The sequence below is a fragment of the Alteromonas sp. AWM4_230 genome (assembly GCF_056158305.1).
Map to the genome: position 1 here is coordinate 3,392,032 of NZ_JBSWTB010000001.1, position 230,686 is coordinate 3,622,717.

Here is a 230,686-nt window from a genome sequence, read left to right on the forward strand (position 1 = left end):
AGGTTCGAGTCCTGTTACCCCAGCCAAATTCTTGAGAAGCCGCTCATCGAGCGGCTTTTTATTGAAGATAAAAGTTAAGGCTACGTAGCTCAGTTGGTTAGAGCACATCACTCATAATGATGGGGTCGCAAGTTCGAATCTCGCCGTAGCCACCAACTTTTTACATTCCTTAATTGGAAGTCTACATTGCGGAAGTGGTGGAATTGGTAGACACGCTGGATTTAGGTTCCAGTGCTTCACGGCGTGAGAGTTCAAGTCTCTCCTTCCGCACCAAATTTGGGGTATAGCCAAGTTGGTAAGGCAGCGGGTTTTGATCCCGCCATTCATAGGTTCGAGTCCTGTTACCCCAGCCATATTCTTGAAGAAGCCGCTCTATTGAGCGGCTTTTTTTTTGTGCTTACCCCTTCTAAAAAGTGCTGATAGATTTTAGTTAAAAACTCTACGCCCTTTCCCTTCTAAATGAATAAATTTGCTATATGCGAGCATAAAACGTCATAGTTTCAGTACGTTTTCATTGTCCAATCATTTAACTGTCGTGCTAGTATTAGCTCTTTATCGATATAGCTCGGCTTATCCTAAGGTTTAGCAAATATATGTTTGCTTAAACTGAAGCGTTTGTTCTGACAACGCACCTGTCATGTTCAGTTCATCTTTACACGCCGAGCAGCTATTAAAACAATAACGAAGGAAAGTGCGTGATAAACGAATTCGTTTCATTAGTTAACAATATTCTTTGGGGTGACGGCCAAGTACTCATTATCATGCTTCTGGCATGTGGTATTTGGTTTACCGTAAAACTAGGCGGTGTACAGCTTAGACATTTCGGTCATATGTTCAGCCTGCTTAAAGGCAGTAACACCTCTTCTAAAGATGGGATCAGTTCATTTCAAGCTTTATGTACCAGTTTATCTGCCCGTGTGGGTACGGGTAACTTAGCTGGCGTTGCGGTTGCTATATCACTAGGTGGCGCTGGCGCTATCTTTTGGATGTGGATGATTGCCCTTCTTGGTATGGCCACTGGCTTTGCTGAAAGTGTATTAGGTCAGCTTTATAAAGTACGTGACGAAAACGGCGAGTTCCGTGGCGGCCCTGCGTACTATATAAAGCAAGGTTTGAACAAAACCTGGCTAGCCGTTGCTTTCTCGCTATGTTTGTTCTTTGGCTACGGTTTTGTTTTCAGTGCCGTTCAAGCTAACACCATTACCGATGCATTAAACAATGCGTACTCTTTCCCTACTGAATATGTTGGCCTGGCCATTATTGCACTGGCAGCGTTAATTGTTGTGGGAGGGCTTAAAAGCATCGCCCGCTTTGCCGAGTTTGTGGTTCCCTTCATGGGGATTGGCTACGTGCTAGTGGCGCTTGCCATTACCTTCATTAATATTTCCGAACTGCCGGCTATGCTGCTTGATATCGTAAAGTCTGCGTTTGGTTTACAAGAAGCTGGCGCTGGCGCACTAGGTGCTGCCATTAAAAATGGAATTCAGCGTGGACTCTATTCAAATGAAGCGGGTAGCGGCTCGGTACCACACGCAGCAGCAAGTGCTGTTCCAAACCCTAATCACCCGGTTTCTCAAGGCTATATTCAGATGCTGGGTGTTTTCTTAGATACACTAATACTGTGTACGTCTACTGCCTTTATCATTCTACTTGCTGGCGGTTCAAGCTCTGATCAAATGGAAGGCATACGCCTAACCCAAGACGCCATGAGCAGTCATCTAGGCGAAGGCGGTACCGACTTCGTGGCAGCCGCCATCAGCTTATTTGCATTTACATCTGTAGTAGCAAACTACGCCTATGGCGAAAGTAACCTGCACATGTTCAAGCTAGATAACAAAATAGGCCGTGCAGTCTACACCATCGGCTACTTGGGCATGATCTACTGGGGCGCACAGGCAGCGCTACCTCAGGTATGGGCAATGGCCGATATGGCGTTAGGTTTAATGACGGTAATCAACATCATCGCTATTGTATGGATGACCCCTACCATTGTTTCTATCAGCAAAGACTACTTTAAGAAAAAAGACACTGGCGCAAACATGGAATACAAAGCGGGTGACTGTGAAATACAGGGTAAGTCAGAAGATGGTATTTGGGATTAAGCCTTTCGTTTATTGAGAGGCGGCAATCACTAAATAACGATTAAAAAGTCGGTTTTGGCACGAAAGGCTAACCTCGCGTTAGCCTTTCTCGTATCTAGCGTTTAATTACCTCAAACAGGTTACCTGTACCGTATCCACTTAAAAAACCAGACACTAAAGTTTAGAAAGGAAGCGATAACAACTTACAAGGCTATCGGCAAATGCCCTGTCTTAACCCAAATTATTGTTTCTTCATCAACGTACGGATGATGCTGGCTCATATGCGGGCTTCTAATCCACGTACCTTTGGGGTATTCACCATGCTCGTCTTTAAACGTCCCAGACAGTACAAATATTTCTTCACCACCGAAATGCTTGTGGGGCTTAAACACCTCGCCAACTGGCCACTTAACCAGCGCTACGTGTTCATGCTCAAAGTTGTGAAGCGGCATCACTTCTAAACCGCCCTGCCCTTGCAGCCATTGAGCAGTATTAGTGTTCACTCTAACTTCAGCCAAATCGCGCTTATCGAATTGATTCAGTTTAACCAATATCACACAGCCTTCTTTACTAAACGGGCTGTGTTTGCTGTCTGGTGGATTGCGCAGATAAGTGCCTGCAGGGTAGTCTCCATGCTCATCGGAAAATACGCCTTCAAGCACTAGAATTTCTTCTCCGTACGGATGGCTATGCTGTTTGAAGCTAGCGCCAGGCTCGTATTTCACCACGCTGGTTGTATGGCCAGACTCTTTTGCTTCACGCTCTAACGGCTTACGCCAAACCGTGGAAGATGGCGACGGCTGCCACTCTTGCTTTTGTGTATTGATAGCTAAGCGTTCATCAAAGTTCATATTTAACATTTAGGTCACCGATTGGTATTGGCGCGTTGCCGCTATTTTCTTAAAGACCGTTACTCAGGTCTTAGCATTTCGAAAAAATTATCTTGGGATATAGTGTAGTAATCACCTCGTCCGCCGCCACGACTCACTGGCGCGCTTTTTAGCGTACTGTAAACACCGCTTTCAATTAGCGACTTATCAATGTGTACGCCCACTACTTCGCCCATGATAAACCAACTATTTACTTCATCGCCCGTGGCTGACTTAAGCTGTACCACATCGGTAAGCTTACACTCCATGCTCACCTTACTGGCTTTCACGCGAGGAACCTGCACTATTTCGCTTTCTACGGTTTGAAGTCCAGCGTGGTCGAACTCGCTTTCCTCAGGTGCTAAAGGCTTGCTTGTTTTATTCATCGCATCAACCAAATCTTGCGATACGAGATTCCAGCAAAACTCGCCTGTTTCCTGCACGTTTATCAATGAGTCCTTCTTACTGCCTACTACAGAAAAGCCGATAATTGGCGGCGTATAATTAAGGGCATTGAAAAAACTGTAAGGGGCAAGGTTTAGCACACCCGCTTTTGATTTTGTAGAAATCCACCCTATGGGGCGCGGGGCAATAATCGCGTTAAAGGGGTCGTGAGCTAATCCATGACCTTCTTTTGGTTGATAAAAATGCGTTTGTGACAAAACCATTCCTTAAAATGTGTGGTAGGGTAAAACTACTACTGATATGAACGCTTACACGGCGTTTTTCAAGGGCTTTAGATTAAAGGTTGTTTATGACTGCACGAAGTGTCGCATTTTCGAGAACAAGACTTACTGAATTAATGGTACCGTCATTCGCTAACTTTGGCGGTAAGGTGCATGGTGGCGTTATCTTATCTTTAATGGATAAAGTTGCGTACGCGTGTGCAAGTAAGCATGCAGGCGCCTACTGCGTTACAGTAACTGTCGACGGCGTTGAGTTTTTACAGCCCGTTGAGGTTGGTGACCTTCTTCACCTAGATGCTACTGTGCATTATGTAGGGAACACATCGTTAGTTGTGGGGATAAAGGTAACCACGGAGAACATAAAAACGAACGAGGTTAAGCATACTAATAATAGTTTCTTTACCATGGTAGCCAAAGATGACAGCGGTAAACCTGTATCCGTTCCTGAACTTGAACTATCTACTCACTATGAAATGCGAAACTTTGTCACCGCTATTCGCCGCAGTAAAATTCGTAAAGAAGCGCAAGTTAAGCTTCAACGTGATTACGATGCATTTATTCCTAAAGAAGACTTTGCGCTTCTCGATGCGCATAGATGCAGCGTTACTTTTGATCGGGATGATGTGCCTGCAAAACAAAACGATGAAGATTAAAGGTTAAACCTGAAAGCAAAGGACTTATAGTAGTACCGCAATATACATTTAATTTTGACTATATTACGCTGTCCGCCAATAGCATCTTGCCCAACAAATAAAAAGCCCCCAAAGGTTGTATAACTAACCTTAGGGGGCTTTCACATTAACTACTCTAGTATTTCTACGTTTATCCTAAGCGCTCAATTAAAAGCACTTAATTAAAAACGATACGCAACTTTTCCGTAAACAAAGCGGCCGGTGAAACCGTACGGCGAGAAGCCTGAGTAAGAAAACAGACGAGAGAAAGTCGTGACTTCATCAACCAGGTCTCGCGTTGGCTCTGGGTATACATCAAAGATGTTATTAGCACCTACAGAAACCGTTAGCCCATCGGTTAATGCAACGCGAACATCCAAGTCTGTGATCCATTCCGAAGGTAGAATTTCATTGCGCGCTTCAATTGAAGAAGGGTCTTCAACTTCACCATAACGGGTAGTGCGTAACGTGGTTGTGTAACGGTCGTAATTCCATGTAACACCTAAGTTCAGCTTGCTGTCTGGTGACGCTGTTTCAAAACGACGAAGCTCCACATCACTGAACAGGTTGTCTTGGTCGAACCCAGCGTTTTGCAGTACGTCAGGAGCATCTAAAATGTCGGTCACTTCGTTGTCGTTAAAGTTCATTCCGGCATTAAAGTTAAACGCTCCATAGTCAGATGTATTCAAGGTGTAAGTAGATACAATGTCGACACCTTCTGTACGCGAATTGATAGCGTTTAAGAAGAAGCGTGCACGATTTGCCCCAGTGCCTTCTAGCAAGGCTTCAATTGCTTCACCCGAAAGGTTGTTAGACAGCACAATACGATCATCAATATCAATGCGGTAGAAGTCTACGGTTAAGTTGAAGTCCGCTGTGGGCGAGTAGGTAAAACCTGCACTGTAGTTATTCGACTCTTCTGCATCTAAGCCCGGGCTACCAAGCGCTTGTGCAACCTCACTTGATGGTGCAAAGGTGCCAGTTTCAGTTGGCTCGCCATCAACAAATACGGTGGCAATAGAGGTAAAATACTGCTGCTGAAGAGACGGCGCTCTGAAGCCTGTTGATACCGACGCACGAAGGGCAAATGCATCGCTAAGCGTTACACGGTGTGACATTTTCCAGTTAAACGTGCTGCCAAAATCAGAATAATCTTCATAGCGCCCTGCCACTGCTACGTTCCAGTTTTCTACAACATCAGCTTCTACATCAACGTAAAAGCTGTAGTTGTGGCGACTGTTATCACCTGCTGATTCTGGAGTGAAGCCAGGGAATACTTGTGCGCCAGCTGCGCCAAATGGCCCCTCTATTGGGTCGGTTACCGCTCCACCAGGACCAAAGGTACCTTGAATGTAAGAGTTTTCTTCACCCGCTGTGATATCGTAACCTTCGTGACGGTATTCTGCTCCCATTGCGAAGTTCATCTCGCTATAAAACAGCCCTGTATCGACCAAACGAGACGCGTCTGCGTTAATGATAGTGGTATCGTACTCAAGCGTACCGGCATCAAACTCAGTTTGGCTTGTGGGGCCAAGTGACGTATTTAGTGTGTTTACTACACCGTATTCTAGCTCGTTCCCACCGTGCGTTAACGATAGGTCGTAATTCCAGACATCCCCATAACCTTTAATTCCAGCTATAAATGACATATCCGTAATGTCGGTTTGGATGGCTGGTAAAAATCCGTCAGGATAAATATCAACAATGTTACGCGAGTCTTGAGCTCGGCGATAAAAGCCACTGCCAAGAGAGTCACGAGTGCTATAACCTGCTGTAGTGTAAAACTCAATGCTATCGGTGAGTGCTTTACCCGCATTGATAAACAGTGCGTAGTCTTCTACCTCGCCGTTTCCATAAACGTGGTTGTAGCGATTAACCGTAAGCTCACGAGGATCTAAATTACCCACTGCATCGCGGGCATAGTTTTCTCGCTGATCGTAGTCTGCGCGATTTGCTTGGCCGCGGTCGCGATATTCAGCAGAAACGTTTACAAAGCCATCGTCACCCCACTCAAAGCCCACGTTGCCGCGAAGGGTAAAGGTTTGACCGTCGGTTACCTCTCGGTCACTGCCTTCTTCAAAAGCTAAATTACCGTCAGCGCCAATATTTACACCTTCAAGGTTAGGTACGCCGTCCATAGTCGTCACATTAGCACCGTAAGTCGCCGATACTTCGCCTCCTTCAGCGGCGTCTTTCAATACAATATTGATTACGCCAGCAATAGCGTCTGAACCATATTGCGCTGCCGCTCCGTCGCGCAACACTTCAATTCGTTTGATAGCGTTAGCAGGAATAGCGTTTAAATCTACTGCCGACGAGCCTCGCCCTACCGATCCATTAAGATTAAGAAGCGCTGAAGTATGACGGCGTTTCCCATTTACCAATACCAGGGTATGGTCAGGTGCTAAGCCTCGCAGCTGGGCTGGTCGCACGTGATCTGTACCATCGGTAACAGAGGGTTGAGGAAAGTTAAAGCTTGGCAGCAACTGATTCAAAATCATATTGGTTTCAGTTAAGCCCGTCGCTTCTATCGAAGAAGCGTCGATGATATCGATAGGAACGGGAGAGTCATTGATAGTACGGCCTACACGGCGAGAACCTACGATTTGAATTTGTTCAACATCCTGCTCATCAACTGTAGTTTGCTCTTGTGCCAGTGTTGAAGTGGAAAAGTGCATTCCTGCTATTGCAGAAGCAATTAAGGAAAGCTTAAAAACAGAAGCGTTAAATTTAGCCTGTTGCATTGTGATGTTCCTGAATTTTATATGTGTTTACTGCTTTGAAAACTATGCTTTTTACTCTATCGAGTAGAAAAAAGACCTACAGATACATTTTCTTTTTCTGTTGTTGGGGTACTGCTAAACGTCGAGTTGTCTGAAAAGACTTATAATTATTAGAAGTGATAAGCAAAAATGCTTAGCAGTGAGTAAATCACAAAAATATTCTCCCACACAATACTAAAGTTGTAATAATTTAGAAATATCGATAACAGGCAGGGTTTACGGGACTAAAACGTGAAGCTACTGATTTATCTAATGTAAATACGAAAAAAGGTGGCCTTGGCCACCTTTTCAAAGCAGTACGCTACACGTTACGCTTTTTTTAGCTTTTTCTTTAGCTTTTTTAGTTTGCTTTCTTGCTTAGCAATTTTTGCTTTAGCTACTTTCATCTCTTTTTTGATTTCTTTTTTCTTAGCCATTTTTATATCCTTAGTTTCTTCTGTAGTGTATTGCTGATTATCAGCATTTATTCTTCATTGTGTTCTTCAATGAATTCACGAATAAAGCGTCTTACTTCACGAGCCGCAGACGTATCCAAAGAATCGCAAAGCGCAATAAATTGCGCTCTTTCTTCGTCATTAATTCGAATAATCATCTGACTATTCTTTTTCTTCTTTTTATTGTTTTTTTCAGACATCTCGACCGCTTTCATAGGTAAGAAGCACCAATTCGAATTATAAATGTATATTCAATGTATATACATTTCAAGGTTAATAATGAACTTTTCTTGATTTTTTTCATAAAAAAGTCACATAAACGTCACATGAGTGACTTGAGTATTAGACAAAGTTGTCCCGTCAACGCAACAAATTGAGAAGTATATGACACAGGCACAATCAACAACTTACCTATCTTGTTTCATTGAAGCTATTGCACTTGCCAAGCACACAAAATGTGCATCACGAGATGACTTAAAAGCCCTGCTTCAACAAAAAGGTTATGAAGAAATAGTTGCTCTTAATACTGCTGAAGAGCTTGAGCCGCAGCTACCAATCGCTTCATAAATCAGCTGGTTAAAATGGCCCGTTTCATGCCCCATGGTGAAGTGTATGTTCACCGGGAAGATCGCATACTCATTCTCGAAGGACATGGCCCTTGGAATATTGAAGCGCTTCAATATTCAACCGACAAAGCGGAGTCGGTATTACAAGAACTGAGCGGCGCCCCATGGGGAGTCATGGCAAGCATTTATGGTGAACCCATACATGTGCCTGATGCAGAGGCACACCTTATTGAGCTTGTAAAAAAAGATATAGAAAACGGTAGAGTAGGCACGGCGCTTATTGTTGAAAAGTCAAACTCGCCCAGTTTCGCCACGCAACATTTCAGCAGTATTTACGAGCGAGCTGGAGATAACGTTGAAGTGTTTAACGACACAGATGCAGCTAAACGTTGGCTAATTAAGACCATTCAGCTAGCGCAGTCAAACTTGGAAAAATCCAGTGAAGGAAAATGTCATGCTTTCTGCGATTCTAATTTATGTATTTTTTAGTGCGGGATTGCTGGCCGTTTTAAGATGCTTGCGCTTGTACAAGTAACGACCAGCACAATAATCAGTGGAGAAACAAAAGCGGAGCCTTTGTTTCTCTGAAATGGACTTCTTATTTAGGTGACCATTCGAATTGCTTGAACGGCTCATCAACCGGTGTTTCGGCTAAGTGGTTTGTATAGTTACTCATCACTTTTTGCGCCAAAATAAGAATAATTTCAAGTAGTTGCTGGTGCTTGTAGCCAGCACTGTAAAACGCATCTAGCTGCGCACTATCAACATTGCCTCGTCCGCGAGTTACGGCAAGTACGGTCTCTTTTAGCGTATTCAATTTGCTATCAGACAGTGTTTCATCGTTGCGTAGCTCTTCAATTAAGTCATCACTTACTTTCATGCTTTTAGCAATGCCGGTATGCGCTGGTACACAGTAATGACATGCGTGTTCTACGTTTACTGCCTGCCAAACTACTGTTAGTTCTTCTGCGTTAAACGACGTTTCTTGCGCTAGCTTGTGTAGTACTTGATAACCTTCAAGCAACGTTGGCGCTTCTGCCATTACAGCGTGCAAGTTAGGCAGCATGCCGAATGCGCTAACCGAGTTATCAATTAGTGGCTTTGCCGCTTCTGGCGCTGTCTCTTTTGTATGTAATTCAAAATCGCTCATATCACTCTCCTATTGATGTGACTAGAAATTAAAGTAACCCTTTTGGTTACCCTTACCTCTTTGAAGTGGGATCAATAATAGGTTTACTTGAACGATCGTTCAAGCGATAATTGAACACATGTTCAAAATATTCACGTATAAGGTATGCAGCTATGAAATATGATCACGATGACATTATTGAAAAAGCCACTACGCTTTTTTGGCAACGAGGCTTTCATGCTGCGGGTATGCGCGATATTCAGCAAGCGTTAGATATGCGCCCCGGCAGTATCTACGCTCGCTTTCAAAGTAAAGAAGGTTTGTTCAAGCTTGTTATTGAACAGTATGCACAAAATAGCGCAGACCGTTTAGAGCAAGTAGCACAGGCCGAATCGCCTTTAAATGCGCTTTATAGCTTTTTTGAAACGGCATTAACTGGCCCTGATGAACAGCGCTATATGCGCCAGTGCTTGCTAGTTAAGTCTATTGCAGAACTAGATATCATTGGTGACGTTGCCAAAAAAGCAGTGCTAAAAAGCATGCAAACTCTTAAGGCTGGTTTCAGAGATATTATAGAAGCCTGTATCGAGAAAGGTGAGCTGCCCGAACATACACCAACGAAACTGGCCGCAGAGTGGCTTCAAAATCAATTCGTAGGTTTACGAGCTTTTGCGCTTATGCAAGATGAAAACGCAGCTACTATTGAGATGATCGACAAAGTAATAATCGATTTAAAAGGGCAATGGCCTCAACAAACACATTGAAGTGAATGCCGGCTGAAAGGGGCTCAAAGGGGCTCAAAGGGGCTGAAACAGGCTGAAACAGCGCATTTTCATAATAAATGCCTTAAAAGCAGTTGCATAGAATATGGCTTAATTAAACAAACGACCCGGAATGACTCTCTTTATCCAAGCGAAAAAGTTATTTTCGCTTGCTTTTGAGTCAAATTGGGCCCGCTTTATTTCAACCCACTGTTCTTGGTCATCAATTACTTTACCATCGACAAAGGGGACGTATAACTGGTCACCTTCAAAGTGGGTTCTAAACTCTAAGTAAAAGTCGCCTTGCAGCTCCTCAAGTAAGGCATCAGACTCCCCTAAACCGTCGGGAAGATAATAATAAAAATGAGTAAGAACAAGCCTTCCTTCAACACTCAGCTGGTAACTGCCTGTATAGCCATCCCAACAAGCTGACATCACCTCAACCTCTTCGGGGTCAGGTTTACTCTTCAACTGATAAAAATGTTTTTCGCCTTCTTCTGATGGGTGCCCTTGCCAAATATAGTAGAGGCTATAGCCTTTTAAACTTACTAAGGGACATTGATTAGAGAACCCTTGCGAGAATTGTACGGTCATTCCTTTGAACCTTTTTAATTATGAATAGAGTTAGCTTAAGCAAATGGCAAGATTTTGTGACTTTACAAACCTAAGCAAAAGTTTTTAGGAGAAGAGCAAACGCAATAATTGCGCAACAAGCAAAATCCCCATTAAAGGCCAAATCCACTTTGCCCATTTGGCCGCGTCTTCATTACTGATACGCATCTTAGAGCGCTCAATTAGCGGTATAATTAATGCCAATGCACCGAACAATACAGCCAGTAAAATTAATACTTCCATTATCGTAACCCTATCGCATATTTAAGCACTTGTTGTTTAGCAGGCTCGATGCGCTGCGCCACAGAAAGCAGCTGGTTTCTTACCCATTTAATGGGGGCAATATCGTTACTAAACAAGGTATAGAACCCATCCATTGCGCTCATCATTACCAAGTTATCTCGCTTTCGTGGCCTTTCATAGTCGTTGGTGAGCATTTGCAAAAATCGTTTATCCGTAAGCGAAAGTTCACCAGTGCTGTGGTTGGAATTAACCTTAGCGGTAACAGATAAAAGCGCCTCTATATCTTTAAAACCTAAGTTCACGCCTTGCCCAGCCAATGGGTTAATGGTGTGCGCTGCATCGCCAATTAGCACACAGCAGCCTTTAACATAGTGATTAGCATGAGAACGGGTAAGCGGAAAAACTGCTTTGTCTACAACAGAAAAACTGTTGTCATTCTTAGTGAGTTCATCAGGAAACGTTTCAAGGATTTCACTTTCAAGTTGGCTCGCTTTTAAACTTTTTATACGTTTTAGTTCGTCGGGCGTGTCGTACCACACAAGAGAGGCATAATTGTCGAACATAGGCAGAAACGCTTTTGGGCCGCTAGATGTAAACTGCTGCCAAGTAACGGGCTCAACGGGTTTGTCCATTTTTATAGTGATGCCCATTGCCTGTTGGGCATACTGCCAACCTGTGGTGCCAATACCGGCCGCCTTTCTTACCTGAGAGTTTGCACCATCGGCACCAATAAGCCACTTAGCTTCTATCGTTTTGCCATTAGATAGTTTAACGGTAGCAGAATTGGCTAACTGAATATCTTGCACTGTGTGGCCACTAATAAGCTCAACATTTTCATACTGTTTTAGTGCTTCGTGGCAACCTAGTTGCAACAAACGGTTTTCTACAAAGAACCCCAGCTGAGGCATGTCGATACTTTGTGCGGTGAAGTCTGTTCGATGAGACGGGTGGTCCCATACACTTAAACCTGTGTAGGGTTTCACGCGCATAGCAGCAATATGATCCCACGCACCCAATGCTTTTAATAGGGTAACCGACGCCTCGCTTATGGCTGAGACCCGCAAGTCTGGGCCATTTTCTGCATTATATGTTGCAGGTAAATAAGGCTCGATTACCGCTACTTTAAACTGCTGTTGGGCCAGACCTAGGGCGAGTGCTGCACCCACCATACCACCGCCATTTATACAAAAATCGACCATTTACTCTCCTTAAAACACGCACTTGCATTATGTCTTAAAACACAAAGCGCTGTGAAGTAAAACGTACAACAGGCTTGGCTTAGATCAATTCTTCACGAATCGTCGTAAGACACTGGGAATATGCCTGCATAACAGGTAAAATATGCGGCTATTTTGAACATCTTCCTGTAACTGACATTTCCGATGCTTTTTGCATGGGCGCTTTAAACGCCCTATGCAGAATAACATTCTGGCAGACACCTTAACTGAACAAAGGTGATACTGCATTCACTTACAGGAACACTAACAGGTTATCGAATAGTTGTTATGACTAAAAAGCTGTATATCAAAACCTGGGGCTGCCAAATGAACGAGTACGACTCGGAAAAAATGGCAGACTTACTAGACTCAACGCATGGCTTTAGTGCAGCACAAAGTGCTGAAGAAGCCGACGTTATTTTGCTTAACACCTGCTCTATTCGCGAAAAAGCGCAAGAGAAGGTTTTCCATCAACTTGGTCGCTGGAAGACGTTAAAGCAAGACAAGCCTGAACTTATTATTGGTGTAGGCGGCTGTGTGGCCTCTCAAGAAGGTGACACCATACGACAGCGTGCGCCGTTCGTAGACTTGGTTTTTGGCCCTCAAACGCTGCACCGTTTGCCTGAAATGATCAACGAACTTCAAGGCGGCGCAAAGTCAGTGATTGACGTCAGCTTCCCAGAAATTGAAAAGTTTGATCGCCTGCCTGAACCACGTGCTGAAGGCCCCACGGCGTTCGTTTCAATCATGGAAGGCTGTTCAAAATACTGTACGTTTTGCGTAGTACCTTACACCCGTGGTGAAGAAGTAAGCCGTCCTGTTGACGACGTATTGCTTGAAATTGCACAGCTTGCAGGTCAAGGCGTACGTGAAGTAAATCTTCTAGGTCAAAACGTTAACGCGTATCGCGGTGACAATTACGACGGCACAATTTGTCGTTTCTCTGAGTTACTAGAGCTAGTAGCTGCTATCGATGGCATCGACCGTATTCGTTACACCACATCTCACCCGGTTGAGTTTACTGACGATATCATTGAAGCATACGCGTCTATCCCTGAATTAGTAGACCACCTGCACTTGCCTGTTCAAAGCGGTTCTGACCGTATTTTGAACCTGATGAAGCGTGGCCATACGGCAATTGAATATAAGTCGAAAATGCGTAAGCTGAAAAAAATTCGCCCGAACATTAGCTTGTCGAGCGACTTCATCATTGGCTTCCCTGGTGAGACCGATGCCGACTTTGAAGCTACTATGGATTTAATTCAGGCCGTGGATTATGACCTTAGCTTCAGCTTTATTTACAGTGCTCGCCCAGGTACACCTGCTGCCGATGCAGTGGATGATGTAAGTGAAGAAACTAAGAAGCAACGTCTTCACTTACTACAGCAGCGTATTACGCAGCAAGCACTTCGTATTGCGCGTCACATGGTTGGCACTGAGCAGCGAATTTTGGTTGAAGGCCCGTCTAAGAAAAACCCAATGGAGCTTTCTGGACGTACTGAAAACAACCGCGTAGTAAACTTTGAAGGCACACCAGATATGATTGGTGAATTCGTTGATGTAAACATCACTGACGTATTTACCAACTCACTACGTGGTGAAGTTGTGCGCAGAGAAAGTGAAATGGGCTTGCGTGTTGCAGTTTCGCCCCAATCTATCATGGCAAAGCATCAGGCAGATTTGCCTAATGAACTTGGCGTGGGTCAATTTAACCCAGCCTAAAAACAATTTTATAGCGAGGAAAAGAGTAGCTTGAGTACATTGGTTAGTAACGAATTTGATTTAGAACCGGCAGATAGCAAACGTTTGTCGAGTTTATGTGGCCCCTTTGATGACAACATTAAACAAATTGAGCGCAGGCTGGGTGTAGAAATTACCTACCGAAATAATGCGTTCAAGGTGTTGGGTGAACCGCAGCAAATAAAAAGTGCTAGCGAATTACTTAAGCTTCTTTATATAGAAACACAACCTGTTAAAGGTCGTATTCCAGAACTAGAAGCAGAACAAGTTCATCTTGCCATTCAAGAAGCCCGCGTTATTGAAAAAGACGCAACGGGTGGTTATGGCAAAGAGATCAATATTAAAACTAAGCGCGGTGTTATAAAGCCGCGTAACCCTAATCAAGCGCAGTATGTGGCAAACATTGTTAACCACGATATTGCCTTTGGTATTGGACCTGCCGGAACAGGTAAAACTTACCTTGCTGTAGCCGCTGCTGTCGATGCGCTTGAGCGCCAAGAGATTCGCCGAATTTTGCTTACCCGCCCTGCTGTTGAAGCAGGTGAAAAGCTTGGTTTCTTGCCTGGCGATCTTTCGCAAAAAGTAGACCCTTACTTGCGACCGCTTTACGACGCCCTATTTGAAATGCTTGGCTTCGAGAAAGTTGAAAAGCTTATGGAGCGTAATGTTATTGAAGTTGCGCCGTTAGCCTATATGCGTGGTCGTACGCTAAACGACGCCTTTATCATTTTGGATGAAAGCCAGAACACTACGGTAGAGCAAATGAAAATGTTCTTAACCCGTATTGGCTTTAATTCGAAAGCGGTGATTACTGGTGATATCACACAGGTAGACTTACCTCGCGGTGCCAAATCAGGCCTTCGCCACGCCATCGAGGTATTAAGCGAAGTAAATGACATTTCTTTCAACTTCTTCCATGCTGAAGATGTGGTTCGCCACCCTGTGGTTGCGCGCATTGTAAGAGCTTACGAAGTGCATGACGCTGAGCAAGAGCGTATTCGAAAAGCGAAAAAAGAAGAAGCGTTGCGTGTTCAGCGTGAACAATCAGCGCGCAGCCTTGAGCCTAGTACTGACAATAGCCTTGAGCCAACTAGTAATAATAGCCCTGAGCTAACTGACGGTAACAGCCCTGAGCTAACTGATGGTAACAGCCCTGAGCATTCAAACGATGCTCGAACGAAAGACGACAGTGCATCGTGACAGCCATTATTGATGTACAACAAGCGTTTGAAGGTGACGAGACTATTTTATCAGCCATTCCGTCACCTTCAGAACTTGAGCTTTGGGCTAATGCTGTTCTCAAGTATGAAGGTTTGAACGGGCAAGAAGTCACCATTCGCTTTACCGACGAAGCAGAAAGCCAAAGCCTTAACCACGAATACCGAGGCAAAGATAAACCGACAAACGTGCTATCGTTTCCCTTCGAAGCGCCCCCCGGCATTGAGATCAACTTATTAGGCGACCTCGTTATCTGTGCCCCGGTCATTAGCCGTGAAGCTGAAGAGCAGCAAAAGAAAGTGAGCGATCACTACACGCACATGACGGTTCACGGGCTATTGCATTTAATGGGTTATGACCATATCGACGATGTAGATGCCGAAGAAATGGAAAGCAAAGAAATTGATATTCTAGCTAGCCTTGGCATAGATAACCCTTATGAAGTCAACGATTAACAAATAACCATAACCATTTGTTATATAAGTAAATTAACACTTAATAGCAATAAAACATTGACGACCAGCACGAACCATTTTAACGTTGGCGTTGACCTAACAATTAAACGGACATTATGAGCGACGATAATCCTCACTCTACCAACGGCTCATCAGGCAAGAGTTGGTTAGATAAACTAAAAAATTCGATTTCTGGCGAGCCGAAAAGTAAAGAAGAGTTAGTATCGGTTATTACTGATGCTGAACAAAACGACATAATAGACCCACAAACCCGCGAAATGATTGAAGGGGTAATTGGGGTAAATGAAATGCGAGTGAGGGATATCATGATCCCTCGCGCTCAAATGACCACCATAGATGTAGAGCAAAAGGTAGAAGAATTTTTACCGGTGATGCTCGAATCTGCCCACTCACGCTTTCCTGTTATAAGTGAAGATAAAGACCATATCGAAGGTATTTTGCTTGCAAAAGACCTACTTTCCTTTGCCTTCAATGCAGAAAAAGAATTTAACCTTCGCGATATTCTTCGCCCAGCGGTTATCGTTCCAGAGAGTAAACGAGTAGACGTTCTTCTTAAAGAGTTCCGTCAGCAGCGCTATCACATGGCCATTGTTGTAGACGAATACGGCGGTGTATCTGGCTTGGTGACTATCGAAGATATTCTAGAGATTATCGTGGGTGAAATTGAAGATGAGTACGATACCGAAGAAGACGGTACCGATGATATTCGCCCATTAAATAAATCGACATACTCGGTTAAAGCGTTAACCCCAGTGGATGACTTTAACGAGTTTTTTGAAACCAAATTTAGCGAAGAAGAAGCCGATACCATTGGTGGTATTGTGCTTAAAGCGTTTGGTCATATGCCTGAAACCAATGATGAAATCACCATTGGAGATGTGCAGTTTAAAGTGACTAACTCTGATAAGCGCCGACTTATTCAACTTAAGGTTTCAGTGCCTTCATTGGAATAGAGACGTCGTCACAATAACGTTTATTTCAGCACAGGGTAGCGCGAATTTTTAAGCGCTTACCCCAGTGTAAAACAAAACCTATCAACCACCATCAGATGACTTCTATGCTGAAACGGTTTATTCCCCATTTTCTTCTTCTGTTAAGCGGCGCAAGTTTAACGCTGGCTTTTGCCCCATTTAATATGTGGCTTTTAACTATACCTGCCCTCGCACTTGCTATACGTCAAGTTATCAAGCTGAAACATAGGCCGTTTATAGCTGGGTGGTTATTTGGTGCAGGCTGGTTTGGCGCTGGCATAAGCTGGGTTCATGTGAGCATTGCCGATTTTGGTGGGCTACCTCTTATCGGCTCCATTGCCTTAATGGCATTACTTTGTGGATATTTGGCGCTATACCCAGCGCTTGCCACCAAATTCACCGCCAAGTATTTCTCTCCCCAATTGTGGCCCATGGCACTGCCTTTTTTCTGGGTTGTGGCCGAGTGGTTGCGAAGCTGGATGCTAAGTGGCTTTCCGTGGTTATCTTTAGGCTATAGCCAGCTAGAAAGTCCACTGTCTGGTTTTGCGCCTATTATTGGGGAAACGGGTATAAGCGCGCTTATCGTTATTAGCGCTACCCTATTTGCACTGATTCACAATAAGCGAACTTTCGCCAACGCAGTGATGGTTGCACTATGCTTGTTTACCAGTGGCTATCTGCTTAAACAGCATACTTGGGTTACCCCCAAAAAAACCTATTCTGTTGGCATGGCGCAGGGCAATATTGCGCAAAGCTTGCGATGGGTGCCAGAGCAAGATGGCCCTACTATGGACACCTACTGGAAGCTAACCGAAAGCCTATGGAGTAACGACTTAATTATTTGGCCAGAAGCGGCCGTACCCAAGCTTGAGCCTTTAGCCCAACCTTATCTTGCCAAAGTTAATGAAAGAGCTTTTAAAGAAAACACCGCGCTTATTACTGGCATTGTTAACTATAACTGGGAAACCGACGAGGCGTGGAATAATCTCATTGTGCTAGGTAAACGTGCGCCAGATGCTACGTACCCTGATTACCAATATTTCCACAATAACCGCTTTTCCAAACACCATCTATTACCTGTTGGTGAGTTTGTGCCTTTTGAAGACTGGCTTCGCCCCCTGGCCCCTCTTTTCGACTTGCCTATGTCGTCATTCTCTCGTGGTGATTATCAGCAGGCTAATCTTGAAGCCAATGGCATTCACCTAGCACCTGCTATCTGTTTTGAAATTGCGTTTCCTCATCAAGTTATGGCAAACGTATATGAAGATACAGACATGATCATTACAGTAAGTAACGATGCGTGGTTTGGACATTCTCACGGTCCTGCGCAGCATTTGCAGATTGCGCAAATGCGTGCCCTTGAGTTGGGGCGCCCTGTAGTTAGGGCAACAAATAACGGTATTACTGCTTTTATAGACCACAAAGGCGAAGTGACAACACGCTTGCCGCAATTTATAGCCGGTAATATTTCGGCGCCAGTTGTGGCGACTCGCGGGTTTACACCGTATTACCACCTGCAAGAGTTAGGTGTTTCGTTTATAGTTATTCTACTGTTTGTTTGCGCGGTCATAATTAAACGAAGGCAGCGCTGATTGCTCAATATAAACAAGTTGAAACAAAGTTTATGCTATGCCAATGTATGCCCCGTCTAACTTTTATAGGTTAAAATACAAATAGGGCTGAGTTTGCGGTATTAATTTTACTAATGAGTCGTTTTAACCTAAAAGAATTCGTCTATCCAAGGAATTGAAGGAGAAGCTATGAATCTTAGGGCTATATTATTTTCAGTAATTGTAGTTCTAGCGACAACATTCGTCAGCTATGAAGCCAGCGCTACTATTAAACTTACCCCATGTAATGGATGTACCTATGACGAAATGAAGCGGACAGCAGCACAGAGCCAGAAAAGAGCCGCTCGAGCAATATAGCCGTCATAAACTTCAGGAATGCGACCGCACATAAATTTCACACGAGTTTAGAAATTGATGGCGATGGAGAACCTGTTACAAACACCACCTCTGTCAATTTTTCAATTAATGAACAACGTGACATAGACCTCTATTTTCGCTTCAGAGATGCACTCGGGGCCTATATCGCTAACTTTTCTAACCAGCTATACGACTCATCTTTAGATAGTAAAACACACAAAATATCTTCGACTCACCCCCACTATTCTCATAATACTGACGACAGCGAATCTGGCTATGTCTCTAAGGGCCTCATTTTAGTTAAAGGTTCTCCCTACGAATTCTTGTCAGCTAGCTACCAACGAAACGATGTATATGACTGGTTTGTTGGTGGAGCGAAAAAAGATGTTTTAGCGATTTTGGACTTATCTCTACAAGCCGTTGAATTACCAAAAGGTAAAGATTTAGACCTGGACTTGAATTCAATTTTTTACACATCTTTAGAAGCACTAAAAAGTGGAGAGCAAAACGGAAGGGTCAAGATTGCTTTAGATTTTATCAACGATGTTTTTGTAATCATAAGTGCCAAAGATACAAATAATAACAGTATCCCCTTGGGTAATGACTAACTGGTAGGTGAGTAAAAACTAAAACCTGACGAAGTGGATAAACTAAGCCTGAAGTACACCTATCTTTTTTTCATTTCAGCTTTGGTTGTAACTATTATTGGCATCACAAATGGAGACTTTATCTACATGTATTACTGTGGATAAACTAAGCCGAAAATAGCGTTTTGTAAGTTCAGTTAAGTATGGGCTAGCGTAGTCTCGTTTTCCCCAATAAAAAATGACGCGTATTTAATCAAAAACATAAAAAAACGGCGCTAGCTTTGATTGAAGCTGCGCCGTTTTTGCTAAACCTTGACTAGTATTTAAGTCACAGGTAGTTCACTGTATTTGATTAAGCGTTACCCGCAGCCTGAATAGCAGTAAGTGCAATGGTAAATACAATATCGTCCACCAACGCACCGCGGCTTAAATCGTTGACTGGCTTTCTCATGCCTTGCAGCATAGGGCCAATACACACTAAGTCGAAGCTACGCTGTACCGCTTTATAAGTGGTATTACCCGTATTTAGGTCTGGGAAAACAAATACGTTTGCTTTACCCGCAACTGGGCTATTTGGAGCCTTGCTCTTACCTACACTTTCAATAGCCGCAGCATCGTACTGAAGCGGACCGTCGATAAGTAAATCAGGGCGTAGCTCTTGTGCAATCTTAGTTGCCTCACGCACTTTCTCTACATCGCTACCTGCACCTGACGAGCCAGTACTGTAACTTATCATAGCTACCCGTGGTTCAATGCCAAACATTTGCGCCGATTCCGCAGACTGAATAGCTATGTCGGCTAGCTGCTGAGCGTTGGGGTCAGGGTTAATGGCACAGTCGCCGTAAACCAAAACTTGGTCAGGCAGAAGCATGAAAAACACTGACGATACAAGTGATGCATTTTCCGCAGTTTTAATTAACTGAAGCGCTGGGCGAATAGTGTTCGCAGTGGTGTTTACTGCACCAGATACTAATCCGTCTACGTCATCCTGCTGAAGCATCATTGTGCCTAAGGTCACGTTATCTTCTAATAATTCTCTAGCAACCACTTCAGTAACGCCTTTATGACCACGCAGTGCCACTAAACCTTCAACATAGTGATCTTTTATCTCAGTAGGAGAAACAATTTCTACGCCATCACTCAGCACCACACCTTGCTGCTCTGCTACTCGGCGAATTTCTGTTTCATCACCAATAAGCACAGGTCGTGCTAAACCACGTTTTGCACAGATTGATGCAGCCACCACGGTTCTAGGCTCATTACCTTCTGGCAGTACAACACGCTTGTTAACCTGTCTTGCACGGTTAGTAAGGTAGAAACGGAACGCCGATGGAGATAGCTTCTTCTGGCGAGAAACTTTTTGCGTTAGTGAGTTAACCCAGCTGGCATCTAAGCTTTCCGCTGTATGCACCATCACTTTCTCAATACGCTGGCTATCATCAACCGGTACTTCTTGATTGAATGCGTGAAGCGCTTGGGCTGTTTGCCATGTATTCGAATTTACAAGCATGACAGGCAGGCCTGTTTCCATGGCTTGGCTGCACAACGCCATGATATTTTCATCGGGCTGATAGCCACCTGTAAGTAATAGCGCGCCCAGCTTAGTGCCGTTTAGCGCAGCCAAACAGCAAGACACAAATACATCACCGCGATCGCCTGACATCACAAGTAACGCGCCCGGCTTTAAGGTATGCGTCATATTGTGAATCTCGCGCGCGCAGAAAGTAACGCTGCTTAATCTGCGTTCTGCCAACTCGCCTTCGTTGAGCAAGGTTGCATTTAGGTGCTTTGCCACATCGGTAGCGCGAGGAGACACTAAGTCTGCGCTCCAATCAACCGTACCAAGAAGGCTTAAACCCTTTTTGAAAATAGGCAAGTCACGTAATGCCTGCGTACGCTCTTCGTCGTGCTCTGGCGCTTCTATTGCACCAATATCAGCGCGAAGGCGACCATGTTCATCAAAAGGCGCATTAACCTTGTTAAAGATACAGCCAACCACTTTTTGACTTTTATGACCGCCATAGGTGTCTACAACGATTTCAAGGCGATGATTAATGTCTGTTGTCGACTCGTTGCCAGGCACGGCCACAAAAACAATATCGGCATCAAGAGCACGGCTGATTTCAAGGTTTAAACGCTCCGCGTAGGGGTGATGACGCGTGGTCACTAGCCCTTCTATCACGGTTACCGCTTCTTGAACGCTCTTTTCTTCAAACCGCTCTATAATTTCTTCTAACAGCTCATCAGTATTGTCGGTACTGATCATGCGCTCAACGTACTCAAGTTCGAACGGTTCGATTGGTGATACGCTAGCATGATGTGCAATAATTGCCGTAGAGCGCTCTTCTCCATTGTCGCCCTTTCTTGGCTGCGCCACCGGCTTGAAAAAATTAAGCTTTATTCCTTGTTCTTCTATTGCGCGAACAAGACCCATGCTGACCGTAGTTAGGCCCACACTCGTGCCCACGGGGATCAACATAATTCTGCGAGACATAGTTACTCCTGCTATTGCCAACGTCCGAGCGCTGGCTTTGCTAGTTTGAATTTACGCGAAGGTCGCAGCTTCAGCTGCAATTACCCATTCTTCATTAGTAGGTACGACATAAACAGAGGTTGATGCTGTATCAGTAGATATTTTTCCACCTTGCCCAAATCGCGCATCAGTATTTCTCTGCTCATCAAGGCTAATACCAAAGTGATTGAAATATCCCATTGTGGTCTCTCGAATTAGCGATGAGTTTTCTCCAATACCGCCCGTAAAGACTATGGCATCTAACGTTGGCACAGCTACCATGTAGCCCGCTATGTATTTAGCCAAGCGATAGCAGAAAATTTCAATTGCCAACAGTGCACCTTCATGACCTTCTAGCGCTGCATCCTCAAGGGTTCTGCAGTCGTTGCTCAGCTCTGAAATACCTAGCAGTCCTGACTGTTTGTTTAACAGATCGCTAATTTCGTCTGCGGTTTTACCAAGCTTTTTCTGTAGCGTACCCGGCAAGCTAGGATCTAAATCACCACAGCGCGTGCCCATAACTAAGCCTTCTAAAGGAATGAAACCAAGGCTGGTGTCTACCGCCTGCCCTTTTTCGATAGCTGACACGCTACAGCCATTACCTAAATGCGCACTGATTATGCTTGTGTCTGAAACTGGTTTTTCAAGAATTTTCGCCATGCTATCAAGAATGAATTTATGGCTGGTTCCGTGGAAGCCATAACGTCTAATGCCATGCTCACGATAAAGCGACATCGGCAAAGCATAGATAAAGGCTTTTTTAGGAAGTGTTTGAAAAAATGAAGTATCGAATACAACGACATGAGGCAAATCTGGATACGCAGCTTGAGCAGTCACAATGCCTTTTAGATTAGCCATATTGTGAAGCGGTGCCATGCTCGCATAATCTTCGATTGCTTCGAGCACGCTATCATCTACAAGGGCTGCACCTTTAAACTTTTCGCCGCCGTGTACGACACGGTGACCAATGGCAATAGGCTGCACGCCTGTGCTTGCAATAATTTCAGAGATAGCGTTAAGCGCCTCGGTATGCCCTGCTTTTGCTGGCAATGCCTGCTTCTCTTTTTTACCGTTTAGCTTAAAAGATAAACTTGCATCACTATTGCCTAACGCTTCAGCAATACCAGAGAGACCCGCTTCACCAGTATCAGCGTCGATAATGGCAAACTTTACTGAAGAGCTGCCACAGTTTAAAACAATAACTTCTTTTTTCATTTTCGTAATTTCAATTAAAGTGGTAAGACATTCTGTTTAACCAATTGTAGCATTTCTAAACAATTAGAGGGGTTAAACAAATGCTAAATGTTTTATAAAAATTGTCGCATACACCTATTTTATATAGGGTTTTATGGCAAACTTTTTCTAACTTACGGCGTCCCACTCTTATTCAGAATAATTTCACCCTTATAAAAGTCACCAAATTTCAGCGACTTATAAATTAATTTCGATTATTTTCTAAAAAAATCAACTTTTTTTCTTGAAAAGTGTTTGGGCGATTCCTATATATGATTTGTCGGCGCTGAAGAGTCAGGTCGACGAAACCGCCGCCGCAGAGTCGGGGCATTTAAATTCTAAACATATTGCTTAATTTTGAGGATATGACTATGCGTACTATCGATCTATCTCCACTTTACCGTTCATTCATTGGTTCTGATCACCTAGCATCTCTTATTGATGCGGCATCTCGTGCAGAGAAGCAAAGCACCTATCCGCCGTACAACATCGAACTGCTTGGTGATGACAAGTATAGAGTAACCATGGCGATTGCTGGTTTTAGCAAAGACGATGTATCAATTCAGGTTGAAGAGAATACATTGACCATTACTGGAACCAAGAAAGCGGAAACGGAAAATAAAGAAAGTAACGAACGTAAGTTCTTACATAAAGGCATCTCAGAGCGTAACTTTGAGCGTAAATTCCAGCTCGGCGATCATGTGAAAGTGTTGGCTGCAGATATGGAAAATGGTCTATTACACATCGATATGGAGCGAGTCATACCTGAAGCCAAGAAGCCTCGCCAAATAGAAATTGGTTCTCGTTTACTTGAAAGTTAATAAATAGTTTCTTGGTTTGTTTCCCAACTTTTAGCGGCGCCTCTCGGCGCCGTTTTTTTTGCTTTTATAAGCTGCAGATAAGCCTATTGCTAGCTTATTTTGTTTTAGCTGCAACCATTAACAGTTTCGACATCGTTTACTTCAAGTGTGTAATCAGCTTTACCTGACTCGCCAGACTTAAAGCTGCCTTGTAAGGCCTTGCCCGTGAGTTCTCCGGTTGCAGAATCTTTGATAGATTCGAAATCGCTACTAGCAACACCGTTTTCAAACTTGCCTTTATGCTGAAAAGTGACCGTACCACGCAACCCGTTTATCACACCGACAAAAGTTTCAAAACCCGTAAATTGAGCTGACATTTGCGATTGATAAGACATCAAAAACTCAACGTTAGACTCGCCACTCATATCACCTGAATAGACCTGTTTGATGCTGGCCTGAGATACCTTAATTCCCTCTGCTCTTTCACTCAGCGTGTCTTCATCCCATTGCGTAATGGAGAAGCTTCCTTCAATTGTCATGAATATCTCTTTTATATTAGCGTTATCGTAGATTTACCTACCCTAACCTCTTATGCAGAAAAAAGACAACCTAAGAATTGTAACAGCGCGTTTAAATAAACCCTTTGAGCATGGCTAAGCCCACAGCGTTACAGGTACTTGCGTCCTTTATCTCTCCATTGACGATTTTTTCCTTTAAGGCAGTTAAGGACAGCGGAACAACCTGCAAATCTTCTTCTTCAGCATCTAGTTTTTGTTCGCCTTGGGTCAACCCTTTAGCCACGTAAATATGGTACCCCTGATTACAAAAGCCGTATGCCAGATATTGGAAGCCAACATACTCCATTGACTCAGCACTTAAGCCTGTCTCTTCTTTAAGCTCACCTTTTGCCAGTTCTACAGGGTCGGCGTCAGGGTTGCTCTCCCAAGCGCCTTGGGGTAGCTCAAGCTGTCGCTCTTTGATGGTATAGCGATATTGCTCAACCATGTAAACCGTATCGCCTTCAATCGGTAAAATGATGGCAAAGTCCGGCTTTTCCACCACACCATATATACCTTCATTTCCGCTACTTCGACGTATTTTATCCTCTCTTACGCGAAGCCATTTGTTTTCGTAGACAACTTTTGTATCTAGCGTTTTAATCTCTGACATACTCCTCCCCTTATTCACTGTCTTTCTCGTTCCTAAGGAAACCAGCGCTTTCTTCAGTTTCTTTAAGCGTTAAACGTTCATCTGAGTTCTGATTGAATGCGCGAGTCTGCTGATTAACTTGATGAATGGTACCTGCATTGGCTAAGTCCGATTCGTTCGTAATAGAAGCAATGGTCTCTCTGCCACGCAAGAACGCTTTTATTTCGTCAACGATTTCGGTTAATTCGCCATCATTTTTATTCATTCCCATGACAAAACGCGGAGCTTCCAGATTGTTCATACCACTAGTAGCAAATATCGATGTATTAATCCGACTAGTAATAATCCAAGGCGTAATACTACTTCTTACTACAACGTTTTCAGAACGCGTAGAATCGTGAATGGCCATCCCTGTTGATACTCTCGACTCGGTATAAGTCCCTTCAGTTTTCATGTACATGAGTAAAGAATTAAAATTTAACTCACCCCAAAACATGTGAGAAGCGTTATTTAAAATACTGCCCGCTGCTCTGAAAGTAAGCCATGCAAATACAAGCATGAGTAAATTGTTTACCATCGAAAATGCATTATTAAGTAAAGCGCTGTTGTCTACGCCAATATTGATAATTAGATGAAGTAGCTCAGCAAGTTGCACACCCGATGAATAAAACAATACTGCCGCAACAACAACTGCGACTTGCGCCATAGCACTTAACGCGACTTTCGCACTTTTCGGCAACGCCAAACCTTCACTTAAAGTTGGCTGAGTTTCAATCAGTAACTCGCCTTCAAAACTGCCTTTTCCCTCCGCTTGCTCTTTAAGCTTAGGTACAAAGTCAGCATATATTCTGTTTGGCACTTCTTTGTAGCGACGGTTGGCCAGAACAATATTTTCAATATTGATAAAGATCTCGTTAGGGTGAACAGACTCCTGCATATTTGCTCTAAATTCACTGACTTCGGTTTGAGGAGTCACTAAATCCATGCGCTTTTTAAGTAATGGAAAGACCAGACCTATCACTACCCCAATACTGATAAATAGATAGACGAAATTTAGCCATGCGCTAAAAAAGGCATGTTCTTCTGACCAGCGTTGAAGCTCGTTAATATTGTTGCCAACAATACCGTCAAGAAACACACCTGCTCCAAGGGGAACGACGAGAGCTAGACCAATGATTACGCCAATAGATAACCCACCAGCTCTAGCGAGTTGAGAATTTCCTTCGTTATGGATCCCTTTTGCAGTGGATGTCCAATTGGCAACAAAATAGATAAGCAGTATCAAAGAAAGAATGGGCATAACGACAATTTTTGCTACTTCGCCAGCAAATCCATTACTTACAAGAAAATAAACGATAGCGTAGGTGACCAAGCCCACGATAAGCGTTGCTCCCATAGCGAGAATTTCTTGGGCAAGATGGCGTAATGGGTAAGGTAAGAAAACTAGCTTAGGGAAAATACTGTGAACTAACCGAGCGAGCCAGCCTTTTGGCTCTTCAAATGTCGTATTCCTTCTACCCATAAGCATAGAGTGCAGTGACTCTTTTGAGTAAAGCAGAGACTTTTTCTCTGCTTGGGCAGCATCTTGTTCAGATTTTGAAAAGTTATAGGCCAAAGATGTGGGAACCGTTCTTCCCACGAAAAAACGCATCAGTTGAAGGATACCAACTGCCGTGTGTCGTATTCCCGATACCACTAAAATGAAGCCTACCGCTAACAGGGTATATCCTTTTACCTTGTTAGCTTCAAATATTGCAGGCACTGAGAACACAACGTAAACCGCTAGCAATAGCGTCAACACACCACCAAGTGTTCTAAGCGTTCCTTCTGTCTTAAACGGGTTCTTTATCCCTAGCGTTTGAGAACCAAAATCATAAGCCATGATGCATCCTTTCGAAAAAGGAAAAATAATACTTGAGAGAAAGTAAGTAGAGCAATGATTCTGTTAAAAATTTACAAACAAAAAGAGAAAGGAAAGGATATTGAATGTTTAAAACGAAATTGTAACGGGAGGTCAGTGGCATTGCGCCACTGACCGATAGCAATTAAATATACTCAACTTCGATGATTTCAACTTCAACAGCACCAGCTGGCGTTTGAATAGTTACCGTATCATCAAGCTCTTTACCTATAAGACCGCGCGCGATAGGCGAATTAACTGAAATTAAGTTGTTCTTAATATCAGCTTCATCATCGCCAACAATGCGGTACGTTGTTTCTTCATCGGTATCAACGTTTAAAATGGTTACCGTAGTGCCGAAAATAACCTTACCGGTATTTTCCATTTTGGTGACATCGATAATCTGTGCATTTGAAAGCTTACCTTCGATATCTTGAATACGACCTTCACAGAAGCTTTGCTGTTCACGGGCAGCGTGATATTCAGCGTTTTCTTTCAAATCACCGTGCTCACGTGCTTCGGCAATAGACTCGATAATACGTGGGCGTGTTTTTGTTTTAAGCTCATTTAATTCGTCACGCAGCATTTGAGCGCCGCGCGCTGTCATTGGATACTGACTCATGAATACCGTCTCACTTAGCTAGTAATTTAAACAGAAAAGTGCGCCGCGAAGGCGCACTTTTGATTGGTTCACACAAATGTAATATTGCTAGGATACCTCGTATCCTAGCGTATGTCATTAGTGTTTGAGTCTAGCGTGTAGTTCTTGAACTGATGCCACTTTATTGCGGTCATCTGCAGACTTAGCACGGATAGTTGCAAACGCAGCGTTCATTGTCGTGGTGTAAGTCACCTTATTCACCAAGGCTTCACGACGAATGTATACTGAATCTGTGATGGCTTGACGACCTTCTGTTGTGTTGATCAAGTAAGCGTATTCGCCGTTCTTGATAGCATCAACAATGTTAGGACGACCTTCCGACATCTTGTTCACTACAGTGCTCATGATGCCTGCATCGTAAAGCTCAGTAGCGGTACCGCGGGTAGCTTCAATGCTAAAGCCGGCTTCTACCAACGCTTTTGCCAGTGCAATCATACGAGGCTTGTCGGTATCACGTACTGAAATAAGCGCTTTACCTTGCTTAGGCAATGGCGCACCTGCACCCAAGTTAGCTTTTGCATATGCCTCTTCGAAGGTATCGCCAACACCCATTACCTCACCTGTAGAACGCATTTCTGGGCCTAGTAGTGGGTCAACGCCTTGGAACTTAGCGAAAGGAAGTACCACTTCTTTCACTGAGTAGAAAGGTGGGATAACTTCTTCTGTTACGCCCTGATCAGCCAAGCTTACGCCAGCCATCGCACGTGCTGCCACTTTAGCAAGAGGTACACCCGTTGCTTTAGATACAAATGGCACAGTACGCGCCGCACGAGGGTTAACCTCGATGAGGTACACTTCACCATCTTTAATCGCAAACTGGGTATTCATCAGACCGACTACGCCAAGTTCAAGCGCCATCGCTTTTACTTGCTCGCGCATAACGTCCTGAATGTCTTTTGGTAGCGAGTGCGGAGGCAGTGAACACGCTGAGTCACCTGAGTGAACCCCGGCCTGCTCGATGTGCTCCATGATGCCGCCAATGACAACCTCTTTGCCATCGCAGATAGCGTCGATATCAACTTCAATAGCGTCGTCTAGGAAACGGTCTAGCAACACTGGTGCGTCATTAGACACTTTAACCGCTTCGTTTAGATAACGCTTAAGGTCTTTGATGTCATACACGATTTCCATCGCACGTCCACCTAGCACGTAGCTTGGGCGAACCACTAGCGGGAAGCCAATTTCTTCGGCCATAGTTAGCGCTTGCTCAACGTTAGTTACCGTGGCATTTGCCGGTTGCTTAAGGTTAAGCTTGTTCACCATTTGCTGGAAACGCTCACGGTCTTCAGCACGGTCAATGGCTTCTGGTGAGGTGCCGATTACCGGTACGCCAGCCGCCTCTAAAGCACGAGCAAGTTTAAGTGGCGTTTGACCGCCATACTGCACGATAACGCCTTTTGGCTGCTCTTTAGCAACGATTTCAAGTACATCTTCCAAAGTTACTGGCTCGAAATACAAGCGATCAGACGTGTCGTAGTCGGTTGAAACCGTTTCAGGGTTACAGTTAACCATAATGGTCTCGTAACCGTCTTCGCGCATTGAAAGCGCCGCGTGAACACAGCAGTAATCGAACTCGATACCTTGACCAATACGGTTTGGACCGCCGCCCAATACCATGATCTTTTCTTTGTCCGTTGGCGCTGCTTCACACTCTTCGTCATACGTTGAGTACATGTAAGCCGTGCTGGTAGAGAATTCTGCTGCACAAGTATCTACACGCTTGTAGACAGGAGAAATACCAAAACCGCGACGGGTTTCACGAATGTCGCTTTCGGCCACCTTGGTTAGTTCAGCAAGACGTGCGTCAGAGAAGCCTTTACGCTTAAGTGCACGCATGAAGTCAGCGTCAATACCTGGCAAACCAAGCTCGGCTACTTTTGCTTCAAGAAGAATCAGATCTTCAAGCTGCACAAGGTACCAGCGGTCGATATTAGTAAGGTTAAATACCTCTTCAACCGTCATGCCCATGCGGAATGCATCACCGATGTACCAAATACGCTCTGCGCCAGGTTGACGAAGTTCGTAAACCACTTTATTACGTGATTCAGGGTCTTCAAGGTCAACCATAGGGTTCAAACCTGAAGCGCCTACCTCAAGACCACGAAGGGCTTTTTGAAGCGATTCCTGCTGGTTACGACCAATAGCCATTACCTCACCTACCGACTTCATCTGGGTAGTTAGACGGTCGTTAGCACCGGCAAACTTTTCAAAATTGAAGCGTGGGATCTTAGTTACTACGTAGTCAATAGATGGCTCGAACGACGCTGGCGTTAGGCCGCCGGTGATGTCGTTAGCCAGTTCGTCTAACGTATAACCTACCGCAAGTTTTGCCGCTACTTTCGCAATCGGGAAGCCCGTTGCTTTAGAAGCAAGCGCAGATGAACGCGATACGCGAGGATTCATTTCGATGATAACTACACGACCTGTTTTCGGGTCTACACCGAACTGTACGTTTGAACCACCAGTTTCAACGCCAATCTCACGCAGTACAGCCATAGCGGCATTACGCATTAGCTGGAATTCTTTATCGGTTAGGGTTTGCGCTGGAGCAACTGTGATTGAGTCGCCGGTGTGCACGCCCATAGGGTCGAAGTTTTCGATAGTACATACGATGATGCAGTTGTCCGCTTTGTCGCGTACTACTTCCATTTCGTACTCTTTCCAGCCTAACAAGGATTCATCGATAAGAAGCTCGTTAGTAGGAGAAAGGTCTAAGCCGCGATGACAAATTTCATTGAACTCGTCAATGTTGTACGCGATACCACCACCTGTTCCGCCCATGGTGAAAGACGGACGAATAATACAAGGAAAGCCGATACGGCTTAGTACATCGTGCGCTTCATCCATGCTGTGCGCGATTTCCGCACGTGGACATTCAAGGCCGATGTTTTTCATTGCTTTGTCAAAGCGCTCGCGGTTTTCTGCTTTATCAATAGCGTCTGCCGTGGCACCAATAAGCTCGCAGCCGAACTCTTCAAGCACGCCGTGCTTATCAAGCTCTAGCGCACAGTTAAGTGCGGTTTGACCACCCATAGTTGGCAGTACAGCATCTGGACGCTCTTTTTCGATGATCTTGCGAACCACTTCCCAGTGGATAGGCTCGATGTAAGTTGCATCTGCCATTTCTGGGTCGGTCATGATGGTTGCTGGGTTAGAGTTAACCAAAATAACACGGTAGCCTTCTTCGCGAAGGGCTTTACACGCTTGCGCGCCTGAATAGTCGAATTCACAAGCCTGGCCAATAACAATAGGGCCAGCACCAATGATAAGAATACTTTTTATGTCGGTACGTTTTGGCATAGTTGGCTAATTCCTACTGCTTGTGTTGTTCAATAAGTTCGATGAAGTGGTCGAATAACGGCGCCGCTTCATGAGGACCTGGACTGGCTTCAGGGTGCCCCTGGAAGCTAAACGCAGGCTTGTCGGTGCGATGAATGCCCTGCAACGACTTGTCGAACAACGAAATGTGAGTTACTTCTAGGTTATCTGGCAAGCTAGACTCATCAACAGCAAAACCGTGGTTTTGGCTAGTGATCATAACTACATTGCTCTTAAGGTCTTTAACCGGGTGGTTTGCCCCGTGGTGACCGAATTTCATCTTCACTGTCTTTGCACCACTTGCGATAGCAAGCAGCTGATGACCAAGACAAATACCAAATACTGGCGTACCGGTATCGACGATAGTTTTAATTGCGGTTACTGCATAATCGCATGGCTCTGGGTCGCCCGGGCCATTTGACAAAAATACACCGTCAGGATTCATGGCGAGCACATCTTCTGCGGGTGTCTGCGCCGGTACCAGGGTTACTTTACAACCACGGTCAGCTAGCATGCGAAGAATGTTGTTTTTAACACCGTAGTCGTAAGCTACAACATGATATTTGAACTCATTTGGTGTTACGTAGCCTTTGCCAAGTACCCAACTGCCTTCCGTCCATGTTTTTGGCTCGGTGATGCTCACTACTTTTGCCAAATCCATGCCTTTAAGGCCAGGGAAATCTTTTGCTTGCGCTAGTGCGCTAGACTCGTCTAATTCATCAGAGCAAATAATGCAGCCATTTTGTGCACCTTTGTCTCGCAAGATACGCGTTAAGCGACGTGTATCAATGTCGGCAATACCCACAACGCCTTTCGCTTTAAGGTATTCAGACAAAGTTTGCTGTTGACGAAAGTTACTAGCAACAAGAGGTAGGTCACGGATGATTAGACCTTTCGACCAGATTGTATCTGCTTCGACGTCTTCTTCGTTAGTGCCGGTGTTGCCAATGTGTGGATAAGTAAGGGTGATGAGTTGTTCAGCGTAGGATGGGTCGGTGAGAATTTCTTGATAGCCGGTCATGGAAGTATTAAAAACAACTTCCCCAACGGCGGAGCCTGTAGCGCCTATCGCCGTACCTTTAAAAACAGAACCATCCTCTAACACCAAAAGGGCAGAATTAGCCAAGTCAACCTCCAGATTAAGGATAACTATGTGTTTGTGCAGTTTTTTGCACAAACCCCACAAAAAACGGGAGTTATTGATAACAATACATCCCGTTTTACGATCTTTGCAGCTAATAAAACCGCACTCTTCAGCCGTTTTGGCGGCTTCAGAATACGAAATTCTGGCAAATTCCGGCGAGTATACATCACTGACCGAAAATGGCAAATTTATTTGTAATAATTTACTAAAATAACGCTTTTACCACCTTTTTTGCGCAGAACCACCGAAAGTGCGGCTTATTGCTCATTAAAAGTGCAACCTTAGTTTAACACTTTAATCACGTCTTAAAGTTTGCGTAAACCCAAAGGGTTTTACACCAGCCTTAATTAACGCTTATAGCTTTAAATCCAGAACGTCAACCATGGAGTATAGACCAGGTTGTTTTCCATACAACCACTTTGCAGCATGCACGGCACCTTTTGCAAAAGTAAGTCGGCTTGATGCTTTATGCGTAATTTCTAAACGTTCACCAATATCCGCGAATAATGCGGTATGCTCGCCAACGATATCTCCGGCCCGCACTGTTGCAAAGCCTATTGTACCTTGATCGCGTTCAGGCTCTTTTCCTTCTCTGCCGTATACAGCACACGTTTTGAGGTCGCGACCTAGTTCATCGGCAATAGCTTCACCAATAGCCATAGCTGTGCCTGAAGGCGCATCTTGTTTAAATCTGTGGTGAGCTTCGGTAATTTCGATATCTGCCGTTTCACCTAATACGCTGGCCGCTTGACGAACTAACGAAAGCATTAAGTTTACGCCCACACTATAATTAGCAGCGAAAACAATAGGAATGTGCTTTGCCGCTTCATCTAAAGCTGCTAATTGTGCATCGTTCAAACCGGTAGTACCGATTACAACAGGCATTTTGTTTTTTACGCACCACGCCAAATTACTTTCAATCACTGATGGCAAAGTAAAGTCAATCATCACATCGGCGTCGTTGCCGCTCAAATTCGAAAGCGCAGTGCAATCGACGTCTTTTTTACCAATACCAGCCAGCTCACCTACGTTTAGGCCAACCCAAGGCGAATCATCGCGTACTGTAGCAACGCTAAGCTCAGCATTTTCACTTAAATCCAACGCTTCGACTAATACGCGCCCCATACGCCCGTTGGCGCCAAATAATCCTACTTTCATTTTATAGCTTTACACTTTTATTAACCTTCAACTATCAGGCATTTTGCCAAATGCAGGTACTATTGCAATGTGAGATTCATATTAAATACGCATAATTAGAAACCAATCGCGCCCACTCCCCTTTCGCTTAATTAATTTACTCGAAATACAATGTACGAAAATATTGGTTCAAACTTCATCTGGTCAGCAATAGGCTAATTATCTGCAAGACATTGCTCGATAGCTTTTAAGATAAAACCTAATATTATGTAGTTGGGCTTTCTTGTGTTAACCGGCAAATTGGGCGACGCTATGGCTTAGATTTAATGACCTAGGTCTATTCAACTTTCTAAACACTTTTTGATGTGTACTTAAGCTAAACAGACCTCCACAAAGCGTGAAATAAAATGACGATGCAGAAAACCCTTGTTTGGGACCTACCCACCCGCCTTTTTCATTGGCTGATTGTCGCGAGCCTATTGGCCCAATATGCCACGGTTGAATGGCTAGAAAACAAAGTTCAGTGGCACTTTTATATAGGGTACTTCACCTTATTTCTTATCGTTTTCCGCCTAGTATGGGGAGTAGTTGGTACCAGACACGCTAGGTTCAGTAACTTCGTTACTGGCCCTAAAAAGGTTTTTAGCTATGTAAAAACGCTTTTTAACAGACAGTCAGAGCCTGCTATTGGGCACAACCCGCTAGGCGGCTGGTTTGTTATTGTTATGCTGGTGCTGTTGGCTATACAAGCCGTATCTGGGCTATTTATGACAGATGATATTTTTTTAGATGGCCCCTATCGGCAGCTCGCCAGTGAAGAAACATTGAGTTTGATGAACACTCTGCACCACCTTGCGTTTGATGCATTACTTTATGTCATTGCATTGCATATAGGCGCAGTTATTTTTTACAGCGTATATAAAAAGCAAAAATTGGTTCCCGCCATGGTACACGGTAGTAAAGACTCGATAAATGAATCAAAAACTGCAGGTATCGCGGACTCTCGTCTGTTACGCGCACTTGTTGTGGCGGTTATTGCTGCGGCCTTCGTTTATGTGGCAATTGAAGTCTATCCACCAGAGCCACAAGTAAACGAATATTACTATTGAGCTGCACGACAACCTTTTGTCACGCATTAATAGCTTAACGAATGGTAGTCTAAAACGAGCGCGCCATTTAAAACCATAAAGGGGCAAAAGCCCCTTTATTTATGAAAGAAAATATCATTGGAAACTGCGTTTAACGTTCTCCGCTTTGTCTTCTTTAGCATTCTCGCTTATAGCCCTCACGCCTTTTTGACGCTTGCTGTGACATCATATGGCAGCCGGTTCACGGACTAACCCTTTATCTCGCATTATCGATTCTATTTCTTCTACGCTTGACGGATCATCGATAGTTGAAGGGACAGCCACAGTTTCGTTGGCGGCGATCTGACGCAGTAGCTTTCGAAGTATTTTACCTGACCGGGTTTTCGGTAAACGATTCACGACTATCGCTCGCTTAAAACAAGCTACTGGGCCAATTTTATCGCGAACTCGCTGAATCAAGTCCTGCTCTAGCGTTTTTTCATCCACATTCACACCATCTTTTAGAAGAACAAGGCCTACCGGTAGCTGTCCTTTCAGTGCATCATTAATCCCTATCACACTGCACTCAGCAATATCTGGGTGTGCCGCAAGCACTTCTTCCATTTCACCGGTAGACAAGCGGTGACCGGCGACATTAATAACATCATCGGTACGCCCCATAATAAATACGTACCCTTCTTCATCCACATATCCGTTGTCTCCAGTACTATAGTACCCCTCAAATTCGCGTAAGTAGCCATCTACAAACCGTTGGTGGTCTTGCCATATCGTAGTTAAGCAGCCTGGGGGAAGAGGTAATTGAATGGCAATAGCGCCCTTATCGCCTGTTGCTTGAGGTGCATCAGGCCCTTTTAACACCTTAACGTTGAAGCCTGGTGTTGGCACACTGGACGAACCCGGTTTTGTTTTCATTGGTTCAAGCCCCATAGGATTCGAGCAAATAGGCCAGCCAGTCTCGGTTTGCCACCAATGATCGATAACGGGTACACCCACCTTTTCACTTGTCCAATAGTACGTGGGCGGGTCGAGCCGTTCACCCGCCATAAATAAGGTACGTAAACTCGATGTGTCGTATTTGGATAAAAACGTGCCTTCTGGGTCGGCTTTTCTAATTGCTCGAAACGCAGTGGGTGCAGCAAAAAGTACATTCACCTTATGAGTTTCTATCATGCGCCAAAACGCACCGGCATCTGGCGTACCAACGGGCTTACCTTCGTACAATACAGTGGTTGCACCCTTTATAAGCGGTGCATAGACGATATAAGAGTGGCCGACGACCCAACCGACATCCGATGCAGCCCAGAATACGTCGTCTTCACTGGTATCGTATACGGCGCCCATTGAGTAGTGTAATGCGACCGCATGACCACCGTTATCTCTAACCACACCTTTAGGCTTACCAGTTGTACCTGAAGTATAAAGAATATATAGAGGGTCAGTTGCATCAACGGCGACGGGAGAGGCAGGCTCGCTATTTTTAGCTAAAGTATGCCAATCGTAATCAATATTTTTATTTAACTCAGCAGTTAATTGCTCTCGTTGAAACAATATGCATGCCGTAGGCTTATGCTCTGATATATCTATCGCTTCATCTACAAGAGGCTTATAGGGTAGAACTTTACTGCCCTCCACGCCGCAGGACGCTGTAACAATAGCCACTGGCTTCGCATCATCTATTCGTACAGCAAGCTCATTCGCTGCAAAACCGCCAAATACCACTGAATGCACCGCCCCTAAACGAGCACATGCAAGCATTGCGATTGCCGCCTGAGGGATCATTGGCATATAGATAATAACGCGATCGCCTTTCTTAACACCTAGGCGAGACAAGCCCCCGGCAAACTGTGCAACGTCAGCAAGTAGTTCGTTGTAGGTAAAGTGCTGGGTAGTTTGAGTAACAGGTGAGTCGTAGATAAGTGCGGTTTTATCACCACGGCCATTGTTAACGTGATGGTCCAGTGCTAGGTAACTGGTGTTGAGCTGCCCTCCTCTAAACCAGTCATAGTAACCACTATCTGTTTTTTGGCATCCCTTCTCTGGCGGTTGAAACCACGCTATTTTGCGAGCTTGTTTCAACCAAAAATTATCTGGATGTTGGGTAGAGGCAATGTATTCATTTTTATAAGTCATATCCATGTCCTGATTAGGGTTTATATCTACCCTACTTCAGTTCAATCAGACCTGCTTATAAGACTTATGGCGTAGGCCAACTAACAATTTGATTTACATTAATTTAAACTTAGAGAAACATTTTCAAATAGCGTAAAATTTTTAGTGAGTAGCCAAACGAGTGCTGATTTAAACGTATTTAATGCTTTTTCCCACTAACAACTAGTTCTGAGCGTCGACGAATTTATCGCGCCAATCACCTATGCTCATCGGCTTATCTAAGTAATAACCCTGAAAAGCGCTACATCCACAAGCCTTTGCTTCGTTTAATTGCCCTGTGGTTTCTATACCTTCTGCCACGGTATCAAGCTTCAACGCCCTTGCCATGTTGCAAATATTTGTAACAAACACGTTTTTTTCTTTCGAATCTTCTATTGCTTCAATAAAAACTTTGTCAACTTTGAGCTCATTAATTGGAAGCGCTTGCAGTGAGTTAAGGTTTGAATCACCAATACCAAAATCATCAATAGATAAACTAAACCCTTGTTGGGCTAAATCTCTTACTCGGCGCTGTATTATGTTAACGCCTTTTATCAGAGCGCCTTCTGTCAATTCAAGTTTTAGACACTTGTGTGGCACCCTCCACCTATTTACTATTGCTACAAATTTGCTGACAAAGTCAGCCCGCGCTAAATGCTTCGCACTTATATTGATTGATAGCTTAGTGTTTACACTCTTCTCGTGGCATTCGCTTAATAATTTACAAGCTTCATTACAAACCCATAATCCAATGTCGGCAATAAAATCGTTCTGCTCAGCAATAGGGATAAACTCCGCCGGCGTAACAAAGCCAAGGTGAGGATGGTTCCATCTAAGCAACACTTCAGAGCTTACTAAGTTTCCACTACTACAATATTGAGGCTGAAGCTCAACGAATAACTCATTGTTGGCAATAGCTCTATTTAAGGAATGCTTTATATAGTTATAGCGGTCTATGTCGCTACCATCGATATGTAAATAAGTGTGCTCTCTCTCATCGTCTAAATAAACAATATCTTCATTGCAGGCCTTTCTAGACAATAGCTCTTTTACTTTTTTGAAGGAAAAGTACTTTGGGGGGATAGCACAACTCACTGTTTTGGTCTCGATAGCCAGTGAACTGTTGTGTAGAGTGATAGGGGCCAACACGTTATCTCTGAGATAATGAGCGCACTGCTGAGCCGCATTTTTCGCCGTATGGTCGTCCTTAAAATAATTTTCTAAGTGAAGAACAAAGTTGCCGCGATCGTATTTAAATACTCTCACTTCAAGCTGCCTATTGACGTCAAAAGCACGCACAAAGCGGCTAGCTAATATACGCAAGATGTAGTCAACTGTGGGTTCTCCAAATGCGTCTTCATACTCTTTAACATTGACAATGCTAACCCGAATAAACACAGATAGCGCCTTCTCAGACGATGCTAATGCAGCTTTATCTAAAAGGTATTGCTCTAAATGATAAAGGTTAGCCAGTCCAGTCAAAGGGTCTGTTAACGCTAACTGTTTAAAGCGGTCTACTTCAAAATGCAAGTTTGAAACGCTTCGTATGCTTATTATGACTAAGTCTTGGTTATGTACCGTGCATGCTTTTAAGCTTACATCGCACGCTATTCTCTTACCGTTTTTGTGACGTATGCACTCGTTTATGGTCTCAACCTTACAGCAACGTGCAACGCCTTCGTCTAAATTTAACAAGGAGGAAGGCCCGTCACTATTTTGAACCTTCGTCGCTAGAAGCTTGATATCTTGCCCTATTAACTCTTCCGGCTGAAACCCCAATACATAGATAACCTGTTCGTTTGCCGACAGTATGGTGCCATTCTTATCAATGCTGAGAACCACGCTATCAACACCATTTAAGATACTTGTTAGATAGTCTGTATAATTATGTTGTGAATCAGAAAGTCTCTGAGTTTCTGTTTCATCCTGCACGACACCATATAAGCGAGTAAGTTTTAAGCCAAAATTAGTCTGACGCTCAATCTGTAAAAATACGGTTAGCTTTATATTTCTAGTTCGCCCTTGTTTATCGGAAATAGTGAGATGCTTTGCAAAGTGCCTTTGTTTCTTAATCGCTTTGAGAATTCGTTGTTTAAGGTTATCTCTGTCTTCAAATGAAATAACTTCGAGCACATCTTGTAGGTTAACGCTTTTTGAATGCAGCAGTCCCAGCAGGCTTTTCATTATTTGAGTTGAAGAAAACGCGCCAGTGAACCTGTCTATTTGCCACGCCCCTACTTTTGAAATAGCGCTTACCTCTTCAAGGAGTGACAACTGCTCTGACAACTTATCTGAATAAGGATGCCTAGCAAGTTCATAGAGGTAGTTTAATTCGACCTTCTGGCGCAGAATATCTATGTAGGTATGTTGATGTCCAATTAGGTTGCTGTTTCTCACAAATGTAAGCACAACCCCCAACACGTCATTTTGCATATCTCTTACCGACGCCACAACGACATATTGTTCACGAAAATGCTCAAGTGATTGGGGCAAGGTGAATTCTCTTGCCGGTAATGGTGCGCTCATCGGTGTTAAAGGCAGCATGAGTAATGTATGGGGCGGGAAAACGATGTGATGTGACTCAATTTCTGAGTGCTCACTATCGCTTGCAATAACGGTGGCGCGGCCACTGTTTGGGTTTATCGAAACCAATAATATACACGGTGACTCTATTTTATCCCTATTTTCAGTTAATAACGCAGAAATACTATTCTGCGTTGTGCGCATTGTGGAAAGCATGCGCTCACTGCGTAAATCCATCTAATTAGGTCCTCGAAAACAATATTACTCGCATACAAAAGCACCTCCCCCATTTATTTAACCAGATGGGTAGAGTGTTGTTTGCGCTTTTGCGCTTCGTTATTTTCCAACAGTGACACGTTACCTTATTAGTAAATGCTGTTTTAATACATTTGTAGGTAAGACATTTATCGTGAATATGAGTTATTAATATGTTGGTTTTTCATTCACCAACATAGACAAAAATTGTACAAATTTCCAGCATTTTGTGGCTATGGGGAGGTAAAAAAGATTAAGCCGAAGAGGCGAAATAAAGAGTGATAAAGTTAACGTCTGCTATTTTTCGAAGATTTATAAAACAATTTTTAGAATATTATCAAGCCTCAGCACGCTTATCGAAAGGTGAGAGGTTCAAAAAGTAGGTGTTAACAGAATAGATGCTGAGAGAACAAGTGCTGTTGAGCAGTGATAGAACACTGACGTCAACAGCACCTAAAATTTAGTCTTTTTTGTAGTCATCGTGGCAAGACTTACAGCTTGCACCAATTTTACCTATAGCACCGCGATACGCGCTCTCGTCGCCTGCATCCACTGCAGCCTGTAGACCTTGTGCGGCCGTTTTAAGTGCCATCACTTTCTTTTCTACATCTGAGAAGTTTTCCCAAATCTCATCTTTCGCACCCGTCTCTACGTCAAATTTACGTGTATCGACAGCTAAATAGTCGCCCATCATGTCAGCAAGTTGTTCAAGGCGTACAGCGTTGGTTTGCATTACGCTTTCATCGAATGGAAGCGCGCCTTTTGCCATACCGCCCAACGGGCCCATGTTACTACGAACTAATTGAAAAACCGCCTGGCGGTACTGAGTTGCTGCTTTAGCGTGTTTTTCAGAAGAAGCTTCAGTTACTTCAGCTAACGCTGAACCTGACATCACTGCGCCAACGGTAGCTGCTACGATTATCGTTTTATTGAAAAGTCTCATGCCTGTTCCCTTTTTTTAATTACCGGTCATCTACTTTTACGTAAGCAGATATTTTACCTTTTACTTATAAGCCTATCGTGACGAATAGTTCGTTTTAGCGCAAGAAATATAACGTTGAATAAGCGCTTTCAAGAGATTAGCCGCGGGTAGTCATGTTTTAACAAACATTCGGATGGCAAAGGGACACCCACTTACTTCGTCTTCACAAAGTACAGGTTTGGACAGACACTCACCCTACCCTCATAAAGTACAGTTTCGGACAGACACTCGCCCTACTCTCACAAAGTATAGTTTCGGACAGACACTCGAAATTATTTCGTTTATGAGGCGAAATCGTCCTAACAAGTTGCAGAGGTAGAAAACATATACTCGGATACAAAAAAGCCCTCTAAACGAGGGCTTTTGAAACTTAATAGGTACAAAAAACTAGTTAGTTAAGTCGTCAAAGAATTTCTTCACGCCATCGAAGAAGCCTTGCGCTTTGGGGCTGTGCTTGCTCGAAGCTTTACCCATAGACTCTTCTAGCTCTTGAAGTAGCTCTTTTTGACGCGATGATAAGTTAACTGGTGTTTCAACCACAACCTTACACATCAAGTCGCCCATAGCACCGCTTCGAACAGACTTAACGCCTTTGCCGCGTAATCGGAACATACGACCAGTCTGCGTTTCAGCGCTAATTTTCAGCTTAACTTTACCGTCCAAAGTAGGAACTTCTAACTCGCCACCAAGGGCTGCTGTAGTAAAGCTTAACGGTACTTCGCAATACAGGTTGTTGCCGTCGCGTTGGAAGATGTCGTGTTCACGAACATGCACTTGAACGTACAGGTCACCTGCTGGTGCACCGTTTTCACCCGCTTCGCCTTCACCAGAAAGACGGATACGATCCCCTGTGTCTACGCCTGCTGGAATTTTAACGTTAAGGGTCTTGGTCTTTTCTTTACGACCATGGCCATGGCAGCTGTTACAAGGGTCTTCAATAATCTTACCCTTGCCTGAACATGTCGGACAAGTTTGCTGTACAGCAAAGAAACCCTGGCGCATTTGAACCTGACCGTTGCCGTGGCAAGTAGGACAGGTTTTAGGTGAAGAACCTTTTTTCGCGCCTGAACCGTCGCACACGTCACATTCGACCAGCGTAGGTACGCGAATATCAACGCTCTTACCGCGAACTGCTTCTTCTAAACTTAGCTCTAGGTTGTAACGTAAGTCTGAACCTTGACGAGCACGCGACTGACGTCCACCGCGACCACCGCCGCCAAAGATATCACCAAAAACATCGCCAAAGATATCGCCGAAGTCGGCACCACCACCGAAGCCGCCGCCACCGCGGTTTGGATCAACACCTGCGTGGCCGTATTGGTCGTATGCTGCACGCTTCTGCGAATCTGACAGAATTTCGTAGGCTTCCTGGATTTCTTTAAACTTATCTTCCAGGCCTTTATCGCCTTGCGTACGGTCAGGGTGATATTTCATCGCAAGCTTTTTATACGCTTTTTTAATTTCACGTTCGCCCGCGCTTTTATCTACCCCGAGTACTTCGTAGTAGTCTCGTTTCGACATATCGTTTACATATCCTACTTTTTTTGTCGACAAGCATGTAATGCTTGTCGAATCTACATCTGACTGTTGTGAAAATAACCTGATTAGGTTTTTAATAACGCTAGGCTATTTACACCAAGTTATTTACACAACAAAGGCGCAACAAGAATATCCTGTTGCGCCTGAACTGCTTACACAGCCCGGCGCGCCGGGCTAATCACAACAGTTTACTTTTTGTCGTCGTCTTTCACTTCTTCAAATTCTGCGTCAACAACGTCATCGTTTGCTTGACCAGAAGAAGCTTGCTGCTCAGCGCCTTCCGCGCCACCAGCTGCTGCTTGTTGAGCTTGCGCCGCTTCCATCAGCTTGCTAGACGCCTTAATAAGTTCTTGCGTTTTCGCTTCGATTTCCGCTTTGTCTTCGCCTTTAGACGCTGTTTCTAGCGCAGTAAGGGCTTCTTCAATTGGCGCTTTGTCTTCTGCACTTAGTGCATCGCCAACTTCTTCAAGCTGCTTACGTGTAGCGTGGACCATGCCATCAGCTTGGTTGCGCGCTTGAATTAGCTCTTCAAACTTCGCATCCGCTTCTTTGTTCGCTTCTGCGTCTGCTACCATTTTTTCCACTTCTTCATCGCTTAGGCCTGAAGAAGCTTTTATAGTGATCTTCTGCTCTTTACCTGTATCTTTATCTTTCGCAGACACGTGTAGGATACCGTCAGCATCTAGGTCGAAAGTAACTTCGATTTGCGGCACACCGCGCGCTGCTGGACGAATGCCTTCAAGGTTGAACTGACCAAGAGACTTGTTGCCGCTTGATTGCTTACGCTCACCTTGTAGTACGTGTACTGTTACCGCAGACTGGTTGTCTTCCGCTGTAGAGAACGTTTGCGACTTCTTAGTAGGGATAGTCGTGTTTTTCTCGATAAGCGCCGTCATTACACCACCCATTGTCTCGATACCTAGAGACAAAGGTGTTACGTCTAGAAGTAGTACGTCTTTAACGTCACCAGAAAGTACACCACCTTGAATTGCCGCGCCTACCGCTACTGCTTCATCAGGGTTAACGTCTTTACGTGGCTCTTTGCCGAAGAACTCAGTTACATACTTCTGTACTAGCGGCATACGCGTTTGACCACCAACAAGGATGATGTCGTTGATGTCGCCTACAGATAGGTCTGAATCAGCTAGTGCTTGCTTAAGCGGGTTAAGCGAGTTTTTCACTAGGTCTTCAACCAAAGACTCAAGTTTTGCACGGGTAAGCTTAATCGCTAAGTGCTTAGGACCTGTTGCATCAGCCGTGATGTAAGGCAGGTTAACTTCAGTCTGTTGTGAAGAAGAAAGTTCGATTTTCGCTTTTTCACCGGCTTCTTTAAGACGCTGCATTGCAAGCGGGTCTTTACGTAGGTCGATGCCTTGATCTTTCTTAAACTCTTCAACTAGGTAGTTAATAACACGGTTATCGAAGTCTTCACCACCAAGGTGTGTGTCACCGTTAGTCGCTAGTACTTCAAACGTGTGCTCGCCGTCTACTTCATCGATTTCGATGATAGAGATATCGAAGGTACCACCACCTAAGTCGTAAACTGCAACAACGTTGTCGCCTTGCTTCTTATCCATGCCGTAGGCAAGAGCAGCAGCTGTCGGCTCGTTAATGATACGCTTAACTTCAAGACCTGCGATGCGGCCCGCATCTTTAGTTGCTTGACGCTGAGAATCGTTAAAGTAAGCAGGAACAGTAATTACTGCACCAGTTACTTCTTCGCCAAGGTAGTCTTCAGCGGTCTTCTTCATTTTCTTAAGTACTTCAGCAGAAACCTGAGGAGGCGCCATTTTTTCGCCTTTAGCTTCTACCCACGCATCACCGTTATCAGCACCTACAATTTTGAAAGGCATAATGTCGATGTCGCGCTGTACTTCTTTATCTTGAAAACGGCGACCAATTAGACGCTTGATAGCGAATAGCGTGTTTTCAGGGTTAGTTACCGCCTGACGCTTCGCAGATTGACCTACAAGTGTTTCACCATCGTTTGTGTATGCGATGATTGAAGGTGTTGTACGATCGCCTTCCGCGTTTTCAATTACGCGAGGTTTGTCGCCGTCTAGAACTGCGACACATGAATTCGTTGTACCTAAGTCGATACCAATGATTCTACCCATTTCGTGTCTCCGAATGATTTTCTTAATACTGTACTTTTAGTGGGGTTATTCCCCGTCTTTTCAATAGATGCCAGTAAAAAAACTGACATTTTTGTGTGTTCGTCGCAAAAAGCGTCTTAGGCCTGCGTATCCACACCGTCGCTTGGTGCACGCGATACCATAACCATGGCAGGGCGTAGCAAACGACCATTAATTTGATAACCTTTCTGCATCACAGCCATTACTGTATTTGGCTCGTGGTCTGCACTTTCTTGCATCGACATAGCTTGATGCAAATCAGGGTTAAAGGTTTCACCCTGCGGATCAATAAGGCTTAATCCAAATTTCTCAATAGTGCTTAAGAAAGTTTTGTGGGTCATTTCCACACCTTCTAAAAGCGGCTTCACAGCTTCATTGTCACCATCGGTCATTTCGATAGCGCGCTCTAAGTTGTCGATAACCGGAAGCAATTCGCCAGCAAAACGTTCAAGCGCAAATTTACGCGCTTTTTCTACTTCGCCTTCAGCGCGACGACGTGCGTTATCAGCATCTGCGCGCGCGCGAAGCACACCATCCTGCTGTTCTTTAATGGTTGCTTGCGCCTCAGAAAGTGCGGTTTCTAGTTCGTAAATGCGCTGCGCATTTTCGTCTAGCTCTACACCTTCTGCTTCTGATGCTTCTACCTGCGCTTCATCAGCATTAATTACAGTCTCATCTACTGTATTTTCTTGTTCTGCCTGCACGTCGCGATTATCGCTCATGCCTACCTCCAAACGTTTTTCTTAATTAGGCGATGCCCAATAACATTAAAATTACTGGGAATAACTTCGTTGCGCTTAGTTATGGGGCTAGTTTTAAGGTGATCAAGGGTATCCACAATAATTTTGTGGACGATTTTAAAAAATGCTGAGAAATTTTAGTTTTAATATAAAAACTACTTAGGACTCTAAGTGATGTGTTCGAAACGAAGCGTCTGAATTCTCGCTTCCCACTTTCATTATCAAATAGTTTTTGATAATGATTCAAAAACAAGCCTATTACTGTTTGCAAATTATATCTCTACACTTCTCCTGCCAGTCGCAATTGAGCTGTACCGACTTTTTTACCCCGTACCAGAAATTGGAGAAGAGAGATGATCAAATTAAAGCAACTTGTTATCGCTACCACTGTTGGGCTAAGCATGTTAAACGGCGTGGCCTCTGCTGCTACTGAAGTAGGCCCATTAGAGCCTGTCACCACATTTGAAGACGCAAGAGGCGCAGGTATTACCATCACTCCGTCTGGCCGATTACTCATTAGTATGCACCCGCTTGATAATCCAAAGCTAAAGATTGTTGAGGTAATGGCTAATGGATCTAAACAACCCTTCCCTAATTTAGATTGGGCAGATGGCCCAGAAACTGGTGATGTGGGCTTTAGTGCCGTTATTGGTATACACAGCGATAGTCAAGGCATTGTCTGGATGCTAGACATGGGAAGTGAAACCTCACCAGCCAAACTCGTTGCGTGGGATAGCAATGAAAATGCTCTGCTTAAAACCATTGAACTTGATAGCAAAGCACTTAAAGCAAATTCGTTTGTTCAAGACTTTGTTATTGATGAAAAGCATAACAAAATTTATATAGCAGACATGACATTTGGTAACTTTGCTGGTGCAACAAAGCCGGCAATTATTGTCGTAGACACAGAGACGGGCGAATCTAAGCGCGTATTAGAAAGCGCTTCTTATCTTATGCCTGAAGATAGAGAACTTGTTATTGAAGCATCGCTACTTGCCTCTAAAACCGATGATGGTAAGCCAAACCCGCTTAAATTTGGTTTAAATCCAATAGCGTTAGACCCAGCCTCTGACACGCTTTACTTTGGCGCGTTCACTGGCACCAAAATTTATCAAATATCAACATCCGCTATCGGCGACACGTCGCTATCAGACAATGAATTAGAGAAATCTATTCAGGTATTTGGCCCCAAAAACCCGAGCGACGGTATTACACTAGCGCCAGGAGGCGGCGTGTTAGCCACCGATTTAGAAAATAACGCGGTTGGGTTAACGACTGAAGGAAAGTATCAAACCCTTATTCAAGATAAGCGCCTGTCTTGGCCCGATAGCCTTGCAACAAGTAACGGTTATGTTTACGTCACTCAAGACCAGCTGCATCAGCACCCAGCTTTCAGCCAAGGGCTAGGTAACGCTAAGCCACCCTATGTGCTTTATCGCTTCCGCTTTGAGCAATAAATACAGCGAGAGAATAAAGCCTATTTTCCCTATTTATCCCTAATCACACCTAATTACACCTAATTACACCTAATCATTTCGGGGGGGGGGGGCAATCAGCCCCTCACTTTTACTAATAACTGAATTTATGTGAGGAAACTCGGAGATGTGCCAAATGTGAAAACCGTGTTAATGTAAACGTAGGAAGAAAATAAGTTTTTGAGAGCACTAATTTGTGCGTCCAACAGCACAAACTATCTACTACACGGACTACCTATGCTAAGTATATGGACGGTTGGCGCTATCGTCGGTTTCTACCTTCTCGCGCTTTTTGCTTTAGCATTTTGGGGTGACAGATATTTACGCGATAATCGACAGCACCCCGTACTTTATAGCCTTGGTTTAGGTGTGCACTGCACATCTTGGGCTTTTTTCGGCACCACATCGCAAGCCACCCAATATGGCTGGGCGGTTATCCCCACTTATTTAGGCATTATGCTCACCATGGCATTTGCCTTTCCTGTGGTGCTTCGTATAAGCAGGCTATGCCAGCAGCATAATATCAGCTCTTTAGCCGACCTCATCTCGCTCAAATACCAGCACTCTCATTTAATTGCTGCACTTATTACTTTACTGTGTTTTTTTGGTGTTGTGCCCTATATAGCCCTTCAATTAGACGCTATAACAAAGTCTATTAACCTACTTACAGGCGAACCCCAAACCACCACGCCTTGGTTAAGCATTTACGTGGCCGGTTTGCTCGCCATATTTGCCATAACTTTTGGTACGCGTACGCTAAACTTGACGGAAAAGCATCCTGGATTACTTCTAACCATTGCTTTCGAGTCGGTGGTAAAGCTTGTGGCGCTTTTGGCAGTAGGCGTTTTTGTTTGCTTCTTTTTATTCGATGGCGTCTTAGATTTAGTTTCTAACGCCTCGTCAAATGACAGTGCCAGGGACGTCATTTACGCTGATAGCGCACCCTGGGTTTATGCATCGCACGTAGTTCTTGGTGTCTGCTCTATGTTTGTACTACCACGACAATTTCACATGAACTTTGTTGAACAAAACGGTGAGAGCGAGCTTCGTACTGCAAGGTGGCTGTTTCCACTTTACTTGTTCGGTATGACGTTGTTCATTATCCCCATCGCCCTTGCAGGCAAAATGCTGCTTCCGGCAACAACAAGTTCAGATGCCTACGTACTCGCCCTGCCCTTATTTACCGAAAACATCGCCCTATCAGGTTTTGCTTTTATTGGGGGGTTATCGGCTACCACTAGTATGGTAATTGTAGCTACCCTAGCCCTAGGAATAATGATTTCAAACAATGTGGTCACACCTCTCTGGCTGAAGGCGCGACTGAAAACCTCTCCAAGTCGCTCAATGGAGCCAAGCAAAATTCTTTCTATCCGGCGGCTTACCGTTTTAATCGTACTTAGCATAGCACTGTGGTATCACTTAAATATTAGCCAAGCTGCGCCTTTGGTGAAAAGTGGTGTTATCGCTATTGCTTTGTTGGGGCAATGCATGCCTGCACTTATGTTTGGTATTTACTGGCAAAAGAGTACTAAAACTGCAGCTATTTGTGCATTACTGGTAGGCTTTATGTGTTGGGCTGTGTTTCTGCTCTACCCCAGTTTAATGTCTAGCTACTATTTTGACCCAGTACCTACTGACCAAGCTTTAGGTCTGGGTTTTGCTTATGCATTAATGGCAAACTGCATAACCTTTATTGCAGTAGCGCTGATCACATCAAACCGGGGCGCTAAACAGAATAATGTTGAGACAACGCATGACGGTGCTCCTCATCTACTCGTAAAAGTTCGTGATTTAATAGCGCTTACCGAACGTGTCCTTGATACCAGTACTCACAGTCAACTTGTGCAGCAGCTTTCTGTGGATGTTAACCGCGCCTCGAGCAACGGATACGCCAGTCAGGCTCTTATTGACAGAGTGAACAAGCTGCTTGCCGCCCAAGTGGGTGCGCCCAGCGCGCGAATATTACTCGGCGCCATTGCAGATACTGGCAGTGATAGCTTGCCCGAATTGGTTGATTGGGTAGAAGAAGCGTCCCAATCATTTCAGTTCAACCACGAAGTACTTCAGTCATCGGTACAAAATATCGAACAGGGTATTAGTGTACTTGATGACAAACTTCAGCTATTGGCGTGGAACGAGCGCTATGTGGAACTTTTCGCCTACCCCAAAGGCTTTTTAAAAGCAGGCATGCCAATTACCGACATACTGAGTTACAACGCCAAACGAGGCTTATTTAGCCCCTCATCAATTGATAAGCGAGTGAGCTACATGCTAGAGGGCACCCGCCATAAACATATTCGAAGACAGCCTGATGGAAAAGTCATAGAGCTAAATGGTGCCCCCCTTCCTGGCGGGGGTTACGTAACCACTTACAGCGATATTACCGAATACATGGCAATACAAAGGGAACTAGAAAGCGCAAAAGAGGATTTGGAGGCAAGAGTTGCCCTTCGCACCGCTGAATTAGAAGAAGCAAAGCTTCAAGCTGATAAGGCCAATGAGAGTAAAACTAAATTTTTGGCAGCCGCCGGACACGACCTCATGCAGCCCTTTAACGCCGCTACATTATTTGCCAGCATGCTCAGTAAAAAGACCCAAGGCAGTGAATTGGCCACCTTATCTGAAGGCGTCGTGAATTCACTAGATAACGCACAAAGCTTACTTTCTATGCTGCTTGATATGACAAAATTAGACGCTGGCGTGCTTACACCTCAAAAGACCGCGTTTCCCATCGATGAAATGCTGTCATCGCTGGTACAAGAGTTCGGTGTCATTGCGAAGCAGAAAGGTATTGAGCTGAGATATATACCGAGCGCAGTCATCATCTATTCAGACAAAGTTCTATTGCGCCGGGTGATTCAAAACTTGCTGTCCAACGCAGTGCGCTACACATCAAAGGGCAGTGTACTAGTTGGCGTTAGACGCGCTCACTGTTCAGACGCAGAACCAACCATAAAGCTTTGCGTATATGATACAGGTTCTGGTATTGCACCTAATCAACAACATGAGATTTTTAGCGAATTTCACCAGCTTGAAAGCAATAGTAAAGGCGAAGGGATTGGTTTAGGCCTAACTATTGTGGATAAGATATGCCGACTACTAGGTCATAAAGTCGGACTGGCTTCATCGCCGAATCAAGGAAGCTGTTTTAGTGTGGCTATTTCCAGAGTAAATCAAAGCGAATGCTTGTTATCCACTGTGCGTCCAAGCAGCACTATTTATGCTGATACCCTATCAAAAAACTCGGTGTTACCAGTTAACTCAGCAAATGGACCAAATAATCCGGCAAACGTTGTAGAACGTGCCTTAGGTAGCAAATCGCCTCCTATCAACTCGCGCTCCCACCAAACATCACCGCTAAATTCAACGAGTAAAAATAATAACGCATTTTTGAAGAACACGCGTTTTCTGCTTGTAGAAAATGACGAGCAAGTAGCAAATGCAATGTGTACTCTGCTGCAAGACTGGGGAGGAAGTACGACATTGATAGCGAGCGGAACAGAGGCATCAAGTATTTCGCACCAACATTTTGATGTGCTCATTGCCGATTATCACCTAAATTATGGCGAAACCGGTTTTGACGTTTCAGCAATACTTTCTGAAAACAAAGTGAGTTTTACCTTGAAGATTTTGGTCACAGCCAACAGAAGTAATGACATAAGAGAAGAGGCGGCAGAGCAGCAATTTAGCTATCTGCCAAAACCTTTAAAGCCAGCAGCATTTAAGCGGCTGCTTAAACAATCCCTCGTTTAACCGAGGACGATTCTATCTGTTCATTTCAAATCACAGATAAATAAAATTTCTTACTAGTTAGTAGAACAAGGTACGTCAATGCTACTGCGGCAACGCGATATGAAGTCTACCGTAACGATAATCTAGCGTTACAACAAAATCCTTCAACAAATCATAGCCAATTAAGCCTACTACCCGCTTTCCACCTATCCGGCTACCCGTTCTTTCGTATTGACTTTCTAAGTTTGTTTTTTGCCCTTCAGCAGGAAAACTGATCTTGACGTCACCAATCTCATAGGGACCAAACTTCACCACATCAGACGTAGCAAACTCATTTACGCCAGAGCTGTTTGCTCCAAACGAAGTGCTTGCGCCTTCCACTTTGTCTAGCAACCCAGCCTTTGATGCTGCGCGTCGGTCAATTAGAATTGTGCCTGAGTTTCCAGTATCGACAAGCAACCACAAAGCTACACCGTTTATCTCTACTTGTGCGATAGGCATACCGCTTCCCTGTTGGGAGTCGGCATTAACGTTTGCAACCTCTCTCATATCCAGTGAATCACGGGTGACCAAACGAATTTTTCTGTGCGGATAATCTAGCTGGACGATAAAATTGTTAAAGAAGCCTGCACCCAGCAACATGCCATTGGAATGGTGACCGAGGCTGGTCTCGACGAGTGAATCTAACTCGAAACCAGTGCCAAACATCTCAACGCTTACATTGTTATAAGCGTTACGCCTCTCTACATCATAGACACCTTTAACATTCACTGGGCGCCCTTTATCAAGGTCTAATTCGTGCTTGCCGATAAACGCGCGATTAATACTGTTTATTTGTGCCCCTGAGTCCAGCATAACCCGAGATTCAATACCTTCAATGGTGACAGGTAGAAATACGTGACCATTATCTAGCGTGAAGTCTGTCCATGCCGTTACTGCACTTAATGCGCTGTAAGAACTAAAAAGAAGGGAAAGTAAAATTAAGCGAATCATAAATATCCTTTTATGTTAGTAATTTAATCCTTTGTTTTCACGCTACCACAAGAATGAACTGGGGTCGATTTAACACGATGAATTGCATTATAAAGTAGCTATTTAAAGAGGGAGAATTTACAATTGCAGAAGAATAACGACGGACTTTTAATTGCAAACGAGGCGCTTTATATTGAAAAAGTTCTCAGGCGTCTTAGTTAACTTCTTGCGATCTAGTGTGCTTAATTTAAGTGCATAGCATTTTTGAATGCGATCCCAGCCTTAGTCCTATTGATAACGCCAAGCTTTCTCAATACTGCAGATACATGCTGTTTAACGGTAGACTCAGAAATGGCCAGTTCGTAAGCAATCTGCTTGTTGAGCAAGCCGTCTGATACCATTCGCAAAACTTTAAGTTGGTGAGGGGTAAGTTGCTTTAGTCGGTTTGTGAAATCCTCTGGATTAGAGCGGCCATTCACATTCGATGCAGAGGCATTTGGCATCGTAGCTGATGCTATGGGAACAGTAGGCGGTATCCAAGTTTCACCCTCTAACACCGTATTTACCGCGTCGATAATGCAATCGACCGAAGCTGATTTGGGTATGAAACCACTTGCGCCTAACGCAAACGATTTTGCCATAACATCAGGCTCTTCTTGTGCGGTAATAACAACCACAAGTACATCAGGATAGAGCGCATGTACCTCAGCAAGGCCATTTAACCCTTCATTGCCTGGCATAGTGAGATCTAAGAAAAGCAGGTCGATGTCGTCATTTTCTTCAAGACTAGTGAGCGTATCGGGGAACGTGGAGGTTTCTACAAGTTCGATATGCTCCACACTAGCTAACGCATGGCACATCGCAGCTCTGAACAGAGGATGATCGTCAGCAATCAAGATTTTCACAGACATAATGCTATCAACTTGTAACTACCTTGTTAATCAACATACTACCACGCCGGTAAAAAAAGGTTAATCTTATTGGCGTATCTGTTATTGAGTAAGACTCCGCACCACGCCCTTCACTGCTCGACATATTTGCCGGCCAACACAACCGACAGAGGTCGAGCAAAAGTGAGCACGCCTAAGCGTAATCGCCTAGGCGTGAAACTTGTTGCCGGTCTTCTTCACAACATACCGTTTAGAATCGATAACCTACCGTAAGGTGAACTGTACGTGGGTCACCGTAATAACCGATAAGTGTCGTATCGCCACCAAGGCCCGGACCAAAGTTACCCTCACCGTCTTGTGTGACAAAGTCATAACCGCCAACCAGATATTCTTCATCGGTCAGGTTTTTCACGTGTAGTCCAGCATACCAGTCGCCTTCCACACTTTCCCAACGCGCGCTTAAGTTCACCATACCATAGGCATCTTGTTGGATAAGATCGCTGGTTTCAAAGATAAGGTAATCATCACGATAATAGTAGTTGGCGTTGAAGGTAATATCCCCAAAACTCGTCTCTAGCAAATAGTTGGCATTAAGATTAAAGGTGTTCTCAGGTGTACTCGCTAGGCCAATCAACGGAGGAATAGCATTGTTTTTCTTAATTTCAAAATAAATATAGCCGTAAGCAGCGTCAAACTGAAGGTTATCGGTGGCCACCCACGTCATCTCCAACTCGGCACCTTTTGCGGCCGTTTCTGCAGCATTGCGCAGTCGCTGATCTAGGGCTGTTGGATCAGATAAATCCCCTTCGACACCAATATACTGACGATCTTTGTGGTCGTATGAGAACAATGTGATATTCATACGAAGTGCGTCGGTTAAGTCGCTCTTCACACCCACCTCGAAGCTGTCAACGACTTCTGGTTCAACACCAGGCTCGTTAGTCTGAGCACGAGGGTTAAACGTGCCCGATTTAAAGCCTTGTGAATAGCTTGCGAAGAACATGGTGTTGCGGTCCATTTGATACTCAACGCCCACTCGCGGGGTAAAGCGCGACCAACTCTCTACCGCAGGCGCATCAAACACATCATCGCCATCAGTGTCTGTCCCAAGTACTTGAGGCACTAATTGCCCGTCGGGACGCACGTACCCATCAATCCAGTCGGTATAAGGATAGACGTTGGCGAATACCAAACCGTTATTTACAAAAGCCGTCTTCTCTTCATCGGTGTATCGGGCACCAAGTGAAAGCGATAGCTTGTCGGTAACGTCGTAATTCATTTGTGCGTAAGCAGCCCAGCTTTCTGAGTTATTGCAGCCTGTCACTTCTCGCGTCAAACCCGGTGCACCGAGCGCCTGCCCTAACACACCTAAAATTGCATCAAAATTACCGCAGCTCTCACCATCGTAAAAATAAAGCCCTGACACTAAGCTGAACGCGTTCCCGGTGTAGTTCGCTTGAATTTCGTGAGTATCGTTACTGTCATCATATTCTGCCGGCACATCGAAAATAGGCAGAGGCGTGTTGTCGAAATCAATGTTGGTAGGTGAATAACTTTCTCTATGTGAACCAATATATTTAAGCTCTAAATCATCATTCACTCTGTATCGTGCCAGCCAGTTATAGCCTTCTAACTCGACTTTGTTCCATGTAGGTAAGCTGGTATAAGAATCGAAAACCGAATCAGGCACGGGTGCATCTGTTAAAATACTTGGAATTAGACGGTAGCCACCTTTCGCATTTGACGTGTCTTCGGTTTTATCCCAGCCAATGCGGAAAAACAAATCTTCACTCGGATGAACTTCTAACGTTACACGGGCTGCCCAAAGATCTTTGTTATAGTTCTCTTTATCTTGATTGGGCAACGCGCTTACTAGGTACTCGCCGAAGCCGTCGCGGTTTAAATTGGCATAACCCACGCCTAGATACACCGTGTCTTCAATCAATGGAATTTGACCGGTCACTTTAATATCCCGCTGGCTGTAGCTACCTACCGTAGCCTCAACGTTCATCTGAGTATCCCCGGTCATTTCCTTAGTAACGTATTTAACCGCGCCACCAATCGTATTCTTTCCGTAAAGCGTCCCCTGCGGGCCGCGTAACACCTCAATACGCTGCACGTCTAGTAAATCAAGCACGGCTCCTTGTGGGCGAGCAATATAAACATCATCAACATAAATACCTACGCCTGGTTCATAGCCCCAAAGCGGATCTTGCTGACCCAATCCGCGAATAAATGCTGTTAGGGTTGAGTTAGTACCACGACTGGTTTGTAGCGTAGTGTTAGGCGAAAACTGCTGCACTTCAGTCAGCACGCTAATCCCTTTTTCGCCAAGTTCAACCGCACCAATAGATGTGATTGCAACCGGCGTTTCCTGTAGCGATTCTACGGTTTTTCGCGCTGTCACCTCAATGCGTTCTAATTTTCCTTTTTGCTCTTCGGCATCGGCATTAGCTTGACTATCCTGAGCAAATACGGGCGCTGTACTTAAAACGCTAGCTACCGCTAGGGCACATAGGCTACGCATAGGGTGTTTAACTGAAGTTCTTTTGCGTTCTGCTGTGCTAACAGCAGATGGATGTAATTGATAAGGTGAAACCAAGCCATTTGTGTGTGTTGATTTAGACATAGTGAGTCCTTGTTTTTCTAAGTTCTAGGGCCTGTTGGTCTTTGATGTACTTCAAAACTTCAAAGATCAATAGGCTCACGTCACTGTCGGATGTATTGCCTACGGTCAAAACCACTTTAGTTAATTAAATGTTAATAGTATGTAGTACCATCGTACTATGGGATTTTGATTAAAGTAACGTCAAACTTTATGTCTGTTATGAATGCTTTTTACTTGATTCGCATACACTTTGTGGTTTTGGGTGTAGGCAAATCTTTAATCGACTTAACTGTTTCGGATCATCTGCGGTCACAGATTTTTTAAGGAATGATAACTATGTTAAGTATGATTGGCTTAGTAGGCGGTCTGTTGTTGCTTATTGTTTTGACAATACGCGGAATGAACCTCTTTATTGCTGCACCTTTGTGTGCGCTTGTGGTTGCCATCACCAACAATATTGGCGTGTTCACTGGCGACGTGAATTTCGTTCAAACCTATATGAGTGGCTTCTCTGGCTTTATCGCCTCTTGGTTTTTTATGTTTTTACTTGGTGCGTTATTCGGTAAATTCATGGAAGACACAGGGGCGGCAGATGCTGTTTCTCGCTGGATCATCACCAAAATTGGTTACAAGCGTGCCGTATTAGCGGTTGTGCTAGCTTGCGCTATTTTGACCTACGGTGGTGTAAGCGTGTTTGTGGTAGCGTTTTCTGTTTACCCTATGGCGGTGAGTTTGTTTAAAGATGCCAACCTACCCCGTCGCTTCATACCTGCTGCCATGGCATTCGGGTCGGTAACATTTACGATGACCTCCGCGGGCTCGCCAGAAATCCAAAACTGGATCCCTATAAAGTATTTGGGCACCTCGCCTTTTGCCGCGTGGGAAGTTAGCCTTGTCGTCGCCATATTCATGGCATGCTTCGGTTACTGGTGGCTTGCTAAGATGATCAGAAAAGCCGTTAATAACGGCGAGGTGTTTGAAGCCAGAGCAAGCGACCCTGAAGTGCGAGACAGAGCGCTCCCCCACCCGCTTACCGGAATTGTGCCGTTAGTCGTGGTGTTAGTCATTTCGTTTCTATTCCATGAAGAACTCGCTCAGCTTGCGCTTATTCTGGCGTTAGGCGGCGGCGTATTGTGTTTGCTGGCTATTAACTACAAACATTTTCACAGTTTACCGGTTGCCATAAATGCGGGTACGACCGGGGCATTGATTGCCATAGGTAACACCGCCGCTGTTGTAGGTTTTGGTTCAATAGCAAAAAACACCGAAGCGTTTCAAACAACGGTAGCGCTTATGACCCAAATTCCTGGTAACGAGCTTATTGGTGCCGCCATTGCAGTAAGCGTTATTGCAGGGTTAACCGGCAGCGCATCCGGCGGACAAGCCATTGCCTTACCCTTGGTAGCTCCGCATTATCTTGACCAAGGCGTAGAACCAGAGCAGCTGCATAGAATTGTATCTATATCTTCAGGCGCACTAGATTCATTACCTCACAATGGTTACGTGGTCACTACCATACGCGCTATTTGTAACGAAACCCATCAGGCTGCCTACTGGGCGGTGGGTGCGCTCACTGTAGTGGTGCCTGTTATTGGTTTGGCAATGGCAATTGGCTTGTTTAGCTTTATGTAGCATGAGCTCGGCAGGTAAAAACGAAATTGAGCGAAGTGTTAGCGCTGATGTATTTGTAGCCAGGGTCACTTTACATACAGATTCTGTTGAAGGAAGTCAGCGCTGTGAAAAAGGATTGAGGGTTAAAGAAAATGAACTGGAAAACTAGGCGTGCTCCAAAACAAATGTGGAAAGGAAACAAGTACAACAGTCAGCGATCAGTAGTGCCATGCGTATGGGCGGTACAAAAATATATGACTTCACTTAAACTGGTAGCCTTACACTCGGCTAGGAAGTCACGTGCCCTGCTTGGGTTGCTTGCGACGCTTCTAGTAACGTTTCACTTTCAGGTAGTGGCGAGCGAAATTGAGCAAAAAGGTTCGCTGATAGTAGAAAAGCAGACGTTCGAAATGCCTCACTATACAACCTTTGGTGGCAAACAGATCAAGAATATAAAAGTAGGTTGGGAGGCGTACGGAACACTAAATGATGCTAAGAGTAACGTTATACTGATTACCCACTATTTTTCAGGCTCTTCTCATGCAGCGGGAAAGTATGACGAAAACGATTCAGCACCAGGTTACTGGGATAGCATTATTGGTCCCGGAAAAGCCATTAATACAGACCGCTTTTATGTAATAAGCGTAGACACACTAGTCAACTTAAATGCGTACGACCCGAACGTAATCACCACAGGCCCGGCATCAATTAATCCAGATACAGGAAAACCTTATGGCCTGGACTTTCCCGTTGTCACCATACGTGACTTTGTAAACGTTCAAAAAGCACTGCTTGAAAGCTTAGGTATTGGCAAATTGTACGCGGTTATTGGGCCTTCTATGGGCTCTATGCAGGCTATCGATTGGGCGAGCGCTTACCCAGACTGGGTTGAACGTATGATTTCAGTTATCGGCGCAGGTCAAAGCGATGCATGGACTACCGCGGCATTGGAACACTGGGCAACGCCAATCACTCTAGATAAAAACTGGAACAACGGCGCTTATTCCAAAGAGCAAGCGCCCCTTAATGGCTTAGCTGCCTCGCTCATGTTAATTACGCAAAATGCCCTTACCCCTTCTTTTTTCAACCAAACCGGCAAAACGTTGGATTTTAAAAATGTTGAGTCAGCGCCGCTTAGTGACATACGTCAGTCACACAGTATTGTAAGCTGGCTTCGTGAACGAGCGAAGGCCCGGGCAAAAACTATGGATGCCAACCACCTTTTATACTTGGTTCGAGCTTGCCAGCTCTTCGTTGCTGGGCACCAAGATAATCTTGAGCAAGGGCTGGCGTCGATAAAGGCCAAAACGCTGTTTATTCCAGCCCAAACTGATTTGCTTCTTATGCCCTACTTATCTCAAAGTGCACACCAAGAGCTTATTTCAACTGATATCGACAGCACATTAGTTACGCTAGATGGCAAATTAGGGCATTTAGAAGGAGTGACTAACATATCCGCTCAAGCACAGGCCATTCGCCAATTTTTAGAAAATGATAAGGCAGCAATGTAATGATGAAACCTACACCCTTTTTACGCCGCGCAATGTGGCTTTCTTTATTAAGCGTTAGCGCGCTTAGCTTTAGTTCGCCAAGTTTCAGCGCAGAGTCATCAGCACAAGGTGATGTTCCTTTGCTTACCCTCGATTTAAAGAATGTCACCGTGTCTGGCTTGTCCTCAGGCGGTTACATGGCAACACAATTTCAACTAGCACATAGCGACTGGGTGAAAGGCGTTGGTGTCATTGCTGGCGGCCCCTACTTTTGTGCAAAAGGTGATATAACCACCGCCCTCGCACAATGCGTGAATAAGGTAGAGGGAGAAATTAACCTTGATACGCTAAACGAAAAAGCCAAACAGTATGAAACTGAGGGAAAAATCGCCTCGCTTTCAAATATGAAAGACGCAAAAGTCTGGCTTTTTCACGGCACGCAAGACACCAGAGTGATTGCACAAGTCAGCGATTTATTATTTGAGCAATACAAATTGTGGACAGACACCCAAAATATTGCCTATATCAAAGATAAACCCATGGCACATTTGTTTCCTACCAAAAACAATGGCGTCAACTGCATGAAATCAGAGAGCCCCTTCATTGGGAACTGCGACTATGATGCCGCAGGCGTTTTGCTTTCCCATCTTATTGATGATATTTCAGCTCCTGATGATAATTTGTCGGGAAAAGTGCATTCGATAGACCAACAAAATGTAGCCGGTAGCGATGCTAAAACATTAGCAAGTGAAGGTTTTGTGTATGTACCTGAAAGCTGTGCACAAGGCGAGCCCTGCAGAGCCCATATTAGTTTCCACGGCTGTAACCAGTATGCCGATGCCGTTGGCGATGCCTACACCACCCAGACCGGTCTGAATGAATGGGCTGACGACAACAATATTGTTGTGCTTTATCCGCAAACTAAGAAGTCGTTATTTATGCCGTTAAATCCACAAGGCTGTTGGGATTGGTGGGGCTATGCATCTAGCGATTACGCCAACAGAAACGGTGCGCAAATAAGGGCAGTAAAGAAGCTGTTGTTTTCATTAGATAGTGCACCTTCATCAATCAACGCCTCAGGGAGTACCAATGAGTAAGCGCACCATATTTATCACAGGCGGCGCAAGCGGCATTGGCTTTGGCATTGCCGAGTCAATGATGAAACAAGGCCATCATGTGATCATCGCTGATATAAATGAACAGGCGGCGAAAGAGGCCGTAACTAAACTGGCGCACTTGGATGGTTCGGCCAGCGCAGTGGCGGTAGACGTGTGCAATGCAGAGCAAGTTGCAGCGCTACCTGAGGTACTGGGAAAACATACCGTAGATGTGCTTATAAACAATGCAGGTATACAACACGTTTCTCGTATAGAAGACTTCCCTGCAGATAAGTGGCAGCAGCTTATAAACATAATGCTGGTTGGCCCTGCTCTGTTAACCCAAGCTTTTTTGCCCACAATGCGACAGCAAAACTACGGGCGCATCATTAATGTAGGCTCTATTCACTCGTTGGTAGCCTCGCCCTATAAGTCTGCTTATGTAGCGGCGAAGCATGGGCTGTTAGGTTTTGCAAAAACCATCGCGCTTGAAACAGGTGACTGTAATGTAACCATTAACACTCTCTGCCCTGCGTATGTTAAAACCCCCTTGGTAGAACAACAAATTACAGCACAGGCAAAAGAAAATAACCTTACCGAGGAAGAGGTAATAACAAAAATCATGTTAGAACCCATGCCTAAAAAGCAATTTGTTAGCGTTGAAGAACTTGCAGATACCGCGAGCTTCTTAATGTCGGCTAGTGCCCGCAATATTACCGGGCAAACCATGGTACTCGACGGGGGGTGGACGGCGCGATAGCTGTTAGTGAATTTTACGCTTTATGATTGGTGGTTGTAGCGTGTTTTTCTTCATACTAAAAAGACTGCAAGGCGCAGTCTTTTTCGTTTTATCATCTTGCCAAAAGATTATTCCCAAAGTGAGACATAAATGGCGACCATCTCTTCAATGGTCGGTACGCGAGGGTTATTGCCCGGTGAACCCGATGCCAAAGCTTGCTCAGCCATTGTTGAGGTCGAAGCAAAAAACGTCTCTTTATCAATTCCAAACTCTGCTGGCGTGGGCACTTGTAAATCGGCATTAAGTGCTTTTAGCTCATTGATAAGCTTTTCGTTCGCCATTTCGTCTGAATCTCCCTGTGTAGCGACCCCCATAGCGCGGGCACATTGTGCATAACGCACTGACGCACTTGGAATAGAAAAGGCGGTAACCGCGGGCAACAACATGGCGTTAGACAAGCCGTGAGGCACATGAAAGGCTGCACCGATGGGCCGGCTCATTCCGTGAACAAGGGCCACTGACGCATTTGAAAAAGCAATACCCGCAAGCGTCGAGCCCAGCATCATTGATTCTCTAGCCGTTTCATTTGTTGGATCTGCAAATACAGTACGTAGATTAGGCGCAATTAATGCCATAGCTGATAGCGCCTGTGCATCGCTATAAAGATTAGCTTTGCGGCTTACGAACGCCTCAATAGCGTGAGTGAGCGCATCAATGCCAGTATCGGCGGTAACGCGTGCTGGCAAGCTTTGGGTTAACGAATAATCGACCAGAGCTGCCGTTGGCATAAACCCTAGACCAACACACAACATTTTCTCTGTAGTGTTTTCGTCAGTAATAATAGTGAATCGCGTTGCTTCAGAGCCTGTGCCCGCCGTTGTGGGAATAGCGATAATCGGTAAACCCGCGTCATCGACAACCCGTGGAAATTTGTAGTCTCGCATTTCACCGCCATATTTGCCCAATATGGCAATGGCTTTTGCACTATCGATAGGGCTTCCGCCACCTAAGGCGATAATGCTGTCATAATCGTTGGCTTTAAATGCATCCACACCTCGGGTAATCGATTTTACCGTTGGCTCAGGCACCGTATCTGAAAACACATCTGCGCTAATTCCAGCCTCTTTTAACACTTGCACTATGGCAGCGCTGTATCCCAATTCGACCATCACCTTATCGGTAACCAATAATGGTTTGCGACAGTTAAGGCCTTTGAGGGTTTCAGCCACCCGCTGACTCGCGCCCTTCCCTATATGCATCACTCTTGGCAAAATAATTTGATGAGACATGCTTCCCTCCTGTGGTTGCTTTTCTCCAGCATACCTGCCGAAATGCCTAAAGCAATGACAATGTAAAAATAATGTTATCACCACTTTAATCCGACTGCCTGCTCGACTAGGTTAGCATGCGCCGTACAATCCCAAATTATTGGACTTTAAGCGACAAACAGACTCAGTGGTCTAGCAAACACTCCTCTATTGAAGGCGGCCTGCTCGACTATAATCGATTAGAAGATCGCTAAACCTTGCACTCTGTAACGTTTTACGCTTTTATTTTGCAAAATACCTGTGCTAATGTCCGACCATTGGAAATGAAAGGACATTAGCATTCCATGCCCTATCAAACCGTTGCTTTAATTGGAAAACCTCAGCACGCTGCAACCCATGACAGCTTAAATATTCTTGCCGAATATTTATTAGCCAAAGGCTGCAAACTACTCGTTGAGGAAAGTATTGCTGAAGAGCTTGAAACTGAAAACTTCAAAAGCTGTAACCTTGTTACTATTGGTAAAGAGGCTGACCTTGCCGTTGTAGTAGGTGGTGACGGCAGCATGCTTGGTGCCGCCCGTGTACTGGCGCGTTTTGACATCCATGTTGTAGGCGTCAACCGCGGCAATCTTGGCTTTTTAACAGATATTCACCCTGATGATATCGTTCAACAGCTTGACCTTATCTTCAATGGTGAGTGCGTGGTTGAAGAGCGCTTCTTACTTGAAGTCGAAGTTTATCGGCACGAAAAGCTTAAAAGTAACAATTCTGCCGTAAATGAAGTGGTACTGCACCACGGCAAAGTTGCTCATATGATGGAATTTGAAATTTATATCGATGAGCAATTCGTATTCAGTCAGCGAAGCGATGGATTGATAGTAGCCACACCTACAGGCTCGACTGCATACTCTCTTTCAGCCGGCGGCCCTATCATTATGCCAAAGCTTGATGCACTAACGCTGGTGCCTATGTTTCCTCACACACTGAGCAGTCGCCCCATAGTTGTTGATGCAGACAGTCAGGTATCAATGAAAGTATCAAAGGTAAACAGTGACTCGCTGCAGGTAAGTTGTGATAGCCACATTGTTCTACCCGTATTGCCTGGTGATGAAATCCGCATTAATAAGAGCGTAGACAAGCTTCATCTTGTTCACCCCAAGGGCTACAGCTATTTCAACGTACTTCGCAAAAAGCTAGGTTGGGGCAGTAAGCTTTACTAGTCACATACCCCATTCATTTTTCCCAATGTGCATTTATTACATAAGCCTGTAGCATTTTCGTAATTGCTACAGGATTGAAAAATAAAGATTTTTTAATCTTTCCCTATTTCTCTATTAAAAACGTGTACTTATAAAACTCTCAGATTTCGGCATACCCGTTGCAACTGTCTAGGTAAGTTGTTGGCACAGGGCAAGTGAGATTTTGCCCCTTATGATGTTTTACATCGTGCTGATTTATTTACATTCAATAGGAGATATCATGAGTAACACCAATATCAAATTTACAGCCCCTGGAATGGATAACGATGCTGCTGCCAAAACAATTAAGGTATTGGATCAGCGATTGGTTGCACTATTAGATCTACAGTTAACCTTAAAGCACATTCACTGGAATGTGGTAGGACCAAATTTTATTGGCGTACATGAAATGCTAGACCCTCAGGTAGATGCAGTACGCGAAATGACAGACACCATTGCCGAACGTATTGCAACGTTAGGCGGCGTACCAAAAGGCACACCAAAAGCCATTGTTGAAGGTCGCAGCTGGAACGATTACGAACTAGGAAAAGGTTTAGTACTCGACCACCTTAAAGCACTAGATGCTGTATATGATGGTGTAAATGGCGACCATAGAAAGGCGCTAGAGCTTCTTGGTGAAATTGACCCAGTATCAGAAGATATGATCACTGGTCAGCTGGCAGACCTAGAACAGTTTCAGTGGTTCGTACGCGCGCACATTGAATCTGGAAGCGGTGAGTTGCAGCAGTAAGCTTTTTTATTGAATATTATATAGTTATCTGGCTATTTATAGTTCAATTAAAGTTGGAATTCAAAAGGAGAGCTTAAGCTCTCCTTTTTGATGTTTAGTTTTAAAAAACCGTTACAGCAGTCAACGTATTGGCTTGCAAGCTTTCTTCATAGATAGGCTTTTTGCTGTCGCATTTCACTTAGATTAGTACTGTATAAATTTCTGTAAAACACGCATTCTCATTAATTTCGTTTCTGCAGGTTACTCATAACCCCATATAACCCTGCGGACATATAACATTGATTTCTCGCCCTTTATTAGCTTCCTTCTTATTTTTAGCGTAATTTTTTTACGACTTAACTTTACACAGCCAAAATACTGTATATATTATCAGTTACTGTATATATCATCATGTTCAACTTATTCGAGTGTGGTTATGTTAGCGCATCTTTCTATTTCTAATTTTGCTGTTGTAAAACAACTATCGGTTCAACTGGAAAACGGACTTACTGCAATAACCGGTGAAGCCGGCGCAGGTAAATCAATTGCTATTGATGCGTTAAGCTTGTGCTTAGGCGAACGTGCCGACGCAAATGCTGTGCGTAAAGGAAGTACGAAAGCTGAAATCATCGCACACTTTTCCTTGAGCAATAACGCGTTAGCTAAAGCTTTTCTCGATGAACATGAACTTACCTCAGACGAGGATGAAAACAGCTGCTTTATTCGCAGAGTTATTTCTAAAGAAGGTCGCTCAAAAGCGTTTATCAATGGTATTCCCGCTTCACTTCAGCAGTTAAAAGGCTTAGGCCAATATTTGTTAGCCATTCACGGTCAAAACACACACCTGCAACTGTTGAAAGAAGATCATCAAAGAGATCTAGTTGACGGTTACGCTAAGCATGATGAATTGTTAGCGCAAGTTGCAGAAACTCATTCAATCTGGCGTGATAAGCAACGCTCACTAAAGACACTTCAAGAGCAAGCACAGCAGCGAGAAGATAGAATTCAGCTGTTAACCTATCAGGTGCAAGAGCTCGATGAATTTGCTATTGAAGAGGGCGAGTTCGAAGAGTTGGAAATAGAGCACAAGCGCTTGAGCAATGGTCAAAGCCTTTTAGAACAAGCGCAAACTAGCGTGTACAACTTATATGAGAATGATGAAGGCAACGCTTTATCAGTAATTCAAAGCAGCATTGAGCGCTTAGGCGAATTAGAAGCCCATGATGCAAGTCTAACGCCTATGATAGCATTACTAAACGACGCGGCAATTCAAGTAGAAGAAGCTGCGGGAGAGCTGCGTAGCTACTGCGATCAATTAGAAATTGACCCACTTCGTCTACAGCAAGTTGAAGCGCGCTATGCTAAGGCAATGGAGCTGGCACGTAAACATAGCGTTATGCCAGAAGGGCTATATCAACACCATCAAGAGCTAGCCGCTGAATTCAATTCACTATCTGAACAAGAAACACTATTGGGTACACTTGAAGGCGAAGTAGAAGAAGCGCGAGCAACATACCTAACTGCAACCAAAGGGTTGTCTGAAAGCAGGAACCGTGCTGCTGGTAAGTTAAGTAAAGATATCGAAGCTCAGATTCGTCAAATGAATATGCCTCATGCAAAAGTCGATATTCAAATTCAGTACGATGAACTTAAGAAACCTGTTAGCACAGGTCTTGATACTGTCGAGTTCAAAGTGTCTACCAACCCGGGGCAGGATGCAGACAAGTTAGAAAAAGTGGTGTCAGGTGGTGAGTTATCACGTATAGGGTTGGCTATTCAGGTAATTGCAAGTGACAATCACGCAACGCCTACCATGATTTTCGATGAGGTCGATACAGGTATTAGCGGGCCAACTGCATCTATCGTTGGCGGTCTGTTGCGCAAACTGGGCAAGCAGTCTCAAGTAATGTGTGTAACGCATTTACCACAAGTAGCTGCGCAGGCGCATAACCAGCTGTTCGTTACTAAACTCACTGATGGGCAAAGCACTGAAACTCAAATGCTACCGCTTACCAAGCAAGACCGTATTGATGAGTTGGCGAGATTGCTAGCCGGTGACAAAGTAACCAAATCGGCCTTAGCAAACGCAAAAGAACTGCTAAAAAGCGCAGCATCGAACTAAAATGCAGTTGATTGGTCATAGTTGTCAATGTAGCATGCCTTCGCGCTTGCAATAAAACAGTCTCGAAATTCGCTTTAGCGAAGTTCATTGACACTAACAAAGGCAATACTGGACAAATTAACGCATGAAGTTGCAACACCTATTAGTAATTCTTGGTATCACACTTACATCAACCGCTTGCTCGAACTGGATATATCGTATCGACGTTCCCCAGGGAAACTTCCTTGATCAAAGAGACGTTGAAAAGCTGCGCGTTGGAATGACAAAAGAACAAGTTATTTATGTATTAGGCAACCCTGTTGTTCAAGACTCGTTCGATGATGACACTTGGTACTACGTTTACGATATGAAACGCGGTATGGAAAAGCGCGGAAAAGATTTTCAGAAGCAAATGGTGATAAACTTTGTAGATGACAAAGTGACGACTGTTGAAGGCGACTTCGAGTTATCTGAAGACTTCAACACACCGCTTGATAACTAATCATGTTTAAAAAGGTAGCGTTTTCACGCTACCTTTTTAGTTTCTAATACCCTTGGTAAAAATGCCTGTTTTTCGAGTTACATAGCTCACCTGATTGAGGTCTATATGGAACACAGTTTTTGGCACAGCAAATGGCAAAAAAACGAAATTGGATTTCACGAACCTGAAGGGAATGCACTTCTTGTCAAATATGCCCATTTTCTGCTTGGTAACGAAAACTCGAGCACTACTTTCAAACGCATATTTGTTCCACTATGCGGAAAGACCCGTGACATCGGCTGGCTACTTTCCCAAGGTTGTGAGGTGGTAGGTGCTGAGCTGAGCGAAATGGCTATCATACAGCTATTTGAAGAGCTTGGTGCCGAGCCTAACGTTACTACCACTGCGAAGGGCAAGGTTTACACCAAAGACGGCTTAACCATATACGTGGGCGATATTTTTAAACTCACATCAAGCGATATAGGCGATGTTACGGGCGTTTACGATAGAGCAGCCTTGGTTGCACTGCCTAACCCTCTTCGCGAGCAATACGCTGCCCACCTAATTGCTATTACTCAATGTGCCCCTCAGCTAATCATCTCATTCGAGTATGACCAGAATGAAATGGCCGGCCCTCCATTTAGCGTAAACGAAAAAACCGTTGATACACTTTATGCTGGCGACTACAACATCCAAAGGTTAGAGCGTTCTGTGCTTGAAGGCGGTTTGAAAGGCAAAGTAGACGCTGATAATTTGGTATTTGCGCTAACGGCTAAGTAGGCTTGTTTAAGGTCCGTTGCCAATACCAAGCGCTGAAATAGTTGTTTTTTAGTTTGCTTTCAGCGCTGATTAACACTGCAATATTTACGCAATACATCCCCATGCCTGCTAATCCGACTTGCTTTTATAAATGGCTAGAGGCCTAGTAGCGCCTCGACCCCAAACAATATTGCACCTATTAGACCTCCGACGATGGTACCGTTTATGCGCACTTTTTGTAGGTCACGACCAATATTTAGTTCTACCTGCTCAGCCATTTCACGTTCATCCCAACTATTGATGGTGTCGCGAATGTGGCGCGTTAGAAACTCAGCTAATTCTGGCGCCATATATTTTGCTGCTTCACCAATATGTTTATTAAACGCTTTTGCCAACTCACTGTCTTGCGTTAACGTTGTGCCCAAATCTTTTAGAAGACCCGACACTTTAGTTTCTGCTTTGCCATTTTGCTCTTCAAGTGACGTTAAAAGCCATTGATGGAATTTGGCCCATGATTGCTGAACATAGGTATTTAATGCTGGGTCATTGATGATTTTTTCACGATAGCTATTTACCTTTTTCTCCATTAACGGGCTGTGCTGTAGCTCGTATAAAAACTCATGCACCTGTTCGTCGAAAGCATGGCGAATAGGATGGTGCTCATCCTCGTATATATCTTCTAAAATACTTGAAACGGCTTTAACAGCTATGAGCGCACCCTGTTCGCTTAGCCAGCTAGACGGCAAGAGCTTTTCGATGCGGCTGTACTCAGTTTTTAACCAAACCACTAAAGTATCTGCTATATAAATTTGAGTTTCGGGCTCTGCGAGCAGTTTAGCTAGTTTCCCTAACACCCTATCGAGTACGACTTGGTGCTGGCGTTCTTTCGTCACCGCGCTTAGCGAAGTAGCCATTAGCTGCCTAAGATCAAGTTGGTTAATACCCTTCTGCGCAGTTTTAGCAATAAATGCTTTAACAGGTTTGTCATCAAGCACACGTAACACACCGGCAAAAGCGTCACATAGAAAGCGACTTAAGCGAGTAGCGTTTTTCTCGTATGACAACCATCTTCCAGCGCCCTTCGCAGGGTCACTGTCTCGAATCAGTTTTTCTATCGCTTCGGGGTGAAAGAATTTCTCTTTAACGAATACCGACAAATTATTAGCAATAACTGACTTATTACTTGCCACGATATTGGTATGGGGAATGGGATACTGGGCTGGTATTGGTTTAAACAACGCGGTTACAGCAAACCAGTCAGCAAGACCACCGATAAGCGCCGCCTCACTCGCCATTTTTATAAGCCCTAACCACCATGCACCCTGTAAATTTGGGTAGAACTTGGGTAGTAATACTGTAAAGACAAATACGCCTGCGGCAAAAACCAAACAGGCCAATGCGAGCCTTTTGGCTTTGTTCAGCTGTGCATATTTGTCCGTCATAAACTACTCCGTTTAAATTACTTGTTTACCGTCTTGGTCAATTAGTGGTGTACCGTCTTCTTTAGCAAAAGGGCCTTGTGGCCATACATGTAAAATATCCAATACAGCTTCACTTGGGCGGCATAATTTCACTGTTTCTTTTAGGTCACTAGAAACAGCTCTTCCCTCGTCTACTTGGTTAGAAAAAGAAGCAGACTTTTTACACTCACCTTTGGGAATGCAAACAATAGGCCTATTCACTAATATGGGGTGCTTCAACATCAATTCGAAGATAGCCTCGTTACTCACTGACTCATCAAGCAGCCCTAACTCAGCTGCAGGCGACTTTGTTGTCCGAAGCGCTTGTCGAGGGGTCAAGCCTGCTGCGTGTAATAAATAACTTAGCTGCTCGCGCTCCCACCCTACACTTAAATACTCAATAACCTCTACGTCATATCCCGCAGCTCTAATCACTGCAAGTACATTTCTAGACGTTCCACATTCTGGATTATGATAAATCCTCACCATCGTTTCTCACCTCAACAAAAAATAAAAACTATAAATACCAACATACTATTTAAGTTCGAAGACAGCACCTGTACTTCGTGGACACACACTCGCTTTCCTGCAAACTATTCACGTCGCACCTGTACTCCGTGGACACACACTCGCTTTCCTGCAAACTATTCACGTCGCACCTGTACTTGGTGGACACACACTCGCTCTTCTGCAACCTAATCACTTCACGCCTGTACTGCGTGGACACACACTCACAATGTTTTTAACTCGATACTTTGTTGAAGAATATTTAGATAAACAGCCTTGTCGGAGCTTTACCACTAAATTAGAGCGTCCAGTTCGTTTATTAAAGCTAAGTAAGTGTCTGTCCACTTCTATGCTTAAGTGCATGTTAATTCGGATGGTCAAATTCGCTATCTATTGGCGGTAAAAGTTATAAAACTTGGCATCACGCCACTACGCTCGCTCTCCCTTTTCACAAAAACGCATTAACCTTATGATTTAATTAACTTTTAAAGAATGGCACGATACGTGATAAAGCTGATTTAGAAAATAAAGGTGATAAACACATAACACGTCATATCAAAATTTGTGTTTAGTACCAACATCATTAAAGCGTGCTATCTAAAGTATATAAAAACCATTAAGGATATAAGAATATGAAAAAGTCGATAATTGCCAGTGCTGCTATGTTGCTCTCCGCCACTCTACTAAGTGGCTGCGTTATCCATGTCGGCAACGCAAACGCTTTGGAAGGCAGTGATTTCAGTTCAATTCTGGGTAATATCGACATTGCCGAAGGAAAGCATGCTGGGGATATATCTTCTGTAAACGGCAATGTGGAAATTAGCGATAACGCTGGCGCAGATGAAGTCAGCATTGTTAACGGTAATCTTGAAATGGGTAGCCATGTGACTGTCCGAAATATTGATATTGTAAATGGTGATGTAAGCGCAGATACGAATCTGAGTGTGGTTAAGGGGATAGAAACGGTAAATGGAAATGTTACGCTTCCTACACAAAGCATGATTGGCGCTAGCGTTGAAACTGTAAACGGTGATATCACCGTTGTTGATACAACCATTGAGAAACACATCAAAACATTAAATGGTGATATCACATTGACGGGTTCATCCCATGTTGCGGGTGACATTGTGTATAAAGAAAGTGAAAGCTCTTGGGGTAAAAAGTCGAATAACATACCCACGCTATCAATTAGTGGCTCTGTTACTGTAGATGGCAACATCATTTTACATCGCCCTGTAAATTTAGATATTGAGAGCGATGAACTAAAGCAAAAAGTCATTGTAAGCTACGGCGGTCCAAAGTAACGTAGCCGCTTTAACAACAAGGCTTGATGTTTCGGAAATACATGACTGAACATGAAAAAATGCTTGCTGGCGATTTATATTACCCGTCAGACAAAACCTTAACGGCGTTGCGTAAGCAATGCCGTATTCAATTAGACGAGCTTAATGCAACTTGTCAAAGTGACCACAAAAAGCGTACTAGATTGCTAAAACAATTGTTTGGCAGCACAGGAAAAAGACTATACATCGAGTCTTCGTTTAAATGCGATTACGGCGAAAATATCCACGTTGGCGAAAACTTTTATGCCAATTTTAATTGTGTCATTTTGGATGCGGCAAAGGTGAGCATTGGTGACAACTGTATGATTGCGCCTCAAGTAGGGCTTTATACAGCCACCCACCCTATAGACCCCGCGCAAAGAGCAACAGGTATAGAGTTCGCTAAGCCTATTACACTTGGCAATAACTGCTGGATTGGTGGAATGGCGGTGATAAACCCTGGTGTGACATTGGGTGATAATGTGGTTGTGGCTTCTGGCGCGGTGGTAACCAAATCTTTTGGAGATAACCTAGTCATAGGCGGTAACCCAGCCAAAGTAATCAAAGAGATTGAACCCGTCGCTCAAAGTGTTTAACGATTTAGTCGATGGCTTTATGAATGGAAGCTTTTATGAATGCAAGCTTTATATATTAAGCTTATGTAGACGGCATTTTTTTGAGAAAAGCTTTTCTGAAAAAGGCCTTTTTCAACGAACTCACCATTCGCTCTAAGCACTGAATCGATTGTATTTGCTGAAATAAGAAGTATTAAAAGGCCGCGGATGTAACCAATAAAGCGGCCTTAAATTGATGTCGAATACAACGAAAAAAAACAAGGCTAGTAAACTTACGCTAGCCTTATTCACCGTATTATATACACCCTAACAAAATGCTAGCTTTGTTAAGCCTTAATCCCAGCTGGGCGCAAAATCGGGGTTAACAATACGTTCGCCATTATCCAGGTCGTCAATAAGAACAAGCTCTTCTTCACTAAGTTTAACACCACCATAAGCTAAATTTTCCGCTAGGTGTAATTCACTGGTTGATGAAGGAATCGCGTAAATGTGACGTTTTTCCATCCACGCCAATACCACTTGCGCCGGCGTAGCATTATGGTCTTGAGCAATGTTTAAAAGCGTTTCGTCTTTCATTACTTTTCCCACAGCAAACGGCATGTACGCGGTAGCTCTAATGCCTTTTTCCTTGCCAGCTTCCACTACTTTTTTGTTTTGCATGAAAGGATGTATTTCAATTTGATTGGTGTACATTTCGCCTTCACCTAAAATTTCTTCAGCCTTGTTTAGCAAATCGATAGTGAAATTAGATACCCCTATATGACGCGTAAGTCCTAGCTCTTTCGCCTTGGCAAGATTGCCTAAGTAACTCTCTAGTGAAATATCATTTCCTGGATACGGCCAATGAATGAGAAGTAAATCTACATACTCTAGCTTCAGCTTTTCTAAGCTTTCGTGAACACTTGGGATAAAGTGATCGTCGCCCAAGGATTCATGCCACACTTTGGTGGTAACAAATAGCTCGCTCCTATCTAGCCCGCTGGTTTTTATAGCATCGCCAACTTCAGCTTCGTTATCATAGATCTGTGCGGTATCAATATGCCTAAACCCTACTTTTAGGGCTTTACTTACTGATTCACGGGCCTCGTCACCTTTTAAACGAAACGTTCCCATTCCTAGTTGAGGCATGTCTTTCATAACAATCTCCTATTCCGTGTGCCTTTAACTACTTTGACGTAGCTGATTCGTAATTTCCTACGCCACGGTTTGAAAAGAAGATCGAAACGCGCTTAATGATTAATAGGGTTAATTAAACAACTCTGGTTGTTATTGGACTTGTGTTTAACACTGGTATAAAAAAGGCCGCTAGCGTCTGCTAGCGGCCTTGAGTACTCACTTAGATATAGTTAGATATAGTTAGATACTATTTACGTTTGCCAGGACGTCCAGCACGTTTATTCAAGCCTTGCTGCTTGCGCACCTTATGCTTTTTAACCGAGCGACGCATACGGCTTAAACGCGCGTGGTCAAGCTTACCCTGGCGTACATTAACCATAGTTTGCGTTTCATCCGGCAGTTGAACATGGCTACGAAGCGCGTTCACGTCTTCTAATCCTAGTTCTACCCACGCCCCTTGCGGTAGACGCTTTTGCAGTTCAATTGGGCCATATTTAACACGGATCAGGCGGCTAACCTGCACGCCTTGCGACTCCCAAAGACGACGCACTTCGCGGTTACGCCCTTCTTTCAACGTCACGTTATACCAACGGTTCATGCTTTCATCTTCAGCATGCTGCGGCGTAGGCGCACCTGAAATTGTCAAAAACTTTGCTTCGCCGTCTTCCAGCTCTACACCTTTTTGAAGGGTATGTAGCGTTTTTCCTGTTACCTCACCGAATACACGTACTGCGTATTCGCGCTCTACTTCACATTTTGGGTGCATTAGGCGGTTTGCCAATTCACCATCGTTGGTGAATAACAGCAGGCCACTGGTGTTCATGTCTAGACGACCCACTGTGATCCAGCGCCCTAGTCGAATAGCGGGTAGGCGGTCAAATACCGTATCGCGCCCTTCAGGGTCGTGACGGCTACACAATTCACCTTCGGGTTTGTTGTACATCAACACACGGCAAATTGGCTGTTCTGTCTGGCGAGATAACAAATGACCATCCACACGAATTTGCGCAGTATGATCGACTCTATCTCCTAATGTTGCTTTGGTGCCATCGACCGATACTCGGCCTTCTTCAATCCAACGTTCCATTTCTCGTCGCGAGCCTAGCCCTTGGTTAGCCAGTACTTTTTGCAACTTTTCAGTCATGGGTTTTCACTCTTTAATTGCTTGTTTACGGTCGCACGGTCTATTCTGACGGTGCCTCATTTAACACCTTAAGCGGCGAGTCTGACGCAACGCTTTCTGCCATGTTTTCGAAAACGTCAGCATTGGGCAAATCGCTCAACGACGTCATCGAAAAATAGTCTAAGAAACCTTTGGTAGTTGCATAAAGCGCTGGTCGCCCAGGCACTTCTTTGTGGCCTACTACCTTTACCCAGTCTCGTTCTGTGAGTGTCTTTATAATATTACTACTTACCGCCACGCCCCTTACCTGCTCTATTTCTCCGCGGGTTATAGGTTGACGATAGGCAATGAGTGCCAAGGTTTCGAGCATTGCTCTAGAATACTTTGGCGCATTTTCCTGCCACAATTTACTTAACCACGGGCTTAACGCATCTAACGACTGAAAGCGATAGCCACTTGCTACTTCCACCAGTTGAATGCCTCTTGGCTGATAGTCTAACTTTAGCTCGTTAATCACCTTACTCAAGGTTCTATCAGCGACGGTAAACTCATTGAGTACCGTTTCTTTTAAATGCTGCTTTGAAATAGGTTTATCAGCAACAAATATTGCTGCCTCTACCAATTGTTTAAGCTGCGCCGTGTTAATTTTCTTCATGGGCACCTAATTTTACATGAATTTTTGCATAAGGACCTGCCTGAATGCATAAAATTAGCTGTTCTTTTACTAATTCTAAAATTGCTAAGAAGCAAACCACTACACCAGCTTTACCTTCTTCAACCGTAAATAGGTGTTCAAGCGGCGTATATTCTGTTGTTGTGAGTAACGATAAGATGAGCGACATACGCTCTCGCGTACTCAGTGCTTCCCGCGCAATGGTATGGTGTTCAAACGCTTCAGCGCGCTTCATGGCCGCACTGAACGCTAATACAATTTCGGCTAAAGACACGTCGGGCTCAATGCGAATTGGCGCCACACTCTCACTTAGTTCAACGTGAGTGGTGAAAATATCCCGTTCAAGTCTAGGCTGAATATCTAAATCTTCTGCCGCTTGCTTTACTAGCTCGTATTCTTTTAATCGGCGAATGAGCTCTGCGCGAGGGTCTTCTTCTTCGTCGGAATCATCACTGCGTTTAGGTAGTAGAAGCCTGGACTTAATTTCTGCCAATATGGCTGCCATCAACAAGTACTCTGCCGCTAGTTCTAATTTTAGCGACATCATGGCATCCACATATTCCATATACTGCTTGGTAACATCAGCGATGGGCAGTGTGGTGATATCAAACTTTTGTTTTCTAATTAGATAAAGCAGTAAGTCGAGTGGCCCTTCGAAGGTTTCTAGTATGACTTCTAGCGCATCTGGGGGAATGAAAAGATCTTCAGGTTTTTTAATTAGCGCTTCGCCATTAATAAACGCAAGTGGCAACGGTTGCTGAACAGGTGTCGCAAGCCCCTTTTTACCGGAGGCCTCGTTATCGTTATTATTTTCTTCAACAAGCTCTGACACAGTTCCACAACCGTTTTTACGCGCTAACAAAGCGGCGATTATTGATATTATTATTTACGCGTTCATGCTAGGACCCATCGAACATTGTTATACATCAACGCACGACAGGCCTTAGAAATTTAGCTTACGGTCCCTACTATAACTTTCACCTGCAACAAGCAAAAGAAGCTATTTAAAATAAGCTATTTACAGCAATCTGTTCGAAAAAACAGTAAAACGAAAGTTACTCAAAGGGAGACGGTTCGCCCGTGCCATGTCGCACAATTACCGGCGTGTCTTCCGACAAATCAACCACGGTAGTGGGCTGCTCTCCAATGTAACCACCGTGAATAATAAGCCCTACTTGCTTTTCTAAGTTGTCGCGAATGACATCCGGGTCTGATTCGGCCATGGTGTTACCTGGCAAAATCAAAGACGTAGACATCAACGGTTCGCCCAGCTCCTCCAATAATGCAAGTGCAATAGCGTTGTCGGGTACGCGAATACCTATGGTTTTACGTTTAGGGTTTTGCAAACGCTTTGGTACTTCGCGGGTCGCTTTCAACACAAAGGTGTAACGCCCAGGTGTGTTGTTCTTAATTTGTCTGAACGCCGTGTTGTCAACTTTTGCGTAAATTGATAGCTCAGACATGTCTCGACACATTAAGGTAAAGTTGTGGTCTTTATCGATTTGACGAATACGACACAATTGCTCAAGCGCCTTTTTGTCTTCCATTTGGCAACCTATGGCGTAGCCTGAGTCTGTCGGATACACCACCACTGCCCCCTCTCGAATTAACTCACAAGCCTGACTGATTAGGCGTTTTTGCGGGTTGTCGGGGTGCACATAGAAAAATTGACTCATAATTACTTCCTTTTCTTAAACGCGCAGATTGATACTACCACTTTGCCAACGGGGTAAGTGACTGTCCACTTATTAAGCTTGTTGGTTAAATTCGCTTTTGGGCTTTTTACTAACCGACTCTCAGCATTTTAATTAGCAATAGCTCGCATCAACTGCACGTGAACCATTTGCCTTACGTCATCCATTTATACCGTGAGCGTAGCAAATTAGATTTTCCTAGCTTTCAGCCATCTGCCCTTCAAACTGCTGCCAATTATGCCACACCGGCGTGAGCTTACTACTAATGCCCAAGTTTTTACCTAATTCAGTCCAGCGAGAAGGGAAATGAAAATCAGAGCCCGCTGATGCTAACAATTGATGGGTTTGTGCAAGCTCATTAATAAGCTCTTGCTTTGTTTTATTGATGCCAGGAAACGCGGTTTCAATAGCATCACCACCCGCTTGTTCAAAAAGGGCAACTAAGCGCCTAAGCCATTTGGCTGTCATGTCATAATGGGCTGGGTGAGCCAATACAGCTTGGCCGCCTGCATCGTGGATCCACTCAATAGCCGTTTCAATGCTTGGCCACTCAGCTTTTACTGCCGCGCGTTTACCCTTGCCCAGATACTTTTTAAACGCGGCGTCCATACTGGGCACACCGTAATTGTTTACCAATACCCGTGCAAAGTGAGCTCGTGTTACCTGGCCAACGCCCGCTAGCGCTTTTGCACGCGCTAAAACACCTTCAAACCCGCACTTTTCAAGCTTACTGGCAATTTTTTCAGCCCGAGCTTCACGAGTTTCCGATTGACCTTGTAGCCTTTCAAGAAATGTTGCGCAGTGTCTGTCCACATTCAATCCAACAATATGGATATCGAAACTATGCCAAGTGGTGGAAATTTCAACACCATCAATGATGGTTAATGCACGTTTTTGCTTGGCTTGAGTAGCGTGTGCTTCTTCCAAACCGGCTACGGTATCGTGGTCGGTAACGGCAAGCGCATCCACCTGCATGGTGTGCGCGCGAAGGATTAATTCTTCTGGCGTTAAGTGGCCATCAGAGAATTTTGTGTGGCTATGTAGATCTATTTTCAATGTCTTATGCAAATTTTAGGTTGACACAAAGGGCAATTTGTTTTCTTCTATACACACAAAGTATACGTACTAACAGCTTCAAATCCTATTGAAGTTTGAAAAAACAACGAGTAATTCATGCATTCATACGACATTTCGACAGCAACGACAGTTGCAGCTTGGTGGTGGCACTCCCTAACTTAACGGGCGGTGTGCACAGTAGTGCGTGAATGAAAACACATAAAGGCCCGTTTATACGGGCCTTTTTTTTATCTTTTTGCAGTTGGAGAGTAGCAAAAATGAGTTTAGCGGAACTGGGGACGTCCCCAGGTAAGGTAGAGACAATTGAGCAAGTGGGGCACTACGTAGACGACCCACTTGCCGCGTTTGCCCACCTATGTGGAAGTAAAAGCAACGCGCTGCTTTTAGAGTCAGCAGAAATTGATTCAAAAGACGATTTACAAAGCTTATTAATGGTCGATGCAGCCCTGCGCATGGAATGCCGAGGCAATCGTGTTGAAGTAAAAGCTCTAACAGGCAACGGCGCTTCAGTACTGCCTTTGTTTGCCTCTCATGCCCCCGACGGCTTGCGAGTTAAAGAAAGGACAGACACTTCAATTACGCTAGTGTGTGATGAAGCCGACGGCGAGCTTGACGAAGACAGCCGCTTAAAGGCCGCAAGCGTAATGGACGCGCTTCGCATTGTTATCAATAAAATAACGCCTATCCGCCAACATCCCCACGCGGTTTTCTTAGGCGGTGTATTTGCCTACGACATGCTTGCAGGCTTTGAAAAGTTACCTCATGTTGCAGAAGGTGAAAATGACTGTCCAGACTTTGTGTTTTACTTGGCAGAAACTTTAATTACCGTTGACCACCAAACCCGCGAGACACATTTAATTGGCAGTGTTTTTAGCGGACAAGACGTTGCCCAGCATTACTTTGCCATTGCTCAGCGCTTAGAAGCAATTCATCAGCAGCTACACGACATGCCCGCTGAGCCTGTGCTAGTAGGTGCAAATACAGCAAAGATTGCTGATGTAGGAAGTGAAGCACAAAGCGGACAGTCACTCGTTTCCGACTCAGAAAACTCAAACGAAACTCAAAACGGACAGTCACTTTCTTCTTTTGCCCCAAGCGTCGAAGTGAGTGTTGATTTAAGTGATGAACAGTTTTGCAACCATGTGCTGGACTTAAAACAGCACATTTTAGCCGGCGACATTTTTCAGGTTGTGCCCTCGCGCACATTCTCTCTCCCCTGCCCGTCGCCGCTACTTGCTTACGCTAAACTTAAAGAATCAAACCCAAGCCCTTACATGTTTTACATGCAAGATGCCGCTTTCAGCATATTTGGTGCCTCTCCTGAATCAGCGCTTAAATACGAAAGAGAAAGTAATCAGGTAGAGATTTACCCGATTGCGGGTACCCGTCCGCGCGGCAAGCGCCCTGATGGCAGTATCGACAGAGATTTAGACAGCCGTATTGAACTTAATCTTCGCGAAGACACCAAAGAAAAGTCTGAGCACATTATGCTGGTTGACCTTGCTCGTAATGATGTTGCAAAGGTGAGTCGTCCAGGCACGCGCTATGTGAAAGACTTGCTAAAAGTTGACCGTTACTCTCACGTGATGCACTTGGTGTCGCGCGTGGTTGGCCAGCTACGTGACGACTTAGACCCACTGCACGCTTATCAAGCCTGCATGAACATGGGCACTCTAGTTGGCGCACCAAAAGTAAGCGCAGCGACGTTAATTCGCGAAGTTGAGAAAAAACGCCGCGGCAGTTATGGCGGCGCGGTTGGCTACTTAAATGGTCAAGGCGATATGGACACCTGTATAGTCATTCGCTCAGCGTTTGTGAAAAATGGCACGGCTTATATTCAAGCGGGTGCAGGCGTAGTATATGACTCGGTTCCACAAGCTGAAGCTGATGAAACCCGCGCTAAGGCACAAGCGGTAATTGGTGCAGTAAAAGCAGCGCTACAAGAAGAAGCTGAAAGTATCAACGTTGCATTAAATGAAGGAGGCAACGCATGAATCAGCAAGTGACCACCCTATTTTTGCTCGACAATGTAGACTCGTTTACCTACAACCTTGTGGACGAACTGCGCACCTTAAATCTAGACATTAAGGTGTATCGCAACACGGTTTCAGCAAATGCTCTGTTTGAAAGAATGCAGGAACAAGCAACGAAAGGCCCTGTGCTTCTTATGCTGTCGCCAGGTCCAGGGGCACCCAGTGAAGCGGGCTGTATGCCTGAGCTACTTAAAAAGGTACACGGCGTGTTCCCCGTTATTGGAATTTGCTTAGGACACCAAGCCATTGTTGAGCATTACGGCGGCACCGTAGGTCGCGCCAGCCAAGTTATGCACGGTAAGTCATCAGCAATCACCCATTCTGAAGACGCTATGTTTAAAGACTTACAGCAGCCTTTACACGTAGCACGATACCACTCGTTAGTGGCACATACATTGCCTGAAAACCTTACTGTGTGCGCATCTACCGTGAACGACGACGGAAGCGAAGCCGTAATGGCAGTTTACAATAGCGAAAATCGCATGTTGGGTTTTCAGTTTCACCCAGAATCTATTTTAACAGCCCACGGCAGTTTGCTGTTAAAGCAAAGTATTGACTATTTAACGTTACAGGGAGCGAACCATGCTTAACGCAGGCCCTCTACTAGAACAAATTATGCTGCGCGAATCACTGTCGCAAACCGAAGCATACAGCTTGTTTAACAGCATCATGCACGGTGAGCAAAGCGAGGTGATGATTGCTTCAGTGCTGACTGCGCTGAAAATGAAAAAAGAATCACCCAGCGAAATTGCGGGTGCAGCGAGTGCCATGGTTGCAAATGCACTGCCCTTTCCCTCACCCTCTTATGAGTTTGCCGACATTGTGGGTACAGGAGGAGACGGCCACAACACCATTAATATTTCCAGCGCTGCCGGCGTCGTTGCCGCATCTTGTGGCGTGAAGGTGGCCAAACACGGTAACCGAAGCGTATCGAGCAAATCTGGATCAGCCGATTTGTTTCGCCAATTTGGGCTTAACTTAGAGATAAGCCCAGAAACTTCCCGCAAGTGCTTAGATGAAGCAAATTTCACATTTCTTTTTGCGCCGGTTTATCACGCGGGCATGCGCCACGCAGCCCCCGTCCGCGCTGCGATGAAGACCAGAACCCTGTTCAATATACTTGGGCCACTGGCAAACCCGGCGGGTCCAACTCATGGCGTTTTCGGCGTATACTCTCCCGAACTGCTTGAACCTTATGCAAAAACCCTTATGCTGCTTGGCCAACATCGCGCAATGATAGTGCACGGCGACGGCTTAGATGAACTAGCACTTCACGGCGAATCAATAATTTACGACCTTGAGCATGGCGATATTCGCAAGCTTACCGTTACCGCTGAAGACTTCGGTTTGCCTCATTACCCACTTTCTGCGATTGAAGGTGGCGAGCCTGAAGAAAACAGACAGTTTGTTGAGGCAGCGCTAAACGGCGAAGGTAAAGAGGCACATCGCGCTGCTATCGCTATGAACTGCGGAGCATTGTTGAAAGTAACCGGTAAAGCCTCAACCTTTAAAGAAGGGGCCGAAATGGCGATGAATGCGATGGCCGAAGGGTTGCCGATGCAGTTGTTAACGAAAGTTGCCAAAATTACTCAGGAGGTAAGCACGAATGGCTAATGTGCTTGAGAAAATTGTTGCAGACAAACGCGAAGAGGTGGCTGCACGCAAAGAGGCGCTGCCGCTAGAAAGCTTTAAAGCGAATCTAGTTCCGTCCCAAAAGAGTTTATTTGCAGCGCTAAGTGAGCCAAACGCAGGCTTTATTTTCGAATGCAAAAAAGCATCACCGTCAAAAGGCCTTATTCGAGAGCATTTTGATTTAGACGAGATCTTAGCGGCATACACACCCTATGCGGCGGGTATTTCTGTATTAACAGACGAGAAGTACTTCCAAGGTAAATTTGAGTACTTAGCTTATGTTACTGAGCGTGTTGCTCAGCCTGTGCTTAACAAAGACTTTTTTGTTGATACTTACCAAGTGTATTTAGCCCGTCACTACAATGCTGATGCCGTGCTATTAATGCTTAGTGTGCTAGATGATGATGAATATCGCGAATTGGAAAGCGTTGCTAATGCTCTGTCATTAGACATTCTTACCGAAGTAAGTAATGAAGAAGAAATGGAGCGCGCTATTGCCCTTGAAGCCAACATCATTGGTATCAATAATCGCAACTTACGCGACCTTTCTACCGATTTAGCCACAACCGAACGCCTTGTGCCCATGCTTGAAAGAGCCACCCACGACTACGTGGTTATTTCAGAGTCGGGCATATACACACACCAAGATGTACTTCGTTTAGCACCTATATCTCAAGGCTTTTTAGTGGGCAGTGCGCTAATGGCCGAAGCTGACCTACCGCGCGCAGTAAAAACGTTGGTAAATGGTGCAGTTAAAGTGTGTGGACTTACCAGCCCCGAACAAGCACAAATGGCGTTTGATAAGGGCGCAAGTTTCGGTGGGCTTATCTTTGCTGAAAAATCGCCACGCTGCGTGAGTGAAGAACAGGCTTTGAATATAGCTCAAAGCGTTAATGGCGCTTTTGTTGGCGTGTTCGTTAATCACGACATTGATGACGTTGCTTCTCTTGCTGATTCACTCAATTTGTTTGCCGTTCAGCTACACGGTAGTGAAGACGAAAGCTATATTTCCACGCTTGCAGACAAACTACCAGAAGGTTGTGAGATTTGGAAAGTCGAAGGCGTTAAAGCAACTTCTTCTGGCGCCCTACCAGAAACAGTGGACAGACACTTAAATAACAGCCTTATCAGCCGCGTTCTTTTGGATTGCCAAGTAGGCGATGCAAAAGGCGGTACAGGCGAAGCCTTCAACTGGCAGTTATTAAACGATATCGAAGCGAAGCATAAGTTAGTGCTTGCTGGCGGTATTAACGCCCAGAACGTTGCAGATGCTATTGCAACCGGCAGTGGTGCTATTGATGTTAATTCAGGTGTAGAAACCGCACCCGGCGTGAAAAGCGAAGAAAAACTCGACGCGCTTTTTGCCATTTGCCGCCGTTACTAATTTAAATACAGGACAACGTAATGAACCAGTTAGATACAAAATTTGGCGAATTTGGTGGCATGTACGTGCCCGAGCTACTTATTCCAGCGCTAGACCAATTGGAAAAAGCATTTTTGGATGCTAAAGACGACCCAGCCTTCAACGAAGAGTTTTTATCTTTATTAAAAGACTATGCTGGTCGCCCAACGTCAATGACGTTGACTCGCAACCTTGTGAGTAACCCAAAGGTAAAATTATACCTAAAGCGTGAAGACCTACTTCACGGTGGTGCTCACAAAACTAACCAGGTATTAGGTCAAGCGCTACTTACTAAGCGCATGGGTAAAAAAGAAGTTATCGCCGAAACTGGTGCAGGTCAGCACGGTGTAGCAACTGCGTTAGCATGTGCGTTGCTTGGCCTAAAAGCACGTATTTATATGGGTGCAAAAGACGTTGAACGTCAAGCACCAAACGTGTTCCGTATGAAGCTTATGGGCGCAGAGGTAATTCCTGTAAACGCGGGCTCTGGTACCCTTAAAGATGCCGTAAACGAAGCTATGCGCGACTGGTCAGCAAACTATGATAAAGCGCACTATTTGTTAGGTACAGCCGCGGGCCCACACCCGTTCCCGACTATTGTTCGTGAATATCACCGCATGATTGGCGAAGAAACTCGTGCACAAATTATGGAAAAAGAAGGCCGCTTGCCTGATGCCGTAGTGGCATGTGTAGGTGGAGGCTCAAATGCCATTGGTATGTTTGCAGACTTCATTGATGAGCCTTCTGTACGTTTAGTGGGCGTCGAGCCTGCGGGCAAAGGCGTGCACACCAAAGAGCACGGTGCAACTATCGTTACGGGCACAAAAGGTATTCTTCACGGCGCTTACACTTTTATCATGCAAGACCAAGAAGGCCAGATTGAAGAAAGCTACTCAGTATCAGCTGGTCTCGACTACCCTGCTGTTGGCCCTCAGCATGCTTATCTTCATGACATTGGTCGAGCAGAATACGTAGCTGCCACTGACGAGGAAGCGCTGAACGCTTTCCAATTGCTGGCAAGAAAGGAAGGAATTATTCCTGCCCTTGAATCGTCCCATGCTCTAGCGCATGCCCTTAACATGGCCGACGAAGCGGAAGAAGAAACCATCATCGTAGTTAACTTATCAGGTCGTGGCGACAAAGATTTAGCGCACGTTATCAACATTTTAGGGGACGATTTATAATGGATAGATATGCACAAATGTTTGCCGGCCTTGATGAAAAGAACCAAGGCGCTTTCGTACCTTTCGTAATGGTGGGTGACCCCGATTTAGCGCAATCTGAGGCTATTATTTGTAAGTTAATAGAAAGCGGAGCGGACGCACTTGAGTTAGGTATACCTTACTCTGACCCTATCGCTGATGGCCCGACTATCCAAGCGTCGGCAATTCGCGCTCTAGAGAGCAAAGTGACAGTATCAGATTGTTTGGGCGTAATTTCGCGAGTTCGCGCAAAATACCCAGAGGTGCCTATCGGCTTGCTACTTTATAGCAACTTGGTAATGGCCCAGGGTATCGAGAACTTTTACAACAAGGCGCAGGATGCAGGCGTTGACTCAATTTTGGTTGCCGACGTGCCAATTCGCGAGGCGGCACCTTTCCAGAAGGCAGCGGAAGCAACGGGCATTTCACAAATTCTGATTGCACCGCCGAATGCTACCGATGAAACCATGGAAAAAATCGGGGAATACTCAAAAGGCTATACATACCTGTTAGGCCGTGCGGGCGTTACTGGCGCAGAAACTGCGGCAAATGTTCCTGCTTCAGAGCTTATTGAGCGCTTGAATAAACATAATGCAGCACCAGCATTGTTAGGCTTTGGTATTTCTACACCGGAACAGGTTAAATCTGCTATTGACGCTGGAGCTGCTGGCGCAATCTCTGGTTCGGCAACAGTAAATATCATTGCTGCTAATTTATCGGACAGTCACAAAATGCTAAGCGAACTTGGTAGCTTTGTTGAGAGCATGAAAGCCGCTACGGCAAAAGGATAAACGTATGCTATATATGATTTGCGCAACCGATGTAGTGGACAGTCTAGAAAAACGCCTAGCGGCTCGACCTGCTCACCTTGAACGTCTGAATGCATTGAAAGATGCGGGCCGTTTAATAATGGCTGGCCCTTTCCCTGCGGTAGATAGCCCAGATCCTGGCCCAGCCGGATTCACTGGTTCGCTAGTAGTAGCAGAGTTTGATTCACTTGAAGCTGCTCAAGCATGGGCAGACGCTGATCCGTATATTGAAGCGGGTGTTTATGAAAGTGTTGTGGTTAAACCTTACAAAAAAGTTTTGCCTTAGTTTTTAGCTAAACGCTATACAGTAAATAGCTATAAATAACGAAAGCCCCTTGAGACCGAATTGCTTTGGTTTTAAGGGGCTTTTTTGTTGCTTTAACAGTAATGAAGCTAACTTTGGACAGACACTTATTTACTGCACTAACTTTGAAACTAAAGTGGACACACACTCGTAACTGCTTAACAAGCTTTTCATTGTTGATAATGGACAGTCACTTAATTATCAGCCAACAATCGCAATAAACAATCCCTTGTGGACAGACACTCGCTCCTTTGAGTAAGTGTCCCACGCCTCAAAGCTTAGTCATACAATTGGTCCATAATGCTGTGTTAAAGCTCGACTTTTTCATGTTCTCCCATCTCTTCTGGCTTCACCGTTTTTCCCGTCATCATTTTGAACATGCCTTTGAGTGAAGGGTCTGCATCCCACACTTCCGCATCTATAAGCTCAAAGCGAAGCATTAATAGTGAAGGATCCTCTTTACCTTTTTCAAACCATGCTTCTACAGGTTTAGACCAATATTTATCAATCACCTCTTTACGTGATTCAACGGTGAGATTGCCTCGAATGCACGCAAACACATCGTGCCCCTTCGATGCAAAGTGAACCATTGCTTTACCACCTTTCGCGATGCGGTTGTCGCGACTCGTGTAGAACCAAAACTCGCCATCAGCTTCTTTATCAAGTTGAGCATACATTGGCTCAGCATGCATGTCCTCACCGACCAGACTTACCATTACCTTTGGGCTATCTGACATCGCTTTCCACATCGATTTCTTAATATTGCTAGACATTGTTCCTCCTTGTTGAACATAAAGTGTCTGTCCAGTGCCCTGCTATTTAAGCAGGTGAACAAACACATTATTTCAAGCTTTTGGTTTACCTGAAGTCTATGACTCGCACGTGGCATGCCAAATAAATAGAAACTAACCTATTTTTTACTAAAAAATTACTACGAGATTGGGTCGCTTTCATCTGACGCTAGGTAAGTACGGGTTCGGACAGACACTCACTAATCAATTTCATCTCTAAAAAGTTTGAATGAAGATGATGGACAGTCACCCAAAAAGTATAATGAGCGCCTCTGCTCTAACTGAAGACAAATACAGTGGACAGACACTTTTTCAAAGCCAAAGTAAAGATTACTCAATATCCTCAAACGCAAATAACCTCCTCACTTTTGGCAATGGTGGCACCTACAAACAGTTTTTTAACCAACTATGGACAGACACTCTCAGTGCAACCCTGCCACTTATTCACATTCGTAATTAAAGTGTCTGTCCATGCGTGTACTTTACTTCCTTATTTTGGACTGCTGTTCACTCTGCTAATTAACTTTCTTTGTGTCTGTCCACATCATGCCCTACTCTTCAGCCTGTTTTGTAAATGCAATTTACTTAAGGCTTATATACAGTTTTCAATCCGCGAGGTAGACTAAAACTAGTTCAGAATGGGTTCAGTTAACCAAGTTTATACTTATCTTTAGTTTGGCCTTAGTGGGATAATAATTGTGAGGTTGTATGACATTATCGCTTCGTGTAGCAGTAGTTTGTTTAGTGTTAGCCACGTCTAGCATAGCGCCTGCTTTGGCGTTGCAAGGCTCTGGGAGCGATATATCAAAAAGCGAAGCTGCAGAACGAGCACGCACTGCCGCAAATGGACGCGTTTTAAAAGTTGAAAAAACCTCAAAAAATTACCGTGTTAAAGTCCTCAAGAAGTCGGGACGAGTAGTATCGGTAGATGTAGACAAACGTTCCGGCAAGGTAAAAACCAGCAAAGATAAGGACTAACATGCGTATTTTGGTAGCGGAAGACGACAGCAGATTATTAACTCAACTTGATGCACTGCTTCAACAAAATGGTTACAGCGTAGATTTAGCTGATAACGGCGAACACGCGCTTTATCTTATTAAAGAATATAGCTATGACTTGGCTATCGTCGACATTGGTATGCCAAAGCTTGATGGTTTTGAGGTTATAAGAAAAGCTCGCCAAGCTGACATTGCATGCCCCATACTCATTCTTACAGCGAGAGACCGTTGGCAAGAAAAGGTAGAAGGGCTTGATGCAGGTGCTGATGACTATCTCACAAAGCCTTTTCACAACGAAGAACTACTTGCTCGAACAAAAGCCCTCATTCGACGCGCTTCAGGTCAAGCAAACCCTACCATTCAGTTCGGCCCTATTTCGCTAGATACAGTAAGCGAAGAGCTATCCCTAAACGGTGAGGCCCTAGATTTAACCGCGTATGAATACAAAGTGATGGAGTACCTTATGCTTAATCCGCAAAAGGTCATCTCTAAAACGGAGTTAACCGAACATATTTACGATCAAGATTTCGATTTAGACAGCAATGTCATTGAAGTTTTTGTAGGAAGACTGCGCAAAAAATTAGACCCATCAGGTGAATTGAAGCCAATCGAAACACTTCGGGGTAGAGGTTACAGGATAAATAGAAGTCTATGAGGCAGTTGTCGCTTCGTTTGCGAAGTATTTTTCTAGCGATAGTTCTACTTGCACTTTTTGCACCTTTCACTGTTGTCATTTTGGACGAGGCTTATACCGATAGCCTTACACAAGCTAAGATGAGCGAACTTAGGTTGATGAACTTAGGGCTGTTATCTGCTTTTGAGTTAGACGGCGACATGCCTTATATGCCTGAAATTTTATACGAAGAACAGCTTAATCTGCCTGGCTCTGGCTATCTTGGCGTTATCGTATTTCGAGATGAAGTGATTTGGCAATCAGCTTCTGCCCTTGAGTATACCTTTTCTCCTCCCGCAATAGACGTCGCCGTAGGCAACGAGTTGTTCTTGGAGTCCTATACACCCGCATTTGAGGAAGAGTCCCAATTTTTTGTATATGCCTTTACTGCTGAGTTTGCATCAAGCAGAGATTTCGAGCCGGTAAGGTTTTATATATTCAATAACAAAGCACTGTTCGAAGCTGAGCGGAATACTTTCTTAAGCACAACGTGGCAATGGATAGTCACCCTCTGTATTGCTCTTTTAGTTTTTATTATCATAGGTATAAGCTTAGTTCTTCTACCTGTTAGAAAGCTAATTGACGAAATTTCACAAACGTCTAGCGGTAACAAGCGCGAGTTAGAATCGCGATACCCAGTCGAATTCGATTCTTTAAAAGAGTCTATTAATGGATTACTTCAAACTGAAGCAGCGCAAAGAGCCAGATACAAAAACAGCTTAGGTGACCTAGCACATAGCTTGAAAACACCACTTGCAGTAGCATCGGGGGCAAGTAATTTACCAACTGAGGTAAAGGAGTCGCTTCAGCAAATTGACAGAATTATTAAACGCCAGCTGAAAAGAGCGAGTGCAGGAAAGTCTGGTTGGCAACAAGCTATTGATGTTTTGCCAGTATTGCACAAACTTGCCGATGCTATGGACAAAGTTTATCAGGACAAGGCCCTAACCATTGAATTCGATATGGATGACAATATCCAGTTCAAAGGAGACGAAACAGATTTTATGGAGCTTTGCGGTAATCTGTTAGATAACGCATGCAAAGCGGCTCAAGATAGAATAGTTATATCTGCAGAAACAAGTGAAGGTTGGCTCACAATCAATGTTGAAGACGACGGGCCAGGTATTCCTGACGACAAAAAAGTACTTTTACTAGAGCGCGGAACTCGTCTTGATACTTACACCGAAGGCCACGGAATTGGAATGGCCTTAGCCACAGACCTAGTTTCAATCTACGAAGGTAGAATGCTTATCAAGGACAGCGCGCTTGGCGGCGCTCGTATCGTTATTCAATTTCCAAATCACGATTAGTGGTGTAAAAGCCCCAGGCTAACCCATAAATCAGTGAGCCTTTAATGATTAAAAGCGAGCCTAAAAGTGGACACACACTTTATTTTTCTCAAAGAGCCTGATATCGGGCAGACACTTTTTAAATTTATCGTTTAGCTATTCCGCATTAAGGTTGCTAAAAACATTTGAGTGTCTGTCCCTTTTATAGCTTTCTCTTTAAAGCTTTGTGGACCAGTAGCTTGTAACGGACAGTCACTTTCTTTAAAAAAGTGTCTGTCCTCTAAAGTACTTTGCACAAGTCCAAGCGAGTGTCTGTCCACTATCTATTGATGCACTATATCAACCCTGTTTTATGAAGTAGATTTTTCACCTTCACTTGATAACAACACCGCAAGCCACTTACTTTCTTCGCGAGATTCAAGCGCTATTTTTACTACCATGGTTAACGGTACCGATAGTAGCATTCCAACGGTGCCCAGTAACCAACCCCAAAATATCAATGATAGGAATACCACAAGTGTAGAGAGTCCCATGCCCTTACCCATCAATCTAGGCTCGACCATATTACCCATGATGGTATTTACAAGCACAAAACCGAGGGCAGCGAAGCCTGCTGAGGCGGGGCCAAGTTGAACAAATGCGATTAATACTGCTGGCACTGCCGCAATAATAGAACCTATGTTTGGTATAAAATTGAGCATGAAGGCCAAGACGGCCCATAACATGAAATGGTCTACCCCGAGCACGTAAAGCCAAACGCCGATTATCAAGCCTGTACCCAAACTAACCACAGTTTTTATCGCTAAATAGCTATTTACAGAACGTATAAATTTATCGATGTGCTTAAGCTTCATGCCAGGATCTGCAAGTGCAATATGGAAACGGCGAGGGATACTATCTGCCTCAAAAAGCATGAAAATAACAGTCAAGAGTATTAGGAATAAGTTAGAAAGCACTCCGCCCATTCCGCTTATAAAATTTGTAGCCACAGACATAGCCGTTGCTGGGTCAAGGTGAGAAGCGATCAGTTCTCTATTAATGTGAATGTTGAACTCAGCTAATTTAGATACAACCCAGGCAAATTCTGTATCAAGCTTACTTCTGTATTCTGGCAAGTTTTCTCTAAACTCGGTCATAGACTGGCCTACTAAGCCAGCTAAAAGAAAACCAAAAACAACGATAAGCAGTATAACAAATGTTATAGAGAGCCATTTAGGCACACCGAATTTCGAGGTCCAGCGTATTATTGGACTACACGCGATCGCTATAAAAATAGAGAGAAAAAACGGTACCATGATTGTGCTGGCGGCTTTAATTCCGGCCATCACTACCACTAAACACGCTAAAACGATAAGAATCTTTGCTGTTGGCGAGCGTAGTTCCATTGACATTGTGTGCTACATTCCTAACTGAAACGACAATACTTTACAACGACTTATAAACAACTACAAACAAGAGACTTCAATGAACTTTAATTTTGCCACTATTAAAATTAAAAACTTAAGACTACGCACATACATTGGCATCAATGAAGATGAGATAAAAAACAAGCAGGACGTTGTTGTTAACGTGAAAATTGATTATGACGCTGAAAAGGCGACAAACACCGACGATATGAGTGACGCGTTAAACTATAAAACGATTACCAAAGCAATTATTAAACTCGTCGAAGACAACCGTTTCTCCCTTTTAGAAAAGCTTACCGCAGATGTGTTAAGTATTGCGTCGGAACACTCTTCGGTACGCTTCGCCGAGGTTGAAGTTGATAAACCACACGCTCTTAGATTTTCTGATTCAGTGTCGCTGACGCTGTCTTGCAATAAGTCGGGATAGGTCATACCTCAAGGAGCCAACTGTGAACATTCTTTTGACTGGTGGTACGGGGCTGATTGGCGGTGAATTTATTCGCCAATATTCAGATAAGCACTCATTCACTGTGATTTCTCGCGATATTGAAAAGGCAAAGGATAAATTAGGTAATCGCGTTGATATTGTAGAAAGCATCGCTTCGATAAAAAACTTCGAGAACTTCGATGCTGTTATTAATTTAGCCGGTGAACCTATCGCCGACAAACGCTGGACAGACACTCAAAAGAAGAGGATTTGCGACAGCCGTTGGGATATTACTGCTGAATTAGTATCTAAAATAAACAGCTGTGAAACACCACCATCCGTTATCCTATCGGGTTCTGCAATTGGTTACTACGGCAGCCAAGGTGACAGGCTTGTTACCGAAGATACCTCTCCTCACCATGAGTTCACCCATGATTTATGCGCAAGATGGGAAGCTATTGCTCAAGGCGTAGATCAAACGAAAACTCGTGTGGTTACGCTTCGTACTGGCGTGGTGCTTACTGAGAAAGGCGGAGCGCTTGGCAAAATGGCACTACCTTTCAAGTTAGGGGCCGGAGGAACACTAGGTAGCGGAACTCAGTACTTGGCTTGGATCCACTTACAGGATATGGTTCGTGCTATCTCTTTTTTGTTAGAAGATAGTGCTTGTACCGGTGCGTTTAATTTAACCGCTCCAGAGCCTGTTACGAACAAGGTGTTTTCTAAAACTCTTGCGAAAGTGCTGGGTCGCCCTTGCCTCTTTAACGTACCTAGCTTCGTTATGAAAATAGCAATGGGCGAGTCATCAAAGATGATATTAGAAGGACAACGGGTCATTCCTAAAAAGCTCACTAACGCCGGATTCAGTTTTGAATTCCCTTCTATTGACGAGGCGCTAAGAGAAATATATCGCGCTTAGTTGAATTGCTGAAATTCGTTATTTACCTTGTGGACAGACACTTAATTGGTTAAACATATGTGTGTCCACATTTTTTGCGCAACATTATCGCTGGGCTTTCTGCTCAGTCACAAACCTCAAAAACTTCTATCTATTCTCAAATCAGAGCATTTCTCAAACTTTTAGCGAGACCACTCTTTTGTAATTAGCAAGTTTTGCTGTGAAATGCACAGTGGACACACACTCATTTCTAATGAGTGACTGTCCACTGCCCTCAACTTTAACGACACCTAACCAAGTGTCTGTCCGTTTTGTATTCGTTTTGTATTAACGCGCCTTTTAAATTAACGCAGGAATACCTAAACCATATTCCTTAGCATCTGACCAGTATTGAGTGTAAGCAGTCGATAGCAACCAAAAGCTCCTAATATGCCTACAACAATGGCTCCAACGCTTGGTGCTATAGCCCAGTACTCAGGATGCAAACTCGCTTCCATTTGAAAAACTGTGGTTTGCAGTAAGTACAGACTTAATTCGTTGGCCATTGCAGCCATAAAGCCTGCGACTACACCGATGATAACAAACTCAAAAATTACGCTTTTCCTTATTAAACCACACTTAGCACCAAGCGTGCGAAGTATGGCTATTTCTTGTTTACGTTCATCCATACTCGCCTGTACCTGAGCAATCAATACTAGACTTCCCGCCATCAAAACCAGTACCAAAATGAACTCAACGGCAACAGAAACCTGGTCCACAATCTCTCGAAGCTGGTTTATTCGAGCGTCAACATCAAACATTGTGATCGACGCAAACGGCTTTAATAGGTTCGTTAACTCAGCCTTCCTATCAGTGGGCAGATAAAAACTAGTGATATACGTTGGGCTGAACGCGGCCATCGCATCGGGGTGAATAACGAAAAAGAAATTGGGCTGCATGGTCTGCCAGTTAACGGTACGAATACTCGTTACTTTCGTTTCAACAATTTCGCTTCCCACGTTAAAAGTAAGCCTATCGCCCATTTCAATATTTAATCTTTCAGCAACACCTTCTTCAACAGAAACGGGGAACCATCCTTCGCTGTATTGTGTCTCCACATTTCCATGCCAATTCCCTTCAATAATCTCGTTTTCTTTTTGTAACGAATTACTCCACGTCAGGTTCGCTTCTCTACCTAGGCCTCTTCGGCCTTCTCGATTTGGCTCGTCTTCTTTAGAAACTTCAGTATTTACCCCTTCCCCATTTACCGAAACGAATCGCCCTCGGATAACAGGGTAAAACTCTTCGATGGTTACGCCATTGTCGGCGAAGTGTCTGTCCAACTCTGGCTGTATGTCCGGTGTAATATTTATTAAGAAGTAGTTTGGTATACCTTCGGGTAATTGCGAACGCCATTGCGAAACCATGTCATTTCGCATTACAAGCACTACTAGAAGCAGCATTATCGTGACTGAGAAGCTAATAAGCTGCACACTGTTGTCCATCGCACGGCGCTTGATACGAGCCCATGCCAACTGCCACGCCCCCATTCTGCCACTGCCCAGCTTGCGACCAATAGCAATCAGTATATACGTTGCTCCAAGTAGCCCCAGAACGAGCGCTGCACCTGACACGAATAAAATTGCGCTAATCTGGAGGTCGCGGCTGTACATCCACATTAATAAAAATATAGCGCCGCCAGAAGCCACAAACTGAATACTTCTGGAACGCAGATTCGCCGAGATATCTTTTCTCAATACGCGAAGCGGGGGCACAGAAAATAACTGTAATAGAGGATACAAAGAAAAGAGCAAAGCGCAGGTAGCACCCGTAGCAACGGCAATTAAAAGCGGACGCCAGTGCCAAACGTCAAGAGACACATCCACTCTATCAGCTACCAGAGAAACCACAATTTGCTGACCGATAAAACCAATAATGAGACCAATAAAAATACCAAGTGCGGTAATAAATAAAATTTGAAACAAGTACACTTTTCGGATTGTGCTGCTTGTTGCCCCCAAGGTCTTCATTATTGCCACGGGGTCAAAATGGCGCTGGGCATAACGCTGAGCAGCAACGGCAATTGAAACCGCCGCTAATACTATTGCTAACAAACTCGCTAGTAAAAAATAACGCTCAGCACTTGCGACAGAGCGCCCTATCGCAGACTCGTCATCTTCGACTGTCCGCCACGAGTGTAAGTCGTCATTTAATTGGGGCAATAACCAGGTGTTGAAACTTTCTATATCACCAGAATCACCGGCAAAAAAGCCCACATAACGAGCGCGGCTCCCTGGCCCGGTTATCGCGGTTTTTTCCAAGTCATCTAAATTAATCAGAGCGATAGGATCAGTATTAAATACGCTGAAGCCAGCATCTGGAATATCTACCAACACATGCGTTACGGTAAAAGTGCCATCGCCAATTTCGATATTATCGCCAATAGAAAGCCCTAAACTCTGGAAAAGCCGAGACTGTACCCAGGCTTCACCTGGCTGAGGCAATTCTGAAGTAGCACGCTTTTCACCGAAAGGCTGATTGGTGATATTGACTGTCCCTTTAAGGGGATAAGCGTTGTTCACTGCTCGCAAATCGACAAGCGACATCTCATCGCCTTTAAATACCATAGAGCGTGTCGCCACTTGCTTTGCAGTCGCGAGCCCTTCTTCTCGTGCTCGAGTTAACCAATCTTCGTTTATAGGATCGTCTGAGCGAAGCTGTGCATCTGCTGCAATAAACGCAGCAGAGCGAGACTTAAGTGCACCTTGCAAGCGCTCACTAAAAAGCGACAACGACAACACGGCTGCTACAGATAACACAATAGCCAGCAATATAATGGTAAGTTCGCCGCGCCTAGCCTCATGCTTGAAAAGCCGCCAACCTAAATTGAGAGACGTCGACATCTACACTGCCTCTCTATTGTCTACTGTGTTCGCGCCGGTTGTTTCAACAAGCTCTCCCGCATTCATGGTGAGTTGCCTATCACAATGTTCTGCAAGCTCATTATCGTGGGTAACAAGGACGAGAGTCGTGCCTTTTTCTCTGTTCATTTTAAAAAGAAGTGCTTCTATTTTTTCACTATTTTTAGCGTCTAGGTTACCGGTAGGCTCATCGGCGAAAAGTATTTTAGGTGAAGTGATAAAGGCACGCGCTATGGCAACACGCTGCTGCTCGCCTCCCGATAACTGGTTAGGGAAGTGATGCGCTCGATGCTTTAAACCAACCTGTTCAAGAATATCAAGAGCAAGCGTTTTTGGGTTATCAAGGCCTGCAATTTCTGCGGGCAACATAACGTTTTCAAGCGCTGTTAAGCTTTGAACTAACATAAAGCTTTGGAAGATAAAGCCCACTTTATTTCCTCTTAAAATAGCGCGCTCTTCTTCGTTCATGCTATGAAGTGCTTCGTTATCTAGAAGAATTTCTCCTTCTGTAACTTGATCGAGCCCAGCCAATAACCCCAAAAGGGTTGACTTACCTGAACCGGACGCGCCAATAATGGCAACGGACTCACCAGACTTGACTTCAAAAGAAATAGGACGAAGGATCTGCAGTGAACCTTCACTCGTATCCACTACTTTGGTTACAGCATTAGCTTTTATCATAAGAGGTCATCAATTCGTGTTTGTTAAATTTCGTTATTTGTTCGCTTTTTTACTTATTCTTTTAATACCCTTTCAAGCGCTATCAGATCAAGCCGAGCAGAGCGACACAAGCGAAAATGCGGTTTTACTAATCTTAGGAGATAGTCTATCCGCGGCTTATGGATTACAGCAACATGAGGGTTGGGTCAGTTTGTTACAAAAGATGTGGCAAGACGACAACATTCCGATTGATATTGTAAATGCTGCGGTAAGCGGAGAGACCACTGACGGTGGTTTAGCGCGATTTCCCCGTTTATTAGAGCAACACAACCCTACCCATGTATTGATTGAACTGGGCGGTAATGACGGCCTTCAGGGGCATAATATCGGTAAGATTAGAGATAATTTAGATTCGCTGGTAAGTGTTGCAAAGGATAGTAATGCCGTAGTATTTCTACAAGAAATGCAAATTCCTTCTAATTACGGTAAGCGCTATACGCAAATGTTTACGCAAAACTTCAATAAAGTAGCGGAAGCTCAGGATGTTCAAAAGATTCCCTTTTTTCTTGCAGACATAGCGCTAAATAAAAACTTAATGCAAACCGATGGCATTCACCCGAATGCGGAGGCACAACCTTTGATCGCTAAATTTATGGACAGACACTTGAGAAGTTTAATTATTGACGCTCAATAAATGTGCTACCTTTACATGATAATTTGCTTCAATATGAGGTTTGTTTATGGATGTTTCATCTGTTAATTCGACACCTGTTTCCACTATTTTAGAATCGCCTCAGCGTCCTGCTCAGCAAGTTGAATCTCGTAGTGTGCAAGAAAGTCGCGAGACTCAACCCCAGAGTACACAACAGACATCGAGTACTAATGATGGACGAGTGGGTTCAAGAGTAGATGTTTTTGTATAGCTCTCCTAAAAATCTTATAACGAAGACTTATAAAGGACAGACACTTGTTTTTTGTCCTCGTTTAGTTTGCTTGGTAGTTGAATATGAAAGGACAGACACTTGCTAGCCATACAGTGACTGTCCTTTTTCTCACACACTATTAAATTTAAGTGTCTGTCCATGACCATCCTCCTCAACTAATGCATAACTTCCGTTCGAAAAAATAATCCAGGAAGTCCTTTTTGGAGTCAGCTAATCGCTAACGCCAACAAAACTGTTCCAAAGACCACTTAAATTTAACGCTGTAAATCTCATAATACTTACAAATAACTATGGGATACGGATATGCCTTTACCTCGTTACAAACAAATTAACACCGATGTCACGCCTTACTACCATTGTATTTCTCGCTGCGTAAGGCAATCTTATTTGTGTGGTCGTGATTCACGTACGGGCATAAACTACGAACATAGAAGAAAATGGATTCAAGATAGGCTTCACAAGCTATCACAAGCTTTTGCCATTGATTTATGCGCTTACGCTGTAATGCACAACCATATTCATGTTGTACTCCATATCGCTAAGGGTAGAGCTGATGGCTGGACTATGGATGAAGTATTGCTTAGGTGGAGAATGTTTTACAAATGCCCTCCCCTAGTACAGCGATACCTAGAAAATTTTGATTCAGTTACAACAGAAGAGCGAGAAGAATTGAAGTCGCTATCTGTCATATATCGAGAGCGACTTCAAAGCATAAGCTGGTTTATGCGCATGTTAAATGAATACATAGCGCGCAAAGCTAATAAAGAAGATGAATGTAAAGGCTATTTCTGGGAAAGAAGGTTTAGATCTCAAGCAATATTAGATGAAAAAGCGCTAGCAAGTGTAATGGCGTATGTTGATTTGAACCCCATTAGGGCGAAAATAGCGAAGACACTCAGCAACTCCCATTACACCAGTATTCAATACCGCTTAAATGCTAAGCGCTCGAACAAAATACCTAAGTTTTTGATGCCCTTTAATGACAGTGAGAAAAAGCTAGCTGAGAGTTTGCCTTTTGCTTTTACAGATTACTTGCAGCTTATTACTGATACGTTGAACGTAGAGCGGAATAGCAACGCCTGCAGAGTTCCTAAGCTTCCAAATAAATTGCTCAATAAACTTGGGATGACAAAAGAAAACTGGCAATTAGTGACCAGTAACTTCGAAGCCCTCTTTACCGGCCCTGTTGGCTGCCCAGAAATGATGGAGAATTTTGCTAAGTGTTGTCAAAGAGCATGTCGCCCCAATGTTTCTAATGCTCAGAAATATTTATCTTGAGTCGGTAAAGTAACGACATTATTTGACTAAATATCCGCTTGACGAGCAAGGACGTCGACGATGTCTTTAGAGTTCGTGAGACGTCTTATGTCATTAAATAGAACTTCAGCTTCAGGGTATTGTCTTTTCAGATAGCCGCACCATTGCTTAATTCGGTTGGGGTAATATTTGCCCTTGTCCCCAAAAATTTCGTAGCCAGAGTACTGTATCAACAACGCTGCCAGTTCAGACCATGGCATAGGTGCTACGCCCTTTTTAATACTCAGCGCCAAATTAGGCATTGCCAATGCACCTCGTCCTATCATTAGGTTGGTACACTCTGATTGGCTTTGACAGCGCTTAGCGTCGTCAGCGTTCCAAATTTCGCCATTTGCGACAATAGGGATATCTGTGCGCTGCTTAATTTTCGCTATCCACTCCCAGTAAGCCGGTGGCTTATAGCCTTCCGTTTTTGTTCTTGCATGAACAACGAGCTCAGAGGCTCCTGCTTCAGTAATAGCGATAGCGTTGTCGATAGCTAAAGACTTATCCTCAAAGCCCAGTCTTATTTTGGCTGAAACCGGGATATCAACAGGAACGGCCTCCCTAACCGCTTTCACAATATCGTAAAGGGTTTGCGTCTCTTTCAACAACACAGCCCCGCCCTTACTTTTGTTGACGGTCTTAGCAGGGCAACCGAAGTTCAGATCAACTCCTGGGGAGCCCAGCTCTATTGCAGTTTGTGCATTCTCTGCGAGCCATTGTGGATGTTGCCCTAGCAATTGAACTCTTACTGGTACGCCTGAGGGCGTTTTGCCACCGTTGTGTAGCTCCGGGCAAAGTCTATAAAACGTTTTCTTCGGCAGTTTTTGATCAACAACTCTTACGAACTCAGTAACACACTGGTCGAAGCCACCAACTCGAGTGAGCATATCTCTCATTAAGTGATCGACAACGCCCTCCATAGGGGCAAGCATTACTTTCATTATAAACGTCTCGTGTTACTAGAACATAAAATTGGCGCGGGAGTGTAGCAAAAAGCGTTAATTTCAGCCAGGATTTGGTGGTCAGTTTATCAACTTTGTGACTGTCCGTTTTATTGGATTAAGAACACTGTTGAATGGACTGTGCTATTGATGAGTAAGTGTCTGTCTATGAAGCTATCTAAGTCGAGGGGATTTTCGACTAAAGTGCTGAGTTAAAGCTTGAGTGTCTGTCCACTAAAAAGGGGCTGTTATAGAGCGGTTTCTTGTTTGATTAAAACGTCAAATTATAGTTTTTCATTATCATACTATTGGGAAGTAGTATCCTTCCTTATGCTCTCTAGACGAGCTATAACGGCCAGCTTTTGGTTATCGGTGTATGTCCTCCATTCTACGATTTCATCAATAGTGCGTTTGCATCCAACGCAAATTTCTTCATCATTCAATTTACACGAGGCGATACACGGAGATGTTAAGTTCATAAAGCTTCTGTTTTATCTAAACCTTCATTTTTACTTTGAGCATGCGAAGCAGCAATAGCCGCCATTGTGTTTTCCGACAATTCTTTATTTGACCATAAACAAACATGGCAACCAAAACGCGATTCAAGATATGAAGCAAACTCAGTGTCTGTCCCACATTCATATCGCACTAAATTTTGTTTTTTACCGTCGTAAATAACCGCAGAATAAGTAAACACAAAAAGCCTCCTTTGAAAGAGGCTCAAATATACATCTAGACGTCTAAACGTTCAAGCGTCTATTTCGAGTAATCGAGTGCAGCGCAGATGGCAGCTACCTGAGCGTCGTTACAGTTTTCAGGTGTCGCGTTATCACTATCGGGATATACTTCCGTTGTTGTAACGTATTTGGCATCTGTCATACCGCCACATAGAAACAAAGCCTTTTTGTCATAGCAGATAACACCTTCACTCACTACATCTGCTCCAATAATCTTGCCGCTTTCGTCTGCAGGAGCGATATGCGTCACTCTCTTCACCGCATCGATTACAGCTTTTTGAAACTCTATTTGTGGATTTGGCGTGTTTGCGACCGTATAGAAACCGTCAGGTATATTCCAATTATCGTGGGTTACGCCATCCCGTGCGGCCAGCGCCGGTCTGAATTCAGTGTTATCTGTATCGGTAGTTTCGTGTAAATCGATATGAAGCGTTAGCGACAACGCTAAATCAGACACTAACTGCATAAGCTGAGCGGATTCTGGTGCCGGAGAGTCGCTGTAAAACGAGCGATTTGGATCTAGTGCCATTGGATTCCATCGATTTATCGTCTCGTAACCCCAAGGGCTTACACATGGCACAACTACAATGTTTATTTGCTCTGCGTACTGAGACAGCTTTGTGTTAATAAACTGAAGTGCGCCCTGCACGCCACTCGTTTCATAACCGTGAACTCCACCCGTAACAAGCGCTGTAGGCTTTTTAGTATCAAAGTTATTTGGCACTACTGCATATAACGGATAGCGTTCAGAATCGTATGGGAGAGAACCATACTGCTTTAGTTCAAAGCCTTCAGGAATAATATTGAAAAGTTTATCGAGTACTTCTTCTTGGTAACTTCTTTTCACAGTCTGTTGAGATTTCCACTGCGATTTCTCTTTCTCGCTCCATGGCTCACCCGGAGTCCCAATTGGATAATTCTGCATATAACACCTCTTTTGTATTTAAGAGATCATAACAGCTCAGCAAGCTTACGTATCTATTCTACAAGAGATTAATCGACAACTGTGACATAAGATCTTTACGCTTCGTATCCTAAAAACTAGTTGCTCAAGGATATGTTGGCTTTGCTTTGCAAAGGATTAGTTCACCCTAGAGTAAGCATGAAAGGTTGAGTTAGTAATACTTGGATAGTCATTTGTTAAGGACGAAAATGTAAGTGACTGTCCGCTGGCAATTGAAAGCGGTTGGTGGTTACGGAAGTATAAAAGTGACTGTCCACTGGTAGTTAAATGCGGTTAGTGGTTGAGAAAGTATAGAAGTGTCTGTCCACAACGTTTCTGGAGACAAAAACAAAAAAACCAGCCGGATGGCTGGTTTTTTCGATATGGCGTCCCCTAGGGGATTCGAACCCCTGTTACCGCCGTGAAAGGGCGGTGTCCTAGGCCTCTAGACGAAGGGGACTGAAACTTTGCTAGTGAAGATACATTTCACTAAATTTCTGTAAGCTCAAGAATGCAATAAACAATCTTACTCCTACCGAAACTTTCAGTCAGAAGTTGAATTATCAACTCCAGCCTATTTCACAGTTTTAATCGACCGTGACGCGATAAAATGGCGTCCCCTAGGGGATTCGAACCCCTGTTACCGCCGTGAAAGGGCGGTGTCCTAGGCCTCTAGACGAAGGGGACTGAAAATCTTCTTTCGAAAGCTCTGCTTTCGAGATTTTCGTTAAGGCGAAGTGAGCCAGCGAACTGAGCGACCTTTCCCTACCGAAACTTTCAGTCAGAAGTTGAATTAACAACTCCAGCCTATTTCACAGTTTTAATCGACTGTGACGCGATAAAATGGCGTCCCCTAGGGGATTCGAACCCCTGTTACCGCCGTGAAAGGGCGGTGTCCTAGGCCTCTAGACGAAGGGGACTGAAAATCTTCTTTCGAAAGCTCTGCTTTCGAGATTTTCAGTAAGGCGAAGTGAGCCAGCGAACTGAGCGACCTTTCCTTACCGAAACTTTCAGTCAGAAGTTGAATAATCAACTTCAGCCTATTTCACAGTTTTAATCGACTGTGACGCGATAAAATGGCGTCCCCTAGGGGATTCGAACCCCTGTTACCGCCGTGAAAGGGCGGTGTCCTAGGCCTCTAGACGAAGGGGACTGAATTCTTTTTCGAAGCTAAAGCTTTGAAATTTCAGTCCGAAGTTGTTTTAACAACTTCAGCCTATATCAAACCACAACTCAATGTGACTTGGTGGAGCCAGGCGGGATCGAACCGCCGACCTCCTGCATGCCATGCAGGCGCTCTCCCAGCTGAGCTATGGCCCCATCATGGTACCAGTCATTTTGTGTGACTGTTCCGTGACAGCGGGGCGCATTCTAGGCATCCCCCTCTGTCATGTCAACGCTTTTTTTATGAATTTTCTCTGTTTGCTATAAAAGTAAGCGCTTTGTCGATTCTCTCGCCAATTTTCTCTTTTGAGATAAGATTCAACGTGATATCTAGAGACGGTGAATTACCACCACCTGTCACAGCTACACGCAGCGGCATGCCTACTTTACCCATGCCTACTTCCAGTTCTTCAGCCGTACTATTAATAGCAGCTTGAATATTTTCTGGGTTCCACTCTTCAATTGCCATTAATTTATCTTTAGCAAGCTCTAATGGACCTCGAGCAACTGGTCGAAGGTGTTTTTTTGCTGCGTTCGCATCGAAATCTTCATAGTCTTGATAAAAGTATGTAGAAATCTCTGCTAACTCTTTAAGCGTTTTAACTCTATCCGCTTGAATAGCAATTATCGATTCAAGCGCTGGACCTGTTGTTAAATCAACATTTAACTGTTCGAAATGCCATTTAGCATGTGAGGCAACCTCACTTGCTGGCAACGTCTTTATGTAATGCTGATTTAACCAGATTAGCTTTTCTGTATTAAATGCCGACGCAGACTGCCCTATTGCATCTAAGCTAAATTTCTCGATCATTTCATCAACTGAGAAAACTTCTTGATCGCCGTGAGACCAGCCCAACCTAACAAGATAGTTAAGAACCGCTTGTGGTAAGAAGCCGTCATCACGATACTGCATTACACTTACTGCACCATGTCGCTTTGATAACTTTTTGCCGTCATCACCCAAGATCATAGAAACGTGAGCGTACTCTGGAACTGGCGCATTAAGGGCTTCAAGTATATTGATTTGGCGTGGCGTGTTATTTATATGGTCTTCACCACGCACTACATGGGTAATCCCCATGTCCCAATCATCTACAACTACACAGAAGTTATAGGTAGGCGTGCCATCAGTGCGTTGAATAATGAGATCGTCGAGTTCTGTATTACTAATCTCAATTTTTCCTCGGACATGATCGTTAATAACAACCTTGCCTTCTAAAGGGTTTTTGAAGCGAATAACAAACGGCTCACCTTCAGGGTGATCAGTTCTGTCTCTCCATGTGCCAGGATAGCGAGGCTTTTCACCGCGCTCTTTTTGCGCCTCACGAATTGCATCTAGCTCTTCAGAGCTCATAAAGCATTTATACGCTTTACCTTCATCCAAAAGCTGCTGGATAAGTTCTTTATATCTATCAAAACGCTCAGTTTGATAGATAGGACCTGTGTCCCAAGTTAAACCTAACCATTGCATACCGTCTAAAATAGCCTGCTTAGCTTCTTCAGTTGAACGCTCGATATCCGTATCTTCAATACGAAGAACAAACTCACCGCCTTTGCTTTTCGCAAGAAGCCAAGAATAAAGCGCAGTTCGTGCGCCACCAACGTGAAGATAGCCTGTTGGGCTGGGTGCAAATCGTGTAACAACCGACATGGTCACTCTCTATTGTTAATAGTATTTCTAAAGATGGGCGCATTCTACCAGTCTACGCGCTACTTCAAAAGTAAGTTAAGAATAGAACAATGTAAAAGAGGAGAAGAAAGTGGACAGTCACTTATCTTCAAGCTTATTCCTTCTATATCCATTCTTGCTGCAATGGACACACACTTAGATAAATCTATAATTAACTTTTCGAGTAACTGTAGGGTAAACACTCTCTTCAATAAGAAAGTGGCTGTCCAAAAAGAGCAGTCTCTTTTATAAAAGCACTCATTTAGGTTGGTTTAAGTGTCTGCCCCCTTTCCTCGGTTCCCTTTCCTCTCCAATTTTGTTAGTTGAGTAGAGTTTGTAACAGCTGTTTTAGTTTTCAAAGAATGGTTTAAAAACCCTCACAATATTGAGGTTCTTTGGTCAAGGACAAAATATGAAGAAACTTATTTTATTAGTTGTTTTATGGATAGTTTTTATTTTTCTTTTACTTCCTCCCCGCGACTTAGAGGAAAAGTACATTAATGAGTTTTATGACAACACTTTAGTATTTGAAAAAATCGAAGATATTGTTTGCCAAGATGTTGAGAAAATCCCAACATTAAGAGCTACACCGGGTGACCTGGAAAACGGTGGATTGGCTCGCTTGCTGAATAAAATGAATATAATTCAAATAGTCGTGAAACCGGAAAATCAGATTTGTACAATTACTTTGGTTAGAGATGTCTTAGGCTTTGCTGGTAGCGGCTATAGCTATAAATACAGACATAATGTTCGCCACCCCATAATCTATGATAAGACAATTCATGGCGTGAAGAAGAACGCTATAAAATCATTAAAGTCTAGAGATGATATAGTAACGTATGATATCCACTTATCAAATAACTGGTATTTAACCTACACTGAGTCATAAGAATAAGAATGACATCTGAATGTGGCAATTGCTGCATGCTTACGTAACAGTAGGGGTAAACACTTTCCTCAATAAGAAAGTGACTGTCCAAAAAAAGCTGTCTCTTTTACACAAGCACTCTATTAGGTTGGTTTAAGTGTCTGTCCATTAAAACATCGCACTTCCGCGTTCACTTCTTTTGGTCGAGCTGAATAAGTGTCTGTCCACTAAAATCTAGTCAACAGGTGGGTGTCCAATGAGTGAATTAAATAAGTGGGTGTCCAATGAGCAAAGTAGATGTGCTTTGGAGCACTGACACATTTAGCCAAAGTTATTTAGTGTGTGTCCGATTTAACTTTCTATATAGAAGTGTCTGTCCAACTTCACGCACTTTCACTAATAAGTGTCTGTCCACTTTGAGCACTTAAAAACGCTGCTCTTTTCATCAATTTAGTTAAGATACAGTCAGAGTGGCTAAATTTCGGGCACACAGTCATTTTTCTTTAATTTTATTGTTGACACTAACGGAACCGACTCTATAATACCGCCCCACTTGCTTAGGCAAGGTTTTACAAAATATGGACGCTTAGCTCAGTTGGGAGAGCATCGCCCTTACAAGGCGAGGGTCACTGGTTCAAGCCCAGTAGCGTCCACCACTTCTTCACAGTGGCTAAATAGTGAAATCAAAATATGGACGCTTAGCTCAGTTGGGAGAGCATCGCCCTTACAAGGCGAGGGTCACTGGTTCAAGCCCAGTAGCGTCCACCACTTCCTCACAGTGGCTAAACAGTGAAATCAAAAATACGGACGCTTAGCTCAGTTGGGAGAGCATCGCCCTTACAAGGCGAGGGTCACTGGTTCAAGCCCAGTAGCGTCCACCACTTCCTCACAGTGGCTAAACAGTGAAATCAAAAATACGGACGCTTAGCTCAGTTGGGAGAGCATCGCCCTTACAAGGCGAGGGTCACTGGTTCAAGCCCAGTAGCGTCCACCATCTTTCTTTAAGTATTCTTCAAATTCAACGAATTCACATCTTATAACGCAATACTATCATTTTATCTTCACCTAGATAGTGCAAAAGCAATTCACATTCTAAACAAAATCAGTCACTTTTAAAAAACTACTTTAGCAATGCTGTCACTTACACTTACCACTTAGCTCTACCAAATATTGCACCTTCCATAATCGTAACCCCCCCTTAACCACCCTGTTCACCACGAAATTTCTGCTGTCTATATTGACTACGAATTACCTTAACTGTGCGATAGTCTCACTGACGAGCTATACTTTAAAAATAATTATCGTGGTATGGTGAGATCCATAACGTCCTAAAGGCTACCCTTTAATGAAGCTACACTTAGCTAGAAATACTAAGTTGTTAATTGCCGAAGATCAGGTCCTGGCAAAAAGCCACATGCACTATGCCCTTGAGCAACTAGGTTTCCGCAATATGGACTATGTTGATAGGCCCTCTCATGCACTATCAGCGCTACAAGAACACACTTATGATGCCATCATTTGCTCGTATAACTTACGTTCAGAACAAGGCGGTTACTTTTTACTAGAGCAACTCAATGAGTCTCACTCACTGCCACTCACCAGCGCATTTATCTTCACTAGCGCAGACACATCAGCAGAAGTCGTCCACGCAATTATCGAACTGCAACCAGATGAATTTATTGCTAAGCCATTTTCCGTTAACGAATTAGACCGTCGGCTTTCTCGCGTTCTAGCAAGGAAAAAGGCCCTTGAAAATGTTTATTCATTTATGGATAAACAGGACTATGAAAAGGCGCTAGCCGAAGTTGAGCATTTCTTGTTACAACCCGAGCATGCCGAGCACTTTCCTCTAGCAATGAAGATTAAAGGTGATTTGTTTATTATCACAGAGAGATTCCAGGAAGCTTTGGCCTTCTTTGAGTCAATAATAAACATCCAAGATTTTAGCTGGGCTCAAATGGGAATTGCGAAAAGCCTTTTGGCACTCAATGAGCTTGATGATGCAGAAAGAGAAATCATCCAACTGGCGATGCGCCCTGATGCTGCATTAGAGGCATACGACTTACTCGCCAAACTACAAATTAAACAGGCAGCGTTTGATGATGCGCTAGAGTGCACAGCGCTAGCATGCAATATTTCTCCTCAGAATATCCCTCGGCATCAAATGGCGATAAACCTAGCTCGTATCACACACGACTATGAAAGCCAGTTTAACAGTGCGAAGAAAGTTGTACGCTATGCGAAAAACTCTATCTACGATAAACCAGATATTTATCTAACTGCAGCAAGAGCCGGTGTTGATTTTGCCATGACATCTGAGCCAGAACACGTAAACAGCATTGTTAAACAAACCAACGAATATTTACGTCAGCTGAAAAAAGCCCACCCAAAAGCAGCGGTAAATGACGAATTAACAGTGATCGATGCCCGACTTCATTATCTAAAAGATGACACTGTGAAAGCACAGATGCTACTGTCAGACTTTCACACAGACCACGCTCAACATCACTCTACTGAAGCATTACTCGATAGAGCCAAAGCGCTGCATGAGGTTGGACTTAAAAAAGATTCGATTGCAATTTTAGATGCGATTTCATCAAGACAGGAAGAAAGCGCTGATGAATTAAACCTAATGGCGACGTATTTAAAGCAGGAAAAAGAAGAAAAAGAAGCAATTACATTAAGCCCTAAAACACTCAACAACTCAGCTGTTGCCCAGTATAAACGAGGTAATTTGGAGCAATCTTATACCACCTTCGCTCAGGCGTTTCGTGTTATGCCTAAAAACCCCTCAATTGCACTGAACTATCTTCAAGCCATTATTAGAGCGAGAAAAGCAAACGCGCCTATGCTTCCCGACACAGTAACTGCGATTAACAAATGCAGAGAGACTCTTGAAACATCAGCCCTATCTGAAGAACAGCATGCACGCTACCAGAGTGTGAAGAACATATTGAATAACAAGTGATTTTACCAATACGTTCTTTGATTTAATCATGCACCTGCCTAGTTAGAATATACAACCACTGTCTCATGATAGAGTTTGTCTTTGTATTCAAGCTCATGACTGAATGTCATACCTAGCTTTTTCATGATATTGATAGACGCACTGTTTTCAGGGTTAGCAATTGCCGAAAACTTTTCTACACCAATATCATATAAGGCGTTTTTTATTGCTTGAGCAGCCTCGGTGGCATACCCCTTGCCCCAGGTCTGACTTTTAAAGCGCCAACCTAATTCCATGTTGTCACTTTCAGGGTGTTGGGTAAAAAAGCCAAAAGGACGAACCAAAATCCACCCTATGCTTTCTTTTTCAGCCAGCGTCTCTACGCGCCAGAGCCCCCACCCCAAAGCAGGGTTGGAATAAGCTTGGAAGCGAGGAACAAAAATATCGCGAATGTCTTCTTTAGAGGATTTTTTACCACCATTGATATACTTCATGACAAGCTCGTCTTGGTCGAGCTCCCATAAAAAATCGGCGTCTTTATCGGTGATATAGTGGTAGGAGAGACGCGCACTGTCCTTGATATGCATATACTTCCTTTATCATTATTATTTTTAATATACTTTCATCGCTGAATATAGCTTATTTTTACAACAAACCAAACTTATTCGATGCTTTTTATTTTGGCCTACATTTTCCCTTAACGTAGGCGAATTTTTTTAGCCTCCTAGCATAGCCAGATGCTTTGTGGCCCCAGTTTTTCCTTCATGTAGATAATGGGTTTCGTGCTTTTGTCCCAGTACATCTTGTAGGAAAGCCACCACTTCATCTACTTTACCATTGGCAAGGAGATGCCTCATATCTATACCGTTTTCACTGAACAAGCACAGATGTAACTTACCTGGCGCGGAGACACGAAGACGATTACAAGTTTTACAAAAGTCCTTGCTGTACGGCATAATCAAACCAATCTTGCCCGCATAGTCTGGGTTATAGAACTCTTGCGCTGGTCCAGCATCCTTCCTACGCAATAACGGCTGCCACCCCATATCTAACAGGGTAGTTTTTAATGGTGAACCGCTTTGATGTTGTTTATTGAAAAATTGGTTTAAATCGCCTGTTTCCATCAACTCGATAAAACGGAGCGTCACCGGCATATCTTTAAGCCAAGCAAGGAATCGATGTAGACGGCTATCGGAAAAGTCATTGAGTAAAACAGAGTTTACTTTTACATCAAGGTCAGCATCAATGGCTGCATCTAACCCTCGCAGTACAGCTTTTAGCTTGTCCTGCCCTGTTATTGCGGCAAATTGCCGTGGGTCTAAACTATCGATACTGACGTTTACTTGATCTAAGCCTGCATCTTTCCACTGGTGGGCAAACTTTTCCATTCGCGCACCGTGTGTCGTCATTGCCACACGCTCTATACCCGGCGTATTACTGGTTAGTTGTAAGATATCAAGGAAGTCTCTTCGCAGCGTTGGCTCACCGCCTGTTAGACGCACTTTTGAAGTACCTAACCGAGCGAACGCTTTTAGCAAGGTATCAATTTCGCTTAATGTCATAAACTGATCGCTCGACGGGCCTTCGTACCCATCTGGCAAACAGTACTGACAGCGAAAGTTGCACGCTTCGGTCACCGACAAACGCAAATAGTGAAACTGTCTACCGAAACTATCTTCTAACAAAACAACTCCTTAATCCTTTGCTACTTTATGGATCGCTACACAGGTTTTTTAAGTTACAAAACCCAGCAAGTCATTGAGTAAACTACAAGGTAACTAAATTAAACTACCTTAGTGTACGCGGGGTGAAATTAAAATTAAACACATTCGTTGCTATAAATAAGACCATTTTAATCTCTAGCCTATTTCAAAACGTATCACAAAAGGCGAGAATAATTATATATGGGCAAGCTTGTTCAATTCCTAATAAAAGGTTTACGCCAAATTATTTTCTAAACCTTCCCGCTCTTAGTACAGTAAACCAAACAATAAAGCACACTATAAAATGAGAAAAAACCGTTTTCCTACCAATGTCGACGAACCTGTTAAATGGCACGTTCTCTCACAGCTTTGGCCTTATCTTCTCGAGTTTAAGCAACGCGTATTTTTAGCCCTGATGTGCCTAGTAGCAGCGAAGCTTGCCAGCATTGGCCTGCCCTACGTGCTGAAGTACACCGTTGATAGCTTAAATGGCGATTTAACCACGCTAGCTTTGGCGGTTCCTATTAGCTTAATCGTTGCCTATGGAACGCTGCGCTTACTGAATGTTTTACTCGGCGAAGTGCGAGATACGCTATTCGGTCGCGTTACTGAGCGCGCCATGCGCCGTCTGGGGCTTAAGGTTTTCAAGCATCTACACAATCTAGACTTAGGCTTTCATCTGAATCGACGAACAGGCGGATTGTCGCGAGATATCGAGCGCGGCACCAACGGCGTCAGCTTTTTAATGCGCTTTATGGTGTTTAATATTGTCCCTACTCTGTTAGAGATCGCTCTTGTAGTTGGCTTGCTCTTATTTCAGTTTGGCGTATCTTTCGCGCTGATAATTGTGCTCAGCGTTGTGGCCTATATTGGTTTTTCGATGAAAGCCACCGACTGGCGCACACGTTTTGTCACACAGATGAATGAAGCAGACTCAACCACTAACTCAAGGGCGGTAGACAGCCTGCTTAATTTTGAGACTGTAAAATATTTCAATAACGAATCCTTTGAGGCCAACCGGTACGATACAGACTTGGCCGCTTGGGAAAAGGCGCGACGGAAGAACCGCTTATCGCTATTTGCATTAAACGGTGGACAAGCCGCTATCATTGCCATTGCTATGACTTCAATGATGGCAAACGCTGCCTTTGGGGTTATGAATGGCGAAATGACCATTGGCGACTTTGTACTTATCAACGCTTTCACTATGCAGATTTTCATGCCTTTGAACTTTTTGGGTTTTGTATACCGTGAAATTCGTGGCAGCCTTGCCAATATCGATAAATTATTCGACCTTCTATCCCAAGCTCCAGCTATCAAAGATGCAGACAACGCCACCGAATTAACCTGCGCCAACCCAGCATTACGCTTTGATAATGTACATTTCGCCTATAACGAAAATAGGAAAATATTAAACGGGTTGAGCTTTGACGTCCCGCCTGGCGCCAAGGTAGCCGTAGTCGGTGAAAGCGGCGCGGGAAAATCTACGCTAATGAAGTTGCTTTTCCGTTTTTACGACCCTCAACAGGGCAGCATTACCATAGACGGAAATAATATTGCCTCGCTTACGCAACAAAGTCTGCGTTCACATATCGGTATAGTCCCCCAGGACACGGTATTGTTTAACACGACATTGCTAGAAAACATTCGCTACGGTAACCCCGATGCCAGCGATGAAGATATTAAACAAGTGATTAAGCTTGCACACCTTGAAACCTTTGTAGAAAGCTTGCCTGATAAGCTAGAAACAACCGTAGGTGAGCGAGGACTAAAGCTTTCTGGCGGCGAGAAGCAACGCGTATCTATCGCACGAGCCTTACTTAAAGGTGCGCCCATTATGATTTTCGACGAAGCCACCAGCTCATTAGACAGCACGTCAGAAAGAGCAATTTTGTCAGCCCTTCGCGATGCAGCCAAGGGGCATACTAGCTTGGTGATAGCCCATAGACTGTCCACTATTGTCGATGCCGACAAGATCCTCGTACTAAAAAACGGTACTATAGTAGAGGAAGGGACACACACTTACTTGCTGGAACAAGGCGGTGAATACGCAACCCTATGGCAAGCTCAACAGCGTGAAGATGAAGATACAGATACAGATGTAAAAGGTAGTTAATAGATGGACCCAACGCTTATAAAAGCCGCCATTAATCAAGTAATGCCGTTCGGAAAATATGCCGGAAGACGGCTCTTCCATTTACCTGAGCCTTACCTGGTTTGGTTTCACAAACAGGGCTTTCCGGAAAACAAGTTAGGTGAGCAGCTCGCTTTAATGTATGAAATAAAGTTAAACGGCTTAGAATCTGTAGTAGAGCCTCTTTTAGATGATGACTAACAACTGTCTCATGACGATAACCGCTTTATAACGAGCATTGCCTTATTGCTTAAGTTTTCATACAGATAGCCTACTTACATCGATGGTGATAACAATCTTAAGTTCTGTTACTCCCTGCCTTTGTGGTTGGTTTACCCACTTAAATAAGACAAAAGGTAAGATAAAAAGCGCTATAAATAGATAATTCAACGTCGTATTTTTACTTAAATTTCCCCGTAATAGGCACACCAAAACAGCAAGAAGATTTATGTTCGCAAGACCCAGAAAACAACGTCGAAGTGACGTAAACGAACGTATCAAAAAAATTCACAGCGCCATAGCTGAAAAATTGATATCGCACCCCGAGCTTTTTGAGCAAGCCGAACACACTTTAGAAACCCGATATCAAAACAAAATGATGCGTTATGGTAGCTACCTGCTATGGAAGAGTATTATAGAAGCACGCAATGAACCCGATGTATTTAAAGCGTTATTGTTAGCCGATGACGAGCGCACCGCTAATTTAAGAAGAGAAACCATCTTCACCGGAATTTTAAGTGAAGAAGAAAGAGAACAGCTGCTATAAAAAAACGGGCAGCGTTTGTCACGCTACCCGTTTGTAAGTTTTACTGCTATTTACGCATTACGCATTACGCATTACGCATTACGCATTACGCATTACGCATTACGCATTACGCATTACGCATTACGCAAATGGTCTGCCACCAAGAATGCCATTTCAAGCACCTGGTCTGCATTTAGGCGCGGATCACATTGTGTCTTATACGCCTGAGCTAAATCATCATCGCTAATCTGGTAAGCACCACCAGTACATTCTGTTACATGCTGGCCGGTCATTTCAAGGTGAATACCACCAGCGTGAGTACCTTCTGCTTCATGCGCTTGGAAGAACTGTTTAATTTCTTTCAAAATTGCATCGAAGTTTCGAGTTTTGTAGCCGCTAGACGCCGAGAACGTGTTGCCGTGCATCGGGTCAGAACTCCACACAACATGTCTGCCTTCCGCTTTTACTTTGCGCAGTAGTCGTGGCAGGTTGTCAGCTAAGTTATCAGCTCCCATGCGAGTAATAAGCGTTAATCGACCCGGATCGTTTAGCGGGTTAAGCGCATCAATTAAACGAATAAGCTCGTCTTCCTGCATGCTCGGCCCCACTTTCACACCAATTGGGTTGTGAATGCCTCGGAAAAACTCCACGTGCGCATGATCAAGTTGACGAGTACGTTCACCAATCCACACCATATGCGCGGAACAGTCGTAAGGCTTGCCGGTAAGGGTATCGATACGCGTAAGCGCCTGTTCGTAGTTTAATAGCAAGGCTTCGTGCGACGTAAACAGCGAGGTTTCATGTAGCGTAGAGCTAGTTTGTGCGTTAATGCCAATAACATCCATAAACTCAAGGGTGTCTTGAATACGGTTGGCCATATCAGAATAACGCTCTTTAAGCGGGCTGTTTTCAACAAACGCCATGTTCCAACGGTTCACTTCGTGAAGGTCGGCCAAACCACCTTGCGCAAATGCGCGAAGAAGGTTCAAGGTTGAAGCACTGCGGTGGTACGCTTCTAACAAGCGATCAGGGTCAGGTCGACGTGCTGCTTCAGTAAACTCAAAGTTATTAATAATATCACCGCGATAGCTTGGCAACGTCACGTCACCACGGGTTTCAAAATCTGATGAACGCGGCTTAGCATACTGCCCAGCCATGCGGGCAACCTTAGTCACCGGGCAGCGGCCAGCAAAGGTAAGCACAATGGCCATTTGCAGAATAACTTTAAAGGTATCGCGAATTTTAGGTGCGTTAAACTCGTCAAACGACTCAGCGCAGTCGCCGCCTTGTAAAAGAAAGCCTTTACCCAGGCTCACTTCACCTAGCTGACGTCTAAGTTCGCGGGCTTCAGCAGCGAATACGAGTGGAGGATAAGAACTTAGTGTTTGCTCTACTTCATTTAAACGTACTTTGTCATCGTACTCTGGTTGCTGAAGAATAGGTTTATTTCTCCAACTGTCTACTTGCCAATTACTCAACGGTGTTCTCCTGAATAAAAAAACGTAGGGCAAACGTTTTACTGAAAAAAGTTATTGAAACTTAATGCTTCGAATAATAAGACTGTAGCGCGCTTCACAGTATGCCTGTAGCGCATTTTTATAATCAGCCTAATGTGAAAATATGAATCTAAAAAATGTGGTGGCACTTTACCACATTTATTCTAAGGAAATAGGTGCGCAAACTTGAATTTCTAGAAAGTTATCGTGCTTGCTTATAGCAAAATGGCATTCAAATACCTTCTCAAGGTTTGCCTGAGTTGCTACATCTTTCGGCTCACCCAATGCTACAATACCACCCTTCTGCATTAACCATAGACTATCGCAGTAATTTGCGCTCAGTGCGATATCGTGAGACGTCATGAGTATCGTATTTCCTTTACCACAAAGGAATTTCACCAAGCTAGCCAATGCGTATTGATGCCTAATGTCAAGTCCTTGCAGAGGCTCATCTAAAAACGCTATCCCCTCACCCCGCTCTAACTGGGGCCAAATTTGTAAGAGCGCTCGACAAATTTCTACCCGCTGCCGCTCGCCGCCAGAAAGCTGGGTAAGGATTTTGTTTAAAAAGCCTGACACTTCAAGGGCCTTTTCTAAAACCGGAGGAATGAGCGAAGACTGGTTTTCTACTGTATAAAAACTTAAGTATTCCTTAACTGAAAGGTGAAAACCACTTTCACTTTGCTGAGCTAATAAAGTACGTACGCTGGCAAGCGTAGCAATAGACCAACTATCCATTGGTTTGCCATGCAGCATCACCTTACCTTCATCAGCTTCAATAAGACCCGCAAGGGTGAGTAGCAGCGTTGACTTCCCTGCCCCGTTTGGCCCTATGATATGAATACATTCGCCCTTTTTCGCGCTTAATCCTTCCACCCTCAGCCGTGACCCAATGCTTACGTTTTGTAGGCTTAAAATCATTGGGTCATCCGAAGCTTTTTCGCTACTGTTGATGCAAGGCGTTCTGTTGTAACTAACCGCATGACATTCATTTGTGCTTGAATTTTCTTCACTATGAGAATCAGGTTGCTTTGGCGTAAAAGGATTCGGTGTCGTCATTTCATCAGCCTTTAAGCTGGCCTTTTGCCAGGGCCCAAATAAGTAGCGGACCACCTAAGGTTGCTGTAACCATAGAGACAGGGAGTGTAATAGCGCGAGTCATTTCAGAGCTTAGCGCTACCAGCATTAAAAGACTGGCACCACTTAGTGCACTTAAGGGCAATAAATGGCGATTGTTATGCCCAATGATCAAACGCAAAATATGAGGTACGAGTAAGCCTACAAACGCGATAGACCCCGCCATCGACACCGCCGTCCCCACTGCGATAGCGCAAACGATGAGGGCACGTTCGGTTAGTTTTTCCACGTCCACACCGCTACTTTTTGCCGCAAGTTCACCGGCATAAAGCTTGTTCAAATCACCTGCGAAAAAAAGCTGTAAACCTATAGCTATAACTATCAGCGGGCCTCCAACTGATAAAATTAACCAGTTAGTTTGATATAAGCTGCCCATTAGCCAAAAAGTGAGGTTGCGAAGGGCATTAGCGTCGCTGAACATATAAAGCCAGGCAATAACAGCCCCACTAAGAGTCGATATAGCAATACCAGCAAGAATTACAGCAGTGGAGGAGCCCAGCAATTTTCTAGCTAAACGGTAAATAACAAAAGTTGATAACAATGCACCCACAAAGCACCCAAAAGGCAGTAAGTAATGCAGGTAGGCTGTAGCCCATTGCGGCGTTAACAGTAGCAATAGTGCGGCAACTAAACTCGCTCCGCTGGTGATACCTATGATCCCCGGGTCGGCTAGCGGGTTTCGAAGTACCACCTGTAAGGTTGCGCCACTTACGGAAAGCGCCGCCCCTACTAAGCATGCGGTAAGTATAAGCGGTATTTGAAGCTGAACGATAATATGCTGCTTTAAGTCAGCAGCCGTGTTAGCAAACCCTGTCACTCCAATGACACCCACCACGCCAACGGCTAACAAACAAAGTAGCGTTATTACAACCAAAGAAAGGGCTGTGCGTTTAGTTTCTATGGCTCTCAAAATCGGTTCTCAAAATCGGTTCTCAAAATCGCTTATCAATATGGGGGCTCGGTTTGGCTTGCAATGCCGCTTCTCCGTTTTGGCTTGTGGATAAAGCTTCTGATTATAGTTGTTGGGTTTGCTTAATGTGCGCAATCAAACCGTCCGATGCTTCTTCAATTAAGTCTAACACCAACTCAAAGCCGCGCTTCCCTCCGTAGTATGGGTCAGGCACTTCTTTGTCTTCCACATTTGCAAAGTCCAAAAAGAGCTTAATTTTATCCTGGTACTGGCTTGGCGACATACCATGTAAATTTGCCAAGTTGCTATTATCCATAGCTAAAATATAGTCGAAGTGCTCAAAATCACTGTCATCAACACGGCGACATTTAAGCCCCTTGAAGCTGTAACCTCTGTCGACCCCAGCCGCCTGTGAACGTTTATCTGCTGGTTTCCCAATGTGGTAACCATGGGTTCCCGCAGAATCAATTTCAATATTTAACCCGGCTTGTGCAGCTTTGTGCTTGAACACGGCTTCTGCGGTTGGAGAACGGCAAATATTACCCAAACACACGAACAACACCGATGTAGATTGTTTCATTCAAAATCCTATTTAAACGCAGTGACGGAGCGCGACTAAACTTTGTGCCCAGTTTCGCGTATGATACGCCGTCAGAAAAATTGTGGAGTTAGTATGACCGCACATGTACTTATGCTAAGTAGCTCTCGTCAAGGCGACGAGGCTTACCTAGAGCACGCTAGAGAACTTATTTTTGCACACTTAGGCGAAATTCGCGACCTCCTATTTGTTCCTTACGCCGCTGTAACTCAAACGTACGACAGCTATGTAGAAGCTGTTGCTACTGCCCTGCCAGAGTGCAATGTTACTGGGCTACACACGGTAGAAGACCCCGTGGCCGCCGTAAACAATGCGAAGAAAAATGGCCAAGCTATTGTGGTAGGTGGAGGAAACACCTTTCACCTGCTTTCAACACTATATGCCAATGCGCTTATTGTGCCAATAAAGCACGCCATTGCCGATTGCACGCCTTATATTGGATGGAGCGCGGGCTCGAATATCTGTGGCGAATCAATTAGAACCACTAATGACATGCCTATCATTGAGCCGCCTAGTTTTGATGCGCTAGATATCGTGCCGTTCCAGTTGAACCCGCACTACACCGATTATCAGCCTCCTGGCCATAACGGTGAAACCCGCGATCAGCGATTGGCCGAGTTTACAACGCTAAACCCAACCACGCCGGTAGTGGCTATCCGTGAAGGCACGGCGTTACGTCTTTGTGATAACCAACTTACTTTAGTCGGTGAAAAAGACGGCTTCATCTTTTTAGGTGGAGAAAAAAAGCCAATTAATTCAGGTGATGATTTATCTTATTTGCTTGATAGCGGCGAATAGCGCCTCTTCATCTGGCTCACGCTGGTAGGGAATTTCTGCCAGCAGCGGCTCGGGTAACATGGCTTTTAGAGAATGCAGGTTTTCCTGGTATCGCGTCATGTTACCTGTGATGTCGTTGGCTACCCACCCTTTGATGTTTAGCCCATCTGCGCGTATCGCTTCTGCGGTTAATAGCGCATGGTTTAAGCAGCCTAGACGCATACCCACAACGAAAATTACGTCCATATTGAGCACTTTTACAACATCGGATAGATAATACGTAGGCGTATACTCATCGCCCACGATTAGGGGCAATCGCCACCCTCCTGCACCTTCCATCAACAATAGATCTGGCTGATAAGCTTGCAGTTTATCAAGGCCTTGCGCAATTTTTTCAAAGCTTAACGCCACACCTTCTTCAAGTGCAGCAATATGTGGCGCAATAGGCGGCCTTAATGCGATAGGGTTTATTTGATGTAAAGGAAGTGTCTGTCCATTTTCTTCGCTTGCGCTTTTTAGCTCGCTATTATCTATAGCTTTAATGGCTTTGTTTTCGCGTATTTTGGAGCATGCTTTTTGTATATTTAGCGCATCTTCGTTAACCCACTCACCGTTAACCTGCTCACAACCAGCTGCAATAGGTTTATAGCCGATGCCGGTAAGCGATGCTTTTTGCGCTGCTTTTAGTAATTGGCAAGTGACATAGGTTTTCCCGACCTCTGTGTCGGTACCGGTAACGAAATACTGCTTCATCGTTTTTCCAATCTAAAATGACTCACGCGGTAGGTAAGCGGTAACTTACTTTCTACACCACTTATATTGCTATAAGCCATGGCTAATTTTTTAATATCTCGACGGGTAAGCGGAGGCTGTTTTCGGCCAGTCTCACCCGCCCCTACACCTTTCACCGAGTGCAGTAGCGACATAATATCTTGGTGAATATCAATATAGTCTTTGGTAATAACTCGTTGTAAGCGGAGCCCTGATTGCTTAAACCCGCTTACCCACTGCGCGGTTGCCGGCAAATGAGTTTCTGCTTGAGGGAGCTGCGCCACTTTGCGGGCCGTTCTAAGTTCACCAAAAGAGCCCGACACCATAATAGCCAGCTCAGCGATACCATCCTGTTTAAGCACGCGCGCTACCTCGCTAGCAACAAGGTTTGTGTCACTCGCCCACTGTAGCGCCATGGACGAAAACACCGTTGAAAACGTATTTTTCGAGAAAGGTAAATCAACAGCACTACCTTCTACGAAAATGGGGTCAGAGTACTTTTTTCGTGCCTGCGCCAACATACCCTCAGCAATGTCTACTCCAGTTGCAACAGCACCTTTTTTTAACATTGCCTGTGTATGAATACCCGTTCCACAGCCTATATCGAGGGCTTCGCCCCGCAAAGCCTTTGGCAAGTTTGCTAACCCCTGCTCGGCAATATTACGCTGAATACACGCAATACTGTCGTACTTTACTGCCGCTTTTGAGAAACGGTGTGCGATGCTCTGCTCGTCGATAGTTTGCGCAGTAACCGCTTTGCTAGCGTTGCCGGTACCGTCGGCTAATTCGGCAACAGTGGAATTACAAAACTTTGCTACGAAAGCGTCTTCATTATTAGGAAGCACTTTTGCTGTATCACTTGCCGCCTTACCTTCAAAAGGTTTCAAGGGCTCTGTCAATGACGCTGATTTCGCAGCTGGGCTTGCCGACATTTTTACATCTCTTTCTGGTTTGAGGAATTTAGGGCGGTTACGGCATTCATCGTACTTTATGCTTCCCTTTTCGCAGAAGGCTCACTTAACCCATCGCGCGATAGTTCCTTCAAACCATTGAGCGACAATTCAAGCGCATCCATTAACACATCGATATCTTGAGTCGTATGATTTGCGGTTAAGGTTATGCGCAGCCTGTCTTGGTTTTTCGGTACGGTAGGTTGCCGGATAGCGGCTGCCCAAATCCCCCGTTGTTTTAAACCTTCACTTAACGCAACGGCACGCTCGGGACTGCCGACAATAACGGGCTGAATAGCGCTTTGCGAGGCTCCTAAGGTGATAGCTCCCAATTCGATATGGCCTGCATCATCGCTTACCTTGTTCGCATCGAGTGTCTGTCCAAAACGTTTTTGCGCATCGAGTGTCTGTCCAAAACGTTTTTGGAACGCCTCTCTGAAATAGGAAATATTGTTGATAAGCAACTCGCGACGAGCGGTATCACTGGCGATATGGGTTAGTGAATATAAGGTTGCCACCGCTTGCGCTGGGGGCATGGCGGTGGAATACATATAGTGCTTAGAAAAATTCACCAGATAATCGATAAGGGTTTGGCTTCCGGCAATAAATGCGCCTGCTGTGCCTACCGCTTTGCCGAAGGTTCCCATAACAACCGGAACCTGTTGCTGGCTTAAGTTAAGTGCTTCTACAGTACCAAAACCATTTTCGCCTAAAACTCCCATGCCATGTGCATCGTCTAACATAAACCATGCATTATATTTCGCGGCGATATCGGCCATATCTTTGCAAGGCGCAGCATCACCGTCCATGCTAAACACGCCTTCGCTGGCAATAAGAATATCTTGGTGGCTTGATTTAAAATTAGCGTTAGCATCAATTTCGCTATGCTCATCCGCAGCAAGCAAAGGGGTATTACAAATACCTGAAAGCACGCTTTCTAAATGGTTAAGATCGTTATGCTTAAAGCGGCGAAGCTTAGCGCGCTCGTTTACACACTGCGCCCCTTCTAAAAACGACGCATGCATGAGCTTGTCAGCAATAATGTGCCCAGGTGCCCCGCTACTGCTAGCGTGAGACATATGAGGGAAAAGTGCCATGCACAAAGCTTGGTTAGCTGCAAAACCAGAGTTAAACAACAGTGCTGCTTCACGGTTTAAACCATCGGCAATGTAAGCTTCAAGCGCTAAATGAGCCTGTGTGTGCCCAGTTACCAAAGGCGATGCGCCGCTGCCCCCACCAAATTGCGCCAATCCTTCAACCCAACTTTGCAATACGCCTTCATGCTGGCGCATGCCTAAATAATCGTTGCTCGAAAAATTAAGGTAGTGCTCACCGTTAATGCAAATAATGCTGTCTTTTTCGTATTGTTGGCAGTTGCGCTGGCGCAGCAAGCCTTGCTCAGCACGTGCGCTCAGCGAATCGTCTAACCAGTGAAAGGCCATTACGCCTCCGTTAATTGCTGTTTCTTTGGCGCTACCTTAGGCTTGGTTGCATCAATAAACAAGTCGTTACTGTCGTCGGCTTGTTCTTGCTGCTGGGCAATTTCTTCTTCTAACACTTGTTGATGTGCTTCGTCTGAGTAATCTCTTGTACGCTCAGTATTAATACCAAGCTTTTTGAACAGCATAACATCTTCATGGGTATCTGGATTTGACGTAGTTAACAGCTTGCAGCCATAGAAAATGGAATTCGCGCCTGCCATAAAACACAGCGCCTGCATTTGCTCATTCATGGCTTCGCGGCCTGCCGACAAGCGCACATGTGACTTAGGCATCATGATACGAGCAACGGCAATAGTGCGGATAAACTCAAAATAGTCCAAGTCTTCTACGCTATCGAGTGGCGTACCTTTTACTTTAACCAACATGTTAATAGGCACACTTTGAGGCTGCTCAGGAAGGTTAGCTAATTGCACCAACATACTAGCGCGGTCGCTCACCGTTTCTCCCATGCCCACAATGCCACCTGAGCAAACGTTCATACCTGCAGCACGCACGTTCTCTAACGTATTCAATCGGTCTTGGTAAGTACGTGTCGTGATAATATCGCCGTAGTATTCCGGTGAAGTGTCTAAGTTATGGTTATAGTAATCCAAGCCCGCTTGTTTAAGTGCGACTGCTTGGTCACGGGTTAGCATGCCCAGCGTCATACAGGTTTCCAGCCCTAAACTTTTCACCTCTTCAACCATCTTTAAAATGTAAGGCATATCTCTGTCGCGCGGGTTTCGCCAAGCGGCACCCATACAAAAACGGGTAGAGCCCACTTGCTTTGCTTCTTTCGCACGCTGGATAACCTTTTCAATTTCTAGCAGGCGCTCTTTTTCAAGCCCCGTATCATACCGAGCACTTTGCGGGCAGTACTTACAGTCTTCAGGACATGCACCGGTTTTAATCGACAAAAGCGTGCTAACCTGCACTTCGTTAGGATTAAAATACTGTCTATGCACCACTTGGGCATCAAACAGTAAATCATTAAATGGCATGGCGAACAAAGCTTCGACTTCGGCTTTGGTCCAATCGCTTCGAATAGTTGTCGTTTGCGCAGAAGGCGCACTAGCCAGCGTCATTGACTGTCCTTTACTAATTATTATTGCTGGCTTAGTCTATGCCCCAATATCGAGTTGTCAACTCTGACCAATTACAAACCTTTACCAATGGTTATTTTGTGAACAATATAGAATTTGATAAACAACACATTTGGCACCCATATACCTCGGCGGTTAACCCCCTTCCCTGTTACGAAGTAGTTGGTGCAAAGGGCTCTGAGCTCACCTTGGCTACCGGTGAAGTATTAGTAGACGGCATGTCTAGCTGGTGGGCTGCTATTCACGGCTACAACCACCCCGTACTCAACGATGCGGCGCACAAGCAAATTGGTGCTTTTTCTCACGTTATGTTTGGCGGTATCACCCACCAGCCAGCAGTGGATTTATGTAGAACTTTACTCAGTATGGTTCCAGCTGGTTTAGAGCGAGTGTTTTTAGCTGACTCTGGCTCTGTGTCTGTTGAAGTAGCGATAAAAATGGCAATTCAGTATTGGGCGTGCCAAGGGCGTTCAGAGAAGTCGCGCATTGTCGCACCGCGCAACGGCTACCACGGCGACACCTTTGCCGCAATGAGTGTGTGCGATCCAGTAAACGGTATGCACAGTTTGTTTGAGGGTGTATTAAGCAAACAAATTTTTGCGCCTGCCCCTCAAACTCGATTTGGTCAAACCTTTAGTGAAGACGATATTCTTCCGCTTGAAGAGATTTTCGAGAAACATCACCACACCATGGCTGCGTTAATTCTAGAGCCTATCGTTCAAGGTGCAGGTGGCATGCGTATTTACCATCCTGAATACTTAAAACGTTGTCGCCAACTGTGTGACACCTATGATGTACTGTTAATTTGCGATGAGATTGCTACTGGATTTGGTCGTACAGGTAAGCTCTTCGCTTGTGAACATGCCGGTATCTCGCCTGATATTTTGTGCTTGGGCAAGGCGATTACTGGCGGCTATATGACGTTAGCCGCTACTTTGTGTACCGAAGATGTTGCGTTAGGGGTTTGCCAAGGTGAGCCTGGCGTTTTTATGCACGGCCCAACTTATATGGGTAACCCGTTAGCTTGTGCAGTGGCCAATGCTAGTTTATCACTCATTAATGAGAACCATTGGCAGCAGCAAATTCCCGCTATTGAGAAACAATTACAAACCGAGTTGGCAAAATGTGCAGACTTACCCCGCGTTGCTGATGTTAGGGTGTTGGGCGCTATTGGGGTGGTTGAGACAGTAAACCCGGTCAATGTTGCCGAAATTCAGCGTCATTTCGTCGAAGAAGGCGTGTGGATAAGGCCCTTTGGTAAACTGGTATACATTATGCCTCCCTATATCATATCTTCCGACCAACTAAGTAAGCTAACCCATGCGATTTACACAGCCTTGAAATAGCGTGAAAGGTTGTTACGCTAAACACTTACTTTTGTTACATGAGAAGAATTCAATGTCGAGAGTCACTAGCGTTGAAAAACTTCTACAAACGAAAGTTAGAAGTCAGCGATTAGACGGGTCACTAATGAGTCGACAATACTGATTATTTTATAGCGAGTTTTTTAATGGTAGTGCGTGTTCTTGATAAAGTGGTCTTTGCAGTTTTATTCATTATTACACTGCAGGTACCTATTTTAGCTGATCACTACCGCCAATATTTAAACGGCTACTATGATGCACTAAGAGATGAAGTATCGAGTTCTTCTGAACTCGCTAAACAACATGGTTTTTCTTCTGTGGAAGCTATGCTCGACAGCTTACAGAAAAATAGTGAGCCGGTAGTGCGCGAGAATGCGTCTATGAAAGCGAGTCGCTTTGCCCAGATCACTACACTGGAGCAAGGTATGAGAAAACTTGAGCACGGCCACTATTTCGAAAAACTTGTGTTTATGGCATCGCCTTCTCAATACGGAACGCTAAATCGTGTACTCGACAATTTTAGTCCTTCCGTACCGCTAACCCCTTCCTCAATTATTTTTAGCCTTGTTACCGCTATTTTGCTTAATTTATTAATTTGGACACCGCACTTTTGCTACTGCCAAGTTAAGAAAATCAAAGACAAGCCCAAACGCTATTCTTATAAATAGTAAGCCAATCAGAATTGCGCTTCTCGTAAAACGACCAAAGTTTAATAGGCACAGGAACAAACTCACTATAGTGTTCAAGATGTAGCTGCCATTTCGTATTGTAAAATATACTGAAGCGAGGTGGTGCATATTGGTTGAGGAGCACTATGAAAAGACGCTTTTTTTGTTTACTGACTTGCTGCACGATGATGTTAGCGAGTTACGCAGAACAGTTAAATTTAGGCGTTTCAGTGTCAACTAGTGCCCAAAGGGAAGCTTTCTATACCCTAGCGCACGATTTTGAATCCCGTTACCCCGATGCTGAAGTGAACTTTACTGCTTTAAGTAGCGAAGAGTATAAACGCGCATTCCCGACAATGTTGGCGGATGATAAACGCTTTGATGTTTTATACTGGCATGCTGGTCAACGCTTGTTTAACTTTGTAGAACAAGATTTAGTTTTACCGATTGATGACTTGTGGGCTGAACGTGATTTAGACAATGCGTTCGATCAGAGCGTAACACAAAATGTCAGCTACAAAGGCCGCACCTTCGCTGTTCCCGTTTCTTATTACCAAATCGGGTTTTACTACTCAAAAGACGTGTTTGAAAGATTATCTCTATCCGAGCCGAAGACATGGGAGGACTTTATAGCCGCCTGTGAACTAATAAAGGCGCAAAAACTTCCCCCTATTTTTATTGGAACTAGGAGTAACTGGCCAGCTACAGCATGGTTTGATTACCTTAACCTACGAATGCATGGTTTAGAGTTTCAACAGAAGCTGACAAAAGGTGAAATTGCTTTTACTGATAAACGGGTTAAAGCCACTCTTGAGATACTGAGCGACATAAAGAAAAGCCAATATTTTATTAAAGATCATCAATTCTTAGAATGGCGTGAAAGCTTACCTCTATTGTCTAGAGGACTAGTAGGTATGTCGCTCATAGGAAATTATGTGGTACAAGAAATAAGACCTAGCATACAATCAAAAATTGGCTTTTTTCCTTTTCCAGAAATGAATGAAAATGTAGCCAAATACGAAGAAGCACCTATAGACGTGCTGATTATCCCAAAAGGTGCTAAAAACGTTTCATTAGCCAAAAAGTTTTTAGCCTTTACTTCTAATTATGAAGTTCAAAGCAAGCTGAACAAAAAATTAGGCATCATGTCCCCACACAAACTATCTCAAGTAAAGTCTTCACAGCTTACTAAAGAAGCCTATTCAGCACTTTCTGAAGCAGACGGTTTTTCACAATTTTTCGATCGTGATGCTGAGGAAACCTTCGCTTCAGCTGTGATGCCAATTATCGATGAGTTTTTTATAAATGGCGATAGTCACGCCACCAGCTTAAAACTAGAGCAAGTTCGACAAAGATATTTTCCTTCGAAGCCCCGATAATTTTACGGGGTTAATCTCTCTTCTTAAATTCGGTCAAGAGCAAAACCCCTGTTTCTAGTTCTCTTTCGAAATCTATTTATTCAGCGGTTTGAATTTATAAACAAGCTTTGCCCCTGTTTTTCTTAGAGCACAGTTTAAGAGCTGAGAAAGTACTTCCAAACCTACAAGCGCATAAAAAGGATTCTCACCTTTTTATTGAACGTGGCATCAATAATGCAATCCTTTATTTAACGGTGAGATACGAATAACTGGTTTATCGTTTTTTAGTAAATCATAAACCCCAGATATCAGTGACTTACCCAAGTAAATTGCAAAGGAGATACTATTATGCCTACAGATGCTCAATTATTGATCGGGAAAGTGTTGCAAATAAAAGACAAAATTGTTGCAAAACGTCATTGCATCCCAAGCGATCTAGAAGCCGAATGGAACGCGTTAAATAAGAAAACTGCATGCTTTGAAAGTGAAGCGCTTTATCAAAGTGCAGTAAAAGGCCAAGAAATGAATAAGCACATTGATTATTCAGGTTCGGTGAAAGAGCTGTCTCAATTGGTAACACAGCTCAAAACACTTAATAGAAAGGTTAACGTTACACAAGTGCATCACTAAGGCTTGGGGCATTTAACTTTTCCTCAAACCTTAGCTCGATATTGGCGTTACTTTTTATTTTTTAGGAGCACCAATGTTCTTACTTTACGCGTGCCATAGCTGGCAAGCCTTAGAAAGTCTTCACGGGCAACCGGTATGTGTTGATATTCAACAGGCTGCCCTTCACTCGCATCTGGGTCGTGCAGATAGTAGCAGTGAGGGTCGCAGCTCGTAATTGCTACCCAATGTGGCACTTTTTTCTTATCAAACGCGTATGTACTGATTAGGCATAATACTGCTCCGCCAGCTTTTAGTGTTTGGTCGATTACGTCAGTCCGCCAGTCTGAAATCTCAACGGAAATGCCTTTTTTCCGTGCTTCTTCCATAAACTGAGATTCAACGTTTTCAACGATCGCTTTCTTATTAGCATCTCTAACGCCATCAACAAAAAGTGGGACGTCTTGGTTAATAACCACTTTCGCCGCATAACCTTCATTTACTGCAGCTAGTGCTAACCCGACCGGGTGACAGCCACCATGCCCTGACATCATGAATATTGTGGTAGCTGTGCGCCACAACGACAATTCTTTTTCTTGCGTCATTTCATAGCGATTGTTTAACGCACACATTGCCATCATTAATGCTGACGGACCACAGGTAAAATCTGTTGTTTGTTGGTACCACGGGTAAATCTCTGGCTTAACCGACTTGCTCGGCACCAATACTTTCTGCATACGTAATGCGTCAGTGTGATCGTCGTAGTAATCGGTATACATACCGAACTGACTAAACCCTAACTTTTTATATAAAGCAATGGCGCCTGCATTACTTACTGCCACTTCCAGGCGCATAAATCGCTTTCCCCGCAGCAGCGCACGCTCCCCCAAGCTATTTATAAGCTTTTCAGCAACGCCAAGCCCTCGCGCTTCGGGCAGCACCGCAATAGAATACAGTCTGGTAAGTTGTGTTCCGCGTCGAAGCAGTAACAGTCCGTAGCCTACTATGTTATTTGAACCCGGCTTATTTGTATCCAGGTTCAAGCCTGAATTTAACGGCGCACGCTCGGCCACGATTAGCTCTGCGTGCTGTGCATCAATGTAAAACTTGAAACGACTTTTGCTTAGCCTGTCGGTTGTAAAGCAGGTTTGCTCAATATGCTGAAGCGAAGCAAGATCGTTTAATGTCGCAACACGCAGCACTACACTCGACTGCGTTGAAGGCGCACCGCCACCTTGTGCCGACTTAGTATTCGACGCGTCTTCTGCTAGGCCATATGCACGATTTGCGCTTTCCTGTGGACTTGCATTATTCACTTCAATGACTCGCTCAGCCGATGTAATCATCGCCCTCTTTGCTCCAACCTATCAGCAAATTCCTGCATAATTAATTCGTACAGTTCTTTGCCTAAATATTTATCTTCGACGCCCGAGTCGATACTTGGGTTGTCGTTCACTTCAATAACATAAACCGCATTTCCGGTTTGCTTAATATCTACGCCATAAAGACCGTTGCCCACTGCTTTTGCGGCTTTAATAGCGGCTTGTAATACCGGCTTAGGTACTTCAAACGTAGGCATTGTTGTAAATCCACCCGAGGAGAATCTATCGCCCTGATGGTTGTATATCTGCCAATGGTTGCGCACCATGAAGTACTGACAAGCGTAAATTGGCTTGCCGCCTAACACTCCAATTCGCCAATCAAACTCAGTAAAAATATATTCTTGAACTAGCACTAGCGCCGATTCAGTTAGCATTTGTTCTAAGCGCGCTTTTAACGCTTCTTTATTTTCAGCTTTATGCACACCCCGTGAAAACGAGCTTTCTGGCAGCTTTAATACCAACGGCAAGCCAAAGTCGGCAATGAGTTTTTCGCATACATCATCAGTAGCGCTTGATACAAAGGTCGCTTTTGGCGCAGGCACTTTTTGGTATGCAAACGCATCTTGCAAGTACACCTTGTTACAACAGCGCAAAATTGACTGCGTGTCGTCCATTACCACAATACCCTCGCGCTCTGCAGCACGGGCTAGGCGATAGGTATGGTGGTCAATTGCTGTCGTTTCACGAATGAATAGTGCGTCATAGTGACCTAGCTCTTCTTGCGACAAGCGACTGACTACATTAGCTCGAAAACCTACTTTTTCAGCCGCTTTTACAAAGTTTTTAATGGCTCGGTCATCACTAGGAGGCGTACTTTCTTCTGGATTAACCAAAATCGCCATATCCCAGCGCGTGCGCTTGCTCGTTTTACTCGCTTTCCACTGTATTTTTGCCTGTTTCTCAAGTTGCTCGATAAAGCGTGCTTGTTGCGCTGCATCTAAATCTTTAAACGCTTTAGCTTGCAAGGTTGCAAAGCCTTCAATGTGTACTTTATTCGTAGCTTTTGGCAATTCGTTGGTATCGGTAACCATGAGGCTTAGTACCAATACCGGATACGAATATTTTTCAAACGCTTGGCGAGCTAAGCGCTTAAAGCGCTGATCTTTCACTTCACCAAAAAGTACTAATAAAGGCTCATCGGTAATTTCAGTATTATCTTGAGATACCGACAAGGAAAAAGCGATGCGATCGATACTTTTCTCTTCAGCCATACGCAAATCATTGATGGTATTTACTGAAGGCAACACAGAATGATTACGAGCCTGAGCCAACAGCGAACAGTAATAGCCCTCACTTAAATATCGCGTGGTATCGCAAATATTAATAACCCGGGTTTTGGGTTCGTTTAGCTTTGGGAACTCAGCAAGGTATTCTTGAAAAGTAAGTACAGTTAATGAAGAGTTACGAAAAGGGATAACATCGTCAGTAACAATCAAGGTTTTGTGCATTAATGTCGCTTCTAAAAGATGGTAGGTAAGTTAAAACGTAAACTGCGGTGCTTAAATAGCATACACAGTTATTTAGTCGCGAAGTTTACGCCTAACTTCAATTTTGCATAGCACAATCTGCACGGCTTTTTTTCATCGAAATGACAATAAAAACTGATGTACAATTAAATCTATTGATACAGCTTTTGTTTATTAATTTTGTCTATAAATAGAGATAGACAAAACGACACAAATGGTTTGAGGAGTAAGTATGTTACTAGCCAGTGTGGCTATTTTGATCGGGTTACCCGTACTGCTTTGGAGTGCAGGAAAGTTTGTAGGTGGTGCCGCATCAGTCGCTAATCACTATGGTGTATCGCCCCTCCTAATAGGTATGCTTATTATTGGGTTTGGTACGTCCGCTCCTGAAATTATCGTTTCTATTTTCGCCGCGTACCAAGGTAACTCGGGCATTGCACTGGGTAACGCCTACGGCTCGAATATCGCCAACATTTTGTTAATTTTAGGTTTGACCGCCGTCATTAGCCCTATTGCGGTTAAATCGGAAATTATCAAAAAAGAATTGCCTGTATTACTGGGCATCACCTTTTTTGCTGTGTGGCAGGTATGGGACTTAACGGTTTCCAAAGATGACGCATTTTCTTTGCTGGGGCTATTTGTACTGTTGATTTCATGGAGTATCTATCACGCAATGAAAGGCGATAAAGACGCCCTTGCCGATGAATACGATGAGGAAATCAATAGTAACGAGGGCACCGTTAAAACCCACGTTATGTGGTTAATTGCAGGTCTACTGTTACTTGTTGCAAGCTCTCGGATGCTGGTTTGGGGCGCGGTTGAATACGCCACCTTCTTTGGTGTAAGCGATACGATAATCGGCCTTACCGTTATCGCTATTGGTACATCACTACCCGAACTCGCGTCGTCATTAATGGCCGTTAAAAAAGGCGAGCATGATTTAGCAATTGGCAATGTTATTGGCTCTAATATGTTTAATACCCTAGCCGTTGTGGGTATTGCAGGGACGATACAGCCTATGACAGTAGGGGCTGAGTTCTTATACCGTGACGCTATGGTTATGTTTGCCTCTACCGTCGCACTCTTTATTTTCTGTATTGGTATTAAACGTCAAGGTCGCCTTAATCGCTTAGAAGGTGGGGCATTTGTGCTTGCTTATGCTGCTTATACCTATTGGCTAATTCAGGCAGCGTTTATATAAGTAGGTGCGACTTTTAAAGTATAAGCAAAATTTGAAGGTAACAACTAAAAGCTTGGCTGTTCTACTGACGTAGGTGCCAAGCTTTTTTGTTTTTCCCGCCGTTACTTCGGTTTCTAGTTTTATTACTGTCCGTTGCTATAAACCCAACGTAGTAGCAAGGGTAATTAAACTAATTGCCGCTATAGCAAACAAAATAATAAGGTTTACGCCGAAAGAGTCTGTGCGTCGACGGTTTCGTCTTGCACGCATGACAATACTAACAAGGCTTACTATTAAGCATACCTGCAGCATAATAGTCATGGCAGACAAATGACTTTCAGACCAAGACGAGTCCCCTTCTATTCCCCAATACTGCTGAACCCCGCTAATGAAGTCGGGCCTAGCGTAGTGAAACAATATAAGAACCACCACCATTCCCACCCAGCCGAACACATTGAGGCCAAGCATTACCTTATAAAATGGTGTTTTTGAGCGCGGTGTCGAACGCCGTTCAGCTAGTTGCTCATAAGTCATAGAGCGCCTGTCAATATCGCCTGTTGCAGAAGATTGTGACGCACGTTGCGATTCCCCCTCCGTTTGCTGTGGGCTATGTACCGACGTGCCTGAATCATTTTTATTTCCCATTTGTCACTCTGTTCTCTGGCATCCCGCTTTATGTTGGGTATACTAGCGTGCTATTGGATTGTATTTCATTGGTTATTTTTACACCGCCGAAGCAAATTCCGTTCGGTGTATCTCGTTATTTATACTTTTTTCTATAATTCGTGATACTTAAATGACATATAGAAGTTAACCACAACTTCAAATTGCATTTTACCGACATTAAAGACTTATCGGCACAACAATCCAAAACATTGACCATAAAGCAAATTTTAGTGCAATTTTTCATACATAGTTTAATGCACTGGGTTGATACACTCGATGCGTATTCGAGCAACAACATAAGATCAGTAAGACGGAGAAATTAACATGACGCATGCGCCCGTAGTTGACGTGCTTAAAGGTAAGTACGCCGTTGGCGAATCGGTAACCGTTAAGGGTTGGGTAAGAACACGCCGCGACTCTAAAGCGGGGTTATCATTTATTGCACTACACGATGGTAGTTGCTTCGATCCTGTACAAGTTATTGCGCTAAATTCTCTGTCAAATTACGCCGATATCCAGCGCCTTACTGCTGGTTGTTCATTGTCGGTAACCGGAACAGTGAAAGAATCGCAAGGCCAAGGGCAATCACTAGAAATTGATGCTACCGAGGTAGAAATCGTAGGTTTGGTTGAAAACCCTGATACCTACCCAATGGCGGCAAAGCGCCACAGCATTGAATACCTACGTGAATACGCACACCTGCGCCCACGTACCAATGTTATTGGTGCGGTAACTCGTGTACGTAACTGTTTGTCTCAGGCTATACACCGTTTCTTCCACGAAAAGGGTTACTATTGGATTTCTACGCCAATTTTAACGGCTAGCGATACAGAAGGTGCTGGTGAAATGTTCCGCGTATCAACCCTTGATATGATGAACCTTCCGCTAGACGATAAAGGCAATGTTGATTACTCAGAAGATTTCTTCGGTAAAGAAACCTACCTAACCGTATCAGGTCAGCTTAACGTTGAAACTTACTGTACAGCTATGTCTAAGGTATACACCTTCGGACCTACGTTTCGCGCTGAAAACTCAAACACGTCTCGTCACCTTGCCGAGTTCTGGATGATTGAGCCTGAAGTGGCATTTGCTGAATTGAAAGATGTCGCACAGCTTGCTGAAGACATGCTGAAGTATGTGTGTAAAGCGGTATTAGAAGAGCTACCTGATGATATGGCATTCTTCGCCCAGCGCATCAAGAAAGATGCGGTTGAGCGTTTAGAAAAGCTAGTTAGCTCTGACTTCGTGCGCATGGATTACACTGACGCTATTGAAATTCTGCAAAACTGCGGTAAAGAATTCGAATTCCCTGTTGAATGGGGTATCGATTTATCTTCTGAGCACGAACGTTACCTTGCCGAAGAGCATGTTGGTGCACCAATCATCATGCAGAACTATCCAAAAGATATTAAAGCGTTCTATATGCGCATTAACGACGACGGCAAAACCGTTGCAGCAATGGACGTACTAGCGCCAGGCATCGGTGAAATTATCGGTGGTTCTCAGCGTGAAGAACGATTAGATGTTTTCGATGCGCGTCTTGAAGAAATGGGACTATCGAAAGAAGACTACGCATGGTATCGCGACCTACGCCGCTACGGCACTGTACCTCACTCAGGTTTCGGTCTAGGTTTCGAACGTCTTGTAGCTTACGTAACCGGCATGCAAAACGTACGTGACGTGATCCCATTCCCGCGTACACCGGGTAACGCTAGCTTCTAAGCAGTTGTTCGCTATATTTCGAAGCCCGCTGCAGCTATGCTGTAGCGGGCTTTTTTATCAATTCCGCATGAAGTTTAGCCGTAAAACTCAGTCTCGAGCCTTTATTTCCTTACATCCACACTATAACCACACCTACTGCAACATAGTCGCGACTTTAGCCTTGTTTTCCTTTTCCCACTGCTTTGGCGATAAGCCATACATTCGCTTAAAATCTCGGCTAAATTGGGATGAGCTGATATACCCAACATCCATAGCAGCAACACTTACATTTGTACCTTCTGCTATGCGTTTTGCTGCGTTGTTCAACCTCATAGACTTTACGAATTGAATAGGCGACATATTAGTGGCTTGCTTAAACTTGCGGTGAAATACCGCCCGGCTCATACCCACTTTGTTTGCCATATCGTCAATGGTAATACTTTCATTGACGTGAGAAGCCAAGTACTCGATAGCTCGCACAATACCGTTACCCACACCAAAGCTTTGGCGCACTGCTCCACCCGCTTCGCCTTTTAGAACAGCGTAATACACTTCGCGTAACCGATTACTCGCCAACATGGCAATATCTGTTGATCTGTCAGTTAGCAAAAGTAAGCGATATAGGGCATCTTCAAAGTCAGCGCTCCACTGCGCTGAAGCAATACCAGAAACTGCACTTTCTGCTGACGACGTTTTTAAACTTCCTGACACGCTTTCAAACTCAATTGCTAAGTCAGTCATCATCCTGCTGTTTAAAGAGATATAAACGCCAAGTAATGGATTAGTCTCAGAAGCGTCGGGAATTCCCGCTTCAACCGGCATAGACATAGTGCAACAGGTGTATTTACTTGTACTGAACGTGTGTTTTTCACCGTTTAAGATGGCCTCTTTCCCGCCATAAACAATGGCGGTAAGAGAAGGTTCATAAACCACGGGGGCGCAATCGATAGGTGCTGTTATTTTAAAAAGCTGAACACCTTCTATTCCGGTGTCGTAAAGCCCGCTTTGCGTCACCTTGTCTTCAATAAGTTGTTTTATTAACAGTTTACTCATTTCTAGATTAACATCGTCCAGTCAATATTGGCTTTTAGAAACTGTCGACTTTTCAATACTGCAATGAGCGACAAGCCTATTCAAAGTCAACTTTTTCGAGTTTACTTAAATTAGCACCCAACCTTCTCTTTAACAACAAAATGATACAAATAGGCAATTTTTAAAGACCATTACGCCTACTTTTAAAACTTCATAGTTACTATATTACAAATATAATTTTTTAGTAATTAAAAGGTAAGCGAACGTGGCTAACTCTAATCAGTTTGGAAAAGACGGCTGGACGCCAGCACAAATAGAAAACACTGAAGGCAAAACGTTTTTAATAACTGGGGCGAATACAGGGGCAGGCTTTGAAGCATCGCGCATCTTGCTATCGAAAGGCGCCAAAGTAGTTATGTTGAACCGAAGCCCGAGCAAGTCCCATGACGCTATCGCTAAGCTAAAACAAGAGTTTGGTGAAACCGCTAATGTCAGCTATATCCGTTTAGATCTTGGCAGCCTTGCTTCTGTGCGACAGTCATCTAAAGAAATATTACAACAAGTACCTGTTATCGACGCGCTGATTTGTAATGCCGCTATCGCACAAATTTCGACTCAACAATTCACTGAAGATGGCTTTGAAAGCCAATTAGGTGTTAACCACTACGGGCACTTTTTGCTTTGTGGACTGTTGTTTGATCGCATTAATGAATCGAAAGGGCGCATTGTAGTGGTTGCCAGTGAAGGTCACAAAATGGGTCTTAGAACCATGCAGTTTGACGACATGAACTGGGACAAAAATTACAATCCAAATAAAGTATATAGCCAAAGTAAACTTGCTCAAATGATGTTTGCATACGAACTGCAAGACAAAGTAAAAGCACACAATAAACACGTGAAGGTGTTTGTTTGTCACCCCGGTGCGTCGAATACTACCCTTATACGAGAAAGTGCTAGCTTCTTAACCCGTATCTCTTGGTCTTTCATGGTAAAAATTGGGCTAGCCCAGTCTGCAGAAAAAGGCGCTTATCCTGAAGTGATGTGTGCAACGGAAGAAAACCTTAAACAACGCGCCTACTACGGACCAAAAGGGCTAATGAATTTTGGCGGTCCAGTTGGAGAATGCAAGCTAGAAGACTTTGCAATAGATAAACAGGTATTGACGAAACTATGGGCGCTGTCAGAAGAACAAACGGGCTTTTCTTGGCAATTCTGATTAACTGGTTTGGACGTATTGAGAGTGTAATGAAATGAAAAGGGCCCTTTTTTTATTAGGAATATTAGCAATGTCATCAACGTACGCGAACACGGCTTCTACTAACAAAACTAGCGCCACAGGCAACATCGTTGGCGCTTTTACAGACGTAGAAGGTAACCGTTATAAAACTGTTAAGCTCGGTAAGTTTGAATGGTTTACTGAAAACTTGCGCGCTACCCAGTTTCAAGATGGCAGCCCTGTTATTTCGGGGTTTATTCCAAAAGACGACGAGAAGAACCTACTTAACTACGGCAGGCTTTATCACTGGCAAGACGTAAGTGACGAGCGAAAACTATGCCCTGCTGGGTGGCGCATAGCGACCGATGAAGATTGGCAGAATATGGAACGCGCTATTGGCATAGCTGAAAGTGAACTTTCCAAAGAGGGCTGGCGAGGCGAAAACGATATTGCTATTACCCTTAAAGCTGAACAGCCAGACACCTTGTTTAAAAAATTCGACCAAAATCGCGTTAACCAAAACCATTTTGGTGCTACTGCAGCAGGTGTAAAAATAGGCAACTGGTATATCACGCAAGGGATGTACACCGAGTTTTGGACAAGTACTAGCGCCACTGATAAAGAGGCATACGCCCGCACCCTCGCCTATTCGTGGTGGAACTCACATAAAGGCGAAATTAGAAGGGCAAAGCTTAACAAAGACTATATGTTTAGCGTTAGGTGTGTACGAGATGCCAAGTAGCTATAAACGCATGGCAGATACTGTAAAAGCGTATTCAAGGTATAGTCATTCGTACATTTGATCTAAATCAGCGATGGCCCTGCAAACTATGAAAAAAGCGGGCCGCTTTAATCGAGCCCAATAGCAGCTGAACGACAGGGCTCTACTGTATACGTATAGCCAATTTTATCTTCAGGCGTTTGCACTATTTGTAGTATCTCGTAATCATTAAGCTCGATGACGCGCGTTCCTTCAGGGTGGGCACAGCGGGAACGTGAATCTGCCTCAAATTCATAGATAAAACTAGCTAGTGCTTGGCGTTGTACCTTTTTATAACGAATACTTTTTTGCTTAGCATCGGTGAGAAGCGCAGTTAAATCTTCTTCTAGCTCAGAAGTATCTTCCGCTTGTTCCTCAGTAAGTGGTACCTCACTGTTTTCAATCGACGTTTCAGTCTCGTTTTCGATTGTGATCAGCTGACTCGTGCTTTCAGCACTAAACTCGGAGAGTAACCCTACCTGCCCTGCTAACACGCTAAGCTGAAGCGCTACACCTAATGTCCAAACAAACCGCGCTACAGCGGTAGAAAGTACATAGCGATAACCAGGCTTATGCCACAGTTTTTGCACACCAAAAGGCTTGAGTAGCAGTAGAAAAAATAGATAAATAAAGATAACTAGCATTCCGCCAACTAACGCCATTAACGTAGTGACAAAAAACCAACCGGGCACCATCAGGATTAGCGCGAAGTTGTGGCTGTAGGGCAGCGCACCAGCCGAAACGCCGGTTATGCTATTTACTAACCCGCTAGCAGAAGCGAGCGCAAAATTCGCGACAACGGCATAGACAAACAAAATTACCGCTTTACCCGGTAAACTATTCCAAAGCGCCATAAACCTAGGCCAAGTTTCACTAACAATACCACTGAGGGCAAAGCCAAACATGACCGTTTCAAATAAGCCACTTTTAACATCAAAAAAAAGCTGTAATAAAAGCATTGCAGTTGCCAGAAAGTAGCACCGCTGAGCAAAAGTGATACTCCCCCAAAAGCGCAAAAAGCCGATACGCCTTTTTAGCAATAAACGATTCCCTTGTTTTTTAGCTTTTCTGTAAGTACCGCGAATTTCGTTTGTTATTTCCATCATTTACTCGTCAATTATTGTTGTTATGTTTCTAAGCACGAATGACTTTACTTCCCGATGTGGCCGCAATACGCTATTCTGTTGAATTCAAAAAACAACGAGTTATTTCATTAGGCTGCTCTCTATCATACATCCAGTGTGTAAAAAGTGGCGCAATAAAACTTTATGGCTGAATCTAATACGTTATCTATAGTTTGTGAGCAATGCCATACTAAGGTTCACATACCGGCGCTAGCGCACAGACAAAGAGCAGTTTGTCCTGTTTGCAGCCACACGTTAGTTTCGTATCGCGTCGGTGCCAGCGAAAAATTACTCGCTTATGCTTTCAGCGCGCTTATTTTTTTATTGCTCTCGTTACCCTTTAACTTTTTGACATTTAAAGCGAGCGGGCAAAAGCACAGTATCGACCTGCCAACAGGCATTACTGTGCTCATTGAAAATGATTACTTATCTCTTGCGATAATAACTAGTTTAGCCACGCTTTTGCTACCCGGAATGGTCCTTACTGGCCTGTTATTACTTTCATTAGCGCAAATTCAAAACCGTCGCCCTTTTTACTTAGCTAGGCTGTATAAGTTGGTTAAAGCGCTTTTGCCTTGGAGCATGGCTGAAATATTTCTGGTGGGCACCTTGGTAAGTCTTATCAAGATTACAGAGTTAGCCGACGTATCTATAGGGCTGTCGTTTTATGCGTTTGTCGGCTTTTCAGCATTTACTGTCCTTTGTATATATCAATTCGACACGACAAGCTTTGCCTTATGGATGTCACAAGGCCAACCCCCTCAACCCAAACCCCTATGCGAAAAACAAGCGCAAGTGAGTATTCAGCGCACATGGGCATTATTGTTAACCGCTTGTATTTTATATATTCCTGCTAATATGCTGCCAATTATGTATACTGAATTCTTTGGTCAAGAAACACCAAATACCATTATTGGCGGTGTTATTTCACTTTGGGAATCTGGCTCGTATCCGGTTGCGATAATCATCTTAATTGCCAGTGTGGTTGTTCCGGTTGCGAAAATATTAATTCTTGCTTGGCTTAATTTTTCCGTACAGCGAGAGAAAACCACTTCAAAACAATTACGTATACGTTACTACCGCATTACCGAAGCGATAGGTCGCTGGTCGATGATAGACGTTTTTGTTGTAGCAGTACTGGTGTCTCTTATACAGATGGGAAACACTATGTCGATTTATCCGGGCCAAGCGGCACTCGCCTTTTGCGCCGTAGTATTTGTAACAATGATAGCCGCGATGACATTTGATTCGAGGCTAATTTGGCAGCAGTGGAAACAATTACCATGACCACAAACGACCCCAACATTAACGAGGCAAAGGTAAAGCCAACCTCATCGGTTTCTCGCATTTGGATAATTCCAATTCTTGTGATTGTTATTGGTGGCTGGATGGTTTATTACCAATGGAAAAACCAGGGCCCACTTATCACTATTGAACTACAATCAGCTACCGGAATTGAAGTAAACAAAACTCCAATAAAAGTGCGTGACTTAGACATTGGTCAGGTTAAGAAAATAACACTGAAACCCGATTTAAACGGTGTGCTTGTTACGGCAAGAATTGATGCAAGTGCGACCCACCTGCTCAACGAAAATGCGAAGTTTTGGGTGGTAGCACCGCGTATTAGTTTTTCGGAAGTATCAGGGCTCAATACCCTTTTATCTGGTAGTTACATTGCCATGTCCGCTGACGACAAAGGCAAAGAACAACTGCATTTCACTGCGCTTGAGCGCCCACCAGTTACGCCGCCCGGTACTCCTGGCCTTCACGTTATGCTAAAAAGCGACGACGAATTTGCCTACAAACCTGGCGACCCCATCATTTACAAGGGTTTTAAAGTTGGCGAATTTGAAGATGCCACATTCAACATTGAAGAACGTGTAGTGTATTACGATGCCTTCATTGAAGCGCCCTACCACAAGCTAATTACTAACACGACCCGCTTTTGGGACGTCAGTGGCGTAAAGCTTCTACTTGAATCAAATGGGGTCAGTGTAGAAACCGGAAGCTTAGAAACCTTATTAGCCAATGGCATTACCTTTGGCATTCCTGAAGGCGTACCAAAGGGTGAACAAGTATTAGACATCGCCTTTTTCACTATTTACGGCGACAGTACTTCTGCCTCAGATGCCCGTTATAAAGTAGCCGCTGAATACCTGTTACTTATCGATGAAAGTGTACGAGGGCTCACCGTCGGCGCGCCCGTTGAATACCGAGGCATTGAGATTGGTAACGTCACTGCAATCAACTCCTTCCCTGCGGTTGAAGGAAACATTCTAGAAAGGGACTACCCTATTCCGGTGCTCATCAACATTTACCCGGGTAAAGCGCGACAACCTGATACAGAAGAAGGGCTGAGTGCCATAAAGCAAACCATCAGAAATTGGCTGCACCGAGATCTTAGAGCCTCACTTCGAATGGGCAATGTTTTGACCGGTGGTCTCTACGTAGATTTACAGCATATTCCTGACGCCGACGCCGGCAACGAGATCGCCGTCATTAACGGTTATGAGGTAATTCCTACCGTAAGTAACGAGTTTACTCAGTTAACGCAAAAAGCTGATGCGATCCTAGATAAAATAAATCAGCTCCCCCTTAAAGAAATGGTTGAGAACGTACAGTTGGCCGTTGAAGATATGCGTCTAGCAGCAGAATCAGTAGAAACAGCAAGTGATGACTTCGATTTACTTATCGCTGACATTGATGCAAAAGCGCTCAACAGTAACCTTAATCAGGTTCTTGTGAGCCTTGATAGCCTACTGAAGAATTACAGTGAGGGTGGCTTTAATCAATCTGAAATTAAAGAAACCGTTGATGCCTTGCAAGAAACCATGCGTAATATTCAGCCTTTGCTTTTGAAATTAAATCAGTCTCCGAACAGCTTAATATTTTCCAAGGATATTGAGGCAGATATTCAGCCCAAGGCAAAAAAATGAAGTAGCTATTTAAAATTCTGTTCAATAAAAATCACTGTACATAAATTATTCATTTTGGCGCAATAAATGAATGTAAACGAATAAAGGTGTATAAGTCTGTAAACAGATGAGGTATGCCTCAATTCGACTAATTGGGCATATACCTTAAACTTTGTTTTTGGAAAGATTGCAAAACTTACCCGATACTTAAGGTAGCGTACCCGTAGACAGGGATGAAAGGATTAAATTATATGATAATGCAGGTTAAGACTTTTTCTTTCAATAAGGAGAATAAAACAATAAAAATCATAATTTTAGCTGTATTGTTTTCTTTTTTATCTGCATGCAGTAGCGCCCCTAACGCGCTGACTTATTACCTACTCCACTCAACGAACGTTGAGTCTGTTTTAGACCGCGAGGCGAAACAAAGTATCGTTTTAGATAAAGTAACATTGCCAGAGTATCTAAAGCATAGAGGATTGGTGTATCAAACAAGTGACACTAATCTTCACATTTCTACGAGCCACTTATGGGCTGAGCCTGTAGATGAAGGACTGACTAAAGCGCTCGCTAGTGCTCTAAGTTCGAGTAATGTAGCGCTTGTTCGCCCCGACCATCATGCAAGTGAAGAAACACCGCACTTATCTTTATATCTCAATGACTTTGTCAGTACATATGAAGGTGAAGTAATACTTTCTGGACAATACGCAATTACGCGCGCTTCAGAAGAAGCCAGTATCCACTCATTTACGTTCAAGGCTCCGCTTAGCAATGATGGCTTTGCATCTAGCATAAAAGCCATGAGGTCAGCGATTAAAAAGCTGGCTCAAGATATTAACATAACGATTAACCAACAAAGCTAATTATGCTCAGTCGGTTAAAGCAATATGTATTCAGTGGCGTAAAAAGCCACCAAAAAGACGAAACTAACAGGCGCATTATTGTGGTTAACCTGTTTGCCGCCGTTGGTATGTCTATTACGTTTTTGCTTGGGACTCGAGCCTTTATTGACGCAGAATATTCGCTATCTACAACGCTTTATATTGCGAGTGTTGTTTTTGCTGTCTCGCAGCAGTTACAAGTACGCTTTTCTTCAGCTCGCGCTCGCACGTGGTCTATTACACTGCTGATCAGCTGCCTGATGGTGCTAACGTTACTTTTGATTATCACTGGTGGTAAGGATAACACGGGCCCACTTTGGATTTACCTCGTTCCGCCTGTAACCATGTTTTTTGCTGGGTTTGTTCGCGGCCTACTGGCCCTTATCGCCTTTACGATTACCTGCGCAATCCTCCTGTTCGGATTTAACGATGCAGCCTTCGTTGCTAACTACACCTATGCGTTTAAAACTCGCCTACTCTACTCTTTTCTAACCGTTTCTTTTCTATCTGCTTTTTACGAATATAGCAGACAGAAAAGTTACGACACTGCACTCTATCTCAGTGAACAATTTGAGAGACAAGCGAAACACGACCATTTAACAAATTTGCTAAATCGACGTGGTGCTCAGCAGTGTCTAGATAGAGAATACGCAAGAATGCTTCGCAGTAAACATCCCTTCTCTGTTGCCATTGCCGATGTAGATAGATTTAAAAGCATAAACGATACCCTCGGTCACGAAAAAGGTGACGAGGTGCTTAGGCAAATCGCTAAGTTATTTAGCTCTCGGCTTCGCGGACAAGATATTCTCGCACGATGGGGAGGTGAAGAATTTATGTTTATCTTTGCCGATACCGATGAGGCCGGCGCGGTGCAGGCATTAGAAAATATTAAAGAATTACTCAGTAAAGCCCCATTAGATATAAATGATAAAAAAATACATGTAACGAGTAGCTTTGGCGTGAGTGAGGTTAGCGCTGATACCGATGTTTCAAGTGCTATACGCCGTGCAGATAAAGCGCTCTATTTCGCAAAAGATAATGGGCGCAATCGTGTATGCGCCTCTTCATTTATAAGCTCGTCACCTCTATCAGGCTCATCCTCTTTAAAAGTACAGTAATCAATAATTTTGTGTCCTTTACACAAAATTGACTCATGTTTCGTTACATTTGCGCTGTATTCCTGAAACACTTTAGCGCTACACTATGTAAAGTATTCGCTATTAAAGTAGATTTAGCCATGAAATGGATGAAAGTTGCATTACCTATTGGTGTCTTACTAGTAGGCTATTTAGGTATGAAAGGAATCGAAGCTTCTGCTTCCGACAGCGCTATAACAGAGGAAGTTGATACTCGCCCTACCGTAACTATTGAAGCGTTATCGCCAGAGGATGTGCGCGTACAACTCACTTCCTATGGCGAAATCATGCCTCTTGAAACCACAAATCTTGCTGCACAAGTATCTGGGGAGGTTGAGAGTTGGAACCCGAAATTTGTAAGCGGCGGTCTAATACGACGTGGTGAAGTCCTTTTTGAAATAGAGGCTGATGCATATGAAGCTGCACTTCTATTGGCAGAAGCAAACTTAGCTAGTGCACAAGCTCAGTTAATTCAAGAAGAAGCGCAAGCAGATGTGGCGGCAAAGGAAGCGAAAACAATGCCTAATGCACGGGTTACCGATTTGTACCTTCGCAAACCACAAGTAATGAGCGCAAAGGCAGCGCTTAAATCTGCAGAAGCTCAACTAAAAATAGCAAAGCGCGATTTAGATAACTGTAAAGTAAAAGCCCCATACGATGCGCTTATTGTCTCAAGGGACATCAGCACAGGTGACTATGTGACTCAGGGTTCACCTGTCGCAGTCCTTAATAACATAGAGTATGCCGAAGTCACTTTCCCTATTGCCGGGTTCGACCGCGTTTTTCTTTCAGATAGTACAATAGGAAGTGAAATTGCCATCGAAGTCGATGACATTCAGGCCGCTACGGTAAAAGGCACCATCCACCGAGATACCGGCGTTGTAGACAACACCACGCGCATGAGTTATTTCGTGGCACGCATTGAAGACCCCTATGCAATTAACTCATCTAAACCTATCGTTAAATTTGGTTCGTACAGCACGATAGCTTTTGAAGGTAAAACGTTAAGTGACGTATACCGTGTACCACAGGAGTTGGTAACCAATCGCATGCTGTGGACCCTTGACGATGAAGACCGATTGAAATCTCATAAGGTTGAGGTTGTCCGTGAAGAAAATGGCGACTTCCTCATTCAGGGTGACTTCAATGCAAAAAAGGTAGTAATGAGTTTGCCTGAATACCCGCAAAACGGCATGCCGGTAAAAGTTATTGAGACCACGGCTGAAATCGTGACAGCACAAGCTAACTAAGGAGCTGTCATGGAAAATCACAAGGATACACAAAGCGGCATTATTTCTTGGTTTGCAAGAAACTCTGTAGCGGCCAACCTTTTAATGTTTTTCATTATTGTAATGGGTATTGCCAGCTACTTTACTATTCAGCGGCAGATGTTTCCTAACATCGAGATTAACTACATTACCGTTGAAGCCAACTACCCTGGCGCTTCTCCACAAGAAATTGAAGAAAGTATCTTCATCAAAGTAGAAGAAGCGGTGAAAGACATCACTGAAATCAAGCGTACTGTATCTAGAGCATTTCGTGGTGGCGGCGCAGTCACCTTAGAAATTGATACTAAAGCTGAGCTTACTGATGTTCTAGACAAGGTCAAACTTCGCGTAGACAGCATTGCAACCTTTCCAGCTGGCATGGAGCCAGTAAACGTTTCGCAAGTAGAGTTCCAGCAGCAAGTTATTGAAATGCCCATTGTTGGCGACTTACCGCTGTCCGAGCTTAAAGTGCTGGCAAAAGAAGTCGAAGATGAACTACTTCAGCTTGGCTCCATTTCTCTGGTGGAAGCCAATACACCCGATGATGAAATTGCTATTGAAATTAAGCCCGATACGCTAAGAAAATACGGTTTAACCATTTCCGATGTTACCCAAGCTATTAATAGTTATTCAGCAAATATTTCGGCCGGCCAGCTAAGAACTAATTCAGGGATAGTGTCAGTTCGCGTTGAAAATCAATACTACAGCGGCGACGAGTTCAAACAAATCCCCATTAAAATTGGCACTGGTGGCGCAAAAGTAACGTTAGGTGATGTTGCCTATATCAATGATGGATTTGTTGAGGGCGAACGTTACTTTAAGTACAACGGCATGAACGCCATCTACATTGCTGTAAAAGCCACTAAAACCCAAAACACCATTCCTGTAGCTGAAACTGTAAAAGCCTATATCGACCAGAGAAATGAGACCCTTCCTCAGGGCGTCAGTCTAGAAGTTTTGGTGGATATGACCTACTACCTTAATGCACGCCTAGACATGATGTTATCGAATCTTGTTCAAGGGTCTGTACTCGTCGCGTTTATGCTTACCCTTTTCTTGCGCTTTCGTTTGGCGCTATGGGTTATGGTCGGCTTACCGGTGTGTTTCTTAGGTGCAATGATGCTGATGCCTGTTTTCGGCGTGAGCATTAATATTCTTTCGCTCTTTGCGTTCATCATGGTGCTGGGCATTGTAGTGGATGACGCCATTGTTATTGGAGAAAGTGCCTACACCGAAATTGAAAGCAAGGGCGGCGGCGTCGATAACGTGGTTCGCGGCGCTAAACGCGTGGCAACCCCTGCTACCTTCGGAGTATTAACTACTATCGCGGTATTTGCTCCATTTACACTGAGCAGCGGCCCTGAAGGTGCATTTTTCTATAACATCGCTGTAGTAGTTATTTTGTGTTTGGCGTTTAGTTTAATTGAGTCAAAATTAATCTTACCCGCGCATTTAGCCCACACCAAGTTCTCTCCGGTGCGACAGGACAGCTGGCGTGCACGCTTTAACCGAGGATTCTTTGCGTTCGTAAATGGCCCTTACAAGCGTACTGTTACAAAAGCGATTGAATGGCGCTGGGCAGTACTTATGATATTCGTGGCTATGCTAATGCTAAGCATGGGCCTGATTGGCGCAAACTATGTACGCATGGTGCCAAATCCTAAAGTGCCACACGACTTCCCTAGCGTAAAAATAGAGATGAACGAAAACGTCTCTGATATGGCTACTATTAATGCGCTTAAAGTGGTGGAACAAACGATTCTGGACGTTGAAGAGCAGATCATAGATGAATTTGGCCAGGGCATGATACGCGATCGTCTAGCTTTTAACGAAGATAGAACTGAAGGGCGCATACTCACACCACTGGTTAATGAGGAAGACCGCCCTATCGACACCTTTGAGCTTGCACGACGCTGGCGCGAAGCCATTCCAGAAATTACCGGTATGAAGTCTTTTACCGTGGTTGATGATGTAAACGGTGACGGTGACGACGGTGAGTTCGGTTATCTACTTTTTGGCCCAGACATTGACACCTTAAACGCGGCTGGCCTTAAGTTCATTGAAATGCTGCAGCAGCAAGAAGGCTTGTTTGACGTAAGCTCAACTATTGACCCGCCGAGCAAAGAAGTGCAAATGACGTTACTTCCGGTTGCCTACGATCTAGGGCTTACACTTTCTAATATCGCCTCTCAGGTTGGCGCGGGCTTTTACGGCGGCGAAGCACAGCGTGTTATCCGCAACGGTGAAGAAGTTAGGGTCATGGTTCGCTACCCTGAACTTACCCGCGAACGTTTTGCTGACTTGAAGTACTCTTTAATCAAAACCCCTAACGGCCAAGAAGTGATGCTTGGTGATGTGGTTGCATTAGAAGAGAAGCCAGGTATTAGCTACATTCGCCGAGAAGGTGGTTACCGCAGTGTTTATATCTGGGGCAACATTGATGAAGAAAAAGTTGAACCTAATGAGGTCGTTACTGAAATTCAAGACAAGCTACTCCCTCAGTTAAAAGAATCGTTCCCATCGGTCATGACTGAGCTTGGCGGTGATATTGAAGAGCAGCAGGCGCAACAAAACGAGCAAATACTCTTCTTCTTAGCGGCCATGATCATGGTGTATATCCTTTTAGCTGTTCCGCTTAAAAGCTATGGGCAACCCCTTATCATTATGTCGGTTATTCCATTTAGCTTTACCGGTGCAGTTTTCGGCCACTTTGTACTAGGCCTAGACCTATCTATGATGTCTAACTTTGGCCTTATTGCAGCAGCCGGGGTTGTTATCAACGACTCGCTAGTTATGACGGACTTTGTTAACCAGCGCCGTGCACAAGGCTATAGTATTAAAGAAGCAGTAACTGAGGCCGGTACCGCGCGCTTTAGGGCAATTACGTTAACCTCAATCACGACGTTTGTGGGCGTACTGCCAATTATGTTTGAAACCAGCCTGCAAGCAGCATTTGTGGTACCTATGGCGGCCGCGCTTGGTTTTGCTGTGCTTTACGCGACTTTAGTAACACTCATTTTGGTACCTTGTTTGTACTTGATACTGCTAGATTTGCGTGGTCCTTTCTCGTTCATAAAAAGAAAAGTATTACGTAGAAAGTCTAGTAGCCAAGTCGAAAGCAATAGCGCGGATCAAGCACATACACCTCAGCCTGCTGGCTCACTTGACTAGCAGTTGACGAATAACCGACTAGCGGATAGCACTTACTATATAGCCGTTCACTAGTTAGTGTTAGAAACGTACTTAACTTTTAAAAATGAGCCTTCGAGGCTCATTTTTTTTCAAGCCTATTGAAAGGAAAACACTATGAACAATGCAATTTCAATAAGACCAGCATCGCCTAGCGATATTTCACAAATTCGCCAGTTCATCCTGGAACTTGCCATTTATGAAAAAGCTGAGCATGAAGTAGAGGCCTCTGAAGAGGCGCTTCTAAAAACACTATTTGGCGAAGGTGCTACCGCCCACTGTGTTATTTGCGAGAATAACGATGCCCCTATTGGCTTTGCCGTTTACTTCTTTAATTATTCCACTTGGCAAGGTCGTAACGGGCTTTATCTTGAAGATCTTTATGTTTCGCCGAAATCTCGTGGCCTAGGTGCGGGTAAAGCGCTGCTGCAACTTTTAGCGAAAACAGCAGTAGAAAATGACTGCGGCCGTTTTGAGTGGAGTGTTTTAGATTGGAATAAGCCTGCTATCGACTTTTATGAATCATTAGGCGCAAAACCAAAGAGTGAATGGCTAGGCTATCGCATGGATGGACAGACACTTATCGACTTCGCAAAACAGGCTTAACGCGGACTTGCTGACTTGCTGACTTGCTGACTTGCTGACTTGCTGACTTGCTGACTTGCTGACTTAGTCAGTATGAAGGTACAACAATATTAGCTGCAAATACGCTTATAACATCAAGGGCGCTTGGAACAACTTTTCTGCAAAATAAAAAAGCCATTCGCTTTCACGAATGGCTTTTAAATTCTAAGGGTAATCTTTCAGTTTTACTTAGAAAGAACCAATCAAAGATAAACGCGCGTTGATTGGTGCGCCAACTGTAACCTGATGCGTAGAGTGTGCATTAGGGAAGTAAAGCGTATCAGTTAAGTTTTCTACGTTTAGCTGAAGACGTGTCTTGTCGCTAAGTGTGTAGTACGCCGATGCATCAACACGGGTATAGCTTGGCAGTACAGGTGACGTAGCACTTGTCGATACCTTGCTTTCGTCTTGGTATGTTGCGCCAATGCCGAAGCCAAATACTTCATTTACTTCATAAGTTGTCCATACTGACATGGTATTTTCAGGTAGTTCACGAAGCTCCACGCCACTTGCATTCTCGCCGTCTAGGTTGCTGTAGTTAGCAGTAACGTACCACTTATCAGTGATATAACCTTGAAGCTGAAGCTCAAAACCAGATACATCTGAGTCTACTTCCACGAAGCTTTCTGCATCGTTAGGGTCGTTATCAAGTGACGTTTGCTCATTTTCAAAGATAGCAGCCGTAAAGCTCATGCTTTCACTGAAGTCCCACTTAATACCAATTTCTTGGTTAGTGAACGTATCTGGATCAAGCGCATCTGCATCACCGTTAATATTCGCATACTGCTCGCCACTGCGAGGTAGGAATGACTCGCTGTAGCTTGCATAGATAGAGATATTCTCTTGCGGCTTATAAACAAGACCTGCACGTGGCGATACTTCTTCGTCTTTTCTGCTGCGTGTTTCAGCTGCTTTAACGTTAAACACCTCAATATCGAAACTATCAAAACGCGCGCCTAGCACTAGGTCGAAGTTTTCTGATAGTGCAATTTCGTCTTGCACGTAGAAAGAGTAAACGTCCAAGTCTACATGGGTGTCATCGTTTAATGTGCTATCCACGCCATTGTAGAATGTAGCAGTAACTGCATTACCGGCACTGTTCACACCGCTCAGTCCTCTAAAATTAAGAGGACGAGAAACATTAAACATCTCCTGATCGTTTCGCAGTGTACCTTCAGGATCATTTGCACCTACACGAGAATCGAATTCTGGGTTATAGCGGTCTTGATTCGACTTGGTATTAATAACCTCACCACCAAAGATAACCGTATGCTCAATGCTGCCCGTAGCGAACTCGCCTACTAAGTTTGAAGACAAGATAAGGTTTTCACGCTGCGTAGTATCTACATAACCATCAAGGGTTACCACTTCAGTGTCGGCGTCGTATGCCGCTGCGTAAAAGTTTGAGTAAACTTTGTCATAGTCACCGTAAAAGGCGTTGAAGTTACCTTTTAGGTTGTCAGAGAAACTGTGTTCAACGTTTGCACGAAATACGTCGGCACCAAGCGTTTGGTAGTTATTTTCCGGGTCGCCAAATACGATTTCTTCAAATGCTTCTACAGGTTCGCCGTTTGCCGTTGGCACACCACGGTCGATGAAGCGCTCGTGATCGATATATTCGTATGACACATCAACAATGGTATCGTCGCTAACTTCAAAGCGTGCAGTTGGGTTAAAGCCATAGCGATCGCCATAGTAGAAGTCACGATGATTATCTAAGCTTTCGTACATAGCATTGATACGAAGTGCAGATTTCTCGCCTGTATCAACGTTTGTGTCTAATTGAAGATTGTAAGCACCAAAGGTATTAGCAGAAACGTTATAGTTTACGAATTTTTCGCCCGTTTTCGCCTTTTTAGATACACGATTTAAAATACCGCCTGTACCGCCTCGGCCGAATAGCAATGCATTCGGTCCACGAAGAATTTCTACTTGTTCAACGTTGTATAGCGCACGGTAGTATTGAACGTCGTCGCGATTACCATCTAGGTAGAAGTCGGCTGTTGAACGTACGCCACGAAATACCACTGCATCACGGTGACCTTCACCTTGAGACGTATTAACACCTGGTGCGTAGTCGATAATTTGACCAACGCTTGTAATACCGCGAGCCGTAATTTCTTCAGCGGTTATAATTGACAAGCTTTGCGGCACGTCGAGGATAGGCGTAGGGCTCTTGATAGAGTTAGACTGGTTAACCGAAAGGTATTTACCTTCTACCGTCAGTCTTTCAATGTCTTCCATATCAGCAGCAAGTACAGCTGGGCTTAACATTATCGCAGTGGCAATACTCGTAAGTTTGAATTTCAAAATTACTCTCCAAGTGTTCTTCAAAGTGTCGTGTGTTTGTTGGCAACCAAGAACTTTATTATTCGGCAATACTTTTTTAAGTCGCTAGCATTTCCAAACCGCTTAACTTTTCATTCGTTTTGCAATTGCAAATAATAATAGTTGCTATTTGTGGTCGGGATAATATAGAAAAAATGTCAAAATGACGAGAGCAAATACATCAAAATTTAAAAACTCTTTATAAATTTTCTTAATATTTAGTCTAAAAAAACGCTAAACAGAACACTTTTAGAACACAAGAACTAAAAATTATCGTTTTTTGTCTCAAAATGTTTAAGAAAAAGTTAATTAGGAGAAATGTTAAAAGCCCGCTTCGTGTAGTTTACGGTTCGGCATTTTTAGCTGCTATTTGAGCTTCACTACCTTCCAGTATTTAAATCTAAGAGCAGCTGCTGTGTTACAAAAACAGGTTGTCCTTCTAACGCTTATTCAAAGTTGTTTATCTAGCCAACTAAATGACTGACATAAAATCTCTCGAGCCTGATGTACTGATGACGCCATTTAAAGGGGGCGTTGAAATAATGGGATACTGCGCACGTATAAGGATAGTGATATGACGCTTTTGAGGTACGGTCTGATTGAGTATTACGCTGTAACGGAAGTCAGTTGTACAGATATTAAAATGTGCAGGTAACAGATTGGAGACACACTCGGGTAATGTATTAAGTTCGTATTCAGAGCCCGAGCTAATTTTACTTAGTTTAAAATAGAAACTAGCCGCTATGCCGTAGCATAACGGCTTAGGATTAGCGCGACTGTATTCTTCGCTACATTCTCTTTGTCATTATCATTCAGGGTATCTTCAATTTTAAAAAGCTGAGGCCAAAAGCACTTCCCTTTTACTAAGCTATCAATTTCCTCAACAACTCGGTCTAAGTCGTCAAAGACCAGCTTGTCATCTGCTTTCGCATCTTTTAGGAAGCGATGCATCGCTGTTTCTTGGGCTTTTAGCTGTGCCACTTCATCTTTAAGCTTTTCCGGCTCGTAAAAGAAATGGCCAATAGCCACCCGCGCTAGGTCTAAATGGGATTCGCTCACTATAAACTCAATGTCTTGTAAGATAAGGTCTTCAAGCTGCTCATCTAACGGAAGCGCGCTATCGTATGTTTTATTTATATTGAGAATTGCTGATTGCCACTGCTGAGTAACCAAGTGCATGACCAACTCTTCCTTAGTAGAAAAGTGGTTATACACAGTGCGCTTTGACACGTTCGCCAATTCAGCCAGCTTATCCATACTGGTGCCGTTAACGCCAAACTCTTGGAACGCTTGTGTAGCCGCCTGAATGATGGCTTCGCGTTTTATATCACTACGCGTTCTTGTATTGCCTACCATGTTGAAAGTCTCAAAATAAATCCCCTATGCTTTGCCCGTCATTTCGCGAGCTCGCTTAGTTTGCATTTTACACCGAACAGTTTACTTTTCAATGCGACCGCACTAAAATGCACTCACCAGTTTACTTTAGGTAATAACTGCTTATTCGCTCTTGTGCTGAAGCATTTTTACTTGACGTTCTCATGTCTATACTTTATTTACCCTGACAATGGATTACACACACCTATGTCCATAATGCGATTTTCTCACATTCTACTTTTAAGCGTTTTATCGGTTTCAACCCTGACTGCATGTTCTCAAAAAGAGCCCGCTGAACAACAATCAAGCGCAACTCCTCGCTACGTGAAGCTTGCTACGGTAAGCAGCATTCCCGACTTTGACGAATTCACCTTCCCTGCCGTTGTTTCTGCGGTTAAGACTGTAGATTTAAGCTTTGAAGTGTCTGGTCGCCTTATTCAAACTGATTTGGTGACAGGTAGCGACATTGAGAAAGGAAAGTTACTGGCCACTATCGACCGTAAACCGTTTGAGCGTCGTGTTGAAGAGTCGAAGACACGTCTAGACCAAGCAAAACGTGAACTAGATAGAATTGAAAAGATGTTCGCACAAAAATTGCTAGCGCAAAGCGCTCTAGATACCGCGAAAACATCATACGAACTGGCGGTTATTGACCTAAAAAATGCCGAGCAGGACTTAAGCTACACACAACTTTATGCCCCTTTTGATGCCAAAGTGTCTCAACGTCTTGTTGAAAACAACAGCTTTGTTGCTGCAGGCACCCCCATTGCTCGCCTGCAGGATGTTTCTAAAATTTACTTTAACATTAATGTACCCGAGCGTTTGCTCACCGCTAATATTGGTCGTGGTATCAAACAGGCAAGCGCCACGTTAGCCACCAATCGCAGTCAGTGGTACCCCGTAAATTATGTAGAGCACTCAACACAGCCTGATCCTGTGTCGCAAACCTATGAAGTGGTATTTGCTATGGAGCCTCGTGAAGAACTCCCGCTTACACCCGGCGCCCGCGCTGTGGTTAAAGTAAGTTTGCAAGGAAGCATGTATCCTGAAGGCTTTGTTGTGCCAGTAAAATCCCTTGTTGGTAACAAAAGCTCAGGATTTGCGGTATGGGTATATAACGACGAAACGAGTTCGGTGACAAAAACACCTGTTGACGTAAAGCATATTGAAAATGAGCTAGCAATTATCGAGAGTAATAGCCAAAGCGAAATCACACTTGGCCAGCAAGTAGTTGCTGCTGGAGCAACACAAATGCGTGCAGACATGAAAGTGCTTCCTTACCAAGGAGAGAAGTAATTTATGGATATCGCACGCTATTCAATTGATAAGCCCGTCAACATTTGGCTAATGGTAGTCATCCTGCTTTTAGGCGGCATTTTGGCTATGAGCAAAATTGGTCGCTTGGAAGACCCTGCGTTTACCATCAAACAAGTAAAGGTATACACAAACTATCCTGGAGCCAGTGCTGAAAAAGTAGAACGTGAAGTCACTGAACGCTTGGAAATTGCCATTCAGCAAATGCCGCAGTTAAAAGAAGTGACGTCAGTTTCCTCACCGGGCCTATCTGAAATTACTGTTGAAGTTAAGAGTACTTACGACAGTAACCTCTTGCCACAGATATGGGATGAATTAAGAAAGCGCCTTCGGGACACTGCCAGTTCACTGCCCACCGGCGCACAAGACCCCATCGTGTTCGACGATTTTGGCGATGTATACGGCCTGTATTACGCGCTTAGCGCGCCGGATTTTGATACACGAGAACTTCGCGAGTTTGCCCGCATTATACGCCGCGACCTGCTTACTACAGAGGGCGTAGCTAAGGTTAATGTGACAGGCGTTCAAAAAGAACAAATTGTGGCGTATATAAACCCCTACCAACTAGCAGGCTTGGGCATTTCTTTCCCTGATCTCGCCGCCCTTTTTGAAGATAACTTACGGCCTTTTAATGGTGGTCGGATTAAAGTAGACGAGAAGAATGTACGCTTAATTGTAGAGCGCGCACCAGATAGGCTTGAAGAAATCTCAAACCTTTCTGTGGTAGTGCCGGGCACTAACCGTTCACTTAGAGTTGCCGATATTGCCACATTGAAATTAGAGCCCGCGGACATACAGCCAGTTCATGTGCGCTACAATGGCGAAGAAGCGTTAACACTTTCTGTCTCAGCCTTAACTGATGTAAATATTGTTGACGTAGGCGAGCGCGTTAACGCAAAAGTGGAGAAGCTACTCCAAGAGTTGCCTGTTGGTATTACGCTTACGCCCATATACGACCAAGCTTCGGTGGTTGATGAGTCGGTAACCGGCTTTATTAACAACCTTGTCATGTCAGTCGCTGTGGTTACTTTAACTCTGTGTTTGTTCATGGGATGGCGCTCAGGTGTGGTAGTTGGCTCAGTCCTTCTTGTTACCGTGCTAGGTACTATTCTTGTTATGTGGCTCATGGATATTCAGCTTCAGCGAATTTCGCTAGGTGCTATGGTTATCGCCATGGGTATGCTAGTAGATAACGCTATTGTGGTTGCTGAAGGTATGATGCTTCGCATGGCCACTGGCTCAACCGCTAAAGAGTCTGCCAGCTTTATTGTTAAGCGTACTCAGTGGCCGCTACTTGGCGCAACCGTTATTGGAATTGCGGCGTTTTCCGGCATAGGCCTTTCAAACGATGCCACCGGCGAGTTTCTTTACTCGTTATTTGCCGTAGTCTTAGTTTCACTAATGATCAGCTGGGTATTAGCAGTAACTTTAGTGCCTGTTCTCGGCGCGTATTTCTACCGAAAAGGTATGGGTCAGACTGCAGGCAACGAACTCTCAGCATCGCAACGCTGGTTCAAGCGCACGTTGTTAGGCGCACTTAAACTTCGTTGGGTAACTATTGGTGCATTGTTTGTTATTACTATCGTGGCTTATGGAAGCTTTGGTATGGTAAAGCAAGGTTTCTTCCCACCATCAAATGCCCCGCTATTCTTTGTACATTATTGGGGCCCACAAGACAGAGACATAAGAGCCACTGAAGTCATTGCCAAAGAAGCTGAATCACGCATTTTAGCAATGGAAAACGTGACGGCTGTAACTACCTTTATTGGCCAGGGTGCAGATCGCTTTACCCTTACTTATGCACCTAAAAGCGCTAACGAAAACTATGCTTTTTTCATGGTTCGGGCGAATGAACTGGATAACATCCCAGCCATTCAAGAGAAGCTCAGAAACAAGCTTACTGACTTAGATTTCGACGCCAATTTCTATATGGAACGCATGCAGTTTGGCCCCGGTTCTGGTGCAAAACTTGAAGCCCGTTTTTCTGGCCCAGATACCGAAGTGCTTCGTGTATTAGCGGAAAAAGCTAAGGCTTTGCTCTTTGCTGACGGAGAAGTAAAAGACGTGCGCCATAATTGGCGTGAAAAAGGCTTTGCCATCAACACGCAGTTTGATAACTACAATGCAGGTATTGCTGGCGTATCGCATAGCGACTTTAGCCAAACCATACAGTATGCAAGTAGCGGCGTTCAGCTAGGTACAGTGCAAGATGGCGACTATGCCTACAACATTATTGCAAAAATGGGTAAGGCAGAAGATACCGAACTTCAATCAATACGCGAATCGCAAGTATGGTCTACACAGCAGCGACAGTACGTGCCATTCACACAGGTGTCGCAAGGCCTAGAGCTAATGACCGAAGAAATGCGTATTCATCGCCGCGACCGTGTGCGCACCATTACCGTAGAAGCTGAACCAGGCGACGATGAAACAGCCGCAAAAGCGCTGGCTAGAATACGCCCGCTTATTGAGGACATAGAACTTCCAGCTGGATATTCCTTGGAATGGGGCGGCGAATTTGAAAGCTCTAGCGATGCACAAAAAGCGCTGGGCGCAGGCTTACCCGCAGGCTTTTTAGTCATGTTTATTATCTCGGTATTGCTCTTTGGTCATGCACGCCAGCCACTTATCATTTGGCTTGTGGTACCTATGGCAGTAGTGGGCGTAGTAACAGGCTTGTTGGGTACTGATATGCCTTTTGGCTTTATGTCGCTACTCGGCTTCTTAAGCTTGTTTGGAATGCTTATTAAGAATGCCATAGTGCTTATTGAAGAAATTGACCTTCAGATAGAAGAAGGGTTGGCCATTAGACAAGCCATTGTTGACGCTACTATCAGCCGTGTACGTCCTGTGTCATTGGCGGCAGTTACTACCATACTAGGTATGGCACCGCTGCTATTCGACGCCTTCTTTGCTGACATGGCTGTGACGATTATGGGCGGATTGGCGTTCGCCACAGTGCTTACGCTTATCGCTGTGCCCGTGCTTTATAGCTTGCTGTTTAAAGTTAGCTATCGCAAAAGCTAACAAATCATCGTTGGCCTTTCTACCGAAAAGCTTTTTTTGCTCTGGTGGAAGGGCCTCTATGCCTAAAGGTTGCAGGGCATCGTTAAATTAATACAACTAACCCAAGTCAAACAAATAGTACAAAGTAGGGCTAAATAGATCAGAGCTAGCGCTTAGCCTCCACTCTACTTTGCATAAACTTCATTACATCTCGCCACGACACCATGCCAACTGGGTGCTTATCTTTATCAATGATGGGAATGCAGGAAATTTTATGCGTATTGAAAAGCTCAATGGCCGCGAATACTGAATCAGTGGGATTTAGCGTTATCACTTCACGGGTCATAATTTGATGGGCTCGTTTATCAAGCGTTGCACGATCAAGCATACGCTCACTTAACGTGTCGACGAAAGGGCTAACCGATTTCATTAAGTCTCTATCAGATATAATGCCCTGAAGTTTATTATCGTGAACCACAACCAAATGATGAAACCCTGTTGCCGCAAATAGCTCTCTTAATGACTGCAAGCTGTCGTCCATATGCACACTGACTACACGAGTAGACATAATCTTAGCAATGCTCATCAATACTCCTTATTCACTTAACATCTTTCACTTTAACCGCTATATCGCCGTATAAGCGGCACTACAATTATAGACGTCCCGTAGGACAAGGCATAAGTACTACCCATAAGGATTCTCTCCCATCGCAACGGCTACGCAGAATAACCGCAAGTCTAGCTCAAGCTGATGGTAATCCGGCTCCATGTAGCAACAAAGTTTATAGAAAGCTTTGTTGTGGTCCTTTTCTTTAAAGTGCGCCAACTCGTGAACTACTAAAGCCTTTAATAAAGGCTCAGGTGCACGCAGCAAATCACTATTAATGGCTAAGTCGTGTTTGCGCGTTTTACCTTGCATACGGTAGGTATGCGTACCTAACGCATTGGTAACCATATCTCCCTGTTTCTTAAACGCGGCGCGCCCAAATGGGGGCGCATTTTTTAAGTACTGCTTTTTAAAATTCGTCGCGTACTGGTAAAGCAGCTTATCTGTAGTTATATCATGGGCTTTAGGATATTTTTTCAACAAGTAGCTTTTTAGCCGATTGTCCGAAATTAGCTGTAGGGCTTGTTCTACAATAGTTGAAGGGTAGCCATTAAAATACCGGGCATATTCATTCACGTTTAGTTCTCCTTTGCACAGAGAATTATAAAACATTTGAACTGTGTAGATAGCACTGACCTTTGCCAAACGGCGTTTTTAAATAAAAGATACAAATAAAAAAGCCGCAGTAAAAATTACTGCGGCGAAGGGTGTGCTAAGGGAAGCACTACGGGAAGTTTGTTTACCTAAACTTCAAAGGATAAAACTAGTCTACGGTAACGACGACTTTGCCTACTGCTTTACCGCTTGCCAAACGATCGTGAGCCTGTGCGATTTGCTCGAATGTATAGTCTTCAGCATCAATAATCGGTTTTAGTGCGCCTGCATCTACAATACTTGCCAGCTCTTTTAGAATTTCGCCATGTGCTTCACGGCCCACGTTGTGGATCATAGGCAACAACATAAACACTACGTTCAGGCTTAGCCCGCTAAAGTGAACAGGCGACAAGTCGGTTTCTAGTAAAGATAAAGTAGTCGAAACCTGACCGTTTAATTTTGCAGCAGCGAATGAGTTTTGAAGGTTATTACCGCCAACCGTGTCGAAAATCACGTCAAAGCCGTTACCATCAGTGTATTTACTTACGTAGTCTTCAACTGATTCACTACGGAAATCGATGTAGGTTGCACCTAAAGATTCAATAATTTCTTTTTGCTCATCAGAGCCACCCGTCGCAAATACTTTAGCCTTCATATGCTTGGCAAGCTGCACTGCTATATGCCCTACTCCACCAGCACCTCCGTGAATTAGTACGTTTTGGCCTTCACTGGTGAGTGCGCGAGTTAGCCCCTCAAACGCGGTAATACCTACAAGAGGAATGGCTGCCGCTTCTTTCATAGAAAGAGACGAAGGTTTGTGAGCGATAAGGCGAACATCGGCCAGCATTTTTTCTGCAAGTGAGCCTTGTAAATCGCCAAGACCACCTGCACAGCCGTAAACTTCATCACCTACTTTATAGTCTGAAACGCCTTCACCAACAGCTTCAACAGTGCCTGCGAAGTCCATACCTAACACGCCAGGTAGTTGTGGAGCAAAGGGTAAGTCGGCACCCGATTGACGAATCATCATGTCGATTGTGTTAACGCTGCTTGCTGCAATACGCACGATTACGTGGCCAGCCTTTCCAGAAGGTTCTGCAATATCGTTCTGTGTAAATTGTTCTGAACCGCCAAATTCGTTTATTACCATCGCTTTCATGATTAAGCTCCTTTAAAGCCTGTTGTTTGGGTACGGAACTAATCATAAGCACTAGAACTCCAGATGATAATTAGTGTATAAAGGCAAACAGTTTATAGATTTTATTGATAATCCAAATGAACATAGAACACCTTAAGCTTTTTGTGCGTATTGCGAGCACAGCCAATATTAGTTTGGCTGGGCGTGAACTTAATATTTCACCTGCTGTGGCGAGCGCCCATATTGGCAAACTGGAAGAAACGCTAGGTGTTCGGCTTATTCATCGAACCACCCGAAAAGTGTCGCTTACCGATGATGGAAAGCTTTTTCTGCCCCATGCGCAAGAAGTGTTAGACAGTATTGAAACTGCGCAAGCCGCTGTTGGCAGCGGCGCGCAAACACCGCAAGGTACATTACGCGTCACTGCCCCTGCTTCATTTGGTCGAATGCATTTAGTACCTGCGATCCCTGAATTTTTAGAACAATACCCACAGCTAAATATCGATTTCAGGTTCAGCGACAGTATTTTAGATGTAGTAGAAGGTGGCTTTGATGTTGCTATTCGCGATGCCGAATTAAAAGACTCTAATTTACATGCCAAAAAGCTAGCTGATGATAAACGCATTATTGTGGCGTCAAAAAACTATATTGAAAAATACGGTAAGCCAGAAACGCCAGCAGATCTCAAAAATCACAAAATAGTCAATCTTACCGGCTTAGAAGTGTGGGACTTTAAAGCCAGCCAAGGTATCACTTCAATTAAAACGCCTAATCACTTGCGTATGGACAATGGTGAAGCGGTACGCGACGCCTGTATTCAAAGCTGTGGTATCACCCTTACTGCTACCTGGTGCAGCTACCCTCACTTAGAAAGCGGCGAATTAGTTCAAATACTACAAGATTACCCGCTTGCTACCGAATGTGCACTGTGGGCAGTGTATCCTAGCAACCGGTTATTAGCTCCTAAGGTCCGCGCGTTTATTGATTTTTTAGCTGAACGCTTTAGCGGCACGCCGTATTGGGACGAAAAGTTAAACGGCGTAGTTCTTTAAGATTATCTAATTTTAAGAAAACTGGTTTTCTTACTTTTTTGGTTAGCAAAACAAAACACCAATTTTTCAGTAGCTTCTCCGTTTCTCTACTATGCTTGTACTAAAGTAAAATTGTCGAAACAATGCTTTTTCGGCAACATTTAACGCAGACGTCAAATTGGGTAATACAATGATGAAAAAGCCGTACTTGTTCTTCACGGCCATCTTCAGCCTGCTGCTAGCTAACGTTGCAGCAGCAGAACAAAGCAAACTTAAGATTAGCGGTTTTGGCACCTTAGCAACCGCTACCGCTGATACCAACAAGTATCAATTTCGAAACGACCGGGCTCAAGCCGAATTTGCTAAAAAAGATGGCTTTGCATTTAAGCCTTTAAGTCTTATTGGCGTGCAGCTCGATTACAGCCTTTCAAACAACCTCGACTTCGTAGGGCAATTTGTTTATAGAGAGCAAGATGAGCAGGACATAGACTCAATAACGCAAATGGCTTTTTTGCGCTATAACCTAACGCCTTCGTGGCAGCTTAGAGCCGGAAGACTTGCAGCCGATATATTCCATTTTAGTGATACGAGGGATGTATCTATTGCCTACCCTTGGGTGAAAGTGCCTACAGAAGTTTACGGCATTGTCCCGGCTAGAAGCCTTGATGGCGCTGATATTAGTTACTTGAAACGTTATGAAAACTTCAACTTATCAGTTAAAGGATTTTGGGGTAAAGGAGAAAGCGACTTTTCAAGTAAAGATTTCGAACCTATTACTTTTGAAAATTTACGCACGCTTGGCATTGAATTAACCGCTTTTGATTGGAGCGTAGCGTTAAAACACACACGCACCGAAGCTGATAACGATAATTTCGATATAGCACAAGTCACCTCTGCTGTAGATTTATTACAACCTTTCTGGAGCGGCGCGGCTGATTTTTCGGATTCACTGCAACTTCGCGACGCGACTATTCAGTATACCTCTCTTTATGCCAACCGTTATTTAGGCGACTGGGAGGTATCCGGTGAACTTTCGCATATTGATTCAGAATCTGTTGCATTGAGGCCCTCTTTTAACGGTTTTCTAAATATTAGTTACCTTTATGGTGCGCATACCTTTTACGGTCTATTTTCTTTTGCAGAAACCGATACCTACTTTCTTAGCGAAGAGCAGCCTGAATTTCCCATCATTCCAGCTACAGCGCAACTCGCTATGTTTGTAGAAGAGGTGGCCAGTACACTAGCCCACCGACAAAAGTCATTCTCTGTTGGCTGGCGCTGGGACCTACGAGAAAACCTAGCGTTTAAGGCACAAGTTGAACGAACCGACGTTAAAGCAAGAGGTACCGGCCTTCGTGCCCGCGATGGTTTAGTCGTTAACGATGAAGGCGGTATAGCACACACCCTATTCCTCGCCTTAAGTTTCAGCTTTTAAGGGGGGAGTATGTATTTATTAAAACCCATTCCCTTGATAACTGTTATAACACTACTAACGCTAAGCATGTTTTCTATGGCGCAAGCGCAAGAAAAAATTGTCGTTGTCACTAACCCTAACAACGAGGTGCAGGTATTGGATAAAAAAGGCTTAATCGATTTATTTATGGGTAAATACTCGGCGTTCCCAAATGGAAAAGAAGCCACACCTATTGATGTAGAACTAGATTCCGAATTGAAAAGTCAATTCTACAAATCTTTAGTTGGGCTTCCACTTGCAAGGGTAAACGCGTATTGGTCGCGACTTAAATTTTCTGGCCGTGTTAAACCTCCCGCGGTAGAGCAGACCATCGAAGATGTTAAGGTGCGGCTTGAGGAAGACGAATCGGCACTGGCCTATGTTTATGAGTCGACGGTCACCAGCAACATGAAGGTAGTGTATCGTTTTGATTAACGTACAAGGTCTAGGTTTTCGTTTTTCGCTGTTTTTAGTCGCAGCGGCAATGTTAGTGGTACTTACTACCGCTGAATTTTTTTATCGCGTGACTTATGAAAACGAAATAAACGAAGCTAACAGTGATATCGAAGAGCTTTATCAAACCGTTGGTGCAACCGCCTCCATCGCGGCTTTTTTAGAAGATGAAGACTTAGCAAAAGAAGCCATAAATGGTTTGGTTAAAACCGACAAAATTCTAGCGGCCTCTATAAAAAGCGAGGCCCTTTACTACCAAACGAATGTAACTGAAGCTATTAATAAAAGTACGGAACCTCGGGTATTTGTGGTTAGGCACCCTTTTATGCCAGAAGAATCACTTGCTGAGGTTAATGTCTACCCCAATTTCGAATACATTATTCACCAAGCAGAAAAAACCAGTACCGACAACAGCTACTCACTGTACGCTGAAGCCTTGGTGGTTGGCATAGTGGCGTTGATAATTACCTACTACATTATTATTTCCCCTATGTTACGAGTAGGCCGCTCTTTACACCAAATCACGCCTGGAACATCTCAAAGGATCCCAACGCCTAAATATCACTCGCGCAGTGAAATAGGCAAACTCGTTTACGACACTAACCAACTGCTGAACAAAGTCGAAGAGCAATTTACCCAAGAACGACAATTAAGAGAAGAAATCGAATTTCTTGAAAAACGATTTAGGATGCTGTTTGAAAACGCCAAAACTGCAACTGTTTTGATGGCTGAGAATGGCACTATAGCGCTTCGAAACGACGCGTTTAATGATTTAGTAGAGAAAACTGAGATTGGAATAAAGCAAGGCTATGGCGAACTGTTAGACGAACTATTTGAAACACCAGAAGCAATGAAAGCTGCACTTCAAGAAGCCTTTGCGCGAAACGAGTTTGCGACGGGAGAGTACAAGCTAAAAAGTAGCGCAAATGACAATGCCATTTGGGTTCAACTTATTGCTAGCCCATTATTGACAGAAGAAGGTGAACGTTACTACCAGCTTACGTTAAATGACATTTCGAGTCGTAGACAAGAGTTACAAAAGCTTGCGCTACAAGCAGATTTTGACGCTTTAACGGGTATCTACAATCGAAATGGTGGTGAAAAGCTCATAACCAAACTCATGAGAAAGGAACACCAGTTCGCGTTGGCACTAATCGACCTTAACGGTTTTAAGGCGGTAAATGATATTTACGGTCACGATGCGGGTGACGAGGTTCTCATTTTTGTTGCTGAGCAATTGAAAGAAAAAATACGCAAAAACGATGTAGCGATACGTTGGGGCGGCGATGAATTTATGTTGTTACTGCAAGCGGATGATGAAGCGTCGGTTCAGAAAGTGGTAGACAAAGTGAATGCTGGCGTTAAACAACCTTTTTATTTTAATAACGAAAGTAAGCCAACTGTAGTTTCTATGAGCGTTGGCGTTGCCTTTTACCCTCAAACAAGTCGAAATTTGCATGCACTGATTAAGCTGGCCGATATTGCTATGTATAAAGCGAAACAAAATAAAGTATCTGCGCCAGACGACTACCTTATCTTTGCTAACCAGTGCCGGCTAGATGATGAAGATATGAGTTAGCGCTCTTCACGCCACCCTAATATTTTACCAGCACCCTACTTTCAATACTCTTACGCGTTGTACTTTTAGCGCCTTCTTCGCTCATGTCTAATGCACTGTGCGCTAAGTGGGGGATCCCACTGTTATCGTAAATATTAAAAATAATACCTTCATCCACGCGCATTTTAGATTTATAGAACCAGCGATGTTGAGGGTTAGGAGCTACGCCTAAAATCTCCCCTTTGCGGTCTGGATACCAAAGCTCAATGTTTATCCAGTCTTCGACATCCATGGAGTCAGGGCAGATAAAACCTAAGGGAGAAGACATGATGGTGTTTTCAACGGGTCTCCACAGGTTTACGAAACCAAAGTGCCCTCTGTGATATTCAGCGGCTTTATCTTCTCCGACTAAATCAATAAGACGCTTGTGAATGCCTTTTTTACTGTAATCATTGTGCACGTTTCTCGCAGGTCTGCGCGACGCATTTTCATCATCTATACGTACTGTATGATCAAATACCAAGACTTCTTTCGCACCAATTTGTGTTTCAAGCATTTCCACTATTTTACGATTATATAGTGCTTCTTCATCTTCATTGAATGGGAAAGAAACCGCCTTAAGCCCTTCTAAAAAAGTAATTCCATGGGTTTTGAAACCAATATTCACGTCGCTATTTCGTATGTCGAAGACATTAACGTTGGTCGTGAAAAGTTCAGGCGATATCAAATTGCCTTCAATTCCATCTACATCAAACTCAAATGCCTGTGTAAAAGGCTTTCTTACGTGGTAATTAACTGAAGCATTCATTTTATCTCCCCCCATTGAAAAGTTGCACGCTATTCATTTTTTAAGACGAAGCGTTAAATAGGTCGAGAACTATACCTACAGCAATTTAAATGAAAAACCCCATAAATAATGAAGCAGTATTTAGTTTTTATTGATAATTTATTGGCATACTTCAATTTTCAACAAAATCTATATTCTGACTCTATAAATAACGCATTTTTAAATTTTAGAAAGTGCAATATTCTTTTGCCATCGACGCACTGTCATCAATGCAAACGAGTAACCTACGCCGATACAGTGCATTTAAACGGAGAATATTTATGACCCTTTCAAAAACGCAAACAGCAACTATAGATAACGTTGAAGCAACAAACGGAGCCTTGCAACAAGCACGCTCGTTAGTCCTTCCTAGTCGCGATGAAATGTTAAAACGAGCGCCGTCGGTTCAACGCTTTTGGGACAGCAACCGCTTATTACTAGAGAGCGCATGGCAAGAATGGGATGAGCAAAACGAGCAATTAGCTGAATGGGTAACAGAAAACTTGATAAGCGAACCGCTTCGCAATGCTGTTACGCTAGCGTGGGAAGACCCAGCTAAAGAACAAGCTGTAGCAAATTTATGGGAAGAGGTTCTGCCAGGTGTATATCAAGCACAGCTATTTGATGTTGAAAAACTTCATCTTCTGCGCGCTTATTTAGACGGTGTAGCCGATGCCGGCATACCCCTGCGCCCTCCTTACGGTATTGCGCTAAATCGCAACGGCGGCATGTTGGATGCACGTTCTGAAGGTTACTTGGCCGCACCTGCGTTCCAAACGTTTTATAACCTAATTATGGACAAGTACATGCGCCCTATTTCGCGTTTGCTATTTCCTGAAGTAATGGGATTCGATAGCCAGACGTTTGGGTTTTCAATTCAATATCAGGAAGGCATGGACACATCGCTTAGACCACACACTGACGCGTCTGCTGCGACAATGAATATCAACCTAAATGTGCCAGGGGAAACCTTTAAAGGGTCGGAAGTTGACTTCTTTAATCAGGAAACGGGCAAGGTAACACGTACAGTGTTTTCACCTGGTGTTGCTATGCTGCACAGAGGCAGTGTACCTCACGCTGCGCAGCCTATTACTGGTGGCAGCAGAACTAACATGGTGCTATGGCTTTATGGCGATAGCATGCAAATACCAAGGGGCGTTTTACCACCGTCAAAAGCTGATGCTAAATCGAGATGGACGGTTCCCAACGCGCCAAAAGATAGTTTTGCGCCTTTCTAATATACAAAAGCCGAGTTATTAGATAACTCGGCTTTCTTTTTCATCTTAGTGCTATTACTCACTCAATGGTACATCTAGATAGATGTATTTAAGTGCTTCACACTTTATTCACTAATTGTTTTACCCAGCATACGCTTTAACGTACCGTCCTTATCAATGATGTGATGCTTAAGCGCGCCAGCAATGTGTAGCGATAAAGCGACAATTACGGTGTATCCTAAATAGAAGTGAATCGCTCCGCCCAGCTTAGACAGCTCGTAATTGATAGGCAGTGTTTTTTCTGGATCTTCTACACTAAAGTTTTGGGCAAATACTTCCAACCCGAAAACGGATAAGCCGTGCCCTCCGAGTACCGAGGCCATCAAACCTGATATAGGCATCATTAATGTTGCAATAATCAGAACCCAGTGCACCACTGTGGCTAACTTGTGTTCAATGGGTTTGTAGTTAGCAGCTGCACTGGGCCAGCCGTTCTTCATACGCCATATTGCGCGGGCTAACGCGACAAATAAGATGATAAAACCAATGGCCTTGTGCCATGGATAAAGCGCGTAAACACCATTTTCTGACATGTAAATGCCGGTAGCGAGTAACCCGATAATGGTTAACCCCACCAGCCAGTGTAAAAATACGGTTGTCGTAGCAAATTTGTTGTGGCTATCGTACTGCATGCTTTCCTCACTTTTTGTCCATGTTAAGAACTACATTATTCGTCTAACGTATCTCAACATTTTATAATCCCTCACACATTGTGAGGGATTACTAATAAGGTTTAAAGCAATTTGTAGGCCTATTTTTCACAAGCAAGGTGTTTGAAGTTTTGTCTATTTAATCAGAGCGTAAAATAGAGAAGCTAATTTTACAGCGCATCAAAAACGTTAATGCGCCGCGATGATGGCGTCTAATTCGGCAATTAACATTTTAATATGAGAAGGATCATTAGCAAACGGATGTGGTGCTGCAAAGGTATTGTGGTCATTATCAAAGTAATCTCCTGCAACATCGGCAAACCGGTCAGAGAAAGCGGCATCCATAAAAATTTGTGCGCCAAGCTTCAGGTCGCCCCCAGCAATACCGTAAGCGCTTTTCACCATTTTGCTGCCCAAAAGCGACTTCGGATTTACCGATACCATTTTAGGGCCATTATTTTTGTATTTACTGCCCAAGTTCATGGTCCACATGGTAATCGCTAGCTTGCTTTGCGCGTAGGCAGCACCATCTGAGAGCTGAATTTCACCGCGTAACGCGCTCCAATTAATAGGAGCCTGTGCAGCCGATGACACATTTATCACTCTACTTTGTGCATCCATTACATCGATTAACCCTAGAGTGATCATATAAGGCGCTATGGTGTTCACCATAAATCTGGCATCTAGCCCTGCGCTTGTGACGGGGTTATCCATTGTAAATACGCCGGCATTATTTATTAATACATCTAGATGTTTATTTTTGGCTTTTACTGCAATTGCGAGCTGCCTTACATCATCGAACGAAGATAAATCGGCTTGAACAGTATCAAACGTACTTCCTGGAAATTGAGCCTCTAGCGCACCTTTTATATTCTCCAGTTTCGCGTTATTTCTACCGTGTAAAATTACGTTGTGACCTTCTTTGCCCAACATCTTTACCGTTTCTAGACCAATGCCGTCAGTGGCACCTGTTATCAATACTGTTTTCATTATTGCTCTCTACCCGTTAGTTTTCTTAAAAAATTCTGGCTCAATCTTTCTTTTAATTAATTGCCTAACATTAAAGTATCAATAATGCCTAAACTCGATAAGCGCAGGTTTCGTTAAAGCAGTTTCAAGGTAATCTATATAATAAACAGCTTACATTTCCATCGTGTTTAAAATGCTTATATCAGCGATAGATTATTTATAAAAACCATCTAGCCAGCGCGCCAAATAACACTTAGACTGCGGAGATAAAAATAAAAACGACAGGTATTGCGCCAGTGCGCTAGGCACGCGGTGTTCGACATCACTTTTATGTTTTTCCAATACACGCCAATTTATAAAAAGGCTAGAGTATTGGCCAATTGCTACAAACATAAGTGATGAAGTACTTTTCATTTTAGTAACAAGGGTTCTCAGTTTAATGTCACAACAAAAAGTAGGTTTAGTGGGCTGGCGCGGTATGGTTGGCTCAGTTTTAATGCAGCGAATGCAAGAAGAGCAAGATTTCGCGCACATTGAGCCCACCTTTTTTACCACCTCTCAAAAGGGTATTGCAGCGCCAAACTTTGCTGGCAAAGATGCAGGTGTTTTAGAAGATGCGCATGACATCGAGGCGCTATCAAAACAAGATATTATTATTACTTGTCAGGGCGGTGACTATACGAAAGCCGTTTATGATGACCTTCGTGCAACAGGCTGGAACGGCTATTGGATTGACGCAGCGTCAGCCCTTCGCATGAAAGATGATGCGGTTATTGTACTAGACCCAGTGAACCGTAAAGAAATTGATAGTGGCATTGAAAAAGGTATTCGCACCTACGTGGGTGGAAACTGTACCGTTTCCCTTATGCTGCTTGCGCTAGGAGGTCTATTTGAAAAAGACCTTGTTGAGTGGGCATCGCCAATGACTTACCAAGCGGCTTCAGGCTCAGGCGCTAAGCATATGCGTGAACTTATTAGCCAAATGGGCGCTATTCACAGCAATGTAAAAGATAAAGTAGCAGATCCTGCTACCGCAATTTTAGATATCGATCAGCAAGTGTCCGAGTTTATTCGAAGCGCAGACTACCCTAGTGAACAGTTTGGTGTACCGCTAGCGGGTAGCTTAATACCTTATATTGATTCGCAACTACCTTCAGGTCAAAGCCGCGAAGAGTGGAAAGCCCAAGCCGAAGCAAACAAAATTCTAGGCATAAAAGGCAGCGAAGTACCTATCGACGGTATTTGCGTACGCGTAGGTGCCATGCGCTGTCACAGCCAAGCGATTACGCTTAAATTGAAGAAAGATCTGCCGGTTAGCGAGATTGAAGAAATCTTAGCAAAACACAATGACTGGGTAAAAGTCGTGCCTGATGATCGTGAAGTGACTATGCAGGAACTCACGCCAGCCAAGGTAACTGGTACGCTATCTATTCCAGTAGGTCGTATCCGCAAGCTTAACATGGGCCCTGAGTATATCTCAGCGTTCACCGTTGGCGATCAGCTTTTATGGGGCGCTGCAGAGCCGCTTCGCAGAATGCTGCGTATTGTGCTTGAGCAAAACTAAAACTTAATTTTACTCAGTAAAACCTAAAACGCCTTACCATTAACTGGTAAGGCGTTTTTTATTTCTAGTATTCCTCGTAATGTACGTAAAACATTAGAAAAGAGTATGATACTAGTTAGCCGACTCAGACCAAACAGCAAGTTCATTGCCGCCAGGCTCTACAAAATGAAAACGGCACCCACCGGGAAAATCAAATAATGGTTTGGTAATTGTTCCGCCCGCGCTTTCTACATTACGTTGTGCTTTAGCAATGTTACTAGCATAAAGTACTAACAAGGGCGCGCCGCTCTCTGCTTTTGAAACCCGTTCCGCTGCAAAGATGCCGCCATCTAACCCTGAATTTCTAAAGGCACTATACTCACTACCGTAGTCAGTAAAGCTCCAGTTAAACGCAGATTCAAAAAACGTTTTAGATGCGTTTAAGTTTAATGACCCAAACTCTACGTAGTTGAGTTTAATACTCTCATTCATTTTCTCTTCTCCTTGAAATGTTGTCGTACCTTCGAATAGTTTAGACTTATTGACTAAGTTATAAACTACCTTAATCGTTTAATATTGAGGCTGCATTCGCATGGGAGGCGCCTGACTTTGACCCGTTTTTTTTGTTCTACATTATTATTTGTGTTTGCAATAAGTTTTGCTGCGTTTCATGTTCACGCTTCGATAGCTGACCGGGTTAACGAAATCAGTCGGCAAGTAGAAACTGTCTCGCCCACGCCAATAGGCGCTGCAATTGATGAGTTAGAAACGCTTTTGCTATCGGATACATTGATAGTAGACGAAAAAAGAACGGTCGCCGCTTTATACGCTCGCTACCAATTGTTAATCCATCAGCGACCGAATGACAATATTTTACGCGAATTAAAAGAGCTAGAAGATAAATCCAGAGATGGCCTCATTATCGCAGCAGGAATAGCGAGAATGTATGGCATAAGTGCAGACTACACAGAAGCTTACAAACGTTTTGACGCGTTAATTTCTACGCCATCCCTTCCCGCTGATGTCAAAGCCTATGCCCTAATCTACCAAATTCTTACTTATAGTGAGGGGCAGGTTTTCGCTCCTAATGCAGAGCTTATTAATACGGTTAATGATTTGCTGATCACTCATGAACTTTCTTACCTCAGGCCTCTCTACGATTCTATCGTGGCAGATTACTATCAGTCGGTAAGGGCTTACGAGCTTGCATTGCGCTTTTATGAAAAGTCACTAGCTGGCGCCCAAGCAGCCAATCAACGGATTTTAGAAAGCGACAACCTTTATGCCATTGGTATTTTATATCGAAATTTAGGTGATTATGATAACGCCATTGGCTACTTCGAACGCGCCGTTGAACACGATAGAAAAATTGATATTAACTATTCAGAATTTCTAGCAACCTACGGGATAGCAACCACTTACTATCGTGCTGGAGAATTAAAAGCTGCAATAGCACTATCTGAAAAAGTACTAGCCCATCCCCTTTCTTCATCTTTTTACAATAGTGAAATTTATCGCTTGAAAGCAGAAGCACACCTTACTTTAGGCGAGTTAGATGAGGCCTATCGGTCGCTAGCGCTTGCACGCGAGCTTTATGATGAAAATCGGGAGGATGAACAAACGACATGGCGTGCCCAGTTAGACAAAACTGCGGCTTATATCACCGCAGCAAAAGGTGATTATAAATTAGCGTTCGAACAGTTTGAGGTGTTTCACGAAGCATATTTACAAGCGAAAAAGTACGAAGATTTAGAACTAATTGAAAGCGCTAACTTGGTTCAACAAATTACCCAAGAAAAAGAGAGAGCGAACTTACTTGAGAATGAGAACAAAGCTTTTGAAGAAGCGTTAAAGTTGAAAAACGAAGCGCAACAGACACAAGAGTTATTCTCAATGCTACTTTCTGTATTGGTCGCATTAACGATGGTTACTATAGTAATCATTTTAATTCTGCTAAAAAAATCAAGACAGGCGAATGCACTGTACTCAACGGCAAAAGACAAAGCCGAACTACACAGCCGTATTAAGTCAGAGTTTATATCAAATATTAGCCATGAGATCCGCACGCCCTTGAATGCCATAATTGGCTTTGGTCAAACCGTAGCTAAACGTTCATCTGATTTAGAAACGAAAGATTTAACAAAGAAAATCGTCACTGCGTCGGAAATGCTTCTGCAACTTATCAATGACCTATTGGACTTTTCGAAAATAGAAGCCGGCAAACTAACGTTAGCTATCGGGCCGCATCACGTAAAATCGAGTATAAGTACATTAATCGACATTTTTTCTGACCAAGCTCAGCGCAAAGACCTGAGCCTAGTGCTAAATGTTGATGAAAACCTCAAAGATGAACTGATGTTCGATGAACTCAGATTTAAGCAAATTATGGCTAATTTGATCAGCAACGCCATCAAGTTTTCTAAAGAAGGCATAGTCCAAATAGGTGTTCGCGTTACTGAAGCTTGCGATAGTCATTACACCCTTCATTGCTGGGTTAAAGATACCGGTATTGGCATCTCTAAAGAAAACCAGGCAAAGCTGTTTACGCCTTTTACGCAAGCGGAAAGTTCTATCGCGCGAAAATACGGCGGTACAGGATTGGGGCTTAATATTACCAACAACCTGCTTAAATTAATGGGCTCTTCTTTAACCGTTGAAAGCGAACTTGGCAAGGGAACCACATTTTCATTTGACGTAAGCTTTGCTATAGCTGCTGACACAGACAGTATGTCTCCTGCAGCTAACGAAGAAGATTCTCACTATTTATTGGCTGGAAAGCGGGTGTTATTAGCCGAGGACAATGATATTAATGTAGAGGTAATGAAGGCGTTATTGGAAGAGTTTAAATTGGATCTGCATTATGCGTCTAACGGACAAGAGGCCATTGATGCAATGGCAAAACAAGAATTCGACTTAGTTCTTATGGATGTCCAGATGCCGCAGGTGGACGGCATAAGCGCGACACGACACATCCGCCAAATCCTTAAGAAAAATACGCCGATCGTGGCGTTGACTGCAAATGCAATGCAGCAAGATATCGACGAATGCCTAGCCGCAGGCATGAATGCTCACGTTGGTAAACCGGTTGATAAAGTGCACTTGGTGAATACACTTCAAAAATTCCTTTTTCACAATTAATCGCTATTAATTTTGCTGCACAAAAATAAATAGCTAATCAGTTTTTTGCAGACGGTAAGTTTTACTGATGCTTTTCAGTAGGTAGCAAAGCGCCTGCCGACAGACACGGGCTTCCTTTTTGTTTTTGCTCATTCTGTTTAACTAGTTCAACAATATGGCTATTTACTGGTGTAGCAATATGATGTTTATTGCCTAACCTAACTATCTCACCGTTTAAGTAATCTATTTCAGTACGCCTTCCTAGTACCAAATCTTCATACATGGAGGAGCGTGCTTCGGGGTCGATCTTAAGCGTTGATGCAGCAACCGCCTTGAACAAAAAGTTAGGCAGCTTCATAATTTTTGGCATCAGCTTGGGAATGACCTTACCGGTTCTTGCTGGAGTAATTCCTTCCGCTTCTAATACCCTCAATGCTTCAAACAATACTTTAGCCATAACCAACCTGTATTGCCTATCCCCTAGTTGAGATTTAAGCGGTATACCAGACAATGCATTGACCGCGTTATTCAAGTTCATAATGAGCTTGCCATACTGCACCGCTGCAACATCTCTATAAACCGTCACCGGCAAGGAAGCGTTTTCAAGCGCCTTAATTAACTCTCCACAGTGATTATTGGGATCTTCTAAAGCTAAATTTCCCTCTGTACCACAATGAAAGTGCCCCTTTCCTTTGTAAAAAACGTTGAAAGGCACCATGCCCGCAATAACAGCCTGTTCTAGATGTTGTCGTAGTAAATCAGCATTGCGCACACCGTTTTGCAGACTGATAACAAGCGCTTGAGGCTTCGCAAACTGATTAATTATGCTGGCAGCACTCTCGGTATCTTGGCTTTTAACACATAGTAGAATGATCTCTGCATTAGCTAAGCTATCGTTATTTAATGAAAAACTGACGTGATGAGCGTCGCTCATTTGATTGCGGCCCTGCCAGTCTGTCACTTTCAAGCCATTTGCTACGATGTCGTTGCATAATCGCTGTCGACCAATAAGTGTAAGCGTATTAGACCCATTAAGCGCAAAGCCGGACGCCAACAAACAACCTGCAACATAACAACCAATACTACCCGCGCCTAACACCACGATATTCATTGATACTTTTCCTATCATGCCTAACTTTCTGTTATTTATTCAGACTGCTTCGTAACGATCGAAATGTAAACATAAAAATCACACAGTAATAACAAAAAACGTTTTGTATCAGTTATTTCCTATTAATGTGATTCAATCTTTCAATTTTCCCCTAACACGTGATCTCCTTACAATTAGACCAAGTAGTCAACTTATATATGGTCAAATAGAGGGTCATCATGTTCGGTCAACAATCTGCATCAACTAATGCTCGTAATGCTGGAAATTCTGCTAATAGCAAAGTTGCTTTAGTCGCAGAAGGTGGCGGTCAGCGCGGTATTTTCACAGCAGGTGTACTTGATACATGGCTAGATGCAGGGCATGACCCCTTCGATATCCTTATTGGCACGTCGGCAGGCTCGCAAAACTTAACAAGTTTTGTTGCACGTCAAAAAGGGTATGCAAAACGCCTTATTCGCGGCTTAACACGACATAAGCGTTTCTTTCAGATGGGCCGTGGTTTAGTGGGCAAACATATTGTCGATTTAGACTGGTACTTTGGTAAAACCCAAGAAGCTAACCGTTTATTAGATTTAGATACGGCTAAAAACAATGTGGCAGATAGAGAAATACTGTTTACAGCCACGAACTCTAGAGACAGAAAAGCATATTTTCTAAACCCTATGAAGAGCCAAAACAACTGGGTTGAATTGATTAAAGCATCAAGCGCTCTGCCTTTGTTATACAAACAAGGTGTTCCGCTTCACACTGAAATTGAGGCCAAGCGAGCTGCCAATACCGATTTTTACTTAGATGGTGGTTTAGCCGCGCCTTTACCTGTCACAGAGGCTTATAGGCGCGGTGCTACAAAAATTGTAGTGATTAGAACAGTGGACGAGGGCTTTCAAGCACAATCACCTTGGCTACAAAAGCTAAGCGCAGTAATGTGTGCAACGGGTACCTGCCCAAAAACTATCGACTATTTACTGCAACATGAACATGCGTATCAAAAAGAATTAGCGTTTATCGAGAACCCACCTGAAGGGGTTGAAGTAATTCAAATTTTTGCACCTAACAAACTTCAAAGTAAGCTGTTAGGCAGTACTGATGCGCAGCTTCGTCACGATTACAACCTTGGCAAAAAGGCTGGTATTACTTTCTTAGAAGCAGAAAGCGCATCAGAAGCTCAATTTAAAAGCGAAACTGTTGCGGTAATTACCAAAGAGACCGAAGCGGAAACGTTACGCAGCGATAATATTCGTGTCGTGAAAAACGTTGAAGAGGCGAAAGGTAAAGAAGCGAAGGCAAAGCGACCTTTACTCACGTTACCTTTCCCCGCGCGCTTTAAACAGAATATGAATTCGCAGAAAGACGATAAGCGAATGACGGCATAATCGCTGCTCTGTTTACTTTAAGGGCAGCAACGCTCTCCCTACCTCTGGGGCAGCGATGCTACCCAGCTTTCAAGGCTTTTAAACACGCCCGCTGCTTTAGAAAAATCGTGATTAGCCGACAAGGGTGTGGGTATAGCCACTGTTTCAATTCCTGCACTAACGGCAGCTTGCAAACCAAATTCAGTATCTTCAACTGCCATAACTTCATGGGGTGCCAACTGCATTTGGGATAGGGCTGCTAAATAGCAATCAGGTGACGGTTTACCTTTAACTACGTCATCAGAAGAAACGATACACTCAACAATATCTTCAAAGCCATAGAAAGATACTGTCTTTTCAACCGCCAACCGAGCGCCCCCCGTTACTATAGCTACGCGTAAGCCTTGAGATTTACAGAACATAAGGGTCTCTTTTGCGCCACGCATTAACGGAAATGCTTGGTGCTGTAGAAATTGAAGTGTCAGCGCCCTTCTCTTCTTAAAGAGTTCTTGGGGCGTTAATGCAAGCGAGAAATCCCGAATAATATCACTAGCATTGTTCATTACCGAGATACCAGCCATACGCGTGTGGTAATACTCGAATGTTAGTTCTTTTCCCATACCTGCAAGCATGGTTTTCCATAACTCGAAATGCGTCATTTCAGAGTCTATAAGCGTACCGTCGTGGTCGAAAAAAATGGCTTTCACGGTACACACCGAAAAACTAACTTAAATGACATGGAAAATAACCTAGTGTATGACTATAAACGGTTTTTACCGCACGAAAAAGCGTAAGCAATTGATAGGTATAGAAAATAAATACGTCTAAAAACTAACCACCTTGACAGCAAATAGAAAAGTATTTATAAAACGCCTTTTCACTATTTCATCAAGTAAATCATGTCAGAATTATCAACACCTGTAAAACAAACCGAAGCACACAAACTTATTGAAGGCCTATTGAAATCTAGCGATCCAACTGCCGAGCTAGATAAAATTTCTGAAGAGTACAATATCGCAAATTGGGGCCAAACTAATGCTGTTTCTGCCGACCTTTACGATGCCGTACGCGACTTACTTGGCAAAGGTGTAGTTACAGGTAACGACCTTGTTGCAGGCAAAGACACCATGGACCCAATTGTACATAAAGTACAAGCGGAAACAGAAACGCTTATCGCTAATCCAAGCGAAGCAGATGCTGACCGAGTTCAAACTTTTGTACTTGGCTTCCTACGTACATTCGTAAGCCAACTACTTCACCCAGGTACTAAGAAAGCGATTTACGCGAAAAAGCTTCCTGATCTAATTAAAGTTCACCAGCAGGTTGCTAAGTAATCAAAATTAAGCAAATGCTTCTGCGTTGATTGAAACCCGCTTGATAGCGGGTTTCTTTTTATCTAAATTAATAGGCTTTTTAGACCTTAAACAATCCCACCATTTGCCCTTATAACTTGACCATTTATCCAGATGCCGTCTTCGCTGCATAGGAAGGCAACGACATTAGCAATATCCTTTGGCGTACCCAAACGTTCTAACGGCGCCATGTTTTTTAACTTCTCAACAAAGTCTTCCGACTTGCCTTTCATAAATAGCTCAGTATCAGTGGGGCCTGGTGCAATAGCGTTTACAGTAATGTCTTTTCCACGCAGTTCTTTAGACGTAATGGCAGTTAAGGTTTCAACGCCAGCTTTTGTTGCAGCGTAAACGCCATATTTTTCTAGCTTAAGACCAACTATGGAGGTAGATATATTTACGATCCGCCCCCCATTGTTCAATCGATTTACCGCTTGCTGAGTGGTGAAGATTACGCCTTTTAGATTAATATCCACATGTTGATGAATAGTATTTTCACTCACATCTGCTAATGCATCCATAGATAAAACACCAGCATTATTAACGAGTATATCGACCGAACCAAATTGCTTTTCGCTCTCATCGAATAGACGTTTTACATCATTAATATCAGATACATCGGCTTGAATGGCGCAAGCTATACCGCCGTTCTTCTCGATATCATGCACTACACTCAGCGCTTGCTCTTCACTCCCTGAGTAATTAACAACAATCTGAAAGCCATCTTTACTCAGCTTTTTGGCAATTTCAGCACCTATTCCCCTTGATGCTCCTGTAATTATCGCTGTATGTTTGAAAGTTGTCATAGTGCACTCCTTGTTTAAAACGTTACTCTTTTTACGTTACTGTAAAAGTAATAGATTGCGATTTATGCTGACTTAGCGAGGAATTTGGTTGAAATGAATTTAGTTGCGTTTATGACTAGTAAAAAAGCCCGCATTGCTGCGAGCTTCTTTCCTATATTTAACTATTTGTCTTGGTAGTAGCAAAATACCGCTTTTGTACCACCTCGTTGATTAACCGCAATTTCGATATTTAAATTGGCCATTGCTTCAAGATAGCGTGCGCTTTTCAAAGCCCCCACATCTAACGCTGCAAAACCGACATTATCGACAAGTCGCATAACCATTTCTTTCGCTACCGCATCATCACCTGCTACAAAACCCGTTGTCGGTGTACCGCTAATATTATGGTACTGAGGTGACATAACATCAGCAAAAATTGTGTTAAACGCTTTCACTACATGTGCAGATGGTGCTCGTTTTGCTATTTCCTCACCAGCAGAAGTACTTTCATCCAGTAACAAGGGTGACCAGTCATCGTTAAGTGGATTTGTGCAATCGATGATTATTTTTTTTGCTAGAGATTCCGCTTGTTCCTCAACTAAAGCCAATGCCGCTTTATAAGGCAGAGCTAAAGCAACTGCGTCGACTTCTTTAAAGCCATGCCCAAGGAGTTGAGTATCATAAACAGTCGCACCTGCATCGCCTGAGGTGGAGTAAACCGTCACTTTATAATTAGCGCGGTTAAAAAGATGCGCTAAGTTTTTACCCACGTTTCCGAACCCTACTACCGCAATATTTTTCATTTCTTAACCCTTTAGTTGATGTTAATTGGAGAAATTAGTACATTTATAGCACCGGTATCCAATAGATACCGAAAACCAATTTAAAGACTAAAGACGTGGCCTTCAATTAGGCACTTTGAGGTAACTAGTGATTACGGAAGAAAGCGAACTCGCACCTAATGTTTACGCAAAAATTTGCCCTTCCAGGCAGGTATTAGCGATGATTGGAGAAAAATGGGTGGCATTAGTGGTAGTTGCACTCGATGGCAATACACTTCGATTTGGCGAACTTAAACGCCAATGTGAGGGGATTTCACAGAAAATGCTTACACAAACACTAAGAAAACTAGAAAGAGATGGATTAGTAAGTCGAGCGAACTATACGGACGAGATGGTACTTCGAGTGGAATATAAACTGACTGAGCTTGGAGAAACGTTAGTGCCAGTAATAAAAACAGCCATTGAGTGGGCTCAAGATAATTTACTTGAAATTGAACGTGAGCGAGTTAAAACACTAACACAGCATTCTGAGTAATTGTTAAGCTAAATAACAGCGTTTAAAACAAAAAACCGGCGTAAAGCCGGTTTTTTGTATTTGGCGGAGAGAGAGGGATTCGAACCCTCGATACGCTATAAACGTATACACACTTTCCAGGCGTGCGCCTTCAGCCACTCAGCCATCTCTCCAAATTTTGTATCAAGAAGAATTCAACTACGAAAACCCTCGAGCGCGCGTATAGTAGGTAAAGCCGCGCGCTTAATCAAGAACTTGCTGGAAAATATTCAACAAGTGCTTATAAAACGTGCGCTTATAGCCCGCCTTTCGCTTTTAACTCGGCTGAGAAGTTAAGCATGCGATCAAGTGGAATAAGTGCACCTTTACGCAATTCATCATCAACAAAGATTTCGTGCCCATCAGTTTCGCCCGTTAAAGACGCCTTAATCGCTTCTAAGCCGTTCATTGCCATCCAAGGACAGTGAGCACAGCTTTTACACGTAGCGCCGTTACCGCCTGTTGGAGCCTCTATAAACGTTTTCTCTGGAGTAAGTTGTTGCATCTTGTAAAAGATGCCTTTATCGGTAGCAACAATAAAGGTGTCGTTATCCATGGTTTGCGATGCTTTTATCAGCTGGCTGGTTGAGCCAACCGCATCAGCCATGTCTACCACGCTGGCTGGTGATTCAGGGTGAACCAGTACTGCAGCGTTAGGGTATAGCGCCTTCATGTCGGCAAGTTTTTGCGCAGAGAACTCATCGTGAACAATACACTCGCCCTGCCACATCAACATGTCAGCACCGGTTTGCTTTGCGATGTAAGAGCCTAGGTGTCTGTCAGGGCCCCAAATGATCTTTTTGCCCTGGCTGTCTAAGTGCTCAACGATTTCAAGCGCGATGCTCGACGTCACTACCCAATCTGCGCGCGCTTTCACAGCGGCCGAAGTATTCGCGTAAACCACAACGGTGTGATCAGGATGTTGGTCACAAAACTCGCTGAACTCTTTTACCGGGCAACCGATATCAAGGGAACAGGTCGCTTCAAGGGTAGGCATTAGCACCGTCTTTTCTGGACTAAGAATTTTTGCCGTTTCGCCCATAAAGCGAACGCCAGCAACAATTAACGTTTGCTCTGCTACATCTCTACCAAATCGCGCCATTTCTAAAGAGTCAGCTACACAACCGCCAGTTTCTTCAGCAAGCGCCTGAATTTCATGATCGGTGTAATAGTGTGCGACAAGCACAGCGTTGCGAGCCTTAAGTAAGGCTTTGATCTCTGCCTTTAACTCAGCTTTACGTGCTTCTGATAATGGCTGTGGTTTTGCTGGGAACGGGTACTCTACCTGATCCACTCGAAATGCTACTGACATTAACCTACATCTCTGTTGCGACAAGGGTGCGGATTATACCGAACTGTCATAAAAATTACATACTACCTATTCAACATAAGCGTAATTAAATAGTCGTATTTGTACTTACCTTTCTACTACATGGGGTTAAGTTAACCAGATCAAAGTAAAAATGAGATAAGTGACAGTGCAAAGAGAAATAAAAGTTGGATTTCAGAAAGTGCGATTTGAGTAGTGTTGTCTGAACATTAAGAAGACTTGATGGTGGGTCGTGCTGGATTCGAACCAGCGACCAATTGATTAAAAGTCAACTGCTCTACCAACTGAGCTAACGACCCATCAAGTGACACAAAGATAAGTTTAGCAATTCAAATGATGGTGGGTCGTGCTGGATTCGAACCAGCGACCAATTGATTAAAAGTCAACTGCTCTACCAACTGAGCTAACGACCCATCATTTGATGCTAGGAGAGAAAGTGGTGGGTCGTGCTGGATTCGAACCAGCGACCAATTGATTAAAAGTCAACTGCTCTACCAACTGAGCTAACGACCCTTTCTTTCCTGTTGTTGCCTGTGTCTTGGCAACGGCGGCATATAATACTCAGATTTTTATTCGACGCAACCCATAACGTCCTTTTATTTTCATTTTTCTGTCAAATTACGACTAAACGGTCAAAATGAAAACAAATCGCTGGGTATTTATACCAGTACTAAATGAGTTTAGTCAGGTTTCTACGAAATACAGTGAAATTTAGTGCAGAAGTTTTATGCACTCTAAATGGAATTTTCTGAAAAAAACTTTTCTCTAACTCATAAAAAAGCCTCTTTAAAAGAGGCTTTGTTCATTACAAGTTATTTAACCGAGATTCAGCGAGGCGTTTTGCCGAAGAATCAGGGTAATCATTTACAACTTGTTGGAACAGTTGACGTGCTGTTGAACTGTCTCCCGTTCGCTCAGCAATGACACCTAATTTTAATAAGGCATCAGGACGCTTAGCAGAATCGGTAAAGCGATTAGCTACAATATTAAATTGCTCACTTGCTTCGCTCCACTGCTGCTTATTAAACAGCAGTTGCCCTAACCAATAGTGCGAATTTGGTGCGTAACCACTGTTGGGAAAGCGTGAAATGAACGATTGAAACGCAGGAATGGCTTTATCGTACTCACGAGACTTAAGGATCAAATTCACCGCATTTTCATAGGCTTCATCTTCACCTGCTTGCGGCGCTTGCGTTGGCGTAGATGCTGTTGGAGAGCTCACAGAGCCCGAATCAACACCTGCACTTGGCATAGCACTGCCTTGTAGCGCACCACTTTGCTTAAGGGCTTCTACGCGCTTATCTATTTCAAGGTAAAGCTCACGCTGGCGCTCAAGTACTTTTTGAAGTTCGTTGGTATTAACTTCAACCGCACCACGCAGCTGGTCGACTTCCATTTGCATATTGTCTAGTTGCGTTTGAAGCCTGTGCTGCATTTCAGTTCGGCTCTTAACAATACGCTCAAGCACGACAATACGCTGCTCTAATTCACTGCCGCCATTGGCGTCTACTACAGGCGCTTGCGCAAATGCGGTAGAAACAGCAAGGGCGGCACATAACGTGACGCCCATTTTTAATGTCTTATTCGTTAGAATAGTCATTAGCGGTAAACAACCACTCCGCGACGGTTTTGAGCAAATGCATACTCAGTAGAACCCATCACTGCTGGTTTTTCTTCACCGTATGAAACTACTGTTACTTGGCTGCTGCTTACGCCAGCATTAAGTAGGTAAGTTTCAACAGACTGCGCACGACGTTCGCCTAGTGCAATGTTGTACTCTGGCGTACCACGGCTGTCAGTGTGACCTTCAATAGTCACTTTAGTGCTTGGGTTTTTCACCAAGAACGCCGCGTGCTTGTCTAGAATACGCTGAAACTCTGGCTTGATGCTTGAGCGGTCAAAGTCAAAGTAAACGGTTTGTTCGTTCTTCAGCGCTTCCATTTCTTGCTGAACCATTTCTTCTTGACGTTTCATACGCTGTGCAGCTTCTGCTTTAACACGCTGTGCTTCTGCTTCGCGTGCTTCCGCTTCCGCAGCCGCTTGTTCTTGCGCAAGACGGTTACGCTCTGCTGCCAATTCTTCTTCGCTAGGGCCTGAAGAACATGCCATCATTGTCACTACTGGCAATGCGATAATGAAGCTCTTCATCACTTTATTCATTTGCATCCTACTAATCCTTAAATTTTATTGTTTAGTCGTTAAATTGTTAGAACAAAAATGGTGACCAACTTGGCGATTTAACTTGCCCATTGGCTGCTGGTAACCTAGCTTTAAAACGCCCATCTAAAGAGACCAATGATAGTACTTGAGTCCCCTCGTGAAGGGTGCTGTAAATAATCATGCTTCCGTTCGGCGCTACACTTGGTGATTCATCTAAGTACGTCCGTGTCAGTACTTGAGATGATCCACCATCCAAAGACTGCTTAGCAATGTGATAGTTCCCATTAGTTTGGTTAACCATAATCATTTGCTTGCCGTCAGGGGTTAGCGTACCGCCAAGGTTTTGCTCACCTACGAAGGTAACGCGCCTTACTTTCCCAGAATTTAAATTTACGCTATATATCTGGGGTTTACCACCCCGTTCCGAGCTAAATATTAAACCGCTGCCATCGGGTAGCCACGCAGGCTCCGTATCAATCGCTCTATTGCGTGTAACTCGGCGAAGATTTTTCGTCGCTAAGTCCATCACATAGAGTTCAGGGTTTCCATCTTTCGATAAAACCATAGCAAGTTGCTTGCCATCTGGTGAAAACGTAGGGCTACTATTTATTCCCGGAAAATCAGTAATGCGCGTACGCTCACTGGTGTAAATATCCTGAATGAATATTTGTGGTCTACGATTTTCAAAACTCACGTAGGCAAGCTTCTCTCCATCAGGCGACCACACTGGCGACATAAGCGGTTCGGGAGAAGACAGCAAGCGCGTTTCATTTTCACCATCGTAGTCTGCAATCACTAATTGATAAGGTTTTTCAACCGTATCGCGGTCGCGAACAATGACGTAAGCAATTTTCGTTAAAAATGCACCGCGAACACCGGTCAATTTTTCATACACAATGTCGCTAATTCGATGCGCATACTGGCGAAAATCTCGGCCGTTGATCACAGCCTGACGGGCAGCTAGTACGTGGTCATTACTCGATACTAAATTGCCGTCTTTGAGTACTTTAGCCTGCCCATTGTCAACCTGCCCTTTAAGTACATCAATCAACTCATAAGATACAAGGTAGCGGTCGCCACCTTGTGGCTCAATACTTCCCACTAATACGGTATCAACACCAAGCGTTGCCCATGCGGTAAAAGACACTTGCTCCGCTGTCTCTGGGTACTGTGGCATTTTATCGACAGATACCGGGTTAAACTTACCACTACGCATCAAATCGGCCATTACTACTTTAGACAGTTCGCCAGGCATACTGCCCTGACCTTTCCATTTAAATGGCACAACCCCGATGGGACGTGCACTATCTACGCCCTCGGTTATCACAATTTCTAAGGATGCAAACACTTTGGCACTGAATGCCATCGTAATAAGCGCTATCCATAAACCTAGTTTTTTCATACCACTATAATTCCACTTTTAAAGTAATGTCTTTTAACTGCTCGTAAACGTCTGGCGCATCAGATACCGGTAACTTTTCAGCCCTGCGAACCGCGCTTTCAGCCGCTCTACACAGCGCGTCATTGCCGCCGAGTACGCGAATACTCGTCACAAACCCTGTCGTTGCTAACCGAATATTCAATCGACAGGTTTTACCTTGATAGCTGTCGTCTGAATACAAGTTGCGTTTAATGGTTTGCTGAATAAGCGCGGTGTAGCGCTCTACTTCAGTAAGTACCTGTTTTCGCCTACGTTCTTGCTGTGCAGCTCGCTCTTGCGCTAACTGCTCTTGCATGATCCTTTCCATCTCTGCACGTTCAGCGGCTTCTTTTTTCTTCCGCTCGGCCTCGGCTTTCGCTTTTGCTTCGCGCTCCTTACGCTCTTGTTCCTTTTGCGCCGCTAAGCGCTCCAAGTCTTTTTGACGTTTCGCTTCAGCAGCTTCTGCTTCACGCTTTTCTTTCGCACGCTTTGCTGCTAGCTGTTGCTGACGTTTTTTCTCTGCTGCCGCTTCTGCTTTTCTTTGCCTTTCTTGTTCTTCGGCTCTTGCTTGTGCTTCAGCTTGTGCCTGCTCCCTTTTTTGATCTGCAATTGCTTGCGCATTAATAAACGTTGCTTCTATTACAGGCGCATTGGATGGCATACTCGGCAAAGGGTCAGGAGAGAAACTGACGCTAATAAGTAACAGTGCAGCGATAATGGCATGCAAACCTAACGACTTGTATAAACCAAGTTGTTCAGGCGTCATTTTACTTTTCTTGTTACCTTTTTGTTTCGTCCCCGCGCGCTCCTCTTCTTTCGAAGAAGCATTTTTATGCTCAGTGCTGTTGGACACTTCAGGTTTTGACATATCTATATTACTCAACCGGATCCGTCATTAACCCCACTGAAGGCACACCCGCTTGCTGTAATAACACCATTAGCTGTATCACTTCGTTATACGCTACTTGTCCATCGCCTTTAACCACTACGGGGGTGTTAGGCTCTTTGGTCAATTGTGCTTTTACAATAGCGCCAAGCTCATCTTCGCTAATTGGCGATTCTTGGTCTTCTCCTACATTAAGAAAGTAGCGACCTTTAACATCCACTGACGCAATAATTGGCGGTGTATCTTCTTGCTCTATCGGGTTGGCACTTGCTTTAGGCAAATCTACCTTTACCCCTTGAGAAATAAGCGGCGCCGTTACCATAAAGATTATAAGCAATACCAACATCACGTCGATGTAGGGCACTACGTTTATCTCTGATACGGGCCTACGGCGTTTTCTTACATACATAACAAGTCCTCCGTTTGGAATGTAAACGCTTAGGCTTGTTGTTGTGCTTGCGCAGCAACGGCTTGGCGGTGAAGAATTGCAGAGAACTCTTCCATAAAGTTGCCGTAGCTATTTTCTAGCTTCTCAACTTGGTGGCTGAAACGGTTGTATGCGATTACAGCTGGGATTGCTGCGAATAGACCAATAGCGGTTGCGATTAGTGCTTCTGCGATACCAGGTGCAACCATTGCAAGGGTAGCTTGCTGCACTTCACCTAGTGCGATGAAGGCATTCATGATCCCCCACACAGTGCCGAATAGACCGATGTAAGGGCTAATTGAGCCCGCCGTAGCTAAAAAGGGTAAACGACTTTCTAATTCTTCGACTTGGCGAGACATAGAAACACGCATGGCACGATATGTACCGTCAACAATGCCGTTGGTGGCGGTGTTAGATTTGCGTAGGCGAACAAACTCTTTAAAGCCTGAGCAAAAGATGCTGCCCATGCCTGTTAAGTTAGTTCTGGCGGAAAGTTCTTGATAAAGACGATTCAGGTCAGCACCTGACCAAAACTTATCTTCAAACTGACGCATTTCGTTACGCGCAGCCGACAGAGCTTTACTTCGTTGAAATATAAATGTCCAAGACGCGACTGAAACGCTTAATAGTAGAAGCATAACAAGTTGAACAATAAAGCTTGCTTGTAAAAACAAGCCAATAAAAGTGAGATCAGATGACACGCGAAATTTCCCCTAACAAAGTACGTGGTAGTCTTTTTGGCTTCATTACAGCCAAATCGACGCAGGCAACCTTAATATTTCCAGATACTAAAGTAACGCCTTGTTCATTTTTAATATTTTGTTGAAACGTCATACTAGCGCCTTTCAATTCTACAACGCGAGTTTCAATACTCAACAGTTGATTGAACCGTGCAGGCGCATAGTTATGCATTTCAACGTGTTTGACGACGAAAGCGATGGATTGTTCCATCAGCGTGTCTTGTTCAAAACCTAGCTCGCGAAGCCACTCTGTACGGGCTCGCTCCATAAACTTTAGGTAATTCGCATAATAGACGATACCGCCTGCGTCAGTATCTTCGTAATACACTCTTACCTGATGTATATGCATAACTATTCCTTCACTAAAAAATATAATAATCCAAAACAAAGTTAAAATAACTAATTAGCACGATAAGATGCAGAACAAAACCACGCCACAGAGCGCATAAAAGCTAACATTTAATCAAAATTAAACCAACCCGAAACACCCAGTTAACACATTAGTTTTTCTAATCCAAATCAACAATTTTACTCAATTGTAGTTTTTTCTGCTCTCCCTATAATGCACAGCATCAGTCGTACAGAGCGTGATGGTGCTTAGCACGGTCATGCAAGAGTTATTCTCCTGTTAGACATGAGTTCCCTGGATTTATTTCCTTCAACACTTGTTGTTTTAGCCCGCTCAATGAGCGGGCTTTTTTTTGCCTGTAATTTAGCATCTGTACAAAACAAAATATTAGCGGCCCATGCTTAACAAGCGCATTTCAACAATTCGCCATTTACTTTCAAACACTCTTCACTGGCGGCCCAGAACTTGCCACCTTCCCCTATACAAGCGCTTACTTTTAATATTTGAAGCCTTCGGCCTTACCCAAAAAAGCCCAGCATTTCAGCTAGGCCTTTAAAACGAATCTAAACCTTCTTACAAAAGGGTTACAAACTATTCTGACGGAGTGAAGCCAAAGTGCAGATAGGCGCGCTGCGACACAACACGCCCCCGTGGCGTGCGTTGTAAGAAGCCCTGCTGAATAAGGAAGGGTTCAATTACATCTTCTATGGTCTCTTTCTCTTCGCCTATGGCAGCGGCCAAATTGTCTAAGCCTACTGGCCCACCATCAAACTTTTCAATAATAGCCGTAAGCAATTTGCGATCCATGTAATCAAAACCTTCTTTGTCTACATCAAGCATATCTAAAGCTTTGGCAGCAACGTCGGCGCCAACAGTGCCGTCAGATTTAATTTCGGCATAATCCCGTACACGGCGAAGTAAGCGATTAGCGATACGCGGTGTACCTCTAGAGCGACGTGCCACTTCTTGAGCGCCTTCCTCATTCATTTCTAAATTAAGATAGCTTGCACTTCTTGCAACGATGCTAGTGAGGTCTTTTACATTGTAAAATTCCAGCCGTTGTACAATCCCGAAACGGTCCCGTAATGGCGATGTTAGCGAGCCTGCGCGGGTGGTAGCGCCTACAAGCGTAAAGGGGGGAAGGTCTAGTTTAATAGAACGGGCGGCAGGCCCCTCACCTATCATAATATCAAGCTGATAGTCTTCCATGGCTGGATAAAGAATTTCCTCTACCACTGGGCTTAAGCGATGTATTTCATCGATGAACAATACATCGTTGCGCTCAAGGTTGGTAAGCAGTGCTGCCAAATCCCCGGCTTTTTCTAGCACAGGCCCTGAAGTGGTTTTGATGTTTACGCCCATCTCGTTAGCCACAATATTCGCCAAGGTTGTTTTACCTAAGCCAGGCGGGCCAAAGATAAGTAGATGATCGAGCGCATCATCGCGATTACGTGCCGCCTGAATAAATATTTCCATTTGCTCACAAACGTGAGGCTGCCCTGTGTAGTCTTCCAACATTTTAGGGCGAATGGCACGGTCAATCACCTCGTCTTCGGTACTGGCGTCAGGCGTAATCAGTCTGTCTGCTTCAATCATGATAGTTCTACTTTAGGGAATAACACGAAGACAGCATAACGACATTATCGCTGCCTTCACTACGGGCTATTATATAGCGGCTTTTAAGGCATCGCGAATTACCGCTTCGCTTTCCATACCTTCAGTGTATACACTTTCAACCAGCTTACTGGCCTGTGCTGGCTTATAGCCTAATGCGATAAGTGCGCTTTGTGCCTCTTCACGGGCGTCGTTTACTTCAACAATTGTGTTATTCGATAACAGGTCACTGCTAGGCGGTGGCATCACAATGCTTTGCGCTTTACCAAACTTAGCGAGCCTGTCTTTGAGTTCGACCACTAAACGTTCGGCGGTTTTCTTACCAATGCCCGGTAAACTGACGAGTGCCGAAACGTCTTCATTTTGCACACTTGCCAAAAACTGCCCAGCCGACATACCTGATAAAATAGCTAAGCCCAGTTTAGGGCCTACACCGTTCGCTTTTATTAACTCGCGAAATAAGCCTCTTTCCATTTTATCAGCAAAACCAAACAGCAACTGGGCGTCTTCACGAACCACAAAGTGTGTGTACACCACCACTTCTTCACCCACCGCGGGAAGCTGGTAGAAACTGGTCATGGGCATATGAATTTCGTAACCAACACCAGCTACGTCTACAAGAATTTCTGGAGGCTGCTTTTCAGCCAACGTACCGCGAATTCGTCCTATCATGAATAATCTCTGTAAAAGCGTTAGCTTTGAGCAGGATTAGCGCAAGCGTCCGCGTACAGTTTTGCGAGCTTGTCCTGCCATGTTTATCAGGCTCTGTTCGGTGTGTGCATGACATAAGGCAACGGCTAAGGCGTCAGCAGCATCGGCTTGCGGTGTACCGCTTAAATTCAACAGGTGTTTAACCATGTGCTGAACTTGCGTTTTATCGGCACCACCTTTGCCAACTACCGACTGCTTAATTTGCCTTGCACTGTATTCAGCTACTGGAAGCTGCGCTTGAGTGGCTGCAACGATAGCTGCACCTCTCGCTTGACCAAGCTTTAACGCTGAATCAGGGTTTTTCGCCATGAATACTTGCTCAATAGCAAACTGTTCAGGCTTATATTGGCGAATAATATCGCCAACGCCGGTAAAAATGTTAGCAAGACGTGAAGGCAAATCGGTTGTACCAACGCGAATACATCCGCTCGCCACATACACTAGCTTACCTTGCTTTCGCGCTATTATGCCGTAGCCTGTAATCCGAGAACCTGGATCTATACCCAGTATAACCATTAAGGCACACTCGGTACAAACAAAGATACCGCTTCTTTATTAGAGGGAGACCATAAACGCGTTAACGCTTCATCTTTTGACACCCATTCGTACTGCAAATGCTCTGTCAAAACAATAGGTAAATCGCTGTTTATTTGGAGGGAAAATACGTGCTCTGTATTGTGCACAGTACCTGGGGGATAACGGTGTAGCCAGCGGCTACGAATAACATATTTGTTTTGCTTATCGTGGTCGTTAACCACAAAGCCGTGTGCTTTGGCATCGATGCCAATTTCTTCACACACTTCACGATATGCCGTTTCTAAGGGTAACTCCCCTTCTTCTAACGCGCCGGTTACCGACTGCCAAAAGGTGGGGTCGTCTTGTCGTTGTAAAAGCAGCACTCGGTAGTGTTGGTCATACAACACTACCAGTGCAGATTCAGGCTTCTTATACGCCATAAATTACGATTGCTTTTTCACCGTTGCAATAGCTAGCTCTTCAAGCTGCTGTGGGTTTGCAGGGCTAGGCGCCGATGTTAACGGGCATGCCGCTGTGGTCGTTTTAGGGAACGCCATTACATCGCGAATAGAGGTTGCGCCCGTCATTAGCATTACCAGACGGTCTAGACCAAACGCAAGACCTGCATGCGGTGGCGCACCAAAGCGCAGCGCGTCAAGCAAGAAGCCAAACTTGTTCTTCGCTTCTTCATCGTCAATGCCAAGAATGTTGAATACCGTAGACTGCATGTCTTCATTGTGAATACGTACAGAACCGCCACCTAACTCAACACCGTTCAATACCATATCGTAAGCGTCAGATAAGGCTTCAGCTGGGTTAGCTTTAAGTTCTTCTGGCGTTAAACCACGTGGCGCGGTAAACGGGTGGTGAATAGCGTGAAGCTGACCGTCAAACTCTTCAAACATTGGGAAGTCAACAACCCAAAGTGGCTTCCACTCGCCTTCAAGAAGCTCAAAGTCTTCACCAAGCTTAAGACGAAGTGCTCCCATCGCTTCGGTAACCACAGTGTAGCTGTCTGCACCGAACAATAGAATATCGCCACTTTGTGCGCCAGAGCGCTCAATGATTGCGTTAGTAATATCTTCCGTTAGGAATTTAAGGATTGGCGACTGCAGGCCTTCAAGTCCAGCACCAGCGTCGTTAACTTTAATCCACGCTAGGCCTTTCGCGCCGTAAATACCTACGAACTTGGTGTATTCGTCAATTTGCTTACGCGAAAGTGACGCACCACCAGGTACGCGAATAGCTGCTACGCGACCTTTAGGGTCGTTTGCTGGGCCGCTGAATACTTTAAAGTCAACGTTAGCAAGCAAGTCTGCAACGTCTGTTAACTCTAGCGGGTTGCGCAAGTCGGGCTTGTCGCTACCAAAGCGCTTCATGGCCTCTGCGTAAGTCATACGCGGGAAGCCGCCAAGGTCAACATCTAGCATTTTGTTGAACAAGTCGCGGATCATGCGCTCGGTAATAGACATTACGCCATCAGCATCTAAGAACGTGGTCTCAATATCGATTTGGGTAAATTCTGGCTGACGGTCGGCACGTAAGTCTTCGTCGCGGAAGCACTTAACAATTTGATAGTAACGGTCCATGCCCGACATCATCAGAAGCTGTTTGAAAAGCTGTGGCGATTGCGGAAGTGCAAAGAATTCACCTTTGTGTGTGCGGCTTGGCACTAGGTAATCACGTGCACCTTCTGGCGTTGCCTTAGTAAGAATAGGCGTTTCAATATCAAGGAAACCTTCTTCTTCTAGGAAACGACGTACAGCACCAGTTACTTTTGCACGGAACTGTAAACGCTGGCTCATTACAGGACGGCGAAGGTCTAGATAACGATAACGAAGGCGCTGTTCTTCTGAGTTTTCTTGGTTCCAGTCTAGTGGAAGTACGTCAGACTTGTTGATCACTTCAAGGCCTGTGCCTAGGATCTCAATCTCACCTGTGCGCATGTCTTTATTTACTTGACCTTCAGGGCGCGCACGTACTTTACCCGTTAGCTTTACGCAGAATTCACTACGTAGCGTATTAGCTACCGATAGCACGTCTGGTAAATCTGGGTCGAACACCACTTGTACGATACCTTCGCGGTCGCGTAAGTCGATGAAGATTACACCGCCTAAATCGCGACGCTTATTAACCCACCCGCAAAGGGTAACTTCTTGTCCAATGTATGATGAATCGATATTCCCACAGTAATCTGTGCGCATGGTCCTTGACCCCTGATGTTTTTTCTTGCTTCGCATGCAGTGAATTGGCGTTCAAAACCGCTTATTTTTGGGCTTAAGACTTTGCCAAAAATCGCGTAAACTTGCTGGCCAATTAGCTGGCCCGCCCACAACATGCATAATGTAATGATTTAAAGGCCGCATAGTATAAACAAATGCTTGATAAAGCCCAATGACAAATATGCACAAATCAGCCATATCACAAGGAAATCTCTATATTGGATTACCAATGTGGCAACACAGCCATTGGCCAAGCACGTGGTTTGCTAATTATCCCAAGTCTGATAATGGATTGTCGCTGTATGCTAAGGAGTGTAATACGGTGGAGGGAAATACAACGTTTTACTCACTTCCTCACGAGGACGCCGTAGCGAGATGGTGCGACTCAGTCCCCGACCACTTCAAATTTACTTTCAAGTTTCACCAGAACATTACTCATGTACATCAATTGCAGCATTGTGATGAAGAGGTTGCCCAACAGCTTGCTTTATTAAGCCCGTTAAAAGAAAAGCTAGGAGTCATGATGCTGCAACTGCCCGCTTCTTTTGGGCCGGAAAAGCTATCCATTTTGGATGCCTTTTTAGCGGCGTTACCCCAAGAATTAAACATAGCGGTTGAAGTGCGCCACCTGACATTTTTTGCAAAGGGGGATGAGGAAAAGGCGCTTAACCAACTTTTGATCCGCCACGGTGTGAATAGAATCATTATGGACACCCGAGCTTTATTTAGCGGGCCTTTAAATGCAGGCGGGGCAGATAAGCAGGCTATGCTAGAAGAAGTCAGGCTGAAAAAGCCCCGTGTACCGGTAAACGTTATCGCTACAGGACATACCCCCATTGTGCGTTTTGTCGGTAACGATGTAGACGATGACAACCAACGCTGTTTGTTACCTTGGGTGAAAAAAGTGAAGATTTGGCAAAGAGAAGGAAAGGACGTGTACTTTTTTTGTCACCGCCCTGACAACAAAGACGCACCATGGCTGGCACAACAGTTTATTGATTTGTACAACGCTGAAGAGATAGCCCACCGGTTAGACAACCTTTCAATTAGAAATCAACCAGCTCAAAACGCCTTGTTTTAGACAATAACTCCTTAATAGATAGTATTTTTCTGATTTAAAGGTAAACTACGGCGGTTATTAGTTTTTGTGTTAAACCACTTTTTATCGTGACCCCCTAAATGAATCATGAATACGAAAAAGCACGTCTGGCTGCTTTGGAATCGTTAGATATATTAGACACCTCCCCCAGCGAACAACTTGATGCGCTTACTAAAAAAGTCCAGGAAGAATTTAATGCAAAGACCTGCTTAGTAAGCCTGGTTGCTGAAGACCGCCAATGGTTTAAGTCGCGTCAGTGCATGGACGCTACAGAAACACCGCGTAACATCTCATTTTGCACCTATGCGATTGCAGAAGAGGAATATTTAATAGTACCAGATGCAAAAGCTGACAAAGTTTTCGCTAATAACCCGTTGGTAACAGGCAAGCCATATATTCGTGCGTATGCGGGGGCAATCTTACGTAATAAAGAGGGCTATGAACTAGGTACCCTATGCCTCCTGTTTGATGAACCAAGAGACTTTACAGAAACTGAAATAGCGAGCTTAAAAAACTATGCTCGCACAGTGGAAATAATTATTTTTTCAGAACATTAAGCTCGTCATCCCACCCAATACTTCGAGTGTAGGTTTAATTTAACAGGAACAGAACATTCTGTGGCATTTGATTAGCCATAGCTAAGACACTGACATTGGCCTTTTGGAGAATAGAAAAACGCGTTTCTTCGGCGGTAACGCTAGCAAAATCCGACTGAGTTATTTGGGCATTGGCACGCTGTAAATTTACGCTTGTGCTCGACATACTTTTGAGCGCTGAAGAAAAGCGGTTTGACGTTGCCCCCATATCTGTACGCAAATTACCTATAATTTCTATGGCGTTATCAACAATGTCTAATGCACTTCCATTTTGCTGCGCACTTTGCGCATCGTACTGACCGACTTTGCTGTTCAAACTCGACGATATTTGAAACTCGCCTGTCGGGGTAGCCACACGGATATCTGCATTAGTTTGATTAAGGATTACATCCCCTGTTACCAAATTAGTACTTGTTGCATTGAGCCCTAAAATTTCGTTGGCCGTAGTGCTAATTAGCGCCGCATTAACGCCTTGGTTTTCCACTAACTGAACAGCCCGTTCTACAAACGTTAACCCGCTATCGGTTGAAACACTCAATCTTTTTTCTCCGGGGATATCCTGCGCTTGAAGTATCACTTCGCCCGCATTCAATGTGCTCGCTCCAGATACACTCTGCCCGGACAAGCTTTGAGGTTGTTGACCAGACGCTGTTACTGAAAACCCCGTCAAACCCAGTCCGGTAAGGCCAACCCCATCGCCACCATGCGTTAAGTCGACACGAATACTGCTGCTGCCGTTCGCGCTTACTGCAAAATCGCGAATAAAGTTACCGTCAAAAAGTTTCTCGCCTGCAAAAGTAGTAGAATCTGCAATACGTGCTATTTCGTTGAGGTGCGCCTGAACTTCTTGATTTATAGAAGCTAGGTCACTTTTACTGTAGATGCCGTTTTGTGAAGCTATTGACAGCGTGCGAATGTCATTCAAATGACGAGTGACTTTACCTAAGCTACCATCAACGACTTGTAACAGCGCTTGCCCGCTATTAGCGTTTTCGACGGCTTGATTGAGTCCGAATGTTTGACTGCTAAGACGCTCAGAAATTTGGAGGCCCGCCGCATCATCACTCGCTTTGTTGATACGAAGCCCTGAACTGAGTTGTTCGAAGGAACGACTCAGGCCGTTGTTTACACCGAACAGGGTGTTTGTAGCCTGTTGTGTGGCTACATTGGTATGCAAAAACATAGTGTATCACCATATACATAACACCTAATATAAAGATAGTAGAATGTAAGTGGCTTACACCGTTTCCGTTCAAAAAATAAACTAAAGAATAATGCAGAAATAAAAACAGGGACTTTTAGCCCCTGTTAGTCAGTCACAATTTAAAACTGACTTATCTAAAATCAGCGGCATCTAAATCATGCTTTTTCATAAGTTTGTGCATATCCGTGCGGTTTCTACCTGCAAGCTCAGCAGCGCGCGTTACATTGCCATCTGTCATTTTAAGAAGCTTGTGAAGATATTGCTGTTCAAAAGCATCGCGAGCTTCTGTAAGCGTAGGCCAACTTTGCTTAGTAGCAGAAAGGGCTTGTTCGACCAAGTGCAAAGGGATAACAGGCGTTTGCGTTAAAGCTACGCATTGCTCAACCACATTCACAAGCTGGCGTACGTTACCCGGCCACGATGAGGTCACTAACTGCTGCATTGCATCGTCAGAGAACTGACTTACATTGACACCATGACGCTGTGCACTTTGCTGAAGCAGCGAGCGAGCCAAAAGTGGAATATCTTCACTACGCGATTTCAGAGATGGAAGCTTAAGGTTGACTACATTCAACCGGTAATACAAGTCTTCGCGGAAGGTGCCCTCTTCCATTTCTTTATGCAAGTCTTTGTGCGTTGCAGAAATAATACGTACATCAATATCTACATGTTTGCTGCTACCTACTGGACGAATTTGACGCTCTTGTAATGCACGCAGTAGTTTTACCTGCAGCGTCATTGGCATATCGCCAATTTCGTCTAGAAATAGCGTACCACCGTCGGCTTCCCTAAATAAGCCAGGGTGAGCTGCTACAGCACCGGTAAACGCGCCTTTGGCATGACCAAACAATTCAGATTCGAGTAAGTTTTCAGGCAGCGCACCACAGTTTATAGCCACAAATGGCTTGTCACTGCGGTTACTCGCTTTATGAATAGCATTAGCGAGCAACTCTTTACCTGTACCGCTTGCGCCACTAATAAGCACAGACACTTCACGCTGAGCAATGCGAAACGCTTGGTCAAGGACATTAAGCATTTCTGGTGAACGGGTAATAATGTCTTTTGCCCAATCCCCCGGCTGTGCAGCTTGAGATTGACTCAAGGCTTTTTGCAGCAATGCGCGTAATTCATCGTGATCAACGGGCTTCGGCAAGAAACCAAAAACACCGCGTTGAGTGGCAGCTACCGCATCTGCAATAGTGCCATGCGCCGTCATCAAGATAACAGGAATGTCTTTTCTAATTCCCATTATTTCTTCGAATAGGCTCAAACCGTCTAAACCCGGCATGCGTAGGTCGCTTAATACAACATCATAATTATCGTTCTGAAGTTTTCTCAGCGCCGATTGACCATCTTCCACTGCGGTCACATTGTACCCCTCGCCTTCAAGCCGAATGGTCAACAAACGCAATAAGCTTTTATCATCATCAACCAACAATAAGTTAGGGTTACTACTCGCCTTCTCGCTCACTGTTGTGTACTCCTGTTTTTATCCATCAGTGTTGCTTCTATTTGCAACAGTTCTTCTAATTTTTTACGCAGGTTAACGGCTTCTTGCTCTAGCGCCTTCACCTTCTCTCCACGAGATGTATTTTCTTGTTCCAACACCACCATTGCAGACTCAAGCTGCATTATCTGATTGTTTTGCGAAGCAGCAATAACATTAACTACTTCTTGGGCTTCTGCCGTGAATGTGCCCGCGATATCATTTAATGCTAGTTGTGCGCGCAACCTATCTTGATAAGGGGTATCAGTGGGTAGCGTTAAGATATAAGCATGAATAGTGTCAAACGCTGAATCCCCTAATGCTTTTAAAGCCTGCTTACGCTCCATCCAAGGTTGGTTGGCTGCTGCAATCCAAGTATTAAGCCAATAAGCCGCATCACAATTGTGTTCGAAAACTGGGGGCGGCTCGTTAAACAAACAGATACCACGTTCTATTTTTGTTACAGGTGTCACTTCTTCTGGCTCACCCGTGTTGCTGCTGTTTCTGGTTAAACTCTGACATCCTGTCAGTACCAGTAAGGCAACAATTAAACCACTTATTCTCATTTTATTTTTCCTGTTGCGGAATGGTCACTCTAAAGCAAACATCGGCATAGTCTACATCTACCACTTTTACATCACCATGCATTAGTCGAGCGCAATCGGCAACAATTGATAATCCTAACCCCGTTCCGATAACATTGTCGTTTCTCGGCTCGGTCCCGCGGATAAAAGGTTCAAACAGCGTGTGTACTGATTCCGGCGCTATGCGTTTTCCTCTGTTGGCGACATCCAGTACAAGGTTATCATTTTTGTTATAAAGGCTAATATTTATCGGTCGTCCAACTGCTCCGTGTGCTACAGCATTGGACACTAGATTATCAAGTATTCTTCTGAATAATTCCTCGTCTACATGTATTGAAGGTGAGGAAATATTTACGTCTACCTCTCTATCTTGAATGGCAAGGGCGTAATCCTCTAAACAGGCATCAACTAATTTATTTGCATTACTTTCTACAATTTTAGGCTGTGCTTGTTGTAGTAGCAGATTGTAGTCGAGTAGTTTCTCAACCAAAGTATTGAGACGCTGGGTACTTGCAGTAAGTAATGACAAAACTTCTCGTTGAGCGTTATTCAATTCGCCTACCACGTTCTCTGACAACAAACTGCAGCCTTCTTTAATGCTTGCTAGGGGTGTTTTTAGTTCGTGTGCGGCATGTCTTAAAAGTGCGGTTCTGATGTGCTCCAGCTGTTGCAAACGCTCATAAAGCCAATGCAAATCTTTTTCTACATCAATAAGTTCCCTAGGTGCCTGCTTAGACAATGGCGGAAGCTGACCATCGCTATGTGCCATGATCCGAATAATTTTTTTGAGGTTATTAACGGGGTTTACAATCAGTTGGCTTCCCATCAATATGAGGAGTAGCGACACACTAACCAGCATTGCGGTAGACCATGCCTGTTTCGCCTGCATGGCGTTTAAGTCGTCTTGTTGTACTTTAACCCGCTCTGTAATGGCCGCTTCTACATCGTCGCGCAGCTGGTCGATACTATCTCCTACTGATGCTAAATACGCATTGAGCAGCAGCTGATCTTCAATGGCACGGTATTCAGCGAGTTGATTAAGCTGCTCAGATAAACGGGAACAGGTTGCTGGCACGGAAAGCGCCTGACACAAGTTATCGGCCGCCACAGCAAACTGGTCTATGGCATTATCAGAGAGCTGCGCCACCCTGTCGTTACGTAAAACGGCAAACTGTCTGATGCTGCGCTCAACATCCACCACTGCATTGTCCAGACGTTGCATATCACTTACGACATCCACTACAAAGCGTGTTTCAAGGGTAGTCATTTGACCTACCTTGGCTAAGTCGCTTTGGCTCTGCCAAAGAAGCGCAATAAGGGGAATAAGGGCCAGTACAAAACTTCCTAACGTTAACTGCCTCAGTGAACCAAGTTGTACCAAGCGCTCACCAAACGATACCTTGTTTATCAGAACCCTACCCTCATTGATGTTGATATTCTTATCTACTCACTCGCGGTGAGCTTTTTGTTACCTGGCGTAAGCTCGCTCTTTGCCAACTCGGCTTCGGAAAGCTTACCGTCTTCATTATCGTCAATCAGCCCAAAGTTTCGCAGTAGTTCTGTGTGTCTTACTGCTTCTTTAAGTGAAATAAGACCATCTTTGTCTATATCTAATTTCTGCATAAGTGTGCGCGCTGGTGTAGCATGCGCTTCGGCTACTGAAACAGCTTGTACCGCAGCAACGGCACAAAGTGCTAAAAAAAGTTTTTCGAGACGTTTCATCATGAATCCTCCGCTAAACGCTTTCTAAAATCCTTCTCAATTCACCAATGTCTATCCTATGGATTCTTCCACCAAAGAATAGTTAAGGCATATGGATATTACCATTAGTCTTCGATTAACCACATCATTAGTACATCGAAACTTGCTATGCGATTTTCAGGCCATAATAAAAAAGCATTACAATTCAAAATTTTAAGAGAATGCCGAACTTTTAATGTGGGTAACTCATGGACAGGTGTTGCAATAAAGAAACACTGGTAGTAAGTGCATGTCGGCAACAATACCGACATACATATTTTAGCATCAGCTAAACTGTTCAGCTTTAAAATGGCAAGGAGAAGTAACAAGGTCATTGATGGGAATAGGTTTGCTGAACATAAAACCCTGAACATTATCGCAGCCGTGCTCTATCAGATAATGCCATTGTTCAAGGTTTTCTATCCCTTCAGCGCAAACTGAAAGTGATAGGCGTTTTGCCAAATCGATAATAGCGCCTGTTACTAGTCGGCTGCGTTCTGAAGATTGAAGCTCCATCACAAACTGCCTGTCTACTTTGAGGGTATCTATATTGATTTGAGTGAGATAACTCAAAGACGAATAACCGGTACCAAAGTCATCAAGCGCGATAGCACATCCCATGTTACTAATGCGTCTGAAAAACTTATTGGAAAGGGAGAAGTTTTCAAGATAAGCACTTTCGGTAACTTCAAATTCGATATTCTCGGGGTTTACGTCATAGAGCGCAAAAGTATTGTAGATATAATCGAACAGTTGATTGCTTCTCAAATCATGACCGGATAGATTAATAGAAGCCCTAAAAGCTCCCTTTGCCCAGCGCTTGAGGTCAGGCATATCCATGCAAACACGACTGATAACCCATTGCGTAATGGCAGTGATCTTCCCGCCTTGCTCTGCGATAGGAATAAACTCGTTTGGCATGACAAGGCCAAACTCAGGATGCTGCCAACGAATCAATGCCTCAACGCCAATTACGTTACCGTTGTTGTTTACTTTTACTTGGTAATAAACAACAAACTCATCGTTGGTTATACCTTGTTCAATACCATTGGCTAGATGCAGTTTACGCTTGTGAGATTCCACCATATCCGGCGTAAATAATGTGTAACTTCCCCTTCCCTTTGCTTTTGAACGATACATGGCTAAGTCAGCGTTACTCATAAGTTCACTTAAATCGTATCCTGCATCAGAAGCAGTAGCCACACCAACACTCAACCCTACGGTAAGCGAGAGTCCCCTGAGCTCAAAGGGCTCGTCGAATGCTGTAATTAGTCGCGTTGCTAAACGCTTTGCTTGATCTGCAGTCGCATCTCTATCTGGGAGGACTAAAAACTCGTCGCCGCCTAAACGAGCAAACAAGTCACCGTCTCTAAGTAAACACTGCACCCTATCTGCAACTTCTATCAAAATAAGGTCGCCGGTTTCGTGTCCTAGCGAATCATTTATCCCTTTGAAGCCATCAAGATCGAAAAATAGCAACAATAGATCTTCGTCATTTCTTTTTGCTCGGGCTAATTCCAGTCTTAAATTATCAAGAACAAACTGTCTGTTAGGTAACCCTGTCAAACTATCGAAATTCGCAAGGCGAGACATCGTCTCTTGCTGGTCGACCAAGGTTTGTTTTTGTTCAAAGTTCACCAGTAACTCAACTTCGATAGCATCTAATAAGCTATTAATATTAGTGGCAATCTGGCCTATCTCATTAGATGAGTTTATTGAGCTTCGTAGCGCGTAATCTTTGGTTTCAAACACGTCTTGTGTAAACCGCCCTAACGAGGCCAAAGGTGAAATTAATCGGGATATTATGAAAATACATACGCCAGTACACAATAGCCAAAGTGCTATAAAAACTGGTATTTGTTCTAAAAACTGCCGAGCACTATTTGTTGTTTGAACCTTGGTGGTGTCAGCGTAAATAACAATGTGCCCCATGGGATAAAGGCTACTACCAACAATTTGATGGCCAACAATGACACCTTCGTATTGGTTTATACCATAAGGAACACTTTGAGGTGTTTTGGGCACCGCAGGGTCGCTTATTTCAAGCACTCTTTCGGGTTGAATTGCAGAAATAACATTATAGTTATTGTCGTAAAGGGCTGCCGATAAAACATTTTCATGTTCTTTTGCGGGTTGAAACAGCGAAGAGAGTAGAGCGTCGTTACCAGGATTTCTTTCCATCATCACTGATAGTTGTAGCGCAAGAGAATTACTTAAAGCGGCGGTGTTGTTTTTAACAACCTCAATTACAGTTTCGCTATTATCTGATTTATTAACCATAGCGATTGAGATGGATAAAACTGCCGAGGATAAGGCAACAGCAAACCCAATGGAGACTTTCAATGTTTTCAACACAAGTGTGTCCTTGCTTACTACTTTGATTAAAGCGGTACATGCAAGGATAACAATCCCCTTAACACAGCCACTTTTTATTATTCTAGCTGCAATAGTATGTCACGGACTCAAGAATTAAAAATAGATTTTTAAAGGTATTGATTTCAATGCACTAGACATTAATTATTTTGTACCTTCAACGACTTCGAGCTTTGTTTTGATGAACTGGCTGTGAGGGACATACAATAAATCGGCGATTTGTCGTATTGTACTTTCTTCCAGCGGCGCTAGGGAATTATCGGCGTACGCGATAACCCAAAGGCTTTTAATTACACTAACTTTTTCCTCCGCGGAATAATGATTATTAAGAACCTGAGTAAAGTGAACAAGGTCCACTGCATCATCCGCTGTTTGGTGCCCTCGCTGCAGCAAAAGCTCCATTGCCTCATCATCGACATTTACCAGGCATTTAAGCTGCTTTTCATATGCTTCTTTTTCCGTATCGGTCACCTGATTATCTGCATTGACCAATTCGCTAAGTAAGGCAGCAGTGGCAAGTTCGATGGTATAGGCAGGTTCCGCTTTTTTGTGTGACTCTTCAAAGAGTTTAAGAAATGATTTCAGCATAAGCCCTCAGGTTTAAAGTTATGGCAACACAGTTTTTACTAAAGGAAACTGAGTATTTAGCTAATTCATACTAAGTGGAAGGAGATTTCGATTAGTTGCTGTATTCTTTAGATAACTCTAGGGGGAGGCTATATAAACCACGCTAACAATACTAAAGGCGTATAACTAGCCATAGGCTAATTTCGGGTACTTAGCAGACAGAGAACTTTGCTTCCGTTATTTTCAAACCATACTCTTTCGCAAAGGGCATTGATAAGGGGAATGCCTCGACCGTAACACTCGTCATTAGATGAACGTGTTCCTGCTAAATGATTTTTATCTTCCCATTGGAACCCTTGCCCACTGTCCTCAACCGAGATCAGCACTTCGCCTTTCATGGGTAAGGACTCGACTCTGATGATAATGTGCCCATGTTCCAACACTTTTAATGACGCTTCGCGTTTTTCGTAATACTGTTGAAAGCCTCCGCTATCACGCTTCAGTTTTGAATTTAAGTTTAGGATACCGTGCTCAAGTGCATTATTGAATAATTCGGATAAAACCGTGTACACAATGGAGCGAATACCTTGAATCCCCTCACATTGTCCGGTTAATTGCAGTACACGAGGCAGAACATCGGGTTCCTTTAGATGTTTTGCGTCTAGAACAACTTCATGTATTGAGGGGAAACTACTTTCGACTTGGCTTTGTACCGGCATCTTTATTGGTTTTGAAGTAAATACAACCAAGGTCACATCATCATGAAATTTAGATGTCGTAAAGTGTGCTTTGGCTCGGTCAAATAAAGACTTTGCCTTGATAGCGCCGTTCTCCGTCATTTGTTCTTTTATTATCTCGACTAACCCTTCTTCTAACAACATATCACCATTGCCGTTGGCAATTTCTATAAGCCCGTCGCTGCATACAACTAATTGCTCGTTATGCCCCAAGTTGATCGTGTCAGTATCCGTATTTAGTTCATGTTCCTCCAAAATACCCAAGGCCATATGGCGAGAAGAAAACTTACGCAACGCCATATTTGTTTTAGCGGGAATAATCACTGCAGGCATCCCGCCCTGCCATAAGTTTATACGATTCCCTTGAGCATTAATTTCACCAATCACTGACGCCATAAACATGTCACTGGGTAAAAACCTGATGAGTATTTGATTTAGTTCACTCACTATTTCAGATACAGATACGCCTTGCTGACTTAACTCTTGAAACGCACGTGTTACAGGCAGTGCGCCAATGGCCGAGGCAAGACCATGACCGGTAAAGTCTCCCACGACGAAATAAATACCACCGCTTGGGCTTGCCTCACAAAGAAACAAGTCTCCGTTAAAGGTTTCAGCAGGTTTTAGGAAACAGTCGAAGTGAGCCTGCACTTCCGGGCGATTAACAATAGCATGACTGAATATGTGTTCTACGATGGAGTGTTCGCGCGCCACCCGTTGGTTGAAGAGTCGCAGTGTCTTGTTTTGTTCTTCAACGTATTCACTGAGCGCGCGTATTTTTAAATGCGCTCGAATTTTTGCTATTAAAATATGACGGTCGAAAGGTTTAGTTGCAAAATCATTGCCTCCTACTTCCAAACAGCGTACTAAACTGTCTTTATCTTCTAAAGCCGTGATAAAAAGAATGGGAAGATAAGGGCCTTTTGCGAGTTGTCGAATTTTAGGCGCAACATCGAAGCCTGACAGACCAGGCATAACCACATCAAGCAGCACGAGATCTGGCTGCTCCTCAATAAACTTTTCAATCGCCTCTACGCCATTAACGGCTTCTACGCATTTTTTATAGCCTGCGTTGTAAAGCATGTTAGTCAATAAAGTACGGTTGATTGCCTCATCATCAACAATAAGGATTTTCAAAAGAGGGTCCTTTCTACAGGCTATTTAATGTCGAACTTCTTATCGAACCGAGATATTTTGAGGATCTTAGCCACTTGGGGTCTGGCATTTTCAATGCTGTACGTAAGCGTTCTTTCGGCTAGCGTTTTTTGCATATTCAACAACATGCCTAAGGCTGAGCTATCCATATACTCTGTACGAGACAGGTCAACAGTGATATGACTCACATCATTGTTAAGCTCACTGTAGGCGTTTCTAAAGTCTTCTACTTTGCTGAAGTCGAACTTTGTACCCACATCTATAACTAATACTTTCCCTTGATTCTGATAGCTTGACGTTATTTCCATATGCTTTCCTTAAAATGTCAGCAGAAATGCTTCAATACATGCTTTTATCTTTGCTATCCTTATTCTAGTTGAACTTTTCTACATCGCCATCGAAGGCTAATTAAACTTTCGTATGATTACACTTTGTTTAGTGTATTAAAGATGGTTTTACAGGATTTATTGAGGTATTTATGCAAGATTGGCAAGACGCTCTTTTGGTTTACAGCACACAGAGCGGCAAAATAAAGCCTGAGCAAAAAGCTGAGCAACGGTCAGTGTCTACTGACGGCGTAGTTCGTATTCATCGAGAAACAAAAGGTCGCAAAGGGAAAGGCGTGTCATTAATTAAAGGGCTGGATCTTCCTTCGGATGAATTAAAGAAATTAGGCTCAGAATTAAAAAAGAAATGCGGTTGCGGCGGAGCAGTCAAAGAAGGAGTCATTGAGGTTCAAACCGATGACAGAGAAAAACTGCGATCGCTACTTACCGATAAAGGGTACAAAGTTAAGCTTGCTGGTGGTTAGCGATAAAAACTACCGGTTCGCTCTCACTTTTTCATAAACATATAACAAAAAGAGTCTGAAATGGAAAAGCTGTCAATTTCTGATTTACATATTATTTTGGTTGAGCCTTCTGATACACAACGAAAAATTATTACTACGTTGCTGTTAAAGGAAAACGTTAAGGAAATTGACCCAGTCAGTACCCTTTCCGAAGCCCGTTCTGCGGTTAAAGCTCATGGCGCCGATTTAATTGTAAGTGCGATGTACTATGAAGATGGAACCGCACTAGAACTTCTTAAATTCATCAAAGAAGATGATGAATTTAAGAGTATTCCATTTATGCTGGTATCTAGTGAAAACCGATTGAGCAAGTTAGAAGAGTTTAAACAAGCAGGTGTTGCCGCTATCCTTCCCAAACCGTTTGAGCCTCTTCACTTGTCTCGTGCGCTAAATGCTAGCCTTGACCTTATAAACCACGATGAATTAGAACTCGATTTATTCGACGTACACGATGTTCGAGTGCTGCTAGTTGATGACAGCAAGCTTGCAAGGAATCACATTAGACGCGTGCTTGAAGGAATGGGGCTACAGCGAATTCAAGAGGCAGAAAATGGTGCCGCAGCACTTACTTTGATAAAAGACCAAGCTTTCGATCTCGTTGTGACTGACTACAACATGCCAGAAATGGATGGTCGAGAGTTATCTGAGTTCATTCGTTTTAACCCAGAAACTACCCACATTCCTATTATTATGGTAACGTCTGAATCGGCAGATAGCGCACACATGGCAAACATCCAGCAAACTGGAGTCAATGCGTTATGCGACAAGCCGTTTGAGCCAAATGAAGTGCGCCAAATGCTCTCTGCACTTCTAGGTAACTAGCTTTCACTGAAGCTTATAAAAGCTATGGCCGCATGTCACAAAAGGTTAGCGATTTGCGGCAAACTTATTTCTAGCTCTTTTTCAAGTCCCTCATATCAAAAACAACTATACATTTCGTAAAAATGAGTTGACACAAATAGGGCTTCAACATACATTCATGGTTATGAAACAGAATATAAAGCACGTAGCATTTTTCTTTTTTGCGTTTACATCCTTTAATTAGGGAGGCGCAGCTACATGCATGAAAACCTCCCTTTAGGGAGGTTTTTTTTTAGCAACATTTTTACACGACTCACACGGGAACCCTATGTCAGACAATGCACTAGATACTGTTAGAGAGCGCATTACCGCTTTAGACAGTGAATTACTCACACTACTCTCGGAACGCAGAAAATTAACCAACGAAGTTGCTGAGACAAAGATAAAGCATCACATCCCTGTGAGAGATCAAAAGCGTGAAGAACAGCTATTAGTTCGCCTAATAAAAGAAGGGCAAGATATCGGCTTAGACCCTCATTATGTAACACAGATTTTTCATGTCATTATCGAAGACTCTGTTTTAAATCAACAAGCTATGCTTGCAGAGCGCGCTAACCCTGGCAGCACCCTGCCATTGAACCGCGTGGCATTTTTAGGCGATAAGGGCTCTTATTCATATTTAGCTACGCAGAAGTATTTCTCACGCAGACCTGGCGAACTGCTTGAAATTGGCTGTCAAAGCTTCGCTGAAATTGTTCACAAAGTTGAAAGCACAGAAGCCGATTACGCAGTTTTGCCTATAGAAAATACAACATCAGGCAGTATCAATGAAGTGTACGACCAGCTGCAGCATACTCAGCTAAGTATTATCGGCGAGCTTACCCACCCAATTCGACATACCTTATTGGTGGGAACGAACACAAGTATAGATAAGATTAAGACGCTTTATGCGCATCCACAGGTATTTACCCAATGCAGCCACTTCTTAGCGGAACTCGGTAACGTTGAAGTGAAAACCATGGATAGTACTAGCTCTGCCATGTTGACGGTTAGCGAGCTAAAACGCGACGATGTTGCTGCTATAGGAAGCGAAGCTGGCGGAAATCTTTACGGCCTTATGGCAATTAAGAGTAATTTGGCCAACCAAAAGGAAAACCATAGTCGCTTTATCGTTGTGGCACGTAATCCGGTTGTGGTGCCTTTACAGGTGCCGGCTAAAACTACGCTTGTTATGTCTACCGTTCAAAAGCCGGGGGCTCTTGTTGAAGCGCTGCTCGTGCTTCGAGAAAACAGCATAAATATGACTAAGCTCGAGTCTCGCCCGATGCCTGGTAACCCGTGGGAAGAAATGTTTTACATTGATGTGGAAGGAAACGTAGAAGACGGCCCCGTACAAAATGCCTTGGATGCATTGCGAGGTATTACGCGCTACATCAAAGTGCTGGGATGTTACCCAAGTGAGGAAATTAGCCCAACTAAAGTGGCAGCGGCAAGCGCATTGACAAACTAATGCAAAAAAGGCGAGCTCATTGCTCGCCTTCTTATTCATTCTTTTAGTTTACTTATCTCTTAGAAGTTGACCATCATCAGCCTTCAATAACATTTGTTTGCTATCTACTAAGCACTTCTTCGCATAATCTCCAAACCATGCTCCAACTTTCATAAACTGCTCGACAAACCCTTTTTTGTCTCCGTTTTCAAGTAACGATAAGGCGATACCAAAGCGCTCGTAAAAACGACGTAGCAGTGCAAAGTTGTCAGGGTTGTTAAAGATGATATCAGCATAGAGCTGCGGGGACTGGGCAAACAGTCTTCCAACCATTGCTAGCTCTAACCGATAAATAGGTGAGCTAAACATGGTCAGGGATTCAAGGTTAGGATCTTCACCTTTCAAATGTTGCCCGTATACAAAGGTGTTGAAGTGGCGCATGACCTGAATATAGGCCATAGCTTGATCGTGCTCTTGTGCGCTCGAGTCGTGAACTGTGGCACCCCAAATTCGCATTTGTTCAATCAGCCAACTGTACTTGTCGCTGTCACGACCATCACACACTACGACTACCTGCTTAATCATGCCTGGCGCATCTGGGCCAAACATAGGGTGTAACCCAACGACAGGGCCACTGTGTACGGCAAGCATCGCCTCTAAAGGCTTAGCTTTAATACTGGTTATATCTGCGAGCACACAATCTTTTGGTAGCATAGTTAGCTTGCTGATCACGGCTTCTGTTAAGTTTATAGGTACAGCTACGACGACCAATGAAGCATAACTTAACAAAGATGCTGCCCTACCACTTTCCCAGTCGTCTTTTTCCACAACTGAAACATTGTAGTTACTTCGTTCGAACAAGCTCACAAACACACGACCAAGCGCCCCTGCTCCACCTATGACAACAACGTTGTCGACATCAGGTTTCACACAGCGGTATTTGTTGTTCTGCGTATGGTAAGACTCTCGCATTACGCGGCGTAAAAGGTCTTCAGTAAGTTCGGGAGAAACCCCTAGCGCTTCAGCCTGAGCGCGGCGAGACGCGATCAACGCTTTCTCGCGCTCTGGCACGTAAACAGGCATGCCTGCTTGAGCCTTGATCTGGCCTACTTGGGTTGTGATTTGATTGCGTTTAGCAAGTAATTCGACAAGCTGGGAATCCAGCTCGTCGATACCTTCACGCAGCGTATCTAACTGTTTTAAGTGCTGCGATAAATCGGCCATTCTGTCTTATCCTTGAATCAAATGGCACGGGGCTTACGGGCAATATTTATATTGCCCATTAGGCGTCATTTCTTACTAGGCCACCGTGCGCTTATTTTGGCGTAAGGGTAACACAGTTATTAATTTATCTCTGGTTTGAGAGATTAAGTTTTCTGTTGTTTCCCAATCGATACAACCGTCTGTAATTGAAACTCCGTAGTCTAGTTCTTCGGGTTTCTTACCTTCCGCTTTTTGGTTACCGGGCTTCAAATGACTTTCCAGCATAACGCCAATGATAGACTGATTACCTTCTAGGATTTGATTTACCACGTTCTGCGCAACTAACGGCTGGCGGCGGTAATCTTTAGAAGAATTTGCATGGCTGCAATCAACCACTAACCCCGCAGTCAATCCAGCATCCTGAAGCTCGATTTCGCATTCTGATACACATACCGAATCGTAATTTGGCTGCTTACCACCGCGCAAAATGATATGGCCGTCTGGGTTACCACTGGTGCCGATAATGCTTACCTGCCCTTGCTTGTTAATTCCCATAAAACGGTGACCTGACGCCGCTGATTTCAGCGCGTTAATTGCAATATCAAGGCTACCATCTGTACCATTTTTAAAGCCCACTGGCATAGACAGACCACTGGCCATTTCGCGGTGAGTTTGTGATTCAGAAGTACGCGCACCAATAGCAGACCAACTAAATAGCTCAGCAAGGTATTGAGGGCTTATTGGATCTAGTGCTTCTGTAGCAACAGGCAATTCCAGCTCAGCTAACCAAATTAGAAGCTCTCTCGCTTTGCGAAGACCGGTTTCAATATCAAACGTACCATCAATATGAGGGTCATTAATTAAACCTTTCCAACCCGTTGTAGTGCGCGGCTTTTCAAAGTACACACGCATAACGATAAACAGCGTGTCTTTGCATGACTCATGAAGCTCTTTAAGCTTAAGCGCATACTCTTTGGCTGCTTCGATGTCGTGTATGGAGCATGGACCACACACTACGAGTAATCGGTGGTCGCGGCGATGAATAATATCTGAAACAATCTTTCTAGACTCAGAAATGGCCGCTAACGCTTTGTCTGATACAGGCAATTCAGCACTAAGCGCTTCTGGGGTAATAAGTACGTCTTCTGTACTTACGTGAACATTATTTACGGTGTCCTTGATCATGGGAGTTCTCTTACTCTCTTAACTACAAATAAAAACGGAAAATTAAACGCCAAAAGAGTGTGCAATCTGCATGTAAACTTTATTGTACAACCAGCTTTTTCTATATTTCTTTAACGTCATTGACTTTTTAACAACTTACGCATAATAGCGCAAGCAATAACGAATAATACTTTAATCTAGGGTAGATTCGAAGCAAATGAGCATGACTAAATGGCAATGCCCCATATTTAAAGCTCAAATTTTAATCGGCAGTGAGGTTTAATCCTTTTTACTTAGCTTCCCCATATTGTAAGCGTCACCCATAAGTACTTCACCAGCCATCGCACTCGATAATACTGCTATTACAAATAACATCTCTCTGGCATTCTCGATACCAGCAAAAAAGCTCCAAGCAGCAAACATCAACACCGATAATCCCAATTGGTTAGCAATGAATTTAATATATATTTTCTTCACTTTTGATCCCCGAAGAAGCCAAGCAAGCTTACGTTACTGATGCACATCTCCGTGCACCTTAAATTTATGCATCTTAAATTTATTTATCTCAGGTTATTGACGGGCATAAGTAAGCTAAATTTCTCATTTATTGGCTAGGTTTTGTATGATTGCCACAAAGGAATAATAACGAGAACACAATGCAACATTTAACCATCACCTATACTGGCGACGTAGCTACACTAACCATGACAGATGGTGAAAACCGCCATAACCCTGTATTTGCAAAAGAGATGCTTTCAGCTTTAGGTGCTATTAAAAGCAATGAAAGCTGTAAAGCACTGGTGATCACATCAAACGATGAGAAATGCTTTAGCTTAGGCATCGATACCGATTGGCTGATGCCGGCTATGAAAGCGGGTCGCACAGAAGAAATAAAGCAGTTCATGCATGACATGGACGATGTCTTTAAAACCCTGCTCCTCTACCCGCTTCCTGTTATCGCTGCCATCAATGGTCACGCCTTTGGCAATGGAGCAATTTTGGCGTGTGCTTGCGACTTTAGATTCATGCGCTCAGACAAAGGCTTCTTCTGTTTCCCTGAAGTAGACTTGTCTATTCCTTTTTTACCGGGAATGATTGAGTTTGTTAAAAAGGCGATGCCTTATTATCGGTTTAACGAAATGAAGCTTTCTGGAAGACGGGTTTCAGGTAAAGAGTTAGAGAAAGATCATGTAATAGAGAAGGCATATGATACACAGGAAAGCTTGCTGGAAGGTGCATTGAACTACGCAAAAACCTTTGATAAAAAGCGAGGTATATTTGGTGAGCACAAAAAACGACTGCACAAACATATTATTCACACTATAGACAGCGAAAATAAGCCACTTATTGAGGCGCTTTCTCTTATGGCTTAATTGTCTTTGAGGACGGGTATTACATTTAACAGGGCTATGTAAGCCAAGAGGTTAACATAGCCTTACGCAGTAATTTTTTTATATAAACTCATTTATCGTTAGTGTTTTTTTCTGAAAGCTTCGACGTCCTTTTTCTGAACAAGTCTACATTCACTCCCCAATGAAGTGATGCTATCCGCAGTAAAACGGTTACGCCAACTGAGCCTAAAATACACCAAATATAGGGGATATCTACTGCAAATAGCGCAGCATACGTCAGCCCCCCCGCAAAACAGGCGCTCGCATAGACATCTCCACGCATAACATAAGGCACTTCTCTGCACACCACGTCCCTCATCAAGCCACCAAAGATGCCTGTGGTCATTCCCATGGTTAAAGCGACAATCATCCCTGTACCGCTAATTAAGGCTTTTTCGATACCTATTACGTTAAATATAGCGAGCCCTATGGTATCAATCAGAATGAAGTAGAAATTTGAAGGGGATGGAAAATATCGTATCAATATCACAGTTACGAAGATCGCACTGTAAGTTGCTAGAATGTATTCGGAGGCTTCTACCCAGAATATCGGCTTTCCCAAAAGTAAGTCTCTTAGCGTACCTCCGCCAAGCGCCGTCATAACGCCCACTACCACTATTCCAAAACCGTTAATATTTTTCTCGTGTCCCAGCAGTGCACCTGATATGGCGAAGAAGGCAACACCCATAATGCCTAGCACAATAAAATATTCGGAAGTCATTCTACACTCTATTAAAAAACCTTAATGTATGTAATGGATAGAACAGGAAAAAGATCGAAATTCAGGCACAAAAAAGCCCGCTTGAAGCGGGCTTTTTCGAAGTTAACAATAACGCAAGGATTAGTAATCTTAGTTAAGCTTCTCTTTGATACGTGCAGATTTACCTGAACGCTCACGTAGATAGTAAAGCTTAGCACGACGAACCGCACCGCGACGTTTAACTTCAATTGAAGAAACTGCCGGGCTGTGTGTTTGGAACACACGCTCAACGCCTTCGCCGCTAGAAATTTTACGCACGGTAAAAGACGAGTGCAGACCACGGTTACGCTTAGCGATAACAACACCTTCATATGCCTGAAGACGCTCTTTGTCACCTTCGGTAACGCGAACTTTAACAACTACTGTGTCACCTGGACCAAACGCAGGAACATCAGTCTTTAGCTGTGCTTCTTCGATTTTTTTGATGATATCTTGACTGACTTTGCTCATCATATCCTCTCGTCCTAGTTAACTGTCATCTTGCTGCAGTTGCGCTTGGAATAATTCAAGCAAACGCTGCTGCTCCTCAGTCAGAGCTAGGTGATTTAACAATTCAGGGCGACGCTGCCAGGTTCTACCTAATGATTGCATCAATCGCCACTGCCTAATTTTTTCATGGTCCCCACTTAACAACACATCAGGTACCTTTTGACCATCGAGTATTTCGGGCCGCGTATAGTGCGGACAATCCAAAAGACCGTCAGTGAAAGAATCTTCAACTGCTGAAGCTTTATGCCCCAACACGCCAGGAACTAATCGAGCAACCGCGTCCATAAGGACCATTGCTGGCAGTTCACCGCCGCTTAGCACGTAATCACCAATAGAGACTTCTTCATCTACATGGCTTTCAATTACTCGCTCGTCGATGCCTTCATATCGGCCGCAAATTAAAATTGTGCGGTCAATGTTAGCAAGGCGCTGTACGCCTGCTTGGTCAAGGGGTTTCCCTTGTGGTGATAAGTAGATCACCTTACTTTTTTCGCCACCCACTTTCTTGGCGGCTTGTATCGCGTCAGTTAGCGGTTTTACCATCATCAGCATACCGGGGCCGCCTCCGTAGGGGCGATCGTCTACTGTACGATGGCGATCATGTGTAAAGTCACGGGGGTTGAAGGTGTCAACCGATACCGTTCCAGACTTAACAGCTCGTCCTATCACACCCTGTTGGGTAAAAGGGGCAAACATATCTGGAAACAGGCTAACAACGCCAAACCACTTTTCCGGTGTCACTTAAAACCCCGGGTCCCAGTCAACTTTAATGACCTTCGCTTCTTTATCCACCTCTTGTACGACTTCGTCGAACACAAAAGGTAATAGTCTTTCTTTTTGACCAAAAGCATCGCCTACATTCGCTTTAACGTGGATCACGTCGTTAGCACCTGTATTAAACACTTCTTTCACCACACCCAAGTCGTAACCTTGCGTTGTTACCACTTTCATGCCGGTGAGCTCACGCCAATAAACCCCTTCGTCGCCTAAATCAGGCAGCTGTGAAGCATTTATGTTGATATCCAAGTTTTTGATGCGCTCGGCATCATCTCGACTATCAACGCCCACAATTTTTGCAACGAGGCTTTTACCGTGCGGTCGCCACTGGTCAATTTGGTATTCTTTTTCTTCGCCAAGAAACCATGGCGTGTACTCGAAAATACCTTCTGGCGTTTCTGTATAGCTGTTGATTTTGACCCAACCTTTAACACCGTACGGTGCGCCAATTTTGCCAACAATCACTTTGTCAGACGCTAGACTCATCTATACCACCAGTTAATAACAGCTTACGCTGCAGATTTTTTCGCTTCTTTTACCAAGCTAGAAACGCGATCTGATAAGCTCGCGCCTACGCCAACCCAGTAATCTACACGCTCTAGATCTACGCGAAGACGTTCCGCTTGACCTTGTGCAGTTGGGTTGAAGAAACCGATGTTTTCAATGAAACGACCGTTTCTTGCACGACGGCTATCAGCCACCACTAGTTGATAAAATGGACGCTTTTTCGCGCCACCACGCTGTAAACGAATAGTAACCATAAATGCCTCAAACTCGTTGTAGCGTTACCGTTAACTTAAGCCTTCATTCAGCGACTAAAAATTAGACGCCAATTGGAAGGCCGCCGAATTATACGGATATCACCGTTCAATGCAAGTAAAAGTCTTGTTTAACTTATAATATTTTGTTGGTAATACGCGTTTAGAACAATGCAAAGAAGACACCGTTTAAACCTATCCCATTTTTAAACGACGGTTATAGATGGCGCAAGGTTACACTTGCGTCATTATAGTCGTAGGGAACGTTTTGCCACTGTGCGTTTTTAAGCTCCTGCGACTCTGTCTCTTTTGCCTCGGCAGGTTTGCCGGATTTGAGTATTAAACTGGGGAAACCTTGGGCGCCGATACTACGAGCCATACGCATTTCTTCGTTAAGTTTCTCAACAGTACTTTCACTATTAAGCGCTAATTTAAAGCGCTCGACATCAAGCCCTATTTCTTCAGCAAATGCTATCAAGGTATCAAAATCCGAGGGGTTTCTTGCGTTCAAATAGTACCCTTCTTGAATTGCCTTGATCATTGCTTTCTCTACTATTTTTGCTTCATCACTATCTTTAGCCTGCGCTTTAGCCGCAATAACTGCTCGACACGAAGGATAGGTCGAACGGCGGGGCTGACATTGTGTCCAAAAGTCGTAATTAAACTGGGTGCCTGGAACTCGTTCTTGAATAGTTTTCCAGTATCCAGCAATAGTAAGCTGCATTTGTTCAGGCATCGGCACATCACTATCTGGTGCAAGACCGCCAAGTAAATAGACAACCTCAATATCACTGGGCAAGTCACTTTGTATTTTTTCCCAAGTGGGAACAAACGCCCAGCACCAGCTGCACATGGGGTCGTGCACGTAATATAAAGTTCGCATCTCTTCCATCATTGTCACCTTTGCTGGCCGCTGTCTAACGAAAACACTTAATTTTTCACGCAAGTTAACGCTACAAATATTTAGCTTTATTAATTTACTGCGTTAATTGTTTAATACTTCACTCAATTCTCATCCCAGCGTAAATACTGCCGCTGTAGTCGCATTGGTTACGTCCAATGTACACGCTTTACCGTATAATCCAATCATCAATGTCAAATGGCGCTCTAGAGACAGCGCTATAAATAAGTAACGCACGCAACGAGGTAATTTTGACGACACCGCTACCAACCGTATCAACAAAGCAAGTCTTAAAGTGGATTGGCTCACATTTACTTCAATATAAAACAAGAGTTGTAGGCGCTGTCATCGCCCTTTTTACCGCAGCTATCGCATGGCTTTTACTTGGACAAGGCATTAAGTACGCGATAGATAGCGGCTTTATCGAAAACGCTGCCGACACCTTAAACAAAGCTACGGTTATGGTACTTGCTATAACCATCATCGCCTGTTTAGCAACTTATGCGCGCTTTTACTTAATGACTTGGCTCGGCGAACGGGTTAGCGCAGATATTCGAAACCAGGTATATGCGCATCTTCTCTCGCTTCCGCCGTCATTTTTCGCAGAACTTCGAACAGGAGAAGTAATATCTCGATTTACCAGCGATACGACAATCATCCAGACTGTGGTGGGAATGAGTTTGTCGATGACCCTTCGCTCGGTCGTGACTTTTGTTGGTGCACTGGCCCTTATGACCTTTTCCAGTCCCCTTCTTACCTTCTGTGTAATTGTTGCAGTACCCGCGGTGCTGGTTCCTATCAAAGTACTGGCGCCTCAAGTACGCCGTTATGCCAAAGAAAGCCAGGACAAAGTGGCAGATTTGGGTGCACGAATTGATGAAAGTTTACATGAAATTATGACCGTACAGGCCTATACCGCTGAAAATGCTGAGCGCCTGCACTTTTCTAGAAAAGTTGAGCTTGCCATGGACGTCGCCAAAAAGCGTATCCATTACCGTTCATTACTGATTGGCTGCATTATGTGTATCAGCATGACAGCTATTATTTTTATTGCCTGGGTAGGCGCAAGGCAAGTACTTGACGGAACTATGACAGTAGGCGAGCTTTCTGCCTTTCTTTTCTATGCGGTTATGGCTGGCGGCAGTGTGGCTACTATTAGTGAAGTCATAGGCGAAGTACAGCGTGGTGTGGGGGCGAGCGAGCGTTTATACGAACTATTTACTACTGAGTCAGCTATTAAACCTGTATCAGATGAGGCAAACAAAATTACCGAGCCTAAGCACACAGTAGAATCTAACGTCAAAGAGGTTGAAAATAAGGTTTCAATTTCCAAGGCTGCCCCTCGAATTCAGTTGGACAAAGTTTCCTTTGCATATCCATATAGTAAACCTTTGTTTGATAACTTGGACATTGATATACAAGCTGGAGAACGCCTTGCTTTAGTTGGCGCGAGTGGCGCAGGTAAAACCACCCTCTTTCAATTGCTAATGCGTTTTTACGACCCAAGTAGCGGGCAAATTCTGTTTAACGGGATGCCGATTAACAAAATGCCCGTTAATGTACTGAGGCAGCATATTGCGATTGTCACTCAAGAGCCCGTAGTATTTGCAGATACCGTAATGGAGAACATTCGTTACGGCAGCCCTGAAGCCTCCGATGAAGCCGTAGTAAATGCGGCAAAGCAAGCCTTTGCTCACGAATTTATTGATAGCCTTGATGAACGTTATAACACCCAGTTAGGCGAAAGGGGCGTGAAGCTTTCTGGTGGCCAAAAACAACGTATTGCTATTGCTCGCGCTATTTTGGCCGACCGCCCAATTTTACTGCTCGATGAAGCGACGAGCGCGCTTGATGCCATGAGTGAACGTATGGTTCAGCAAGCGATAGATAGACTAATGGTAGGCAAAACCAGCATCGTCATAGCCCACCGACTTGCAACAGTACAGCATGCTGACCGTATTTTGGTTATGGATAAAGGCAAGGTTGTAGGAAGTGGCAATCACGCTACTTTGATGAAAAGCGATACCCTGTACAGGGAATACGCTGAACTGCAATTGCTTAGCTGAACCGCCTGTGGTGCTATACGGTACAAACAATTAGGTTAACCAATCGGCTATTAAACATCCGTTTTGGTCATACAAAAATAAAGGGTTTACCGCTCTCTACAACGACGAGCAGAGTAAACTTAACTAACGCTACGGGTTTAAAATGAAATATTCAGTCTATGATGCATTAAAGACATGGACACGTCTTTGTGCTCTTTTTTTAGTGATGGTACCAACTGCGAACGCGCAGTTTATGGGAGATAGACAAGCGAAGCTTGTTGTGACCAAGCCCATTCAATTTATGAACGAAACACGAAAAGTAGAAGCTGTTGGCAGTGCTGAAGCCGTGCGCTCTATTGTGTTATACCCTGCCGTTTCTGATGAAGTAACAGAAATCAACTTCGTACCGGGCCAATCGGTGGAGAAAGGCAAGGTATTGGTTCGCCTTGACGATAGACGACAACAAACTGCATTAAAGCGCGCTAAGCTTACTTTAGAAGACGCCCAGCGCACGGTAGAGCGCTTAGCCTCAAGCTATAAGCAAGGTGCAGTGCCCGTTAGCGAACTAGACCTAGCACGCACACAGCGTGATCTTGCTGAGGTCGCATTAGAAGAAGCGAAAGCAGATTTAGAAGACAGACATATTGTCGCGCCTTTTGACGGCATTGTTGGTATTACTGACGTAGAGGTTGGAGACCGGATTAACGAACAAACGGTTATCACCACGCTCGATAATAGAAGCAAGCTTTTTATCAATTTCAAAGCCCCTGAAGCCGCCCTTCCTGTTTTGCTCAATGCGCCGAACGTCACACTTGAACCTTGGAGCGATAAAGAACAACTGGTGAAAGCCGAAATAGCGCAGGTCGATTCTCGTATTAATGAAGCTGACCGCACCCTTCGTGCTCGCGCACTTTTAGATAACTCATCTGATAAATTCCGTCCGGGTATGAGTTTTAGAGTTAACTTAAGCATTGAAGGTGATCGCTACGCGGCAGTACCTGAAGCCGCGTTACTATGGGGAGCAACCGGTGCGTATATTTGGCTTGCGGAAGATGGGAAAGCCAAACGTGTGGATGTAAGCGTCCATCAGCGTTTAAGAGGAACTATTCTAGTATCTGGCAATATTAAAGAAGGCGACGCATTAATTTCAGAAGGCGTACAGCGCTTACGTACAGGCCAAGAAATTACTACTGAACTGGCCGGAGGGCCTCAAGGTGAGTGATCCAAATCTATCGTCCTCAGTCAGTGATCTCCCTTCACTCTCGATACGACGCCCAGTTTTAATCGTTGTTCTCAATCTGCTTATTGCCATTGCAGGCCTTGCCGCTTTAAGCGGGCTAGAGGTTCGAGAACTCCCCGATGTTGATACCCCTCGCGTTACGGTTACAGCGCAATTTCCCGGCGCTTCTCCTGAAACCGTGGATGCGGAAGTTACTGGCCGACTGGAAGGTGCAGTTGCCCGCGTTAGCGGTGTGAAAAATATATACGCGCAAAGCGAAGAAAACTCTGCCCGCGTACGTGTAGAGTTTCGCCCTGGCGTCAACTTAGAAGATGCCGCCAATGAAGTGCGTGAATCTGTAAGTCGCGTACAGCGTCAACTTCCTGAGGACGTAGAGCAAGTGGCAATCATTCGCGCAGACAGCGATGCTCAAGCGGTAGTTAGCCTTGCTATTTCTAGTGACATACTGGATATGGAAACACTCACCGAGCGCGTTGATACAGACGTAGCGCCTTTGTTTCTCAGCATTCCCGGTGTTGCGGACGTTACCCTAAACGGCGATAGAGAACGTGTCTTGCGCGTATCCGTTGACCCACTTCGCCTTACCAGTTTTAGTCTTTCCATGAGTGATATAGCCGACGCCTTATCGCTCGCGCCTTTTGATGTTCCGGCAGGCAGTATACAGTCGGCAGAACAGGCGCTTATTGTGCGCGCTGATGCAACGTCAGTCTCGGCAGAAGATGTTGGCAACATTGTTGTAAGTGGTGATATTCGCATTAATGATGTCGCCAGTGTTTATTTTGGCCCCGCCGATACCACCAGCGTGGTTCGCTTAGACGGCACACCAGTTATCGGTGTAGGTGTCATTCGACAAGCTAGCTCTAATACCATAGAAATATCTGATGAAGTGCTAGCCATGGTCAAAGACCTAGACAAGCGCTTCACCGACATGCACATCACGGTAACGGCTGACGACGCGGAGTTTATTAGAGATTCTGTGAAAGAAGTTGTGATATCGCTTAGCCTTACCGTCGCTTTAGTGGTGGTGACGTTACTAGTATTTATAGGTTCATGGCGCGCGACAATTGTTCCGGCGCTTTCTATTCCTGTATCGCTAGCAGGTGCCTTGGCAATTATTTGGGGCATGGGATTTTCAATTAACATCCTTACCCTGCTCGCCCTTGTTTTGGCCACGGGTATGATTGTGGACGATGCGATTGTTGTTTCGGAAAATATTCAGCGTCGCAGAAGTATGGGGTTAGGTGCTCGTGCTGCAGCCGTAATCGGCACACGTGAAGTATTTTTTGCCGTAGTGGCAACCACCGCAGTACTTGCCTCTGTATTTATCCCTATAGCATTCCTTCCTTCAACCGCTGGGCGTTTGTTTAGAGAGTTCGGAGGGGTATTAGCAGGCGCTGTCGTTATCTCTTCTTTTGTTGCACTTTCCTTGGTGCCTGCGCTTACCGCACGCCTAAAAGTAAAAGAAACAAAAAGCGATGTCTTGTTTAGTAAAACCTTTGGACGCTTTGGTAATGCGTGCCTTGGTGTATATCAAGCTTCACTGCTAAAAGCCCTTAAGTATGGCTGGGTAGTGGGCATACTTAGCCTAGCCGCTGGCGGTGGCGCTTATATATTGTCACAAAATATCGATAATGAGCTTTTGCCAAGCGAAGATAGAGGCACAATTCGGATATTTGCCCGCGGCCCTGATGGCGCTGGTTTGAACTTTATGGATAGACAAGCTGAAAAGATGGAAGAGCTGCTGCTACCTTATGTTGAAAACGGCACCATAGATTCAATTTATACGGTTGTTGGCTCTTGGGATCCGAACATTGTATTTATTACCGCACCACTTAAGCATTGGGATGAACGCGATAAATCACTTCAAGATGTCGTCAACGAAATTCGTCCTAAGCTTCAGCAGATACCTGGTGCACCTGGTAACGCTTTTGGCGGCAATAGCCTTAATTTGCGTGGTCAAGGAGGCGGTTTGGAGATTGCGCTTACCGGTGATACCTATGAAAACATTTTTCTAGCAGCGCAAAACTTTTCCCGTCAGCTTGAAGAAAAGCTGCCCGAGCTTGGCAGACCCAGAATAAGCTACGATCCTACCCAACCACAAATGCGCGTAAATATAGACCGCCGTCGTGCAGAGGAACTGGGCGTACCGCTTACCGACATCGCGAGTACGCTGCGCGCTGCCGTTAATGGCGATGACATTGCCGATTTAAACGTAGGCGATCAGGCCATTCCTATTATGCTGCAAACTAATAATCGCAGTACGCTAGACCCGTCAGAGCTTACCAGCCTGTATGTAAAAAGCGTTGATGGAAATTTAGTACCGCTTTCTAGTGTGGCATTTATTAGCGAAGAAGGCGTTGCTGCTGAACTAGAACGTCAAGCCCAGCGACGGGCAATAAAAGTGGAAATGGAACTACCAGAAGATGTGGCACTTAGTGAGGTGGTAGATCAAATACGTACGCTAGCACTTGATACTTTGCCCGATGGCATCGGATTGGTCTTTTTAGGTGAAGCACAAACCTTTGAAGAAACGTCCAAACAGGTCGCGCTTACCTATATTTTAGCGTTTGTCATCGTTTTGCTTGTGCTAGCGGCACAGTTTGAAAGTGTGAATAGCGCCGTTGTTGTTATGCTTACCGTGCCCTTTGGTATTGCAGCTGCGGTCTACGCGCTGTTTTTAACCGGCACTAGTATTAACATATACTCGCAAATCGGGCTGGTTATGTTAATTGGCCTACTTGCCAAAAATGCCATTCTACTGATTGAGTTTGCCGACCAGCTTCGCGATAAGGGTTATGATATTTATGATGCTATTGTTGAGGCTGGCAAGGTGCGTTTACGTCCTATTATGATGACCTTAGTTTCTACAATTCTAGGTGGCCTGCCCTTGATTCTATCAACAGGAGCAGGTGCTGAAGCACGCAATGCAATTGGTTGGGTAGTGTTCGGCGGGCTGGGTATCGCGGTGGTATTTACTCTTTACCTTACGCCTGTACTTTACCTAGCACTAGCACGCTTCACCAAACCTCGTGCAGATGAAAGCGCTAAGCTTGAAAAAGAGATGGAAGAAGCTAACGCACAGCACTCTTAAAATTTTCCCGCTTAGATAGGCGCTACGCCTATTTAAGCGGTGCGTAATGTTTGCGCCATGTTTACGTACTTGAGTTGTGCTTAAACCCTTTTCAAACCAATAATAAATAGTCGCTTTGCCAGTCAGGGAGCGTTAAGAAATAAAAGAGACACCTCAGCCACGGGCGTAGTAACAAACACAATTGTTATTACGCATTGGCTTAGGCGTTTTTAGTTGAAATGCAGCAGAAATACGAAAGACAAATAAATCGCGTTATGAGGACTAACCTTCTTACTAGGTCTTACAAAAAGCTTTAACTTTAGTCTTGCCTGTAAAGGCCAGCAGCTGATCTACCATCCTTTCGAAGTAAGGGTTATACGTGAGCCTTGCATACACTCTTTCTTCTTTATCACTGCTAAGCCTGTTGTTTTCGACCTCTGGTTCAAATCCCCAAGGTCCATACCATACTTCTTCCCCTGCTTTGCAGCGCGCTTCAGCATCACTTCCTTGGCCGTTGTCACAAATGCGAAACCTACTTTCCGTTCCATACAAGGAGTTATGCTCAGAAAAAAGTGTACTCATATGAGAAGCCGCACTAATTCGCTGCTCGGGTAAGTTCATGGTTTGCATGATGAGTGTATTATCAGGCACTTCAGGTTTCTTCTTTCCCTGCCACAATAGACACTTACGCGGATGAATGAAGTTATCTCTAAATTGTTCAGCAATCTTCGTGGTATCAACTACACTGTCTTTTTCAGCCACAACCATCAGCACAGGAAGGTTCAAAGTCCGCTTTCTTTCTTCTGATTGAGAAAACAACTCTTGAAGCACGTTTACGCTTTCCTGATAGGCAGCGAAACCGGGCATAGCGGTAGAGTTATAGCGACTTGGATTGTCTTCCTCTTCTACGTTTGGCCACGGAAACAATGAATCGATATAAGGGGCCAAACGGGACACAAAAAAGCGTGACTTAAAGGCCGGTGAAAAATGCATAAGCCCTTTAATATCGAGCTCGTCGGCCATTGAAAAACTTGCAATAGTGGTTAAATTTGCCCCCGTTGAGAAGCCCCCAATGTAGAGGTTATCTACTTCTTCAGAAAATAGCTTTATGTGGTGATTGGTTTCAGCCTGCCACTGTTCATAGTTAACGTTTAGCATGTCCCCTGGCTTTGAGCCATGCCCAGGTAGCAAGATGGTTCTTACATGTATGCCTTCATCACACAAGGCGTTTGCCACATCGCGAAAGAAATAAGGTGAATCGCCAAGGCCATGAACCAATAACACACCGATGTCGCGGTATTGTGTGCCACATTCAAAAGGCATGTTCATGGTAATTTCTTGCGTTTTGTTGTCGGATATAAATGCCCTGTGCTTTAAAAGGTAGCCCTCAACGTCTTTTAAATAATCGTCGAAGGGTTGCACACCTACTGGGAACGCCTGGGTACTCGCGCTAAATTGAGACGCGCTGACTTGAGACGCACTTACTTGAGAGCTGGGGGATGAATAGCACCCGCTCAACACGAACAACGAGAGAGAAGCAGCACATAAATATGCTGCTTTCATTGAGTGTTCTTGTATTTCTGGACGCACTTTGGGGCGCGTTAGCTGGCGCAACTTTTTTCGCATTAGTTAGAAAGACACCTACGATGCTTTAAAGCAATTATTGTAATGTATCTTTGCCTGAAACTAATGCCTTAGCGAGTAATTTATGAGTAAGTAATGATAGAAGCTCGGTTTCTTCTTCACTTCGCTCACCATCTACACCGGTAATCGCCATAGCCACCTCTAACGTTTTGTCTGCGTCAAACGATAGGTCATTTTTGAGGCTTTTTAAAAAAGTGACAGTATCGCCGGTGTCGATGGCCTTTCGGGCTTGATAAATAGTGTCGTTTAGAAATGCTTCGCGACAGATTGGGCTTTGCCAATCTAACGATTCAACCATAGCATTCAGGTAGTCTTGTTCAGTCAATGTTACCATTCCATCGACTTGATAAAGTAAAACTGAAAGCTTGATAAGGGCTTGGTTAAAACTTTGTTGTTCTGATAATTGCATAACTCTCTTCCTCTTCGTACTGTACGCAGCAGTACCACAACATGCTCTGCATCCTAGCAGTAGCGAAAATTTTCTGTGCCTACATCGAGCTATTAAACATCGAAAGCATTAAAGCGCTTATTGACTGCTTTTAAGACCTGCCAACCTTTACTTTGGTTCCAAAGGCTACAGGACTAACAATGTAGACCGCTCGATTGACGGTAACATTACGCAGCGATGAAGCTTTTAGTTCACGATGTTAAATAAGTGTAAACACCTATTGCATTATAGGACATTTTTGGCAGGTTCCAAGTGGTAGTCATCGCAAAATACGAAGGGCTTTTGTGGAGTATTGAATTGAACGAATATTGAAGTTGTCTTTGATTCTCTGCAAATCACAGCTAAACAAAAAGTCTGGCACGCTCTTGATTTGCGAGGGCCAGACTTAATTCGACGAGATTTAGGTGCGCACAAAATTCGGCATCAACGCAGGCCCAACGTGATGTCATTTATATAGAAGTTACCTGTATAGATTTTATCGTTATTACCATGAGATTCTAATGCAAAAAACTGCTTATCTTCATCGTTTAGGGCTTGATACCCACCAATTACCTGATAAATCCATACCTCAGGATCAAAGTCTAAAGCGTGCTCTTCAAAATAATTCAGTGCCGTTTTAGGCTGGCCTGAATCAATCACCTCACAGAAATAGGCTTCAACTGCCTGCTGAAGGGGATCTTTTTCTAGCGACAGAGTGGATTGCTCGGTCACATCAATGTCAACAGGCTTAGTATCTTCGTGCTGAGACTGGCGTTTGTGTACATGAGTCAACGACGACACAATACTTTGATAATCAGCTTCATGCTCAACGTTATTCACATCAGGCGCTGCGTTGGCAATAATCGAATCTGATTGATTAAACAATACTGGCACATTGGTTAGATTAGCATAGTTACCCGGCGCGAAATCAGGCTGCTGCTCCATGTGTAGCAAAAACCCTTTAAGTAACCGTGTACGACCTTGAAACTCTCTAAACCGGCCTAACAAATCTAACAAACGTGCTTGTACAACAGATAACTCTTGTGCGGCTTTAGAAAAGCGCTGCTGGAGCGATACTACCAATAAATGGCGTAGTTCGCGGTTAGACCCAGCCAGTTCACTTAACTCATCGAAGCGGAAACACTCAAGCTGAGCGAGCAAATCCGTTACCTGCCCCTGCGCTAGCTCGTTTTCGCGAATTTTAGCTTCAACCGACGACACATAACCGAATTCATTGTTAATACGGCCGAACATCACACGCACGCTGTTACTCAATGATTCTGAAAGCTGATAGACATGTTCTGTTAAATCCCCCATGTGGGCTGCCGCTTCATTGTACTTGTTGTAGTGAAGGGCTTCTTTATAGTGCTCGGTTAGGGTTTTAAGGCTTGCCAGCGACGCACCAATATTCGCATTAATTGTTCGGTTACGTTCGTCTTGCAAGCTTCCTTCTAAAAGCGTTCTTACCGCACTTTTTAAGCGCAATTCACTTTGTGCTTCCGGGCGCCATAAGACCCCCAATTGAACGAGCTGCTCCAATACCTTTGGGCTATGGTCGCGCTCTTTCACCGAACCATTAACATACGCCTGCATAATAAGGTCGCTGTGACGCCCCAGTGCATTAAGTAGTTTGGTCCCCGCTTGAATTAAAACCTGGCTCATATCAAGCTACCTTGCGAAATAGCGGCCTCCGCCTGCTCAGACAAACTCAGCGCTTCGGTTTCGTCGATAAAGCGCAGCATTTCGTAAAGGTGTTCTATCTTACCTGTGCCCAAATAGATTTGTTTATCCGGGTTAGGTTTAATCAGGTAACCCATTTCTGTTAAGCGTTTAAAAACCTGCTTTAGCTGACCATCTAAGTTCACGCTGGTAGAGCCGAACATACGATAGCGCGAAATTTTCTCTAGTTGCTCTGCATAGGCCGGCGTGTCTTCAATAGTTGTTTGCAGCTCGTTTAAACGAATAGCGCTGCCCATGGTTATTGGCATGTCAGATTCATTGGCTTGTTGAACTAGTAATAACCACTCTACCAGAGGCACTAGATTAGACGCTGTATCTTGAAACTGCTGGGTTAGTACTTTACGTTCGTTTTCACCTATGGTGAGAAAGCTAGCAAAGAAAACATCACCTTCTGCGGTAGTTGAGAGTGTGCGGTTCAGCAATGCTAAGTGAGGCTCTAGCTGTGCAGCGTTATCTCTTGATTTAAGAAAACGCCACGCCTCTTCATCGGTCACCTGACAAATAAACGCGCCTTGTAAAAGTGCACTTAGTACACGGCCTTGTTCTGTCATCATGCTGAAGTCTCCTTGCCTGCTACTTCACTGTTCTTTTCAGCTTCTTTTTTTAGTTTTATGCGTGCGCCTATCGAACTTGCTTTCGGTTGAACTACCTGCAATTGGCGAGTTACTTTATCTATCAAGTAGCGGTTTTCGAATAGCGTCAATACTTCCGATTCAGGGTTCGGGAATGCACCCACTACACTAATGTTATTGTTTTGACACGCTTCAAAGATTTTCTTCACGTTGTTTTGGTGAAGTGTACCTAGCTCATCGATCGGCCAATGCACGGTGGCGTCGGCATCGCCGCGCAGCAGACGGGTAAAGGCAAGTAAGAATTTACACAGAATAAGGTAGGCCATACCGTGGCTTGATGATTCATTAAGCTGGCGGTCGGTACGGATAACAAGGTCGCTGTTCCCCTCACGTAGATGAAGCTCGATATCAAGTAGCTTACTGATGCCGCCCGTAAGCGCTGCACGGCCAAGAATATCCAATACTCGGCGCATACTCTGCCCATACTCTTCTTCTGGCAGCTCGTTTGCCCCCTCTTCCATCCAGTGTTCATAAAGCTTTCTGAATTGCTCGAGTTCAGGCCAAAATTCAAGTTCGCTAATACGTGAACGAATTTTAACGGCAGAATCTGATACACCATCAAGGGAAAGATCGCCGTCTACCTCTTGGGTAATACGGCGGCTTTGCGACACAATGCGTTTATCTATATCGGCAAGTACAAAGTAGTATTGCGAAAGATCGGCACCAAAGATACGGCCTTGCTCACGCAAGCCTTGCAGCTTCTGCGGAACAATCACATTCAGAAGCTGTGCAAGGTGCGACACCATGCGGCGGTGATCAAAGCTCTTCACGCCATGGGCATTGAGCGTAGCGCACTCTTCACGGGCGCGCTCCCAGGTGTCAGATAGACCTGTGCCTGCTTGCGCTGCTATAAGCTGATCAAACCTTTCTACATAAGCTCGTACATCGCTCAATAAGTTTTCACGTTCCTGAAGCTGGCTTTGTACTTCTGAGATACGTTGACCAATACTGACATCGTCATGCTTAATTTCAGCCGTTTCATCACCAGCCTGAAGAGTTAGCTTAGCTAACGACTTACTTAACGTTTTAACTTGCTCCAGGTGTTCGCTGGCAGTTTTAAGCGTAGTTTCAAGCTGCCCATGCTGTTCTTGAAGCTGTTCGCGATTAGCTTTATAGGTAGCTTGTTTGCTGGCTAAATTACGCTCAGATTCGCCCAGTAACTTGCGCGACTTAGACAAACCTTCTTGCCATACCACTTTTTGCTTGGTAAACACGTTAGTGTACCAACGTTCATAGTCGGCTACTTTGTGACGGTGGGTTTCAGTGCGCGTAATGTCTTCTTTCAGCTTATTGATTTGCTTTTTAAGCTGACCTATTTCATCGACATCCACACCGCGATTGCTCAATTCGCTTTCCAGCCAATCCTGCATATCTTTTCGGTCTTGAGCAGCACTGTCCTTCGCTTTTCGCATATCGCTATCAAGCTGAGAAATCCGCGCTTCACTATCAGCGATGAGCTGCTGCCAATGGAACTTGTGCTCAGTTTCGGCTTCACGCTGCTGATCTTTGATTTCGTCTCGGCTAAGCTCAAACTGAGCTTTTGCTTGCTTTTGAGACTGCTGATTCGCTTCTAGCTTAGTTTTGGCTTTTTGCTTGCGTGCAGAAAGCGCTTGTTGGTATTCACTAAGCACCGTATCGCGGTCTTGCTGTGCACGTTTACGGCTAGCTTCCGCACTTTTAACGGCATTGTCTTTTTGGGTAACCACAAGCTCGGCATTACGCACGTCTTCGTTGGCTTTCGCTAGGCGCTGCTCACATTCGTTTTGGGCGGCTAGAGCAGCAGCCTGACGAATTTCAGCTTCTTGCAATTGCTGCTTAAGGGCTTGCTCGGTAAAGGCATAGTCTGGGGTATCAAGTTCAGTAAGTGCTAACTTAACGCCCATAAAGGTATCGCTGGCGTCCTGTGCATCCTTTGACATAGCAGGCGCTAAATCAGTGCGTTCTAGTAGCTCAGGGCGAACAACTTTACCTAAGGATAACTCCCAGTCATCGACGTTGGCGCGCAAGAACTCAAGTAGAGAGCCTTCGCCAGGGTAAAGAAGCGCATTAATTTTGTTAACCGCTTTTTCTTCTTGTTGAAAGGCGTTGCGTGCTTTATCTAACGCATTTGAACATTCTTTACGAAACTCAACTGATTTGCTGTGCGCCTGCTGTGCTTGTCGCAGTTCACCGCGCGCTGCATCTTCATTGATAGATGCTTCTTTAATAGCCGCATCAAGAATATCGAGTTGAGATTGTTCAAACTCGTTGTAGCCTGCGTTACTCAATGAAGCTTTCAGTTCAGCTTCCGCGACTTTTAGCTCATTTAAACTATTTTGGTAGTCGTTCTGAAGCGCACTTAGCTGACTATTGTAGTCGCTCTGAATGCGGCTTAACGCCTCACGCTCGCTCTGCTGCTGCTCAGCTTTATTCTCTGCGGCTTCTTGGCGTGCGGCTGACATCTCTTCTAGAGTAATTGACAACTTTTCACCTAGCTCAGCCAAGCGCTTGTTGTAGGCCGATTCAATATCCTGGTGTTTTTCAGTAAGCAGTACATAGCGACTATCGGCCATGGCTTTTTCATTTTGCCACTGCGACAAATTTGCGACGTCTTCTTTAAGCTGCTCAATATTTTCGTCTTGCCACTTATCGAATTCACGTTCTACCGTATCAAGTTCACTGGTGAACTTCTCAACATCAGCGCGAGCAGATGAAATTACCTGGTTTAGGTGATCACGGGTATCACCCCACTCGCTGTCCGTTTGTTTGCGCTGGAAGCTATTCTCATCCAATTCATTTTTTGTTGTTTCAACGCGCGCAGCTAAGTAGGTCTTATCAAGCTCGAAGCTATGCTTAAGGTTAGCAAGCACTTGCTCTGTGCTCGTTAGCGCCATGTCCGCTTGCTCGAGTTTAGAAAACTCAGGACGAATTTTGTCGAATTGTTTAATTAAGTGACATTCTTTAATCCAGTCATCAACCCGATGGCGGCTAAGGCCTGAAGTAGGCGGCGTAACCCCATCCTCTTCTAAAATAGCGGCAATCATGGCTTTAATGGTTTCCATCTTGCCTTCTTTAGAGTGCACCGCTTTAGCAAGTTTCTCGATGTGGCGCATGTGTTTCGACGGTTCGCAAAGGCTGAAGATTTTGGCGTAGCCTAATAGCTCACGGGCATTGTTACTCTGGTTAAGCACACCGTGGTCGTTTTGAATGATGGCGCGGAAGTCTTTGGTATTAAGTAAGCTGGTTACCAATATGTTGTTGCGCTTCATGGCACGTGCAAGCTCGGCGCTGCTTACACTGGCGTGTTTACCGTTCTTTTGTTCTATTAGATAATCACTGATTTCAAATGGCTTACCGATTAAACGATAATTGACGCCGGTTCCGTTTGAGCTTAATACAGCTTGGCATAGGTCGCCTTCCGCGCGTGTATATTCATAGATAATAAAGCTAGATAAACGCGGTAAGTACCAGCGTTCAAAGCTGTCGCGGGTTGCCGGTACCACGCGACTTGGGTACTCGCCGTAAAACACGGGAATAAGTCGCTGAAGCGTGGTTTTACCCGACGCATTAGTACCACAAATATTGGTGTGTCCATCAAGCTTTAGTTCGACCACGCCTGGTAAATGCGTGTCGATAAGAATAATACGTTTTAAGCCTGCCATAGTGTTCCTGTATCAATAACTCTGCTGTGTGAATCCTCACACAGCACAAAATTGTGCCTGCTTTGATATACAAAAAAGCGGTATATCGAATAGAAGCCGCGCACATGCGCACGATGTAGCCCGTCAGTGTATTATGAATTCGCGAATTTGCACAGATGCGCAATGATTTGTTGGTTACAAAGCACGCTATGGCGCCAGAATCATTTGATGTTTCTCTTTATCGAGGTTTGCGCCGCTTCGAATTAAAAATAAAATTTCAATAATTTTTCTTACTAGATTAACTTTTACACTTGCTGGTTAACCAATTTTAAAACATCTTATTAACCAATAAGAAACATTTGATAAAAACCGTGTCTACAAACAACAAAAACGAAAACGCCCTACAAGAAACCCTAAAAGTACTTTTCTACTTCTTTTTAATTGCATTGGTGATAACAGCGGTATCGGCCTGTGGAAGTAGCTCTATAAGTGATACAACTTCTCAATCTGTGGCTGTACCTGATTCTCAAGGTGGTGGAGAAACGCCCACTGAAGAGCAAGCAGAGTTTACTCTAAAGTCTGAAGTCATGTTGAGCGCCACGGGCGCTGCCAGCGCTAGCGAAACCTACGCATCAATAGAAAGCGTGTTTGGAGAAGGCAGCATAGAAGCCCCCGACTTATTCGCTGGTGACCATACTTCTACGCCGCATATTTTAGAGGAAACCGATAGCGTTGTAGGCCCCCACTTTGTGTTTTTAGCCCACCGAGATGAGGACTTCAACAAAGGTGTTCAGTCGGACCGTCAGCGCAACGAAATAAAAACCTATGACAAAAGCGATGTCGAAGTACTCGGGTTTGAAGGAGAAACCATGCAGTTTGAATGGTATTTCTATGTCGACAGCGATATGTCTTTAACGAGCAGGTTTAGCCACTTCTTCCAGCTTAAAGCGCGAAATGACAGTGAAGACAATAGTAACGGTAACGACGACCAGCCCGTTATCACCCTTTCTGCTGTAGAAAAAGACAGCTCCGGTAAGGAACTGCAAGTAAGACACAGTGTAGGGTTTAACTCTGACGGTTCTCGCACCAGCGATGTCTATTTAGTTCGAGCAAACTGGAGCGATATCGCCGATGAGTGGGTTAAGGTATTTGTGCAAGCAACCTTTGCCGAAGAAGGCGACTTCATCATGCAAATAACCCGCGTTCGTGACGACGCGACTATAGTCGACATTAACGAAACAGATATCGATATGTGGCGAGGTGTATCTGACGAGGACTTTATCCGCCCTAAGTGGGGTATCTACCGCTCTACCGCTGAAATAGATAAATTACGCCAGCAAGAAGAACGAGTGAAGTTTGCTGACTTCGTGATTAGAAAAGGTACGCTTTGATTTGCAATTGAAGCTACTCAATCGATGTTTTCACTTTAAGGGATACTGGGAGTAGTCGAAAGACGTTTTTAAAGGTTCTTTTAAAAAAGGCGGTAAGCAATACTCAGGTTCACTTACCGCACTCATTTAGCTTTGACAGTGTGTTTTTAAACTATCACGTTGGAAAGCGCTATTATGCGCCTTCCAACCACTACCTTACCTATTTAACAGCTAGTACATTCACAGACTCTGGCGCGGGGTACATCATGCTGAAAGTCGGCGCAATGTCACCCGAGGCTGAATTTAAAATGTTGTCGAAGCGTAGGATCATACCGTTTGATTTTTCTGCTACGTAAACATGACCGTTGCTGAGCATCAGATCCACTGGGTTACCCAACATCGAACTCGGGCCCGCAATATTAACCGATACATCGGTTAAACCATCTGCGTTGCCAGCACCAGGAATAACGTAAATTTTGCCGTCTGTTGCATCTGCAGCGCTACCAACGTCAGAAATAACAAGGCTATCGCTTTGGCTATCGTAGTCTATACCATGGATGTTCGTTGGCGCCTCAAATGCAGCACCGTCGCTTGCGGGTACGATTAATCTATCTTCACCTGTAATTACGGTCTCACCACTTTGCAGTCTGCGCATAACTTCTTCAAAAACTGCCACAGAACCGTTGGTTAATGCTAAATACGCGCTGTCAGTCGATGGGTCGTAATCCACATCCCAAGGACGTCCACCATCAGCGGCTTCGAGGGTTAATAGAGGCGCGACATTACCCGATGCACATGGCGAAAATACTCTTACAGCAGGCGTGTTTTCATTAACATCAGCCACAAATACCACTCCGGCTTCAGAAGCAATGTCTAACCCTTTCGGTGCAATCAGTCCGGTTTCGCTACCCATAATCATGTGGTCGTAGCTATCGCTGTACGTCATCCCATTGCGCATAGTTTTCAAGCGATTGATTACCAGTAAGCCGCCTGTTGATGTATCCACATCATCAAAAGTGATAACACCGTCACCACTTGCCGTAAACGCGGCACTTTCAATGCTCATACCTGCGTTAAAAGCGCTCAGATCACTGGTTAATGTAGCGCTGTATTGGGCAACCTCACCTGTTGTAGCCCCTTCGGTTGAAGGATTACTTGATACCGAAAGCCCCATAATAGGCATAGTCGTTATCCCGTCGTCCGAAGCGTCTTTCATTTCATCTAATTCTTTGAATTCAGCTAAAGACTCCGGCTTCACCGATGACGTTGATAACGTCGGTGCAATATCACCGCTCTCTCCGTTGAAAATATTTGAGAAAACCAGAATGGCGTCGTTTGATTTTTCCGCCACGCGAAGATCAGACCCGGTTAGGATAATATCTACTGGGTTACCAAGCTGGGTCGATGCTCCGCCTATTACTCTAGTTGGTACAACAGCTCCGTCAGCCGACGAGATATCTTCTAATACAAAAATTTGACCATCGTCTGCAACTGCCGCATCACCCACATCAGAAACTACCATGCGGTTAGACATAGGCTCATATACAATACCATGAAGGTTAACTGATATTTGATTGCCATCTGCATCAGAAGGCACCACCGAGCGCATTACTGTGGGTGCAAAACCCGAACCAGCTACGTTGTCGTATACCGCTAACGTACCATCGGTTAGAGCCACAAATAATCTGTCGTTCTGTTCATCGTATGCGAGGTCCCATGGTTTTGCAGATACCATTATCTCAGCAATAGGTGCAACGTCCCCTGCTGCTTGACTACCAAACACGCTTATTTTTTGACCGTTGAAGTCTGCCACCATCACTAGGCCAGCATTTTCAGCAAAAGCTATACCTTTAGGGTTGACTAAACCGGTAGCTGCACCCGTTATCTCGTGCCCTTTATTCATCATGTAATCAGTCTGTGTATCAAAATTACACTGCGTTCTTAAAAGCGGTAAGTCACTGTCGCCCGCTTGAATAAGAGAACCTTTATTGGTGAAGACAATGCCTTCATTAGCGCCAGTGGTTACCGTACTTAGCGCGCTAGCGTTTTGGTCGACAGCCGTTACCGTATTGCGATTATCATCGCCATTATTGGCAACCAGGAAAGTAGCTGCAGCAAAGCCGGGTGTACCGTCTTGGCCTGGTGCGCCATCGACGCCATCAGCACCATCCAAACCGTCGGTCCCGTCGTCACCATCACAGGCGCTTAAGGCAAAAACCATAGCCGTTGCTAATAATGATAATTTCATTTTTTGCTGCGAAGTTTTATTGAATTCCATCTTCATCTCCATACTTGTTGTTTTTGAAGAGACGCTGTCAACCGCGAATCTGTGCGATAGATACTGCTCACGTCCTGTTCAACAAGCCAAACGAGTCACATTTGATATTGGATGCAACAAAAATAAAAAAACCTCAACGCATTGCTGCTGTTGAGGTTTTTGGTAGTGTTAGAACTATAGCGAATTAGCGTGGTGGGAAGCCGCCGCCCCCGCCGAAGCCGCCACCGCCAAATCCACCTGGGCCGCCCGGACCGCCAGGGCCTCCAAAGCCGCCACCGCCCGGAGGCATCATGCCTTTCATCTGGCGCATCATTTTCTTCATGCCGCCGCCAGACATCTTCTTCATCATTTTCTGCATTTGCGTAAACTGTTTAAGCAAACGGTTTACGTCTTGAATTTGGGTTCCAGAGCCTGCTGCAATACGACGTTTGCGTGAACCTTTGATCATATCAGGGCGCGCACGCTCAGCCGGTGTCATTGAATTGATGATGGCTTCCATTTGATTGAACTGCTTGTCGTTCGCCTGATCTTTAATTTTATCAGACATACCGCCCATGCCAGGCAGCTTATCAAGCATTCCCATCATGCCGCCCATGTTCTTCATCTGCTCAAGCTGATCTTTAAAATCTTGCAGATCAAAGCCTTTACCTTTCTGTACTTTTTTGGCTAGCTTTTCGGCTTTTGATTTATCTACTTTACGCTCAACCTCTTCGATAAGGCTGAGTACGTCACCCATGCCCAAGATACGAGACGCAACACGCTCAGGGTGGAAAGGCTCAAGTGCATCAACCTTCTCCCCCATACCAATAAACTTGATTGGCTTACCGGTAATGTGACGAACCGACAGCGCAGCACCACCTCTTGCGTCACCGTCCGCTTTGGTAAGGATTACACCGGTAAGCGGAAGCGCATCGTTAAAGGCTTTTGCCGTATTCGCAGCATCTTGCCCCGTCATGGCGTCAACCACAAACAGGGTCTCGATAGGCTTAACGGCAGCGTGAAGCTCTTTAATTTCGTCCATCATGTCGTTGTCGACGTGCAAACGACCTGCGGTATCCACTAGTAGTACATCAAAGAAGTTCTTCTTAGCTTCGACAATGGCATCGTTAACGATATCAATCGGCTTTTGTAAAATCGTTGACGGATGGAAAGCAACATTCACTTCACCAGCAAGGGTTTCAAGCTGCTTGATAGCGGCGGGACGGTATACGTCGGCACTCACTACCATAACTTTCTTTTTCTCGCGCTCTGTTAAGTATTTGGCAAGTTTACCTACAGAGGTGGTTTTACCCGCACCTTGTAGACCCGCCATTAGCACAACAGCAGGAGGCTGAGTTGCTAGATTCAGCTTTTCGTTCGCCTCACCCATTACAGACTCTAGTTCAGACTGAACGATTTTAATGAATACTTGGCCAGGTTTAAGACTCTTGGTCACTTCTGTGCCAACAGCACGCTCTTTTACCTGAGCAACAAACGATTTTACCACTGGAAGCGCTACGTCGGCTTCAAGGAGTGCCATTCGCACTTCGCGTAGCGTTTCTTTAATATTGTCTTCAGTAAGACGCCCTTTACCGCTGACATTTCGTAATGTCTGGCCTAAGCGTTCTGATAAATTCTCAAACATAGTATGAAACTTCTTTTTATTTCAAACGTAATGCCCGCATTGTAACGTAAAAGCGAACGGTAACGTACCCACAATTGCGGTTAAATTTTTAAACTTTTTCGCTAAGGGCTGTCGAACTTTGATGTATAAATTTCGAATTGAACATGAGTAAAAATTAACTATTCATGACCCTATACCCACACTAAAAGTGGGTGTGAAACAAACAAAATCAAGGAGATGGTTGAATTTACTTGCAAGTTGCAGTATCAATACCGACTCAGTCGGTGAAGACATCACCTACCTATTACAGGACACATCATGAACACCCTTTTCGCCATTTCTGCTGCTTTACTCTACGCGTTGGCTGCGGCAGTGCTAATTGGCAAATTCGTACATCAAGATGGCCCAAACAAACGTTTAGGTCTATCTATCGCTAGTGTAGGGGCAATCGCACATATCGCGTTTCTTACCAGCGCCATTATGGTAGCGCCAGGTCAGGATATGAGTGTAACCAATGTACTTTCATTAGTGTCGTGGATAATCACTATCTCCATGCTCATTTTCGCCCGCTCTATTCCAAATTTGATATTACTTCCCGTCGTATTCGGCTTTGCTAGCCTCACGGTGCTTGCTTCTCAGTTTATCCCCGTGTCGTACATCATGCATATTGAACTGCAGCCCGGCTTAGTGATTCATATTAGCCTATCCTTGTTTGCATACTGTACTTTGGTCATTGCGTTTTTGTATGCACTTCAAATGTCTTACATCACCTATAGGCTAAAACAGAAAGGTGCCGCGCTGCTCCATTCATCGCTGCCCCCTCTAATGCTGGTAGAGAACATCTTGTTTAAGCTATTACTTGCGGGCACTTGTTTATTGACTGTTTCGCTTATTAGCGGATTTGTTTTTTTAGAGGATATGTTTAATAAGACTTATGCGCACAAAACGGTGCTTTCCGCTGCTGCGCTTGTGGTTTTTCTTATTCTTCTGATAGGCCAAAAACTAAGAGGTTGGAGAGGACGCCAAGTCATCGTGATGACGGTATTGGGTGTCACGTTGTTATCTCTTGCTTATTTTGGCAGCAAGTTAGTACGCGAGTTCCTTCTTTAAATAAATATGTTTATAGCCGCCGAATCTATCAACCACATTGCTAGGCGGCTCACTCTTTACGCTAAACTTTCTAAGTATTTAGGTTGATATCAACAATTTCCCCTTGAAACTCCCCCCTCAAATCAATACATTTGAAGCCTTAGTTTGTATAGGAAAACCTTAATTGGACGACATATCAACGAGTACGCTGTTTATCGCGCTCGGCGTACTCATATTACTATCTGCGTATTTCTCTAGTTCAGAAACAGGCATGATGTCGATAAACCGCTATCGACTTAAGCACTTGCAGGGAGAAGGCAACCGCTCAGCTATGCGTGTTGCTAAGCTTCTAGAACGACCAGACCGCCTAATCGGTCTCATCCTAATCGGTAACAACCTTGTTAACATAGCGGCTTCTTCGCTTGCCACCATACTCTGTATTCGCCTATTTGGTGACTATTGGGGGCTGTTCGCGGCAACCTTTGGCCTAACGTTAGTTCTACTCATTTTTGCAGAAGTCACCCCTAAGACCTTGGCAGCACTTTATCCTGAAAAGATAGCCTTCCCTAGTTCTATCATTCTGCTTCCATTACTCACCCTACTTTACCCTTTTGTCGCAGCTATCAACGGTATAACTAATGGCATTCTTGCACTGCTAAAAATTAGCCCGGCAAATGGCAATGATGATTCATTGAGTAGAGAAGAATTAAGAACCGTAGTGTTTGAAGCTGGCGCCATGATCCCTAAGCGTCACCAAGACATGTTGGTTAGCATTCTGGATTTAGAAAGCGTCACTGCCGAAGATATCATGGTGCCTCGCGCTGAAATTTTTGCTATAGATATCAATGACGACTGGAAGAAAATTCAAAAAGCCTTGACCCATGCTCAGCACACCCGAGTGTTGTTATATCGCGATAGTGTCGATGACGCGGTAGGTTTTGTACACGTGCGTGATGCTCTGCGGCTTTTATCAAAAGATCAGTTTACCAAATCGAGCCTGCTTCGCGCAGTACGAGAAATTTACTACACCCCTGAATCTACGCCACTGCATACGCTAATGTATAAGTTTCAAGCAGAGAAAGAGCGCATCGCTTTAGTGGTAGACGAATATGGCGATATCATGGGCCTAGTAACCCTGGAAGATATTTTAGAAGAGATTATCGGTGACTTTACCACTAGTATGGTTCCCGATCACAGTAAAGAAGCCCACGTACAGCAAGATGGCTCGGTGCTGGTCGACGGTAGTGCTAACGTGCGTGAATTAAACCGCGAAATGGACTGGAAATTACCAACCGAAGGACCGAAAACCCTTAACGGTCTATTGCTTGAGTATCTTGAAGATATTCCGGAAAACAAAGTCAGTGTACGTTTGGCAGGTTACCCACTTGAAATTGTGGATATTTCAGAAAGCATGATAAAAACCGTCAGAATTATGCCGGAATATTATGTTGCACCGAACGAGTCAAACAATGACCACTAAGCAATGGGGTGGTTATTGTTCCTTTGACCTTGTCTGCTAGCCTTTTGTTTCGTCAGCGAGACGCTGTGCACGATTCGCCAGCGCTCTTGCTTTCGCAGCAGCGACTTTATCTGATAGTTCAGATAACCTGGCAATAATATCCTGCGTCTCCTCATCTTCACGTAAATCAGCCTCCGCCATATGCGACTGCAATGAACGCTTAAGGAGCTCAGGAATAGATTTGCTGTCCATTTCCCAACCCTTCAATAGAATAAACTTTGACACTCTCAAAAAGGCTATCGACCGGATAGGGATATACTTAACAATTATTTGTTCAATTTTTATTAATTAACATGAGAATGAATGGACAGGGTTAGAGACCTTGATAGTGCGTAACTAAGGTGCCCTTGTGCTCATGCAAAGAGTACTTAATTACTGCAATTGATGCTGTAGAAAACAAACTGGTGGTGTAGGACTGGCAAAGCTCATCAACCAAATAGCTAACTAGTGGCATATGGCTAACAACAAGCAGTTTTTTAATGGGCTTCTTAGAATTGACTGCTGCGTGAAGCAAGCCATCAATATAATCACTTACCAATCGCGGCGAGCCCTCTGGCACAATATCATCGTTACTTTCTACTTTACCCGCCACCACATCCAATGACACCATATCAAAAGTTTGTTTTGCTCTGCGGTAAGGGCTAACAAGCGCTAAATCAACAACGCCTTCGGTACAGTACTGATCTTTTAGCCATAGTGCAGCGGTCTTGGCTTGTTCTCGGCCAACTGACGTGAGCTGTCTACTTTTGTCATCGAGTCGAGGTGCTTCTGCTTCACCGTGACGCATAATGAAAAGATAAATGTCGTCGTTGCTACTTTGACCTGACATAACATTGCGCATAGTATTAATGAAAGTACGCTAACGATATCAGAGAGCTGAATCTACGCCTAGCGCAAAACCGTGAATAATGGCAATTTTCGACTATTATTTAGTGTTTTGTGAAGATTATCTTAATAGATGCTCCAGCAGTAAGGTGCTTTTGACCATATATGAGAAAATGTGAATAACACGATCAACTTAGAAAACGCGCACCACATAACTTTGCCTAACGGCCTACGTGTTATGCTGTGTCATACGCCCGAGGCAAATGAGTCTTTTGTTTCTATGGCAGTGCGAGCAGGACACTTTTACGACCCCCACGATTGTCAGGGGTTAGCCCACCTTTTAGAACACATGCTTTTCATGGGGAGCCGGCACTTACCTAAACCTAATGCGATAAATGGCTTTATTGAACAGCATGGGGGCACCATAAACGCTTGGACTGGCACCGAATACGCAAACTATCATTTTAATTGTAGTGGAGACGCGATTGCGCAAACTCTTCCTGCCTTTGCAGATATGCTTAGGCAGCCTTTGTTCGAAGAAGAAGCGCTTACCAACGAAATAAAAAACATTCATGCCGAATTTGAGTTTAAGAAAAAAGATGACCTTCGACGCCTTTACCAAATTCACAAAGAAACCTGTAATCCAGAGCACCCTTTCGCTAAATTCTCAGTGGGTAACAGCGATACCTTTTCTCAACATGAATGCGTTGCGCTGAAACAAAAACTCAAAACACTTCACCATACTTATTACTGCGCCAAAAACATGTGCCTGTGTATTGCCAGCACCATGCCTTTACCTCAACTTGAAGCATTAGTGCATCAATGTTTTGCCAGTATGCCGTCAGGACAGTTAGCGTCAGATGACTGGCCAGCCCTTTACACCAAAAATGAATTGGGTATACAAATAAACATACATCCGCTTCAGTCGGCAAAGCGGATGATAGTGACATTCGCCCTACCCGCTTTACAAAATGATTATGTAACAAAGCCGCTGAATTACATTAGCCATTTAATTGGCGATGAGGGCGAAGGTAGTTTGCTTGCCTACCTTAAAGAAAAGGACTGGGCGCTTAACCTTATTGCAGGTTCGGGTATTGAGGGAGACAAATTTAAAGACTTCAACGTGAGTTTCCAGCTTACCCAAAACGGGCTGGAAAACAAAAACCGTGTACTGGAAGCACTATTTAGTTACATCTCAATAATTCGAGAAGCATCTCACGAAGATTGGCGCTTTCACGAAAAATCGAAGTTAAATACTTTAGCGTTAGAGTACGAAGAAAATATTAAGCCACTTAGTCTGGTGACCGAATACGCACAGCACCAGTTTATTTTTGGGCCAGACGAATTAGGTAAACTGCGCTCTACCATAGGCAGCTATGATAAAGGCGTTATTGAACATGCTTTATCCTTTTTTGCTCCAGATAACATCCGCCTGAAAGTTATTTCTAAAGACGTGAAAACCACAAAAGTTTGTGCGTTCTACGAAGCCGAATACAGTGTAGATAAAATTGATCCTAAGTTACTGCAGGAACTTGGGTCACCAAAGGCTATTAGTGAATTACAGCTACCTCCTCCCAACCCTTATTTGGCAAGCGAATACAGCCTTATATTGCCTGAGGCTGGCTTTAATATCCCTAATAAATTGATGGACAACGGT

General features: G+C 44.1%; 199 protein-coding genes, 17 tRNA genes and 1 pseudogene (2 of these 217 running past the window's edge). 96 read left to right on the forward strand and 121 right to left on the reverse strand.

All coding sequences use genetic code 11. From position 1 onward, the window contains the following. From ACXACS_RS14570 to ACXACS_RS14590, 5 genes are all read left to right on the forward strand, one after another. Window positions 1–26 (forward strand) — tRNA-Gln (locus tag ACXACS_RS14570); it begins 50 nt to the left of the window's first position. A 52-nt stretch (window positions 27–78) separates the two neighbouring features. Then, window positions 79–155: transfer RNA gene (locus tag ACXACS_RS14575), tRNA-Met, on the forward strand. 33 nt (window positions 156–188) lie between these two features. Then, window positions 189–273 (forward strand) — tRNA-Leu (locus ACXACS_RS14580). 4 nt (window positions 274–277) lie between these two features. Beyond that, window positions 278–353: transfer RNA gene (locus ACXACS_RS14585), tRNA-Gln, on the forward strand. A gap of 342 nt (window positions 354–695) precedes the next feature. Continuing rightward, the gene (locus ACXACS_RS14590) at window positions 696–2,102 is read left to right on the forward strand and encodes an alanine/glycine:cation symporter family protein (RefSeq protein ID WP_474807636.1); all 1,407 of its coding nucleotides are present in this window, start codon (window positions 696–698) and stop codon (window positions 2,100–2,102) included. A 182-nt stretch (window positions 2,103–2,284) separates the two neighbouring features. Here ACXACS_RS14590 and ACXACS_RS14595 read toward each other — a convergent pair whose 3' ends face one another. Together ACXACS_RS14595 and ACXACS_RS14600 are read right to left on the reverse strand one after the other, a co-directional pair. Beyond that, entirely contained in the window at window positions 2,285–2,941 is a 657-nt protein-coding gene (locus ACXACS_RS14595; protein WP_474807638.1) for a cupin domain-containing protein, read from the reverse strand. Between the two features lie 50 nt (window positions 2,942–2,991). Continuing rightward, window positions 2,992–3,612 (reverse strand): flavin reductase family protein, encoded by a 621-nt coding sequence (locus tag ACXACS_RS14600; RefSeq protein WP_474807639.1) that lies wholly within the window; start codon window positions 3,610–3,612, stop codon window positions 2,992–2,994. 92 nt (window positions 3,613–3,704) lie between these two features. Between ACXACS_RS14600 and ACXACS_RS14605 the strand changes: the two genes are divergently transcribed. Next, complete coding sequence (locus ACXACS_RS14605) at window positions 3,705–4,289, forward strand: acyl-CoA thioesterase (RefSeq protein WP_474807641.1); 585 nt, start codon at window positions 3,705–3,707, stop codon at window positions 4,287–4,289. Window positions 4,290–4,489: 200 nt separating this feature from the next. Here the strand turns inward: ACXACS_RS14605 and ACXACS_RS14610 are convergent, their stop codons facing one another. Next, window positions 4,490–7,051: a TonB-dependent receptor plug domain-containing protein gene (locus tag ACXACS_RS14610; RefSeq protein ID WP_474807643.1), complete on the reverse strand. Its 2,562-nt coding sequence runs from the start codon at window positions 7,049–7,051 to the stop codon at window positions 4,490–4,492. 502 nt (window positions 7,052–7,553) lie between these two features. Beyond that, entirely contained in the window at window positions 7,554–7,739 is a 186-nt protein-coding gene (locus tag ACXACS_RS14615) for a hypothetical protein (RefSeq protein WP_474809346.1), read from the reverse strand. A 169-nt stretch (window positions 7,740–7,908) separates the two neighbouring features. On the opposite strand from ACXACS_RS14615, the gene ACXACS_RS14620 reads away from it, so the two are divergent. Next, a complete protein-coding gene (locus tag ACXACS_RS14620; protein WP_474807645.1) occupies window positions 7,909–8,091 on the forward strand; it encodes a hypothetical protein in 183 nt (60 codons plus the stop codon). A 14-nt stretch (window positions 8,092–8,105) separates the two neighbouring features. After that, window positions 8,106–8,579 carry a hypothetical protein gene (locus tag ACXACS_RS14625; RefSeq protein ID WP_474807647.1) on the forward strand — a complete coding sequence of 158 codons (474 nt, stop codon included), beginning with the start codon at window positions 8,106–8,108 and terminating at the stop codon, window positions 8,577–8,579. A 109-nt stretch (window positions 8,580–8,688) separates the two neighbouring features. On the opposite strand, the gene ACXACS_RS14630 is transcribed toward ACXACS_RS14625, so the two are convergent. Then, entirely contained in the window at window positions 8,689–9,240 is a 552-nt protein-coding gene (locus ACXACS_RS14630; RefSeq protein WP_474807649.1) for a carboxymuconolactone decarboxylase family protein, read from the reverse strand. Window positions 9,241–9,392: 152 nt separating this feature from the next. Between ACXACS_RS14630 and ACXACS_RS14635 the strand changes: the two genes are divergently transcribed. Further along, entirely contained in the window at window positions 9,393–9,983 is a 591-nt protein-coding gene (locus tag ACXACS_RS14635; protein ID WP_474807650.1) for a TetR/AcrR family transcriptional regulator, read from the forward strand. 108 nt (window positions 9,984–10,091) lie between these two features. Here ACXACS_RS14635 and ACXACS_RS14640 read toward each other — a convergent pair whose 3' ends face one another. The 3 genes from ACXACS_RS14640 to ACXACS_RS14650 form a co-directional block, all read right to left on the reverse strand. Then, window positions 10,092–10,574, reverse strand: coding sequence for a hypothetical protein (locus ACXACS_RS14640; protein WP_474807652.1), 483 nt, complete (start codon window positions 10,572–10,574; stop codon window positions 10,092–10,094). Window positions 10,575–10,658: 84 nt separating this feature from the next. Continuing rightward, the gene (locus tag ACXACS_RS14645; RefSeq protein ID WP_162889809.1) at window positions 10,659–10,835 is read right to left on the reverse strand and encodes a hypothetical protein; all 177 of its coding nucleotides are present in this window, start codon (window positions 10,833–10,835) and stop codon (window positions 10,659–10,661) included. Then, window positions 10,835–12,034: an FAD-dependent monooxygenase gene (locus ACXACS_RS14650; RefSeq protein WP_474807654.1), complete on the reverse strand. Its 1,200-nt coding sequence runs from the start codon at window positions 12,032–12,034 to the stop codon at window positions 10,835–10,837. Before ACXACS_RS14650 ends, ACXACS_RS14645 begins: the two co-directional genes overlap by 1 nt. 306 nt (window positions 12,035–12,340) lie before the next feature. Here ACXACS_RS14650 and miaB point away from each other — a divergent pair, with 306 nt between their 5' ends. The 6 genes and pseudogenes from miaB to ACXACS_RS14680 all read left to right on the forward strand — a co-directional run bounded on the left by miaB (window position 12,341) and on the right by ACXACS_RS14680 (window position 18,993). After that, window positions 12,341–13,774, forward strand: coding sequence for a tRNA (N6-isopentenyl adenosine(37)-C2)-methylthiotransferase MiaB (miaB, locus tag ACXACS_RS14655; RefSeq protein WP_474807655.1), 1,434 nt, complete (start codon window positions 12,341–12,343; stop codon window positions 13,772–13,774). A gap of 30 nt (window positions 13,775–13,804) precedes the next feature. Next, window positions 13,805–14,893 (forward strand): annotated as a pseudogene (locus ACXACS_RS14660) (PhoH family protein); the annotation flags it as partial. Window positions 14,894–14,988: 95 nt separating this feature from the next. Continuing rightward, entirely contained in the window at window positions 14,989–15,465 is a 477-nt protein-coding gene (ybeY, locus tag ACXACS_RS14665) for an rRNA maturation RNase YbeY (RefSeq protein ID WP_474807657.1), read from the forward strand. A 116-nt stretch (window positions 15,466–15,581) separates the two neighbouring features. Further along, window positions 15,582–16,439 carry a CNNM family magnesium/cobalt transport protein CorC gene (corC, locus tag ACXACS_RS14670; RefSeq protein WP_269916243.1) on the forward strand — a complete coding sequence of 286 codons (858 nt, stop codon included), beginning with the start codon at window positions 15,582–15,584 and terminating at the stop codon, window positions 16,437–16,439. Window positions 16,440–16,543: 104 nt separating this feature from the next. Then, window positions 16,544–18,049 carry an apolipoprotein N-acyltransferase gene (gene lnt, locus ACXACS_RS14675; protein ID WP_474807659.1) on the forward strand — a complete coding sequence of 502 codons (1,506 nt, stop codon included), beginning with the start codon at window positions 16,544–16,546 and terminating at the stop codon, window positions 18,047–18,049. A 659-nt stretch (window positions 18,050–18,708) separates the two neighbouring features. Continuing rightward, window positions 18,709–18,993 carry a hypothetical protein gene (locus ACXACS_RS14680; protein ID WP_474807660.1) on the forward strand — a complete coding sequence of 95 codons (285 nt, stop codon included), beginning with the start codon at window positions 18,709–18,711 and terminating at the stop codon, window positions 18,991–18,993. A 331-nt stretch (window positions 18,994–19,324) separates the two neighbouring features. Here the strand turns inward: ACXACS_RS14680 and pta are convergent, their stop codons facing one another. Further along, window positions 19,325–21,466, reverse strand: a complete 2,142-nt coding sequence (gene pta, locus ACXACS_RS14685; protein WP_474807661.1) for a phosphate acetyltransferase — start codon at window positions 21,464–21,466, stop codon at window positions 19,325–19,327. Between the two features lie 51 nt (window positions 21,467–21,517). Continuing rightward, window positions 21,518–22,699 (reverse strand): acetate kinase, encoded by a 1,182-nt coding sequence (locus ACXACS_RS14690; RefSeq protein ID WP_474807662.1) that lies wholly within the window; start codon window positions 22,697–22,699, stop codon window positions 21,518–21,520. A gap of 389 nt (window positions 22,700–23,088) precedes the next feature. On the opposite strand from ACXACS_RS14690, the gene ACXACS_RS14695 reads away from it, so the two are divergent. Beyond that, the gene (locus ACXACS_RS14695) at window positions 23,089–23,538 is read left to right on the forward strand and encodes an Hsp20 family protein (RefSeq protein ID WP_474807664.1); all 450 of its coding nucleotides are present in this window, start codon (window positions 23,089–23,091) and stop codon (window positions 23,536–23,538) included. Window positions 23,539–23,642: 104 nt separating this feature from the next. Here the strand turns inward: ACXACS_RS14695 and ACXACS_RS14700 are convergent, their stop codons facing one another. The 7 genes from ACXACS_RS14700 to dapB all read right to left on the reverse strand — a co-directional run bounded on the left by ACXACS_RS14700 (window position 23,643) and on the right by dapB (window position 32,847). Next, entirely contained in the window at window positions 23,643–24,056 is a 414-nt protein-coding gene (locus ACXACS_RS14700; protein WP_474807666.1) for a DUF3224 domain-containing protein, read from the reverse strand. A gap of 91 nt (window positions 24,057–24,147) precedes the next feature. Further along, window positions 24,148–24,687 carry an NUDIX domain-containing protein gene (locus ACXACS_RS14705; RefSeq protein ID WP_474807668.1) on the reverse strand — a complete coding sequence of 180 codons (540 nt, stop codon included), beginning with the start codon at window positions 24,685–24,687 and terminating at the stop codon, window positions 24,148–24,150. 10 nt (window positions 24,688–24,697) lie between these two features. After that, window positions 24,698–26,548 carry a hypothetical protein gene (locus tag ACXACS_RS14710; RefSeq protein WP_474807670.1) on the reverse strand — a complete coding sequence of 617 codons (1,851 nt, stop codon included), beginning with the start codon at window positions 26,546–26,548 and terminating at the stop codon, window positions 24,698–24,700. Between the two features lie 163 nt (window positions 26,549–26,711). Next, window positions 26,712–27,188 carry a transcription elongation factor GreA gene (gene greA / locus ACXACS_RS14715; protein WP_025254739.1) on the reverse strand — a complete coding sequence of 159 codons (477 nt, stop codon included), beginning with the start codon at window positions 27,186–27,188 and terminating at the stop codon, window positions 26,712–26,714. A gap of 117 nt (window positions 27,189–27,305) precedes the next feature. Then, window positions 27,306–30,527: a carbamoyl-phosphate synthase large subunit gene (gene carB, locus ACXACS_RS14720; protein WP_474807672.1), complete on the reverse strand. Its 3,222-nt coding sequence runs from the start codon at window positions 30,525–30,527 to the stop codon at window positions 27,306–27,308. Window positions 30,528–30,540: 13 nt separating this feature from the next. Further along, window positions 30,541–31,671 carry a glutamine-hydrolyzing carbamoyl-phosphate synthase small subunit gene (gene carA, locus ACXACS_RS14725; protein ID WP_474807673.1) on the reverse strand — a complete coding sequence of 377 codons (1,131 nt, stop codon included), beginning with the start codon at window positions 31,669–31,671 and terminating at the stop codon, window positions 30,541–30,543. A gap of 372 nt (window positions 31,672–32,043) precedes the next feature. Further along, on the reverse strand, window positions 32,044–32,847 hold the full coding sequence (gene dapB, locus ACXACS_RS14730; RefSeq protein WP_474807675.1) for a 4-hydroxy-tetrahydrodipicolinate reductase: 804 nt from the start codon (window positions 32,845–32,847) through the stop codon (window positions 32,044–32,046). A 392-nt stretch (window positions 32,848–33,239) separates the two neighbouring features. Between dapB and ACXACS_RS14735 the strand changes: the two genes are divergently transcribed. Continuing rightward, window positions 33,240–33,935 carry a cytochrome b/b6 domain-containing protein gene (locus ACXACS_RS14735; protein WP_474809286.1) on the forward strand — a complete coding sequence of 232 codons (696 nt, stop codon included), beginning with the start codon at window positions 33,240–33,242 and terminating at the stop codon, window positions 33,933–33,935. Window positions 33,936–34,139: 204 nt separating this feature from the next. Here the strand turns inward: ACXACS_RS14735 and ACXACS_RS14740 are convergent, their stop codons facing one another. The 6 genes from ACXACS_RS14740 to grpE all read right to left on the reverse strand — a co-directional run bounded on the left by ACXACS_RS14740 (window position 34,140) and on the right by grpE (window position 44,218). Further along, window positions 34,140–36,044 carry a propionyl-CoA synthetase gene (locus tag ACXACS_RS14740; protein ID WP_474807677.1) on the reverse strand — a complete coding sequence of 635 codons (1,905 nt, stop codon included), beginning with the start codon at window positions 36,042–36,044 and terminating at the stop codon, window positions 34,140–34,142. Between the two features lie 201 nt (window positions 36,045–36,245). Beyond that, window positions 36,246–38,822 (reverse strand): EAL domain-containing protein, encoded by a 2,577-nt coding sequence (locus tag ACXACS_RS14745; protein WP_474807679.1) that lies wholly within the window; start codon window positions 38,820–38,822, stop codon window positions 36,246–36,248. Window positions 38,823–39,300: 478 nt separating this feature from the next. Beyond that, window positions 39,301–39,783 carry a c-type cytochrome gene (locus tag ACXACS_RS14750; protein WP_474807681.1) on the reverse strand — a complete coding sequence of 161 codons (483 nt, stop codon included), beginning with the start codon at window positions 39,781–39,783 and terminating at the stop codon, window positions 39,301–39,303. Between the two features lie 426 nt (window positions 39,784–40,209). Continuing rightward, entirely contained in the window at window positions 40,210–41,343 is a 1,134-nt protein-coding gene (gene dnaJ, locus ACXACS_RS14755; RefSeq protein ID WP_015066791.1) for a molecular chaperone DnaJ, read from the reverse strand. A 206-nt stretch (window positions 41,344–41,549) separates the two neighbouring features. Beyond that, window positions 41,550–43,478, reverse strand: a complete 1,929-nt coding sequence (dnaK, locus tag ACXACS_RS14760) for a molecular chaperone DnaK (RefSeq protein WP_474807683.1) — start codon at window positions 43,476–43,478, stop codon at window positions 41,550–41,552. A 116-nt stretch (window positions 43,479–43,594) separates the two neighbouring features. Then, the gene (grpE, locus tag ACXACS_RS14765) at window positions 43,595–44,218 is read right to left on the reverse strand and encodes a nucleotide exchange factor GrpE (RefSeq protein ID WP_474807685.1); all 624 of its coding nucleotides are present in this window, start codon (window positions 44,216–44,218) and stop codon (window positions 43,595–43,597) included. A 371-nt stretch (window positions 44,219–44,589) separates the two neighbouring features. Here grpE and ACXACS_RS14770 point away from each other — a divergent pair, with 371 nt between their 5' ends. Together ACXACS_RS14770 and ACXACS_RS14775 are read left to right on the forward strand one after the other, a co-directional pair. After that, window positions 44,590–45,693 carry an L-dopachrome tautomerase-related protein gene (locus ACXACS_RS14770; protein ID WP_474807687.1) on the forward strand — a complete coding sequence of 368 codons (1,104 nt, stop codon included), beginning with the start codon at window positions 44,590–44,592 and terminating at the stop codon, window positions 45,691–45,693. A 255-nt stretch (window positions 45,694–45,948) separates the two neighbouring features. After that, window positions 45,949–49,464, forward strand: a complete 3,516-nt coding sequence (locus ACXACS_RS14775) for a PAS domain-containing hybrid sensor histidine kinase/response regulator (RefSeq protein WP_474807689.1) — start codon at window positions 45,949–45,951, stop codon at window positions 49,462–49,464. An 81-nt stretch (window positions 49,465–49,545) separates the two neighbouring features. Here ACXACS_RS14775 and ACXACS_RS14780 read toward each other — a convergent pair whose 3' ends face one another. The 3 genes from ACXACS_RS14780 to ACXACS_RS14790 all read right to left on the reverse strand — a co-directional run bounded on the left by ACXACS_RS14780 (window position 49,546) and on the right by ACXACS_RS14790 (window position 53,934). Further along, window positions 49,546–50,436 (reverse strand): aspartyl protease family protein, encoded by an 891-nt coding sequence (locus ACXACS_RS14780; protein WP_474807691.1) that lies wholly within the window; start codon window positions 50,434–50,436, stop codon window positions 49,546–49,548. A gap of 221 nt (window positions 50,437–50,657) precedes the next feature. Beyond that, window positions 50,658–51,326, reverse strand: coding sequence for a response regulator (locus tag ACXACS_RS14785; protein ID WP_474807693.1), 669 nt, complete (start codon window positions 51,324–51,326; stop codon window positions 50,658–50,660). A gap of 229 nt (window positions 51,327–51,555) precedes the next feature. Beyond that, window positions 51,556–53,934 carry a TonB-dependent receptor gene (locus ACXACS_RS14790; protein WP_474807695.1) on the reverse strand — a complete coding sequence of 793 codons (2,379 nt, stop codon included), beginning with the start codon at window positions 53,932–53,934 and terminating at the stop codon, window positions 51,556–51,558. A 315-nt stretch (window positions 53,935–54,249) separates the two neighbouring features. On the opposite strand from ACXACS_RS14790, the gene ACXACS_RS14795 reads away from it, so the two are divergent. The 4 genes from ACXACS_RS14795 (at window position 54,250) to ACXACS_RS14810 (ending at window position 58,871) form a co-directional block, all read left to right on the forward strand. Next, window positions 54,250–55,545, forward strand: coding sequence for a GntP family permease (locus tag ACXACS_RS14795; protein ID WP_474807697.1), 1,296 nt, complete (start codon window positions 54,250–54,252; stop codon window positions 55,543–55,545). A 233-nt stretch (window positions 55,546–55,778) separates the two neighbouring features. After that, window positions 55,779–57,035 carry an E22 family MetX-like putative esterase gene (locus ACXACS_RS14800; protein ID WP_474809288.1) on the forward strand — a complete coding sequence of 419 codons (1,257 nt, stop codon included), beginning with the start codon at window positions 55,779–55,781 and terminating at the stop codon, window positions 57,033–57,035. Further along, complete coding sequence (locus ACXACS_RS14805; protein ID WP_474807699.1) at window positions 57,035–58,111, forward strand: extracellular catalytic domain type 2 short-chain-length polyhydroxyalkanoate depolymerase; 1,077 nt, start codon at window positions 57,035–57,037, stop codon at window positions 58,109–58,111. Before ACXACS_RS14800 ends, ACXACS_RS14805 begins: the two co-directional genes overlap by 1 nt. Next, the gene (locus ACXACS_RS14810) at window positions 58,104–58,871 is read left to right on the forward strand and encodes a 3-hydroxybutyrate dehydrogenase (protein WP_474807701.1); all 768 of its coding nucleotides are present in this window, start codon (window positions 58,104–58,106) and stop codon (window positions 58,869–58,871) included. Before ACXACS_RS14805 ends, ACXACS_RS14810 begins: the two co-directional genes overlap by 8 nt. Before the next feature lie 107 nt (window positions 58,872–58,978). Here the strand turns inward: ACXACS_RS14810 and ACXACS_RS14815 are convergent, their stop codons facing one another. Continuing rightward, entirely contained in the window at window positions 58,979–60,139 is a 1,161-nt protein-coding gene (locus ACXACS_RS14815) for an iron-containing alcohol dehydrogenase (protein WP_474807703.1), read from the reverse strand. 116 nt (window positions 60,140–60,255) lie between these two features. On the opposite strand from ACXACS_RS14815, the gene ACXACS_RS14820 reads away from it, so the two are divergent. The 6 genes from ACXACS_RS14820 (at window position 60,256) to tmpT (ending at window position 65,448) form a co-directional block, all read left to right on the forward strand. Beyond that, window positions 60,256–60,372, forward strand: a complete 117-nt coding sequence (locus tag ACXACS_RS14820; protein WP_474807705.1) for a fatty acid cis/trans isomerase — start codon at window positions 60,256–60,258, stop codon at window positions 60,370–60,372. A 90-nt stretch (window positions 60,373–60,462) separates the two neighbouring features. Continuing rightward, complete coding sequence (gene nadK / locus ACXACS_RS14825) at window positions 60,463–61,338, forward strand: NAD(+) kinase (RefSeq protein ID WP_014948959.1); 876 nt, start codon at window positions 60,463–60,465, stop codon at window positions 61,336–61,338. A 259-nt stretch (window positions 61,339–61,597) separates the two neighbouring features. Then, entirely contained in the window at window positions 61,598–62,107 is a 510-nt protein-coding gene (gene dps, locus ACXACS_RS14830; protein ID WP_014976104.1) for a DNA starvation/stationary phase protection protein Dps, read from the forward strand. Between the two features lie 415 nt (window positions 62,108–62,522). Next, window positions 62,523–64,208 carry a DNA repair protein RecN gene (gene recN / locus ACXACS_RS14835; protein WP_474807708.1) on the forward strand — a complete coding sequence of 562 codons (1,686 nt, stop codon included), beginning with the start codon at window positions 62,523–62,525 and terminating at the stop codon, window positions 64,206–64,208. Window positions 64,209–64,332: 124 nt separating this feature from the next. After that, window positions 64,333–64,689, forward strand: coding sequence for an outer membrane protein assembly factor BamE (locus tag ACXACS_RS14840; RefSeq protein ID WP_179982924.1), 357 nt, complete (start codon window positions 64,333–64,335; stop codon window positions 64,687–64,689). A gap of 105 nt (window positions 64,690–64,794) precedes the next feature. Next, the gene (gene tmpT, locus ACXACS_RS14845) at window positions 64,795–65,448 is read left to right on the forward strand and encodes a thiopurine S-methyltransferase (RefSeq protein ID WP_474807711.1); all 654 of its coding nucleotides are present in this window, start codon (window positions 64,795–64,797) and stop codon (window positions 65,446–65,448) included. A gap of 134 nt (window positions 65,449–65,582) precedes the next feature. Here tmpT and ACXACS_RS14850 read toward each other — a convergent pair whose 3' ends face one another. Continuing rightward, window positions 65,583–66,869 carry a DUF445 domain-containing protein gene (locus ACXACS_RS14850; RefSeq protein WP_474807712.1) on the reverse strand — a complete coding sequence of 429 codons (1,287 nt, stop codon included), beginning with the start codon at window positions 66,867–66,869 and terminating at the stop codon, window positions 65,583–65,585. Window positions 66,870–66,881: 12 nt separating this feature from the next. Beyond that, the gene (locus ACXACS_RS14855; RefSeq protein ID WP_474807714.1) at window positions 66,882–67,376 is read right to left on the reverse strand and encodes an arsenate reductase family protein; all 495 of its coding nucleotides are present in this window, start codon (window positions 67,374–67,376) and stop codon (window positions 66,882–66,884) included. 650 nt (window positions 67,377–68,026) lie between these two features. Between ACXACS_RS14855 and ACXACS_RS14860 the strand changes: the two genes are divergently transcribed. Both ACXACS_RS14860 and ACXACS_RS14865 read left to right on the forward strand, forming a co-directional pair. After that, window positions 68,027–68,698 (forward strand): DUF4097 family beta strand repeat-containing protein, encoded by a 672-nt coding sequence (locus ACXACS_RS14860; protein WP_474807716.1) that lies wholly within the window; start codon window positions 68,027–68,029, stop codon window positions 68,696–68,698. 41 nt (window positions 68,699–68,739) lie between these two features. After that, the gene (locus ACXACS_RS14865) at window positions 68,740–69,312 is read left to right on the forward strand and encodes a sugar O-acetyltransferase (RefSeq protein WP_474807717.1); all 573 of its coding nucleotides are present in this window, start codon (window positions 68,740–68,742) and stop codon (window positions 69,310–69,312) included. A 312-nt stretch (window positions 69,313–69,624) separates the two neighbouring features. On the opposite strand, the gene dkgB is transcribed toward ACXACS_RS14865, so the two are convergent. The 6 genes from dkgB to ACXACS_RS14895 form a co-directional block, all read right to left on the reverse strand. Beyond that, on the reverse strand, window positions 69,625–70,428 hold the full coding sequence (dkgB, locus tag ACXACS_RS14870) for a 2,5-didehydrogluconate reductase DkgB (protein ID WP_474807719.1): 804 nt from the start codon (window positions 70,426–70,428) through the stop codon (window positions 69,625–69,627). Between the two features lie 226 nt (window positions 70,429–70,654). Further along, entirely contained in the window at window positions 70,655–71,551 is an 897-nt protein-coding gene (gene rluB, locus ACXACS_RS14875) for a 23S rRNA pseudouridine(2605) synthase RluB (protein WP_136781075.1), read from the reverse strand. A 40-nt stretch (window positions 71,552–71,591) separates the two neighbouring features. After that, window positions 71,592–72,185: an SMC-Scp complex subunit ScpB gene (gene scpB / locus ACXACS_RS14880; protein WP_474807721.1), complete on the reverse strand. Its 594-nt coding sequence runs from the start codon at window positions 72,183–72,185 to the stop codon at window positions 71,592–71,594. Then, the gene (locus tag ACXACS_RS14885) at window positions 72,172–73,035 is read right to left on the reverse strand and encodes a segregation and condensation protein A (RefSeq protein WP_474807723.1); all 864 of its coding nucleotides are present in this window, start codon (window positions 73,033–73,035) and stop codon (window positions 72,172–72,174) included. The genes scpB and ACXACS_RS14885 overlap by 14 nt, the downstream gene beginning before the upstream one ends. A 223-nt stretch (window positions 73,036–73,258) precedes the next feature. Further along, window positions 73,259–73,879 (reverse strand): L-threonylcarbamoyladenylate synthase, encoded by a 621-nt coding sequence (locus ACXACS_RS14890; protein ID WP_474807725.1) that lies wholly within the window; start codon window positions 73,877–73,879, stop codon window positions 73,259–73,261. A 216-nt stretch (window positions 73,880–74,095) separates the two neighbouring features. Continuing rightward, the gene (locus ACXACS_RS14895) at window positions 74,096–74,953 is read right to left on the reverse strand and encodes a PHP domain-containing protein (RefSeq protein ID WP_474807727.1); all 858 of its coding nucleotides are present in this window, start codon (window positions 74,951–74,953) and stop codon (window positions 74,096–74,098) included. Window positions 74,954–75,231: 278 nt separating this feature from the next. Here ACXACS_RS14895 and ACXACS_RS14900 point away from each other — a divergent pair, with 278 nt between their 5' ends. From ACXACS_RS14900 to ACXACS_RS14930, 7 genes are read left to right on the forward strand one after another with little or no spacing between them, the layout of a single operon-like run. Beyond that, a complete protein-coding gene (locus ACXACS_RS14900; RefSeq protein WP_474807729.1) occupies window positions 75,232–76,968 on the forward strand; it encodes an anthranilate synthase component 1 in 1,737 nt (578 codons plus the stop codon). Continuing rightward, a complete protein-coding gene (locus ACXACS_RS14905; protein ID WP_474807731.1) occupies window positions 76,965–77,597 on the forward strand; it encodes an aminodeoxychorismate/anthranilate synthase component II in 633 nt (210 codons plus the stop codon). Before ACXACS_RS14900 ends, ACXACS_RS14905 begins: the two co-directional genes overlap by 4 nt. Then, entirely contained in the window at window positions 77,590–78,621 is a 1,032-nt protein-coding gene (gene trpD / locus ACXACS_RS14910) for an anthranilate phosphoribosyltransferase (RefSeq protein ID WP_474807733.1), read from the forward strand. Before ACXACS_RS14905 ends, trpD begins: the two co-directional genes overlap by 8 nt. Then, a complete protein-coding gene (gene trpCF / locus ACXACS_RS14915; protein ID WP_474807735.1) occupies window positions 78,614–80,023 on the forward strand; it encodes a bifunctional indole-3-glycerol-phosphate synthase TrpC/phosphoribosylanthranilate isomerase TrpF in 1,410 nt (469 codons plus the stop codon). Before trpD ends, trpCF begins: the two co-directional genes overlap by 8 nt. A 20-nt stretch (window positions 80,024–80,043) precedes the next feature. Further along, window positions 80,044–81,225, forward strand: a complete 1,182-nt coding sequence (trpB, locus tag ACXACS_RS14920) for a tryptophan synthase subunit beta (protein ID WP_474807737.1) — start codon at window positions 80,044–80,046, stop codon at window positions 81,223–81,225. Beyond that, window positions 81,225–82,034: a tryptophan synthase subunit alpha gene (trpA, locus tag ACXACS_RS14925; RefSeq protein WP_474807739.1), complete on the forward strand. Its 810-nt coding sequence runs from the start codon at window positions 81,225–81,227 to the stop codon at window positions 82,032–82,034. Before trpB ends, trpA begins: the two co-directional genes overlap by 1 nt. 4 nt (window positions 82,035–82,038) lie before the next feature. Then, window positions 82,039–82,338 carry a YciI family protein gene (locus ACXACS_RS14930; protein WP_474807741.1) on the forward strand — a complete coding sequence of 100 codons (300 nt, stop codon included), beginning with the start codon at window positions 82,039–82,041 and terminating at the stop codon, window positions 82,336–82,338. Window positions 82,339–82,664: 326 nt separating this feature from the next. On the opposite strand, the gene ACXACS_RS14935 is transcribed toward ACXACS_RS14930, so the two are convergent. After that, window positions 82,665–83,129 (reverse strand): pyridoxamine 5'-phosphate oxidase family protein, encoded by a 465-nt coding sequence (locus ACXACS_RS14935; RefSeq protein ID WP_474807742.1) that lies wholly within the window; start codon window positions 83,127–83,129, stop codon window positions 82,665–82,667. 726 nt (window positions 83,130–83,855) lie between these two features. Here ACXACS_RS14935 and ACXACS_RS14940 point away from each other — a divergent pair. The 3 genes from ACXACS_RS14940 to ACXACS_RS14950 are packed head-to-tail and all read left to right on the forward strand — an operon-like array spanning window position 83,856 to window position 86,129. Then, window positions 83,856–84,125 (forward strand): PepSY domain-containing protein, encoded by a 270-nt coding sequence (locus tag ACXACS_RS14940; protein WP_474807744.1) that lies wholly within the window; start codon window positions 83,856–83,858, stop codon window positions 84,123–84,125. A gap of 1 nt (window position 84,126) precedes the next feature. Continuing rightward, entirely contained in the window at window positions 84,127–84,801 is a 675-nt protein-coding gene (locus ACXACS_RS14945) for a response regulator transcription factor (protein ID WP_474807746.1), read from the forward strand. Continuing rightward, on the forward strand, window positions 84,798–86,129 hold the full coding sequence (locus ACXACS_RS14950) for an ATP-binding protein (RefSeq protein ID WP_474807748.1): 1,332 nt from the start codon (window positions 84,798–84,800) through the stop codon (window positions 86,127–86,129). Before ACXACS_RS14945 ends, ACXACS_RS14950 begins: the two co-directional genes overlap by 4 nt. Window positions 86,130–86,458: 329 nt before the next feature. Here the strand turns inward: ACXACS_RS14950 and ACXACS_RS14955 are convergent, their stop codons facing one another. Then, window positions 86,459–87,499: an AI-2E family transporter gene (locus tag ACXACS_RS14955; protein WP_474807750.1), complete on the reverse strand. Its 1,041-nt coding sequence runs from the start codon at window positions 87,497–87,499 to the stop codon at window positions 86,459–86,461. Between the two features lie 73 nt (window positions 87,500–87,572). Here ACXACS_RS14955 and folX point away from each other — a divergent pair, with 73 nt between their 5' ends. Together folX and ACXACS_RS14965 are read left to right on the forward strand one after the other, a co-directional pair. Beyond that, entirely contained in the window at window positions 87,573–87,941 is a 369-nt protein-coding gene (gene folX / locus ACXACS_RS14960) for a dihydroneopterin triphosphate 2'-epimerase (protein ID WP_474807752.1), read from the forward strand. 22 nt (window positions 87,942–87,963) lie between these two features. Further along, entirely contained in the window at window positions 87,964–88,860 is an 897-nt protein-coding gene (locus ACXACS_RS14965) for a TIGR01777 family oxidoreductase (protein WP_474807754.1), read from the forward strand. Between the two features lie 338 nt (window positions 88,861–89,198). Here the strand turns inward: ACXACS_RS14965 and ACXACS_RS14970 are convergent, their stop codons facing one another. Then, window positions 89,199–91,721 carry an ABC transporter permease gene (locus ACXACS_RS14970; protein ID WP_474807756.1) on the reverse strand — a complete coding sequence of 841 codons (2,523 nt, stop codon included), beginning with the start codon at window positions 91,719–91,721 and terminating at the stop codon, window positions 89,199–89,201. Beyond that, the gene (locus tag ACXACS_RS14975) at window positions 91,722–92,420 is read right to left on the reverse strand and encodes an ABC transporter ATP-binding protein (protein WP_474807758.1); all 699 of its coding nucleotides are present in this window, start codon (window positions 92,418–92,420) and stop codon (window positions 91,722–91,724) included. It abuts the gene before it with no gap. 16 nt (window positions 92,421–92,436) lie between these two features. Here ACXACS_RS14975 and ACXACS_RS14980 point away from each other — a divergent pair, with 16 nt between their 5' ends. From ACXACS_RS14980 to ACXACS_RS14990, 3 genes are all read left to right on the forward strand, one after another. After that, the gene (locus ACXACS_RS14980; protein WP_474807759.1) at window positions 92,437–93,093 is read left to right on the forward strand and encodes an arylesterase; all 657 of its coding nucleotides are present in this window, start codon (window positions 92,437–92,439) and stop codon (window positions 93,091–93,093) included. 46 nt (window positions 93,094–93,139) lie between these two features. Further along, on the forward strand, window positions 93,140–93,322 hold the full coding sequence (locus tag ACXACS_RS14985; protein ID WP_474807761.1) for a hypothetical protein: 183 nt from the start codon (window positions 93,140–93,142) through the stop codon (window positions 93,320–93,322). A gap of 324 nt (window positions 93,323–93,646) precedes the next feature. Then, on the forward strand, window positions 93,647–94,621 hold the full coding sequence (locus ACXACS_RS14990) for a transposase (protein WP_474807763.1): 975 nt from the start codon (window positions 93,647–93,649) through the stop codon (window positions 94,619–94,621). 26 nt (window positions 94,622–94,647) lie between these two features. Here ACXACS_RS14990 and dusC read toward each other — a convergent pair whose 3' ends face one another. The 10 genes from dusC to gltX all read right to left on the reverse strand — a co-directional run bounded on the left by dusC (window position 94,648) and on the right by gltX (window position 100,081). Next, window positions 94,648–95,586: a tRNA dihydrouridine(16) synthase DusC gene (gene dusC, locus ACXACS_RS14995; protein WP_474807765.1), complete on the reverse strand. Its 939-nt coding sequence runs from the start codon at window positions 95,584–95,586 to the stop codon at window positions 94,648–94,650. Window positions 95,587–95,891: 305 nt separating this feature from the next. Further along, on the reverse strand, window positions 95,892–96,065 hold the full coding sequence (locus tag ACXACS_RS15000) for a DUF1289 domain-containing protein (protein ID WP_474807767.1): 174 nt from the start codon (window positions 96,063–96,065) through the stop codon (window positions 95,892–95,894). After that, the gene (locus tag ACXACS_RS15005) at window positions 96,062–96,283 is read right to left on the reverse strand and encodes a hypothetical protein (RefSeq protein ID WP_025254684.1); all 222 of its coding nucleotides are present in this window, start codon (window positions 96,281–96,283) and stop codon (window positions 96,062–96,064) included. Before ACXACS_RS15005 ends, ACXACS_RS15000 begins: the two co-directional genes overlap by 4 nt. 59 nt (window positions 96,284–96,342) lie before the next feature. After that, complete coding sequence (locus tag ACXACS_RS15010; protein ID WP_474807769.1) at window positions 96,343–97,248, reverse strand: M14 family metallopeptidase; 906 nt, start codon at window positions 97,246–97,248, stop codon at window positions 96,343–96,345. Between the two features lie 402 nt (window positions 97,249–97,650). Continuing rightward, window positions 97,651–97,726, reverse strand: a tRNA-Glu gene (locus tag ACXACS_RS15015). A gap of 151 nt (window positions 97,727–97,877) precedes the next feature. Then, window positions 97,878–97,953: transfer RNA gene (locus ACXACS_RS15020), tRNA-Glu, on the reverse strand. Between the two features lie 157 nt (window positions 97,954–98,110). Then, a tRNA-Glu gene (locus ACXACS_RS15025) sits at window positions 98,111–98,186 on the reverse strand. 157 nt (window positions 98,187–98,343) lie between these two features. Beyond that, window positions 98,344–98,419 (reverse strand) — tRNA-Glu (locus ACXACS_RS15030). Between the two features lie 91 nt (window positions 98,420–98,510). Beyond that, window positions 98,511–98,586 (reverse strand) — tRNA-Ala (locus ACXACS_RS15035). An 85-nt stretch (window positions 98,587–98,671) separates the two neighbouring features. After that, entirely contained in the window at window positions 98,672–100,081 is a 1,410-nt protein-coding gene (gene gltX / locus ACXACS_RS15040) for a glutamate--tRNA ligase (protein WP_474807771.1), read from the reverse strand. A gap of 430 nt (window positions 100,082–100,511) precedes the next feature. On the opposite strand from gltX, the gene ACXACS_RS15045 reads away from it, so the two are divergent. From ACXACS_RS15045 to ACXACS_RS15070, 6 genes are all read left to right on the forward strand, one after another. Further along, complete coding sequence (locus ACXACS_RS15045; RefSeq protein WP_474807773.1) at window positions 100,512–100,988, forward strand: hypothetical protein; 477 nt, start codon at window positions 100,512–100,514, stop codon at window positions 100,986–100,988. Window positions 100,989–101,547: 559 nt separating this feature from the next. Further along, a tRNA-Val gene (locus tag ACXACS_RS15050) sits at window positions 101,548–101,623 on the forward strand. 36 nt (window positions 101,624–101,659) lie between these two features. Beyond that, a tRNA-Val gene (locus tag ACXACS_RS15055) sits at window positions 101,660–101,735 on the forward strand. Between the two features lie 37 nt (window positions 101,736–101,772). Further along, window positions 101,773–101,848: transfer RNA gene (locus ACXACS_RS15060), tRNA-Val, on the forward strand. A gap of 37 nt (window positions 101,849–101,885) precedes the next feature. Beyond that, window positions 101,886–101,961 (forward strand) — tRNA-Val (locus tag ACXACS_RS15065). 351 nt (window positions 101,962–102,312) lie between these two features. Beyond that, window positions 102,313–103,935 (forward strand): response regulator, encoded by a 1,623-nt coding sequence (locus tag ACXACS_RS15070; RefSeq protein WP_474807774.1) that lies wholly within the window; start codon window positions 102,313–102,315, stop codon window positions 103,933–103,935. Window positions 103,936–103,973: 38 nt separating this feature from the next. Here ACXACS_RS15070 and ACXACS_RS15075 read toward each other — a convergent pair whose 3' ends face one another. Beyond that, entirely contained in the window at window positions 103,974–104,501 is a 528-nt protein-coding gene (locus ACXACS_RS15075; RefSeq protein ID WP_474807775.1) for a GNAT family N-acetyltransferase, read from the reverse strand. A 129-nt stretch (window positions 104,502–104,630) separates the two neighbouring features. Continuing rightward, on the reverse strand, window positions 104,631–105,599 hold the full coding sequence (gene moaA / locus ACXACS_RS15080) for a GTP 3',8-cyclase MoaA (RefSeq protein ID WP_474807777.1): 969 nt from the start codon (window positions 105,597–105,599) through the stop codon (window positions 104,631–104,633). Between the two features lie 322 nt (window positions 105,600–105,921). Here moaA and ACXACS_RS15085 point away from each other — a divergent pair, with 322 nt between their 5' ends. The 3 genes from ACXACS_RS15085 to ACXACS_RS15095 all read left to right on the forward strand — a co-directional run bounded on the left by ACXACS_RS15085 (window position 105,922) and on the right by ACXACS_RS15095 (window position 108,517). Then, the gene (locus ACXACS_RS15085) at window positions 105,922–107,733 is read left to right on the forward strand and encodes an ABCB family ABC transporter ATP-binding protein/permease (protein ID WP_474807779.1); all 1,812 of its coding nucleotides are present in this window, start codon (window positions 105,922–105,924) and stop codon (window positions 107,731–107,733) included. A 3-nt stretch (window positions 107,734–107,736) separates the two neighbouring features. Then, on the forward strand, window positions 107,737–107,952 hold the full coding sequence (locus ACXACS_RS15090; RefSeq protein ID WP_025254677.1) for a DUF3820 family protein: 216 nt from the start codon (window positions 107,737–107,739) through the stop codon (window positions 107,950–107,952). Window positions 107,953–108,199: 247 nt separating this feature from the next. Continuing rightward, entirely contained in the window at window positions 108,200–108,517 is a 318-nt protein-coding gene (locus ACXACS_RS15095; RefSeq protein WP_474807781.1) for a hypothetical protein, read from the forward strand. Window positions 108,518–108,630: 113 nt separating this feature from the next. Here ACXACS_RS15095 and ACXACS_RS15100 read toward each other — a convergent pair whose 3' ends face one another. The 4 genes from ACXACS_RS15100 to ACXACS_RS15115 form a co-directional block, all read right to left on the reverse strand. After that, window positions 108,631–109,974 (reverse strand): class II 3-deoxy-7-phosphoheptulonate synthase, encoded by a 1,344-nt coding sequence (locus ACXACS_RS15100; RefSeq protein ID WP_474807783.1) that lies wholly within the window; start codon window positions 109,972–109,974, stop codon window positions 108,631–108,633. A 177-nt stretch (window positions 109,975–110,151) separates the two neighbouring features. Next, the gene (locus ACXACS_RS15105) at window positions 110,152–110,913 is read right to left on the reverse strand and encodes an ATP-binding cassette domain-containing protein (RefSeq protein WP_474809290.1); all 762 of its coding nucleotides are present in this window, start codon (window positions 110,911–110,913) and stop codon (window positions 110,152–110,154) included. 142 nt (window positions 110,914–111,055) lie between these two features. After that, on the reverse strand, window positions 111,056–112,003 hold the full coding sequence (locus tag ACXACS_RS15110) for a FecCD family ABC transporter permease (protein ID WP_474809292.1): 948 nt from the start codon (window positions 112,001–112,003) through the stop codon (window positions 111,056–111,058). Window positions 112,004–112,142: 139 nt separating this feature from the next. After that, window positions 112,143–112,619, reverse strand: a complete 477-nt coding sequence (locus ACXACS_RS15115; RefSeq protein ID WP_474807785.1) for a low molecular weight protein-tyrosine-phosphatase — start codon at window positions 112,617–112,619, stop codon at window positions 112,143–112,145. Between the two features lie 93 nt (window positions 112,620–112,712). Between ACXACS_RS15115 and pepE the strand changes: the two genes are divergently transcribed. Beyond that, window positions 112,713–113,435, forward strand: coding sequence for a dipeptidase PepE (pepE, locus tag ACXACS_RS15120; RefSeq protein ID WP_474807787.1), 723 nt, complete (start codon window positions 112,713–112,715; stop codon window positions 113,433–113,435). Here the strand turns inward: pepE and bioD are convergent. The 4 genes from bioD to bioB are packed head-to-tail and all read right to left on the reverse strand — an operon-like array spanning window position 113,406 to window position 117,701. Continuing rightward, entirely contained in the window at window positions 113,406–114,167 is a 762-nt protein-coding gene (gene bioD / locus ACXACS_RS15125) for a dethiobiotin synthase (protein ID WP_474807789.1), read from the reverse strand. The genes pepE and bioD overlap by 30 nt on opposite strands. Next, on the reverse strand, window positions 114,164–115,117 hold the full coding sequence (locus ACXACS_RS15130) for a methyltransferase domain-containing protein (protein ID WP_474807791.1): 954 nt from the start codon (window positions 115,115–115,117) through the stop codon (window positions 114,164–114,166). Before ACXACS_RS15130 ends, bioD begins: the two co-directional genes overlap by 4 nt. Before the next feature lie 56 nt (window positions 115,118–115,173). Continuing rightward, window positions 115,174–116,577, reverse strand: coding sequence for an aminotransferase class I/II-fold pyridoxal phosphate-dependent enzyme (locus tag ACXACS_RS15135; protein ID WP_474807793.1), 1,404 nt, complete (start codon window positions 116,575–116,577; stop codon window positions 115,174–115,176). Then, complete coding sequence (gene bioB / locus ACXACS_RS15140) at window positions 116,577–117,701, reverse strand: biotin synthase BioB (protein WP_474807795.1); 1,125 nt, start codon at window positions 117,699–117,701, stop codon at window positions 116,577–116,579. Before bioB ends, ACXACS_RS15135 begins: the two co-directional genes overlap by 1 nt. A 98-nt stretch (window positions 117,702–117,799) precedes the next feature. On the opposite strand from bioB, the gene bioA reads away from it, so the two are divergent. The 4 genes from bioA (at window position 117,800) to ACXACS_RS15160 (ending at window position 121,739) form a co-directional block, all read left to right on the forward strand. Next, window positions 117,800–119,065 (forward strand): adenosylmethionine--8-amino-7-oxononanoate transaminase, encoded by a 1,266-nt coding sequence (gene bioA, locus ACXACS_RS15145; protein WP_474809294.1) that lies wholly within the window; start codon window positions 117,800–117,802, stop codon window positions 119,063–119,065. Window positions 119,066–119,229: 164 nt separating this feature from the next. Continuing rightward, window positions 119,230–119,751, forward strand: a complete 522-nt coding sequence (locus ACXACS_RS15150; protein WP_474807796.1) for a DUF2937 family protein — start codon at window positions 119,230–119,232, stop codon at window positions 119,749–119,751. A 188-nt stretch (window positions 119,752–119,939) separates the two neighbouring features. Then, window positions 119,940–121,130, forward strand: a complete 1,191-nt coding sequence (locus tag ACXACS_RS15155) for an ABC transporter substrate-binding protein (RefSeq protein WP_474809296.1) — start codon at window positions 119,940–119,942, stop codon at window positions 121,128–121,130. 327 nt (window positions 121,131–121,457) lie between these two features. Next, window positions 121,458–121,739: a hypothetical protein gene (locus tag ACXACS_RS15160; protein WP_474807798.1), complete on the forward strand. Its 282-nt coding sequence runs from the start codon at window positions 121,458–121,460 to the stop codon at window positions 121,737–121,739. 47 nt (window positions 121,740–121,786) lie between these two features. Here ACXACS_RS15160 and ACXACS_RS15165 read toward each other — a convergent pair whose 3' ends face one another. Next, entirely contained in the window at window positions 121,787–123,061 is a 1,275-nt protein-coding gene (locus ACXACS_RS15165) for a GNAT family N-acetyltransferase/peptidase C39 family protein (protein ID WP_474807800.1), read from the reverse strand. Further along, window positions 123,058–124,545: a RimK family protein gene (locus ACXACS_RS15170; RefSeq protein ID WP_474807801.1), complete on the reverse strand. Its 1,488-nt coding sequence runs from the start codon at window positions 124,543–124,545 to the stop codon at window positions 123,058–123,060. The genes ACXACS_RS15165 and ACXACS_RS15170 overlap by 4 nt, the downstream gene beginning before the upstream one ends. 250 nt (window positions 124,546–124,795) lie before the next feature. On the opposite strand from ACXACS_RS15170, the gene ACXACS_RS15175 reads away from it, so the two are divergent. Then, window positions 124,796–125,764 carry a calcium/sodium antiporter gene (locus ACXACS_RS15175; protein WP_474807803.1) on the forward strand — a complete coding sequence of 323 codons (969 nt, stop codon included), beginning with the start codon at window positions 124,796–124,798 and terminating at the stop codon, window positions 125,762–125,764. Window positions 125,765–125,899: 135 nt separating this feature from the next. Here the strand turns inward: ACXACS_RS15175 and ACXACS_RS15180 are convergent, their stop codons facing one another. Further along, window positions 125,900–126,277 carry a hypothetical protein gene (locus tag ACXACS_RS15180; protein ID WP_474809298.1) on the reverse strand — a complete coding sequence of 126 codons (378 nt, stop codon included), beginning with the start codon at window positions 126,275–126,277 and terminating at the stop codon, window positions 125,900–125,902. Window positions 126,278–126,733: 456 nt separating this feature from the next. On the opposite strand from ACXACS_RS15180, the gene asnS reads away from it, so the two are divergent. After that, window positions 126,734–128,131, forward strand: a complete 1,398-nt coding sequence (asnS, locus tag ACXACS_RS15185; protein WP_474807805.1) for an asparagine--tRNA ligase — start codon at window positions 126,734–126,736, stop codon at window positions 128,129–128,131. Between the two features lie 132 nt (window positions 128,132–128,263). Here asnS and ACXACS_RS15190 read toward each other — a convergent pair whose 3' ends face one another. Continuing rightward, a complete protein-coding gene (locus ACXACS_RS15190; protein ID WP_474807807.1) occupies window positions 128,264–129,163 on the reverse strand; it encodes an AraC family transcriptional regulator in 900 nt (299 codons plus the stop codon). Between the two features lie 244 nt (window positions 129,164–129,407). Here ACXACS_RS15190 and ACXACS_RS15195 point away from each other — a divergent pair, with 244 nt between their 5' ends. Beyond that, window positions 129,408–130,358 carry an SDR family oxidoreductase gene (locus tag ACXACS_RS15195; protein ID WP_474807809.1) on the forward strand — a complete coding sequence of 317 codons (951 nt, stop codon included), beginning with the start codon at window positions 129,408–129,410 and terminating at the stop codon, window positions 130,356–130,358. 70 nt (window positions 130,359–130,428) lie between these two features. After that, on the forward strand, window positions 130,429–131,100 hold the full coding sequence (locus ACXACS_RS15200) for a fibrobacter succinogenes major paralogous domain-containing protein (RefSeq protein ID WP_474807811.1): 672 nt from the start codon (window positions 130,429–130,431) through the stop codon (window positions 131,098–131,100). A gap of 107 nt (window positions 131,101–131,207) precedes the next feature. On the opposite strand, the gene ACXACS_RS15205 is transcribed toward ACXACS_RS15200, so the two are convergent. Beyond that, window positions 131,208–132,221 (reverse strand): hypothetical protein, encoded by a 1,014-nt coding sequence (locus ACXACS_RS15205; protein WP_474807813.1) that lies wholly within the window; start codon window positions 132,219–132,221, stop codon window positions 131,208–131,210. Window positions 132,222–132,386: 165 nt separating this feature from the next. Between ACXACS_RS15205 and ACXACS_RS15210 the strand changes: the two genes are divergently transcribed. The 7 genes from ACXACS_RS15210 to ACXACS_RS15240 all read left to right on the forward strand — a co-directional run bounded on the left by ACXACS_RS15210 (window position 132,387) and on the right by ACXACS_RS15240 (window position 142,237). Beyond that, window positions 132,387–133,529: a paraquat-inducible protein A gene (locus tag ACXACS_RS15210; RefSeq protein ID WP_474807814.1), complete on the forward strand. Its 1,143-nt coding sequence runs from the start codon at window positions 132,387–132,389 to the stop codon at window positions 133,527–133,529. Further along, window positions 133,526–135,178: an intermembrane transport protein PqiB gene (gene pqiB / locus ACXACS_RS15215; protein ID WP_474807816.1), complete on the forward strand. Its 1,653-nt coding sequence runs from the start codon at window positions 133,526–133,528 to the stop codon at window positions 135,176–135,178. The genes ACXACS_RS15210 and pqiB overlap by 4 nt, the downstream gene beginning before the upstream one ends. A 230-nt stretch (window positions 135,179–135,408) precedes the next feature. Next, entirely contained in the window at window positions 135,409–136,020 is a 612-nt protein-coding gene (locus ACXACS_RS15220) for a PqiC family protein (protein WP_474807818.1), read from the forward strand. A gap of 2 nt (window positions 136,021–136,022) precedes the next feature. Continuing rightward, on the forward strand, window positions 136,023–137,156 hold the full coding sequence (locus ACXACS_RS15225; protein ID WP_474807820.1) for a GGDEF domain-containing protein: 1,134 nt from the start codon (window positions 136,023–136,025) through the stop codon (window positions 137,154–137,156). Between the two features lie 119 nt (window positions 137,157–137,275). Further along, window positions 137,276–138,424 (forward strand): efflux RND transporter periplasmic adaptor subunit, encoded by a 1,149-nt coding sequence (locus ACXACS_RS15230; RefSeq protein WP_474807822.1) that lies wholly within the window; start codon window positions 137,276–137,278, stop codon window positions 138,422–138,424. 9 nt (window positions 138,425–138,433) lie between these two features. Further along, window positions 138,434–141,613, forward strand: coding sequence for an efflux RND transporter permease subunit (locus ACXACS_RS15235; RefSeq protein WP_474807824.1), 3,180 nt, complete (start codon window positions 138,434–138,436; stop codon window positions 141,611–141,613). 135 nt (window positions 141,614–141,748) lie between these two features. Next, window positions 141,749–142,237 (forward strand): N-acetyltransferase family protein, encoded by a 489-nt coding sequence (locus tag ACXACS_RS15240; RefSeq protein ID WP_474807826.1) that lies wholly within the window; start codon window positions 141,749–141,751, stop codon window positions 142,235–142,237. Window positions 142,238–142,444: 207 nt separating this feature from the next. Here ACXACS_RS15240 and ACXACS_RS15245 read toward each other — a convergent pair whose 3' ends face one another. Further along, window positions 142,445–144,565, reverse strand: coding sequence for a TonB-dependent receptor (locus tag ACXACS_RS15245; RefSeq protein ID WP_474807828.1), 2,121 nt, complete (start codon window positions 144,563–144,565; stop codon window positions 142,445–142,447). Window positions 144,566–145,324: 759 nt separating this feature from the next. Next, the gene (locus ACXACS_RS15250; RefSeq protein WP_474807830.1) at window positions 145,325–145,939 is read right to left on the reverse strand and encodes a TetR/AcrR family transcriptional regulator; all 615 of its coding nucleotides are present in this window, start codon (window positions 145,937–145,939) and stop codon (window positions 145,325–145,327) included. 225 nt (window positions 145,940–146,164) lie between these two features. On the opposite strand from ACXACS_RS15250, the gene ACXACS_RS15255 reads away from it, so the two are divergent. Then, on the forward strand, window positions 146,165–147,253 hold the full coding sequence (locus ACXACS_RS15255) for an efflux RND transporter periplasmic adaptor subunit (RefSeq protein ID WP_474807832.1): 1,089 nt from the start codon (window positions 146,165–146,167) through the stop codon (window positions 147,251–147,253). A gap of 3 nt (window positions 147,254–147,256) precedes the next feature. Further along, window positions 147,257–150,298, forward strand: coding sequence for an efflux RND transporter permease subunit (locus ACXACS_RS15260; protein WP_474807833.1), 3,042 nt, complete (start codon window positions 147,257–147,259; stop codon window positions 150,296–150,298). A gap of 145 nt (window positions 150,299–150,443) precedes the next feature. On the opposite strand, the gene ACXACS_RS15265 is transcribed toward ACXACS_RS15260, so the two are convergent. From ACXACS_RS15265 to ACXACS_RS15275, 3 genes are all read right to left on the reverse strand, one after another. Beyond that, the gene (locus ACXACS_RS15265; protein WP_474807835.1) at window positions 150,444–150,863 is read right to left on the reverse strand and encodes a CBS domain-containing protein; all 420 of its coding nucleotides are present in this window, start codon (window positions 150,861–150,863) and stop codon (window positions 150,444–150,446) included. Between the two features lie 99 nt (window positions 150,864–150,962). Further along, the gene (locus tag ACXACS_RS15270; protein WP_474807837.1) at window positions 150,963–151,460 is read right to left on the reverse strand and encodes a M48 metallopeptidase family protein; all 498 of its coding nucleotides are present in this window, start codon (window positions 151,458–151,460) and stop codon (window positions 150,963–150,965) included. 187 nt (window positions 151,461–151,647) lie between these two features. Beyond that, window positions 151,648–152,637: a zinc-dependent alcohol dehydrogenase family protein gene (locus ACXACS_RS15275; protein WP_474807839.1), complete on the reverse strand. Its 990-nt coding sequence runs from the start codon at window positions 152,635–152,637 to the stop codon at window positions 151,648–151,650. A 116-nt stretch (window positions 152,638–152,753) separates the two neighbouring features. Between ACXACS_RS15275 and ACXACS_RS15280 the strand changes: the two genes are divergently transcribed. The 4 genes from ACXACS_RS15280 to ACXACS_RS15295 all read left to right on the forward strand — a co-directional run bounded on the left by ACXACS_RS15280 (window position 152,754) and on the right by ACXACS_RS15295 (window position 157,132). After that, the gene (locus ACXACS_RS15280) at window positions 152,754–153,668 is read left to right on the forward strand and encodes a LysR family transcriptional regulator (protein ID WP_474807841.1); all 915 of its coding nucleotides are present in this window, start codon (window positions 152,754–152,756) and stop codon (window positions 153,666–153,668) included. 169 nt (window positions 153,669–153,837) lie between these two features. After that, window positions 153,838–155,082, forward strand: coding sequence for a hypothetical protein (locus ACXACS_RS15285; protein WP_474807843.1), 1,245 nt, complete (start codon window positions 153,838–153,840; stop codon window positions 155,080–155,082). Between the two features lie 9 nt (window positions 155,083–155,091). Then, entirely contained in the window at window positions 155,092–155,535 is a 444-nt protein-coding gene (locus tag ACXACS_RS15290) for a hypothetical protein (protein ID WP_474807844.1), read from the forward strand. Further along, window positions 155,528–157,132, forward strand: coding sequence for a sensor domain-containing diguanylate cyclase (locus ACXACS_RS15295; RefSeq protein WP_474807846.1), 1,605 nt, complete (start codon window positions 155,528–155,530; stop codon window positions 157,130–157,132). The genes ACXACS_RS15290 and ACXACS_RS15295 overlap by 8 nt, the downstream gene beginning before the upstream one ends. A gap of 16 nt (window positions 157,133–157,148) precedes the next feature. Here ACXACS_RS15295 and ACXACS_RS15300 read toward each other — a convergent pair whose 3' ends face one another. Continuing rightward, window positions 157,149–157,919: a CmcJ/NvfI family oxidoreductase gene (locus tag ACXACS_RS15300; protein WP_474807848.1), complete on the reverse strand. Its 771-nt coding sequence runs from the start codon at window positions 157,917–157,919 to the stop codon at window positions 157,149–157,151. Window positions 157,920–158,218: 299 nt separating this feature from the next. Here ACXACS_RS15300 and ACXACS_RS15305 point away from each other — a divergent pair, with 299 nt between their 5' ends. Then, the gene (locus ACXACS_RS15305) at window positions 158,219–159,175 is read left to right on the forward strand and encodes a 2OG-Fe(II) oxygenase family protein (RefSeq protein WP_474807850.1); all 957 of its coding nucleotides are present in this window, start codon (window positions 158,219–158,221) and stop codon (window positions 159,173–159,175) included. Window positions 159,176–159,279: 104 nt separating this feature from the next. Here ACXACS_RS15305 and ACXACS_RS15310 read toward each other — a convergent pair whose 3' ends face one another. Together ACXACS_RS15310 and ACXACS_RS15315 are read right to left on the reverse strand one after the other, a co-directional pair. Next, window positions 159,280–159,846 (reverse strand): cytochrome b, encoded by a 567-nt coding sequence (locus tag ACXACS_RS15310; protein ID WP_474807852.1) that lies wholly within the window; start codon window positions 159,844–159,846, stop codon window positions 159,280–159,282. Window positions 159,847–160,053: 207 nt separating this feature from the next. Continuing rightward, window positions 160,054–160,857 carry an SDR family NAD(P)-dependent oxidoreductase gene (locus ACXACS_RS15315; RefSeq protein WP_474809300.1) on the reverse strand — a complete coding sequence of 268 codons (804 nt, stop codon included), beginning with the start codon at window positions 160,855–160,857 and terminating at the stop codon, window positions 160,054–160,056. A gap of 415 nt (window positions 160,858–161,272) precedes the next feature. On the opposite strand from ACXACS_RS15315, the gene asd reads away from it, so the two are divergent. Beyond that, entirely contained in the window at window positions 161,273–162,397 is a 1,125-nt protein-coding gene (asd, locus tag ACXACS_RS15320; RefSeq protein WP_474807854.1) for an aspartate-semialdehyde dehydrogenase, read from the forward strand. 111 nt (window positions 162,398–162,508) lie between these two features. Here the strand turns inward: asd and ACXACS_RS15325 are convergent, their stop codons facing one another. Next, window positions 162,509–162,868, reverse strand: coding sequence for a VOC family protein (locus tag ACXACS_RS15325; RefSeq protein ID WP_474807856.1), 360 nt, complete (start codon window positions 162,866–162,868; stop codon window positions 162,509–162,511). A gap of 117 nt (window positions 162,869–162,985) precedes the next feature. Here ACXACS_RS15325 and ACXACS_RS15330 point away from each other — a divergent pair, with 117 nt between their 5' ends. Further along, the gene (locus ACXACS_RS15330) at window positions 162,986–165,514 is read left to right on the forward strand and encodes an ATP-binding protein (protein ID WP_474807858.1); all 2,529 of its coding nucleotides are present in this window, start codon (window positions 162,986–162,988) and stop codon (window positions 165,512–165,514) included. A gap of 61 nt (window positions 165,515–165,575) precedes the next feature. On the opposite strand, the gene ACXACS_RS15335 is transcribed toward ACXACS_RS15330, so the two are convergent. After that, window positions 165,576–166,604 (reverse strand): 2-dehydropantoate 2-reductase, encoded by a 1,029-nt coding sequence (locus tag ACXACS_RS15335; protein ID WP_474809302.1) that lies wholly within the window; start codon window positions 166,602–166,604, stop codon window positions 165,576–165,578. Window positions 166,605–166,822: 218 nt separating this feature from the next. Between ACXACS_RS15335 and ACXACS_RS15340 the strand changes: the two genes are divergently transcribed. Next, window positions 166,823–167,977 carry a patatin-like phospholipase family protein gene (locus ACXACS_RS15340; RefSeq protein ID WP_474807860.1) on the forward strand — a complete coding sequence of 385 codons (1,155 nt, stop codon included), beginning with the start codon at window positions 166,823–166,825 and terminating at the stop codon, window positions 167,975–167,977. 38 nt (window positions 167,978–168,015) lie between these two features. Here the strand turns inward: ACXACS_RS15340 and ACXACS_RS15345 are convergent, their stop codons facing one another. Then, window positions 168,016–168,663, reverse strand: coding sequence for an HAD family hydrolase (locus ACXACS_RS15345; RefSeq protein ID WP_474807862.1), 648 nt, complete (start codon window positions 168,661–168,663; stop codon window positions 168,016–168,018). A gap of 192 nt (window positions 168,664–168,855) precedes the next feature. Between ACXACS_RS15345 and ACXACS_RS15350 the strand changes: the two genes are divergently transcribed. Next, a complete protein-coding gene (locus ACXACS_RS15350; RefSeq protein ID WP_474807864.1) occupies window positions 168,856–169,290 on the forward strand; it encodes a hypothetical protein in 435 nt (144 codons plus the stop codon). Window positions 169,291–169,376: 86 nt separating this feature from the next. On the opposite strand, the gene ACXACS_RS15355 is transcribed toward ACXACS_RS15350, so the two are convergent. Next, window positions 169,377–170,114 (reverse strand): SDR family oxidoreductase, encoded by a 738-nt coding sequence (locus ACXACS_RS15355; protein ID WP_474807865.1) that lies wholly within the window; start codon window positions 170,112–170,114, stop codon window positions 169,377–169,379. 161 nt (window positions 170,115–170,275) lie between these two features. After that, the gene (locus ACXACS_RS15360; protein WP_474807867.1) at window positions 170,276–170,896 is read right to left on the reverse strand and encodes an NADPH-dependent F420 reductase; all 621 of its coding nucleotides are present in this window, start codon (window positions 170,894–170,896) and stop codon (window positions 170,276–170,278) included. Between the two features lie 127 nt (window positions 170,897–171,023). Here ACXACS_RS15360 and ACXACS_RS15365 point away from each other — a divergent pair, with 127 nt between their 5' ends. Next, the gene (locus ACXACS_RS15365) at window positions 171,024–171,410 is read left to right on the forward strand and encodes a winged helix-turn-helix transcriptional regulator (protein ID WP_474807869.1); all 387 of its coding nucleotides are present in this window, start codon (window positions 171,024–171,026) and stop codon (window positions 171,408–171,410) included. A 61-nt stretch (window positions 171,411–171,471) separates the two neighbouring features. Here the strand turns inward: ACXACS_RS15365 and ACXACS_RS15370 are convergent. The 17 genes from ACXACS_RS15370 to aspS form a co-directional block, all read right to left on the reverse strand. After that, window positions 171,472–171,562: transfer RNA gene (locus ACXACS_RS15370), tRNA-Ser, on the reverse strand. A 122-nt stretch (window positions 171,563–171,684) separates the two neighbouring features. After that, the gene (nadA, locus tag ACXACS_RS15375) at window positions 171,685–172,740 is read right to left on the reverse strand and encodes a quinolinate synthase NadA (protein ID WP_474807871.1); all 1,056 of its coding nucleotides are present in this window, start codon (window positions 172,738–172,740) and stop codon (window positions 171,685–171,687) included. Between the two features lie 241 nt (window positions 172,741–172,981). After that, window positions 172,982–173,057 (reverse strand) — tRNA-Lys (locus ACXACS_RS15380). Window positions 173,058–173,095: 38 nt separating this feature from the next. Further along, a tRNA-Lys gene (locus ACXACS_RS15385) sits at window positions 173,096–173,171 on the reverse strand. A gap of 24 nt (window positions 173,172–173,195) precedes the next feature. Beyond that, window positions 173,196–173,271, reverse strand: a tRNA-Lys gene (locus ACXACS_RS15390). Window positions 173,272–173,563: 292 nt separating this feature from the next. Further along, window positions 173,564–174,358, reverse strand: coding sequence for a tol-pal system protein YbgF (gene ybgF, locus ACXACS_RS15395; protein WP_474807873.1), 795 nt, complete (start codon window positions 174,356–174,358; stop codon window positions 173,564–173,566). Continuing rightward, window positions 174,358–174,924 (reverse strand): peptidoglycan-associated lipoprotein Pal, encoded by a 567-nt coding sequence (pal, locus tag ACXACS_RS15400; RefSeq protein WP_014948870.1) that lies wholly within the window; start codon window positions 174,922–174,924, stop codon window positions 174,358–174,360. Before pal ends, ybgF begins: the two co-directional genes overlap by 1 nt. Before the next feature lie 40 nt (window positions 174,925–174,964). Then, window positions 174,965–176,320: a Tol-Pal system beta propeller repeat protein TolB gene (tolB, locus tag ACXACS_RS15405; protein WP_474807875.1), complete on the reverse strand. Its 1,356-nt coding sequence runs from the start codon at window positions 176,318–176,320 to the stop codon at window positions 174,965–174,967. Window positions 176,321–176,324: 4 nt separating this feature from the next. After that, window positions 176,325–177,206 carry a cell envelope integrity protein TolA gene (tolA, locus tag ACXACS_RS15410; RefSeq protein ID WP_474807877.1) on the reverse strand — a complete coding sequence of 294 codons (882 nt, stop codon included), beginning with the start codon at window positions 177,204–177,206 and terminating at the stop codon, window positions 176,325–176,327. Between the two features lie 7 nt (window positions 177,207–177,213). Then, a complete protein-coding gene (gene tolR / locus ACXACS_RS15415; RefSeq protein WP_061485248.1) occupies window positions 177,214–177,633 on the reverse strand; it encodes a protein TolR in 420 nt (139 codons plus the stop codon). Between the two features lie 29 nt (window positions 177,634–177,662). Next, complete coding sequence (tolQ, locus tag ACXACS_RS15420; RefSeq protein WP_025254600.1) at window positions 177,663–178,352, reverse strand: protein TolQ; 690 nt, start codon at window positions 178,350–178,352, stop codon at window positions 177,663–177,665. Beyond that, window positions 178,342–178,740 (reverse strand): tol-pal system-associated acyl-CoA thioesterase, encoded by a 399-nt coding sequence (ybgC, locus tag ACXACS_RS15425; RefSeq protein ID WP_474807879.1) that lies wholly within the window; start codon window positions 178,738–178,740, stop codon window positions 178,342–178,344. The genes tolQ and ybgC overlap by 11 nt, the downstream gene beginning before the upstream one ends. 591 nt (window positions 178,741–179,331) lie before the next feature. Next, the gene (ruvB, locus tag ACXACS_RS15430; RefSeq protein WP_474807881.1) at window positions 179,332–180,336 is read right to left on the reverse strand and encodes a Holliday junction branch migration DNA helicase RuvB; all 1,005 of its coding nucleotides are present in this window, start codon (window positions 180,334–180,336) and stop codon (window positions 179,332–179,334) included. A 69-nt stretch (window positions 180,337–180,405) separates the two neighbouring features. Next, the gene (gene ruvA, locus ACXACS_RS15435; RefSeq protein ID WP_269916132.1) at window positions 180,406–181,026 is read right to left on the reverse strand and encodes a Holliday junction branch migration protein RuvA; all 621 of its coding nucleotides are present in this window, start codon (window positions 181,024–181,026) and stop codon (window positions 180,406–180,408) included. Window positions 181,027–181,062: 36 nt separating this feature from the next. Continuing rightward, a complete protein-coding gene (ruvC, locus tag ACXACS_RS15440) occupies window positions 181,063–181,581 on the reverse strand; it encodes a crossover junction endodeoxyribonuclease RuvC (protein WP_025254596.1) in 519 nt (172 codons plus the stop codon). Beyond that, window positions 181,581–182,021 carry a dihydroneopterin triphosphate diphosphatase gene (nudB, locus tag ACXACS_RS15445; RefSeq protein WP_474807883.1) on the reverse strand — a complete coding sequence of 147 codons (441 nt, stop codon included), beginning with the start codon at window positions 182,019–182,021 and terminating at the stop codon, window positions 181,581–181,583. The genes ruvC and nudB overlap by 1 nt, the downstream gene beginning before the upstream one ends. A 3-nt stretch (window positions 182,022–182,024) precedes the next feature. Next, window positions 182,025–183,785, reverse strand: a complete 1,761-nt coding sequence (gene aspS / locus ACXACS_RS15450) for an aspartate--tRNA ligase (RefSeq protein ID WP_474807885.1) — start codon at window positions 183,783–183,785, stop codon at window positions 182,025–182,027. Between the two features lie 247 nt (window positions 183,786–184,032). On the opposite strand from aspS, the gene ACXACS_RS15455 reads away from it, so the two are divergent. Together ACXACS_RS15455 and ACXACS_RS15460 are read left to right on the forward strand one after the other, a co-directional pair. Then, entirely contained in the window at window positions 184,033–184,884 is an 852-nt protein-coding gene (locus ACXACS_RS15455; protein ID WP_474807887.1) for a DUF72 domain-containing protein, read from the forward strand. 98 nt (window positions 184,885–184,982) lie between these two features. Continuing rightward, window positions 184,983–185,459: a GAF domain-containing protein gene (locus ACXACS_RS15460; protein WP_474807888.1), complete on the forward strand. Its 477-nt coding sequence runs from the start codon at window positions 184,983–184,985 to the stop codon at window positions 185,457–185,459. A gap of 34 nt (window positions 185,460–185,493) precedes the next feature. Here the strand turns inward: ACXACS_RS15460 and ACXACS_RS15465 are convergent, their stop codons facing one another. The 9 genes from ACXACS_RS15465 to ACXACS_RS15505 all read right to left on the reverse strand — a co-directional run bounded on the left by ACXACS_RS15465 (window position 185,494) and on the right by ACXACS_RS15505 (window position 195,652). Next, complete coding sequence (locus tag ACXACS_RS15465; RefSeq protein ID WP_474807890.1) at window positions 185,494–186,681, reverse strand: flagellin N-terminal helical domain-containing protein; 1,188 nt, start codon at window positions 186,679–186,681, stop codon at window positions 185,494–185,496. A gap of 151 nt (window positions 186,682–186,832) precedes the next feature. Next, the gene (locus ACXACS_RS15470) at window positions 186,833–188,173 is read right to left on the reverse strand and encodes a sigma 54-interacting transcriptional regulator (protein WP_269916126.1); all 1,341 of its coding nucleotides are present in this window, start codon (window positions 188,171–188,173) and stop codon (window positions 186,833–186,835) included. Next, a complete protein-coding gene (locus ACXACS_RS15475; protein WP_474807892.1) occupies window positions 188,170–188,754 on the reverse strand; it encodes a hypothetical protein in 585 nt (194 codons plus the stop codon). The genes ACXACS_RS15470 and ACXACS_RS15475 overlap by 4 nt, the downstream gene beginning before the upstream one ends. 1 nt (window position 188,755) lies before the next feature. Next, window positions 188,756–190,153: a sensor histidine kinase gene (locus ACXACS_RS15480; protein WP_474807894.1), complete on the reverse strand. Its 1,398-nt coding sequence runs from the start codon at window positions 190,151–190,153 to the stop codon at window positions 188,756–188,758. A 62-nt stretch (window positions 190,154–190,215) separates the two neighbouring features. Continuing rightward, window positions 190,216–190,497, reverse strand: a complete 282-nt coding sequence (locus tag ACXACS_RS15485) for an EF-hand domain-containing protein (protein ID WP_474807895.1) — start codon at window positions 190,495–190,497, stop codon at window positions 190,216–190,218. 300 nt (window positions 190,498–190,797) lie between these two features. Beyond that, the gene (locus tag ACXACS_RS15490) at window positions 190,798–192,867 is read right to left on the reverse strand and encodes a putative bifunctional diguanylate cyclase/phosphodiesterase (protein WP_474807896.1); all 2,070 of its coding nucleotides are present in this window, start codon (window positions 192,865–192,867) and stop codon (window positions 190,798–190,800) included. A gap of 162 nt (window positions 192,868–193,029) precedes the next feature. Next, window positions 193,030–193,473 carry a tellurite resistance TerB family protein gene (locus ACXACS_RS15495; protein WP_474807898.1) on the reverse strand — a complete coding sequence of 148 codons (444 nt, stop codon included), beginning with the start codon at window positions 193,471–193,473 and terminating at the stop codon, window positions 193,030–193,032. 176 nt (window positions 193,474–193,649) lie between these two features. Further along, complete coding sequence (locus ACXACS_RS15500; RefSeq protein WP_474807900.1) at window positions 193,650–195,326, reverse strand: SpoIIE family protein phosphatase; 1,677 nt, start codon at window positions 195,324–195,326, stop codon at window positions 193,650–193,652. Between the two features lie 20 nt (window positions 195,327–195,346). Then, window positions 195,347–195,652 (reverse strand): STAS domain-containing protein, encoded by a 306-nt coding sequence (locus ACXACS_RS15505; protein ID WP_179982820.1) that lies wholly within the window; start codon window positions 195,650–195,652, stop codon window positions 195,347–195,349. 170 nt (window positions 195,653–195,822) lie between these two features. On the opposite strand from ACXACS_RS15505, the gene yciH reads away from it, so the two are divergent. From yciH to pheA, 3 genes are all read left to right on the forward strand, one after another. Then, window positions 195,823–196,155 (forward strand): stress response translation initiation inhibitor YciH, encoded by a 333-nt coding sequence (gene yciH, locus ACXACS_RS15510; protein ID WP_269916119.1) that lies wholly within the window; start codon window positions 195,823–195,825, stop codon window positions 196,153–196,155. Between the two features lie 60 nt (window positions 196,156–196,215). Beyond that, window positions 196,216–197,016 carry a response regulator gene (locus tag ACXACS_RS15515; RefSeq protein WP_118489812.1) on the forward strand — a complete coding sequence of 267 codons (801 nt, stop codon included), beginning with the start codon at window positions 196,216–196,218 and terminating at the stop codon, window positions 197,014–197,016. Window positions 197,017–197,323: 307 nt separating this feature from the next. Further along, window positions 197,324–198,505 (forward strand): prephenate dehydratase, encoded by a 1,182-nt coding sequence (gene pheA, locus ACXACS_RS15520; protein ID WP_474807903.1) that lies wholly within the window; start codon window positions 197,324–197,326, stop codon window positions 198,503–198,505. Between the two features lie 48 nt (window positions 198,506–198,553). On the opposite strand, the gene tyrA is transcribed toward pheA, so the two are convergent. From tyrA to ACXACS_RS15535, 3 genes are all read right to left on the reverse strand, one after another. Further along, window positions 198,554–199,708, reverse strand: a complete 1,155-nt coding sequence (gene tyrA, locus ACXACS_RS15525; RefSeq protein WP_474807905.1) for a bifunctional chorismate mutase/prephenate dehydrogenase — start codon at window positions 199,706–199,708, stop codon at window positions 198,554–198,556. Between the two features lie 75 nt (window positions 199,709–199,783). Then, a complete protein-coding gene (locus tag ACXACS_RS15530) occupies window positions 199,784–200,872 on the reverse strand; it encodes a 3-deoxy-7-phosphoheptulonate synthase (protein ID WP_474807907.1) in 1,089 nt (362 codons plus the stop codon). 258 nt (window positions 200,873–201,130) lie between these two features. Continuing rightward, window positions 201,131–201,328 (reverse strand): hypothetical protein, encoded by a 198-nt coding sequence (locus ACXACS_RS15535; protein WP_474807909.1) that lies wholly within the window; start codon window positions 201,326–201,328, stop codon window positions 201,131–201,133. A 179-nt stretch (window positions 201,329–201,507) separates the two neighbouring features. Here ACXACS_RS15535 and ACXACS_RS15540 point away from each other — a divergent pair, with 179 nt between their 5' ends. Then, window positions 201,508–202,224, forward strand: a complete 717-nt coding sequence (locus tag ACXACS_RS15540) for an enoyl-CoA hydratase/isomerase family protein (RefSeq protein ID WP_474807910.1) — start codon at window positions 201,508–201,510, stop codon at window positions 202,222–202,224. Window positions 202,225–202,312: 88 nt separating this feature from the next. Here the strand turns inward: ACXACS_RS15540 and ACXACS_RS15545 are convergent, their stop codons facing one another. The 6 genes from ACXACS_RS15545 to ACXACS_RS15570 all read right to left on the reverse strand — a co-directional run bounded on the left by ACXACS_RS15545 (window position 202,313) and on the right by ACXACS_RS15570 (window position 205,918). Next, window positions 202,313–202,963: a trimeric intracellular cation channel family protein gene (locus ACXACS_RS15545; protein ID WP_474807912.1), complete on the reverse strand. Its 651-nt coding sequence runs from the start codon at window positions 202,961–202,963 to the stop codon at window positions 202,313–202,315. Window positions 202,964–203,092: 129 nt separating this feature from the next. Continuing rightward, window positions 203,093–203,452 carry a 50S ribosomal protein L19 gene (gene rplS, locus ACXACS_RS15550; protein ID WP_024015986.1) on the reverse strand — a complete coding sequence of 120 codons (360 nt, stop codon included), beginning with the start codon at window positions 203,450–203,452 and terminating at the stop codon, window positions 203,093–203,095. 18 nt (window positions 203,453–203,470) lie between these two features. Beyond that, window positions 203,471–204,232, reverse strand: coding sequence for a tRNA (guanosine(37)-N1)-methyltransferase TrmD (gene trmD, locus ACXACS_RS15555; RefSeq protein ID WP_334057805.1), 762 nt, complete (start codon window positions 204,230–204,232; stop codon window positions 203,471–203,473). Next, window positions 204,233–204,754, reverse strand: a complete 522-nt coding sequence (rimM, locus tag ACXACS_RS15560; protein ID WP_179982811.1) for a ribosome maturation factor RimM — start codon at window positions 204,752–204,754, stop codon at window positions 204,233–204,235. Between the two features lie 23 nt (window positions 204,755–204,777). After that, window positions 204,778–205,029 carry a 30S ribosomal protein S16 gene (gene rpsP / locus ACXACS_RS15565; RefSeq protein ID WP_105931878.1) on the reverse strand — a complete coding sequence of 84 codons (252 nt, stop codon included), beginning with the start codon at window positions 205,027–205,029 and terminating at the stop codon, window positions 204,778–204,780. 214 nt (window positions 205,030–205,243) lie between these two features. Next, window positions 205,244–205,918, reverse strand: a complete 675-nt coding sequence (locus ACXACS_RS15570) for a DsbA family protein (RefSeq protein ID WP_474807915.1) — start codon at window positions 205,916–205,918, stop codon at window positions 205,244–205,246. Between the two features lie 260 nt (window positions 205,919–206,178). Here ACXACS_RS15570 and ACXACS_RS15575 point away from each other — a divergent pair, with 260 nt between their 5' ends. The 3 genes from ACXACS_RS15575 (at window position 206,179) to ACXACS_RS15585 (ending at window position 212,303) form a co-directional block, all read left to right on the forward strand. Further along, complete coding sequence (locus tag ACXACS_RS15575; protein WP_474807917.1) at window positions 206,179–207,993, forward strand: ABC transporter transmembrane domain-containing protein; 1,815 nt, start codon at window positions 206,179–206,181, stop codon at window positions 207,991–207,993. A 142-nt stretch (window positions 207,994–208,135) separates the two neighbouring features. After that, window positions 208,136–209,194 (forward strand): efflux RND transporter periplasmic adaptor subunit, encoded by a 1,059-nt coding sequence (locus tag ACXACS_RS15580; RefSeq protein ID WP_474807919.1) that lies wholly within the window; start codon window positions 208,136–208,138, stop codon window positions 209,192–209,194. Further along, on the forward strand, window positions 209,187–212,303 hold the full coding sequence (locus ACXACS_RS15585; RefSeq protein ID WP_474807920.1) for an efflux RND transporter permease subunit: 3,117 nt from the start codon (window positions 209,187–209,189) through the stop codon (window positions 212,301–212,303). The genes ACXACS_RS15580 and ACXACS_RS15585 overlap by 8 nt, the downstream gene beginning before the upstream one ends. A gap of 273 nt (window positions 212,304–212,576) precedes the next feature. Here the strand turns inward: ACXACS_RS15585 and ACXACS_RS15590 are convergent, their stop codons facing one another. The 5 genes from ACXACS_RS15590 to ACXACS_RS15610 form a co-directional block, all read right to left on the reverse strand. Beyond that, a complete protein-coding gene (locus ACXACS_RS15590) occupies window positions 212,577–213,908 on the reverse strand; it encodes an alpha/beta hydrolase (RefSeq protein WP_474807922.1) in 1,332 nt (443 codons plus the stop codon). A gap of 34 nt (window positions 213,909–213,942) precedes the next feature. After that, on the reverse strand, window positions 213,943–214,335 hold the full coding sequence (locus tag ACXACS_RS15595) for a TerB family tellurite resistance protein (RefSeq protein ID WP_025254566.1): 393 nt from the start codon (window positions 214,333–214,335) through the stop codon (window positions 213,943–213,945). A gap of 462 nt (window positions 214,336–214,797) precedes the next feature. Continuing rightward, on the reverse strand, window positions 214,798–216,015 hold the full coding sequence (locus ACXACS_RS15600) for a phosphoenolpyruvate carboxylase (protein ID WP_474807924.1): 1,218 nt from the start codon (window positions 216,013–216,015) through the stop codon (window positions 214,798–214,800). Next, complete coding sequence (locus tag ACXACS_RS15605; protein ID WP_014978725.1) at window positions 216,012–216,647, reverse strand: condensin complex protein MksE; 636 nt, start codon at window positions 216,645–216,647, stop codon at window positions 216,012–216,014. The genes ACXACS_RS15600 and ACXACS_RS15605 overlap by 4 nt, the downstream gene beginning before the upstream one ends. Further along, the gene (locus ACXACS_RS15610; RefSeq protein ID WP_474807926.1) at window positions 216,644–220,366 is read right to left on the reverse strand and encodes an ATP-binding protein; all 3,723 of its coding nucleotides are present in this window, start codon (window positions 220,364–220,366) and stop codon (window positions 216,644–216,646) included. Before ACXACS_RS15610 ends, ACXACS_RS15605 begins: the two co-directional genes overlap by 4 nt. Before the next feature lie 350 nt (window positions 220,367–220,716). Between ACXACS_RS15610 and ACXACS_RS15615 the strand changes: the two genes are divergently transcribed. Continuing rightward, window positions 220,717–221,736 carry a heparin lyase I family protein gene (locus ACXACS_RS15615; RefSeq protein ID WP_474807928.1) on the forward strand — a complete coding sequence of 340 codons (1,020 nt, stop codon included), beginning with the start codon at window positions 220,717–220,719 and terminating at the stop codon, window positions 221,734–221,736. Window positions 221,737–221,935: 199 nt separating this feature from the next. On the opposite strand, the gene ACXACS_RS15620 is transcribed toward ACXACS_RS15615, so the two are convergent. Both ACXACS_RS15620 and ffh read right to left on the reverse strand, forming a co-directional pair. After that, window positions 221,936–223,993 (reverse strand): hypothetical protein, encoded by a 2,058-nt coding sequence (locus ACXACS_RS15620; protein WP_474807930.1) that lies wholly within the window; start codon window positions 223,991–223,993, stop codon window positions 221,936–221,938. Between the two features lie 184 nt (window positions 223,994–224,177). Beyond that, window positions 224,178–225,617, reverse strand: coding sequence for a signal recognition particle protein (ffh, locus tag ACXACS_RS15625; protein WP_269916103.1), 1,440 nt, complete (start codon window positions 225,615–225,617; stop codon window positions 224,178–224,180). Window positions 225,618–225,914: 297 nt separating this feature from the next. Between ffh and ACXACS_RS15630 the strand changes: the two genes are divergently transcribed. Then, complete coding sequence (locus ACXACS_RS15630; protein WP_474807932.1) at window positions 225,915–226,706, forward strand: cytochrome C assembly family protein; 792 nt, start codon at window positions 225,915–225,917, stop codon at window positions 226,704–226,706. A gap of 163 nt (window positions 226,707–226,869) precedes the next feature. Then, entirely contained in the window at window positions 226,870–228,165 is a 1,296-nt protein-coding gene (locus ACXACS_RS15635) for an HlyC/CorC family transporter (RefSeq protein ID WP_118489833.1), read from the forward strand. A gap of 36 nt (window positions 228,166–228,201) precedes the next feature. Here the strand turns inward: ACXACS_RS15635 and ACXACS_RS15640 are convergent, their stop codons facing one another. Further along, window positions 228,202–228,396: a hypothetical protein gene (locus tag ACXACS_RS15640; RefSeq protein WP_118489834.1), complete on the reverse strand. Its 195-nt coding sequence runs from the start codon at window positions 228,394–228,396 to the stop codon at window positions 228,202–228,204. Between the two features lie 121 nt (window positions 228,397–228,517). Further along, the gene (gene sixA, locus ACXACS_RS15645; RefSeq protein WP_474807934.1) at window positions 228,518–229,033 is read right to left on the reverse strand and encodes a phosphohistidine phosphatase SixA; all 516 of its coding nucleotides are present in this window, start codon (window positions 229,031–229,033) and stop codon (window positions 228,518–228,520) included. A 171-nt stretch (window positions 229,034–229,204) separates the two neighbouring features. Between sixA and ACXACS_RS15650 the strand changes: the two genes are divergently transcribed. Beyond that, window positions 229,205–230,686 carry the 5' portion of an insulinase family protein gene (locus tag ACXACS_RS15650; RefSeq protein ID WP_474807936.1) on the forward strand. The gene runs 1,266 nt beyond the window's last position, so the window shows 1,482 of its 2,748 coding nt (coding positions 1–1,482); it begins with the start codon at window positions 229,205–229,207; the stop codon falls past the right edge of the window.

What these genes read in the sequence shown, in the direction of transcription:
- ACXACS_RS14595 (WP_474807638.1), bottom strand. Translation starts at nt 2,941, where the DNA reads ATGTTAAATATGAACTTTGATGAACGCTTAGCTATCAATACACAAAAG.
- ACXACS_RS14605 (WP_474807641.1), top strand. Translation starts at nt 3,705, where the DNA reads ATGACTGCACGAAGTGTCGCATTTTCGAGAACAAGACTTACTGAATTA.
- ACXACS_RS14610 (WP_474807643.1), bottom strand. Translation starts at nt 7,051, where the DNA reads ATGCAACAGGCTAAATTTAACGCTTCTGTTTTTAAGCTTTCCTTAATT.
- ACXACS_RS14615 (WP_474809346.1), bottom strand. Translation starts at nt 7,739, where the DNA reads ATGAAAGCGGTCGAGATGTCTGAAAAAAACAATAAAAAGAAGAAAAAG.
- ACXACS_RS14620 (WP_474807645.1), top strand. Translation starts at nt 7,909, where the DNA reads ATGACACAGGCACAATCAACAACTTACCTATCTTGTTTCATTGAAGCT.
- ACXACS_RS14625 (WP_474807647.1), top strand. Translation starts at nt 8,106, where the DNA reads ATGGCCCGTTTCATGCCCCATGGTGAAGTGTATGTTCACCGGGAAGAT.
- ACXACS_RS14630 (WP_474807649.1), bottom strand. Translation starts at nt 9,240, where the DNA reads ATGAGCGATTTTGAATTACATACAAAAGAGACAGCGCCAGAAGCGGCA.
- ACXACS_RS14635 (WP_474807650.1), top strand. Translation starts at nt 9,393, where the DNA reads ATGAAATATGATCACGATGACATTATTGAAAAAGCCACTACGCTTTTT.
- ACXACS_RS14640 (WP_474807652.1), bottom strand. Translation starts at nt 10,574, where the DNA reads ATGACCGTACAATTCTCGCAAGGGTTCTCTAATCAATGTCCCTTAGTA.
- ACXACS_RS14645 (WP_162889809.1), bottom strand. Translation starts at nt 10,835, where the DNA reads ATGGAAGTATTAATTTTACTGGCTGTATTGTTCGGTGCATTGGCATTA.
- ACXACS_RS14650 (WP_474807654.1), bottom strand. Translation starts at nt 12,034, where the DNA reads ATGGTCGATTTTTGTATAAATGGCGGTGGTATGGTGGGTGCAGCACTC.
- miaB (WP_474807655.1), top strand. Translation starts at nt 12,341, where the DNA reads ATGACTAAAAAGCTGTATATCAAAACCTGGGGCTGCCAAATGAACGAG.
- corC (WP_269916243.1), top strand. Translation starts at nt 15,582, where the DNA reads ATGAGCGACGATAATCCTCACTCTACCAACGGCTCATCAGGCAAGAGT.
- lnt (WP_474807659.1), top strand. Translation starts at nt 16,544, where the DNA reads ATGCTGAAACGGTTTATTCCCCATTTTCTTCTTCTGTTAAGCGGCGCA.
- pta (WP_474807661.1), bottom strand. Translation starts at nt 21,466, where the DNA reads ATGTCTCGCAGAATTATGTTGATCCCCGTGGGCACGAGTGTGGGCCTA.
- ACXACS_RS14690 (WP_474807662.1), bottom strand. Translation starts at nt 22,699, where the DNA reads ATGAAAAAAGAAGTTATTGTTTTAAACTGTGGCAGCTCTTCAGTAAAG.
- ACXACS_RS14695 (WP_474807664.1), top strand. Translation starts at nt 23,089, where the DNA reads ATGCGTACTATCGATCTATCTCCACTTTACCGTTCATTCATTGGTTCT.
- ACXACS_RS14700 (WP_474807666.1), bottom strand. Translation starts at nt 24,056, where the DNA reads ATGACAATTGAAGGAAGCTTCTCCATTACGCAATGGGATGAAGACACG.
- ACXACS_RS14705 (WP_474807668.1), bottom strand. Translation starts at nt 24,687, where the DNA reads ATGTCAGAGATTAAAACGCTAGATACAAAAGTTGTCTACGAAAACAAA.
- ACXACS_RS14710 (WP_474807670.1), bottom strand. Translation starts at nt 26,548, where the DNA reads ATGGCTTATGATTTTGGTTCTCAAACGCTAGGGATAAAGAACCCGTTT.
- greA (WP_025254739.1), bottom strand. Translation starts at nt 27,188, where the DNA reads ATGAGTCAGTATCCAATGACAGCGCGCGGCGCTCAAATGCTGCGTGAC.
- carB (WP_474807672.1), bottom strand. Translation starts at nt 30,527, where the DNA reads ATGCCAAAACGTACCGACATAAAAAGTATTCTTATCATTGGTGCTGGC.
- dapB (WP_474807675.1), bottom strand. Translation starts at nt 32,847, where the DNA reads ATGAAAGTAGGATTATTTGGCGCCAACGGGCGTATGGGGCGCGTATTA.
- ACXACS_RS14735 (WP_474809286.1), top strand. Translation starts at nt 33,240, where the DNA reads ATGCAGAAAACCCTTGTTTGGGACCTACCCACCCGCCTTTTTCATTGG.
- ACXACS_RS14740 (WP_474807677.1), bottom strand. Translation starts at nt 36,044, where the DNA reads ATGACTTATAAAAATGAATACATTGCCTCTACCCAACATCCAGATAAT.
- ACXACS_RS14745 (WP_474807679.1), bottom strand. Translation starts at nt 38,822, where the DNA reads ATGGATTTACGCAGTGAGCGCATGCTTTCCACAATGCGCACAACGCAG.
- ACXACS_RS14750 (WP_474807681.1), bottom strand. Translation starts at nt 39,783, where the DNA reads ATGAGACTTTTCAATAAAACGATAATCGTAGCAGCTACCGTTGGCGCA.
- dnaJ (WP_015066791.1), bottom strand. Translation starts at nt 41,343, where the DNA reads ATGTCGAAACGAGACTACTACGAAGTACTCGGGGTAGATAAAAGCGCG.
- dnaK (WP_474807683.1), bottom strand. Translation starts at nt 43,478, where the DNA reads ATGGGTAGAATCATTGGTATCGACTTAGGTACAACGAATTCATGTGTC.
- grpE (WP_474807685.1), bottom strand. Translation starts at nt 44,218, where the DNA reads ATGAGCGATAATCGCGACGTGCAGGCAGAACAAGAAAATACAGTAGAT.
- ACXACS_RS14770 (WP_474807687.1), top strand. Translation starts at nt 44,590, where the DNA reads ATGATCAAATTAAAGCAACTTGTTATCGCTACCACTGTTGGGCTAAGC.
- ACXACS_RS14775 (WP_474807689.1), top strand. Translation starts at nt 45,949, where the DNA reads ATGCTAAGTATATGGACGGTTGGCGCTATCGTCGGTTTCTACCTTCTC.
- ACXACS_RS14780 (WP_474807691.1), bottom strand. Translation starts at nt 50,436, where the DNA reads ATGATTCGCTTAATTTTACTTTCCCTTCTTTTTAGTTCTTACAGCGCA.
- ACXACS_RS14785 (WP_474807693.1), bottom strand. Translation starts at nt 51,326, where the DNA reads ATGTCTGTGAAAATCTTGATTGCTGACGATCATCCTCTGTTCAGAGCT.
- ACXACS_RS14790 (WP_474807695.1), bottom strand. Translation starts at nt 53,934, where the DNA reads ATGTCTAAATCAACACACACAAATGGCTTGGTTTCACCTTATCAATTA.
- ACXACS_RS14795 (WP_474807697.1), top strand. Translation starts at nt 54,250, where the DNA reads ATGTTAAGTATGATTGGCTTAGTAGGCGGTCTGTTGTTGCTTATTGTT.
- ACXACS_RS14800 (WP_474809288.1), top strand. Translation starts at nt 55,779, where the DNA reads ATGACTTCACTTAAACTGGTAGCCTTACACTCGGCTAGGAAGTCACGT.
- ACXACS_RS14805 (WP_474807699.1), top strand. Translation starts at nt 57,035, where the DNA reads ATGATGAAACCTACACCCTTTTTACGCCGCGCAATGTGGCTTTCTTTA.
- ACXACS_RS14810 (WP_474807701.1), top strand. Translation starts at nt 58,104, where the DNA reads ATGAGTAAGCGCACCATATTTATCACAGGCGGCGCAAGCGGCATTGGC.
- ACXACS_RS14815 (WP_474807703.1), bottom strand. Translation starts at nt 60,139, where the DNA reads ATGTCTCATCAAATTATTTTGCCAAGAGTGATGCATATAGGGAAGGGC.
- ACXACS_RS14820 (WP_474807705.1), top strand. Translation starts at nt 60,256, where the DNA reads ATGCGCCGTACAATCCCAAATTATTGGACTTTAAGCGACAAACAGACT.
- nadK (WP_014948959.1), top strand. Translation starts at nt 60,463, where the DNA reads ATGCCCTATCAAACCGTTGCTTTAATTGGAAAACCTCAGCACGCTGCA.
- dps (WP_014976104.1), top strand. Translation starts at nt 61,598, where the DNA reads ATGAGTAACACCAATATCAAATTTACAGCCCCTGGAATGGATAACGAT.
- recN (WP_474807708.1), top strand. Translation starts at nt 62,523, where the DNA reads ATGTTAGCGCATCTTTCTATTTCTAATTTTGCTGTTGTAAAACAACTA.
- ACXACS_RS14840 (WP_179982924.1), top strand. Translation starts at nt 64,333, where the DNA reads ATGAAGTTGCAACACCTATTAGTAATTCTTGGTATCACACTTACATCA.
- tmpT (WP_474807711.1), top strand. Translation starts at nt 64,795, where the DNA reads ATGGAACACAGTTTTTGGCACAGCAAATGGCAAAAAAACGAAATTGGA.
- ACXACS_RS14850 (WP_474807712.1), bottom strand. Translation starts at nt 66,869, where the DNA reads ATGACGGACAAATATGCACAGCTGAACAAAGCCAAAAGGCTCGCATTG.
- ACXACS_RS14855 (WP_474807714.1), bottom strand. Translation starts at nt 67,376, where the DNA reads ATGGTGAGGATTTATCATAATCCAGAATGTGGAACGTCTAGAAATGTA.
- ACXACS_RS14860 (WP_474807716.1), top strand. Translation starts at nt 68,027, where the DNA reads ATGAAAAAGTCGATAATTGCCAGTGCTGCTATGTTGCTCTCCGCCACT.
- ACXACS_RS14865 (WP_474807717.1), top strand. Translation starts at nt 68,740, where the DNA reads ATGACTGAACATGAAAAAATGCTTGCTGGCGATTTATATTACCCGTCA.
- dkgB (WP_474807719.1), bottom strand. Translation starts at nt 70,428, where the DNA reads ATGAAAGACATGCCTCAACTAGGAATGGGAACGTTTCGTTTAAAAGGT.
- rluB (WP_136781075.1), bottom strand. Translation starts at nt 71,551, where the DNA reads ATGACTGAAAAGTTGCAAAAAGTACTGGCTAACCAAGGGCTAGGCTCG.
- scpB (WP_474807721.1), bottom strand. Translation starts at nt 72,185, where the DNA reads ATGAAGAAAATTAACACGGCGCAGCTTAAACAATTGGTAGAGGCAGCA.
- ACXACS_RS14890 (WP_474807725.1), bottom strand. Translation starts at nt 73,879, where the DNA reads ATGAGTCAATTTTTCTATGTGCACCCCGACAACCCGCAAAAACGCCTA.
- ACXACS_RS14900 (WP_474807729.1), top strand. Translation starts at nt 75,232, where the DNA reads ATGAGTTTAGCGGAACTGGGGACGTCCCCAGGTAAGGTAGAGACAATT.
- ACXACS_RS14905 (WP_474807731.1), top strand. Translation starts at nt 76,965, where the DNA reads ATGAATCAGCAAGTGACCACCCTATTTTTGCTCGACAATGTAGACTCG.
- trpD (WP_474807733.1), top strand. Translation starts at nt 77,590, where the DNA reads ATGCTTAACGCAGGCCCTCTACTAGAACAAATTATGCTGCGCGAATCA.
- trpCF (WP_474807735.1), top strand. Translation starts at nt 78,614, where the DNA reads ATGGCTAATGTGCTTGAGAAAATTGTTGCAGACAAACGCGAAGAGGTG.
- trpB (WP_474807737.1), top strand. Translation starts at nt 80,044, where the DNA reads ATGAACCAGTTAGATACAAAATTTGGCGAATTTGGTGGCATGTACGTG.
- trpA (WP_474807739.1), top strand. Translation starts at nt 81,225, where the DNA reads ATGGATAGATATGCACAAATGTTTGCCGGCCTTGATGAAAAGAACCAA.
- ACXACS_RS14930 (WP_474807741.1), top strand. Translation starts at nt 82,039, where the DNA reads ATGCTATATATGATTTGCGCAACCGATGTAGTGGACAGTCTAGAAAAA.
- ACXACS_RS14935 (WP_474807742.1), bottom strand. Translation starts at nt 83,129, where the DNA reads ATGTCTAGCAATATTAAGAAATCGATGTGGAAAGCGATGTCAGATAGC.
- ACXACS_RS14940 (WP_474807744.1), top strand. Translation starts at nt 83,856, where the DNA reads ATGACATTATCGCTTCGTGTAGCAGTAGTTTGTTTAGTGTTAGCCACG.
- ACXACS_RS14945 (WP_474807746.1), top strand. Translation starts at nt 84,127, where the DNA reads ATGCGTATTTTGGTAGCGGAAGACGACAGCAGATTATTAACTCAACTT.
- ACXACS_RS14950 (WP_474807748.1), top strand. Translation starts at nt 84,798, where the DNA reads ATGAGGCAGTTGTCGCTTCGTTTGCGAAGTATTTTTCTAGCGATAGTT.
- ACXACS_RS14955 (WP_474807750.1), bottom strand. Translation starts at nt 87,499, where the DNA reads ATGTCAATGGAACTACGCTCGCCAACAGCAAAGATTCTTATCGTTTTA.
- folX (WP_474807752.1), top strand. Translation starts at nt 87,573, where the DNA reads ATGAACTTTAATTTTGCCACTATTAAAATTAAAAACTTAAGACTACGC.
- ACXACS_RS14970 (WP_474807756.1), bottom strand. Translation starts at nt 91,721, where the DNA reads ATGTCGACGTCTCTCAATTTAGGTTGGCGGCTTTTCAAGCATGAGGCT.
- ACXACS_RS14975 (WP_474807758.1), bottom strand. Translation starts at nt 92,420, where the DNA reads ATGATAAAAGCTAATGCTGTAACCAAAGTAGTGGATACGAGTGAAGGT.
- ACXACS_RS14985 (WP_474807761.1), top strand. Translation starts at nt 93,140, where the DNA reads ATGGATGTTTCATCTGTTAATTCGACACCTGTTTCCACTATTTTAGAA.
- ACXACS_RS14990 (WP_474807763.1), top strand. Translation starts at nt 93,647, where the DNA reads ATGCCTTTACCTCGTTACAAACAAATTAACACCGATGTCACGCCTTAC.
- dusC (WP_474807765.1), bottom strand. Translation starts at nt 95,586, where the DNA reads ATGAAAGTAATGCTTGCCCCTATGGAGGGCGTTGTCGATCACTTAATG.
- ACXACS_RS15000 (WP_474807767.1), bottom strand. Translation starts at nt 96,065, where the DNA reads ATGAACTTAACATCTCCGTGTATCGCCTCGTGTAAATTGAATGATGAA.
- ACXACS_RS15010 (WP_474807769.1), bottom strand. Translation starts at nt 97,248, where the DNA reads ATGCAGAATTATCCAATTGGGACTCCGGGTGAGCCATGGAGCGAGAAA.
- gltX (WP_474807771.1), bottom strand. Translation starts at nt 100,081, where the DNA reads ATGTCGGTTGTTACACGATTTGCACCCAGCCCAACAGGCTATCTTCAC.
- ACXACS_RS15045 (WP_474807773.1), top strand. Translation starts at nt 100,512, where the DNA reads ATGAAGAAACTTATTTTATTAGTTGTTTTATGGATAGTTTTTATTTTT.
- ACXACS_RS15070 (WP_474807774.1), top strand. Translation starts at nt 102,313, where the DNA reads ATGAAGCTACACTTAGCTAGAAATACTAAGTTGTTAATTGCCGAAGAT.
- ACXACS_RS15075 (WP_474807775.1), bottom strand. Translation starts at nt 104,501, where the DNA reads ATGCATATCAAGGACAGTGCGCGTCTCTCCTACCACTATATCACCGAT.
- ACXACS_RS15085 (WP_474807779.1), top strand. Translation starts at nt 105,922, where the DNA reads ATGAGAAAAAACCGTTTTCCTACCAATGTCGACGAACCTGTTAAATGG.
- ACXACS_RS15090 (WP_025254677.1), top strand. Translation starts at nt 107,737, where the DNA reads ATGGACCCAACGCTTATAAAAGCCGCCATTAATCAAGTAATGCCGTTC.
- ACXACS_RS15095 (WP_474807781.1), top strand. Translation starts at nt 108,200, where the DNA reads ATGTTCGCAAGACCCAGAAAACAACGTCGAAGTGACGTAAACGAACGT.
- ACXACS_RS15105 (WP_474809290.1), bottom strand. Translation starts at nt 110,913, where the DNA reads ATGATTTTAAGCCTACAAAACGTAAGCATTGGGTCACGGCTGAGGGTG.
- ACXACS_RS15115 (WP_474807785.1), bottom strand. Translation starts at nt 112,619, where the DNA reads ATGAAACAATCTACATCGGTGTTGTTCGTGTGTTTGGGTAATATTTGC.
- pepE (WP_474807787.1), top strand. Translation starts at nt 112,713, where the DNA reads ATGACCGCACATGTACTTATGCTAAGTAGCTCTCGTCAAGGCGACGAG.
- bioD (WP_474807789.1), bottom strand. Translation starts at nt 114,167, where the DNA reads ATGAAGCAGTATTTCGTTACCGGTACCGACACAGAGGTCGGGAAAACC.
- ACXACS_RS15130 (WP_474807791.1), bottom strand. Translation starts at nt 115,117, where the DNA reads ATGTCGGCAAGCCCAGCTGCGAAATCAGCGTCATTGACAGAGCCCTTG.
- ACXACS_RS15135 (WP_474807793.1), bottom strand. Translation starts at nt 116,577, where the DNA reads ATGGCCTTTCACTGGTTAGACGATTCGCTGAGCGCACGTGCTGAGCAA.
- bioB (WP_474807795.1), bottom strand. Translation starts at nt 117,701, where the DNA reads ATGACGCTGGCTAGTGCGCCTTCTGCGCAAACGACAACTATTCGAAGC.
- ACXACS_RS15150 (WP_474807796.1), top strand. Translation starts at nt 119,230, where the DNA reads ATGGTAGTGCGTGTTCTTGATAAAGTGGTCTTTGCAGTTTTATTCATT.
- ACXACS_RS15155 (WP_474809296.1), top strand. Translation starts at nt 119,940, where the DNA reads ATGTTAGCGAGTTACGCAGAACAGTTAAATTTAGGCGTTTCAGTGTCA.
- ACXACS_RS15160 (WP_474807798.1), top strand. Translation starts at nt 121,458, where the DNA reads ATGCCTACAGATGCTCAATTATTGATCGGGAAAGTGTTGCAAATAAAA.
- ACXACS_RS15165 (WP_474807800.1), bottom strand. Translation starts at nt 123,061, where the DNA reads ATGATTACATCGGCTGAGCGAGTCATTGAAGTGAATAATGCAAGTCCA.
- ACXACS_RS15170 (WP_474807801.1), bottom strand. Translation starts at nt 124,545, where the DNA reads ATGCACAAAACCTTGATTGTTACTGACGATGTTATCCCTTTTCGTAAC.
- ACXACS_RS15175 (WP_474807803.1), top strand. Translation starts at nt 124,796, where the DNA reads ATGTTACTAGCCAGTGTGGCTATTTTGATCGGGTTACCCGTACTGCTT.
- ACXACS_RS15180 (WP_474809298.1), bottom strand. Translation starts at nt 126,277, where the DNA reads ATGACTTATGAGCAACTAGCTGAACGGCGTTCGACACCGCGCTCAAAA.
- asnS (WP_474807805.1), top strand. Translation starts at nt 126,734, where the DNA reads ATGACGCATGCGCCCGTAGTTGACGTGCTTAAAGGTAAGTACGCCGTT.
- ACXACS_RS15190 (WP_474807807.1), bottom strand. Translation starts at nt 129,163, where the DNA reads ATGAGTAAACTGTTAATAAAACAACTTATTGAAGACAAGGTGACGCAA.
- ACXACS_RS15200 (WP_474807811.1), top strand. Translation starts at nt 130,429, where the DNA reads ATGTCATCAACGTACGCGAACACGGCTTCTACTAACAAAACTAGCGCC.
- ACXACS_RS15205 (WP_474807813.1), bottom strand. Translation starts at nt 132,221, where the DNA reads ATGGAAATAACAAACGAAATTCGCGGTACTTACAGAAAAGCTAAAAAA.
- ACXACS_RS15210 (WP_474807814.1), top strand. Translation starts at nt 132,387, where the DNA reads ATGGCTGAATCTAATACGTTATCTATAGTTTGTGAGCAATGCCATACT.
- pqiB (WP_474807816.1), top strand. Translation starts at nt 133,526, where the DNA reads ATGACCACAAACGACCCCAACATTAACGAGGCAAAGGTAAAGCCAACC.
- ACXACS_RS15220 (WP_474807818.1), top strand. Translation starts at nt 135,409, where the DNA reads ATGATAATGCAGGTTAAGACTTTTTCTTTCAATAAGGAGAATAAAACA.
- ACXACS_RS15225 (WP_474807820.1), top strand. Translation starts at nt 136,023, where the DNA reads ATGCTCAGTCGGTTAAAGCAATATGTATTCAGTGGCGTAAAAAGCCAC.
- ACXACS_RS15230 (WP_474807822.1), top strand. Translation starts at nt 137,276, where the DNA reads ATGAAATGGATGAAAGTTGCATTACCTATTGGTGTCTTACTAGTAGGC.
- ACXACS_RS15235 (WP_474807824.1), top strand. Translation starts at nt 138,434, where the DNA reads ATGGAAAATCACAAGGATACACAAAGCGGCATTATTTCTTGGTTTGCA.
- ACXACS_RS15240 (WP_474807826.1), top strand. Translation starts at nt 141,749, where the DNA reads ATGAACAATGCAATTTCAATAAGACCAGCATCGCCTAGCGATATTTCA.
- ACXACS_RS15250 (WP_474807830.1), bottom strand. Translation starts at nt 145,939, where the DNA reads ATGGTAGGCAATACAAGAACGCGTAGTGATATAAAACGCGAAGCCATC.
- ACXACS_RS15255 (WP_474807832.1), top strand. Translation starts at nt 146,165, where the DNA reads ATGTCCATAATGCGATTTTCTCACATTCTACTTTTAAGCGTTTTATCG.
- ACXACS_RS15260 (WP_474807833.1), top strand. Translation starts at nt 147,257, where the DNA reads ATGGATATCGCACGCTATTCAATTGATAAGCCCGTCAACATTTGGCTA.
- ACXACS_RS15265 (WP_474807835.1), bottom strand. Translation starts at nt 150,863, where the DNA reads ATGAGCATTGCTAAGATTATGTCTACTCGTGTAGTCAGTGTGCATATG.
- ACXACS_RS15275 (WP_474807839.1), bottom strand. Translation starts at nt 152,637, where the DNA reads ATGAAAGCGATGGTAATAAACGAATTTGGCGGTTCAGAACAATTTACA.
- ACXACS_RS15280 (WP_474807841.1), top strand. Translation starts at nt 152,754, where the DNA reads ATGAACATAGAACACCTTAAGCTTTTTGTGCGTATTGCGAGCACAGCC.
- ACXACS_RS15285 (WP_474807843.1), top strand. Translation starts at nt 153,838, where the DNA reads ATGATGAAAAAGCCGTACTTGTTCTTCACGGCCATCTTCAGCCTGCTG.
- ACXACS_RS15290 (WP_474807844.1), top strand. Translation starts at nt 155,092, where the DNA reads ATGTATTTATTAAAACCCATTCCCTTGATAACTGTTATAACACTACTA.
- ACXACS_RS15300 (WP_474807848.1), bottom strand. Translation starts at nt 157,919, where the DNA reads ATGAATGCTTCAGTTAATTACCACGTAAGAAAGCCTTTTACACAGGCA.
- ACXACS_RS15305 (WP_474807850.1), top strand. Translation starts at nt 158,219, where the DNA reads ATGACCCTTTCAAAAACGCAAACAGCAACTATAGATAACGTTGAAGCA.
- ACXACS_RS15310 (WP_474807852.1), bottom strand. Translation starts at nt 159,846, where the DNA reads ATGCAGTACGATAGCCACAACAAATTTGCTACGACAACCGTATTTTTA.
- asd (WP_474807854.1), top strand. Translation starts at nt 161,273, where the DNA reads ATGTCACAACAAAAAGTAGGTTTAGTGGGCTGGCGCGGTATGGTTGGC.
- ACXACS_RS15325 (WP_474807856.1), bottom strand. Translation starts at nt 162,868, where the DNA reads ATGAATGAGAGTATTAAACTCAACTACGTAGAGTTTGGGTCATTAAAC.
- ACXACS_RS15335 (WP_474809302.1), bottom strand. Translation starts at nt 166,604, where the DNA reads ATGAATATCGTGGTGTTAGGCGCGGGTAGTATTGGTTGTTATGTTGCA.
- ACXACS_RS15340 (WP_474807860.1), top strand. Translation starts at nt 166,823, where the DNA reads ATGTTCGGTCAACAATCTGCATCAACTAATGCTCGTAATGCTGGAAAT.
- ACXACS_RS15350 (WP_474807864.1), top strand. Translation starts at nt 168,856, where the DNA reads ATGTCAGAATTATCAACACCTGTAAAACAAACCGAAGCACACAAACTT.
- ACXACS_RS15355 (WP_474807865.1), bottom strand. Translation starts at nt 170,114, where the DNA reads ATGACAACTTTCAAACATACAGCGATAATTACAGGAGCATCAAGGGGA.
- ACXACS_RS15360 (WP_474807867.1), bottom strand. Translation starts at nt 170,896, where the DNA reads ATGAAAAATATTGCGGTAGTAGGGTTCGGAAACGTGGGTAAAAACTTA.
- nadA (WP_474807871.1), bottom strand. Translation starts at nt 172,740, where the DNA reads ATGTCAGTAGCATTTCGAGTGGATCAGGTAGAGTACCCGTTCCCAGCA.
- ybgF (WP_474807873.1), bottom strand. Translation starts at nt 174,358, where the DNA reads ATGACTATTCTAACGAATAAGACATTAAAAATGGGCGTCACGTTATGT.
- pal (WP_014948870.1), bottom strand. Translation starts at nt 174,924, where the DNA reads ATGCAAATGAATAAAGTGATGAAGAGCTTCATTATCGCATTGCCAGTA.
- tolB (WP_474807875.1), bottom strand. Translation starts at nt 176,320, where the DNA reads ATGAAAAAACTAGGTTTATGGATAGCGCTTATTACGATGGCATTCAGT.
- tolA (WP_474807877.1), bottom strand. Translation starts at nt 177,206, where the DNA reads ATGTCAAAACCTGAAGTGTCCAACAGCACTGAGCATAAAAATGCTTCT.
- tolR (WP_061485248.1), bottom strand. Translation starts at nt 177,633, where the DNA reads ATGTATGTAAGAAAACGCCGTAGGCCCGTATCAGAGATAAACGTAGTG.
- ybgC (WP_474807879.1), bottom strand. Translation starts at nt 178,740, where the DNA reads ATGCATATACATCAGGTAAGAGTGTATTACGAAGATACTGACGCAGGC.
- ruvB (WP_474807881.1), bottom strand. Translation starts at nt 180,336, where the DNA reads ATGATTGAAGCAGACAGACTGATTACGCCTGACGCCAGTACCGAAGAC.
- ruvA (WP_269916132.1), bottom strand. Translation starts at nt 181,026, where the DNA reads ATGATAGGACGAATTCGCGGTACGTTGGCTGAAAAGCAGCCTCCAGAA.
- ruvC (WP_025254596.1), bottom strand. Translation starts at nt 181,581, where the DNA reads ATGGTTATACTGGGTATAGATCCAGGTTCTCGGATTACAGGCTACGGC.
- nudB (WP_474807883.1), bottom strand. Translation starts at nt 182,021, where the DNA reads ATGGCGTATAAGAAGCCTGAATCTGCACTGGTAGTGTTGTATGACCAA.
- aspS (WP_474807885.1), bottom strand. Translation starts at nt 183,785, where the DNA reads ATGCGCACAGATTACTGTGGGAATATCGATTCATCATACATTGGACAA.
- ACXACS_RS15455 (WP_474807887.1), top strand. Translation starts at nt 184,033, where the DNA reads ATGTGGCAACACAGCCATTGGCCAAGCACGTGGTTTGCTAATTATCCC.
- ACXACS_RS15460 (WP_474807888.1), top strand. Translation starts at nt 184,983, where the DNA reads ATGAATCATGAATACGAAAAAGCACGTCTGGCTGCTTTGGAATCGTTA.
- ACXACS_RS15465 (WP_474807890.1), bottom strand. Translation starts at nt 186,681, where the DNA reads ATGTTTTTGCATACCAATGTAGCCACACAACAGGCTACAAACACCCTG.
- ACXACS_RS15475 (WP_474807892.1), bottom strand. Translation starts at nt 188,754, where the DNA reads ATGAGAATAAGTGGTTTAATTGTTGCCTTACTGGTACTGACAGGATGT.
- ACXACS_RS15485 (WP_474807895.1), bottom strand. Translation starts at nt 190,497, where the DNA reads ATGATGAAACGTCTCGAAAAACTTTTTTTAGCACTTTGTGCCGTTGCT.
- ACXACS_RS15495 (WP_474807898.1), bottom strand. Translation starts at nt 193,473, where the DNA reads ATGCTGAAATCATTTCTTAAACTCTTTGAAGAGTCACACAAAAAAGCG.
- ACXACS_RS15505 (WP_179982820.1), bottom strand. Translation starts at nt 195,652, where the DNA reads ATGGAAATAACGTCAAGCTATCAGAATCAAGGGAAAGTATTAGTTATA.
- yciH (WP_269916119.1), top strand. Translation starts at nt 195,823, where the DNA reads ATGCAAGATTGGCAAGACGCTCTTTTGGTTTACAGCACACAGAGCGGC.
- ACXACS_RS15515 (WP_118489812.1), top strand. Translation starts at nt 196,216, where the DNA reads ATGGAAAAGCTGTCAATTTCTGATTTACATATTATTTTGGTTGAGCCT.
- pheA (WP_474807903.1), top strand. Translation starts at nt 197,324, where the DNA reads ATGTCAGACAATGCACTAGATACTGTTAGAGAGCGCATTACCGCTTTA.
- tyrA (WP_474807905.1), bottom strand. Translation starts at nt 199,708, where the DNA reads ATGGCCGATTTATCGCAGCACTTAAAACAGTTAGATACGCTGCGTGAA.
- ACXACS_RS15530 (WP_474807907.1), bottom strand. Translation starts at nt 200,872, where the DNA reads ATGATCAAGGACACCGTAAATAATGTTCACGTAAGTACAGAAGACGTA.
- ACXACS_RS15540 (WP_474807910.1), top strand. Translation starts at nt 201,508, where the DNA reads ATGCAACATTTAACCATCACCTATACTGGCGACGTAGCTACACTAACC.
- ACXACS_RS15545 (WP_474807912.1), bottom strand. Translation starts at nt 202,963, where the DNA reads ATGACTTCCGAATATTTTATTGTGCTAGGCATTATGGGTGTTGCCTTC.
- rplS (WP_024015986.1), bottom strand. Translation starts at nt 203,452, where the DNA reads ATGAGCAAAGTCAGTCAAGATATCATCAAAAAAATCGAAGAAGCACAG.
- rimM (WP_179982811.1), bottom strand. Translation starts at nt 204,754, where the DNA reads ATGAGTCTAGCGTCTGACAAAGTGATTGTTGGCAAAATTGGCGCACCG.
- rpsP (WP_105931878.1), bottom strand. Translation starts at nt 205,029, where the DNA reads ATGGTTACTATTCGTTTACAGCGTGGTGGCGCGAAAAAGCGTCCATTT.
- ACXACS_RS15570 (WP_474807915.1), bottom strand. Translation starts at nt 205,918, where the DNA reads ATGGAAGAGATGCGAACTTTATATTACGTGCACGACCCCATGTGCAGC.
- ACXACS_RS15580 (WP_474807919.1), top strand. Translation starts at nt 208,136, where the DNA reads ATGAAATATTCAGTCTATGATGCATTAAAGACATGGACACGTCTTTGT.
- ACXACS_RS15590 (WP_474807922.1), bottom strand. Translation starts at nt 213,908, where the DNA reads ATGCGAAAAAAGTTGCGCCAGCTAACGCGCCCCAAAGTGCGTCCAGAA.
- ACXACS_RS15595 (WP_025254566.1), bottom strand. Translation starts at nt 214,335, where the DNA reads ATGCAATTATCAGAACAACAAAGTTTTAACCAAGCCCTTATCAAGCTT.
- ACXACS_RS15600 (WP_474807924.1), bottom strand. Translation starts at nt 216,015, where the DNA reads ATGAGCCAGGTTTTAATTCAAGCGGGGACCAAACTACTTAATGCACTG.
- ACXACS_RS15605 (WP_014978725.1), bottom strand. Translation starts at nt 216,647, where the DNA reads ATGATGACAGAACAAGGCCGTGTACTAAGTGCACTTTTACAAGGCGCG.
- ACXACS_RS15610 (WP_474807926.1), bottom strand. Translation starts at nt 220,366, where the DNA reads ATGGCAGGCTTAAAACGTATTATTCTTATCGACACGCATTTACCAGGC.
- ACXACS_RS15620 (WP_474807930.1), bottom strand. Translation starts at nt 223,993, where the DNA reads ATGGAATTCAATAAAACTTCGCAGCAAAAAATGAAATTATCATTATTA.
- ffh (WP_269916103.1), bottom strand. Translation starts at nt 225,617, where the DNA reads ATGTTTGAGAATTTATCAGAACGCTTAGGCCAGACATTACGAAATGTC.
- ACXACS_RS15630 (WP_474807932.1), top strand. Translation starts at nt 225,915, where the DNA reads ATGAACACCCTTTTCGCCATTTCTGCTGCTTTACTCTACGCGTTGGCT.
- ACXACS_RS15640 (WP_118489834.1), bottom strand. Translation starts at nt 228,396, where the DNA reads ATGGACAGCAAATCTATTCCTGAGCTCCTTAAGCGTTCATTGCAGTCG.
- sixA (WP_474807934.1), bottom strand. Translation starts at nt 229,033, where the DNA reads ATGTCAGGTCAAAGTAGCAACGACGACATTTATCTTTTCATTATGCGT.